A 230,686-nucleotide genomic window follows, 5' to 3' on the forward strand; every position below is an offset into this window, starting at 1 on the left:
GCATCTCGGTGTTTTACTGTTTGAACGGCGTAATCGAGCTATCTTTTTGACAGAAGAAGGTAAATTGTTATTTCAAACAACAACTCACTTATTCCAGCAACTTTCTGATACCGTCGAAAAAATTACGCAGCGCTCTCATAACCAAGTTGTTAGCTTGTCATGTGAACCGACCATCGCAATGAAATGGCTGATCCCTCGTTTAACCAATTTTTATCAGGAACACCCTGAAATGACGGTGCATTTGATTGCCGCAGGTGGTCCTATTGATTTTAATAAGGCGGGAGTCGATCTTGCTCTTCGTCGTAATGATTTCACTTGGGATGATAATATTTATGCGAAGAAAATATGTGCAGAATGGATGGGCATTATCAAGAAAAATGATAGCCAACCCTATCATGAGATGAACTTGCTTGTGCCAGCCTCTCGGCCAAATGTTTGGCGTACATGGCAAGCCCGTAGTGGCGCCAATTTACAACATAATAAACAAGTTAATTTCGAACATTTCTACTTGTGTTTGCAGGCTGCATTAGCAGGACAGGGCGTTGCTATTGCATCGTTCCTAATGGTTGCTGATGAAATTAATACACAACAATTAATGGCCCCAGAAGGTTTCATTGAAGATGGTTCGGCATATTATTTACTTTCACCCAAAGAAATAAAAGCAGGTACCCCAGCGGCCATTTTTATGGAATGGTTGGAAACAAACGTGAATCAAAGCCTGTTGTTAACTCAGCAATCGGCATAAAATTTGTATACTTTTAAGGGTTTGGTCATTTAATCACCGAACCTACTTGCGTAGTGAAGTTTTTATGCCCTAACTATTTCGCTGCGTGCTATATTTCCCAGAATCGTTTTTGATGTCTTTATGTTGGAGTAAATAATGAGCAAAATTCGGGTTGGTGTCATTTTTGGTGGTAAATCCACTGAGCATGAAGTTTCGTTGCAATCAGCTAAAAATATTATTAATGGATTAGATCGTAGTAAGTTTGATGTTTGCCTTATCGGTATTAATAAAGAAGGGCAATGGCATGAGTATGATGAAGCGAACTTCCTGTTACATGGCGATGATCCTGCTCATATCGCGTTAAATACTCCAAAGCGTAGCATTGCAATCGTTCCAGGCAAACAAAGTGAACAATTCATTTCTCTAGAAGATGCTAAACCTCTCCCACAAATTGATGTGATTTTCCCAATTGTCCACGGTAACTTAGGTGAAGATGGTTCTTTGCAAGGTTTACTGCGTATGGCGAATCTGCCATTTGTTGGACCGGGTGTTCTAGGCTCATCAGCTTGCATGGATAAAGATGTCACCAAACGCCTTTTAAGGGATGCAGGGTTGCACATTGCACCGTTTATTACGCTATTGAAAAGCGGTCGTGGTGAAATTAGCTATGCTGCAACGGTTGAGAAACTGGGCTTACCATTATTTATTAAACCAGCTAACCAAGGTTCATCGGTTGGGATCAGTAAAGTTAATAATGAAAGCGAGTTTAACACGGCATTAGATTTTGCATTCTTATTCGATGTAAAAGTGCTGATTGAAAGCGCTGTAAAAGGGCGTGAAATCGAGTGTGCGGTGCTTGGAAATGAACATCCACTAGCTAGCCCATGTGGCGAAATTGTGCTGCATGACAGCTTCTATGCTTATCATACTAAATATATTGATGAAAATGGTGCGTCTGTTGTTGCTCCGGCGGATTTAGAGCAAGATGTGAGTGAAAAGATCCGTGCAATTGCACTTGAAGCTTATCAAGCCTTAAACTGTAGCGGTATGTCCCGCGTTGATGTATTTTTAACTGAAACGAATGATGTTGTGATTAATGAAATCAATACATTACCGGGTTTCACTAATATCAGTATGTATCCGAAACTGTGGCAACAAGGCGGTATGACTTATCAAGAATTGATCAGTCGTTTAATTGAACTTGGGATTGAAAAATTCCAGCAAACAGCCGCATTAAAAACAGCCTGCGATGAAATTTAATCTCTGATATTTTCCGCAATTTTTGCCGATAGCAGCCTGCTATCGGCAATATCACTATAAAGTTATCTCATTAATTCACTGTGTTTTTGTTGCACCAAACATAATTGATGTAACGGAATAACGGCTCAAATCCAAATTTTTTATATAAATCAAATCCTGCTTCTGAAGCATCTAAGAAGCAATGTTCGACTCGTTGTTGACGACAAAATGCGAGAGCATAATCAATAAGCTGAGAAGCATAGCCTTTACCCTGAAACTTAGGTTCAGTACCGATATCGTCGAAACGTGCTAATTCGCCTTCAATGGTGACCGTCATGGATGTTGCGGGCTCTCCATTGACCAATAAGACGAAATGGAATTGTGGTGCACCTTGTTGCAGGGCATCTTCGTGGTAGCGAACATACTCTTGGATCACCGTATCGTGCTCTTCTGAAAGATAGAACGCAGAAACCAATGGTTTAGCCCAAAGGGATAAATCATGGTTTGCGAGCACGATATCTACCTGATTATCAGGCAAATCAACTTCTTTTTGCTGTGACAATGTTAGCGCCATTGCTGTTGTGACGCTGTCACGTTTATAGTTAAGTGCTTCAATATCTTTGACGACTTTTGGCAACATCTCTTCAGGGATCACTAAAGTGTGATTCTTTTTCTGCGATACGAACAGGTTGTATGCTTGCATAAAAGCATGATGAGTAGAGTCGGGTTGCAGATAAATAAAATTGAACGCTGGGGAGTTTAATGGCGTTAAATAACAAATTGTATGTTGTGCAATCTGGATACTGTGCTCACAAATCGAAGTCCAAAACGTCTTTTCGATCGATTGGTAATGTCGTAAATAGTAGAGCGGTATGTTCATTAGTCAGTTACCTGATACAAAATGTGTTAGTCAAAATGGAGCAAATAACAAATCTGACTCCATGTAAAATTTTGTTAACTTATTGGCAGTAAAGCCTTTGTGATCTATCTATTGATAATAACTAAACCTTTAAAATCAGCAACCGTTGCGGCAGTTGTCATCTTATCTTTAGCTTTAGATCTCACTCTTGTGCAACGTTTTCAGTGTCATTAATCAATATCTATAAAGTAAATTTGAAGATAAATTAAGGCGTTTCGTGCGATATGCAGATAGATTGTTATTTAATGCTATCTTACATTGCTCACTTACTCTATAAAATGTCATGTAAATTTATAAAAAGCTTTGTAACTCAATGAGATTATCTTACTAATTCTTCCATTATGATAGTAGAAATAAAGAGATCGTACCTGCATAAATATGCTAAATAGAGTGACGTAAATAAGATAAATAGAGTTGTAAATGTTATATGCTTCAATGTATTGTTTTTGAAAAATAAAAGATGACTGAGGTTACGTTAAGGTAATGCAAAAATTTATATTGGTTGCCCTGTATTTAGTGGGTTATTCAGTGTTTGTAGAATCAGCTGAAAATCCTTTTGATAGGCAAATACTGAAACACGATGATAAAGAAATCCATTATTACCTACTTAAAAGTGACTCTAATCCCTCTAAAGAATTATTGGTATTAATCCAAGGTTCCGACTGTAAAAGTGTCCTTAATAACCAAAACATGATTAAGAATTTTAGGGGAGTATTACCTAATAGTGATGTGCTTTTAGTGGAAAAAACAGGCTTAACACCGGATGTAGGGTTACATGACCCAAATAACTTAGAAGAGAACTGTCCTGTAGAATATATGAGAAATGACTCTTATTTTGAGAGAGTGGATAACTATATTGCTGTGCTTAACCAGTTGAAAAATCAGTATCAGCATATTGTTGTATTAGGTGGTAGTGAAGGAGCGATAGTCACGAATATTATTGCGTCTAGAGTTAATTTTATTGATGCGGCTATTTCACTAAATGGTGGCGGACAGTTTTTTATTAATGATGTGATTTACAGCATTAATAAAAGTTTACCCGCTGAAGAAGCGCAAGGTGCAATAGACGGATTTAACCAGTTTGCAGATGCGGTTTTGCATGATCATTTAGACGATGACCAATTTCCCAGTAATCACGGACAAAATTGGTGGTATGAAGCCTTAACGATAGATAATAAAAAACTGCTTCAAGGTGTTCGTAAACCCCATTTAGTGATCCAAACGCTCACCGATATTAATGTGGATGTGGAAGGTTCACAAAAAATGATGAATGAGATTAATAACCCGAATATTACCTATAAAACTTATTCCACATTAGACCACTATTTTAAAGACCGTCAGGACAATAATCAGACTGCGGTCGTTATCGCTGATATTCAGGATTGGTATACAAAATTAAATATCAAAAAATAGGTTGGGTAGATACCCAGCTAAAGAATTCTTAGTTGGGTATTTAGGGATTCTATTCTGAAATGTAGCTGTGATATTTAAAAATCGGTTTAAAACCTAGTTTTTGATAAACAGACAAACCATCGCTAGACGCTTCCAAATAACACTGCTTGATTTTATGTTGAAGACAAACCTGTAAGGCATGTTTAATCAATGCCGTGGCAAATCCTTGTCTTTGGAATTCAATATCTGTACCAATATCATCTAAGCGCGCAATGTCATTGTGTAGCGTGAGTGTTAGTGATGATACTGGGATCTGCTGATTAAATAAGACAAAATGCATGATATTAGTTTGCTTGTCCAACGCACGCTGATGATAGCGAATATATTCATCAATGATGGATTCATCATTATCGTAATCTAGTTCATTGACTACAGGAAACGCAGTAATAAGCGGTTTTGACCAGTCTGAGAGATTATGATTACTAAGCTTTATATGATAGCCGTCTGGTAACTGATTTTCCGTTTTGAATTCATATTCCGTAAGTTCAAATACCATAGCTGTTGATTCACCATCATCAATAAGATCATGTTGTTGTATGCAATTTGAGAACTTGGATAATTCATCGGTATGAACAACTAAAATATAGGGTTTTGACTGTTGTTGAAACAATGTATTTGCCGCTTCAAAGCCAGCAATAGTTGCTCCTGAATGCAAGTAAATATAATTAAAAGCGGGAGTTTTTAGCTCAGTAAAATAGGCAAACGTATTTGGCTCTACATGATGCGTCTTTAGGCAAATAGCAGACCAAAAAATATTTTCTAATGAGTAAAAACACGCTTCGTTGTGAGTCATTTCATTGTGTCCTAATAAATTAACTGAGCGTTCCTAGTCTATTGAGCAAATTGAGATTGCTGCCACTATGGTACATGGGATAGCATTTGTTGAATTAAGAGAAGATTAAGGAATATCTATGAATAGTATCCCCGATACCATTACGTTCTTTGAGCGTTTATTACCACTGGTTGTTTCCGGTGAAAAAGTGATCACCATTCGTGATGAAAGTGAGAGTCATTATGTACCAGGCTCCGTTGTCAAAGTCCACGCTTTAGAAACTGGCGAGTACTATACCGACATTGAAATACTGTCTGTTGAGCCACTAAACTACGATGATATTTCAGAGTACCACGCGACTCAAGAAGCGATGACATTAGAAACCTTGAAAGCTTTAATTCGTGAAATATATCCAACAGAAAATTGCCTGTATGTTATTCATTACCGATTAACAACGAAAAACGCTTAATCATGATAACGGCTGTTTACTAGTTTAATAAACGCTTTTGTGGCTGGAGACGCATCACTGTAATTATTAACAGCAAAGGCAATATCCCGAGTCACGCGGGGAATTAATGGCTTTACGACGATGTTGTTAATATTTTCAGGGATGGCGAGTTGAGCCACAATCGATACAGCTTCATTTCGTGCAACTAATGAAAAGGTGCTAAGAAGCTGGCGAGTTCTAAATTGAATTTTAGGTGTCAGCTTTTGTGCAGAAAATAGTCCCATCACTATTTTGCCTGAACCGGCTTGAGTTAAGTTGAAGGGGTACTCACACAATTGCTTCAGTGTCACTCCGTCGTACTGAGTCAAAGGGTGGTTTAGCGGTAAAATTGCCACATATTGGTCGTGTTTTATGGGAAAAGTATCAAAGCGTTCATCTGGCAAGACGACCACACCAATATCTATACGTTTTTCTTGCAACCATTGAGCCACGCTCTCGTCGTCTCCCTCATCAACAATAATTTCAATACTTGGGTATTGCTGACGAAAGGCCTTTAATAATGGGGGCAAAATACCCGTTGAAGAGCCGGGGCCGAAAGATCCTATCCGTAAAACACCTTTCTTTAATCCATTAGACGCTAGTGCTTCTTGCCTCATTGCTTCTTGAAGGCTCAGTATATGCTGGGCGCGATTTAACAGCGTATTGCCAATTTCGGTCAGAGTGACTTGATTTTGTTCCCGCGTAAATAGACTGACATTGAAATCTTTTTCAAGGGATTTAATGGCATGTGAAACCGCTGATTGGGAAATATTCAAAGACATTGCCGCCAAGGTAAAACTTTTTAGTTCAGCAACACGGGTAAATATTTCCAGTTGGCTTAGTGTCATGAGTAAATACTTATTTGATTATGATCTTGGATAACAAATACCTTATCTGTATCGAATGATTGAGTCAATAAAGTACACAATATCTGATCAGGATGGGGAAACATCGCGATGGAATTAAAAATAACAAAAAGACAGGTTCAACAAAAGTCAGTCAATATTGTTGTTCTAAAAATGATCTGTGTCTCGATATTATGGGGAGGAACATTCATTGCTGGTAGGGTGTTACAAACCGATATATCACCGTTATTTTCAGCGACGCTTCGCTTTATTTTTGCGAGTGTTGCATTGGTTATTTTGCTGAGTTGCACTCGTATTGGTTGGATAAAAGTGAATTTGCGTCAGTTTTTTCAAATTCTCTTGTTGGGATGTAGCGGTGTATTTATCTACCAACTCTTTTTTTTCTACGGGCTACAGCTTATTCCTGCATCTCGAGCGGCACTGTTAGTAGCAATTAATCCTGCGATGATTGCCTTAATTTCCTATTTATTATGGCGAGAAAAAATCACGAAAATTAAAGGCGTGGGTATTGGTTGTTGTGTATTAGGGGCAACAATATTGTTATCAGCAAAAATGTCAAATGTGAGTGGATTTTTAACAAACCAAGGTGATCTTGCCATATTAGGTTGTGTCGTGAGTTGGGGGATTTATACCGTTGCAGGTAAAAAAGTCATCCGTGAAATTGGCGCTATACATACAGTCGCTTATGCCGTGCTATTAGGAACTGCATTATTGGTTATCGCATCAAGTATCATGGGGCAATTAACGCTTAGCGCGATTACACACTTAACAAATATCGATGTTATGAGCCTGTTATACCTTGGCGTATTAGGCTCAGCACTGGCTTATATTTGGTATTACCAAGGTGTTGATCAGTTAGGTGCCGCGGGAGCCGGGTCATTCATTGCACTTAATCCGTTGACGGCGGTAATAATCGGAACGCTGTTTTTAAATGAGGAAATTACATTTTCTGCATTATTGGGTGGAATAGTGATTATCTTCGGGTTATGGGTAACGAATAAATCGCGAGTATAAAATAGGCGCTCTATGGAAATAACTGACTCCATAGAGCGATATTTATTATTTAATGGTTTTGTTGATTTCTGAATAGGCGAAAAGGGCTTGAGCGCCGCCAGTATGGACAAATAATACAGGTGTTTTTTCAGATGAATTGTCTAAATAATCAATCAAACCCGCCATGGCTTTTCCTGTATAAACTGGGTCAAGAAGGATCCCTTCTTTTTGAGCTAATAGCGCTATTGCATCTAAACCACCGCGGTTTGGCATGCCATACATTGGTGCGAAAAAATCATCCCAAAGTGTAATGTCAGGTGTTTTTTTAATTTGCAGTAATTCTGCTAATTCATTTTGCAGTTTTTCAACTTTTGGTGCCTGATCTTGCTGTTTACGAGAAACGGTGACACCAATGAGTTGTGAAGTAGGGAGTAATTCTTGCAAGCCAATTGCTAAGCCTGCGTGAGTTCCGGCACTACCAGAAGCCACAATCACTTTATCAAATTCAATATTGGTCGGTTTTTGTTGAGCAATTTCAATCGCACATTGAACATAACCTAATGCGCCCAGACCGTTAGAACCGCCGACAGGGACGATATAAGCATCTTGCAAGTCTAACGATTTAATTAACTCCACCATTTGTGCTTGTGGATCGGTTAATTCGTCACACATGACGCATTGAGTACCAAATAAATCGGTGAGGAGCTTATTGCCATTATGCAGGAAATTGCTGTCTTCACTTTGAATAGGATTTTCTAATAGAGCGACACATTTTAGTCCATACATTGCCGCTACCGCAGCAGTTTGACGAACATGGTTAGATTGAATCGCACCCGCTGTCACGATAATCTTTGCATTTTGAGCTAAGGCATCCGCCATTAAAAACTCAAGTTTACGCAGCTTATTTCCGCCCATTGCTAACGGCGTCATATCATCGCGTTTAATGTAGATTTCTCGACCATATAAACGCGATAAATTATCGAGTCGATTCAATGGGGTCGATGCTTTAAGCAAGTCAACTTTTGCGAACTGAGTTAATTTTTGTTGAAGAGACATCTAAATTCCCCTGTATTAATTGGTAAATCCTAAATAGAGATAAATGGCAAGTACGAAGCTTGCTGTTACTAATGCATAAGGCATTTGAGTACGAATATGTTCAATATGATCACAATCAGTAGCCATAGAGGCAACAATGGCATCCGCAGAAATAGGTGAGGTCATGTCGCCGAAAATAGACCCTGATATGGCTGCGCCAATCATATATTCAATTGGCATACCGACGGATAACCCTAATTGAACACCAATTGGGATCATAATGGCAAAGGTTCCCCATGAGGTACCCGTAGCCAGCGACATAATAGCGCTAATGATAAAGATAAAGCCGATAGAGAATCCAGGTGCCATAATGCCTTGAGTAACTTCAGCAATATAAGCACCCGTATTCAGTTCAGAAGATACATTTCCCATCAAGAAAGCTAAAATCATGATGGAGCTGATTTTTAACATGCTGGCATAGCCAATAAATAGCTCTTTAAAGAAGCTATCAATATTTAATAGCCTTCTTCCGATAAACCAACAAAAAGAAACTGCGGTACCGAACATTACGCCCCAATAAACGGACGTTGAGCCGCTCCCTTTACTGAAATCCCCATCACCTGTGATATATAAGGCCACTGGAACCATTAATACAGTCGAAAGAATAGGGATGAAAAAGTTCAAGGCTGAATGGGCATTCGGATGTTCAATAATCTCTTCCTCTTCATTTTTAAGTGAAGATTCGGCTAATTTTCCTGCCATGAAATTTTCTTGATACTTCATTTCGGCTTTTTTCATTGGTCCCCACGAAACATTGGTGAACACATAGAATAAAATGGTGGCCAATGATAGCCATGCCATTAAGTTGTAGCCGATAGATTTAATTAAAATATCGAAGGGTTCACCTGAAATAAGACCTTGGGAAATTTGTACACCAATGAGTCCCATAATCACTGCACCCCAACCATTTATAATAGCTGATGAACAGACAGAAACGCAGGCGGTTTGAATAAGATAGGACATCTTTTCTGGGGCAACGCCATATTGTCTGGCTAAATTCTTAGTGGATGCCCCCGCGACTAACTGGTTGATGGAACTCTCAATAAAAATTAAGGCAGTAATGACTATGGCGAGTAATTGTGTTGCCGTTCTATTCTTAATTAATTTTGTTTTATTTGTCAGTAGCTGAACTAATGCACGAACACCGCCTGTGACGACTACTAGGCGCATAATCCCACCAATCATGACCATAAAGACGATGGTACGAGTGTTGCCGGCGGAAGAAAATGTATCGATGATGCCATCCACAGTTCCGCGAATGCCGAGTAATACATTGTGGTCATTAATGACGGTAAAACCGACTAAAATACCGAGCATTAATGAAAGCATCACCTGTCGAGTGAGAATAGCTAAAAGGATAGTGACAATTGGCGTGATAATTGTCCAAATACCATAGTCGTGCATGTGTTTACCTTGGATATTTTTATTGTATGACGTGTAGTTTATAAATATCAGGAAATCATAGCATTGATGGAAGTAGGCTGTCGGATATTTTCATTATATTGCCGTAGATTGTTACAAAATCCATGCTGAAAGTCAGATAAACTGCAAGATTATGGTATTGAAGGGTACGCTATCTTTTTGAGATAGCGTAGTAAGGGGATTAAGCTTGTGATTGCCACTGTTGATAAGTGATACGACTAATTTCTTCTGTCTTTGTCTCGCCAATAAGCTCAATAAATTGTGGGGCTAATGTTGTGTAATATTGGAAACCACATTTTTCTTGAGCAATTTTAGATTGTTGATTGCCTTGGAAATAACCGCACCATAGATTATCCAGTTTGAGATTTTTAAATCCATGTCGCATGATTTCTCGGATAGCTTCAGGAATGAGCCCTTTTCCCCAAAATGGTACGCCTATCCAATAACTTACTTCCGCATCGTTATCCCCAATTGGAAAATTACTCTCTTTTCCGATAGATAAACCAATCAAGCCAATGGCTTTGTTATCTTCTTTTAGTGCAACGGCAAATACACCATCGCGCATAAAAATGGATTGAATAATTTTCTCACTTTCTTCGACGCTCTGGTGAGGTGGCCAGCCTGCAATAGGGCCGATACGTTCGTCTTTTGCATAATGATAAAGGTCTGCCGCATCAGTAATATGCCAAGGGCGTAAAATCAGCCTTTGTGTATATAAAATCATGTTATTTTCTCTTCATTGCATTGATAGTACGCCACCTATTTTAGGTATTTATTTGTTTTTTTTAATAGTTTAACCTCGGTATTTTAGGTACTTATGAAAACTGACATTTTGAAGAAACTGGGTAAAATAGGTCAATAAAGCTAATGGCATGAATGAAATGTGAGTGTGTTAAGCATGAAGGAGCGACAGCTGCATCAATCTGTGTGGGAAGGGGTAGTCAGCATGGGTTCGACGACACTGGAAGGATTACAAAATACAGTGCTGTCTCCAGACTATGTGACGCTATGTATTTGTAGGCAAGGGGTTGGGATTTTCAATATTAATTTTAAGCGCTATGCCTTACGCAAAAATGAGATTTTTGTTTTGTATGACGACACTTTTGTTATGTTACAGAAGCGTTCTCGGAATTTTATTGTAGATTACATCCATATTGATAAGACGTTTGCCACAGATATTGCATTTGTTTTACCTAATTCATTGTTTGCCTATTTTAATTTTCAACCACGTTTATCAATGTCATCGGCACAATCCACACTATTTTCACATTGGTATCAGCTATTTTTATATTACCACCAAGAACGCGCAGAGTATGGGAAATTACAATTACGCCAACATTTACAAAATCTATTTTTAGAAATTGCCAATCAGGTCAATCATGCTCAATCCCATTTTTCAGATGAACGTAGCCGTAAATCACAATTGTGTTGGCAATTTTGGGCATTAATAACCCAGCATTGTAAACAGCAAAGAGAGGTTAAGTTCTATGCGAATCAACTTTCGATTACACCGTTTTATTTATCGCAAATTGTGAAAGACTTTTTCAACGATCCGCCCAAGGCACTGATTGATAGACAAGTGATTTTAGAAATTAAAGCTCTGTTAGAGAGAGGAACGTTCTCCATTCAGGGTATTGCTGATGAGTTAAATTTTGAAGACACCTCGTATTTATGCCGCTATTTTAAGCGGCATACTGGTGCAACATTAAGTGAGTTTAGAAAAAGAGTGAATAAGCATTAACTCGGGTCGATTTTTGTCGAATGTTTTTTAATAAAATCAATAAAGCAGCGTAGCCTTGGAGAAACAGCTTGGTTGCGATAATAGACAGCATTAATCGGCTGTTTCATTGTTATCGTTTTTTGTTCGAGCACTTTCACTAGTCCGCCATTGGCAAAGGCATCTAAGCTTACAAAGTCGGAAGAAGAGAGAATGCCTGTTCCTTGCAGCGCTAAATGATGGAGTACTTCACCACTGGCGCAGGCGATATGGGGGGTAATTTTGAGTAAGCTGCCATCGGCGTTTTCGAGTGGCCAATAATTTAATGACTCTGGCGTTGTGAAACCGAGCAAACAATGCTTATGGAGATCTTCTATCGTTTCCGGTATTCCATATTTTTCTAAGTACGCGGGGCTAGCAACTAGCCTTTTTTGGGAATAACCCAATAGGGTTGCACTGAGTGAAGAATCCTTTAACGTGCCAATTCTAAACGCGACATCTGTTTTTTTCTCTAATAGGTTTGTCACACCTTCATAGTTATTTATTTCTAACTCAACTTGGGGATATCGCTCATAAAATAGAGGGATCAGCGGAGCGATTACATGGGTTAAAAATGGAGTTGAAGCATCAATGCGTAGCTTACCTGATGGAATCGATTGGCGAGCGGATAGCAAATCTTCGGCTTCTTGAGCTAGTCGGACTATTTCTCGCGCTTTTTGCAAAAATGCAGCACCTTCATCACTGAGTTTGATGGCGCGAGTGGTTCGGTAAAGTAGCGTGGTTTTGACTTTCTCTTCTAAACGCAATAATGCACGACTCACGGTGGATATCGTCATGCATTGCTGGTCGGCTGCCGCTGTAATAGAGCCGTAATCGACTACGCTGATAAATGTTTGGAGCTCTTCTAATGTGATTTTCATTATTGCATTTCCCGCAAAAGTTATTCTCACCATAATGGGTTTTTCAACCGCTTTCAATATGGAAGAATTGCCGCCGGTCAATTGAGATTGGTTTATAAGGCATAAAAATGAGAATAAACACAGCATTGCTCGCGTTATCCGTTGGAGCATTCGCCATTGGTATTACCGAGTTTTCTCCGATGGGAATGCTTCCCTATATCGCTGAAAATCTTAATGAAAGCATTCCTTCTGTCGGTGCGATTGTGGTGATTTATGCGCTGGGAGTGATGATTGGAGCGCCGATCATGACGCTATTATTAGTGAGTAAGCGCCCAAAAGTTGCGTTGGTTTTTTTAATGGCTATTTTCACGGTGGGGAATTTATTATCGGGTTTAGCGCCTAACTTGGTGACACTGTCACTTTCAAGGTTAATTACTAGCCTAAATCATGGGGCATTTTTTGGTTTAGGTGCCATTGTTGCGGCCAGTGTGGTTCCTGCTGGTAAACAAGCAAGTGCGATTGCGGCAATGTTTATGGGGCTGACCATCGCGGGTATTGGTGGTGTTCCATTGGTTACTAAAATAACGCAATTAATCGGCTGGCGTGAGGCATTCTATTTAATTTCGGGTATTGGATTACTCACGATCGCCAGTTTAATTTTTGCGATTCCTGCGCGTTTACAAGGTAGCCAGGTTAACGTTAAAAATGAATTGCGTATTTTAAAGCGCCCATTAGTGATGTTAGGTATGTTATCGACGGTACTCGGAGCAAGTGCAATGTTTACCTTGTATACGTTTATAACACCAATGTTGATGAGTTTTATTCAGGCTTCAGATCAGACAATTACAATGATGTTAATGGTCATTGGCGTTGGTTTTAGTATCGGTAATTATCTTGGTGGTTATTTTGCGGATAAAAACTTATATCCAACTTTATTAACCTTGTTTGTATTATCTGCAATAAGCATGGTGATGTTCCCAATAATTGCGACAAATATCGCTGGTGCTACCGTTGGTTTATTATTCTGGAGTATTGTTAGCTTTGCACTCGTCCCACCCATTCAAATTTTAGTGATGAATGCGGCTGTTGGCGCGCAAGCGCTAGCATCCTCCGTGAATATTGGTGCATTTAATTTGGGAAATGCCATTGGAGCGGCTGTTGGTGCAGCGATTTTATCCCATGGCTACAGCTACACGACGATGAGTTTTATGGGCGCATTATTGGCGATAGTCGGGTTTATAGTGATTTTGCTGATTGTACGCCGGAAAAATAGCGAAACACAAACGCAGGACGTAATGTGTAGCGCGAATTAAAAAGCAAGGTTTGGAGTGTTCGACATATAATAACCAGAGATACTGATCACGGTGAAATCAGTAAAGGGTTAAATATATGTCGACGAAAAATCAATGGGCCACAGATGAGCAGCGCTGGAATGCACTGAAACTACGCGATAAAGCTGCAGATGGTTATTTTGTGTATGGTGTGAAAACATCGAAACTTTATAACCATCCATCCGCAGCGGGACGACTACCGAAGAGAGATAACGTGCTGTTTTTTGATAATGAGCAGCAAGCGATAGCGCATGGATTTCATTCTGGAAAACGTCGTCGTCATGAAATGTCACAGCAAGCTCAGTTTTATCAAGAAAAAATTGAACTTGCTTGTCGGTATATTGAGCAAAATACCCAGAAATATACATTAGCTGAGTTAGCTGATTATATCGGAATAAGTCCGTTTCATTTTCATCGATTATTTAAATTACAAACTGGGTTAACGCCTAAAGCCTATCGCGATGCTTATCTTCATCAAAAAGTACAAGCACAATTACAGGAAAATGAGCGGATCACTGACGCTATTTATGATGCGGGTTTCCATTCGAATAGCCGTTTCTATGAAACAGCTAATTCGCGATTGGGGATGACGCCGACAGCGTGGAAATCTGGTGGTGAAGGGAGCCAAATCTATTTTGCTCTGGCCGTTTGTTCGCTAGGAAATGTACTTATTGCACAAAGTCCGATAGGCATTTGTGCGATTTTATTCGGAGATGACCCTGAGCAATTGCTAAATCACTTACAAGATAAATTTCCCCATGCTCAGTTGATTGGTGGAAATAAAGCATTCGATCAAGTAGTTTCTAAAGTTATTGGGTTTATTGAAGCCCCAGAAATAGGTTTTGATCTTCCTTTGGATATTCGAGGAACTGCATTTCAGCAACGAGTGTGGCAAATATTAAGAAACATTCCTGTTGGAAAAACGGTGAGCTATCGTGAAATTGCAGAAAAGATGGGAGCACCTAAATCGTTTAGAGCAGTGGCGAATGCATGTGGTGCGAACATGCTAGCGGTGGCGATTCCATGCCACCGAGTGGTGAGAACGGATGGTGAATTATCGGGATATCGCTGGGGGATCGACCGAAAGCGGGCATTATTACTAAAAGAATCTGCAAAAAAATAATAAGGTTTATTTTGAAAAAGAATAAAGCTGCGCCAATATCGCTATTGTCGCAGCAATTCTTAATATGAAAGCCATATATATTCTCTAATTAGATAGTTAGTTTCAAAATTAAAATTATTTAATGTTATTTATTATAGTGTGCGGTTTCTGTTTTATATCCTTCGAAAATTAATTTAATTAAGGTCGATTTAATTTTTTTAAATAAACGTTTAGATTTTTTGGTTTTTGTATTTTTCATGTTTTTTCCTTATAAATAATGATATTAACCACCGAAATATAAATGTGATTGGTTGTGTTAATATAAATTTTGGGTATGATTTGCCCTTTATGTTTTTTTCATATTCCATAAATAAAATCCTATTGCCGTATTTTGTTTATTTAGCTTCGCATGAGAAATTAACTTAAAAAAGTGACAGATTGGCTTTTTTGTAAAATACAGATCATCTCAGCGAAATTTGTATTACATTACAGATACGGGGATTCGATTTTAAGGAAATGAGTGAGATGCTCTACAAACAAATAGCCCAAATGCTACAGAGCAAAATCCATCGAGGGGAGTTTCTGGGGGGTGAGAAAATGCCGTCGGTACGTGATATTAGCCGTTGCCATGATGTGAGCATTACCACGGCTCAACTAGCTTATCGTGAATTGGAACGGTGTCAGCTCATTTATGCAGTACCAAAATCGGGTTATTTCGTGATCCCTGAAAAGGTCACAGCACAATTGCCAAAAGTGGCTAATTATATTCAAAAGCCTGTTCATATTGATAAGTGGAACCCGACGATGGACTTTTTGCGTGTTGAAGAGCGTGCAGGGGTTACATCGTTATCGTGTGCGGTACCTAATATTGCAGATAAAACCTTAGAGCCATTATGGCAAGAAATGAATATGGTGGCGCGGCGCCGTAATCTGTTAACACTTGAGTATGATAGCTTGCAAGGGTTAGCTGCGCTCAGAGAGCAAATCTATTATGTATCTGATTATCGTCAGTCATTTACCCCTGATGATATTGTGACGACCACCAGCGCCCATCAGTCGATTTCTATTGCAATTCAAGCATGTACCCAAGCCAATGATGTAGTTGCTGTTGAATCGCCGACGTTTCCTGGATTATTGCAGACGCTTTATGGGCTGGGTCGTAAAATCATCGAAATTCCTGTTGATCCGCAAACAGGAATTAACTTGGATAGGTTGGAAGAAGCTTTTCAATGTTGGCAAGTTAAAGCGGTGGTGGTGACGCCGACATGCAATAACCCGATGGGCAGTATTATGCCGGAAAAGAATAAGCAAAGGTTGCTTGAGATGACTAATCGATATCAAGGTACGGTTATCGAGAATGATTGTTTAGCGCCTCTTGCATATGCTTATCCGCGTCCGTCAACGATCCAATCTCTGGATACCGAAGGTCATGTGATTCTGTGCAGTTCATTTTCTAAAACCGTTGCACCGGGAACACGGACGGGGTGGATAATCCCCGGTAAATACAAAGAGAAAGTTATGCATTTAAAATACTTATCACATTGTTCTGGCGAAGTTTTTATGCAGCAAGTGATGAGTAATTTCTTAAAAGAAGGACACTATTTTTTGCATTTACGCCGAATGCGTCAGCAATATCGTGAATTACAGTGTCAATATCGGGAATTAGTTGAAACGCATTTCCCTGCTAATACTCGAATTTCAAGGCCTCAAGGTGGATTTTCATTATGGGTCGAGCATCCGGCAGCAGATACTGTGAAATTGATGGAGATTTTACATCGCAATAAAGTGACGGTATTGACGGGAGCCCACTTTGCTACAGGCGATTGCTACCCAAACCACCTACGTATTAATTATGCTTTAGAGTTGATCCCAAGACGGCGTAACGCGATAAAAATTCTCGGAGAAACCTTAAAAATGAGTCTGTTGAAATAGGGCGATGAAATAGAAAAAGAAACCCGCTAATGATGGCCATTAGCGGGCAATATACATAAGGATTATTATCTATACAGCAGACTACATTTACCACAATTACTATTTATAATGCGAGGGTTTGTTTATTTTTAATTCGCATGCCATTAAGCATACTTAACCATGCCAGCACTGTCACTACCATTAAGATAATAAAGATAAAATACGGAGGAAGTTCAGTCAGAACGAAACCCGTCATCATAGGGTTAAATGCCCCACCAAGTAACCCCAGCGCCTGAGCAGAAAAGTAACTGGATTTCATACCTTCTGGGGCAATGCTATCAATTAGCATATATTCCCCCGGTGCGTAAATAAGTTCGCCCAATGTGAAGATAAATGAGCCTAACGCCCATAAATAGAGATTATCTCCAGATCCCATAAATACCGCTAATCCCCCTAAAAAGAATACGCTACCAATGGTCATTAAGCGTCTTAAGTTATCCGGCGTAATGCGTTTACCTACCGTGTATTGCAAAGTGACAACGACGACGGCGTTGACAGGTAAAATCACACCAATTACCGCTTGTGCAAAATCACTGTTAGCAACGGTGATGACATATTGGGAGATCCACGTGGTAAAAGAGCCGAAAACGAGTGAGCCGAGAAAAGTGGAGAGAATAAACCAAGCCAATGCACGGTCGTGGAGCATTGCTTTAGGGTTCCACACTCGCGGTTGACCATCAACATGGCTAGCAGGTTTGGTGCTTTGAACAAATCGCTGAATAAAAAAGATAGGGGCGGCTGCGGAGACTGCCGCTAGCCAAAATGGCAAATTAATGCTGTACATTAATAACCATGTGCCCATTGGGGGTCCGACCGTCCAACCGATATTGATAAAGGTGTAGTTGAGCGAAAATACTTTAGTCTTTAAGGATAATGACAAAGTATCTGCGAAATAGCCTTTTAAAACAGTCGAAAAAACAGAATAAGAGCAGTTAATCAGTGAGAAAAATATAATCACCAATAGCGCATTGTTCATCAGCGGAATTGCAATAAATCCACAAATAAACGCTATCACAGCAATAAGCATGCAGCGTTTTTTATCGACTTTATCCGCCAGCATGCCAAATCCCATACTGAATAGCACGCCGACCGTTAAGGCAATAGTCATAGCAACACCGACGATATCGATCGCCATATGGTATTGGCGTGTCAGATAAATCGCCATAAATGGTAATGTGGCGCCGCGCCCGATGGTTAATAGCAGCGAAGACGCGAGCAGGGCAGTATTCGAGATATTGGATTTAGAAAACATGGCTCACGACCTAGGAGTACATTGTTGTTATAAAAACGATAGCTATAAAAACGATTGTTACAAAAATGTTTTATGTAGTTTTGTTATATAAAATACATAAAATTACGGCACCAAGAAACGGGTTATTAGGGCGGGAAATCAAAACAATATTTTGATCATGCTATTGTGCCATTGCCAACCAATTATCTGGCTAAAGATAGCGGCGACGCAGATAGTAGAGTTATCTGCTATCAGCTTAACTGCATAAAAAATCAATTAATTATTGATTCATCATCCTATTTAATCGGCATATAAACTAAGAGCCGGTTGCCTTTCTCAATATCAAAAGTCATCGTTTTTGGTGCGCGGCGTTATTGTTGAAATGGTTGGTCGCGGAAGTGAACTTCAAACCCTGTTCGAGTCATTAAAAAAGAGCGCAAGGGAATGCGCTCTTTTGATAATACACGGGCGTTATAATGAGGCAAGATAAATTCGGCGGCTCACTTCAGGGGTAATATCACGGTGTTCCCCGAGTGTCACCATGCTATGCGCCACGAGGCTCTCAACTAAAGGCTCCACAATATCTTGGTTGAGCTGGTAATCTTTAAAGCGTGTTTTCACTTGCATTGCTTCGAAAAAGTCTCTTGTTAATTCAATGGCTTTGAGTGCTTTCTCTTTTTCGCTACCTTCACGAATATCCCAGACGCGTTCTGCATACTGCGCCATTTTCGCTTGTTTCTGAGGCAGTTTTTCTTCCATTAAGGAAGGCAGGATAATGGCTAAGGTTTGAGCATGATCTAAACCGTAGAGAACGGTGATTTCATGACCTAACATGTGGGTTGCCCAGTCTTGAGGTACGCCAACACCAATTAAACCATTTAACGCTAACGTTGCGGTCCACATTAAATTGGCGCGCACATCGTAATTGGTCGGATTTGCTAAGGCTTTCGGACCAATATCGATCAAAGTTCTCAGTAGACCTTCAGCAAATGCGTCTTGAACATTAGCATTTACAGGGTAGGTGAGGTACTGCTCGATAACGTGTACGAACGCATCCACAACCCCATTACTGATTTGGCGAGGTGGCAATGAGTAGGTTTTAACCGGGTCTAAAATAGAAAATTGAGGGAAAACTTTGTCACTCATAAAGGCTAATTTGGCGTGTAATTCTTCACGCGTGATCACAGAGCCTTTATTCATTTCAGAGCCAGTAGCAGGGAGGGTTAACACTGTGCCAAAAGGTAATGCGTGCTCAATAGTGGCACCGCCGCTGGTCACCACTTCCCATTTATCTCCTGCGTAATTGACTGCCGCCGCGATAAATTTAGTACCATCAATGACGGAGCCGCCGCCAACAGCCAGTAAAAAATCATAACCTTCGCGTTCAATTTGCGCGACAGCTTTGATTAAGGTTTCATAGCGAGGGTTGGCTTCAATCCCACCAAAATAGCCAATTTGGCGATTTTTCAATGCACTCGTAACTTCATCGAGGGTGCCATTCTTGCGAGCACTTTCACCACCAAATAGCACAAGGACTTTTGCATTCGCGGGAACCAATCGGTCCAATTCACTTATTTTACCTTCACCAAAAACAATGCGCGTTGGGTTGTAAAACTCAAAATTATTCATATACAAACCTTTGGTTGGGAATGGTAGGGGATGTCATTTGGCATCGGTTAGGGTTAAAAATGTTGAGATTACTCTAGTATACACTCGAAACTATTCAAAGGATGATCAAAATGTTTGGTTGGAACTTTGTTTATTTATCGCTGAATTTTCAATTCACTATCCGTTTTTGGGCAAGTAATTTCCTAGCGATAGCACTTAATGCTTATGATTAATTTGACTTCGATATCACTACGATCAATATTTAATTCATTCAAATGAATTAAATATAATGCAAATGAGGAAATTATGATGAATTCAATGATACCTGTTCCATTTACCCTTAAAGAGCGTGATAGACGATGGGATTTGGCTCGTAAAATCATGAAGGAGCATGGTCTGGAAGTTTTGATGGTGTATGGCGATAGAGAGTCCGCCGCACCGGCACCATTTTGTATCGATCATTATTTTACCAATGACAGACTGGGCTCGGTGGTGCTGTTCCATCAAGATAAAGCACCAATAGTGGTGACATTTGCGCCGATGATGGTGGCTGACCATATGCAGGCATCTTTACGCAATGATATGCAATGGATTTCACCTGAGCAGATTATGGTGGGAAAAACAGGGCGCAATATCGGCAATATTTTGATTCAGTTAGGGGTATCGCCGAATGCTCAGATAGGCGTCATTGGGCTTGAACCATATCCGCCGTTCTATTTTGATGGTGCGATGCCGTTTAATACGTTGTCAGGTATTAAAGAGCAATTACCGAATGTAAATTTTGTGCCTGTTTATAAAGCCTTTTTCCAATTAGCCTCGGTCAAAAGTGATGAGGAAATCGCGCACATCAAACATGCAGCCATGATTGGTGAAGCCATGAGTGAGGCGATGCGTAAAACAGCTATTCCCGGAAATACCGAAGCGGATATTGCTGCGGCAGTGACTTCAACGTGTTTATCGATGGGTGGGTTTACCGCAGAAATTTTGATGGGGTCAGGTCCTGAATATATTGGTTGGGGACAACCAGCATGGCAGTACCGTTCGCAAAAACCGAGGGAAATACAATATGGAGATATTGTATTAACTGAAATTTTTGCACTGTATGGGATGTATGAAACTCAGCATCAAGCTGCGGTAGCGGTGGGGAAAATACATCCGAATATTGAGCGAGCTGCGCAAGTTTCGCGAGAATGTTATGAGATAGGTGTAGAGAATCTCAAAGAAGGCATTACCTTTGGGGAGTTGGTGGACAAAATGGAACAACCATTATTAACGGCAAAAGGTTGGCATGTTCATCCGCTTATTCATAGCATTAATCCTTATGGTCCAATTGGCTTTGGTACGGCTCCCGGAATCGAAATATTACCGTTAGCTCAAAAATATGGACATATAAGCCGACTGCCTAATCCTGGGCGTGAATTAGTCTTAAAAGCAGGAATGACATTTGCGTTTGAACCCAATTGTGCCTTTGATTATCATTTATGTAATTTAGGCGGTACCGTTATTGTGGGAAAAGATAAGGGGATAGAATTAAATAATAATTCGACGCATTTAATGCGTGCCGACGTATAATGTTACTTATTTAATGTAATTAGGGTTTCAGCTGCATATGACAGAAATAAACAAAAACACACTCTCTTCGGAGCTGACGAAAGAAAAATTAATCAATGAAGGCATCAAACAGTTTGCTCTTTATGGTATTAATGGCGTGAGAACTCGTCAACTGGCTGAAAGTGCTGGAGTTAACCAATCTGCCATCCCTTATCATATGGGAGGAAAGATGGGGGTCTATGCAGCTGTTATCCATAAAATTGCGGCAGATCTTGCCCAAATGAGCAATGTAAGCGTATTTGATGTGCAGTTTGAGCAATTAAAATCACGGGCAAGCCATGAGGTAGTAGAGGTTGAATCATTACTACGGTTATTAATAAAAGGGCTGGGATTAGCGTTGTTGTCGCCGGGGCATGAGTATTATTCCATATTAATCCTAAGAGAGCAGTTAGAACCTACAGAAAATGCAGATATTATCTTTAAAGAGTTTATCGAGCCTTTTCATTCTCGCTTAACTTCACTTGTCCAATTTATTACGGATGAAGATCAAGCGACGGCGATTATTTCAGCACATGCTTTAATTGGGCAAGTTTTGGGATTTGTGATTGCGAAAAAATCACTATTAAAACGCTTGAATCAAAAAAATCTTGATAAAGATTTATTGGACAAAATCCTAGAGCAAGTGAGTGTCTTTGCGTGTAATGCCATCATATCTCGTTAATTTTTAATTTATGTCATGTTAATTTTAAGCCGTTGCATTAAGATGATAGAAAGTTATTAAGCTTAATCATCAAAGGTAAACGAATAGATTATGCGGCGGTTCATTCAGTTAGATCTTCCTCCAGAACCTGTTATTAATGAAAAGTGTGTCCATAAGCGCTTGAAAAATAGTGTTTGTGACAACTGTGCGAGCAGCTGTCCTGTGGGTGCGATTTCTTTTGGTTTTATGGATGCAAAAATTGATAATGAACTGTGTTATCAATGCGGTAACTGTCTGTTTACTTGTCCAGTCGATGCCATTGAAAACATTCAACCTCATGAACGAACCTACCAAAATGGCTTTTTGGTTATCAGCCATGATGAGCCACTTGCTAGCCCTGAAGAACTGATTGTTTGGCATCGTCAATATGCCATTCGAGGTATGCAAATTCCTGAACCGTTGGTGGACAAATGGTTGCCAGCTTTAGCCGCATTAAATTTAAAACTGGAAGCATTACAAGAGCCTATTTGGAGTTTGACCATCACCAAACCTGCGGAAGTGGATAGTGGGCGGCGTAGAATGCTTTTTCGTCAAAAATTAGATAGTCAGCCATTAGATAGTGGCAAGGTTAAAACGGGATTAAATGCCAGAAAACAGTTTTATCCTGAAGATAGCTGGTTCCATATTGCATTAGATACGGCGAGTTGCATTTTATGTGGCGCATGCGCGAAAGTGTGTGATGAGCAGGCGATAGAGCTTGAAGATCATCAATTTAGTTTGGACGATAAGCGTTGTACCGGTTGTATGAGTTGCCAAGTGGTTTGTTTCCCAAAATCAATTCAAGTTCATCCCCATGTTGCGAAAAATAGCGAATCACAGCATTTCCATTATTTCGATGGGACATGCCAAAAATGCCAATTACCTTTTTCGGCATGGACTGCGGAAGAAACTCTGTGCCCAATTTGCGCACAACATAAACAGCAAGGCTGGCTATAAATAAACGCCTCGTTTCAGGCGCTTATTTACAAACTTAACTTTATTAATTAACTTCGCTCTCTCGCATATTCTCAATAATCATTTCAGCAATTTGAGGGTTTAATGCGGCTGGCGTATCGTGCCCCATACCTTCAATCACTTCTAATTTTGCCGTTTCAATATTATCAAAAATATCCTGACCTGAAGTGACGGGGAATAATGGGTCAACAGAGCCGTGTATCACCAGCGTTGGGGCGGTGATGGCACTGAGGAGTGGCCTTAAATCACCCGTTACTGCAACGGCGGCTAACTGACGTTTAGTGCCTTCAGGAGAGTAGTTACGCTGGAATGCTTGTGCAATATAGTCACGGCAATTTTCTTCATCGAACGGCACGCACGTTGAACTAATGCGGCGGTAAAATGCGAGTTGCCCAGCAATGTAGCCTTCAAAATCCTGTTTAGGATCTACGCCAGGAGACATTAGCATTTTCATGACATCCGGCTCGCTTTGCGGCAATTGCGGATTGCCCGTTGATGACATAATTGGACAAAGTGAAAGAGTGCGGTTCGGAACTTTTGATGCTACTACTTGCGCTATCATTCCCCCCATTGAACGTCCTACAATATGGGCTTTTTCGATGGATAAGCCATCTAACAAGGCGATAATATCATTGGCCATTTCAAATAAGGTGTAGGGAACATCGACATGCTCGCCGTTTTGTAATCGCTCAGCCATTTCTCCGATATTCAGTGGCGGGTAATTATCTAAATGTGGCGATAAGCCCGCATCACGGTTATCGGGACGGATAATATAAAAGCCTGCATCTGCAATTTGTTGGCAAAATTCTGATGTCCAACTAATGTTATGTCCACCTAACCCTGCAATAAGTACGACAGCAGGGTGTTCTGGCTGACCAAAGGTATCGTAATACAGTGTTAATGGTGCTGTTTTTGTCATTTTATTTCCCTATTTTTGGTGATAGCTATTTATGCAATAACTCAGCAAGAAAGGCTAGCGCTAAAAAAAACAATCGTTACCAATTTAAACGCCATTTACTTTAGTTATTAATAATAAATCGACTTTGTTAGAGAATTTAGCGAGCTTTTTTCTGGTAATAATTGATCCCTAACAGCGCAAGCGCAGCCACAAATGACAATACCGCGACATGTAAATTGCCAACTAATCCATACAGTGAGACGAAAATACCACCAAGCGCAGAGCCTAAGGCGATTCCGCTATTAAAAAAGGCAATATACAGGGAGCTTGTGGCTTCAATATTATGGGCGCTGTAACGCATCATCCAGGTCATTAAAGTGACTGATACGCCACCATAAGCAATTCCCCAAAGTACCATAATGGATAATGCCATCCATACACTCAGCGGAAAGAATATATACGCTCCTAAACTTAAGATAAGACCGCTGGCTATCATCACGACCGCAAAATTTAGGTGTTTGTTGGCGGTGAGCCCAAATAGGAAGTTACCTACGATACCTGCCAACCCGTAAATCAGTAATAAGCCTCCTAAAAGGTCGACTGAAATCAAATCATTATTGGATAGCAGCGCACGAATATAGGTAAACGCCATAAAATGCCCGGATACAATAAGCAGCGTTATCAGCAGCCCATTCATAATGATGGGACGCTTGATTTCAGTGATAAACGTTTTGAAGGTGGGAGATACCATCGCGGGAAGTGCGGGTAATTGCATGAGTAAAGAGAGGAAAAGTAACAATGAAATAAAGGACATTGAGGCAAATGCTGCACGCCAGCCTAACCATTCGCCCATTAAAACGCCGAAAGGTACGCCCAATACAGACGCTGCTGCCACGCCACCAAAAACTAGCGAAGTTGCTAGCGCGACAGCGGGGGCAGCCACTAAGCGAGGCACTAACCCGCCTGCTAATGCCCAAATAATGCCAATACAAACGCCAACAAAAAGACGACTGATCAAGAGTAGCCAATAATACGGTGTTAAAGCCGCCACTAAGTTACAAAGGGTCAGTAAAAGTGCCCCAATCAATAACAGTGTTTTGCGGTCAACAGAACGCGTAAATAACACAATCAGCGGTGAGCTGATGGCGGCAGTGATAGCAGGAAGTGTCATTAAGAAACCGGTGGTTGCTAAGGAAACAGAAAAATCCTCCACAATTGGTGTTAGTAGCCCAATGGGGATCATCTCGGTTGTCACCACACTGAAGGTCGCCAGCATGAGTGTCAGGATGGCTCCCCATCGCTGTTGAAAAGTTGCATTGGCTTCAATCGTTATTGTGTTCGTCATATAAAGTTCCAAATAATTGCGGTCAGTAAATAGTTTCAAGCGTGAATTGATCTTATCTGGGACATTATTGATAATAAATATCACTATCGTGGCTTCATTGGGGACTAATCGTGTCTAATCCGGCATCATTACTGATGGATAACTTGTTCGACCTGAAAGTTTTTGTGGATGTGGTTGAAACAGGAAGCTTTACGCATTCAGCACAAAGGCTTGGTATTTCGCGTTCAGCCGTGGGGAAATGTGTCGCGCGGTTAGAAAACCGATTACAAATTCGCTTATTGCATCGCACAACGCGAAGCCTTCGCTTAAGTGATGAAGGGCAAACGGTATATGAAGGTGCGCTCAAAATTTTACACGAAGTCGCCAATATCGAAAACGAACTGAGTCAGGGACAACAGCAACCAAAAGGATTATTGCGTATTACGGTTCCGGTTATATTTGGACGTTTGTACATCATGCCTATTGTCAAAGAATATGCACGGCGATGGCCTAATGTGGAGGTGGATGTTCATTTCTCGGATGACTATAGCGATATTGTCGGGGAAGGGTTTGACCTTGCCATTCGTATTGGAGGAAATGATGATAACCGGCTGATCCGCAAAGTCTTAGCACCACATAGAATGGTCACTTGTGCATCTCCTACCTATTTACAACGATATGGCACTCCGCAGAGTATTTCAGAGTTAGTAAAGCACCAAAAACTGGCGTTTAAACATCGGGGTAGTGTGGTTCCGTGGCAATTTCATACCCTTCAAGGAAAGCAACTGTTACCCGTATCAGGGCGCCTGACGTTGAATGACACTCAGGCAATTCTAGATGCCAGCATTGAAGGCGAAGGAATTTGCCAGTTAGGGGCTTTCTTAGTGGGAACTGCTATTCAGCAAGGGCAACTACTACCGATATTGAGTGAATTTTCTCGCCAAGAATCATCGATTTGCGCTTTATATCCGACAAAACGTTATTTGCCGCTCAAAGTGAGCTACTTCCTAACGTTGATCGATGAATGCTGGCAAGGAAAAGCAATTTGGGATTTTTAACTGTCTTTTTTGGCATATAAATAGACCGAAGCTCGGGAAACCCCAAGGTGTTGCGCGATGGTATCCATGGATTTTTTAATATCAAGAAGACCTTCTTTGCGTAAAATCTCGATTAAGGCAACTCGGTCATCAGCCTTCAAGGTTCGGGGAGTGGCGGCGATAGAAGCGGCGTATTGATCGATGCGAGTACGAATAGCTTCGCTGCCATTAGGTTCTAGATGCTCTTTGACGGGGCTGCATCCTACCTCTGTAAATTGTGACAGCATACTTTGCATACTGCGAAACTGGGTCATATCTAAATTGAGGCACAATGCGGCAACGTATTGCCCAGTTTCATCTTTGATACCGATTGATGTGCTCTTGGCTGGGCGTCCATCTGGAAATTGATTGGCATAATTGGCGATGATATTGGGGAAATCGGCGGATTCAATACGGGCGAGACCCAATTCAGTTGTTGGTTGACCTTCTTTGCGCCCAGAGAGGTTGTTATGAATCGAAATAATCGAATGTTCGGGGTTTTTCAGATCATGAACCACTACTTCACAGAAAGGGGCGAAGGTCTCACTTAACCCTTGTGCTATGGCTTCAATTTGTGCCAATAAACTGTTTTCTTGTGGCTTCGCCATAACTCTACCCCTTCATCTATTTTGGATATCTCTTTAAATATTAAACTATTTTTTTCAATTCTAATAGAGAAGGGGCATAAATTGCTTAAGCTAACATTAATTCTGCGAAGCGCTTAATGTCCACATTTCCGCCGCTGATAATAATCCCAATTCGTTTACCGCGCAGCTGTTCTTTCATTTTTAAGGCGGCAGCGAAAGAGAGGCAACCTGTCGGCTCCACAATTATTTTCATACGCTCAGCATAGAACTTCATGCGATCAACTAATTGCGCATCGGTCACAGTTAAAATGTCATCCACATTTTGTTTGATTAGCTCAAAAGTGTAGTTCCCCACATGTTGAGTTTGTGCACCATCCGCAATAGTTTTTGGCGTATCAATGTGCACAATTTTTCCACTACGGAAAGATTGCTGCGCATCATTACCGGCTTCAGGTTCAACGCCATACACTTTGCAATTTGGCGATAATGCCCGTGCGGCGAGTGCGCATCCAGAGAGTAGCCCACCACCGCCTAAGCAAACAAATAGGGCATCCAGCTCGCCAACTTCCTCAAACAGCTCTTTGGCCGCAGTACCTTGACCCGCAATAATATCCACATGGTCGTAAGGTGGGATGATGGTCAATCCCTCTTTTTCAGCCAACTCGCGACAAAGTTGCTCTCTATCTTGGGTATAGCGGTCAAATCTAATCACTTTAGCGCCGTAGCCTTGGGTGGCGGCAACTTTGACTTCTGGAGAGTCAATTGGCATCAAAATGGTGGTGGGGATCTTCAAAATTTGTGCCGCCAGCGCGATACCTTGCGCATGGTTTCCTGACGAAAATGCGATCACACCCGCTTTCTTTTGTGCAGGAGTGAGTTGTGAAAGGGCGTTTAACGCGCCGCGAAATTTAAATGCCCCCATACGTTGGAAATTTTCACATTTAAAGAATAACTCAGCTCCAAACTCATTGTTGACTGTCGTGGACGTCATCACTGGGGTTTTGTGAGCAATACCTGCAATGCGCTGTGCTGCGGCTTCGACATCTTGATAGGTCGGTAATGTTAATTCAGACATGATATACCCCATTATTAAATGGCTAATTGGTAATAACTTGATTTTTATAACAACGCGTTCGCTGCGACAGCGGTTGCTTCAATTTCGATCCCTGCACCAAAATGCAGTTCACTAACACCCGCAACGGCGCGAGCAGGACGAAACTCGCCAATCCAATTGGCATAAATTTGATTAAAAACCGGCCAATTGTCCATATCCGCGATATAAACCCGAACCTGAACCAATTGTTGCCGACCGATACCATTGGCAGATAAGCAAGCCTCTAAATTTGCTAATACCTGTTCTGCTTGCTGAGTAAAGGGTGTGTCCGCATGGACATTTCCTTGGCTATCTGTGGGTAATTGCCCCGATACAAACACGAAACCATTCGCCGTGACGGTGTGTGAATAGTGCCCTCTTGGTGGAACCAGCTGGGAAGCATTAGTGTATACAATATCTGTGTAAGCGGTATTTTGGCTCATTGATTTTCCTCATTCGGAAATTTAATTTATACAATAAGTCTAATATTGGACTATATGTTTAGTCAATGGCTTTTTGCTGTTTAAATGAACTAAAAATTTTCGTCAACTTGCCGATGATATCTGGGCAGATCAAGCTAAAAATGAGAAAGATTGTTATAGATGGCATTTTGCTCACAACGTCATACATTACTGATCAATCTTCCATAAACAGGCGGTATTTGAAGCAAGTGTTGGGAAAATAGCGGGGGAATAATTAAATTATTGGTATTTAATTCCAGATGAATAATTAAGCAATAAAGTTAAATAATCAGGAATAAGAATAATCAAATTGAGATGAATAACTAAAAATGATAAGAAGTTGTTATATAACTACATTTAGGAAATTAACATGGCTAAAATTACCTTTGACCTTCTGGCTATTTATGGCGAAAAAGGGGAAACCGCAGGATTACAATATTTACAAGAATCCCTGCTTCCTTTTGCCGCATTTGAAGAAAGCTTACCCAAATCGCTCTTTGATTATGTCATTGAGGGTAAATCCCCTGAAATTCTCATGAAGCTGGGGCAGTTGGACAAAGAAAAAGCCACAATCTTATTAGACAAACCGGGAACGGTGGATTGGTGGTGGGGAAGCCACAGTTTTGATGCCGGCTCGTATAGCAAAGTGATCCGCCAAGGTAAGAATGCCCGCCATAAACTGTATTCCAAAGTGGGTGATGATATTACACCAGCGCAAATAGCGCGTTTTGCTAAAGTGGTCGCAGCGGCTTGCCAAGAGGTGAATATCAAAATTTTGACGCCAGAATTGCCTTCTTGGATGCTGTATTTACTGTGTGATGCATTTGTAACCACCTTTGAAAATTCACGCCATGCTAAATATGAACATCGTAAACATTGGAATTACGAGCTGCTAAGCCAGTTAGTGGAAAATGAAGCGGAACAACCGGGTAACACCGTGCTATACGGTATTTTTGATAGACAAAATCTGTCGGATTATCACTACGAAAATATGGTGTTATTGTTTGCTATTCCAGGTTTAAAAGAATACTTAATTGCTGAGCAAGATTTTATTCGCCAAAGCCTACTGAGCAATTTATCCGCCAGTGGTCAGATCCAATTGATCGATACGCTGAGAAAAGACGAAGCGCTGTATAGCGTGTTTGCCGATATTTTAGTGCTATTGGCAACCAGTTCACTGAAAACCGTGCGTTCAGCGGCTGAGCCAGTGATGTCTATTCTGCCGGAAGAGGCGGTTAAAACCCACTTAACCAAAGTACTGCTTGAAGGAACGCCAAAGCAGCGTACGCAAGCGGCAGATCTATTCGCCCGTATTGGTAAAGATCGAGATATTCTTGAAGCAGCGTTGAAAGTGGAGACCAACAAAACCGTCCTCAAGAGCATTGAAAGTGCGATTTCTCGCTTTGATGTGATGGATTGTGCGAGTGAAGTGGAAGAGGTCGAAATTCCAGAGATTATCTCGATGGAAGATACGCCACTACCAGCAAGCGCAGTCGATATTTTGGTCTCTAACTTCCGTGAAATGCTGCAAAAAGCGAAAGAAAATGCTGAGCGCGAACTGGAAGAGAATAAACAAGAAAAGCATAAATACACGTGGTCACAACGCTATTACAAAGAGTTCAGTCAACACAGTGAAGACGAATGTGCTGGCTTATTAGCTAAATTAAACTCGGGTGTCGGGGTGATCACCGATCATGAATACAATGTTATCAAGCACAAAGAGCGCATTAATAATTTACCGGAATTCACGCTATTCCACGCGTTGCGTTTGCTGAGTCATAACCGCTCTGATGTTGAGCATTTTTCTCACTATCAACTCACTCGCGAAGTCCCCGTTCGTATCCTATCGCAGCTCGATTTACGCCAATTAGAAAAAGGGCTTGAGCAGTGCCATTTTAAAAATGCGAGTCGCTTAATTGCTGACTTATGCCTGCGTTCATACAGTGATGGATTAGGGCTATTTAGAGCGCCGGAACAAATTTGGCCGTTCTTTATGCAGTACCCTGATTTCTTAAGTGAAGCGCTGGGGCTTATCCCGCAGCACCAAGGGCATCGTTATTACCAGGAGTATGATGCATCTAATGCGGTAACCATTTTAGGTAAATACCCGACCATCCCAGCGCGATTTATTCCTCGCATTATGGAACTGGCATTAGGTGAAAATAAAACCCACCGTTTAAGCGCTCAAAAACTCCTAGAAACTTTACCAAGCATTCACGTTAATGCGGCAGAAGGCCTTGATTCTGGTAAACAAGAGATCCGCGTTACTGCCATTGAATGGTTAGCTCGCTTAAAACACCCTGATTCACTAAAACCGCTGTATGCGTTGCTGAAAAAAGAGAAACGTGAAGTGGTAAGAGCCGCATTATTAACGGCATTAGAGCAATTTGGCGAAGATATTTCCGGTTACTTAGCACCGAAAGTCCTATTGGCTGAAGCGCAAAAAGGCTTAAAAGCCAAAGCACCCGCGAGCATGGCATGGTTTGATCTGGACGCCATTCCAGCCATGACCTGGCAAGATAATAAAAAGGTGGATGCGGACATCATCCGCTGGTGGATCATTCTGGCGGTGAAATTAAAAATGCCTGCGGGTAATGGGCTATTACAGCGCTATATCAGCTTATTATCATTAGACAGCCAGCGTAAGTTAGGCAGTTTTATTCTTAATAGTTTTATTAGCCAAGATGTGGCGGGACCGTCACTGGAAGCAGCGATGGCTGAAGCACAAAGAGACGCTCCATCACGCTTGAAAAACTACCAAGATTGGCTAAAACGCTGGCCTGAATACTATGCCAAGTATGAAAACTTCACCCTTGAGCAGACCATCAACGAGATCAAAAACGAAGTATTAGGCCGTTATTTAGGCTCGGCTATCAGTGAAAAAGGGATGCTTGCGCTGATTTGTGGTGTGGAGGGACATGTTGCCGTAACCATGCTGCGTAACTATATGCGTGACCATTACCAGCGCCGTGCCCAAATTGAAGCGATGATTGACGCGATTGCCGTCAGTAACGATCCGCTGATCATTCAGCTTTTATTATCATTATCGCGCCGTTATCGCACCGCATCAGTCCAAGAAAAAGCCCGCGGATTGGTGGCTGATATCGCACAACGTAACGGTTGGAGCGCGGATGAATTGGCAGACAGAACCATTCCAACTGCGGGTATGGATGAAACGGGGACTTTAGTACTGGAATATGGGGATCGCACGTTTACTGCCAAGCTCGATGCTCAGCAAAAACTGGTGCTATTTAACCCTGAAGGTAAAGAGATCAAAGCGCTGCCGGCGGCACGTAAAACCGACAACGAAGAGCTGATTAAAGAGTCGAAAAAACTCCTGACATCCAGCAAAAAAGAGCTTAAGCAAGTTATTGAATTACAAACTGCGCGTCTGTATGAAGCGATGTGTGCAGAGCGTCTGTGGAGCACGGCGGATTGGCAGGAATATATTCAAAATCACCCAGTGATGCGCGGATTGATTGAACGACTGGTTTGGTTAGAAGTGAAAGATGACCAAGTGATCAACCAATTCCGTCCATCCGATGATGGTTGCTTGTTGAACCTTGATGACGATGAAGTCGAATTGAGCGCAGATTCCAGCATCAAGCTCGCTCATGCGGCGTTATTATCAGACGCTGATCGTAAAGCGTGGATTACTCATTTTAAAGATTACAAAGTCAAATTCCTATTCTCGCAGATGGATCACACCATTCCAGATCTGGCGTTAACGCTCACGGAAATCGAAGATAGAAAAGGCTGGCTAACGGATACCTTCACCCTACGTGGCGTGTTAACCAAAATGGGTTATCAGCGCGGCCAAGCGGAAGACGGCGGAAGTTTCTGTCATTACTTCAAATATTTCTCCAGCCTAGATTGCTATGTGTATATGGAATTCAGTGGTAGCTATGTCCCAGAAGAAAATATCCCTGCGGTGTTGTACTCCTTGAGTTTTGACCAAGCACAAAAAAGCTCGTGGGATAGAGGCTATGTGGAACTGAAAAACGTCCCGCCGATCCTGTTAGCCGAAAGCTATGCTGACTACCTGAAAGTCGCGGATGCCTGTAGCGGTTTTGACCCTGAATGGGAAAAGAAAACCCCGTGGTAATCATTGATTAATCGACGCATAAATTTAGGAAACCAACATGGCTAAGGCGAAAAAAATGACGGAAGGCGTTCTGCGTGAAAGCGCAGAAGTGCGCTTTGCGGATGAATTAGAACGATTAACCCAAGCGGATAAATGCAACCCTAAACCACAAGGTTGGCTACGTTCCCCGCGAGCGGTACGTCAATTTATTCTTGGGGATGAAGCACTGCAAATTACCCCTAAATTTTTTGGTGACGATGCGCTGGTTGATCGCGCCATTGTGACCTTACTGGGTAAACAAGGGTTAATGCTGGTGGGGGAGCCTGGTACGGCGAAATCCATGCTGTCCGAGTTATTAGCGGCGGCGATTAGTGGTGACTCGGGTTTAACCATTCAAGGCACGGCGGGTACCACGGAAGATCATATTAAATATTCGTGGAACTACGCGCTGCTACTGGCGGAAGGTCCAACAGAAAAAGCTTTAGTGAGCTCACCGCTCTACCAAGGAATGCAGCAAGGCAAAATTGTGCGTTTTGAAGAGATCACTCGCTGCCCACCTGAAATTCAGGACGTGCTGGTCAGCATGATGTCAGAAAAGCAAATGATGATCCCTGAGATGAAAGATAATGCGCGGATCAGCGCCAAATCAGGCTTTAACTTGATTGGTACTGCCAACTTACGTGACCGCGGTGTGCATGAAATGTCATCGGCACTTAAGCGTCGATTTAATTTCGAAACAGTCAAACCCATCCAAGATCCGACATTTGAAATTGAACTGCTCAACAAGCAATTGACCGTTGAACTGGGTGAGCTGGATGGCAAAGTGACCGTCCCAACGGATGTGATCGAATTATTAGTCACGACGTTCCAAGAACTACGTTCAGGTAATACCAAAGATGGCGGGAGTATCAAAACTCCAGATGCGGTGATGTCTACGGCGGAAGCGGTTAACATCGCCTATGCCTGTGCATTGGAAGCCCACTATTTGGGGAATGGCACACTGAACGCAGGTGCTGTGGCGCGCCAGTTGATTGGTGTGGTACTCAAAGATAATGCGGATGATATCAAACGGATGCGTTATTACATTGATAATGTTGCCCGCGAACGTGCGAAACAGAGCGAAGCATGGAAAGCCTTTTTCGATGCATCTCGTGAATTCTGGCAATAATATCCGTCGTCGCAGTGTGGTGGTAAATACATCACCACACTGTCCCTATGAGAGACATCATCGGTGAGTTTATCAAACATCACATTGCCAGAACGGCTACAGCAGGCGCTTGAACAGTGGAAAATACTGGATGAGCAACAGCTCTATTTTGCGCCCGTTCGTCACCATAGTCCCGCCTGTGCTTATAGCGTATTGAGCTTAATTGAACAGGTTAAGCCTGACTATGTGCTGATAGAAGGTCCTGACAGTTTTAACCCATTAATCGCGGGTTTATTGGATGGCGATACACGTCCGCCCGTGGCAATTATGGGGCAGACTACCCTGAAAAGTGCGCCTACTGAATCAGATGAAAGTGACGCTGTCACGAGATCGGCGTATTTCCCATTTTGTGAATATTCCCCTGAGTGGCAAGCGTTACGCGTAGGGCAGCAGCATCAAGCTCAACTGCGTTTTATTGATTTGCCGTGGACAGCACAGGTGGAACTTGATCTGGAAGGCGAAAGCCAGCATCAAAGTCTGCAACGGGAACGCTACCTTGCCCATAGCTTATTTATTGCTCAGTTAGCGAAAAAGTGTGGGTGCCGTGATCATGATGAACTGTGGGAACATTTGTTTGAGTTGCGCCCATTAACGTCGGTTGCCAATTGGGCTGATTTCTTCCGCGATACCTTTATTTGGTGTGCCTTGGCGCGTTTAGATTACGAGCCGGAAGTACTGGCTTCGGAGGGCTCAACCCAGCGTGAATCCCATATGCAGGCGCACATTCAAACCATTAAAGCGGCAGAGCCAAACGCGAAGATTGTGGTCGTGACGGGCGGGTTTCATACCTTGGCACTGCTTGAAGGGCTTGGGGATACTGTGGCACAGCAATTTAAACTCTCTTCCGAGCAACAAAAGCAATTTGCATCTCAGCAAAAGTTGGCAGACCGCGACAGCGCTTGGCTTATCCGCTATAGCTTTGACCGGCTCGATGCATTAAATGGTTACGCCTCCGGCATGCCATCTCCCGCATTTTATCAAAAAGTATGGGAAGGATTGTTGGCGCAGCGAGCGGATCAGGCAGCGCAAAAAGTGGCTGCGACGGCCGCGTATCGCAATCAGCTCGGTATTCAGTTTTTGGCTTACGTGGCTGAAGTCTTACGAGAAAAGCAATTTGATGCGGCGCCGGGGTTTTTATCTGTTAAGCTCGCCGCAGAGCAAAGTCTGAGACTTGCCGCATTTCGTGGGCACACGGGCGTGGGTCGCTATGATTTATTGGATGGGCTGCAAAGTGCGTTCATCAAAGGTAGCTTAGATGAAAGCCAAGATGAGCTGTGGCAGCAAATCAAAACCTGTTTTTCTGGTTTTACCTTGGGGCAGATTCCTAAAGGAACCATCACACCGCCATTGGTTTCTGAAACCTATTCATTGGCGAAAGGCTTTCGCTTCAAATTGGACGATACTTTAGCTAAAGTCAGCCGCTTAGATGTATACCGTAATAAGCAGCATCGTTTACGCAGCCGTTTTCTGCATCTTTTGAGTTTTTTAGAAATCCACTTCGCTAAACCGCTTTCTGGTCCCAATTTTCTTTCGGGCAACCAGCTGGATTTACTGTTTGAAGAGTGGCAATACGCGTGGACGCCAAATGTGGAAGGGGAGCTGATCGCGCTTTCTGAAAAAGGCACGCAATTAAAAGCCATTGCACTGAATAAAATTTTGGCGATGGAAACGCAACTTGAAGAGCAAGGCGTCAGCCGTTCAAGCCAAAGCGCGGTGACATTACTGATGCAGGCGGCGTTGATTGGGCTTCATCAGCGCATTCCAACGTTATTTACGTTATTAGATAGCTATATTCAGCAAGATAGCCAGTTTGAATCATTGGTGGCCTGTGGTCATAAACTGGTACACCTATGGCGCGGACGTAGCTTCTTTGATCTTGAAGAAGAAACGGGGATCAAACAGAGGATTGATAAAGTACTCTCCCAGGCTTTTTTCTGCTTAGATCAGGTGGCTCAAGGAGATGAACAGCAGCAAGAACACTATTTTAATGCGCTACTGTCTTGCCGTGAATTAATCACTTTTATGCCTGAAATTAGCCGCGATACGGATCATTCCGCAGAATTTTATGCGCAATTGAGCCGGTTGGATGGGCGCCTTAATCACGTGCCGCTAATTAAAGGGGCGGTGGATGCTATTCGTTATCTTGGTGGTCAAATTGATGAATCAGTACTGACCCAGGAAATTCAGCGAACGTTTAGTCTAGGTAGCGATCCGGAACTGGCTATCGGTTATTTCATTGGCATTATGCGTACCGCACCGGAATTGGTTGTGCGTTTACCCCTATTAATTGAGTTACTCAATGAACTGTTGAGTGAGTGGGATGATGGACGTTTCTTGCAAGTATTGCCGGATCTACGCTTTGCTTTTAGCCAATTAACCCCGAAACAAAATGCGCAAATGGCGCGGGTGGTCGCGCAAAAATTATCGATGGATACCCAAGATTTAACTCTCCATCAGACACAATTCAATCAGCAACAATTACTCCAAGCCATGGAACTCGAACAAAAAATTCAGCTTCAGCTTGAAAACCAAGGGTTAACTGAATGGTTTTCGCTGCAAAATGAGGGGCTATCTCATGGATAAGCAGCCAGAAGATGCGCAATTAACCGAAGAGCAACTTCAATTAGCAAAACGCTGGCGCCTTATTTTAGGTCAATATGCGGATGGCGCTCTGGGACAAGCGGCACTAAATGGTGATGAGCTCAAAATCGAGCGGTCATTGGATTTTTTATATCGCCGTGAATATCAACGTCGCGGTTTACGCCAAGAAGGCGGACGTCATGGCTCGCTAGATGCGTCCCAATTGACGGCGGTTAACTGGCTGAACCAAGCCCGTAAATTGTTCCCGAACAGCACCTTTGAGCGAATGCAGTCGCAGGCATTAGAGCGTTATGAAATTAGTAGTTTATTAAAAAGCCCGCAAGCCTTGAATGCAATGGAGCCCACCAAAGCCTTAGCTAAATCGTTATTAAGTTTACGCGGTAAAATGAGCGAAGAGACGCGGGATGCGGTGAAGAATATTATTCGCAAAGTGGTGGATGATATTTTAAGCCAGATGCGAAACCAATTTCGCCAAGCGTTAACAGGGCGTCGTAACCGCTTTAAGCGATCGCTACTCCCCAATAGCCGTAATTTCGATTGGCGAGCTACTATTGCTGCGAATTTAAAGAATTATGATCAACAAAATCAGCGCTTAGTGATTAAAACTCCGTATTTTAACTCCCGCCAGCAACAGCATTTGCCGTGGGATGTGATTTTGTGCGTCGACCAAAGTGGCTCGATGGCGAGTTCGATTATGTATGCGGCGGTGTGCGCCAGCATTTTAGCCGCATTACCGACTGTACGTGTCTCTTTGGTGGTGTTTGATACCCAAGTGGTGGATCTCAGCCATTTAGCCCACGATCCTGTGGAAGTGTTAATGACCGTGCAGCTCGGTGGGGGAACCGATATCGCGAAAGCGATGCATTATTGCGAGAGCTTGATCCGCAATCCGAAACGCACGGTGATTTCGTTGATCAGCGACTTTGAAGAAGGCGGGGCATTGAATAACCTGCTCAATTGCACGGAGCGTTTGAATAGCCAGCAAGTGAAATTGTTGGGATTAGCCGCTTTAGATGATGATGCATTGCCGGTTTATGATACGGAGATTGCCCAAAAGCTGGCGGATCGCGGTATGAGTGTGGCGGCGTTAACCCCAGAGCATTTTGCTCACTGGCTGGCTGAGGTGATGCAATGAGTTGGAAAACCGTTTATTTACATTATGATGACGACGCATTAGCCGTATTTGCCAATGTTGGATTGCTGCGACGCGCCCGTAAGGATCTGGAAAGTGGTAAAGTTTCTCCGGTTTGTTTAGCAGATGGAACTTTTGCCAGCGACGGTCAGCAAGTCACGTTAGATCCTCAAGGGGTGCAAAAAGCCAGCTGCGATTGCTCGGCCTCGGGTTGCTGCAAACATATTCTGGCCGCGGTGCTTTGGGTACAAACAAACAGCGATGAACAATTGATTGATTCTACAGAAGATAATTCAGAATCTGTTGATATTGAACCGCTACTAATTGAGCTGTTGGCATTCGATGTTCCCGCATTAATCAAGCAAAACAGTAAACCAGATTGCCGCTTGGCAGTGAAGATCTTACAGGATTGGCAAGATCATGCAGTGATCTTGGACGACCAATCGAATCAGCTGAAAATAACTATCCCTCATTATGATGAGCCAATTATCTATATTCGGGGGAATGGTTTTCAAGGGATGCTGTCGTCATTACCGGAGAAGCAGCAAAAAGCCCTCCATTTGGCGGCGATTGCTAAGGTATTTCTTCTGCATAACCAGCCATGGAATTGGCCTGACGATCTCATGCCTAACCGCGAGGTTACGTTAGCATTAAGTGACGATGAGCAAGCGGTGATTGCGACTATCCAGCGTTTTATTCACGATATGCTGCGTCAGGGGCTTTCTCATATAAGTCAAAGCAGCGCTGCGCAATTACATTTATTGAATATGTCAGCGCGTGCGGAAGGTTTACCTCGCTTGGCGAACTATTTAAAGCGTTTAAGCTATCAAGTGAAATTATTAGCCCAGCGCCATTTCACGATGGATGAAGGGCAAGTTTTGCGGTTTATCGCGCAAATTAGTGGCTATCTTTACCAATTAACTCACGCCAGCGACGATAAAATTGCGCAATTGCGCGCTTTTGGTCGTCGCCAATATGATAGTAAAATGGACATTCTCTCTTTGATCCCGATTAGTGCCGAGTGGTGGCAAACCCAAAGTGGCGCCATTGGAGGAACATTTAGTTTTTGGGATAACCAAGAGAAAAAAGTGGTGCAGTGTAGCCAAGCACGCGCGAATACCCTCGACCCGAATTTCACCCGTCACACTGTCTGGCAAACGTTAGCCATTTGGAAACAAACGGCAGATAACCTGATGCGCAGTGGCTTTGAATTACATAATCCACGCTTATCCGATGAGGGCAAATTTGCGGCTAGCGGCGATAGTTATGCCGTCAGTAGCAGTGCGGTTAGCCACGTTCCATGTATTTCATTCGATGACTATCAAACATTGAGAAGTGAGCTGGGATTTGAGGATTGGAAAGCGGCAACGACCTATTTCAATACGCTTACCGATGATACCCAGTTTGAACCTGTTGTGCTGCATATCGACAGCTATGAACCGCTACATTGGAATGAAATCGAGCAGTGCGTCAGTTGGGCTGTGCTGGACAGTCATCAGAATCGGGCATTTTTGCGATTAAATTGGCAAGGTACGGAAAATCACAAAATTGAAGAACTGCGTTTTATCACTCAGAAAGGTTGGGAAATTAGTGCGGTATCTGTTCAAGTAAGCGTCTCTCAGCAACAATTACAACTAACTCCGAAAACCCTCTGGTTGAAAAAAGAGCAGGGTATTGAGCTGTTTTACCTCGATTTTGAATCGGTACCTCGTAAAAAACAGTCTTCCAAGTTTATGACGTCGATTGCTGAATATATGGCGAAAAAGCAGCAAGACCGTACGGCATTTGCGCCAGTGCCAACACTGGCACAGCAGATCACGCGTCCAATCTTGTCGGTGTTGGAAACACAAAGTTGCACAGGGCGCGCACAGTTATCAGCGAGTCAAATTGACGAGTTAAACTTTGTGGTCAGGACATTGCAGGATTTGGGGATGTTGTGGTTTGCCAAGCAACTGGTGCATTACCTAAAAAAGGAAAATCAAACCGCCGAAAATTTACTGCGTTTGGTGTATCTTTGCGACCAATTTGAGCGTTCGCAAAAATTGATGCCTTTTGAGTTGAATAGCTAATTTAGCTCGTAAAAATAGAGAGGGGAAAGGATTCCCCTCGCTACATTTTATGATTCTAAATGGTTTAGAAACGTCCGTAGTAGCTGACTCAGCGCTTGTTGCTCTTCATTTGACAGTGATGCCACTAAACGAGATTGGTTTTCGGTATGGGCTGTCACTACGCGATTGATCAAATCCAACCCTTCCGTTGTTAAACTCACCAAAAAACCGCGCCCATCATCAGGATTGACATGACGCGCCACATAACCGGCTTTTTCTAGCTGATCGATGCGGTTGGTCATGGTACCGGATGTCACCATCAAGGTAGCAAGCATATCGCTGGGTGACAGTGTATAAGGGGAACCTGCACGGCGCAAAGTGGCGAGTACGTCAAAACTTGATCGGTTTAGACCAAATTTGGCAAATACCTTTTCCATTTCACGGGTCAGGTGATGGGCAACGTTACCTAAGCGACCAATCAGCCCCATGGCGCTGATATCAAGATCGGGGCGTTCACGTTCCCATTGTTGAGTGATTTTATCTATTCTATCCATAGGCAAATCATACAATAATCTATCTTGACGTCAAGGTAGTTTGAATTTATCTTGACCTCAAGATAAATCAACGTGAGCGTATTCATGAATAGATATTGGGTTCTGTTTTTAACGGCATTAGCACCGATAGTCTGGGGAAGCACCTATTTGGTGACCACGGAAATGTTGCCTGCGGGCATGCCACTGACGTTAGCCATGATCCGCGCCTTACCCGCAGGATTGCTACTTTTACTCTTTTTACGCAAATTGCCTCAGGGGATTTGGTGGGGACGAGTACTTATTCTCGGCATTTTGAATTTTTCGCTATTTTGGTGGCTGTTGTTTATCTCCGCATACCGTTTACCGGGAGGCGTGGCGGCAACGGTGGGGGCGATTCAACCGCTGATTGTGTTATTCCTTAGCCGTTGGCTATTAAGCAGCCCGCTATCGAGTATTTCGATATTTGCCGCACTGAGCGGTATTTTCGGGGTAGCTATTTTATTATTGACGCCAAGTGCCGCGTTAGATTTAACCGGGATTATTGCAGGTTTAGCCGGGGCATTCTCTATGGCGGCAGGAACGGTATTAAGCCGTCGCTGGCAGCCACCTGTTTCAGCATTGACCTTTACCTCGTGGCAATTAACCGCAGGCGGGTTAGTCTTACTACCTTTCGCGCTGTTACTTGAACCTGCGTTACCGTCACTGAGTTTGTTAAATATCGCAGGACTGAGTTATTTAACTTTGATCGGTGGCGCACTGACTTATGCATTATGGTTTCGTGGCCTCGCTATCTTAGGACCCAGTTCAGTAGCATCGCTAGGCTTCTTAAGCCCGATGAGCGCCGTTATCCTTGGGTGGCTGTGGCTCGACCAGCAACTCAGCCCATTACAGTTACTCGGCATGTTGGTGATTTTACTCAGCGTCTGGGGAAGCCAAAAAGCAGAGCGTAAATTAGCATTGAAAAGGCAGCAACAAGCCGCTTAAATGGTCAGGGTGTCTTATATAGGTAGACACCCATTTTACTGAGTGGTGACAATATGTGTTGTGGTGACTATGTTATTTCCTGATGAAGAGAATACGATTGAGATTGCGCCAGATGCTTATCTCCTTAAAGGTTTTTTGCTTGGGCAAGGGGAACCGTTATTAGCTGCATTGCATGAAGTGATTGCGCAAGCGCCTTTGCGTCATATGGAAACCCCTAGCGGGTACGCCATGTCTGTGGCAATGACCAATTGCGGTGATTGGGGCTGGGTTACGGATAATAAAGGCTACCGATATTCTTCTGTCGACCCGCTGACTCAGCAGCCATGGCCCATGATGCCCGCATTATTTAAACAGTTGGCGATTCATGCCGCCGAAAAAGCTGGCTTTTCTCATTTTGATCCTGATGCCTGCCTAATTAACCGCTATGGTGTGGGGGCTAAAATGTCGTTGCATCAAGATAAAGATGAAGCGGATTTCGGCCAGCCGATAGTCTCCTTTTCATTAGGGCTGCCCACTATCTTTGATTTCGGTGGCGAAAGGCGAGGGTCACCTCGTCAAGCTATCCCATTAGAGCATGGGGACGTTTTGGTATGGGGTGGGCGTTCGCGGCTCAATTATCACGGTGTACGACAAATCAAATCAGGCATTCATCCTCAACTTGGGGCTTATCGTTTTAATCTGACATTTCGTCGCTCACAGCTTATGAAGTGACTCGTTTCTGCAAGCCAAAAAATATCATTGAATATTGAATAATATCCGCATATAACTGTTGGCTTGTTTTTAACTTAACGGTAGGTTGCCAATGTACAGCTTTATTAATGATTATAATGAAATAGCGCACCCAGCAGTGATGGAAGAACTCAATAGCTTAGCGGGTAAGCGTTTTGAAGGGTATGGTACCGACACGTTATGTGCCAATGTAGCTGAGCAAGTGAAACAGCGCATTGGACGCCCAGATGCAGATATCCATTTCTTCAATGGTGGTACGATCACCAATTTAACGACCATCTCTCATGTATTAAGACCTCATCAGGCGGCTATCGCGGTAGATTCAGGGCATATCGCGGTGCATGAAACAGGGGCGATTGAAGCCACAGGGCATAAAGTTTTCACTGTTCCTTCAGCATCGGGTAAATTAACGCCAGCGCTGATTGAGCAAGTTTTGGCACATCATACCGATGAACACTGTGTGCAGCCAAAATTGGTGTATATCAGTAACTCGACAGAGATTGGTACGGTATACCGTAAAGATGAGCTGGTTGCACTGCGTAAAGTGTGTGATGAGCATGGTTTATGGTTGTTTATGGATGGCGCGCGCTTAGCCTCCGGCTTAATGTCCCATGCGAGTGACGTAACGATTGAAGATATCGCTCAGTTGACGGATATTTTTTATATCGGTGGCACTAAGATTGGTGCATTGACCGGTGAAATCCTGGTGATTTTAAACCCAAGCTTAAAATCTGATTTCCGCTTTAGCATCAAGCAAAAAGGGGGATTGCAGGCGAAAGGTTGGTTATTAGCGGCACAATTTAACGCACTGTTTAAAGATGACCTTTATTTCACACTGGGTAAGCATCTCAATGATATGGCGATGCATTTAGCGGCATTCTTTACGCAACAAGGTTTTGAGTTCTTAGCGCCAGTTGAATCAAACCAAGTGTTTGTGGTGCTACCGGATTATTTAGCGAAAAAATTGTTGGAACATTACGTTTTAAGCAGTATGCCAGCGCCTGAAGCGGGTAAAACCTGTGTGCGTCTGTGTACTTCATGGTCCACAAGCGAACAAGATGTCGAAAAATTTATAAGCGTATTTAAGTCACTGCGTTAATTGCGTCATGAGTAAGCCCACTATATGGGCTTACTGTTATTAGCGATTATTTAGCAGGGGTTTTTAGTCCATTCAATAGCACATCAATACTAGCAATACTCTGTTTTAGCCGTGTTTTACTCTTATCTTGCGCTATCCAGTAGGCCGCTTCGGATAAGCCTCCATTCAGTAACGCGGCGAGGGCGCGAGGCTCTACGTTGGCAATAACATTATCTTCTACCAGCTTGGCGATGATCTTTTCAATGGCATCCGCACACTGTAAGTTAGATTTTGCGATGGCTTCTCCTAATACCGCTTTAGCATCTCGCAAAATAATTTGCTGATATTCAGGCTCTAGCGCCATTTCTAAATAGGCATGACAGCGTTGTTGAAAGCTTGACCACAGGTCATCGCTGTTGTCCGTAATTGTCTGTAAACGTTGGTTCATTTCAGCATCTATTTGTTCGACAACCGCCAAGAATAATCCCTGTTTGTCTCCAAAATGGTGATATAGCGCGCCGCGAGTCAATTCAACACTGGCAGTTAAATCATCCATTGATGTGTCTGCATAGCCTAAACGGCAGAAGAAATCCCGTGCCGTCGCCAGTAATAGGGCGCGAGTTTGTTCCATTTGGGCTTGTGTTCGTCTTGCCATAAAACCTCTTACATACATTGCGTATGATTGTTTACATTCATATCGTATCAATATATCATTTTTATACATACACACCGTATATATATTGAATTTTTATTATGGAGATACTGCATGCTGAGTCGATACCAACAACTTTTTCACGCTTCAGGAAGCATCCAATTCGCCTTAGCAGGGCTTTTGGCTCGCTTAGCGTTACCCATGATGGGGATTGGGATTATTACCATGCTGTCAATGTTGCAAGGAAGTTATGCGCTGGCAGGTGGCGTTTCAGCCACTTTTGTGCTGACTTATGCCTTATTATCGCCGCAAATTTCTCGCCAAGTGGATAGCCATGGTCAGTTTCGCGTATTGCCGTTAGTGACTTTTATTAGTGTTCTGGGTATGGGGCTAATCGTGGCGTCTACGTGGTTAGGGCTCTCTTATATTTGGTTATTTTTAGGAGCATTTCTGTCGGGCTTTATGCCGAGTATGTCGGCGATGATCCGTGCGAGATGGTCGCAGATCTACAAAGGGGATCCACTGTTGCAAACGGCGTACTCGTTGGAAACTGTATTCGATGATTTGACATTTATTGCGGGACCTCCCTTATCCGTCGGGCTGACAGTGGTTTTGTTCCCACAAGCGGGAATTATGATTGCGGGTATTTTATTGCTGGTGGGAGTCTTGCTCTTAGTTTCTCAACGTAAAACAGAACCTGCCTTAGTCGATAAGCACCAGATAATGAGCACGAAGGCGTCTATTTTGCGCCTGCCAAGTTTACAACTGTTGATTATTCTCATGATTTCGCTGGGCGTGATTGTGGGGACGGTCGATATTTTGAGTGTGACGCTGGCACAGATACAAGGGCAGCCGGCGATGGCGAGTTTAGTGTTATCGCTGTATGCCATAGGTTCTTGTGTGATGGGGGTGGTATTTGGAGGGATGCGTTTATCAATGCCTTTGCCGCGTATGTTGCTAATCAGCGGGGTTCTGACATTGCTGTCGATTATTCCGTTGCTGTGGGTTGGGGGAATTTGGTCACTGTCGATGGTGATGTTTATATCTGGGCTATTTTTTGCACCAACGATGATTATCGGTATGTCGCTGGTGGAGAATATTGTTCCCGATCACCGTTTAACGGAAGGGATGACATGGCTACTTGCGGGACTCAATATTGGCGTGGCATTTGGGGCGATGCTCTCAGGTAAAATGGTGGATGAGCTTGGAATTTATGCAGGATATTGGGTTGCTATTGCTGGCGGTATTTTGGTGGTGGTGTGCTCACTCATGAGTTACGGGCTATTGATGCGACAAGAAACGGCAGTTTGTTCCTCTTAAAAGACCGCGTCATGCTATTATGCTCACCATTAATTTTTTAAAGATGAAATAGATAGGTTATATGTCAATGATGGTGATTTGGGTGGATGCGGATGCATGCCCTAAAGTGATTAAAGAAGTGTTATATCGCGCGGCTGATAGAGAAAAAGTGCAAATTACATTTGTAGCGAACCAGCGTTTATCGGTTCCGCCTTCGATGTTTTTAAAAACGCTGCAAGTTCCCGCAGGGTTTGATGTTGCAGATAATGAGATTGTTTTACGCGCTCAAGCAGGCGATTTAGTCATTACTGCCGATATTCCGTTGGCGGCGGAAGTAATGGAAAAGGGCGCTGTGGCATTGAACCCTCGAGGTGAACGTTACAGTGAAGCCACCATTCGTGAAAGACTGACAATTAGAGACTTTATGGACACGATGCGAGCTAGCGGCGTGCAAACTGGGGGGCCTGCTAGCTTAAACCAACGTGATCGCCAACAATTTGCAAATGAGTTAGATAAGTGGCTGCTGCAACGTCGAAAATCGTTGGGATAGTGTTTTTAGTTCATTCGCATACGGTGGATTTTCAATAACCTGACGTAAGTTGCACCACGAAGGGTTATCCCTGTCTATAATAAAAAATCCTCCGCTAATGTGAGACACCATGATGGATCCACTACACAGCATTCTGATTACGTTGTTTTTGTTTGTTCTGACATTTTTTAACCCCGGAGCCAACTTATTTACGGTGGTTCAGACAACGTTAAGTTCAGGTAAAAAAGCCGGATTAACTTGCGGTTATGGGGTTGTTCTGGGGGATGCGATTTATTCAGGATTAGGGCTATTTGGGCTGGTGGCATTAATGACACAGTTTGAGTCGTTATTTTCCCTGATTAAGATTTTGGGTGGATTATATTTATTTTATTACGCGATCAGTGTCTTTCGAAATAAAACGCAACTGTCTCTTGCCACCGAAAAAAATACAGAAAATTTTCCAACAGGCGTTTATTTTCGTCGAGGGTTAATTGCTGACTTATCTAACCCTCAAACTGTTCTATTTTTCATGAGTATTTTCTCTACTACGATTTCACCCTCAACACCGCTGTGGACTAAGCTTGTGATTTGGCTAGGAATTGTGGTGGCTTCTCTAATTTGGCGTATTATCTTATGCCAGACATTTTCACTCTCTTCTGTAAGACGAACATATTCCCGTATCCATAAAGTGATAGGCAAAGTGGTAGGATTGATTTTAGGCGGGTTAGCTTCTAAATTAATTTACCAAGGTATTACTGAGATTGCCTTTAAAAAATAAGCCTCGCTGAAAGGACCATAAATGGGAATAACTGCATTGTATTTAGCGGCTGTGCTGACATGGATTGTTGCACTATTGCATTTTGCGTGTCTGGTTTGGGGGGCAGCTGGATTTAAGTGGCTCGGAGCAGGGGAACGGATCGTTAAACAGGCTCAAGAAGGGCATTGGTATCCACCATTTACGGCGATTCTTGTCGGCACGGTATTAACCATTTGGGGATTGTACGCATTCAGTGCAGCTCAAGGTTCTTTTTCTTTACCCTTTACTCAATCCATTCTAATTGCCATTGCTGCTGTATTTTTAATTAGAGCGGCGATATTTCCACTGATCAAAAGCCGCTTTAAAGGCAATAGCGACCTATTTTGGTATGTCAGTTCCGGGTGCTGCTTGATATTGGGGGCACTATTTTTAGTGGGTGCACTGTTACGCTAAACAGGAAGTACGTTAAACAGGCTTGGAAATGGTCAATAAGGTGACAGCGTCACCTTATTTTAATATTGAAGGATACGTGTAACATTATTGAGCGGTGGATTTTACCCACTCAGTGACTTCCTCAAATGTTCCTTTGAAAACAATTCGATCCTGTTTCTTGCTTAACTGATAGCGGTACATCGGATCATAATATTCATGAAGAAGTGGTGTAAGCCATGAGAAATGAACGTCTGTTTTTTCCGTTTTACGTTGAGCAATCAGCGCATCATCAAGGAGTTTAGTTAGTTCAATCGCTCTCTGGGAACCTAAACGTTTACGAATAGCATGTAGACCATGATGTAGGTATTCGCTGTAGGCATTCCAACCTTGTTCTTCACCAAATGCGGCAAGAAAATCGTGGGTCATTCGGTCAAAATACTCCTCTTTTAACCTTTCCATACGGCGCTCAATGGGGTCTTCAACCACCGCAATTGTTGCTGTTTCCATTGCTTGGCGTAGTGAATCGGGAAGGCTGTTCACGCCAATGGCTCGACCTTCATCTTCAAGCACCCACCGGTTGTGATTAGGCGCTTTTTTTAACATAGAAACCGCTAAATGGTTTTCAAACGTCGCCTGTGAAAATTGGGCTTCTAAAGTACGCCCAAAGGAAGAGCCTCGATGATGGGCAATACCTTCTAGATCAATACTATCTTCAAGGCTTTGAACTAATAGTGTTTTGCCATTTCCAGTGCAACCGCCAATCAATATTACTGGGCGTTGAGCGAGTTCGTTAATTGCATCGATGGCAGTTTGGCGTAAATTTTTATAACCCCCATTAATAAGCGGATATTCAATGCCCGCTTCTTTTAACCATTGTTGAGCAATATGGGAGCGCATTCCGCCGCGAGCGCAGCAAAGATAGCCTTCTGGGTTTTGTTGACAGGCAGTTTTCCACGCATTAATTCGATTTTCACGTAATTCACCCGAGACTAATTGATGCCCTAACTCGACGGCTTTGTCGGAGCCTTTTTGTTTATAACAGATCCCGACGGCGGTACGTTCATCGTCATTCATTAAGGGTAAATTGAGTGCTGATGGCATAGCGCCTTGTTGAAATTCAACGGGGGCACGAACATCAATGATTGGGGTGTCAGAAGCGAGGATCTGGCGAATTTCAGGTGTGGAGAGCGCTAATTCCATAATAAATAAAATGATTCATATCAATTCGGATTTCGATAAGGGCTACTATACTCCTAAATAGGGATGATGGCACCTTATCTGGGACGAAAAGAGAACGGAGTGCTATATTGGAAGTCGTCTTTCAACTTTCGAAGGAGTAATGACATGAAAACCCTAACACTGCAAGAGATGACTGAAACGCAAAGAATGCGGGTGAGGCAACGGCTGGCTCAAGAACGTAAAAGTTTAGGGCGCGAGTTGACCAATTCAGAAGAAAGCAAAGTCAAAAAACTGATCATTACCGAAATCTCGGCTGAAGTTGAAAAAGAAGCCAAAGCCTTAAGAACCCAAAAGAAAAAAGAGCGCGTAACAGGAAGCAATGCGACCTACAACTGGTCATCTAACAACCATACTCGCGGTTATCGCTAACAAAATTTTCTCATTAAATTCAATATCAACACCAAAAAGCACCTATTAATAGGTGCTTTTTTTATGCCATGAAAAAACGCAGTGTTTTGACTATTACAAGCGTATACTGATTATTAGCATTCATATAATTGCAATTTAAATAATATCAGTGAGCTGTAATAGGAGTCTGATCATGACAGAAGAACATGAACCGTTTGGCACTTTACTTGGCTACGCCCCCGGTGGTGTTGCAATTTACTCTTCCAATTACAGTTCCATTCCCGATTTAGGTGAACGGGATGATATCTCTTTTCGCAGTTATATCAATAATGAATACATGGGATATAAATGGCAATGCGTTGAATTTGCTCGGCGCTTTCTTTATCTCAATTATGGCGTGGTGTTTACCGATGTCAGCATGGCGTATGAAATTTTCGCATTACGTTTTTTGCGCCATGTAGTGGATGACGGCATTTTGCCATTGCGCGCGTATCAAAATGGCAGCCAAATGAAACCCACCGCAGGAAGCTTACTGATTTGGGCGGAGGGGGGGGAATTTGAGCATACTGGGCATGTTGCGATTATTACCCAAGTTTTTGATAACAAAGTTCGAATTGTTGAGCAAAATGTTCTACACCATAAACTCCCTGCGGGTCAGCAGTGGACTCGAGAGCTACCGCTAAACACTGATAATGGAAGTTATACGTTGTCTGATACATTCACCGATACCACGATCCTCGGTTGGATGATACAAACGGATAATAACCAGTATGCCTATAAAGAACCTGAAATTAATCCGCAATTGATGGAACTGCACGCGGCTCAGTTAGATAGCCAAGTCAACTTCAAGCAATGCTGGTTAGATGAATCTAACCCGATTGAATTAGCCTATGTGAAGGCTAACCATGGGTATAAATTGAATGCCAACCCTCACGAATATTTCACGATTTCCAGCACTGCCGAAAATCAGCTAATGCAGGCAACAAATGAAGTTCATTTGATGTATTTGCATGCGACTGAAAAAGTCCTCAAAGATGACAACTTACTGAAACTTTTCAATATTCCCGAAATTCTCTGGCCGCGTTTGCGTTTATCATGGCAAAACCGCCGTCATGATATGGTGACGGGTCGCCTTGATTTCTGTATGGATCATCGAGGATTGAAAGTTTATGAATACAATGCGGATTCAGCTTCTTGTCATACTGAAACAGGGTTAATTATTGATAAATGGTCAAAAGTAGGCGGCATCAACGCGGGCTGGAATCCTGGTGAACGACTGCAAGAGTTACTTACGGATACATGGAAACACACCACTGCAAAACCGTTTATTCACATCATGCAAGATAAGGATAGTGAAGAGGATTATCACGCTCTGTTTATGGCTCAATCCATTAAAGCGGCGGGATTTGAATGTAAAATTATCCATGGTTTGGATGAGTTAGTCTGGAATGAAACGGGTCAAGTGGTGGATGGTGAAGGGCAGGTGCTTCAATGTGTATGGAAAACATGGGCATGGGAAACTGCTCTGGAGCAGTTACGCCAAGAGAGTGAAAGTGACCTTTCTGGTTTACCTATCCGAACCGGTCATCCACATCATAATGATGTCCGGCTGATTGATGTGCTGTTGCGTCCAGAAATTCGTGTTTTTGAACCGTTATGGACAGTGATCCCTGGGAATAAATCAATCCTGCCGATTCTATGGTCACTGTTCCCGCATCATCCATATTTATTGGATACAGATTTTGAGATTAACGATGAGCTACGCCAAACGGGGTATGCCGTGAAGCCTATCGCAGGGCGTTGTGGTAATAATATTGGGCTGGTTGATCATCAAGACGATATTCTGGATGAAACTTGTGGGCAATTTGCCCATCAAGAGAATGTTTATCAGCAATTATGGTGTTTACCGAAAGTGGCAGAACGTTATATTCAAGTCTGTACATTTACGGTGGGTGGACATTATGGTGGTGCATGTTTACGTTCTGATCCTTCTTTAGTCATTAAGAAAGATAGCGATATAGAACCACTTTGGGTGCTTGACGACGATGACCACCTGAAGCAACGTCAGTAAAAATAAGAATAAAAGCAAAAGAAATGGCGCTATCTTTAATACTGAAGATAGCGCCACTTTCGAGATCTAGATTAGAACTGGTACACTAAGCCCAGACCTAAGACATTATCCGTATTGATGTTGTGCTCACGAGTAAACTCATTTTTATTCAATAAGTTAATTTTGTAATCAACGACAGCGGACATGTTGTTGTTGAACTCATAAGCTGCGCCAACAGCCACATATTTCACTAAATCTTTGCTGCCATATTCACCAAGATCTTTCCCTTTAGATTGGTTATAACCAATTGAAGGGGTTAAGCCGAAATCTAAGGTATAAGTAGCAACAACTTCTAAGTTTTCTGTTTTATTGGCAACAGCTTCAGCATCATCTTCGCCATAGCGAGTTGCATTCAGTGCTTGGCCATACATCGCTGCGATGTAAAGGTCTTCCCACTCAAATTTACCCCCGACGTTCCACACTTGCGCGCGTTCACCTTTTGCTCCAATAGCGCCGTCACGCTGGCTTGGTGTACGACTTGAGTTTGCATAGCTGCCCCCTAAGGTGACGCCGTAACCTAATTCATAAGCGGTGGATAAACCATAACCATCACCGTTATTTTTTAGTGCATCTTCACCAGAGGATTTATTTTGATCGCCATTCTTGCCTTGGTATTGCAGGGCGAAGCTTAAGCCATCAACATAGCCGAACATATTATTATTGCGATAAGTTAATAAGTTACGGTTACGTCCCATCATGAAATTATCTTCTTGATCCATGGTGTCGGCGCCCCAAAGTGGGAGAACATCAGTCCATGCATTGATATCGTAGTTCACACCATAATTACGACCGTAATCCAAAGAACCAAAATCAGCGAATTTTAAACCGGCATAAGCTAAACGGTTTTGGTTTTCATGATCACTTTCAGATTTATTGGTTGGAGTTTCCCATTCAAAACGACCATAGCCTGTGAGTTGATCGTTGATTTGCGTATCACCACGGAATCCTAAACGAACGCGTGAATCATCACCATCTTCACCACTTTTTGAATCGGCAATATAGTGGCGAACATCAATTTGTCCATAGACATCAAATTTGTTGCCATCTTTGTTATAAACTTCTGCCGCGTTAGCTGCGCCTGCGAATGCCAGAGTTGTGATAAGTATTGCTAATTTATTGTATTTCATATAAAAATCCTTTAAATCACGTATAAAACAGTTGATTTTGTGCATGGATGGGAAATAAACCGCGTATATTATCAACGTAAGGTATCAATTCAGGCAATATATAATTAAATGAGAATCATTCAATGAGTGGATTGCACTGAACTAAATATAATTACTCGCAAATTATTTCGTAAAATCGCTATTTGGGAAGTGCGAATGGAAGGCGGGGGTTTCAGGATAATCGTATAGTGAACTGGAACGGCAACATTTAGAATGTGATGCATACCAAATGATCATAGAAGGATAATAATTGATGCCATGGACGTTTTCTCATCCTGCGGTTGTGTTTCCTATTAAGCATTCTTTCTTGGGAAAATGGCTAAGTTTGCCTGCGATGATCCTTGGGAGTTTGAGCCCAGACTTATTATATTCGTTTGGATTGTATCGATTAGCATCAGAAGCCCATCATATTGTGGGATGGCTATCTATTGGATTACCTCTTTGCTTTATTATTTATGTCATTATTCTGAAGCTGGCTTCGCCATTATCAACCGTTATACCTTTTGCGATTAAAAAAACGCAGGGTTGGTCTATCCGAACTATTTGTATTCTCGCTATATCTTTCTTTATTGGCGCATTAACGCACATTGTTTGGGATTCTTTTACGCATGATACAGGCACGATGGTGCGGTCATGGTCATTTTTACAGTTCAACCTCACCATGACGGATAAACAAGAAATTGCTATTTATAAAATTTTGCAGCATTCCGGATCATTATTAGGTTTGCTCTATTTAAGTTATCAATATTGGCGATATCATCGAAAACAACCAAAAATACAGCAGCACATTGATAACCAAAAACTCAAAAAAATAATGGGGATAGGTGTTGTTTCCGCGCTATTCGCGCTACCTATTGCCTATTATCTCACACCGAAATTACCCAATTTTCACTTTAACCGCTTCGTTTATTTAGAACTTACCATGACGGTGCCATTTTTCTTTGGTGGTTTAGTTACTTATGGGATTTGGACATTTTACCGTCAATGCCGCTTACGTTAAAATATTCAAGATTTTTGCGATTTCAGCATTTCAGCACATTGCAGCCTCTTGTAACTTTTGTGCAATTGGACAGCTTAAGTGGAGATGTTGGGGTTTAAAACCACGCTGAAATAACCAGACCCATTCGCCATGACTGTCGAGAATTAAACCGGCATCTCGATAACCGACTTGGTAAAAAAAGGGCAGATATTTGGCTAGCATGACATTGATAGGGGTCTGAATATAAATACGCCGCCCATAGGGTAGATGCGCGAGTTCATTGACGACCCCACCTGTTATTTGATGCAGTGTCACGTTGATGCGCTCACCGCTATCAAACACCTCAATGGGAAAAATGTGAAGATTTGGCATAGCAAATGGCGGTTTATTACCGAATGGCGCGCTCAGTAATGCCAGTGTATTTGGCTGTGTTTTCATCGAACTGAGTGTTGGTACGGGTTTTGGCTGCAAAGTTTGTACGCCCACAACAACACTTTCAAATGAGCCCGATTCAAAGGGGGAGCCGACATAATCCCGTAATAATGCGGTGGTATGAAACCCTAAATTTTTTGCCAATAGCTGTGAACCTAAATGGCTGCATACCATTTTAATGGTCAGTGTTGTTAATTGCTGCCGGCGAGCCTCTTTATAAAGGTGCATACCGAGCTGGAATGCCACGCCACGATGCCGGGCAGCAGGATGGGTGACAATCATCGCCAATTCTGCATTAGTGGTAACGCTAGCGTCTCGTTTTAAGGCTGCGTGACCGATGATTTTGTTATTTTTTATCGCCACTGCACTGCACCAAATGCGTTGTTTATTGCGCTGAGTGATCATCGCGGGGATATAAAGCTCGGGATAAACGTAGCGGTCTGCGTATACATCACGAAAAAGCGCGCTGATATCATTAGCATCTGTTGCGTAAAAATTTCGGATATTCATTATTTATTTTTCTTCTAAACGTATGCTCGGTTATCGATAATTCGCTGTAATTTACCTGTTCGAATATTGCAAATAAGCTCATCCTGTTGACACCATTCAATAACCCAATGTAGTTGGTCACTTTCGAGTTGCTTTACGGCATGGCTATATTTTTTTTGGATTGTATGACCAAGAGTTTTGGCGTGATTATCATCGCCCAAAAAAGCAATACGTAGTGTTAATTGGTCATAATAACCATGATGTTCTACTAGCATTTGCCACTGTTGCTCGCCAAGTAGTTCGCTAATTAAAGCGTCAATCTCATCAGGGTAAATCGTGGAGTGGCCAACACGAATACGATGCCCAAAGCTACTTCGCCCATGTAAAAAGAACCGACGAGCTGGCTGTCCCTTTGGTTCAGACCAAGCAGCAGTATCGCCGGTTGGATAGCGGATCAACGGCATAAGCTGACGGGTTAAGTTTGTGATAACCAGCATGCCAGTGCGACCTTCATCCTCAATTTGTTCGCCAGTGACCTCATCAATAATTTCAACGATAGTTTCAGGTTCAAAAACTCGATGCTCTCCAATTTGACATTGAGCGTCACTCTGACCTATTAGTCCCGAATCAACCCCCGCACAGCCGATAGAGGCAATACGGGCACAAGGAAATGCGCGTTGAAGTAACAATGATTGTTCGGCAAATAGGCTTTCTCCTCCAAATAGAAGCAGGGAAATCTCCAATAAGGGTTGGTGTTGTTGGGTAGCTTTTGCTGCTAGTTGTAATAACGTTGCAGGAACTCCCGCGAGAACATTGATTTTATGTTGGCGAATTTGAGTAAATAAGCCTTGAGGATCGATTGTGCCGCTAAATGGATATTCACATAGGGGAATATCTGCATGGAATAGGGCTTGATGGATAAATAAGAAACTCGAATAAAGATCCCCAGCGAAAAATAGATTTCCAACCCGATCGCCAGATTGTAATTGGTTTGACAGGCTACGGCTAAAGCGGGTCACAAAGGCATACCATTCGTTATGGGTATAAAGCGATAATTTACAGGCTCCAGTGGTGCCGCCTGTTTTAAATACCAAACCATGAGTAAATGGAGCCGTTAAGACAGGCCAACTGGCCAGGTCATGGTTCCCAGCCCAATATCCAGCAGAATTGACGAGGGGTAAATCACAAAGTTGCCAGCCATGTTTGGGGATCTTCCGGTAATGCTTCGCATAGTAAGGTGAGTGCTGACGAGCAAATTCAATTAGCTGTTCAAGCGATAAGATAGTGGCGTCATTGATGTATGTTTTCATTTGTCGACCCCAACCCTGTATTTATGAGAACTATATTCATGAGTGCTATGTTTCTGAACGCTTAACATTTATCGTTTATCAATGACTAACAGCGTTTTACCACTTTGAGGATTGCACTCAAATGTGGTTGATGGGCAACGGATGACTTCAAATTCAAGTAACGCTGCATCAAGTATCATGAGTAACACTGGGTCACTCTTAAGGCGATTTTGTACTTCTATTGTGTCACCATCAGCGAAAACACGCATCCGGTCTAATTGGCTAAGGGGGTTATGATCTAAGATGAACTGTATTGGAACGTCTACCCGTCGAGCTAGCTGCTGCATTGGGATAAATGCACTGCCTATGCGGGTCAGGTTGTCATGACGGTCTAGAAGTTCAAAGCGAGGCGTGAGTGCGCCACAAGGGCAGGCTCCTTTCACCCAACGCCCAAGATCACCAATGTCGTAGCGAGTGACCCGATGTCCATCTCGGTTGCGAGAAGTAAAAAGTAAACGACCGACTTCTCCGGATTTAACGGGAATATCACTGGTTATTTCGACTATCTCTAACCACTGAATATCAGCCATTAAATGAAATACACCGTCTTTGCTTGCTTTACAGGTGTGGCCTAATGTACCAGCATCGGTGGAACCATAGAGCGCAGAGCGAATAGTTTGGATACCGAAGCTATGCCAAAAATCACGTTGGGCAGGACTTATTGGCTCACCACCGGTCAATATTTTTCGAATGCCGCCATAGCGGCGTAATGGTACTGCTTGTTGCGTAAATAGCTGAGAAAGCGTGCTTGGCATGCCGATAAGTGTATTAACTTGCTGGCTCACGATCATTTCGGCAATTTCGCCATAATCATCATTTTGGGGTCCGCCCATAGGAAGATGGGTCACGTCAGCTTTATCGAGGATGGTGAAAAAACTGAGTAAACTACCGTATAAATTTCCTGAGTAGAATAAATTCAGTACGTTATCGTTGTCGGGGTCAAGACCTGCGGCGAAGATACCATCTGCGGCGGCTTGCATTTGAAGATGATAGTCACGATAAGTAAAGCCGGATAACTTAGGAGTGCCAGTGCTGCCACCACTGCGGAAAAATAATTTAGCGCTAGGCTGTATCGTGTTTTCAGTGAATGATAATTTGCCCATAATGGGTTGTTCTGTAAGTAAATTAGGTTCCTCGAGTGGGAGGTCAAGGGTGGCTAAACCGGATAAACTATTATCATCGAGGGTTACACTAACTCGCCGAGTGAGTCGATTTAATGCAAACACGCCATCATGGGGCTCCCCGTTATAACCTGAATGAATGCACCCAGGTGTGGTGATGCGATTAACCCCAGCAGCCAGCAATTGCTGACTCAGGTTCGCTGTATCATTTGTCGTTGAAATCAGAGCACAGGTTTGCAAGTAAGTACGCCATGGGCGTAAGGTTTCAATCAGTTTATGGCGAGGCAAGGGGCGTAATAAGAGCGTTCTATATAGTGGTGATGGCTCAAATTCAATGGTATTTTTTAACCAAATACGCCAATTATCCCCACTCCAGCAGAGGTTTTGTGCATCTGCAAATACGTTGTCTAATTCGTTAAAGGCGTTTGCAGTGGTAATATCCGCCGCGGATGTGGTGTCTGGTTGTTGAAATGGCCAGTAATGACAACGTCGATGCATTGCCTGTGCTAGATGATTTCCCACTTCGATGAGTGTTGGTAAGGATTCAGTATCGATGAAGATACTCTGTGGACTCGAACATGATAGCTGATTAAATCGACAAACTTCATCCGCAAGTTGATCCAAATTTTTGTCAGTAATGCCATTTGGGATTAACCAAGAAAAACTGATTTTATGACCCCAAGGGAGCCAACGGCAATTCGGCGAAAGTTGTTCTCTTATACTTGTTAGTGTTTTATCCGCCCCCCATGCAGAAACGCCATCAACCTGCTTTATTAATTGGGGAAGGTTTTCTATTGCCACAGGTAAGATGGCGACATAGTTCTTCAATACATGGGTTTCGTCACACGCCAGAAATGCGTGTAATAATTCGAAAGTTATCCCTTGTTGACGGGAGCTTGTTCGCAACCAGTTAATATTACCCACTAACAAACTTTCGATTATGGCTAAAAAAGGAAGAGATGTGGCATTTGCGGGTGTGATATGCAATACGACCCCCAACGGTCGCCAACTTTCAAAATGAGGTTGAGATAAATGGGGACGGCGTAAAGAGAATGGTGAACGCCCTAATTCATGTTCGAGTTTAAAACGTAATGCGGTGGGATGACAAAATTGTTTGATTTCGTTTCTTAGTACCTCATCAATTTTAGGTAAAAAATTAGGGTCTTTTAATCGGGTAATAAAACGTTCCGCACAGGTCAATAGGGCTTCGAGAGGTATAGGTTTCCCCAACGTGCTTGGCAGCATTTCAGTGAGTAAACTCAAGGACTGATTAGGATTGAAATCGGGGTAATGTTTTCCATAGATGAGGAACATATTATTTTCCTTGATGTAGTTCTGAGGCGGCTAATGCGCAACTCCGTGTTTTATGTTGAGTTGCTCGACCAAGCAGTTGAAACCAGTCAGTTCCTAGACCACATCCACATTCAGCCCCTCGATGTAGGATCGCTAAATCGCTCATCAAAATGCTATGGGCTGGGCAGGAGGTTATATAGGGGGAAACCAATTGTAAGAAACCGCTTTCGCCATACCCTTTTATTTCAAAAGAGTAGGTATCTCGCACCCACGCTTTAGCATAGACAGGAAGGTGAAAATGGTGATGAATACATTCGATATAGGGAACACCATGCTCAATGGCACCATAACCATCTCGGCAACGTTCGTTGATGATCCCTAATTGTTTGGTCAGTCTTTGGTAGAGCGTAGTTTTAGGAATTTCTTGTTCTGCATATGTTTTCCAACCGCCGCCAAAAAGTGTTAATGAATCGGGAGGTAATGTTAGCGGAGGCAATTGCATATCTTGCATCATTTCAAGTACAAACCAGATAAAAGCAGGGAAACCAAGTATACGTACAGGGGCTTCATCAAGGGAAAAACGCTGTAATGCTTGGATCACGCCTAGCGGGTCAAATTGATGACCTTTTCCCGTATGTCGTAAGGCATAAACAACCTGTTTAATTGGCGCATATTTACATAAATATTGGTCAGTATACGTTGTGCCTAGGGTAATTGAATCGACGGGCTCATAACTGAGTAATAGGTAGTTACACGGTGTTTTCGGTGTAACCCAGTCATAATATTGGAATATATGATCAACCATGTTCAGCAAGGCGTTAATACTACGTTCATCAAAACGCATCCGGCTTTTTTGCCCCATAGTACCCGACGATGTTAGCTCTAACGCATCATTGCCAGTGTGGCTAACCAACAGATTATGTTTGAAATAGTTGGCAAAGATTGGCGGTAAGTCACCCCATGAATTGATTTGCGGGTTTTCCGGGGAAATATGATGTTTAATCAGCCATTGGGCATATTTGGGGGTGTTTTTTATATGGAAAAAAACGAGTTCCTGCATAGCGTGATGGAATAATAATTCGCTTGCCTCCGTACAATGATAAGGTTGATTTAGTTTGCATAATTCATCGACAGTAGGGACAGATATCATGAGATATTCCTTTAGCCCAAGGAGTAATTAAATAAGAAAAAGGTGCTAAAAAAGTCTAGATTGCAACGGCAATCTAATATTACGAGTGATAATAAACGGATGGAAAAAAAACAAAATTATTAAGATTGTTACACCGTAATAGTAAAATATAAGTCTTGTGTGGGAGGTTAGAGTACAGCTTCAAGGTTAACGTTTTTGATGGGTGCTAAAGGAGATGGCAGTAATAAAACGCGTATTACTGCCAGTAATTCATGTGGTTAGTTGGCAGTTTGGTTATTGAGGCTATTTCGCAGTAATATCATCGCGATAATAATGCCAATTCCTACCGCTAATCCCATAATATTAACTGAATCCCAACCCATAAAGTAAAAAGCGAAGCCTGCAATTAAGCTTCCTAAGGCACCAAAACTGAAAATGAGAAAATCTGTAGCGCCTTGAATTTTGGCTCTTTCATGTTCATGGTAAGTTCTTGGAAGTAGCTGTGTGGTGCTAATTAAAATAAAGTTCCACGCTAATCCGACTAATGTCATGGTGACTAAAAAGTGTGTGTAGCTCGAGCCAGTGAAACCAATAATGTTGGCTATAGCTAAACATATTGCCCCCATCCAAACGAATATTTTCACCCCAAAACGGCTAATCAGATGCCCAGTAAAGAATGAAGGGGCGAACATGCCTAATATGTGACATTGAAAGACAAAAGTGATGGCTGCAAAATCAAATCCTTGAGTTTTCATCGCTAATGGGAATGTACCCACCATATAAACGACAAGGGCATAACCGATAGCACTGACAATGGCAATCAGCATTAATAATGGCTGAGAATAGAGCCGTAAATAAGAGCGACTTACCAATGAATTAGCGGTTTTGGCTTGAATTTGATGCGGTTTTAATGGCAAAAAGAGTAACAGAATAAATGCAAGAATATAGATAATCGTCAGAGCACCAAAGGTTCCAATAAATGGATAGTTTTCAATTAAGGTTCGAGTTGAAACAGCAAGTGTTGGACCAATCAATACGGCAATAATACCGCCACTCATGGTTAATCCAATGGCTTTTGAACGTAATGCAACCGGCGTTTCTTCTAATGCAGCAAATCGGTACTGTTGTGCCGTACCAATAGCAATACCCGTAAAGAAAGTGCCAATAGAGAAAAGTAATAAATTCTGGCTATAAATACCGATTATGGCAAATAGTGCGCCAGCTAATCCGCCAACGTTTCCAAGAATGAACCCAGCACGACGGCCAAACCGCATCATAAAATGCGCCATCGGAACAGAGGTCAGAATTAATCCAATATATTGAGCAAGAAGAGGGATTGTCGAATAGGCAGGATCGGCAGAAAGCTGAGATCCGACTAAAACGGCAACCGACAATACAAGTGCATTACCGGTTGTAAATAGGGCTAATGCGGCGGCAAGCCAAAAAACTGAACGAGGCATAATCATTCCTTATTGTTCATAAAAATCAACAATAGTAGAGGGAGAAAACGAATATGCCGGATGATACAACTTAAAGTTAACTTTAAGTCAAGCGAGTTTTTTACTCAGTTTAGCAATGTTTTGTTTTAAGCTTACAGATAAAATTTTCTGAAATTTAGGACACTGCAAGTGGTTTTCTGACGGACATTGTTCAATATGTTGTAACCCTTGCTTAAGTTTCTGCAACTCTTGGATTTTTTGGTCAATTTCATCTATTTTTTCTCGCAAAATAGGGCGTTCAATTCCTTTTTCTGGCATACGATTTAGCATGTTTGCTATTTCATCCAGTGAAAACTGAGCTTGTTTAGCAAGAATAATGAGTGAAAGATGAGTGAGAACTTCAGGGGCATATAATCGAGTTAAACCTTTTCGGCCAATAGGTTGGATTAACCCTTTGCTTTCATAGAAACGAATAGTTGCAGAGGTAAGACCCGTAAGTTCGGATACTTGGCTGATAGAGAGTGTTTTCATAATAATTTTGCGCTCTATATAAATAACGTTTATCCGCTAACTTATCACCTAACTATTCTGAATTGAATTATGGTTGATGACTTATTTACATTAAGAATGGTTAACTCAGTTCATTTGAAGAAAAATGGTGTTTTTTAGTCATAAGAAATAGTAAAAATGAAGGAAATATATGATTAATGATGGGCTAAAGATTATTATCACTGGCGGTCCCGGCGCAGGTAAAAGTGCAATTATTGAAAATTTAATGGCTAAAAAATACACCTGTTTACCGGAATCGGGTAGGGCCATTATTCAAGATCAAGTCTGTATTGGTGGTAACGCATTGCCATGGCTTGATAGACAAGCATTTGCTGAGATGATGCTTTGCTGGGAATTACGATCATGGCATTTGGCTGATCATCATAATGAAATCTGTTTTTTTGACCGGGGGCTGCCTGATATTGAGGGCTATTTGAATTTATGTTCAATTCCAGTTCCTAAGCATATAGAACGAGCAATCAATACGTTTCAGTATAAAAAAAGCGTATTTATCACACCACCATGGCAAGAAATATATGTGCAAGATGCGGAAAGAAAACAAACATTTGATGAAGCAGTGATGACCTACCATGCGATGGTGACGACATATAAAAAATATAATTATGAATTAATCGAGATCCCTTGTTTACCTGTTGATGACCGAGTTAATTTCATTCTTTCTTATGTGAACCAATAATATGAATAAAAAATTCTTGTTAGCGCTTGTTTAATGGGACATAACGTTCGTTACAATGGAACAGAAAAGGTACATTTAGTGGAAAAACTATTCAAGAAATGGGGGTTGCAACTACATTATTATCTAAATCAGGGGTTTCTGTATTTTCTCACTCCAAGTAGTGCAGTGGTTAGATAGCTCAGAAAGATGACAATACTAGAAATAGCTGCTAAATTATCTATTCATACATCTATTCATTTATCTATTCATTAAGTGGTTAATACCATGACTAATCGATCTGAGATGATACATCAATTGCTCCGTGATGGGCCAAGAACAGCAAGGCAACTAGCTGATATTATTAATGTTAGTCAGCCAACTTTGTCTCGAGCGCTAAAAGTATTAGGTGACGATATTATCCGGATTGGCGCTGCATCCTCTATTCAATATGCATTGCGTGATACGTTTCGAGGGTTTAATTCTGCTCCTATTTATCGCATCACAGAAGAGGGTACGTTACGATCTCTAGGTCAGTTAATTCCGGTTTATCCAGATGGATTTGTTATGGAGCAAGTTGACGGAGTATGCCTTCATAGTGATGGTTTACCATGGTGGCTATTTGATATGCGCCCACAAGGATACCTTGGTCGAGCTTATGCATCCGCCTATTCAGCGCAACTTGGAATATCACCAAATCCAGATCGCTGGTCAGACTCCGATATTATAAGAGCCTTGCTCGCTCACGGGCATGATGCAGTAGGAAACTTATTAATTGGGGAGCAGGCAAGAAACCAATTTCTGAACATGCAGGCACCGACTCCCGTTGATCGAGCCACTGTGTATCCGACATTAGCGCGAGCAGTTAGCTCGGGAGAGGCTCCAGGATCATCCGCAGGCGGTGAGCAACCTAAGTTTTGTACCTACACTGAACGGGGTCATGTCATCGTAAAATTTACGGCGCAAGATGATAACCCAATCAGTGAACGTTGGCGTGATTTGTTACAAGCGGAGCACCTTGCTTTAAAGGTACTAGGAGTAGAAACAGAGGTATTTGATTTTGAAGGACAACGCTTCCTTGAAATTCCTCGATTCGATCGTGTTGGTTTACTCGGTCGTCGAGGGCTTTTTTCTTTACAAGCTCTGGATGCAGAATTTGTAGGGCGGGCAAGAGAGCCTTGGCCTGTATTGGTCAATGAATTAGTGAAGCAAAAACATGTACATCCCGATGCGATCACCAGTACAGCACGGCTTTGGGCATTTGGTATGCTCATCGGCAATACCGATATGCATCATGGTAATTTATCGTTTATTAGTAGTCATGGCCGCCCATACCATCTTGCACCAGCTTACGATATCTTACCGATGGGGTTTGCGCCTAAGTCGGGTGGTGAAATCGTTAATACTCTTAGGCCAGTTACATTACTTGAAGGGATCCGTGGAGAAACTTGGCGGGAAGCGTTGGAATTAGCTGAGACGTTTTTTACTTTAGCCAATGATTGCCAATGTTTTTCTGAAAACTTTGCTTTATGCTTACAAACGTTACGCGGTCACATCGATGAGGCCAGTTCCCGGATATCGCGCCTTGCTGATGAGTTTTGATGCTAAAACGTAGTCTAAGCATGGGGCATAAACATTTTCGGAGCGATTATGCGTTTTGATATGGTTGATTTACGTTTATTTGTAAATACCCACAAGGCCGGGAGTATTACAGCAGGGGCCAATTTATCTAATTTAAGTTTGCAATCAGCCAGTGAACGTATTCGGGGCATGGAAAGTGAACTTGGTGTTTTATTATTGACGCGCTCTTCGTCGGGAATAAAGCTGACAAATGCAGGATTGGCATTATTGAATCACGCGAATCAGGTGCTATTGCAGATCGACCATATGCGCAGTGAATTACGTCAATACAGCCAAGGTTTACGGGGGTATATTGACCTGTTATGCAACTCTTCGGCACAAGCCGGTTTTCTTCCCAAAAAATTAGCTGACTATCTACAGAAACACCCAAATATTAGCGTTGGGATCCGTGAAATGTCGAGTGAGAAAATCATCAATAGCCTTAATAATCAAATGGCAAACTTAGGAATCGTTGCAAATCCATCGTCATTATATGACTTAGAATTTAAATTTTTATGTGATGACCATTTAGTTATTTTCACGCCACCATCCAATGATTTGAATGACCACGGCATTTCTTCATTAAAACAAATTGGAAACCATGATTTTATTGGACTCTCTCAAGGTAATGCATTACAGGATTATATTGACCATCATGCACTAAGCGAAGGAGTTTCATTTAATTACCGAATGCGTTTAGCAACGATGGATGCGGTGATGCAATTGGTGAGTGAAGGGCTTGGCTATGCCATTTTACCGAGACAAGTCATATCACGCTTTATCGGAATATATCCAGGAAATATCATTCTTTTATCTGATGAATGGGCAAAGCGCAAATTGTACATTTGCGCTCGAAGGTTTGATGAGTTACCAAGTTATATGGATGAGTTTGTTAAATTTTTATTTGAACAACATGTACACACCTAAAGCGATCAACCCTAAGAAGAAACAACGCCTGAATATTTTTTCACTGATCAAATTTCTACAATATTGCCCCACATACATGCCAATAATCGCCGGAATAAGTGCAATTGACGATGTGTAATAATCTATAGTTTCACTATTATTCTCTCTGATTAATAATATGGCCAACGCAATTGTTGACGCGGTAAACGCGAGTCCTAGTGTTTGTATTAATTCATTTTTATTAAGATTCAGCGATTGTAAATAAGGAACTGCAGGGATCACAAAAACTCCAGTGGCTGCGGTAATAACTCCAGTAATATAACCAATTAGTGGGGATAACCATCGTTCATTTTTACCTGATGTTGACGATTTAGGGAGGAACATTGCCACTAATCCATAAATGATTAATATCAGACCTAATGCAGGAAATACCCACTCTGATGCTGAGCTCAATTTTGGTAATGGGCTATAAACAGTGCCAATAAAAATAGTGATAATAAATAAGTAAAATCGTCGAATTAAATTTAAAAACTTACCACCGATCATAAGTTGCCATATATTGGTGACGAAAGATGGAATAATTAGAATGCTTGCTGCAACAGCAGGCTCCATGACCGTTGTTAACAAACCCATAGATAATGTTGGCAAGCCTAGCCCAATGACTCCTTTAACAAATCCAGCTAAAAAGAAGATCAATAAAATTAACGCCATATTGGATTTACCTTTAAATTGATAAGCATTGCTTAAAGGGTAATCAATTAAATAAAAACAACCTATATGGATTATTTTTAGGGGGGCTTAGGAAAATACAGAGTAGGGGTTTTCAGCAAGTTATAGCTATTATAGCCATCAATACACCATTTAAATCAAGCTATAAGTTTTTCTATAGGCTACTAAAAATTATCATCATTTGTGAACCATACAAAAGAAAATATAATCATGAGTAAAAATAAAGCCCTACATAAATTAAATTTCAACTTATGCTGAAATAAACTCATTATATAAATATTGACCATCAAAGGTTTACTATGACTTTACGATTTAAAACATTTGCCGCATTAATTTTAAGCATGCCTCTTGTATCCTCTGCATTTGCTTTGACTTTACAGGATCAAGTTAAGCAATACGAAAAAGAGGGTTGGAAGGTTGGTTTGTCAATTATATTCCCAGATGATAAAACGATTTCTATAAATGGAAATCAACGTTTTCCTTTAGATAGTACGGTTAAATCAATTGCTTGCGCCAATGTTCTGGCAAAGGTTGATGCAAAGAAAATTTCATTAAATCATTCGATGATAGTGACTGAAAAAAATATTGTGACATATTCACCAGTTGCTAAAGATTATATGAATAAGCCATTTACGCTTGAACAAGCTTGCAAAGCGGCCAATGAATACAGTGATAATACTGCCGCTAATTTTGCTATTTTTTCGGGTGGGGGACCAGAAGCTCTGACGGCATTTATGCGGGCTATCGGAGATACGGTTACTCGTTCTGACAGATATGAGCCAGAATTGACAGTCAATCCTGAGGGTGATTTGCGAGACACAACAACTCCTGATGCAATGAGCAAGAGTATCAAGAAAATTTTGACTGGCGAAGTTCTCAGTAATTCATCAAAAGAACAATTGAAAGAATGGATGGTCAATAATAAAGTCGCTGATAATATGCTTAGAGCTTCGCTTCCTAAAGGATGGAAAATCGCAGATAGATCAGGTGCAAGTGACTATGGTGTCAGAGGGATAACGTCGATGGTCTGGTCAAATAATCATGATCCTGTTTTCATCAGCATCTATGTAAGAAAAGCGGATACTTCTTTGGATGAACGCTCAGAAGTGATTCGTGTTTTAGGTTCTCATATATTTGACGAATACCTTAGTCACTAAAAAGTAGTAAAAGGTTGGGGTTCTATGGAAGAACCCCGATAAGTAGTAGAGAGATAGGTATAAGGCTATTATCTGTCCATATATTCTATTTAACATAATATGCATTATGCGAACTTAAGTATGAAATAAAGAAATCCAGCATTTTGACTGGTTAATCGTGTTGGTTTATTTATCGCTGAAACTGCCTTTTCTATGACCAATTAAGCTTTTAGTCGTTGCTTCATGTCCGCCCGTTAAGTGAGATTTAATGTGAGCTCAGGGATCATTCAGACGTTGTTAACTTTGACGATTGTTTGGTTCTTGAATTCTGATTCCCCCAAAAGTTATCGACCTACGTTTGACGCCAAACAAAAATATAGAGGCACATTACTTCTATAATGACTGGTTTATTTACTTATATAGATGTGGTCACATGGTTAACAAACTGAATCTTAACTGGCCTGAATTTTTAGAAAAATACTGGCAGAAAAAACCCGTTGTATTGAAAAATGCATTTCCTGATTTTGTCGACCCTATCACTCCGGATGAACTGGCCGGATTGGCGATGGAACCGGAAGTTGACAGTCGCCTAGTCAGCTTCATTGATAATAAATGGGAAGCGAGCCACGGTCCGTTTGAAGACTACAGCGAATTAGGCGAAAAAGGATGGTCGCTGCTAGTACAAGCCGTCAACCATTGGCATATGCCTGCCGCTGAATTGGTGAAACCGTTCCGCGTGCTGCCGGAATGGCGTCTTGATGACTTGATGATCTCCTATTCAGTGCCTGGCGGTGGCGTTGGACCACATATTGATAATTATGATGTTTTTATCATCCAAGGAATGGGACGCCGCCGCTGGCGAGTAGGTGACGCCCTTCCCATGCGTCAGTTTTGCGCACATCCGGCATTATTACATGTTGACCCATTTGAGCCGATTATTGATGTAGAAATGGTACCGGGCGATATTCTGTATATTCCGCCGGGATTCCCTCACGATGGTTTCACCTTCGAAGATACCATGAACTATTCTGTCGGCTTCCGTGGTCCGACCGGACGTGACCTGCTGAGTAGTTTTGCAGACTATGCACTGGAACAGGATTTGGGCGGAATAAATTATGACGATCCTGACCTGAAAGTCAGTAAAAATGCGGGAACCATGGAACCTCATGAGGTTGAACGTCTACGCGCTATGATGATTGAAATGATCAGTAAGCCTGGTGATTTTGAACAATGGTTAGGTCGTTTTGCAACCACCCCTCGCCATGAGCTGGATATTGCACCTGCAGAACCGCCGTATCAGCCGGAAGAAATACTGAGCGCTTTGAATGCCGGTGAAAAATTGATACGACTAAGCGGGCTGAGAGTCATGCGCATCGGCGATTATTTCTTCGTGAATTCAGATGGTTGGAATGCCACAGAAATAAAGGGTGCAGACGCATTGTGCCAGCTTACGGAAATCGGAATAAATGAACTTGGTGAAGCACTGGGGAACCCAGTTTTTGTCTCTGAGTTGACCGAGTTTATCAATCAGGGATATTGGTATTTCGAAGAGTAAGCCATTTCAGCCAACAAGATAAAACACCTGCTGACGGGTGTTTTATCTCATCTTTCATTACGATTCATTACTCGTCAAAAAAAGGGCTAATCAGACCATTGATTGACAGTACGTTGCCGTTATCTCGGGCAGCTTATGCTCATGAGCGAATTGCAAACAACCAGGCACGTGGCGCAATTATACTTATCCCTTGATATTATTCACTCTCAGCCACCGACCGCTATAAAAAAGTCGGTGGTTTAATTCTTATCTATCCTCAGAAATCAAAACCTCTTTTTTTAAAAGATAATAAAAACATCAGCCAACCACTCTGATTGCTCTTTATAAATAGAATCTTACTTTAAGCTTATTCTGTTATCTCAACGGATTAAATTCCAATATGATTAAAAACTATCAACAAAACTAATTTATCCAGCTAATGGAGTATCAATATGTTTGTCACTCGCAAATTCACCAAAGGAATTTTATTTGTATCGGCGTTAGCGTCATGGCAAGCATTTGCTGAATCAGCGCCGCTTTTGCACCCTCTTAAACTCAATCAAGCCACGATTTTTTTACGCGGTGCCGAGTTAACGAATAGCGCCACTGTTAATTTATCGCAAGGCGAAAGTAAACTGGTTTTTACCAATGTTGCTGACCACCTTGATCAAAAAAGCCTTTCTATTAGCTTAGATAATGAAGATGTTTTGATTCGCTCAATTGACGTGCAAACCATCGCAGTGGAACCTGTCTACACAGGTGTAGTGGCAAATTTAAAAACGCAAATAGACGCGATAACTAAGCAAATTTCAGAACTTAATATCAAAATAAAAGTGGGTGATGACCAACTTGCTTTACTGAAAGACCAGCGCTTTTTTGGTGAAACGACGACATTATCCCTTGAGCAGTCCGCATCCAAATTGGAATTTATTCGCAAGCAAATGTCTGCGATATTGAGTGAAAACTTAGCGTATCAGCAGCAGATTGATGAATTGACAGAGAAACAAGCATTATTGCAGGCAAAATTTGAAGGCATTCTTCCCGATAATATTGGTGAACAGACGCAAATTGTGTTGACGGTTGATGCTCCCAAAAATTTGAGTACTAACATGCAAATATCGTATGTCACTCCCGATGCCGGTTGGTCTCCAAGTTATGATATTCGCGCTAAAGATATTGATAAACCAGTCAGTATTACCTATAAAGCTGATGTTATTCAAAATACTGGCATGGACTGGGACAAAGTTAAACTCACCCTTTCCTCTGCCAATCCAACACGCAATATCACCCCGCCATTTTTAACGCCATGGCTATTGTCAGTTTACGATCAATATAATCAAAGCTATATGAGTGGAAAAATGTCTGCGACGATGGATATGGAGGTGGCTGCACCTGCGCCAGTAGCGGAATTCTCAGCCGTAAAAAAACGCAGCCCTGGTATGGCAAACTATGTGTCGACCAACACCAATGGCGTGAATCTCAGTTACAACATCGACTTGCCTTTTAGCTTAGCCTCTACCCCTAAAGCAAAATCCATTACCATTAAGCAAGCGGATGTTGATGCTAAATATCGTTATACATCAACACCAAAAATGGCTGAAGAAGTCTATTTACAAGCACAAATTGATGATTGGGATACACTGAACTTACTGAATGGCCCGGCAAATATTTACTTTATGAACAGCTATGTGGGTGATTTTTATGTGAATTCAGGGCAATTGACTGATACTCTCGATATTCCATTCGGGGTGGATGATAACATTCAAATTTCTCGTGTGAATAATGCAGGTATGCGTAAAAAACCGACCTTTATGGGCTCCTCGGTTGAGCAAAAAGAAAGCTTCTTAATTAAAGTACGTAATACGCGGAAAAATGACATTAAACTGTCTGTTTATGACCAACTCCCGACGAGCCGAGATGCCGATATTAAAGTGCTCAACCCTGAATTTAAAGGCGGAAAATTGGATGAAACAGAGAATAAAATTGAATGGGATTTAACGCTTAAACCTCAAGAGACCATCGAGTTACCGCTAAGTTATACGCTGAAATACCCTAAAAATAAGCAGATTAATGGATTATAACTCACTAAATAAGTTAATTATTTTACTGGTGTAAAAGAACTAAATAAGAGGCTTGGAAGCCCCTTAATAATAAGGTTAGAATGATTCAAAACAAACAACGATAACAACCTGAGGTACCTAATGATTATTCTAGTAACCGGCGCAACATCAGGATTTGGTGAAGCTATTGCTCGCAAATTTATTCAGCATAACTTTACTGTGATTGGGACTGGACGCAGAACTGAAAGATTAAATGCATTACATCAAGAATTGGGTGATAAATTTTATCCATTAACTCTGGATGTACAAGACCGAAAAGCCATTCAACACGCTGTAGCTAATTTGCCCTCCCACTTAAAAAATATCGACCTTTTAGTGAATAATGCGGGGCTTGCTTTAGGTTTAGAGCCTGCATTTAATGCTAATCCAGATGACTGGGAAACCATGATCAACACAAACACCAAAGGCTTAGTCAATATGACTTATGAAGTGCTACAAGGTATGGTGGAAAAAAATCACGGACACATTATCAATATTGGCTCTACCGCGGCATCTTGGCCATATAAAGGTGGCAACGTTTACGGTGCAACCAAGGCATTTGTAAAACAATTTTCCTTAGGATTACGTGCAGATTTAGTGGGCAAAAAAATCCGTGTGACCGATATTGAGCCAGGGTTAGTCGGTGGAACTGAGTTTTCAAATGTGCGTTTTAAAGGTGATGATGAAAAAGTCACGAACACCTATAAAGGCGCGGATGCCCTTACTGCTGAAGATATTGCGGAAACCGTTTTCTGGGTCGCAACACTTCCGGCTCATATGAACGTTAATACACTGGAATTAATGCCGGTATGCCAAACATTTGCTGGTTTAACCGTACATAAACAATAATAAATTTTCGTACTATTCTATAAAGACGGCATTATTGTTTATTAGCTATACTCTGGTTATAGAGCGAGTATTGAAACGAAAGGAAATTACATGAGCACGTCACAAAAATTTATCAAAAATGGTCTGGCTGCAATCTGCTTCTGCCTCCCTTTGATGTGGGTTAATGCGGCGCAAGCAGCTAATACATCATGCGCTGCAGGTAGCACTTGTGTTTCTGTCGGTAATGGTAGCAATGACCCGTTGAATAAAGAACAAGCGCGACAAGATAAAGAACAGTGGGATGAGACTAAAATGCTACGTTCTAAAGTTAACCGTCGCACCGAAAAAGAGTTTGATAAGATTGATGCCGCATTTGATGCTAAAGATAAATGTGAGAAAAGTTTGAATCTTAATGCTTATTGGGAGCCAAATACTCAACGTTGTCTTGATGTTAACTCAGGTCGTCCAATTATCAATCCATAGCTGAAAATAGATTATATCGATAAAACAAAGGGCGCTATTTGCGCCCTTTTGCTTAGATAATAAATTAAAATCTCTATAAAGATTAAAATGCAGGAACCGAAACAAACTCTTGCAGTTTTTCACCATCTAAATAATGTCCTAACTCTTTTTCTTCAGGACGTAATAAATAAGGAATTTCACCCAATAATGGCGCATTAATATGTTGCTGCATACGCTGGATAATTTGAGCGTAATGCGCCAAGCCTGGGTTGATTCTATTGGCTAACCAACCGACTAACGGTAAACCATCCGCTCGAATAGCTTCAGCTGTTAATAATGCATGATTGACACACCCATGCTGAATGCCGACGACTAAGATCACGCCAACAGATTGTTTTTTCAACCAATCAGCATAAAAAGTATTATCATCAAGAAGATAACGCCACCCGCCATTACCTTCGATAACAACTATGTCACTTTGCTCGTGAAGATGATCTAAACCTTTATTGATTTTATTAAAATCAATGCTGTTTTCATGGCTGTAATTATCACCAAGTCGGACAGGGTTAACTTCATCATACGAGACTAGATCTTGCGAAACACGATGAATAAGAAGTGCATCCTTATTGCGCTTCCCTTCAGGTGTATCGATACATTGATCTGCAATAGGTTTGTACCCTACTGCTTTAATACCTTGATTATTAAGTGCTTGTAATATTGCTAGTGTCGATACCGTCTTCCCGACATCTGTATCTGTCCCGGTAATAAATAGATTGTTCATGGTTGTTCTATCCTGAAGTGACAGACTAAAGTCAGCAAAATGCTATAAAAATGATATGAATTCAGTTTATGGGAATGGGGAAATGATAAGTTTGCGTTAGCTCAATTTTGTGTAAGATAATGAGAAGTTTATCAAATTGTATTAGCCTTGCAGTAATTGCAACAACAGTGAGCCATCATAAAGTGCATTTTGAATTAATGCCGTTTCACTTTCGTTAATTGAAATTGTTGATTTCTCAAACATTAATTTATTACTGTAAAGTGGATTCCCATATAATGAGATAAAATATTGTAGGCGAGCAAACCAATAATTTTGCTCATCAGTTAAAGGCGAATTAATTAAAATTAATTCGGTTCCAAATAAATTAATCATCATAGCTAATGGATAAGCGAGTCGTTTGGCTGTTATATCGAGTAATAAAATACATAATGGATCATTTTCTATTGCACCTCGACTAATTGTATCAATATCGACGCTCTCTTTATGCAAAATAGATTCAGGATAATCTGCAAGTAAATCCCTTGCTTGGTGAACAATGGCAGGAATGGATACCTTAGTTTCTAAGCAGCTCTTTCCTCCACAATAGCAAGATTGTGGTCTTTCTGAATCAGTTGGAGTATGTGCAAATAATATAGGCTGACGTGTTATTGAATCCAGCGAATAACCATGGTTCAGTACCGCGATATTAACCACTTCTTGAATCTGTAGATAAATAATATTTTTTTGTGCTCGAGATTCTGAATGCTTGAGGTGGTCACCGATAGCCAGAGCATTAACTGGCGGATGAAGATAGACGGGCAGCCCTGTTTTTTCGGTCAGCATTTCGCCGATAGCCAGTTGGTGAACATGGTAGTCAGGCAACCCATAAATAACCCCAGAATAAGAGTCTAATAGACCATCTAGTAAGATGCTGATCGCCGTGACTCTTTCTAAGTGAGATGCGTTTTCTTCGAAAAACAGACTAATCAGTTCCGATAACCGATCACTAAATTGTTGATTACCTTTTACATCAAAAGGATAGCATTGCTCCGTGAGGGTTTTAGCATTAATTTCTTTTAACGAAATAATAGCGTGTTGCTGTTCAATTCGAATGGCTAAAAATTGCCAACCTTCACTTTCAATGACTAACCCAACGGCTGGGCGCCCTCTTAACCCTAATACTGGAAATTCACGTTCTTGTATCAAGTGAGCATCCATCAATTCACGGGTAATTTTGGTGATACTCGCCGGAGCCAATTGAGACTGTTTTGATAACGCAATACGGGAAATAGGACCATGCTGTGCAATAATTCGGTACACAAGCCCTGTATTTAATTGCTTTATTTGGTCGGTATTCCCCGTTTGGTTTATCATCTTAACACTCAGAAATCGTTATAAATTATGATAGATTATGCCTGATATAAATGAAAACTCGGCTACATTTACATATAAAACGTGATGCAAATCTCGTTAATCATTTCAAATCTTACGCTTTATATGCTCACAATACTTATATACCCACAATATTGTGCAGCAGTAATTCAGTCAGTTTTTTAGCCGCAGCAAGTGGCGTTCGTCGAGTATTGTAGACCAACCAGACTTCTGAAGTGGCTTGAATATTCGCGAGTTTTAGATACCTAACGCCGTCAATTTTCATTCGTGTAAAGGATTCAGTGATGATGGAAATTCCCATTCCAGCAGATACCAAACCTAGAATGGTCATGGCTTCCCCCGCTTCTTGGGAAATCGTAGGAACCACTCCTTCGGAAGCTAATAATTGGTTAATCTCATCATACAGTGCCGTCCCTACTTCCCGCTCAAAGAAAACTAACGGATAAGCGGCTAGTTGCTTAATGTCGACACCACTTTCTTCAAAAGCCAGTAAAGGATGCCCTTCATAAACCGCAACCATAAAAGGCTCTCTAAACAATAATTGATAGTCCAATTGTTCAGGCAATATTGTATTGCGCATGATGCCAATGTCTATGCGCCCGGTCACTAAAGGCGGGATTTGCTGCTTCGTATTCATTTGATGCATATGAATAGAAACATCAGGATATGCTTCTCGGTATTGGCGTAGGCTCATGGTGACTTTGTGCATGAATGGCGTTGTTGAGGTAAAACCAATAGATAGTTCGCCAAGTTCCCCTTTTTCCATCCGAGCCGCTTTGGTTGCAGCGGCATCGACCTGCCCTAAAATTTGGTGTGCTTCTTTGAGAAACATGGCGCCAGCTGGGGTTAAGGCGACATTACGGTTATTGCGCTCTAATAATTTGGCATTCACCATTTCTTCAAGCGCCTGTATTTGTTGGCTTAGTGGCGGTTGAGACATGTGCAAGCGCTCAGCTGCACGTCCAAAATGTAGCTCTTCGGCAACAGCAATAAAATAACGTAGGTGGCGTAATTCTATGTTCATTAGATTGATATTTTAAATGTATCATTGTGTATTATTAATATATTAGACAAAAAAATAGAAAGTTTCTATTCTTTGATCGAAATCAAGTCCGTTTAGTCGTCAAGGAATTTACATGGAACAGCAGTCAAATAGCCTCTCAACGAGCCAATCTCTCCAAGGAAAACAAACCAAAACCTTGACCAATACAGAGCCGAAAAAACATTATATTCAACGGGACGATGCTCTGTACCTGCGTGTCACTCTGTCATTTTTTACTGTAGGTTTTGCAACATTTGCGTTGCTGTACTTTGTACAACCTATTTTGCCAATGCTGTCAGCGGATTTTAATATTTCCCCAGCGACGGCCAGTTTATCACTCTCTTTAAGTACAGGATTAATGGCATTGGGATTGCTGATCACTGGTCCTATTTCCGATGCAATTGGTCGTAAAAATGTGATGGTCATTTCCCTGACTTGTGCGGCACTTTTTACATTAATGAGCTCGATAATGGAGAGTTGGCAAGGGATTTTGATCGCTCGTGCATTAGTGGGATTATCACTTAGCGGTGTCGCAGCCGTCGCCATGACCTATTTGAGCGAAGAAATTCACCCGAGCTATGTTGCACTTTCGATGGGCTTATATATCAGTGGTAACTCAATTGGGGGAATGAGTGGGCGTTTAATGACTGGGGTTATAGCCGACTATTATTCATGGCGCGTTGCGGTGGTTATTTTAGGCTCATTGGCGTTGTTGGCCGCGATTGGATTCTGGCGCTTATTACCACCATCCCAACACTTTCGCGCGAGTTCTCTGAAACCTAGAAACCTTTGGGTTAACTTACACTTACATCTACGCGATACGGGATTACCTTGGTTATTTATTGAGGGCTTTATCTTGATGGGTGGTTTCGTCACCATGTATAACTACATTGGATACCGCTTACTTGAATCGCCTTATAATTTTAGTCAGTCTGTCGTAGGATTCTTATCTATTATTTATTTAACAGGAACTTATAGCGCGACTAAAACAGGAAGTTTGACCCAGAAGCATGGTTTTGGGCGAATTTTAATTGCTGCCATTGCGATGATGTTAATTGGCGTAATTTTGACGTTACACAGTAATATCTGGGTCATTTTATTAGGCATGACAGTATTGACCACCGGTTTTTTTGCTGGGCATTCCGTTGCAAGTAGCTGGGTGGGACGCCGCGCTAAACGGGCAAGAGGACAAGCATCTTCACTCTATTTATTTAGCTACTATGCGGGCTCCAGTATTGCCGGCACATTGGGCGGCTTTTTCTGGTCGGCATATGGTTGGAATGGTGTCGCATTATTTATTGCGGTTCTTCTACTGGTCGGTGTAGGTATCGCTTATAAGTTAAAAACAAAATGTTAGTGACTTATAAATTACCGAATAATCCAATAAGTTAACTGCTGCTAAAGGTTAGAATTCACATCCTCATCATAGTTAATAGAAAATATATAAATTAATCAATGATGAGGAGCTTCAATGAAAAAATTATTATTATTTCCTTTATTACTCTGCTATAGCTACTTTGCCCTGCCTCATGGCTATATCGAGTATCCCGCAAGTCGAGCCTACCTGTGTAAATTACAAACCAATAAAAACTGTGGCGCTATTCAGTACGAACCTCAATCTGTTGAAGGATTGAAAGGATTCCCTCAAAAAGGACCGGTTGATGGTAAAATTGCCAGTGCGGGTGTTGCGGCTTTTTCATCTATCGATGTTCAGAATCCTTTTCGCTGGGCGCGCATGTTAATAGAAACACCTGATTTTGATTTTTTCTGGCGATTAACGGCGATCCACAAAACGACGAAATGGGAATATTTTATTACACGAAAAGATTGGAACCCAAGTGAACCATTAACCCGATCCCAGTTTGAATTAACGCCATTCTGTAAATACGAAAAAGTAGAGACGCCGCCGAGTTTAGTGCAACACAATTGCAGGCTCCCCCAAAATTACCAAGGCTACCATATTGTTTTGGGGGTTTGGACCATTCATGATACGGGCAATGCATTTTATCAAGTGATTGATATAGAGATAGATTATAAGCAATAACAGCAAGAAAAATCCATGACGGGATAGTATAATACATTACTGCGCTATCCCTTAATTTCCTAATTAAGCTTGTTGATATACACAGTTGTTAATGTTAGTTTTGTTTATTAAACAAAAGAATGTTGTAACTAAATATAAGGTTGAATACATCAAATGTCCAAACAACAGTTAATTAGCTCATTCAATCTATTAGAGTCAAATATTAATCTGCTATGCCAATTGCTTCAGGCGCAAAAAGACGTCAATGCGGCCGTATTTAGTTTACCGGAAACCCTTAAAGGGGACGAAAACAATGAAGTCAATTCTATCTTTGTAGATAAACATACGGGAAACGATGCAATAGCCCAAACAATAGAGTTATTTAAGCTTTTGTTTATTCATAAAAAATCAGAATTGGTTAGCAATAAAACGGCAATGCGTTTACCAGGAGCCATTTGTTTAGCACCCTCTTACTCTGAATATAAACAATTTCAGCAGTTAATTTCCGATATCAACCAGTTAAAAATAGACATTAAGCAAATAGTGACCAATGTCGATGAGGCTCATCGGTTTGAATTTATAAGAGAAAGCTTGCATGGGCTACTTACGCTGAATACCTATCGAACATTCACCGCTGTTGTCGATCCTGATACTATTCGTTTTGGGTGGGCAAATAAGAAAGTGATCAACAAAGTGACTCAAGAAGAGATGCTCAACCGTTTACAAGCCAGTCTAGAAAGCGGAAGAACACCGGCTCATTTACAGCGCGAACATTGGCAGTTGCAGTTAGAAACTGAGATCCAGTTAATTCGCTCCCTTCCCCATGATTGCATTCTAAAAACACAGCGTCCGGTAAAAGTTCAACCGATCGCCCGAGTTTGGGACAAAGAAACTCAGAAACAGACGCAATATCCTTGTGCGACGCCGATATTGGTTTTTGCTGTCGATAAAACATTGAGTGACATAAAGTTGGGTGAGCTGGCGGATTATCATCAAGACAGTATCGCATTGCGTAATCGCCCAAAAGCAAAGCCTGTTGAATTACTGATACCACGCTTAAATCTGTATATAGAGCGATAAAAAAGCCCCTGCTCTATTTCTAGTTCAGGGGCTGAAAACCTTATCTTAGATAAAGATAATTACGACTTCATGCTACCAACCATATCTTCTGGACGAACCCACTCATCAAATTGCGCTTCAGTTAAGTAGTTCAATTTCAGAGCTGATTCTTTCAAAGTCAGGCCTTCTTTGTGCGCTTTTTTCGCAATTTCAGCTGCTTTGTCGTAGCCGATATGGGTATTTAGCGCAGTCACTAGCATCAGAGATTCGTGCAGTAATTTCTCGATACGCTCACGGTTTGGTTCGATACCTTCCGCGCAGTGTTCGTTGAAGCTACGCATACCATCAGCTAATAAGCGGATAGATTGTAAGAAATTATCGATAACCATTGGACGGAATACGTTCAATTCAAAGTTACCAGAAGCCCCACCAATGTTCACTGCAACATCGTTACCCATCACTTGAGCGCATAGCATAGTTAATGCTTCGCACTGAGTTGGGTTCACTTTACCTGGCATGATTGAGCTGCCTGGTTCGTTTTCAGGAATCGAGATTTCGCCGATACCACAACGAGGGCCTGATGCTAACCATCTAACATCGTTAGCAATCTTCATTAAAGAAGCCGCTAAGCCTTTTAATGCGCCATGTGCGTGAACTAATGCATCACATGTTGCTAATGCTTCAAATTTGTTCGGTGAAGTCACAAACGGTTGACCCGTTAATTCTGCAATTTTCTTCGCTACACGAACCGCATATTCAGGGTGAGTATTTAAACCTGTACCGACCGCAGTACCACCTAATGCAAGCTCGCAAACATGTGGCACTGCGTTTTCAATATGTTTTTCATTATGGGCTAACATAGCGGCCCAACCTGAAATTTCCTGACCCAATGTTAATGGTGTTGCATCTTGTAAATGCGTACGACCGATTTTAACAATGTCTTTGAATTCTTTTGCTTTCGCATCGAGGGTTTTATGCAGAACTTTCAGTTCTGGCAGCAAATGTTCACGCATCGCGACAACGGCCGCCACGTGCATTGCTGTTGGGAAGACGTCGTTAGAGCTTTGGCTCTTGTTAACATCGTCATTTGGGTGGATCAGACGGTCGTTACCGCGCTGTCCGCCGAGGATTTCGCTACCGCGGTTAGCAAGTACCTCATTCATGTTCATGTTACTTTGAGTACCAGAACCGGTTTGCCAGATAGCGAGAGGGAATTCTGTTGGATGCTTGCCAGCAAGGACTTCGTCTGCCGCAGCGATAATCGCATCACCGCGATCTTTTGGCAGTAAACCTAAATCCATGTTCACGCTTGCGGCCGCTTTTTTAGTGACAGCTAATGCGTGGATCAGAGCAACAGGCATTTTCTCTACAGAGATACGGAAATGTTCTAAAGAACGCTGCGTTTGCGCGCCCCACAAGTGGTCAGCAGGTACTTCAATTGGTCCCATTGAGTCTTTTTCAATGCGAGTGGCTGCCATTACTAGCTCCTTAGGTACATATTCAGAATAATTAATTTTAGAATCATCTGCTTGCAGGTAAGCAAATAACCGAGCAGTATAATGCCACAAATTGAATTTCAATTATGAGACTTGGTCGAGCTTATTGTGCTGTAGTAAAAAGGAAATTAGTTGATTTTTGCAAAAAGAGAGTTTTGATATGCTAAAAATGATAAACCAAATCCAACACTATGATTGGGGAAGTAAAACTGCCCTCAATGAGCTGTATGGCTATCCTAATCCGGATAATTTACCTATGGCTGAACTTTGGATGGGCGCTCACCCCAAAGCCAGTTCTGAGGTCATATCCCCCTTAACACATCAGAAAATCTCGTTAAATACCTTCATTAAAGAAAATCCAGAGAAAATACTGAGCAAACATATCGTCGAGCGCTTTGGTCGATTGCCTTATTTATTTAAAGTATTGTGTGCTGCTCAGCCTCTCTCTGTTCAAGTTCATCCAAATAAGCATGATGCAGAGATAGGATTTGCTAAAGAAAATGTGCAAGGAATCCCTTTAGATTCTCCTATACGTAATTATAAAGATGATAATCATAAACCAGAGCTGATTTATGCATTAACGCCTTTTAAAGCAATGAATGCATTTCGTCCTATAGATGAAATTGTCGAATTATTTAGCTTTATTGCAGCCGCTCACCCTGAAATTCAACTTTTCGTTCAAACACCAAGTGAAGAACGACTTAAAAAATTATTTGCACAGATTCTTAATCTGACAGGCGAACAAAAAGATCTTGCTATAGGGGTATTAAAAGCTGCATTAAATAGCAAACAAGGTGAGCCTTGGAATTCAATTAAACAAATGGTGAACTTATATCCAGAAGATAATGGTTTATTTACACCTTTAATGCTAAATATCGTTGAATTACAACCAGGTGACGCCATGTTCTTAGCCGCTAGAACCCCTCACGCCTATTTAGAAGGTGTCGGGTTAGAAGTGATGGCTAATTCAGATAACGTTTTGCGGGCTGGATTGACCAGTAAACATATCGATGTTAAAGAACTGGTTGATAATATTGATTTTAAATCAATTAAAGCTGAAGATTTGTTCAACATTCCCGAAAAATCTGGAAATGTCTGGAAATATAAGATCCCAGTAGAAGATTTTTCATTTAATATATATTCTATTGACTGCTCTGGGTTATCCATAACTAACCATGTTGCTTCAATTTTGTTTTGTATTGAAGGTAAGTTAGTATTGCGATCAGGTAATCAAGAAATAAACATGAATTCTGGTGAATCTGTTTTCTTACCTGCTTATGAGGATAACATTTCTATTAAAGGAAATGGTCAATTAGCCCGAGTATTTAATTTTTAGGTCGTATTCTGTATTTAGCCGTTGGTACACACAGCCAAACGGGTAATAAAACTTATATTATTTTTACATAAGTACGTTTTGTACGTACTGAAAGGATGGATGTTGATAATGAAAAAGTCATTAGTTGCGGTAGGTGTTATCGTTGCTCTGGGCGCAGTATGGACTGGCGCATCATGGTACACAGGTTCAAAAGTTGAAGCTGAACTGAATAAAGTGATTACGAATTCCAATGCGTTTATCACCGCTAACAATCCAAGTGCTGATGTTGTCTTCAAATTAGAGAACTACAAACGTGGTGTTTTCTCTTCTCAAGCTGACATCGTCATTACTTCAACCACTTCTGCTGACGAAAACATCGTCTTTAAAGCGGATATCTCGCACGGTCCACTGCCATTATCTCAAGTGGCTAAATTCAACCTGATGCCAAAATTGGGCGCAGTGAATGTTGAATTAGCGAACACTAAAGCGACTAAAGAGCTGTTTGAAGCGACTAAAGGCAAGCCATTCATGCATGGTTCTGCGGTTATCGGCTACAGCAAAAATGTGGATTCTAGCATTGAGCTGATCCCACTTGAGTACACTAAAGATGATGGTAAGTTCTCTTTCAGTGGCGCTAAATTTGATATCGCAACCGGTTCTGACTTAAGCACCGTTGATGCATCTTTAGTGACTGATAGCTTAGTCATTAGCAGCACCAAGGAAGAAGGCTCTATCACCATGAAAGGCCTGAAGCTGGTTTCTAACGTCACGAAATCTCAGCACGGCTTCTATACTGGTACTCAATCTTTCGTGATCGCAGATACCGATGTTAGCATCCCTGAAACTAAGTTCTCGTTCAAAAACTTAGACGTTTCAAGTGATACGTCTATCAACGGTGATGATGTTAAAGGTAACATTTCTTACAAAATCAGCGATGTAAAAGCGTTAGAGCAAAACTTAGGCTCTGGTGAACTGACTGTTGCTATCGAAAAATTAGATGCGAAAGCATTAGGCAAGTTTGTTGAGCAATACAACCAAGCACTGGCTGATGGCTTAGCAACAGGCAACCCTGGTGAAGTTAGCGAAAAAATCGCAATGCAGATGATGACCACGACTCTGCCAGAGCTGATGAAAAGCAAGCCTGTATTCACAATGAGCCCGTTCTACTGGAAAAACGACGCTGGCCAAAGTTCTATCGACCTGAGCATCACATTCAACAAGTGGAATCAAGACGAAATCACTGCGTTAGCAATGCAAAACAAAGTGGATGAAGCGTTCAAACAACTGATCACTTCTTTCGACTTCAGCATGAAACTGAACAAGCCAATGATCATTGAGTCAATGACTCAAGCGATGATCTTAGATGGTGGCGTAGCAGTATCAGCAGAAGACAAGAAAGCGGTTCAAGAACAAGTTTCTGAAGAGTTCGCAGGCGTTCAACAAATGCTGACTGCGGATATGTTCTCTAACCCGTTCGAAGAAATGTTCATGACAGATGAACAACGTGCAGAAAAAGCGAAAGAGAAAAAACACCCTTGGATGATCGACAGCGAAAACGATTTAACCATGACTGTTAAATTCTCTGGTAACGATCTGACCTTCAACGACGACAAATATACCTTAGCTGAATTCTTAACTAAGATGAAAATGATGCCGGGCGCAGAAGATGAAATGGGTTACGAAGAAGAAGCTCAACCAGCTGATGGAGCAGAAGTTGCAGAACCTGCAATTGAAGCAGAACAACCAGCAGAAGCGCCAGCTGCACAGTAATTGATTCTTAAGATAATTTTTCCTTAAGATAAATCAAGTAAACGCCAGTCACACAGACTGGCGTTTTTCTTTTTACCCCCCTCTTTTTCATTGATTTTTACTCAATTACAGACAAAATGGAGGCAATATATCTATAAGGATCATTTATTGTGATAAACAAACAACTCCCACTCACGGATTTACATCGTCACCTTGACGGTAATATTCGCCCAGAAACCATTCTTTCTCTTGCACAACAACATCATATTCAGCTTCCCGCCGATGAAATTGAAGCATTACGCCCTCACGTTCAAATTATGGGACAAGAAGCCGATTTAGTGGGCTTTTTGACTAAACTGGATTGGGGGGTTGCTGTCCTCGCAGATTTAGATGCTTGTAAGCGCGTCGCATTTGAAAACGTGGAAGATGCATTCAACGCAGGCATCGACTATGCAGAGTTGCGTTTCTCCCCTTACTATATGGCCATGAAGCACCAGCTTCCTGTTGAAGGTGTTGTGGGCGCAGTTATTGATGGTATTGCCGCTGGTTGTCGCCAATATGATATTCAAGTGAACCTGATTGGTATTTTAAGCCGTACATTTGGGCAACAAGCTTGTACCATAGAATTAGACGGTCTTCTTACTCATCGAGATAAACTATGTGCTCTCGATTTAGCTGGCGATGAGCTAGGATTCCCTGGCTCCCTATTTGAAGAACATTTTACCAAGGCGCGTAATACTGGGCTCAATATCACTGTTCATGCGGGTGAGGCCGCAGGCGCAGCTAGTATTTGGCATGCGATCAAGCATTTAGGTGCTCAGCGTATTGGCCATGGCGTAAAAGCCATTGAAGATCCTGAACTGATTGAATTTTTAGCAAAAAATAACATTGGTATTGAAAGCTGTTTAACTTCAAACATTCAAACCAGCACCGTCCCTTCACTGGCTCATCACCCATTGAAAACGTTTTTATCCCACGGTGTATTAGCATCCATTAATACCGATGACCCTGCTGTTCAAGGTATCGAGCTACCTTATGAATATAATATTGCTGCACCGCAAGCGGGCCTAACACAGACTGAAATTGAGCAAGCACAACGTAATGGTTTAACCATGGCATTTCTTTCTGACAGCGAAAAAGCCGCGTTAACACGTAAAGCAGCCAGCCGATAATCCCCGTTATAACTACCAACAGGGCAGATCCCCTTTCTGCCCTATTTGACCCTTCGATATTTCAAGTAATCTCTGCTGCTAATCTATTTTATAGTATCAAACCCTCTAGTATGTTGTAACTAAATTAACTCATTGATAAAGGCAGCCATCGCTGCCTTATCGTGTTAATTAATGTTTTTCTAATCGTTTGGCATATTTCTGAGCTATCACTGCACACACCATTAATTGAATTTGATGGAAAATCATTAATGGCAGCAAAATAATCCCCACTGTTGCCGCTGGGAATAAAACGTTCGCCATCGGCACGCCGTTCGCTAAACTCTTTTTCGAGCCACAGAACAAAATGGTAATTTCATCTTCCTTGCTAAATCCAAGAAGGCGCGCTGACATCACGTTAATCACCATCACCACCACTAACACGACGCAAGAAACTAATGTAATGATAAACAATGAATAAGCATCGATAGTTTGCCAGATGCCCTCCACTACCGCTTCACTGAACGCCACGTAAACTACCAGGAGAATCGATGAGCGGTCAGTGGTATTAACCAATCTTTTATGGCGATTAATCCAGTTAGCAATTAACGGGCGGCACAAATGCCCAACAATAAACGGCACCATTAATTGCAACATAATTGAGCCAATCGCGTTCAGAGTGTCCATGGCTTGGCTGCCGTCGGTATCCATTAGTACCCCCACCAAAACAGGTGAGAGGAAAACCCCTAAAATACTGGATGCTGAAGCGCTACAAATCGCAGCAGCAACGTTGCCCCCCGCTACCGAGGTAAATGCAATCGCTGACTGCACGGTTGCCGGCAATGCACATAAATAGAGAAAACCCATATATACCGTCGGTGACATCCAATGAGGCACCATGAAACGTAATGCAATACCAATAATGGGAAAGAGAATAAAAGTGCTAGCAAATACCAGTAAATGAAGCCGCCAGTGCCCCATCCCTGCAACGATAGATTCTCTGGATAACTTAGCACCATGCATAAAGAACAGTAGCGCGATTGCCGCTGTAGTTAAGTGCTGAAAAACGGTTTTGACTTCCCCTTCACAAGGAAAAATACTGGCGATAACAACTACGCCAATCATGATCAACAGAAAAGAGTCTATTTTAAGTTTTGCTAATAAATTCATTCGATTTTCCACAAATAAAAAGCCAGGTTTCACTCTGGCTTTATCTTCAACGTTGAACCTTAGAAAATATTTCGATGGTACGTTTTTCTTTCGCTGATTGGATACCGGCTTCAATCAGTTTCATAATCTCGATGGCTTCACTTGGCGTTACTGGATTTGGCTTACCGAGGCGGATAGCATCATAAATGGCTTCATAATAGCCGCCATAGTTGCCTTTTTCATTGTTCCACGGCTTCGTCACCATTTCATCACCTTGTGACAGGGTCACAACACCATGATTCGGATCTTCCCCCCAATGCTCTCCTTGCGGAATCGCGCCGCTTTTTAACGCATCTTCTTGAGTATCCAGACCATATTTCACGTAACTGCCCTTCATTCCGTGAATGGTATAGATTGGCATTGGCGCAGCGGCAAGCGTCGTTGAATGAAGAACCACTTTTTTATCTGCGTAATCCAGCATTGCATGGAAATAATCCACCGCTTCCGCGCCTGGTCGAATAATACCAAGATCCACCGTAATCGCTTTTGGTTTGCCAAAATATTGCAGGACTTGGTCAATAACATGCGGTCCTAAATCGTACCAAATACCTGCTCCCGGAATATTGGCTTCACGCCAGCGTTGTCTAACCACAGGACGAAAACGGTCAAAATGAGATTCATAATATTTAATCTCACCTAAACAACCATCTTGTAGGATTTTTTTCACGGTGCGATAACCAGAATCCCAGCGACGATTATGATATACCGACAACAATTTACCTGCTTTTTCAGCCCGTTGTTGTAAATCTTCGGCTTCTTTAACGTCGAGCGTAAATGGTTTATCAACCACCACATGCTTACCCGCCGCTAGCGCTTTACAGGCTAATGGGTAATGAGTGTCATTCGGGGTTGGGATCACCACCAGTTCAATTTCATCATCCGCGAACAGCTCTTCGGGTGTCCCCACCACCTTAACATTAGGATGGTCGGCATGAACTTTGCTCGCATCGCTACTGGAGATTGTGGTTAGTTCAAACTCCTCTAACATGGCTAAAAATGGGGCATGGAAAGTTTTGCTGGCATAACCGTACCCGACAATCCCAACTTTAATTGGTTTGGACATGTTGACCTCACATTAGTGGCATATTTTGCTATTTTAAAAAAGTACCATCAGAATGAATCAATTAGCAAATAAATCTATGATAGGATTATTGTTTATCTGTACTATTTAGTGATAACGGATCCCTTATTTATGACTTCTGTTTATAACGCAGACCGCATTACTGGCTGGCTATTAGTCCCTGCAAGCTATTTACTGCTGACATTATTTGCTGCTTGCAGCATGACCGTGATGTACTGCATTAAGTTTTATGAGATTGTGACCACCGTTGAAAGCTGGAGTAGTTTCATTACTCCTCAGTGGTATTTATCATTTGCTATTAGCCTCGCTATGTCACTGTTTAGCGTGCATATGGCACAATTGATGTTTAAACGTTCTCGCCACTTTCCCCGTCGTTTTACTATCTGGTTATTAGCATTAATGTTAATCGGGCTAAAAACCTTCGCTTTTTCCCCGATTGATGACCAGGCAGCCTTACAAATCCTCGCGTGGCCACTCTTAGGGGCTGCTTTTTTCGTCCCGTATATGAAAGTTTCTAAACGCGTGAAAATGACTTTCACACAAGATCGATAAGCATCACAAAAATAGCTTTGATATCATAGCCTCCGTTAAACTGACTGCGGTCAGTTTTTGGGCTTTTTTCTCTCTTCAGGCTATGACATGACCGACTATCTTCTACTTTTTATTGGGACAGTGTTAGTCAACAACTTTGTCCTCGTTAAATTCTTGGGATTATGCCCATTTATGGGTGTATCAAAAAAACTAGAAACTGCCATTGGGATGGGGTTTGCGACAACGTTCGTTATGACTCTCGCCTCTATTTCTTCGTGGCTAATCGATACGTTAATCTTAATCCCACTGGATCTAGTCTATCTGCGCACACTGAGCTTTATCCTTGTGATTGCTGTCGTGGTGCAATTTACCGAAATGGTTGTGAGAAAAACCAGCCCAACATTATACCGCTTGTTGGGGATCTTTTTACCGCTGATCACCACTAACTGTGCGGTTCTTGGGGTGGCTTTATTAAACATCAACCAATCCCATAATTTCTTGCAATCTGCGGTCTATGGCTTTAGCGCCGCCGTCGGATTCTCTTTTGTGATGGTACTTTTCGCGGCTATTCGCGAGCGTTTAGCTGTCGCAAATGTCCCAGCACCTTTTAAAGGTTCGTCAATTGGCCTGATCACGGCAGGGTTAATGTCCCTCGCATTTATGGGCTTTAGTGGTTTGGTGAAATTCTAATGATGTCTTTGTGGATTGCGATTGGCATATTAGCCGTTTTCGGGCTGATCTTTGGTCTGATCTTAGGTTATGCCTCATTACGTTTTAAAGTTGAAGAAGACCCTATTGTTGAAAAACTGGATGCGATTTTACCGCAAAGCCAGTGTGGTCAATGCAGTTATCCGGGGTGCCGCCCCTATGCAGAAGCCGTCGCCAATAACGGTGAGATGATTAACAAATGCGCCCCTGGTGGCGAGCAAGTGATGCTCAAAATAGCCGAGTTAATGAACGTAGATCCTCAGCCGATTGATGGCGATGAAGAGGCACAAAATCCCGTTCGTAAAGTGGCGGTCATCGATGAAGAAAACTGTATTGGTTGCACCAAATGTATTCAAGCTTGCCCTGTGGATGCCATTGTGGGCGCCACTCGCGCTATGCATACCGTGATTGAAGATTTGTGTACAGGCTGTGACCTGTGTGTAGCCCCTTGCCCTACGGATTGTATTGAAATGGTACCGGTTAAAACCACAACCGCTAACTGGAAATGGGATTTAAACACCATTCCTGTTAAAAACATTACGGATGTACCTCTTTCTTCAGTTAAAGAGGGTTCCCATGCTTAATTTATTTAAGTGGTTGAAAAAAGATAATGTTTGGGACTTCGATGGTGGCATTCACCCGCCAGAGATGAAACTGCAATCCAGCCAAACGCCTATGCGAGTGGCTTCTGTCCCTGACGAATTGATTATTCCGCTGCAACAGCATTTAGGTCCTGAGGGTGAACTGATTGTTAAGGTTGGTGACACAGTCCTTAAAGGGCAGCCGCTTACCAAAGGCTCCGGTCGTACCGTACCTGTCCACGCATCAACATCAGGAACCATTGTTGCCATTGAGCCAATGGTGACTGCGCACCCTTCAGGGTTAAAAGAGCTGTGTGTCAAAATTAAATCGGATGGTTTAGATACTTGGGCACCTTTGCAGCCCGAGCCTAATTTCCAACAACTTTCACGTGCCGATTTACTCAATAAGATTGAACAAGCGGGTATCGCCGGTCTTGGTGGTGCAGGCTTCCCGACAGCATCCAAGCTAGCGGGCGGTAAAGATGCCATTAAAACATTGATTATCAATGCTGCTGAGTGCGAGCCATACATCACCGCAGATGACCGCTTAATGCAAGAACATGCCCAAGAAGTCATTGAAGGTTGCCGCGTTTTACAACATTTACTCAATCCAGACCAAGTACTTATTGGTATTGAAGATAATAAACCCGAAGCTATCAAGGCATTAAAACGTGCGCTGACGCCTATAGATTCACAGATTTTTGTACGCGTGATCCCAACCAAATACCCATCAGGTGGCGCGAAACAGCTCACAAAAATCTTAACCGGAAAGGAAGTCCCTTCTGGCGCACGTTCTTCCCAAATTGGCGTGTTGATGCAGAACGTCGGTACCGCTGTTGCCATTAAACGTGCGGTAATTGATGGTCAACCACTGATTGAACGTGTTGTGACAGTGACAGGAGAAGCGATTAAACAGCCTGGTAACTTCTGGGCGCGTTTAGGCACCCCAGTTAAGCACCTGCTTCAACAATCTGGTTTTGAACCGGAAAGTGAGCAAATGGTGATTATGGGCGGCCCATTAATGGGCTTTACACTGCCGGATCTGAATGTGCCGGTGGTGAAAATCTGTAACTGTTTATTGGTTCCTACCCAAGAAGAAATGGGTGAGAAGCCAGTCGAAGAAGCCTGCATTCGTTGCGGTTTATGTGTTGATGCCTGCCCTGCGGGATTACTGCCCCAGCAATTATATTGGTTCAGTAAAGGCAACGAACACGAAAAAGCGCAAAAACATAATCTGTTTGACTGCATTGAGTGCGGCGCTTGTGCTTATGTTTGCCCAAGTAATATTCCGTTGGTGCAATATTATCGCCAAGAAAAAGCCGAAATTCGCGAGATAGACCAAGAGGAACGCCGTTCCGCGGAAGCAAAACTGCGCTTTGAAGCCAAACAGCAGCGAATGGAACGCGAAAAACTTGCCCGTGAAGAGCGCCATAAAAAAGCAGCTGTTCAAGTGGATACCGCGGATAAAGATGCGGTTAATGCGGCGCTGGCTCGTGTTAAAGCGAAGAAAGCCTCAACCTCTGAACCAATAAAAATTATTTCGGGCGAATTGCCGGATAATAGTGCCGTTATTGCAGCAAGAGAAGCGCGTAAAGCCCAAGCTCGAGCTAAGCAAGCGCAAAAAGTCGCGGAACAAACTCAATCTGATGACTTAGTTATTGCAGACGGCGCAGAGGGAGATGATCCACGCAAAGCTGCCGTTGCCGCAGCCATCGCTCGTGCAAAAGCCAAAAAAGCCGCCGCGCAACAAACTTCAGAGCCTGTTGTTGAAGCCGCTGAAGAAGTTGATCCGCGTAAAGCTGCCGTTGCCGCAGCCATTGCTCGAGCGAAAGCGAAGAAAGCAGCTGCGCAACAGACTCCAGAGCCCGTTGTTGAAGCTCCGGTTGAAACCGCTGAAGAAGTCGATCCGCGTAAAGCTGCCGTTGCCGCAGCCATTGCTCGTGCGAAAGCGAAGAAAGCGGCTACGCAACAGACTTCAGAGCCTGTTGTTGAAGCTCCGGTTGAAGCCGCTGAAGAAGTTGATCCGCGTAAAGCTGCCGTTGCCGCAGCCATTGCTCGTGCGAAAGCGAAGAAAGCGGCTACGCAACAGACTTCAGAGCCTGTTGTTGAAGCTCCGGTTGAAGCCGCTGAAGAAGTTGATCCGCGTAAAGCTGCCGTTGCCGCAGCCATTGCTCGTGCGAAAGCCAAAAAAGCCGCTGCACAACAAACTTCAGAGCCTGTTGTTGAAGCTTCAGCTGAAGCCGCTGAGGAAGTCGAACCGCGTAAAGCTGCCGTTGCCGCAGCCATTGCTCGAGCGAAAGCCAAAAAAGCCGTTGCACAACAAGCTTCAGAGCCTGTTGTTGAAGCGCCTGTTGAAGCCGCTGAGGAAGTCGACCCACGCAAAGCTGCCGTTGCTGCTGCGATTGCCCGAGTTAAGGCAAAGAAAGCCGCTGCTCAGCGAGCTACAGAACCTCAATCAAACGAACAAACCACCACAGAGTAAGTGATAAACAGATGAAATTTAGACCGCTTGATAGCAAAGCACGCCGTTTAAAAATTGCTAGCGCCCCATTTACTCATGATAACCAAAGCACCAGCCAGGTCATGTTTTGGGTTCTGCTTGCCGCTATCCCTGGCATTGCAGTGCAAACCTATTTTTTTGGTGTTGGAACCTTATACCAAATCGCCATTGCGATGGTCACTGCCTCAGTAACGGAAGCCATCTCCATCCGCTTACGCCAGCAGCCTGTGCTGCCTGTTTTGAAAGATAATTCCGCGATTGTTACCGCGTTATTACTGGGTGTGAGCTTACCGCCATTATCACCTTGGTGGCTGATTGTATTGGGCACTGTATTTGCCATTATTATTGCTAAGCAATGCTACGGCGGCTTGGGGCAAAATCCATTTAACCCTGCGATGGTCGGTTATGTGGTGCTGCTGATTTCATTCCCAGTGCAAATGACCAACTGGTTGCCTCCTCAAGAATTGCAACAGCTACATATTTCAGGTTTTGATAGCTTGATGGTGATCTTTAGCGGGCATACCTCGACGGGAATAACACTGGATCAATTACGTACCGGTATTGATGGTATGAGCCAAGCGACTCCGTTAGATAGCTTTAAAACGGGCTTACTCACCCATTCTATTTCCGATGTACTACAGCAACCAATCCTGCAAGGCTCTTTAGCCGGTATCGGTTGGCAGTGGGTGAACCTTGCCTATCTGGCAGGCGGATTAATTATGCTAAGCCGTCGCATTATTAGCTGGCATATTCCCGTGGCATTTATTGGAACACTCGCCCTGCTTGCTGTGGTTAGCTGGTTAATTGACGATAGCCGCTATTCCCCGCCATTAATCCAATTATTGTCAGGGGCGACTATGTTAGGTGCATTCTTTATTGCCACCGACCCAGTTACAGCCTCAACCACACCAAAAGGACGGATTATTTTTGGTGTATTAATTGGCTTTTTAGTGTGGGTGATCCGCGTTTACGGTGGGTATCCTGATGCCATCGCCTTTGCTGTCTTACTTGCCAATATCACCGTACCATTAATCGACCACTATACGCAGCCTCGCGCGTATGGGCATAAGTAAGGAGCCAGCATGTTAAATACAATGCGCCGTCATGGCACAATCTTGGCTCTGTTCGCGGCGGGTACAACTGCACTGAGCGCCGCTGTATATACGCTAACGAAAGACATCATCGCGGAACAAGCTGCCATTGTGCAGAAAAAATTGCTCGACCAAGTGGTGCCTGAATCCTTATATGACAATGAGCTCGCCAAAGAGTGCTATCTAGTCACCAATGAAGCTATACTGGGAAATAAACTCCCTCGACATCTGTATATTGCCCGTAAGGATGGTCAGCCTGTTGCTGCGGCTTTAGAAAGCACGGCTCCCGATGGATATTCCGGTGCGATCCACTTGTTAGTTGGTGCAGATTTTAAAGGCAATGTTTTGGGTGTACGCGTCACAGAACACCATGAAACACCAGGGCTTGGAGATAAAATTGAAACCCGCATTTCTGATTGGATCACCCATTTTACGGGCAAAAAGTTAGAGTCTGCGCAAGACCCTCATTGGGCAGTGAAAAAAGATGGTGGTGATTTTGATCAATTTACAGGCGCCACAATCACGCCTCGTGCGGTTGTCAATGCCTCAAAACGTACCGCGGCATTTATCCAAACGGTACCTGAAGAATTAGCGAATTACCCAATTTGTGGGGATGAATAATGAGTAGCGAAACTAAAGAATTATTTGCACAAGGGTTATGGAAGAATAACTCTGCATTAGTACAACTACTGGGGTTATGCCCATTATTAGCGGTATCATCAACGGCGACTAACGCATTAGGTTTGGGGCTAGCAACAACCCTCGTTCTCGTCTGCACTAACGTAGCAGTATCCGCATTTCGTCGCTGGGTTCCTGCTGAAATCCGTATTCCTATTTATGTGATGATTATCGCCTCCGTGGTGAGCGCCGTACAAATGCTGATCAACGCCTATGCGTTTGGTTTGTATGAATCGCTGGGGATCTTTATTCCGCTGATTGTCACAAACTGTATCGTCATTGGACGCGCTGAGGCTTATGCTTCTCGCAACACGGTGCCTTTATCTGCCGTCGATGGTTTGGCGATGGGATTGGGAGCAACAGCCGCGCTGTTTGTACTGGGTGCTATGCGTGAAATTCTTGGTAACGGCACCTTGTTCGATGGCGCTGACCTACTGCTAGGTTCATGGGCAAAATCGTTACGTGTGGAAGTCTTACACCTTGACTCACCCTTTTTACTCGCTATGCTGCCACCGGGCGCGTTTATTGGCTTAGCCTTGATGCTAGCCGGTAAATACCTTATTGATGAAAAAATGAAAAAGCGCACGGCGCTAAAATCAGGTCAACAACCTGCTCGTGAATACCAAAAAGAACAAGGTTGTGGCACTCATATTTCTTAAAATTGAAGCTTTGTGAGCAATGAATAAAACTAAACGAATCGAAATTCTCACTCGCCTGCGCGATAACAATCCTCATCCAACAACGGAGCTAGAATTTAGCTCCCCTTTTGAATTACTGATTTCGGTGCTGCTGTCTGCGCAAGCCACTGATGTCAGCGTCAACAAAGCGACGGCAAAACTTTATCCAGTCGCCAATACGCCAGAGCAAATGGTCGCTCTCGGCGTTGATGGCATCAAAGAGTATATTAAAACCATTGGGTTATTTAATACCAAAGCCGAAAGCGTCTATAAAACCTGCCAGATCCTGATTGAAAAACATCATAGCCAAGTCCCTGAAAACCGCGAGGCATTAGAAGCTTTGCCAGGTGTTGGACGTAAAACGGCAAACGTTGTCCTCAATACCGCCTTTGGCTGGCCAACCATTGCCGTTGATACCCATATCTTCCGCGTGTGTAATCGCACCAAGTTTGCTCCCGGCAAAGATGTTGTGGAAGTCGAGGAAAAACTATTAAAAGTGGTTCCTGCTGAATTTAAAGTTGACTGCCACCACTGGTTTATTCTCCATGGTCGTTATACATGTATCGCCCGTAAACCTCGCTGCGGATCTTGCATCATTGAAGATCTTTGCGAGTTTAAAGATAAAATTTACCCTGAAAATTAATCAACTTAGCCCAAGATGCGAGTTTTTACACAGTTATAAAGTCATTCGCATTTTTTTCTTGCTCTAAGACTTTGTCTTACGCAACAATAGAGCCAAACTCAACATCAAATAAACGGTAAGTATGTTTCAAGACAACCCATTATTAGCGCAACTCAAACAAACGTTGCATGCCAAAACACCTCGCGTCGAAGGTCTGGTAAAAAGCACTGAAAAAGGTTTTGGCTTTTTAGAAGTCGATGGACAAAAAAGCTATTTCATTCCACCGCCGCAAATGAAAAAAGTGATGCACGGGGATAGAATTTCTGCCGCTGTTCATACGGATAAAGACCGTGAATTTGCCGAGCCTGAAGAGCTTATCGAGCCATTCCTTAACCGTTTTGTTGGTAAAATTCAGAAGAAAGATAACGACAATCGCCTGTTCGTTATTCCTGATCACCCACTGCTAAAAGATGCTATCTCCTGTCGCCCAATCAATGGTATCACTCATGAATTTAAGCAAGGTGACTGGGTTGTCGCAGAAATGCGTCGCCATCCATTAAAAGGCGACAAAGGTTTCTACGCAGAAATTACAGAATATATTACCTTCGGTGATGACCATTTCGCACCGTGGTGGGTAACGTTACGCCGTCACCAATTAGACCGCGCTGAGCCTGCAATGGTGGAGAGTGAGCGTGATGATGAAGGCTTAGAACGTCTTGATTTAACTGACCTTCACTTTGTCACCATCGACAGTGCAAGCACTGAAGATATGGATGATGCGCTGTATATCGAAAAAACAGCTGAAGGCAACCTGAAACTGTATATCGCGATTGCCGACCCAACCAGTTATATCAAAGAAGGCAGTGAGTTGGATAAACTGGCATTAGCCCGTTCATTCACTAACTACCTGCCAGGCTTCAACATTCCAATGTTACCTCGCCAACTGTCTGATGATTTATGTTCACTGCGTCCTAATGCTCGTCGCCCTGCTCTGGTTTGCGTTACGCAGATCCTGCAAGACGGTGCCATTGATAGCAATATTGAGTTCTTCAGTGCGTGGGTTGAATCGAAAACTAAGTTAGTTTATGACGAAGTTTCGGATTGGTTAGAAGAAACGGGTTCTTGGAAACCACAATCTGACGCTGATACTCAGCAAATCCTGCTATTAAAAGAGATGGCTGATAAGCGCTTACAGTGGCGCCATGATAACGCCTTAGTCTTCAAAGATAGACCGGATTACCGTTTTGTTTTAGACGAAAATGGCAACGTGGTGGATATCGTCTCAGAAAGCCGTCGTACTGCAAACCGCATTGTTGAAGAAGCGATGATCACCGCTAACTTATGTGCGGCTAACGTGCTGAAAAACAAATTAGGTTTCGGTGTGTTTAACGTCCATATGGGCTTTGAGCCTCTGCAAATCGAGCAAGTGGTTCAGACCTTGAAAGATAATGGCATCGAAGCAAAAGGTGAAGAACTATTAACCCTTGAAGGCTTCCGTCAATTACGCCGCCTCTTGGATTCACAGCCGACTCAATTCTTAGACAGCCGTATTCGTCGCTTCCAAACCTTTGCGGAGGTGAAAGCGGATCCGGGTCCTCACTTTGGTTTAGGTTTTGATGCGTATGCCACATGGACATCGCCAATTCGTAAATACACCGATATCGTCAACCACCGTTTGCTGAAATCGATTATTGCAGGCGCACCAACACCAGAAAAACCAACTGAAGAGTTATCCCTTAAGCTGGCAGAACGCCGCCGTGCTAACCGTATGGCTGAGCGTGATGTGGGTGATTGGTTATATTCCCGCTATCTGAAACCGTTTGAAGGCACTGATACTAAGTTCCCTGCGGAAATTATCGATATTACTCGCGGTGGTGTGCGTGTGCGTTTAGTGGATAACGGCGCCGTAGCCTTTATTCCTGCGCCATTCCTGCACAGTGTTCGTGATGAAATTCAGTGCAGCCAAGAGACCGGCAGTGTGTTGATCAAAGGCGAAAAAGCCTATCAATTAAACGATATTATTGATGTCAATATCGCCGAAGTGCGTATGGAAACCCGTAATATCGTGGCTCGCCCAGCTGCGTAGTCATTCTCCATTTCGTATCAAAAAGACCATCACCTTAAGTGATGGTCTTTTTTTGTATGGTCAAAATACATTCAATATGAATGGGTTAGCATTTAATGTTAAACATCTAACGTTTCTTGACATTTTTTTCTGATTATTCCGATCCGCCTATTCTTTTTTCATGATATTTTATTTTGGCTATATGCTGATACGTAATTATCATTATAAAAATAAGTTGGAGTAAACATCATGAAACGCATCCTCTCTTTTGTCATTATCGCAACGGTGGCACTGGGTCTCAGTGCTTGTTCAAATATGTCAAAACAGAATAAAAACACAGCGATTGGAGCGACTGTCGGTGCTGTTGGAGGCGCAATATTAACGGATGGAAGCGCACTGGGCACAGTAGGCGGCGCGGCTATCGGCGGGATTATTGGACATCAAGTGAAGAAGTAAATTTAACACACACTTTAATGATAAGTGGGGGAATAATTTCCCCCACTTTTATTAGAATGGTTATTTTTTAAATATTGCTAATCAACCACCAGCCAATTTAACTTGGTAGCCTTTAGCTTCAAGTAATTGTTTCAGCAAGTCACGCTTATCACCTTGGATTTCGATATCACCATCTTTTACTGCACCGCCGCAACCGCATTTTTTCTTCAATTCAGCGGCCAGCTTTGTCAATTCCGCATCATCCAGATCTAAGCCCGTCACAACGCAAACCCCCTTGCCTTTACGACCGGATGTTTCACGGCGAATACGCACGATACCATCGCCTTTTGGACGCTCGGCTTTCGGTTTTTCTTCCTCAATGCGTCCTATATCTGTGCTATAGACGAGACGGCTGTTAGCGTCACTCATGCGATATCCTTAATGGATTGGTTAATTTGTTGTAGGGTCAGCGCTGGGTCTTCACTACGGGTGATCGGGCGCCCAATTACCATATAATCGACACCTGCTTCAATCGCTTGTTGTGGGGTCATAATACGACGCTGGTCACCCACTTCGCTGCCTACAGGACGAATACCTGGCGTGACTAACTTGAATTCTTGCCCGCATACTGCTTTTAGCGCTTTTGCTTCGTGTGCTGAGCACACAACACCATCAAGACCACACTGCTTAGTTAACAGCGCTAAACGCTCAGCATGCTCTGCCGGCGTTAAATTAATACCAACTCCCGCTAAATCTGATGCATCCATACTGGTTAATACGGTGACAGCCGTTAATAAAGGGGCGTCTTTACCGTAGCTTTCAAGAGCTTGGCGTGCCGCTTCCATCATTCGTGCGCCGCCGCTAGCGTGAACATTCACCATCCAAACGCCCATTTCTGCCGCTGCGGAAACCGCACGAGCAACCGTATTCGGAATATCATGGAATTTAAGATCCAAAAAAACATCAAAACCACGGTCATGGAGTGACTTAACAAATTGAGGACCATTAAATGTGAACATTTCTTTGCCCACTTTCAAGCGACAGTCGCGCGGGTCAATCCTATCCACAAATGCGAGTGCGGCATCTGCAGTTTCATAGTCTAGAGCCACAATGATAGGCGAGTCTGTGTTTACGCGAACGAGGTTCTCAGTTGAGGAGATCATTTCATAGCCTTTATTGAGTATTGTCAGAAATTAAAAGTGACGCTGTCACTGACCATCCAGCCCGCGAATTGGCTTGATGGTGTCCCAAGAGCGACAAGATGGACAGTGCCAATAGAGCGAACGGGAGGTAAAACCACATTTGTGGCAACGGTAATCCGGTTTAGTACGAATTTGCTCACCCACCATTTTACGCAGCAAAATCAAGCTCTCTTTCGCTCGACCTTCTTCCGCTTCCGCCAGATGGTAATCCATCAAACGGTAGAATAAGCGCATGGTTGGATGACGTTGAATTTGGTCATTGATATAGCTAGCAGCCGCTTCATGATTCTGCTTTTCAACAATAATATCGGCGAGATAAAGCTCGGCAATTGCCCCTGTATTTCCATCAACACATTGACGCAAATAGGCTTCCCAGCCTTCCGCCAGCCCAGTGTGTCGATAGCATTCGTACAGCATTGGTAGCGTTTCAGACACCAGTTCTCTATCTTGATGATAAACCTGCACTAAGGCAGAAATCGCTTTATCATAATTGCCTTGCTCGATAAAAATACGCCCTTTCATAATCGAAACGCGTGCGCAGTTTTTATCCGCTTGCTCGCCTTTATTTAATAGGCTTAAGGCTTCGTCGATATCATCACTCGCCAATTCTTGAGTCGCTAACTCACAGTAAAAATGGGCGATTTGTTCCCGTAACTCTTCAGAGCCTAATTTCACCAGCTTGGTTGCCGTTTCAATCGCTTTACCCCAGTCACTGGTTAACTGATAAATCGATAACAAAGATTGCAGCGCACTCTGTTTAAAATCCACTTCATCGGTTAATTGCTGGAACATGTTTTCGGCACGGTCATACACACCCGCGGCCATATAATCACGGCCAAGCTGTTGAGTGGCTAATAAACGTTGTTCAAAAGAAAGCGCGGCACTTTCCACCAGCGACTGGTGAATACGAATCGCGCGTTCAACTTCGCCACGAGAACGGAATAAGTTACCTAGAGTGAGGTGAGCTTCAAAGGCGGAGCTATCTTCCGTTTTGAGCATTTCGAGGAATAAATCAACGGCTTTATCTTGTTGATTAGATAATAGGAAGTTCACGCCTGTCACGTAGTCACGGGACAAGCGATTTGCATGCTGCTGCTTATCTTGCTGAGCACTTCTGCGCCCCATATACCAGCCGTATGCAGCGGCAACAGGTAGCAACAGAAAAAGCAACTCGAACATTGAGGATTATTCCTTGTTCTGAGCTGTCACTAATTCGGTTGAGTCAGAAATAGTTTTCTCTCCAGCACCTAATTGTGATTCTAAACGTCTAATTTTACGACGTGCATTCTTAAGGCTAACAATGGTACGCAAATAGAACACCGCACACACCAGCCACCCCAGCACAAAACCGACACCAAACAAGGTTGCAAGTAAGGAAGATAAAGAAAAATCCCCTTTTGCAATCAGGTAGTTAAATGTAATAACCTGATCATTGCTTGAACCTAGCGTAATCGACACAATAAAAACGGCGACCGCTAGTAATAAAATCAGAAAATATTTCACATTTTTTCCCGTTATCAGTTCTTATCGTTCCAAAACATATCTCTGATAAGGTAGCATTTTCAGCGCATTCAGACAAAGTAAATTATTCGCCTGCCAAGTGTATTCGCTATAAAAACCGCCCTTTTTCATCATGATAATCCGATTAGCGATAAATTCATTTCTCTAAGAATCGAGATTGATATATCCAGTAACCTAACAGTGCGAAAAGCGCACTCATCAACGTGGAGGCAATAATATCAATGGGCCAATGCATTCCCAGCAGCATACGGCTTAATCCGATGCCCTGCGCCCAGCATAATATGATGATTCCCAATGCATATTGACGTTGTTGCCAAAACAGCGCAATTAACAGCAATGCCCATCCCGCTGCAAAGAACATATGACCTGAAGGAAATGAGTAGCCCGTTTCTGCCTGCCAATGTTTACGCTGCCATTTAGGAATAAGCGTATTCGACTTCACGGTATTTTTAATTAAATCCGCTCGCGCCCCACGTTTTAAATCATAAAATTCCTGATGGGGAATTTGATAGGTTTTCTCCAGCCACACCACATAGGGACGCGGTTCTTGGAAGGCACTTTTCATTAAGGATTTCACCCCTTGAGCACCGAGAATACATAACGCGATAACCACCAGCAGCTTTAGCCATTGATTCCGCTTATGACGAAAGACGATTAACGTTAAAAGAGTTAAAAATACAAACGTCACATAGCTATAAGGCAATCCCGCGCTATCCGTCAACCAAAGTAGCCATTTTATCGATGGCTGATGCTCAGGAGTCCACTGCCAGCCTGTGACTATCATAACTATCGGCGGTAACAGCAAAAAAATGACACTTATTGCGATAAGGTAGGCACTCTTTCTCATCTAGAATATTCCTTACGTTTTAATTATTTCCTAATTAACAAATTTTACATAGCCTGCAAATATCTCTGTTATAGTAGTATAGCGTCGGCTGTGTGCAAAGAATGCCGGACTCTATATGCAAACGTCATATAGCATCGATATATTTAACTTTAGTGACCATATTGCTTTAGTACCATATCGATTTACGTGTTTAATTCAGCAAGAGTTACTTTAACTAATGAAAGAAAATATGCAGCTAAAACGTATTGCCGAAGCCAAACTACCTACCCCTTTCGGTGAATTCCTAATGGTAGGGTTTGAAGAAATCGCAACAGGTCGTGACCACGTAGCGCTGATTTTTGGTGATATTACAGGCGCAACGCCAGTACTCAGTCGAATTCATTCTGAATGCTTAACTGGCGATGCATTATTTAGTTTACGTTGTGACTGTGGTTTTCAATTAGAAGCTGCGCTCAAGCAAATTAGTGAAGAAGGTCGAGGGGTACTGCTGTATCACCGCCAAGAAGGTCGTAATATTGGGTTACTGAACAAAATCCGTGCTTATGCATTACAAGACCAAGGATTAGATACCGTTGAAGCTAACCTAAAATTAGGATTTAAAGCCGACGAACGTGATTTTACCCTGTGTTCTGATATGTATAAATTATTAGGCATTAATGAAGTTCGCTTACTGACTAATAACCCGAAAAAAATTGATATTATGCGTGAAGCGGGTATCAACGTCGTTGAACGTGTGCCATTAATTGTTGGACGAAATCCTAGCAATGAACATTATTTAGATGTGAAAGCACAAAAAATGGGTCATATGTTATTTAAGCACCAATAATTATCCTTCTCAATCAGGAAGAGTGTCCCTTGCTCTTCCTATTATTCTTGCCTTAATTCCCATTTTCATCATAACAGTCGAATCCATAACATTTGACGAGTGCTATATTCACATTCTTTTTATAAGGTTTATACTGTTCGCAACTTAATACCATTCATAATTAAATACATCGAAAAATAAGAGTGGAACATTCCCACATAATAATCCGAATGGGAAATGTCTATTTTTCGTCTACCAAGGAGATAATGTGAATAACCTGCATTCCATCCAGCGCATGAGAAGACTGCGTAAAAGTGAACAATTCCGCGACCTATTCCAAGAAACCCACCTCTCCATCAATGACTTATGCTTGCCTATTTTCGTTGAAGAAGGCTTAGACGATTACGCACCGATTGCGAGTATGCCTGGCGTTGTGCGTATTCCAGAAAAACGCTTAGCCTATGAAATTGAGCGTATTGCAAAAGCCGGCATTAAATCTGTTATGACCTTCGGTGTGTCTCATCACTTAGATGAAAATGGTAGCGATGCATGGCAAGACAATGGGCTGGTGGCTCGTATGTCTCGTATCTGTAAAGAGACCGTCCCAGAAATGATTGTGATGTCGGATACTTGTTTTTGCGAATACACGTCTCACGGCCACTGCGGTGTGATGCACGGTGATGTGGTTGATAACGACCAAACTATCCATAATTTAGGTCTGCAAGCCGTTGCTGCTGCGCGTGCCGGTGCTGACTTTATAGCTCCTTCTGCTGCAATGGATGGGCAAGTTGCCGCAATCCGCCATGCACTTGATGAAGCAGGATTTACCGATACAGCGATTATGTCTTACTCCACGAAATTCGCATCAGCTCTATATGGCCCATTCCGTGATGCAGCAGGTTCATGTTTAAAAGGTGACCGTAAAACTTACCAAATGAACCCAATGAACCGCCGTGAAGCATTGCACGAATCGCTGATTGATATGCAAGAAGGTGCCGATGCGCTGATGGTAAAACCCGCGGGAGCTTATTTAGATATTATCCGTGACCTGCGTGAGTGCACCCAATTGCCTATTGGTGCGTATCAAGTCAGTGGTGAATACGCCATGATCAAATTTGCCGCGCAAGCAGGTGCCATTGATGAAACTCGCGTCACGTTAGAAAGCTTAGGGGCCATTAAACGTGCTGGAGCTGATTTAATCTTTACTTATTTCGCACTGCAATTAGCTGAAAATAAGATCCTGTAGTCTCCCTTTAAGATAACAAAACGCCGATACTGGATATAAATACAGTACCGGCGTTTTTGTTCATTTCCGCTCATTTATTCAACGATATGAAGATTAACTCGCCTTTTTCTGTTGGAATTCTAGCTGCTCGGATAGACGGTCTGCATACATTTGTGCTGTTTCTGGGGTCAGTAGCCCTGCAATCAGAAGATCTTTTTTACCATTTGCAAGGTCAGCAACGACGCCCCATGTTTCGATATCCATGGCTTCACAATCAAGTTCGTGATCGGTGACAGGCAAAATATCAAAGAAGTCTTTTAGTGGTGCAATAGAAATTGCGGTGTACTCGGCATTCAAGCCTAATGGGAACTCTTTATCTGCATATAATCTTAAATCATGGACTTCGGTTTCTGGGGTTCTCATGACAACTGAATAGAGATTCGGAATATGTTCTAAAATGTCACGAACTTCGTCATTCGCACCCGCACAATGTGAAGTGCTTAATAGAATGTCTGCCGCCCATAATGCACCCTTGAAAAAATCAGTTTCATTGATATTTGCCATATTGATTTCCTTTACGCTATTTTCGATAAATGCGGTCACTTCATTCCATCAAACTACTGAGCTTTTTCTGAATACTGACTATCACAATAACTGAGAAACTGGCTGAAAAACTTGAGAAATAACAAGATTAAGCGTTAATAAAGAAAAAACGCCCACAAGAAATCTTGTAGGCGCCATAAACGGATATTAATTGAGCATTTGACGGATCACATAATGCAAGATCCCACCGTGTCGGTAATATTCCATTTCCGTCGCAGTATCGATGCGGCAACGAGTATTCACCTCTTTCACTTTGCCATCACCATACGTAATTTTTACGATGATATTCTGGCTTGGAGTCAGAGACTGTAAACCGGTAACATCAATACGCTCATCACCTTTTAAACCAAGGGTTTTACGGGTTTCACCACCTGTAAATTCCAATGGAATAACCCCCATCCCAATTAAGTTAGAGCGGTGAATACGTTCATAAGATTCGGCGATCACCACACGAACACCCAGTAAATTGGTGCCTTTTGCCGCCCAGTCACGGCTAGAGCCTGAACCATATTCTTTACCCGCAATAATGGCTAACGGACGTTTTTGTTGCTGATACAACATCGCCGCATCAAAGATAGCCATCTGTTTGCCTGTTGGAATATGTAAGGTATAGCCGCCTTCCACGCCCGGTACCATTTCATTACGAATACGAATATTGGCAAACGTACCGCGCATCATGACTTCATGGTTACCACGACGAGAACCGTAAGAGTTAAAATCCGCAACCGCCACACCATGTTCTTGAAGGTAACGCCCCGCTGGACTTTCCTTCTTAATATTTCCCGCCGGAGAAATATGGTCAGTCGTCACCGAATCCCCGAGAATAGCGAGAATGTTTGCCTCGTGAATATCGGCGACAGGCTTAGGTTGCTCAGGCATGTTTTCAAAGAATGGTGGATGGCGAATATAGGTTGAATCCCCTTGCCAATGGTAGGTTGAGGAGCTTTCAACATCCAGCGCACGCCAAGCTTCATCCCCTTCAAAGACCGCGTTATATTCTTTATGGAACATATCAGTTTTGACTTTCTCCACCGCACTGGCAATTTCCGCACTGGATGGCCAGATATCTTTCAAGTAGACAGGCTGACCCTGTTGATCCACACCTAATGGGTCGGTTTTTAAATTAACGTGCATATTGCCCGCCAGTGCATAGGCAACGACGAGTGGTGGTGATGCCAACCAGTTGGTTTTTACCAAAGGATGAATGCGTCCTTCAAAGTTACGGTTACCTGAAAGCACCGCCCCAACCGTCAGATCATGTTGTTTAATTGCCTCTTCAATCGGTGCAGGTAACGGACCCGAGTTACCAATACAGGTAGTACAACCATACCCCACAAGGTTAAAGCCCAGTTTGTCCAGATAAGGGGTTAATCCTGCTAACGCGAGGTAATCAGTCACGACCTTCGAACCCGGTGCGAGAGAAGATTTAACCCATGGTTGACGAGAAAGCCCTTTTTCTATCGCTTTTTTCGCCAGTAACCCTGCTGCCATTAATACGCTAGGGTTAGAGGTGTTGGTACAGGATGTGATAGCGGCGATCACTACCGCGCCATTGGTAAGGTCGAATTCCTGCCCTTGAAAGTTCACGCGAGGATGCGCATGTTTATCTTGCTTATTCAGCTCTAAATCCACTGCGCCTTGGAATGCTTTCGGAACTTGGCTCAGTTCAACGCGGTCTTGTGGGCGTTTAGGTCCCGCAAGGCTCGATTCTACCGTGCCCATATCCAGCGCTAAGGTACTGGTGAAAATCGGTTCATCCCCTGGATGGCGCCATAAACCTTGTTGTTTGCTATAGGCTTCCACCAGCGCAATTTCATCATCTTCACGCCCTGTCAGTTTCATATACGCAAGGGTAATTTCGTCTATCGGGAAGAAGCCGCAGGTTGCCCCATATTCTGGTGACATATTGGCAATGGTCGCGCGGTCGGCTAATGGCAGGTCAGCTAACCCATCCCCATAGAATTCAACAAATTTACCCACCACACCATGCTTACGTAGCATTTGAGTAACGGTTAACACCAAGTCTGTCGCGGTGATCCCTTCTGCTAATTTACCGGTTAGCTTGAAGCCCACCACATCGGGGATCAGCATGGAAACAGGTTGCCCCAGCATCGCGGCTTCCGCTTCAATTCCGCCAACACCCCAGCCTAATACCCCAAGACCGTTGATCATCGTGGTGTGGGAATCAGTTCCAACCAAAGTATCGGGGTAAGCAACTAATTTTCCGTCGACCTCTTCATGCCAAATCGCTTTGCCGAGGTATTCAAGGTTAACTTGGTGGCAAATTCCCGTTCCCGGCGGTACTACCCTAAAACGGTTAAATGCTTTTTGTCCCCAACGTAAAAATAGGTAGCGTTCGTGGTTACGCTTCATTTCGATTTCGACGTTATCATCAAACGCTTGGGAATTACCAAACTCATCGACCATCACTGAGTGGTCAATGACTAAGTCAACGGGAGATAACGGGTTAACTTGGTTGACGTTACCACCAAGGGATTTAACCGCTTCACGCATAGCGGCGAGGTCGACAACCGCAGGAACACCAGTAAAGTCTTGCATCAGCACCCGCGCGGGGCGATAAGCAATTTCTTTGTCCGCATGAGCGTTTTTTTGCCAATCTATGATGGCTTGGAGATCGGCGTCTACGACGGATTTACCGTCGATATGACGCAGTAGGTTTTCGAGTAGAACTTTGAGGGATTTAGGAAGTCTCGTCCCGCTGCCTAATTGTTTCTCTGCAAGGGCAAGACTGAAGTAATTATACTGTTTGTTACCGACATTCAGTGTTGCTGCACTGTTTGTTTTTAAACTCAACGACATAACTCCTCCTTGGCGTTTTTATCACCTTATTTTTTTACGCAGTATTATTAATCATAGTCCTCATAATCATTTCCTCTATAGATTTTGTGCCAATTAAAGAATAGGAAGCTCAATTTCTTTGAAAAATTCTTCGATATCTTCGTTGTTACGCAAGGCAATGGCTTTATCCACCACATCACGTGTGAGATGCGGGGCAAAACGCCAAATAAAATCATACATATAGCTGCGCAGGAAACTGGTACGTTTAAAACCGATTTTCGTGGTGCTGTAGCTAAATTTATCGCGCATATCGATAACCACGAGGTCTTTATCCACCTCAGGATCCACCGCCATGCTGGCTATAATGCCAATCCCTAAACCGAGCTTCACATAGGTCTTGATCACATCCGCATCCGTGGCAGTGAAAATAATTTTGGGCTCTAAGCCTACTTTTTGGAATGCTACATCCAACTCTGAACGCCCAGTAAACCCGTGGGTGTAAGTCACAATTTGGTATTCTGCAATATCTTCAATCGTAACGTTCTTTTTCTCGGTCAGTGGGTGCCCTTTCGGTACCACCACACAACGGTTCCAGTGATAGCACGGCAACATGATAAGGTCGCTGTACAGATGGAGCGCTTCTGTCGCGATAGCAAAATCACTATTCCCTTTGCAAACTTCTTCAGCGATTTGGGTTGGCGAGCCTTGCTGCATATGCAAGGAAACATGAGGATAACGCTCAATAAAAGTTTTAATTACAGGCGGTAAGGCATAGCGAGCTTGGGTATGCGTCGTGGCAATTTTTAAGCTACCGCGATCAGGAATGGTATGCTCACCGGCAACAGAACGGATAGCCTCAATTTTGGAGAGCACTTCACGGGAAATGCGCACAACTTCCTCACCAGCTGGGGTCACGTGAGTCAAATGCTTACCACTACGCGCAAAAATTTGAATGCCGAGTTCATCTTCCAGCATTCTGACTTGCTTACTGATCCCCGGTTGGGAAGTAAATAACCCTTCTGCTGTCGATGAAACATTCAGGTCGTGATTAACCACTTCAACAATATATCGCAGTTGCTGTAACTTCATACTCGCTCCACCTCTTACAGGAAATCATTTCTGCTATAGCTAAAAAACATTACATATAACAAAAAGTAATATTGTTTAATTTATATATAACCAATATAACATCAAACTAATGAGAATAAACAGTATGATGATATTATTTCATCTTGTTGTGAAAAAAAGGCGGCACCCAAGTAAGGTATTGCAAAGTCAGATTATTTTTTTCTTCGACTATGCTTGAATAATTAGCATGCGAATTTTATTTCCATTTTTGCGGTGAGCATCCTATTTAGACTACAGAGAGGTTATCTAGATGCGTATAAAAGTTTTAGCCATGATGGTCGGTTTATCAACCCTATCCTTTGCGCCTCACTTATTAGCGAAAGAGCTATCTTACGGTCAGCAAAAAATCGTGTTGTCTGACACCATCGTACCCGGCAATGATTTTTACCAGTACGTTAACCATGATTGGATTAATAAAGCGAAAATCCCAACGGGTATGCCACGAATTAACTCTTTTGTGGATTTGTATTTAAGTACCGAGAAGCAGACTCAAGCTATTATCGATGAATTAAAGCAAGCCCCTGAGAGCAGCTTGGATCATAATCAGAAAAATATTCGTAACTTATATTTGAGTTATTTAGATGAAGCCAGCATTGAAAAAGCGGGTTTAACGCCAATCAAATCCGACTTAGCGGCTATTGCAAAAGCCAAAGATCATAATGATATTAGCCGTCTGATGACCCTGCCGGGCTATACTTCCGTGCTCTCTTATTGGGTGGATTTAGACGCCAAGGCGCCAGATACATATATTCTGTATCTTGGCCAAGGTGGGCTTGGATTACCTAATCGTAATTACTACCTTGACGATACCCCGCAAATGAAAGAGATCCGCAAAAACTATATCGCGTATATTGCGACAATCTTGAAATTAGCAGGCGAAAAAGACGTTAAGAAAAAGGCACAACAGATCTTCGACCTTGAAAAATCCATTGCTGAAGTGCATTGGAGCCCAGAAGCTCGCCGTGACACCATCAAAAACTATCATCCTATGACCCTCGCTGAAATGAAGAAATTTACCGATGGCTTTGCGTGGGATAGTTTTATTCAGCACTGGAAGTTAACCGATCAGCAACTGGCGAAAGTGGTGGTTGAGAACGATACGGCGGTAGAAAAAACGGCACAGATTTTTGCCAAGACCCCGGTTTCAGTCCTGAAAGATTACCTAACGTTCCAGTACGTGAACGATCATGCAAGTTATTTAAACAAAACCTTATCTGATGCACGCTTTGATTTTTACTCGAAAAAACTCAATGGCGTTGAAAAACAGCGGACTCGTCAAGAGCGTGCTCTTCAAACGGTCAATTCATTGCAAGGTGAGCCTCTCGGACAGATTTATGTGGAGAAATATTTCAATCCACAATCTAAAGAGAAAATTCAAGATTTGGTCAGTTATGTGCGCGGTACCTTTAATGCGCGTCTGAAAGATAATGATTGGATGGATGAGCAAACTCGCCAAGAAGCACTGAAAAAGCTAGAGCAGTTTACGGTCAAAGTTGGCTACCCTGATAAATGGAATGATTTTAGTACCATTAATTTGAAACCGAACACATTGATGGATAACTTTAAGCAAGTGGAAGCCTGGTCATATAATGATGCCATGAGCAAAATTGGCCAACCTGTTCGCAAATGGGAATGGGGCATGACACCACAAACCATCAATGCGTATTTCAATCCCGTACAAAATGAAATTGTGTTCCCTGCGGCTATTTTGCAAGCCCCATTCTTCGACCCAAATGTGGATCCTGCTTATAACTACGGTGCGATTGGTGCAGTAATTGGTCATGAAATGGGCCACGGTTTTGATGACCAAGGCAGCTTATATGATGGTACAGGCCAGCTACGCAATTGGTGGAGCGACAGTGCCAAAGCCCATTTTAAAGAGAAAACAGCCAAGTTAGTGGATCAATATAATGGCTTTGATGTCGATGGCCAGAAAGTGAATGGCGAATTAACCCTCGGTGAGAATATTGGTGATTTAGGCGGCTTAAATATCGCACTCAGCGCTTATAAGCAATTTGCTAAAGAAAACTACCCAAATGGCGAGCCACCGATTATTGATGGCATGACTGGCTTGCAGCGTTTCTTTATTTCATGGGCCAGAACCTGGCAAGAGTTGTCGAATAAGGAATCCGAGCGCAATAAGATACTCACCGATCCACACAGTCCAAATCAGTTCCGCGCCAATGGTGTTGTCCGTAATATCGATGATTGGTACACCACCTTCGGTGTTGATAAGGATAATGTGCTTTACCTCGCACCGGAGAAACGGATTAAGATTTGGTGATTAGGTTAAGTCGGTAAGATAATGTTGAAAAGCCTCTTGTGTAAGAGGCTTTTTTATCGATGAAGAAGGTTAGATAGGTTTTAGCAGTAAATATTTGATGAAGGCACCAAATGCGCCTTTTTATGTCCTATTACATTGCCATTTCTTCTAAATAATTCGTGCTGTAGCAAGGCGGCAAATGAGCTAATCCCTAGGAACATACACAAGTATGTGACTAGGGTTAGCGAGTGTAGCCAACACAGCTACGGTGCGAATTATGACGAAGGAATGATGCCGCAAGCCATCCTTGCCCCACCACCGCCTAACGCCTCTGGATGATCGGAATAATTATCCCCACCCGCATGTACCATCAGTGCGAGGCTTTGGACATCTTTCAGGGATTTTAATTTTGGCGCTAGCACGCTGTAGGTGGCATTACCTTGGCTATCAACCACTAAGCCTGGTAAATCTCCGAGGTGGCCTGTTTTGTCATAAGGGCCTTTGTGAACCCCTGTTTTAGCTGGATCTAGATGTCCACCCGCTTTTAATGCTGGTACAGTTTTGCCGTCTTTTTCACCCGCTTCGCAACTTGGGTTTTCATGCACATGGAAACCATGCACGCCACCCGCTTGCAAACCAGATAGTTTTGGCGTGAAGAGTAATCCGTATTCAGTTTCAGAAATCACTACTTCTCCAATGGCCTTACCCTCACCGTTGGCTGTCGCTTCTTTCAGCTCTACAGTGGTTTGTGCCGCATACGCTGCGCCAGTTGTGAATAGTGCCGCTAACAAACATAATTTGAACTTCATACTGCCTCCTGTCATTCACTGTGATTATTATCCTTTAGCTAAACGTTAGCATAATAAATGAATGAAAATGGGCGATTACTGCTTTTGTTATGTGAGAGCTATCTAATTATGAACAAAAAAAGAGCCCTAAGGGCTCTTTTATAATGATTGCGGCTTTAGCGTTGAAGATCTAAACAGAATTCCAAACTATTATTCTAAATAGTTTGCGTTAGAACAAGGCGGCTAGCACCAGAGCTATCCTGAATATAATCAATAGATTTATTCTAAATAGTTCGCGTTAGAACAAAGTGGCTAGCGCCAGAGCTATCCTGAATATAATCAATTATTTATTCAAAATAATTTGTGCTGTAGTAAGGCGGCAATCGAGCTAATCCCTAGGAGCATACACAAGTATGTGACTAGGGTTAGCGAGTGCAGCCAACGCCGCTACAGTGCAAAGTATGAAGAATAAAAAGATTATTCTTTGGCTTTCCAGACACCATCAACATAAAAAGCACTCCACCCCGTCGCCTTGCCATCTTTCTCAGACGAAACATATTGCTGTTTTGTCTTGCGGCTAAAACGAACCACTGTTGGGTTGCCCTCTTCGTCTTGTGCTGGTGCTTCCGCTAAGTACGCCAGTTTTGCCGGTAATCTGTCTTTAAATCGTTGCAGTTCTGCCACTAATGGCGCACGTGTTTCCCTTGATTTCGGGAAGGTGTTTGCGGCAAGGAATACGCCAGCTGCACCATCACGTAACACAAAATAAGCATCCGATTTTTCACACGGTAATTCTGGTAGTGGTACAGGGTCTTCTTTCGGTGGTGCAATTTCACCGCTTTTTAATATCTTGCGGGTATTTTTACACTCTTCATTGGTGCAACCCATGTATTTCCCAAAACGTCCCATCTTCAGGTGCATTTCAGAACCACATTTATCACACTCAATCACCGGACCATCGTAACCTTTGATGCGGAACTCGCCTTCTTCGATTTCATAGCCTTCACATGCTGGGTTGTTACCACACACATGTAATTTACGACCATTATCAATCAGGTAGCTGTCCATCGCCGTGCCACATGTTGGACAACGACGTTTTGCTCTTAAGGCGTTAGTTTCTGCATCGTCACCTTCGAGGATGTTTAATACTTCATCTTCAGGGATCAGATTGATGGTTTTCTTGCATCGCTCTTTTGGTGGCAGTGCATAGCCGGAGCAGCCTAAGAATACCCCAGTGGATGCGGTACGAATTCCCATATGACGTTCACAGTCAGGACAGATAATCGAGGTGATCACCATTGGGTTGGTACGCATGCCGCCTTCTTCCGGATCTTTTTCTGCGACATCAAGCTGTTTGCTGAAGTCAGAGAAAAATTCATCCAATACCGCTTTCCACTCTGCTTCATGATTCGCAACGTGATCCAGCTGGTTTTCCATGCGAGCGGTGAAGTCGTAGTTCATCAGGTCATTGAAGTTTTCTTCTAAACGGTCTGTAACGATTTCACCCATTTTTTCTGCATAGAAACGGCGGTTTTCCACTTTAACGTAGCCACGATCTTGGATCGTTGAAATGATTGCCGCATACGTTGATGGGCGACCAATGCCACGTTTTTCTAATTCTTTAACTAAAGAAGCTTCACTAAAGCGCGCTGGTGGCTTAGTAAAGTGCTGACTTGGCAGTAATTCCAGCAGCGATAATTCAGCACCCACTTGAATCGCAGGTAATGTTTTATCTTCGTCATTTTTACGCAATGCTGGCATGACTCTTGTCCAACCATCAAAACGTAACGTACGACCTTTGGCTTTTAATTCGAAATCTCCCGCTTTCACCGTTAATGTGGTGGAGTCGTATTTCGCTGGGGTCATTTGACACGCAACAAATTGATTCCAAATTAACTGGTAGAGGCGCTTAGCGTCGTTTTCCATGTCTTTCAGTGAATCAGGTAATACATCAACACTGGATGGGCGAATAGCTTCGTGCGCTTCTTGGGAGTTATCTTTACTGGTGTAAACGTTGGCATCTTTTGGTAAATACTGTGCGCCAAAGTTATCTGAAATATAACCACGTACCATGTTCACTGCATCTTGGCTCAAGTTCGTTGAGTCCGTACGCATATAAGTGATGTAACCCGCTTCATATAAACGCTGAGCCATCATCATGGTTTTCTTCACACCAAAACTTAAGCGAGTGCTCGCCGCTTGTTGGAGTGTCGACGTGATAAACGGCGCGCTTGGTTTACTGGATGTTGGCTTATCTTCACGATCAATCACTTGATAGCGTGCATTTTCCAGTAATTTAACCGCAGCTTCCGTTTGGACTTTATTGACAGGTTTAAAAGCTTTTCCCGCTTGGGAAGTCACTTCTAAACGCAAATTAACGGCGTTTTTATCCGCTAAATCCGCATGGAGTTCCCAATATTCTTCAGGAACAAACGCCTTAATTTCACGTTCACGCTCAACGATAAGTCTTACTGCGACGGACTGTACGCGTCCAGCAGATAATCCGCGCGCCACTTTTTTCCATAATAATGGGGAGACCATATAACCAACGACACGGTCCATAAAGCGACGAGCTTGTTGGGCATTAACACGGTCGATATTCAATTCGCCAGGGCTTTCAAATGCTTGAGTAATTGCATTTTTAGTGATTTCGTTAAACACCACTCGGCTAAAACGAGAATCATCACCACCGATCACTTCGCGTAAATGCCACGCAATAGCTTCCCCTTCACGGTCAAGGTCCGTCGCGAGGTAGACGTGGTCAGCATCTTCGGCTAACGCTTTTAATTCAGAAACCACTTTTTCCTTACCCGGCAGAATTTGATAATTCGCTTTCCAACCATGATAAGGGTCGATCCCCATGCGCTTAACTAACGCTTCTTGCGGATCTTTTTTAACTTTCTTTGTTTTGTCGGTCTTTGCTTTATCGGTAGATGAGCCTGTACTCTTTGGTGAGCCGGATTGTGAACCAGAGCCGCTTTTCGGCAGATCACGAATGTGGCCAACGCTGCTTTTTACAACGTAGCCACTGCCAAGATATTTATTGATCGTTTTGGCTTTTGCCGGGGACTCCACTATAACAAGAGCTTTACCCATATTTACCTTTACCTACTATCAACGAAGGCGCATTTTTCTATTCAAATGCGCAAAATGAGAATCTCTTTTTTATATTGCGACAGAATCACAATATATCAATATTTTTTCGCACAATAATTTGTAACGAAACGAATTTTATCCATCAGCCACATTATTTTGTAAAGCATACAAATTGCTCTAGTTGACTGATTTTAACCACATAATGCAGTTTAGCCGCATTGAAAAACACACACTGTACCTGATAAAATGCTAGAAGCAACCAATTATTTTTTCAAGAGAGGCATTCTATGAACAATGAGATTCAAACTATTTCAAAGCAAGAACTGCTTGAAAAAGCCAACGAAATCATCAAAAACCACGATGAGTACCTTGATGGCATGTTCGTGGATAATGTCGAGCAACATCGTGGTGTTTTAGTTTTTAAAGGCGAGTTCTTCCTTGATGAAAACGGAATACCATCCTTAAAAAGTCCAGCTGCTTTTAATATGTATAAGCATTTGGCGCACCTCTTTTCTGATAAGTACCGACTGCAAGAATCAGAATAGCCATAAAAAAATACCGGCTTTTATCGCCGGTATTTTTAAGGGTAGTCCAACATAAATATTGTGTCATGAATATTCAATGAACATTATGTTTTTTTTTATAAAAGCGGCTTTTGTCCACGCTGCCACCAGCGTAATAATAGCTTATCCGCACTCTCTGCCGCGCTACTGGTAAAACGCTCGACCATTTTCTTGCTCATCACAAAACGGATGCTGATAATTTCTTTGGTTTCGATTGCGTTAATGATCAAATCATCGCTAACACCAATTTGGTCAACGAGCCCTTTCTCTAGCGCTTGTGTTCCATACCAATACTCGCCTGTTGCCACCGCTGCAATATCAAGGGATGGGCGATTTTGATGAACAAAATCTTTAAACAGTTCGTGAGTTGAATTCAGATCTTCAACAAATTTCTTACGTCCCTGCTCTGTATTTTCACCGAGCATCGTCAGTGTACGTTTATATTCCCCTGCGGTGTGCAGCTCCACATCCACATCGTGCTTTTTCAATAATCGGTGAATATTTGGAACCTGAGCGACAACACCAATAGAGCCTATAATAGAAAACGGTGCCGCAACGATTTTATTCGCAATACACGCCATCATATAGCCGCCGCTTGCCGCTACCTTATCAACTGCAATTGTCAGCGGAATATTTTTCTCTTTCAATCGCATCAACTGAGAAGCAGCTAAGCCATAGCCATGGACTAAACCACCAGGGCTTTCTAAACGTAATAAAACTTCATCTTGCTGATCTGCAACTGCAAGAATTGCACTGATTTCCTCACGTAAAGAGCTGACTTCACGCGCATCCATACTGCCTTTAAAGTCTAAGACATATAAGCAAGGCTTTTTGACGGCAGTTTGCCCCATTTTCGCCCCGGCTTTTTCATTTTTAGACTTGGCTTTTTCCTGCTTTTTAAATGCCTTTGACCACGCTTTTTGCTCAGAATCATTCATTTTGATCTGCTGCATTTGACGTTGGCGTTCACGGTAACTTTCGCCTAGGTCAGTAATTTTTAATGCACCTTTACTTCCTTGACGTCTCATACCTACGCCAAATACAAATACTGCAATCACAGCAATCGCGACCACAATGGTAACCACTTTTGCTAAAAACAGTCCGTACAAAGAGAAATACTCCACAAGTTGATCCTTCTAATATTTAACGCTAATAAAAAAATGATCGCATGATTGTTCACAAACAACCAGTAAAAAAACTGTTATCAATAACCACAGACATGAAACAAATGTGGTAAATTGCCCTCCCGTGCAATCTACGCGATGATAACCTTCAACGCGACTCAAGACGATAGGAAAAATTATGCTTCATTATCAGCCTAGACAAGATCTTTTAAATGGTAAAACTATCTTAATTACCGGTGCTACCGACGGGATTGGTCAAGAAGCAGCATTAACGTATGCACGCTTTGGCGCCTCCGTCATTTTATTAGGCCGTAACCCACAAAAATTAGGGGCGGTTAAACAGCAAATTATTAATTCTACCGGTGCATCCGTAGAAACCTATGTGATTGATTTACTGACTGCAACAGAGGCAACTTGCCAAGCTATCGCTGACGATATTGCCAAACAACACCCTTACTTAGATGGCGTATTACATAGCGCAGGTTTGCTAGGAAATATCGCACCAATCAGTGAACAACCCACTCAGCTCTGGCATGACGTCATGCAAGTTAACGTCAATGCGGGCTTCATGCTCACACAAGCATTACTTCCTTTATTAGAAAAAGCCCCTCACGCATCGCTGATTTTCACCAGTTCAAGTGTCGGTAAACAAGGACGCGCGAATTGGGGTGTTTATGCCGTTTCAAAATTTGCGACTGAAGGTTTAATGCAAGTCTTAGCCGATGAGTATCAAGGCACTGGATTACGTATTAACTGTATTAACCCTGGGCGCACTCGTACCGCTATGCGTGCAGGCGCAGCACCCGGTGAAGATCCAATGACCCTAAAAACACCTGCCGATATCATGCCGACTTATCTATACTTAATGGGTGATGATAGCGCCGAGCAAACAGGAACCAGCGTAGACGCTCAGCCTAATTTAAAACCGATTAAAGCTTAAACTCGACCGAAACGGAGCAAGCTATGAGCCAAGACCGACACGAAGAACGCCAACAACGTTTAAAGCAAAAAGTGGATGAGCGAATTGAAGCAGCCCAGCTGGAGCGCGGGATCCTGATTGTCTTCACTGGCAATGGAAAAGGAAAAACGACGGCAGCATTTGGTACCGCTTGTCGTGCTGTCGGTCATGGCAAAAAAGTAGCCGTTGTCCAGTTTATTAAAGGTGGCTGGGATAATGGCGAACGCAATCTTTTAGAGCCTCACGGCGTCCCCTTTTATGTGATGTCCACCGGGTTTACTTGGGAAACGCAAAACAAGCAGACTGACACACAAGCTTGCCTTGAAACTTGGCAACATGCAGTGGAATTATTGCAAGACCCTCAATATGACTTGGTGATCCTCGACGAGCTGACCTACATGATCAGTTACCATTATCTTCCTCTTGCTGAAGTAATGAATGCATTAAGTTGCCGTCCTGAAAATCAATCCGTCATTATTACAGGCCGTGGGTGCCACCGTGATCTATTAGAGTTTGCCGATACGGTGACAGAAATGCGCCCTGTTAAACATGCTTTTGATGCAGGGATCAAAGCGCAAAAAGGAATTGACTGGTAGCCTTTGGTAACATGCTAGTTAGCTGCCACCAGCTACTTCGGTGTTACATCCAGTTTTAAAACCCCAGCACTAAAAATGGCGGCAGTTTGTGATAAGAATTGCAAATATTTTTGTCGCTCCTCAAGGCAATTATCCCCTGTCTCCCATTGGCTATAGCGCTCCGCCATATTCGATACGGCTACATGGTATTGATTATAAAAGTTCTGTTTTTTTTCTGGGTCAGCGGATCCTCGATACGCTTGAATCAGCGTATTCACCTTCACCGCATACTGCTGAATTTGCTGATCTTCAAAAGCAGGGAGTGTGACTGGATAGTCAAATGTTAAACTTACCGTATTGTTTTGCACTGGCTCATTTTGACGCACAACCAGTTGCGTCATTTGTTTATCATCCGACGAAATCGCCGTAATGAGTTCTGAATAAGAAAAACATTTTGTTTTTATTTTGCTGACTGTTGTTAGCGAATTTAATTCATCAGGGATCCGCGTTCCGACCGGGTAATCACAGTTGAATACGTTATTATCAATAATGATATCATCACTACTCTCAACTCTTCCTTTCACTTGGTATTCACCAACAGTTAATTCCTGTATAGTTTGATTATGAACAGAAGGAATTCCATTATTGCCGTATACAAAGCTGTAAGAATAATAAAGATGCTTTTGGGGATTTAATATCCCTCCTTTATTACCTGGGTAAATCATAAAATAAATGTGCTGACCTTCTTCGGTTGTCATGGAATGTAATCCCTGCTTTAAATACAGACTACCCACTGATGCTTTCGGGATCACCATCAGTTTATTATCAATAAAGAAAGAATAATTTTCCGATGAGTCATTACTAAAAAAGAACCGCCCACTTTCAGATGTATGTGGTTGATAAACATCACAACTTGTTATGCCGAAACTCAATAGTGCTATATATTTCATCGACTTTGCACATAACATAAACATTAAAACCTTTTATTTTTTCATTATGATAAAAATAGTTTAGATAGAAGAGTTGTACAATATAAAAGCCTCATAATGTGACAGATGCCTTATAAACTCCATATTGGCGTATTTTAAGTTTTAAATATCTAAATAACAAAGAAATAAAAGTAATAAGTGGAATAACACAACCTTTTTTAACTTTATCATTTTCTAGTCAAAAAAAGACGCCTAGTAAATAATAATTTAAGATTGGGATGGCTTATTTATATTATTCGAAAATAAAATTCCGAATGAATCGATTTTTAGGAAAATCAAAGTTGAATGAATTATTGAAATGACCAAACAGAATGACAGAACATTTCGCTATTCTATTAAATTGAAATAAAAAAAGGCTATGGTAAATACCATAACCTTCATTTTAAAGCATTCGAATAACGTTAAAATAATTAGATTCGAGTGCGGCGCTTAGCAGTTGGGCGTGAAGTTTGGCGTTTCGCTGCTGGGCGAGATGCCACTTGAGTGTGACGTTTCACCGCACGGCGAATTTGGTTAGCTTTGATGCGGCGCTGATCGCGCTCAACAGACACTTTACTTTCTGTTTCAACATCCAGTTCAACTAACTCTCTTAAATAGTTAGTTTGCTCTAAACCTAATTCAGTCCAACCACCACGTGGTAAACCTTTTGGTAAATCAATATCTCCGTAGCGAACACGGATCAGGCGGCTCACTTGCACACCAACAGATTCCCATAAACGACGAACTTCACGGTTACGACCTTCGGTTAAAGTGACGTTATACCATTGGTTCATCCCTTCACCACCGCGATACGACACAGTTTTAAAGGATGCCGGACCATCTTCTAATTGCACGCCAGTGGTTAACTGACGAATTTTTGCATCCGTGATTTCACCAAATACACGTACTGCGTATTCGCGTTCCACTTCACGGCTTGGGTGCATTAAGCGGTTAGCTAATTCACCATCGGTTGTAAATAACAATAAACCACTGGTGTTCACATCTAGACGCCCTACAGCAATCCAACGAGCCCCGGTCAGTTTTGGTAAACGGTTAAATACCGTTGGACGACCTTCAGGATCATGGCGTGTGCACAATTCCCCTTCCGGTTTGTAGTATGCCATCACGCGGCAAATTTCTTTTTCTGGCTCTTTTATCGCTAAGACACGACCATCAAGACGAATTTTTGTGGAGGCTTTGACTTCAACACGATCACCCAATGTTGCCATTTTGCCATCAACACTAATGCGGCCTTCTTTCAATAGGCCTTCGATTTCTCGGCGGGAACCATGCCCTGAACGGGCAAGAATTTTTTGTAGCTTTTCAGTTTGTTGCGGTTTAGAACTCATGAGATCCTCAGCTGTCGCCTTCACAGGCGTCAAATAGCTTCTTGCGCTATTAAAACAAGCCTCGCTCAATTAACAAGTCTTGTGTCATCGGCAAAAAGTGATGAATTTGAAAACCTGCGCATTATACACAGGTTTATTGTGATCCCCTATGACTAATCGTCTTCCCTGAAAGAATGAATTTTCAAGGAAGATTGGCTTATTCAAATGGGGTTGGGTCGCCAGTTCCGACACGAGCGACAACCGGAGTGTCATCAGTAAAATCAATTACCGTGGTTGGTTTTTGCCCGATGTAACCACCGTGGATCACTAAATCCACTTGTTTATCCAGTAAATCGCGGATTTCTTCTGGATCAGATTGAGTAAAATCATCGCCCGGTAAAATCAAACTGGTGGACATAAGTGGCTCCCCCACTGCTTCCAATAAATCACGGGCAATTGGGTTTGATGGTACACGTAACCCAATAGTTTTACGCTTTTCGTTCATCAAACGGCGAGGCACTTCTTTGGTGGCTTTTAAAATAAAGGTGTAATTACCCGGCGTATTGTTTTTGATTAAACGAAATACGGTGTTATCCACATGGGCATAATTTGAGATTTCGGATAGATCACGGCACATCAAGGTAAAGTTATGGTTCGCATCCAATTTCCGGATACGACAAATACGCTCTAGGGCATTTTTATCTTCTAAACGACAACCAATGGCATAACCTGAATCTGTCGGGTAGACGACAACACCGCCTTTATTCAGGATCTCAACACTTTGGCTAATTAGCCTTGCCTGAGGGTTGTCCGGATGGATATAAAAAAACTGGCTCATAGTGACCTCTATAGTTGAGTATCGACAGCATCATCCGGTGAACGACCTAAAAATGGCACTATCTATCTATTCTTACAAAACAAAACGGCGCTTAGAAAACACAACGGTCACAATAATATTTTCATCAAATAATATTGTGACTCAACAAAATAATTCATATACAGACTATTTTACACCCAAACCGTGATCCATCAACGAATTAGGTAATATTCTTACAAACTAAGAGGTTTTAGCTTTCCATTAATTCACTTTATCCCAGAGGGTCCAAACCGCTTGCTCATCATCAGGAAGCCATAAATTCCGCCCTAACTCAATCCACGAACAAGGGCGATGGAAATCTGACCCAACAGAAGTTTTCAAGTTAGCCTCTTGTGCCAACTCTCCTAAAAATCGCTTCTCATTCGCCGGCTGCTGGCAATGAGATATTTCCATCGCATCCCCTTGGCAGGCTTTAAAGTGTTCGATCAGGCGTCTAAGCCATTTATTCGATAATTGATATTTTGATGGATGCGCCAGTACCGCGACACCGCCAGATAGATGAATAGCATTCACAGCTTCCTGAATGCTGCACCACTGCGCAGGCACATAGCCAGTTTTCCCTTTCGCAAGATAGCGCTTAAACACATTATTGATGGTTTTCTCTTTGCCAATTTTGACAATGTACTGTGCAAAATGCGCGCGAGTGACCTGGCCGCCACCTGAAATCGCTTGGGCATTTTCCCACGCATCCTCAATCCCTGCCTTTTGCAAGCGACGACCTATCTCAATCCCGCGGTCTAGGCGGCGTTGTGATTGCTGCGAGAGTAACGTTTCCATCGCAGGATGGCTCGGTGAAAAATTCAGCCCAACAATATGAATTTCAATATTTTCCCACAGGGTGGATATTTCAACCCCGTTAACTAATGTTAATGGACGTGGATTGTCAGCAAGATACGCTTTGGCAGCAATTAAGCCATCACAAGTATCATGATCCGTAATTGATAAAATATTCACACCCATTGCTATCGCACGTTCGACTAACTCAGCGGGAGGCAATTCTCCATCTGATGCATTCGTATGGCTATGTAAGTCATAGCGAGTCACTATTGGCGTCGAATCTTGCGACATATTGTTACCTTCTCCCTTTTCGACTTAACGAAAATTAAAAATAAATACAAACAGCTATTGACATCAATCGCGCGATCCAGTTTACTAGTACGCAAGATTTGTTGTATTCAAAAGAATTAGTATGCAAAAGCATTTAAAACTTAATTTGTTTATCCAGTGAGGCATGTATGACTGTTTTCAATTTATCAAATCGTTGGTGGCGCGACTTCCCAAATTGGGCGGAAGCCGCACGCGCATAAATTGTTAATGCCTCAGTGCCGAACCCGCCCTCAACCAGCGGGTTTTTTTACGTCTAAAATTAGCTTAAGGCAGCAAAATGAACAAACAAAACACCACATTAGCACATTTTAATCATCTGGATAGCCCAATTAACTATCAACCGGATCCTACGTTGTTATTTAATCACCTGTGCCAGAATAAAGCCGCTACCATGCTGTTAGAGTCGGCTGAAGTCAACAACAAAGCCAATTTACAAAGCTTATTAATCATCGACAGCGCATTACGCATCCGTGCATTTGGTCAACGAGTTGAAATTGAAGCGTTAACTGAAAATGGTCAAGCCCTATTACCTTTAATTAATCTACAATTAGCCGAGAAAGCGATTTCTCGCGATTTAACCACAAATCATCTGACCGTCATCTTTGCTCAACCAGAAAGCCAATTAGATGAAGATAGCCGTTTAAAAAGTGCTTCATGCTTGGATGTATTACGCGCATTGCCAGCAATTGCACAAGCCCATTTCCCAAGACCAGAAATCCTGTTTATGGGCGGATTATTCGCCTATGACTTAGTGGCAAATTTTGAAGCATTACCGGAAGTGACTGCCACAAACCAATGCCCAGATTTCTGCTTTTTCGTTGCAGAACACTATTTAGTGATAGACCATCAAAACCAAGCAGCGCGTTTAAAAAGCCTGTTATTTACCGCAGACACCCATATTGTTGCGCAAGTACAGCAGCGTCACAGCGAAATTATCGTTGCGTGCCGCCCTTACTTACCAGCATTACCTTTGGGTGAACAAAACAACTTCAGCGTTACTATCAATAAAAATGATGAAGAATATGGACGTGTCGTCAATACCTTAAAAGAAGCTATCTACCGCGGTGATATTTTCCAAGTCGTCCCATCACGCAAATTCAGTATGCCATGTGCTCAACCGCTGATTGCCTATCAAAAACTTAAGGCGCAAAACCCAAGCCCGTACATGTTCTATATGCAAGACAACGATTTTACCCTGTTTGGCGCTTCACCAGAGAGCGCCTTGAAATACAGCAAACAAACTCGCGTGGTGGAAATCTACCCAATTGCAGGTACCCGCCCTCGTGGACGCAATGCGCAAGGAAATATCGACTTAGATTTAGATAGCCGCATTGAATTGGCCATGCGTACCGATGAAAAAGAGCTGGCAGAACACATTATGTTAGTAGACTTAGCACGTAATGATTTAGCGCGAATTTGTGAAGCAGGCAGCCGCTATGTTGCCAACCTGACAAAAGTTGACCGCTACTCTTTTGTCATGCACTTAGTTTCCCATGTTGTGGGGACTTTACGAAGCGATTTAGATGTTTTCCATGCGTATCAAGCGTGTATGAATATGGGGACATTAACAGGCGCGCCGAAAGTCAAAGCGATGCAACTGATCGCGGAATGTGAAAAAGAGCGCAGAGGCTCCTACGGCGGCGCAGTGGGTTACTTTAATGGGAAAGGTGACTTTGACACCTGCATCGTTATTCGTTCCGCATATGTCGAAAACGGCATTGCTACCGTTCAAGCTGGCGGCGGCGTTGTCCTCGACTCATCTCCACAAGGTGAAGCCGACGAAACTCGTAATAAAGCCCGCGCAGTGATCCGCGCTATTGCCCAAGCCCACCAAGTTGAGGAGTTATTTTAATGGCTAATATCTTACTACTCGATAACGTCGACTCCTTCACCTACAACTTGGTCGACCAATTACGCGCCAGCGGTCATCACGTAGTGATCTACCGCAACACCGTTAATGCAGCGCATGTTTTATCTGTACTGAATCAGCTCGATGATGCGATTTTAGTCCTTTCACCGGGTCCAGGAAAGCCAAGTGACGCGGGCTGTATGCCGGAAGTACTTAAATCAGTAATAGGCACCATTCCAGTGATTGGCATCTGCTTAGGGCATCAAGCTATCGTTGAAGCTTATGGTGGAACGGTTTCCCCTGCGGGTGAAATTTTACATGGCAAAGCATCAATGGCAACCCACGATGAACAAGCTATGTTTGCAGGCTTAGAAAACCCTATTTCAGTGGCACGTTATCACTCTTTAGTGGGTAGCCAAATTCCTGAATCATTAACGATTTGTGCACAATCCAATGGCATGGTCATGGCGGTACGCAATGATGAACAGCGAGTGTGTGGATTCCAGTTTCACCCCGAATCCATCTTAACCACCCAAGGAAAATTGTTGTTAGAAAACACGGTGGCATGGGCGCTTTCTTCCCCCAACAAAACAACATCACATTCGCACTAATGGGACACAGAGAGCCAATCATGCAAAACATTTACGATAAATTATTTAAGGCGCAAGCGTTAACTCAACAAGAGAGCCAATATTTATTTAACGCGATTATTCAAGGTGAACTCACTGAGCCCCAACTTGCTGCCGTCTTGATCAGCATGAAAATGCGTGGCGAACAGCCACAAGAAATTGCCGGTGCTGCATTGGCATGCTTAGAAAATGCCCAACCTTTCCCACGCCCTGACTATCAATTTAGTGATATTGTCGGCACAGGAGGGGACGGCGCAAACAGTATTAATATCTCCACTGCCAGCGCGTTTGTAGCGGCAGAATGCGGGATCAAAGTCGCGAAACACGGCAACCGCAGCGTTTCCAGTCGCTCAGGTTCATCGGATCTACTCGCTGCCTTTGGCATTGCCTTAGATCTAAGCGCTCAAAGCGCCCGTGATGCGTTAGACGAGTTAGGCTTATGTTTCTTATTTGCGCCGCAATATCACAGTGGATTCCGCCATGCCGCACCGGTACGTAGCCAATTAAAAACCCGTACTTTATTTAATGTACTGGGCCCATTAATTAACCCAGCTCGCCCACCGTTAGCCTTAGTGGGCGTCTATCAGGATTCATTGGTTGAGCCAGTAGCAAAAACCATGCAAATGCTTGGGTTTACCCGTGCAGCTGTGGTACATAGTGGAGGGATGGATGAAGTTTCACTTCATGCACCAACCCATGTTTCCGAATTAAAAAATGGTGAAATTCAGCAATATACTCTGACAGCTGAAGATTTTGGCCTAGCGCCTTATCAACTGAAAGATTTGGAAGGCGGCACCCCAGATGAAAACCGTTTTCTGCTAACGCAATTATTACAAGGTCATGGTCAAGCAGCTCATGAGGCGGCTGTCGCCGCAAACGTCGCCATGTTGTTACGTATTAATGGTTACGAAGATTTAAAAGAAAACAGCGAGCATGCACTCAATATTATTCGTAGCGGTAAAGCATTTGACCGCGTTCTGGCACTAGCTGCAAGGGAGCACTAAGATGAAAGGCACTGTATTACAAAAGATTGTGGATGATAAATTTGCCTATTTAGCTGAGCGCAAACAACGCCAACCGCTGGCAAGTTTTCAATCTGAAGTGCAACCTGCGCAACGAAATTTTTACTCAGCTCTGCAAGCGAAGCGCCCAGTGTTTATTTTAGAGTGTAAAAAAGCCTCTCCATCGAAGGGGCTTATCCGTGAAGATTTCGACCCCGCGGTGATTGCGGGCATGTATGCCCCTTATGCTTCTGCAATTTCAGTCTTGACTGACGAAAAATATTTCCAAGGTAAAATGGATTACCTGACGATTGTTAGCAACACAGTGAAACAACCTGTTCTGTGCAAAGATTTTATCGTTGACCCTTATCAGATTTACCTTGCTCGCTATTACCAAGCGGATGCTATTTTACTCATGCTGTCCGTATTGAATGATGAACAATATCTTGCCCTTGCCGATGTAGCACACCAACTGAACATGGGCGTTCTCACTGAGGTAAGCAACGATGAAGAACTGGAACGTGCGATAACATTGAAAGCTAAAGTGGTTGGGATCAACAACCGAGACCTACGCGATATGTCTATCGATTTAAATCGTACGCGTCAACTCGCGCCGCGTTTACCGGCAGGAACTGTGGTGATCAGCGAGTCAGGTATTCTTCAACATCAACATATTCAAAGCCTTGCGGATGTCGCTAACGGCTTTTTAATTGGTAGCGCCCTGATGGAGCAAGCGGACTTACCTCAAGCACTGCGTAACCTTCTCATTGGTGAGCATAAAGTGTGTGGCTTAACCCGTGAACAAGATGCTAAAGCCGCATTTGCCGCTGGCGCCAACTTTGGTGGACTGATTTTTGCTGAAAAATCCCCTCGTAAAGTGACGCTGTCACAAGCAAAGCAGATTATTCATGCTGCACCACTTAAATTTGTGGGGGTTTTCCGTAATCAATCCGCGGATTTTGTGGCGCATATTGCCCAACAATTGGCGTTACATGCGGTTCAGCTCCATGGTGATGAAGATAATACCTACATGGCACAATTACGTGAAATGCTGCCAGCACATTGCCATATTTGGAAAGCGCTGAATATGGCTGATAGCCAAATCGCCGATTATGACCCTGCATTAATTGATTTGCTGCTATTAGATAACGGCGGTGGCGGTACAGGAAAAACCTTTGATTGGTCATCAATACCAACAAATAGCGGTCACAAGCTAATGGTGGCTGGCGGGCTTACCCCTGAAAACTGCCAACAAGCCGCGCAACTCATCTGCAATGGGCTTGATTTTAACTCTGGCATTGAAATCGAACCGGGTATTAAATCCGAACAAAAATTAAACCAAGTCTTTGATGCATTGAAATCAGCCCACATGGCGATTTAGCGCAAAGCCATATTAATCATACTGAACATATAAACTTAAAATGGATAATAAATAATGAGCAAATTAGATCCCTATTTCGGTGAGTTTGGTGGGCAATATGTCCCAGAGATTTTAATCCCAGCATTGAACCAGCTAGAAGATGCCTTTATTGACGCACAAAATGATCCTGCGTTCTTAACGGAATTCCATGATCTACTTAAAAATTATGCAGGTCGTCCAACCGCATTAACCCTGTGCCGCAACCTGACGGCGGGTACCAAAACGAAGCTTTATTTAAAGCGCGAAGATTTACTCCACGGTGGCGCACACAAAACCAACCAGGTGTTGGGTCAAGCATTGCTCGCCAAACGTATGGGTAAAAATGAAATTATCGCTGAAACTGGCGCGGGTCAGCATGGTGTTGCTACCGCCCTTGCTTGCGCCTTATTAAATATGAAGTGCCGCATCTACATGGGTGCAAAAGACGTTGAGCGTCAATCTCCAAACGTGTTTCGTATGAAGCTAATGGGCGCCGAAGTGATCCCTGTACATAGCGGCTCTGCAACCTTAAAAGATGCTTGTAATGAAGCGCTAAGAGACTGGTCTGGCAGTTATGAAACCGCACACTATTTATTAGGCACTGCGGCAGGTCCTCACCCATATCCGACTATTGTGCGTGAATTTCAACGCATGATCGGTGATGAAGCAAAACAGCAAATTTTAGATAAGGAAGGTCGCCTACCGGATGCGGTGATCGCCTGTATCGGTGGTGGTTCCAACGCTATCGGTATGTTCGCTTCGTTTATTCCTGAAGAAAACGTCGGGTTAATTGGTGTTGAGCCTGCCGGTCACGGTATTGAATCGGGGCAACATGGTGCACCGTTAAAACATGGTCGTGTTGGAATTTATTTCGGTATGAAATCCCCAATGATGCAGACCTCTGAGGGGCAGATTGAAGAATCTTACTCCATTTCAGCAGGGTTAGACTTCCCTTCTGTGGGGCCTCAACATGCACACTTAAACAGTATTGGTCGTGCTGAATATGTTTCGATTACCGATGATGAAGCGCTAAACGCCTTTAAATTGCTGTCACGCAAAGAAGGGATTATTCCTGCATTAGAGTCATCTCATGCATTAGCGTATGCCCTCAAAATGGCAGAGCAAAATCCAAATAAAGAGCAGTTGTTAATTGTCAATTTATCCGGTCGTGGTGATAAAGACATTTTTACGGTACATGATATTTTGACCAGCAAAGGGGAAATCTAATGACGCGTTATACTCAACTTTTTCAGCGTTTAAACCAACAAAACCAAGGCGCTTTTGTTCCCTTTGTCACGTTAGGTGACCCTGATGCCGAGCTTTCTTTAAAAATTGTCGATGCATTAATTGCAGGAGGTGCCGATGCCTTAGAGATTGGCATCCCCTTCTCTGACCCTTTAGCGGATGGTCCCACAATTCAAAATGCCAATTTACGTGCCTTTAAAAGCGAGATCACACCGACGTTATGCTTCGAGTTATTAGCGCGTATTCGAGCCAAACACCCCGATATGCCGATAGGATTATTGGTTTATGCTAATTTAGTTTTCACCAATGGGATCGACTATTTTTATCAACGTTGCCAACAAGCTGGCGTAGATTCCGTTTTAGTTGCCGATGTACCAATGCGTGAATCAAAGCCATTTCGTGAATCAGCCATCGCCCACGGCATCGCCCCAATCTTTATTTGTCCACCAAATGGGGATGACGCACTGCTAAAAGAGATTGGAGAACATAGCCAAGGTTATACGTATTTGCTCTCTCGCGCAGGCGTCACTGGTACAGAGCAGCGAGCGCAAATGCCATTAACCCATTTAGTGAGCAAATTAACCCAATATGGTGCAGCGCCTGCACTTCAAGGATTTGGTATTTCAGAGCCTGCTCAAGTGACTGAAGCGATTCGTAATGGCGCTGCGGGAGCAATATCGGGTTCTGCTGTGGTAAAAATCATTGAAAATAACCTACAGCACCCACTAGAAATGCTCAGTAAATTAACGGCATTTGTGGCAAATATGAAAGCTGCCACACAAAAATAGTTACCTTAATTTATTTTCTTCATTGTGTCAGAAAGCCATCCATATTTTGATGGCTTTTTTATTTCAAATAGCCGTTAATGCATTCAATGGTTTCTGTCAAATTTCCACTTTGCGGATAATATTTAAAATATATTAGGTAAAGTTACTCAGGCTAATTTAGTTTAAATATCCATCTTGATATTTAATTATAAAATTAATTTTGCACTCTGATTATTGGTCTTTTTTGATATTGTAAACTTAATGTTAAATAAAATTTAATTAATTTAACATTGAGTTTTCTGCTTATTATATTCTCTATTCTCTAAAAACGAAAAATCCGGGAATAAATTCCCGGATTTCTTTACTGCTTTCTAATCCATTAGCGAGCAAGAATAAACTTGCCGAAGTCCTTAAGAAATTAGAAGCGGTAACCCACACCAAACATAAATACAAATGGGTCTAAACGAGTATCAACTTTAACGCGGTCTTCACCTGCTTTGAATTTAACGTCAGTGTCAATATTCATCCACCAAACAGAGGCGTTTAACATCCAGTTTTCATCAAGCATGTAGTCCATACCTGCTTGCGCTGCAAAGCCCCAAGAGCTTGACAGGTCTAGGTCAGACAGACCGGCTTCTTTACCAGTACTATTAAATTTCTCATCAAAGAAGAACGTATAGTTCAGACCTGCACCTAAATAAGGACGCAGTTTATCTTCTTTGCCACCGAAGTAATATTGAGCCATCAGAGTTGGTGGTAAGTGTTTAACTGTTGCTATATTTCCTGTTGGGCCAGTACCAACTTTATGCTCAAAAGGAGTCGCTGCCAATAATTCCACACCAATATTATCGGTGATCATATAACCGAAAGTTAAACCTAATTGGGTATTATTATTTGCATCAAAATGACCTAAATTCGCATTGCCCAGTTTAACATCGTCCCCGCCAACATTTGGTCTTACAGTAGCTGTACCTGCACGGAATAAAAAGTCGCCAGCTTCATGAGCAAATGAAGCCGCTGGAGCTAAAGTTGCAGCAGCCAATACAAGCGCAGTGAGTTTTTTCATTGTCAATCCCATTCCTATGTTTATTATTTAGCAAAAATATAGCCTATTCTTAAATTTAATATTCAAATCAAGATCACATCTTTTGCTAATTTATATATTTCTTAATAAAGCTGAGTTTATTATTCCATTACTGGTTTTTTCTATTTTGATTTGAATCAATTTTCATGAAATAACTATTAAAATAAAAAATGATTTTATATTAATGGCTAATTAAATCACGATTTAAATATATATTTAAAATACACCTTTAAGATTATTCTTTATTAATAGTGATACACTCATTTATGGTGTAGCACACTTATTTAGGCTAACTCCCAGACTTTTCTTATCTTTCTCTACCTATACGTCCGATACTCAGTTACAATCACCGTCAAATTTTTATTCCGTTTGTAGATAGGAGCAGTTACATGTCCATTTCGGCCAACTCACTCTTTCGTGACAGCATCAACTTTTTTAAAAACCAGTTGAATGGCCTCTTCACCATTGTGTTAATCGCCACCGCAATCAGCGTGATTGTCTACGCAATGTTAATTCCTAATGAACGGATGATTGGCGTGTTACTTGAAGCGCAGAACCAGCTACTTGATGCGGGCAATGCTGGGTTACAGAATTGGGTACTGAACTTACCTGAAGATGAGAAAAACAGCATTCTACGTGTGTCTATGGGCTTGATTTTATCCGTAGCATTGGGAAGCTTGGTCCTGATGTGCGGCGTGCTCTCTTATATCGCCAATTTATCTCGCGGTGAAGCCGTGAACGGGACTCAAGCATTAGTTTCATCATTACCTAAAGCCCCTGCGATGTTCCTGCTGCTGATTATCTGTTCCTTATTAATTCAGCTGGGTATCACCTTGATGGTACTTCCTGGTCTGATTTTGGCGATTGGCTTTTCTCTTGCCCCTGCCATTTTAATGAATGAAAAAGTGAATCCGTTTAATGCCATGGGCAGAAGCTGGAAGTTGGCATTTGCCAATTGGCGTATCGCCGCCCCAATGATTTTAATTTGGATGGCAACGCAAATGTTAGTCAGCATGCTGTTAAGCAGCCTGCAACTAAATCACATTGTGGTCAATGGTATTTCATTCCTGATCAACAACATGATTGCCGCTTTTGCCTTAATTTACTTTTTCCGTTTATATATGCTGAGCAGCAAAAACTCATAAATAGAAACAGATTTAATGATCAAAAAGGGCGTCTCTTCAAAGTGACGCCCTTTTGTTTTTCATCCTATCGATACCATTACTCTGACAACTTACTATTGACGGTTCCTTCCTCGCTCTCCTTGCGTTCTTCAACACTTTTTTGCTGAATATGCTGCTTACTCTGGATCAAGCGGATAGCGAAATAGATATCTGGCACCACCAGTAAATCATCATCAGAACGACTAATTTTATTTTGTGATAACCAACGGTTTAGGGATGTCCGTCGCCCTGCTAGCACCAGCGTGACCCCTTTCGCTTTTAATGACGTCACGAGCTCGTTAAGTGCCGAAAATACACTCACATCGTTATGGGTAAAGCTGACCGCTGCATCGACAATGACCCACGCCGGACGTTTACGTTCGCTATCTATATGCTTATTTAAACGATCTTTAAAATAGTTCACATTGAAATAGGTCAGCGGTGAGTTAAAACGATAAATCAGCACGCCTTCAACCGCCTGAATATCATTATCCGGGTTCATTGAGTGCAACATACCCTGCTCGTCAACACCCAATAACTGATCTGTCGGGCGGAATATCACCCGCAAAAATTGCAGCAAACCTAACAACACGGCAAAGCCCACTCCGCTGATCAAGCCGACCACTAACACCGCGCATAAAGTAAAAACGCATAAGAAAAAGGCTTGTCGGTTACGTTTACGCATTGCATAAATGCTGCGAAAGCTGATCAGTGAAAATGTCGAGACCACCAGCACCATACCTAATGCGGGCATCGGAATATAACCCAGCAGATCCATTGAAAACAGCAATACCACCAAAATAGTGAGCGCAGCAATGACCGATACCATCTGCGTTTTACCGCCCATCATATCGTTCACAGCAGTTCGGCTACTGGCCGCACTCACAGCAAAACCTTGAGATAATGCCGAAGCGATATTCGCCATGCCTAAGGCGCGGAGCTCTTGGTCAGCATCCACGGTATAACCATTTTTACTGGCAAAGCTTCGCGCCGTCATCATAAAGCTCACAAAGCTGATAACTGCCAAGTTTAAGGATGGCGTTACCAAATCCCGCAATAAGCCAGGGTTAAAATCCGGTGCCGCTATCGAGGGTAATCCATTACCAAGATTACCGACGGTGCTAATGCCATATTGCTCAAGATTGAAAACAATGCTGGCGCTCGTTGCCAAGACCATCGCAATTAACAGTGATGGCCACTTGCTGCGTATCCGTTTGATAACCATCGTCACAGTAAGTGTTAACACCGCCACCGTTAATGTCGGAATATGAGTTTCAGGTAACGCAAGCGGCAATGCCACTAAACGCTCAATAAACCCGGAAGGAAGGGAATCAATACCGAAAATTTTACCTAGTTGACTGACAATAATAGTTAGCGCGACCCCATTTAATAATCCTTGTAAAATCGGCCCCGATAAAAAATCCGCAAACATTCCCAGACGAAAACGTGCCGCAATCAAGCACCATATTCCCGTCATTAAACTCATTACAATAATTAATTGCCAACGGGTATTCTCATCCCCCATCGCCAAGGGCGCAACGGCAGCGGCGATCACCGCACAAGTTGCCGCATCTGGTCCAATGATTAATTGTTTCGAGGTTCCAAACAATGCATACATCAGCATCGGTAAAATACAAGCATATAGTCCGACAATGGCATTGATCCCCATGAGTTCAGCATAAGCAATTGCCACAGGCAGCGCCACGGCGGCGACCGACAACCCCGCTTTCACATCCGGTCCCAAGTTCGCCAACTGATATTGGCTAAAGGTTTGTAAACCGGGCATCAGATTAAATAATCGCGCCTTTATCATGGGAAAAAATCTCTAAAAATTAATCAGTTAATTTCTTGTGTAGACTATTTATATCCGAACTATTAAAGTTTATCTAGGACTAAGTCAAATAAGGGTAAAATAGTGCAAATTTGATTGGTTTGCAGGCTTAATTCTTGGTAAAAGAGAGCAAACTTTTAACAATCTGCGCAAAATCAGTTAAACTACGCCACTATGTTTAAGTTGACTCTGTTTGAATTAACTATATTTAAGCTGACTATGTTCACATTAAGGATCTGAATCCACTGTTATGAAACAACTTATTGATTTTATTCCTTTGGTTATCTTTTTTCTCTTCTATAAGCAATACGACATTTATGTTGCTAGTCAGTCATTACTGATAACCACCCCAATTTCCTTATTAGTCACTTACTTCATTTATAAAAAAGTGGAAAGAGTGGCAAAAATCACCTGTGCGATTGTGATGGTATTTGCAGGGTTAACGGTGTTATTTCACAGCGCCGACTTTATCAAATGGAAAGTCACCATCATTTATGCTCTTTTTGGTATTGCTCTATTTGCGAGCCAATGGTTTACAGAAAAACCGCTCATCCAAAGAATGCTGGGCAGCAATCAAGAAATTAAATTAGCGGATAGTTATTGGTTAAAATTAAATACCGCTTGGGGTATTTTCTTTATTGCTTGCGCTGTTATTAATATTTACGTGGCATATTGGATGGCTGAGAATGTTTGGGTCAACTTTAAAGTGTTTGGATTGACGGCTGGTACCTTAATTTTCACGATCCTTAGCGTGGTATATATTTTCAAACACATGACTAAAGAACCTCAGGCGGAAAAGCCAGAAGAGTAATTTATTTCTTCGGATTATTATGATGATAATTAAGCTGCGCACTTTCGCAGCTTTTTTATGCCTATCACAGTGATTTGTTACAATTATCTGTGACTGGATGTACTCTAGCGGTTTACTATACTTATGTTTGTTTGCTATAAATGAGCAACAAAATCATAGTGTTTAATTCCTTTTAATAAAGAGTTTGATATGCAATTACCTAACGGTGAACTCGTTTTACGTACTTTGGCAATGCCTTCAGATACCAATGCGAATGGCGATATTTTTGGTGGCTGGCTAATGTCTCAAATGGATATTGGCGGCGCGATTTTAGCAAAAGAAATTGCTCTGGGTCGCGTAGTAACAGTGGCAGTCAATGGCATAAAATTTCAAAAACCAGTTGCTGTTGGTGATGTTGTTTGTTGTTATGCTCGCTGCTTAAAAACAGGAAAAAGCTCCGTCACTATCAATATTGAAGTGTGGGTGAAAAAAGTGGCAACCCATCCTGTAGGTCAGCGTTATCAAGCTACTGACGCGGTATTTACTTATGTGGCGGTCAATGATGACAATACGCCTCGTGCATTACCTGAAGATAAGCAACACTTCGAATTAGAAAGTTCGCAGCCTCAAGCTTAATCGTTCATATACAGTAAGGGCGCTTCATAAGCGCCCTTTTTTGATCCCGATATTTCCTAGCATTTAAGCTTGGCTCACTGTGCCATCCACTTTGAAATAAATTTCAGTGGTATAACCTTTCGCTGGCAGCTTTTCATATTTCCAACGGTTCATTGCACGCTTCACATCACGCTCAAACATCCCTTTAGGTGAAGCTTCAACAAACTCAATATTTTGCACTCGCCCATCTTCATCGATGTCATAGCGTACTTTCACATAACCATTTTTTCCTAAGCGACGAGCGCGATCAGGGTATTCAGGTGCTTGTTTACTTAATGCTTTTGGACCACGCTGACCTGTGGATTGGTTAGATGCTGTTGCATTATTTTTGACGTTAGTATCAGTTCCGCGCGTGTTGGTGACTTCTTTTGGCGTAGTATCTGTATTTGTGGATGGCGTTTTGTTCATCGCCAGTTGTTTTTCAACAGGTTTAACTGGCTCCTGAACTTTTTTCGGCTCTTTTTTAGGTTCTTTTTTCGGTTCAGGTTTCTTTTTTACTTCTGGTTTTTTCTGCGGTAAGACTATCGCTGGTTCAACAATAGGCTCGGGTTCAATGATAGGTTCAGGTTCAACCACAGGCTCTGGCTCTGCCTGTGTTTCAGCTGGTGGAGTGGCGGCTGGTTCAGCAAAAGAAAGCATTGCTATCGAGATTGGCTCCTCAGGTTGAGGAAATTTCGGTTGATTAAAAATCCATGCCATTGCCAAGCCCGCATGAATTGATAATGAAACAGCAATGATCACTAACAGTCTGATACCACGCATATGCAATTTTTACCCTACACCGTTTTACTTATTGAATATGGCTAATAGTTTAAATGCAAATAGCAATCATATTCAATAAGGTTTAGCGAACAAAGTTAAAAATGTGAGTATAAACGTGAATACCCTTACTCAATCCACTGTGTAAATAACAGGGAATGACGGCGTTTATAGATGTCCATTTTGCGGAGCGAATAAATGTGCATATTGCGGCGAGAGTGTCTTTCTAACCAACGGCGACGGCGGCGAACGACTTGTCTTAGCATTCTCCAGCGACCCACTTCTTGCCTACTGCGTCTCATCTTTTTAATCCTTATCAGGTGTATGTTCGTAACAGCGAAATATTATATGCCTTTGCTCACGAGAACCAAGTGGAAGTTATCAAAGTGTTGATGAAATTTACCCCGTAAAAGAGAGGTAGATTCATTGAATTTGTCATTAATTGCACTTTTATCTATTTAACTCAGTTTTTATTCAGAACTTTTACTAAATTCTGGTATGTTTATTCTTAGTCTATATTTAATAAGACATATTTTCTTTTTTCGACTCTTTTTCTCTCTGTCAGTGAGGCTTGTTATCCATTATGGCAACCGTCTACACCTTAATGAGTTGGTTACTGTTTTTCCTGTATTGGTTAATTGTTGCTGGGGTTACTGTTCGTATCCTCGTCACACGTCGCCCCGTCACTTCGGCGATGACATGGTTACTGATCATTTATATCCTGCCTCTGGTGGGGATCATCGCGTATGCGGCATTTGGTGAGCTCCATTTAGGTCGACGTCGTATCGATAAAGCCCATCAAATGTGGCCATCGGTTGCCACTTGGCTGGAAAATCTACGTCTCTCCAAACACATTTTTGCTAATGATAACAGCCCCGTTGCGGAGCCATTATTCCAACTGTGTGAGAAACGCCAAGGTATTGCAGGCGTCAAAGGCAATCGCATTCAATTACTGACCACCAGCGAAGACTCACTAAAAGCCATTGCCAATGATATTAATAATGCCAAGAACTCTATCGAAATGGTGTTCTATATTTGGCAGCCAGGTGGGCTTGTCGATGAAGTCACCGAAGCCCTTCTCAATGCGGCAAAACGTGGTGTTAAATGTCGCATTATGGTGGACTCCGCAGGAAGTTGGCATTTTTTCCGCAGTGATTATCCCGATAAAATGCGTGCCGCAGGGATTGAGTTTGTCGAATCTCTAAAAGTAAACCTTATGCGTTTTTTCCTGCGCCGCATGGATTTACGTCAGCATCGCAAAATCGTTGTGATTGATAACTATATTTCTTACACCGGCAGTATGAACATGGTGGATCCTCGCTACTTTAAACAAGATGCGGGGGTCGGTGAGTGGGTAGATATTTTAGTCCGTATGGAAGGTCCGGTAAGCACCACATTAGGGATTGTCTACGCCTTTGACTGGGAGATGGAAACCGGACAACGCATTTTACCGCCACCACCAGATAGTAATATCATGCCGTTCGAGCAAGATAACGGACATACCACCCAAATGATTGCATCAGGCCCTGGGTTCCCTGAAGAACTTATTCAGCAATCATTAATGACGGCGATGTTCTCAGCTCGTAAGCAGCTGATCATGACGACCCCATACTTTGTCCCAAGTGATGATTTACTGCATGCCATTTGTACCGCAGCTATGCGCGGCGTTGATGTCAGTATCATCATGCCACGCCATAATGACTCTTTCTTGGTTCGCTGGGCAAGCCGCTCTTTTTACACGGAATTACTGGAAGCTGGCGTAAAAATCTATCAGTTTGAAGATGGATTACTGCACACCAAGAGTGTCTGTGTTGATGGGGAATTAAGCTTAGTCGGTTCAGTGAACTTAGATATGCGCAGTTTATGGCTGAACTTTGAAATCACGGTCGTGATAGACGATAAAAGTTTTGGTAGCGATCTGACGCTGGTTCAGTATGATTATATGGCTCGCTCTACACGTTTAGATATTGAAGAATGGGAACAACGCCCGTTCTGGAATCGTGTAATTGAGCGTCTGTGCTATTTCTTTAGCCCATTATTATGATAGCTATTATCACCATTGCTTAACCGTTAGGAAAACGTCATGAGCCAGAACCCAAGTATTAACTTAATCGATGAAGATGAAATCATTGAAATTGCCTATGACCTTTTCCTTGAAGGTGCGATGGATAACTTAGAGCCTGCCGACCAAGTGATTTTCGCGTTACAGTTTGAAGAGTGTGGCGCAGCTGAAATTGTGCCATTTAGTCAAGATTGGCATATTCTCGCCACCCAAGGATTACCTTTAGCGCAAATGAGTGAAGTGGTGATCGGGCTTGCTAAAAGCTCAGAGGATGAGATTGACGATATCTTTGCACGAATTCTTATCAGCCGAAACCCTAAGCACCCTTTCCAACATATCGAATGGAAACAGTAAGCAGAAATAAAAATGGGGGAAATATTCCCCCACCTTTTATTTCCCCATCTTTTATTAAGCTTTATTCTGCTAAATCCAACTGCAAGTGATGCTTCTTAATATAGAGACGCAGATTATTGCGAATATAGTCACTCTTATCTAATGGGTATTTTTCCCACGCCGCCACAATATACGGTTCCACCCCGTCGACAAACTCAGGGGAACGCGCGACAGCTTGGATCGCGGTTAATGCAACTTCACTCTTATCCGCAATCATATATTCAAAGTAATTAGCAACCTTTTGGCTAAAATTGACATCATGGGAAGCCGCATACAACGCACTGACGGCAATCTGACCATCCGCATGATTAAATAAGTGTTGGAAATCTTCCACTTTGACCGCTTGCAACTCCTTGAGGATATACCCCGCAAAGCTCACCGTATCTGCATGTTCGCACTGTGCTAATTTGGCTAAAATAGCCGATTGAAACTTCGCTAAATCCGCTTTTTGATACCAATAAATCAGCTGTAATCCACGAGTGACTTGCGCAGGATCTTGGCTCTCAAGCGCTTGGGCTAAATAATCCGATGATGCAGCAACGGAATATTTTGCTAAGACTTCCAGTGCCTTCACATGGTAAACGTTGAGTGTTTCGTTATCTAATATACGAGTGAGTTGCTCAATACCCTTTTCCGATAATGACGGTAACTTTTTCAGTCCTTCTAGTGCTACCAGCTTCGTCTTTTCATTATCCTCATGATGAAATAGGTTGAATAACGTGGCTTCATTGCCGCCCATTCGATGCCCAAACCAGCCTGTATCATATTGCTGAATAATTTCATCCAGCCAGCGCTCATACCAATCCAAAAAGTGGCTTTCATAAGCAAACTGATACGGTGTTGGTGAGTCACACCATTCATGGGTATAAACCAGTCGCCCAGCATATTTGCCCGTCACCACCAGCAGGATGTCATATGTACAGCCGCAAGTGCCAAGGTAAAACAGCCCTTGGTGAAGCAAATTTTCCCGTGAATCGTACTCTTCATCACTGCAATCTTCCGCTAAGTAGCTGAGTGTTTGCCACTCTTCATCGCTCATGGTTGGGCTAAGTACGCAAGGTAATGCCACCGAATCATAGCGATTTTCACTGTCTTCAAAGCGTTCTATACCGTAATAAGGGCCTGCACCGCCATTACCCAATTGCGTCATAAACTGCACATATCCTTGGGGTAATTGCACGCCAGTACGTCGTTGCCATTGTTCTACCTGTGCCATATCCAAAGGTGGATTGAACTGATAATGGTGGCTGTCCGCTCCGAACAGCTCTTCATCGCTGTCCATTTGCTTAGCAAGGGGGAGTTTTTGCTGAATACGTTGAATTTGGTCATCCGCATAACGCTGGTTGATGGCTTGCCATGTTTGATGTATTTGGTGGATCTGCTGCAAGTGGTCACTCATTAATGGTTACTGTCCTATCAAGTTTTAATTATTTATTTTTAATATCATCGCTTTTAATTTCGCTGCCTTTAATATCATAGCTAACTGATTATTTTAAGTAGCAATTAGGTTTGAATTCTCTGAAAATTGTTTCGTATAAAAAAGGCTCCGCTTTATAAATGATAAAGGGAGCCTAATACAACAATAAAACACAAATCTTACCGATTACAGTGGATCAATTTTCAAACAAGACACTGCGTGCTTGAAACTTCCTTCGAGTAATGGGCGGGTTTTGGCGCATTCTGCATCAGCGCTTGGGCAGCGTGTTCTGAATACACAGCCTGAAGGCGGATTAATGGGCGATGGCAACTCCCCTTCAAGCAGCTCAATTTGCTTATTTTTTTCCTTATCTGGATCCGGTACTGGCACCGCAGACATCAATGCGCGGGTATAAGGGTGCAGCGGGTTGTTATACACTTCATCATAAGTCCCCAGCTCTACGGCGTGCCCTAAATACATCACTAATACGCGGTCAGAAATGTGTTTTACCACCGCAAGATCGTGAGCAATAAAGATCAAGGAAAGCTTCATTTCCCGCTGAAGTTCTTGCAGTAAGTTCACCACTTGCGCTTGAATGGAAACATCCAGCGCAGACACAGGCTCATCACAAATCACCAATTTCGGCTCTAAAATCAGCGCCCGTGCAATCCCAATACGCTGACATTGGCCACCAGAGAATTCATGAGGATAGCGGTTGATCAGGTTCGGCAATAAGCCAACTCGCATCATCATTTTCTTTACTTTTTCAGTAACTTCTTTTTGTGGCATCTTCGGATGATAGGTTTTTAGTGGCTCCGCAATAATATCTCCAATCGTCATCCGTGGGTTTAAGGATGCCAGTGGATCTTGGAAAATCATTTGGATATCACTACGCACAGTACGCCACTGTTTGTCGTTCATGGTGAGCAAGTTTTGCCCTAACCATGTCACCGTGCCGCTAGTGGATTTAACCAAACCAATTAATGCACGCGCAAATGTGGATTTACCGCAGCCAGATTCCCCTACCACGCCCAAGGTTTCCCCTTCGTATAAACGCAGTGTCACCCCATCGACGGCTTTTAAACTTTTATCCGGCTGCCAGAACCATTGTTGTTTATCTCTAATGGAAAAATGCACTTTTAAGTCATTGACTTCCAGCAGCACCTGCCTATTTTCTTGGCTCATACTAATTCCTCCACAGGCTTAAAGCAGGCACGTAAACGTGATTGTGCAAAACTGGATAATTGAGGCTCTTGCTCTACACAGTGCTGGTTTGCATATTGGCAACGCGGCGAGAACGGACACCCTTTTGGTAAGCGTAATAAGTTTGGCGGATTGCCTGGAATCGTGGCTAAGTTATCATCATCACCATCTAAGCGTGGCACTGCTGCTAATAAACCCAGCGAATATGGATGAGATGGCTGATAGAAAATATCTCGCGCGCTACCATACTCCATCGTGCGCCCCGCATACATCACGAGTACCTTGTCACACACACCGGCGACAACCCCTAAGTCGTGGGTAATTAAGATGATCGCGGTATCAAATTCCTGCTTCAGTTCATTCAGCAAGGTCATGATCTGCGCTTGTACCGTAACGTCCAATGCGGTTGTCGGTTCATCAGCGATCAGCAATTTTGGTTGGCACAATAGCGCCATCGCAATCATCACACGCTGGCGCATCCCCCCTGAAAACTCATGGGGATACATATTCATGCGTTTACGAGCTTCCGGCATTTTTACCGCATCCAGCATGCGCACAGATTCTTCAAAAGCCTCTTTCTTGCTCATCCCTTTGTGCAGCATCAACACTTCAGATAACTGCGTACCGATTTTCAGGTATGGATTGAGGGAGGTCATAGGGTCTTGGAAAATCATGGAGATCTCTTCCGCACGCATGCGGTTAAGCTCTTTCTCCTTGAGGTTTAAAATCTCACGTCCATTAAACATAGCGGAGCCACCTACACGACCATTTTTTGCCAGTAACCCCATCAAAGCAAAAGCAGTTTGGGATTTACCCGAACCGGATTCCCCCACAATTCCCAGTGTTTCCCCTGCACTCAATTCAAAATTGAGTTTATTTACCGCGGTCACATCCCCATCTTGGGTAGCAAATGTGACGTTTAAATCCTGCACTGATAATAAAGGGCTTTTGCGTGTTGAATGTTCCATAAATTAGCCCCTTAGCGATCTTTCGGGTCGAGGGCATCACGTAAGCCATCGCCGATAAAGTTGAAACAGAACAACGTGATAACCAAGAACCCGGCAGGGATCAGCAGTAACCACGGTGTGACTTCCATAGAGTTAGCGCCATCACTGAGTAAAGCCCCCCAGCTACTGAGCGGCTCTTGAGTTCCTAAGCCAAGGAAGCTTAAAAATGACTCAAACAGAATCATACTTGGAACTAATAATGATGCGTAAACTACAACCACACCCAGTACGTTAGGGACGATATGACGCAAGATAATGTGGCGCGTGCTGACACCGCAAACTAATGCTGCCTCAATAAACTCTTTGCGTTTTAGCCCCAGCGTTTGCCCACGGACAATACGCGCCATATCTAGCCATGACACCATCCCAATGGCGACGAAAATCAGCAGGATGTTGGTACCGAATAACGTCACTAACAAAATAACGAAGAACATGAATGGGAAGGAGTTTAAAATTTCCAGTAAGCGCATCATGATAGAGTCGACTTTACCGCCCACATAACCTGCCAGTGAGCCATATAAGGTTCCGACCACCACCGCGACTAATGCTGCCGCAACGCCAACCATCAACGAAATTCGCCCCCCAATCGCTACGCGCACAAGCAAATCACGCCCTGAGGCATCAGTCCCGAAATAGTGCCCGGTTGCCCAATCAGGTGGCGTAGACATCATTTCCCAGTCGGTATCGTCATATAAAAACGGCGATAACATCGGGGCAAAAATCACAAACATCGTAATACAAAACAGCACACACAGGCTGACAATCGCCGCACGGTTATGCATAAAGCGTCGTCTTGCATCTTGCCAAAGGCTGCGCCCTTCAATATCTAATTGCTCAGAAAAATTTTCCAGAGCTTCACTATTTTTGTTGTTTAATAACATAGTGTTTCTCCGGTCTTAGTAACGAATTTTCGGGTCGATGACGGCATACAGCACATCGACGATAGCATTAAAGGCAATGGTCAATACCCCAACTAAAATCGTTAAGCTAAGCACTAACGAGTAGTCACGGTTTAATGCGCCATTGACGAACAACTGTCCAATTCCCGGTAAGCCGAAAATGGTTTCAATCACCATGGAACCCGTGATGATCCCCACGAATGCAGGTCCCATATATGAGAGCACTGGCAGTAATGCAGGTTTTAACGCATGGCGGAAAATAATGGTACGCAGCGGTAATCCTTTTGCGCGCGCAGTACGAATAAAGTTTGAGTGCATGATCTCAATCATCGAACCACGGGTAATACGCGAAATACTGGCGATATACGCCAAAGAGAGTGCCACCATCGGTAAAATCATGTGCGTGACGTTACCACCATCCCAACCTCCACCGGGGAGCCATTTCAAGTGAATGGCAAAAATCAGCACCAAAAGTGGTGCCACAACAAAGCTTGGGATGACAACCCCCGTCATGGCAAATCCCATGACTGTAAAGTCCCATTTGGTATTTTGATTTAATGCGGCAATCACCCCCGCAGTAACACCAAATAACACGGCAACCACAAAGGCTGTGGCGCCTAATTTTGCAGACACGGGAAAGGCTTTCGCAACTAAATCGTTGACGCTATAGTCTTTATATTTGAAAGAAGGACCGAAATCCCCTTGAGAAAGTTGGAATAAGTAGCTGAAATACTGCTTATACATTGGGTCATTAAGGTGATATTTCGCCTCAATGTTAGCCATGACTTCGGATGGAAGCTTACGTTCACCAGTAAACGGGCTGCCCGGCGCGAGTCTCATCATGAAAAATGAGATGGTAATAAGAATAAATAAAGTCGGAATTGCTTCAAGCAAACGACGCAAAATAAATTTAAACATTGCCCTTTCCTACTTCTATTGCCATTAAGGCTAATGGCTGGCCCTCAAGGAGCCAGCCTGTTGTGATTAGTGCTTGATGATATACAGATCTTTAGTATGTAAGTTATCTAATGGATCTTTACCCGTATATCCACCCACGTATGGCTTCACTAAGCGGGTGTTCACATAGTAGTAGAGAGGCACGATACCAGAGTCTTTATCTAAGAGCTTTTCAGCTTGTTGGTACAACTCAGCACGCTCTTCGTCCGTTTTCACCTGAAGTGTTTTCTTCATGATGGCATCGAAATCTTTGTTTTTATAATGCACGGTATTGTTACTGCTATAAGAAAGCAGCATGTTTAAGAAGGATGACGGTTCGTTATAATCCGCACACCAGCCCGCACGCGCCACATCATAGTTACCTTGGTGACGACTATCTAAGAAGGTTTTCCACTCTTGGTTTTCCAGTTTCACGTCAGCGCCAATGTTTTTCTTCCACATAGATGATGCAGCGATCGCGATACGTTTATGTAAATCTGACGTGTTATACAGTAAATTGAATTTCAGTGGATTTGATTTGTTGTAACCCGCTTCTTCCAGCAACTGTTTGGCTTTTTCATTACGCTGCTCTTGGGTCATATTGGCATACCAATCTGGTTTTTCTGTCTTCATGCCGCTGGTAAACGGTGGTGTGAAGCCATAAGCCGGAATATCACCTTGCGCTTTCACTTTGTAAGTGATGACATCTCTGTCCATTGAAAGTTTTAATGCTTCACGAACACGCGGGTCATTAAACGGCGGTTTTTCGTTATTAATTTCGTAATAATAGATACAGAGATACGGGTTTACACGCAGCTCTTTTGGCATATTTTCTTGTAGTGACTTAAATTGTTCGATGGGTAAATTGCTATAGGTCATATCAATTTCACCACTGCGGTAACGGTTAACATCCGTGACTTCAGAGGAGATAGGCAGGAAAGTCACTTGGTCAATCACGGTGTTTGCGTTATCCCAATAAGTTGGGCTACGCTCTAAAACAATACGTTCGTTAACTGTCCAGTCTTTTAATTTATAGGCGCCATTACCCACAAAATTAGCTGGTTGAGTCCACTTAGCACCATATTTTTCGATTGTTTTTTTATTCACTGGCGACATCGAGGAGTGTGCCAATAATTTTGGAATATAAGGGACGGCTTCACTCAAGCTAATAACTAAAGTTTTATCATCCAGCGCTTTAATGCCCAGCTCTTCTGGCTTTTTCTTACCGGCAATGACGTCATCAATATTTTTGATATGTGCATACTGCAAATAACTCGCGTATGGGGATGCGGTATCAGGATCAGCGAGTCTGCGCCAGCTATAAACAAAGTCTTCGGCCGTGACAGGGTCACCATTTGACCATTTCGCGCCATCGCGAATTTTAAACGTCCACTCGGTGAAATCTTTATTTTCCCAGCTCGTAGCAGAGCCAGGTAAGATTTCACCATCAGGGCCAACAATCGTAATCCCTTCAAAAAGATCTCTTGCTAAAGCCGACTCTGGAACACCTTCAATTTTATGCGGATCAAGGGATTGAGGTTCAGAACCATTGTTGCGAACCATATTTTGTTTTTCAGCCAGTTCGACACCCGCTGGTACCACTGCACCATAACTTGTCGCCATCGTCCCTGCCATTAACCCAGCAGCAACGCTTAAAGCAACAAATGTCTTATTCAGTAATTTGCTCATTATTTTGGTTACTCCCATACTATTGTTTTGGTTGTGTTGTTGATGCATCTGCTTACTGAGTCAGTAAGCAATTATTTTGTTTATTACAAAATTATTAATTAGTAGAATTAATATATAACCGCTTAATATCCATGTGATCAAGAGGGTCTTCACCTTTAAATCCTCCGATTGTGGGCTTGATCATCCTTGCACTCACACGGTAATACACGGGAACTAGCGCAGATTCCTTATCCAACAGGGTTTCTGCCTGTTGGTAAATCTGTTGACGAGCTTGGTCATTCGGAGCCGTTAAAGCCTCTAATAGCAGTTGGTCATAGGCTTTATTTTTATAGGCCGCCGTATTGTTGCTGTTTTCTGATAGTAATGAATTCAAGAATGCAGAGGGTTCATTGTAATCGGCACACCATGTTGCTCTTGCAACCTGATAATTTCCTTCATGGCGATTTTGCAGTGTGGTTTTCCACTCTTGGTTTTGCAGTGTTACCTCTGCGCCAATATTTTTCTGCCACATGGATGCCGCTACAATCGCCTGCTGTTTATTTTGATCTGAGGTGTTATATAGCAAGGTAAACTTGAGAGGATTTTTGGCGCTATATCCAGCCTCCGCGAGCAACTCTTTCGCACGCTGATAACGCTGTTCTGGCGTGAGCTTTGCCCATTCTGGTACTGCAAAATTACCATTATGGATAAACGTTGGCGTAAAACCGTAAGCCACCGTCTGTCCTTGATCGATAATTTTATTAGTGATGGTTTCTCTGTCTAAACCTAACTTAATGGCTTCTCGTACTCGAGGATCCGTGAATGGGGCTTTTTGATTATTAATTTCATAATAAAACGTACACAGAAACGGACGAACATACAGTTCGTTCGGCTTCTCTGCTTTCATCTTTTTGAACAGTGTTGGGGGAATAGCCGAATTACTAATATCAATTTCCCCACTGCGATAGCGATTGTTATCACTGACTTCAGAGGTAATCGCTAAGAATGTCGCTTGATCGATCTGCGTTTTTTCGTCATTCCAATATAACGGATTACGTTTGATGATAATCCGCTCGTTGACCGTCCACTCATCCAAAACATAGGCGCCATTACCCACAAAGGAACCCGGTTGAGTCCATTTATCGCCGTACTTTTCAATAGCTTTACGGTTAACGGGTTTCATTGAGGTGTGGGAGAGCATATCGATAAAATACGGAACGGGATGACTTAGGGTGACTTGCAAATGTTTGTCATCAAGGGCTTTGACGCCCAACGACTCTTTAGGTTTTTGACCTTTTAAAATAGCGTCTGCATTTTCGATATAAGCATTTTGTAAATAACTGGAATAAGGCGAGCCGGTTTTAGGATCCGCTAAACGCTGCCAACTATATACAAAATCCTCTGCAACAACGGGAGTGCCATCACTCCACTTGGCATCATCGCGTAGGGTAAATGTCCATACGGTGTAATTTTCATTTTGCCAATGGGTTGCCATACCAGGAACCGCCACACCATTAATATCGTCGTAAACCAGCCCTTCCAATAAATTTAAAATAATATTGCCTTCAGGTACCCCTTCGACTTTATGAGGATCGAGTGAAGTCACTTCTGAACCGTTATTGACCACTATTTTATTTATGGATGTTTTATTTAATGGGGATTTATCGGGGATTGATGAGGCTTGAGCAGAAATCGCTAATGAAAAAATGAGACAGGAAAGTAAACTGTGCTTGGTAGTAAGTTTCATCGTTGCGCCTTCTCCATTTCATAGTTACGGTTTTACAGTTAATGTTTCAACGTATGTTGAACGACATTTGGTTCGCCTACACATTGTTGATTTACTACTGCTCTAATCACTGTTTCCTAAGCTTTTTTCTAATTTAATCACCAAAAGCTTTCCTTAACGGTGCAATTTTGTTCAGAAAGCTTATAAAAAAAAGTTATAAAAATCACATTTATTTAACATTTAAAGTTAGAGAGCCTATTTAAAAGGGGTAACACACTTTCTCAATCTTTAAATACTCAAATAAAAACAATTAGATAATAAAAAACCTTAAGTTACTCTTAAAATTTTCATCAACATTAATCCAAACATATCATTAACAATCTCTAATGAGAATAGTGAATAAATTTACGCAGCTCACATTTCCTTACTTTTTATGCCTGATTTTGCAAAAAGTGCGACACATAATCACATTTCAAATTTATCGCGTAGAGGAATTATTTTGATTGTAAAGGACGGTTTGATTGCACATAACAAGCCAAAATATTTGGGTGAATATTTTGAATTCGAAAGGAATAATGGAATGACGGGAAAGGCAGATGAGAATAGCCGTCTCGTAAGACGGCTAAATAACACTCACTATAAAAGTCCTGGAAATATGGCTTTAACACCCGTTACAGCGATTTCGATACCTAATGACATAAGTAGTAGCCCCATGATACGGGTGACAACGTTGATGCCCGTTTGCCCTAAGTAACGAACCAGTAAAGACGCAGAGCGGAACAACAGCCAACAGCAAAAAGCGAACAAAATACTGGTTAACGCTAAACCAATAAAGTTCTGCCAGCCAGTCCATCGCGATGACCAGACAATGCACGAACTGATTGCACCGGGCCCCGCCATTAACGGAAGCGCTAACGGTACCACCCCAATGCTATCGCGCACTGCGGTTTCTGTTTTTTCTTGTTTGTTCTGTTTGTCCTCACCAATTTTACCGCTGATCATCGATAGCGCGATGGTGACAATCAGAATTCCCCCCGCGATGCGGAATGAGTCAATTGAAATACCAAACAGCTGTAATATCGAGTCCCCCACCAGCAACGATGTACAAAGAATAATTGCGACTGATGAGTTGGCTATCGTATTAGTTCTATTGCGGCTCGCAACGGTTTGATAGTTTGTCATACTAATAAACACAGGCAGGATACCAACCGGGTTTACCAACGCAAATAGACCAATAAAAAATTTAATATAGCCTGATAAATCAAGTAATGTTGCGCTCACCCATTAATACCCTCATAAAATTCTTAAACAAGAAACGCTTACCTGAACTAATTTTATCACTGAAATCGCTAAAATCCTTAGTTAAAGAACAATTTTGTGCATCTTAGTAGAATTATTTATTGCAACTTATCTTAATGACCAAAAAAGAATGATTTATTCACCTCTTTTTAGCGATAAATTAATCATTTTTTTGCAAATCAATGAATCCCATAAAAACGGCATGCTGAATGGAGTCAGCTTGCATATTTTGTGATTTAGATCACTTTATTAAATTCCCTTTTTGTTAATCTAGTCTCAACTGATAAACGCGGTAATCAATCAGTTAATTTTTACTTTTTGAGCTATTTATCTGAGATTTATAAGCCAATTAGCATGGGCAGAAAGCATTATTATTAAGTTTATCTATACTGTTGTTTTGGGTGGTCGTTTTAGATGTTCTAGTCACAACAGCTTTTTTTAGATGCTTTGCTCATTGGCTTAAAAATTTTAACTTTATCAGGAGTAATCTATATGTCCGTAACAAACGTTACTGAACTCAATGAACTTGTTGCTCGTGTCAAAAAAGCTCAACGTGAATTCGCCAGCTTCTCTCAAGAGAAAGTGGATCGTATTTTCCGCGCCGCTGCTCTTGCTGCTGCTGATGCACGAATTCCATTAGCAAAACTCGCAGTTGAAGAGTCAGGCATGGGGATTGTTGAAGATAAAGTGATTAAAAACCACTTCGCTTCTGAGTATATCTACAACGCATATAAAGACGAGAAAACCTGTGGTGTTCTATCTGAAGACCCAACTTTTGGTACCATCACCATTGCTGAGCCGATTGGTATTATCTGCGGTATCGTTCCAACCACTAACCCAACCTCTACTGCAATTTTTAAATCATTAATTAGTTTAAAAACCCGTAACGCAATTATTTTCTCTCCGCATCCACGTGCTAAAATTGCGACTAACCGTGCTGCTGAGATTGTATTGAACGCGGCCATTGAAGCTGGCGCACCAAAAGATATTATTGGCTGGATTGACTCCCCTTCTGTTGAGCTATCCAATGCGCTGATGCACCACCCTGACATTAACCTGATCTTAGCGACAGGTGGTCCAGGCATGGTGAAAGCGGCTTACAGTTCCGGTAAACCTGCGATTGGTGTGGGTGCGGGTAACACGCCAGTTGTTATCGATGAAACCGCAGACATCAAACGTGCCGTTGCCTCTATCTTAATGTCAAAAACATTTGATAACGGCGTAATTTGCGCATCTGAACAATCTGTAGTGGTGGTTGATGCAGTTTATGATCAAGTCCGTGAGCGTTTCGCTACCCACGGCGGCTACCTGTTACAAGGTAAAGAGCTCAAAGCGGTACAAAATATCATTTTAAAAGATGGCAACTTAAACGCGGCTATCGTGGGTCAACCTGCATTTAAAATTGCAGAAATGGCGGGCGTTATCGTTCCTGAAACCACTAAGATCTTAATTGGTGAAGTCAAACTTGTTGATGAGTCAGAGCCATTCGCTCATGAAAAATTGTCCCCACTCTTAGCAATGTATCGCGCTAAAAACTTTGAAGATGCGGTAGAGAAAGCTGAACAGTTAGTGGAAATGGGCGGTATCGGTCACACCTCTTGTCTCTATACTGACCAAGATAACCAACATGACCGTGTCAGCTATTTTGGCGAAAAAATGAAAACGGCGCGTATTTTGATTAATACCCCTGCGTCTCAAGGCGGTATCGGTGACCTGTATAACTTTAAACTGGCACCATCTTTAACCTTGGGTTGTGGTTCTTGGGGGGGTAACTCCATCTCTGAAAACGTGGGACCAAAACATTTAATCAATAAGAAAACCGTGGCAAAAAGAGCTGAAAATATGTTGTGGCATAAACTTCCTAGTTCAATCTATTTCCGCCGTGGATGTCTTCCAATCGCTTTAGAAGAGATAGCCACTGATGGTGCGAAACGCGTCTTTATAGTGACTGATAGCTACTTATTTAATAATGGCTATGTTGATGAAATTGTCGATGTTCTGAAAAAACACCATATTGAAACCGATGTTTTCTTTGAAGTCGAAGCTGATCCAACATTATCCGTTGTGCGTAAAGGTGCTGCGCAAATGCAAGCCTTCCAACCGGATGTAATCATTGCCTTAGGTGGTGGTTCCCCAATGGATGCTGCGAAAATCATGTGGGTGATGTACGAACATCCAGAAACACACTTTGAAGAATTAGCGTTGCGTTTTATGGATATCCGTAAACGTATTCACAAATTCCCGAAAATGGGTGTGAAAGCAAAACTGGTCGCTATCACTACCACTTCAGGTACAGGTTCAGAAGTGACGCCATTTGCTGTTGTGACGGATGATAAAACTGGCCAAAAATACCCATTAGCGGACTACGCATTAACACCAAACATGGCGATTGTAGATGCTAACCTCGTGATGAATATGCCTAAATCCTTAACCGCGTTTGGTGGTTTGGATGCTGTGACTCACGCATTAGAATCTTATGTGTCTGTTCTGGCGAATGAGTTCTCTGATGGTCAAGCACTCAAAGCACTGACCTTGTTAAAAGATTATCTGCCAGCCAGCTACCATGAAGGGGCGAAAAACCCAGTAGCAAGAGAGCGTGTTCATAATGCAGCAACCTTGGCGGGTATCGCTTTTGCTAACGCCTTCTTAGGGGTTTGTCACTCAATGGCGCACAAACTGGGATCTGAATTCCATATTCCGCACGGTTTAGCGAACGCCCTATTGATTTGTAACGTTATCCGTTTCAACGCAAATGACAACCCAACTAAGCAGACCGCATTCAGCCAATATGACCGCCCTCAAGCACGTCGCCAATATGCTGAGATTGCAGACCACTTAGGATTAACCAAAGCAGGCGACCGTACTGGTGCGAAGATTGAACGCTTACTGGCTTGGTTAGAAGAGATGAAAGCGGATTTAGGCATTCCTAAGTCTATCCGTGAAGCGGGTGTTGCCGAAGCGGACTTCTTAGCTCACTTAGATAAACTGTCTGAAGATGCATTTGATGACCAATGTACTGGTGCTAACCCACGTTATCCGCTGATTTCTGAAATTAAACAGCTGTTACTGGATTCTTACTACGGCCGTGAATTTACTGAAAAAAGTGCAGAGCCAGCGGCACCAAAAGCTGAAAAGAAAAGCAGTAAAAAATAGTTAATCCATTGATGGCTTAGCCATTAATACATAAAAAAGGCTTCAAAAGATTTAGGATTTTCCTAACGCTTTTGGAGCCTTTCTCGTTATTTCGTCATCATACTTTATACTTATCTTAGGTGTCCATCTGGAAAAATATGCGATCCGCAAATTGATGCTTTCCAATCGACAATGACTTTTTCCTTTATTGTGGATTAATAAGCTGATATGAAAAAACTGGCTGGCGTTACCTACATACTTTTATTCATAGTAAGCTTTTTCGCTTACAGTGCTGGCTTGCGTTTGGAACAAACTCGATTAATCCTAAATAGCACTAAATCCAATGCAACATTTACCATTGTGAATGATGATTTGAACCCCTATCTAATTCAGACCTCTGTAACTGAACAACTTGAAGGTGCCAAATCCCTTTATTTTGCTGTGACACCACCACTGTTCAAATTAGATGCAAATAGTAAGTTTAGTGCCCATGTATTATTAAAAAATGAAAGGGAATTACCCGTAGATAGAGAATCTCTGTTCTTTTTAAATACACGAGCTATTCCCGCCCAAAAGCATCCTAATGAACAGAAAAATGACGCCAAACGCTCGTTTGTGACGAATATCGTGATTAAAGTCTTTTACCGCCCTAATCAACTGGCAGTGCCTAATAATGCGGTATTTCAGCAAGTAACTCTAGAAAAACAGGGAAAAAAATGGGTGTTTAATAACCCTACCCCCTATTATCTCACGGTGGTAAACCTCAAATATAACCAGCAAAACTATAGGAAAAGCCTGATCCTCAAGCCATTTAGTGATACTGAAATCACTGGTCTACAAGGTCATATTTCCCAAGCTAGTTGGCAGATGATTAATGATTTTGGTGGTCTCTCTGACATTATTATTTACCCACCAGTTAAGAATAAATAAGTCAGTAAACCCCCATTTGACTGGTGCGCTTTTCTCTATTTTTATTTTTATTGACGATGTTGGGGTTTCCTGCAATCACACTCGCCATTGATGATAGTTTGAAGTTTTCATTACAACGGCCGTTTTTAAATGCTGAAATGCTAAATTTCATTACACCCTACAGTTTCGAGTAAATTTGCATTTTTTGATTATATGATATGTGCCAAAGTGTGAAATTAAACTGGCATAAAAAGAAAGCCCCATGTTAAAAACATGAGGCTTATCAAATCTCACTCAATCCGGTTTTATTCAATGAACGCTGAAATTTTATCTGCCATACATCCCTTTTAAGAACTAGCGAGCTGAGTGTTCTATTAATTCATTTACTTTATTTGACAAAAATATCTTAATAATCTGATATTCCTATTTGTAAACTATATAACTCATTAATCTTAATTAATGATTATTTGAAGTTAAACGGTATTTTTTCAATTGCACCACTATTCATTAATTGAGCTTGCTTGATAGCGTCTGAGTAATGCTTTCGACAAACTGAAATATACTTTTCATTCCCGCCGATATCCACTTGATCCCCCTCATATACTGGGATGCCATCACCACCAATCCGTAAAACTTTATTTGCCTTACGTCCACAGTAGCAGACGGTTTTTAACTCAACGAGTTTATCTGCCCATGCTAATAAATATTGGCTTCCTGCAAACAGCTCTCCGGAAAAATCCGTTCGTAAACCATAACAGAGTACCGGAATGTCTAAATTATCGACGACATCACATAATTGCTCTACTTGCTGTTTTGTCAAAAATTGGCATTCATCAATAAGTACGCAATGTACTTTTTGAGCATTATTCTCGTTTTTGATAATTTTTGCCATATTCGTTATAGGCGAAAATAATAACGCATCCGCAGATAAACCGATCCGCGAAGATACCTTACCTTGACTGAAGCGGTTATCGATTTCAGCGGTAAAAATCAGCGTACGCATTCCACGTTCGTGATAGTTATAGGAAGATTGTAATAATGAAGTCGATTTACCCGCATTCATCGCAGAATAATAGAAATATAGCTGTGCCATTGGGCGGTTCCCTAAAAAATAATATTCGCGAATACTTTAGCATAAAGGTTTTTTAAGATTAACTTAAACCTATGTAGATAAGTAAGTGTATGAATTTCCATCCATCACTATGTTAAATTAGTTCCTTTAGATCACACATCATCTGTGTTGCAGACAATTAATCTCAAACTGATATTAACTTTATCTGGTATAGACATTGGCACATATTGCTAAGTTTATTCTGTCAAAAAAAGAAAATTTCCGTTAAAGACATCATTGATACATCGACAAACAAAAGGTAATGGTCATCACTAGGCTATTAATATAAATTTTAGTGGCATTTTCTAATTACCTTTTTTCATTAGTACCGTTATTGATAATAGAGCAATTTATAGCAACGAAAATTTTTATAATTCTTTTGTAAAAAAATTGCATTCGTTAAAGATAACTTTTAAACTACCAAAGTAATTTAGCTATTGCAGAATTTAAAATAGCACTCTATTATTACTGTACACATGCCAACATATAAAATTGAGACCAGGAAAATGAGCGAATCATTAAAAGCATTAAATAACATCCGTACGCTTCGTGCTCAAGCACGAGAAGTCACTTTAGAATCTTTAGAAGAAATGCTGGAAAAATTAACTGTCGTTGTTGACGAACGTCGTGAAGAAGAAAGCCAAGCTCGCGCTGAAGTTGAAGAACGTAATCGCAAACTGGAAAAAGTTCGCGAAATGATTTTAGAACAAGGCGTAGATTTAAATGACCTTCTGCAAACTATGGATTCTGGTAAAAGCACCAGCACTCGCGCTAAACGTGCTGCTCGCCCAGCAAAATATAAATATGTTGATGAGAACGGCGAAACTAAAACTTGGACAGGCCAAGGTCGTACTCCAGCAGTAATTAAAGTTGCAATCGAAGAACAAGGCAAATCTTTAGACGATTTCTTAATCTAATATTGATAACCTTCCAAATTCTAAACACCCTTTTTATAAGGGTGTTTTTATTTATAGTAGCCTTATTATTATCCATTTATCATCTCCTCTGTTTCAATCCCCCTCATCTATTTCTAATCAAAAATAGTGATACAAAATATACGTTAAAGTAAAGTTACGTAATCTAATCAAGTGATATTCTTTAATCTCCTCCTAGTCCACTACACTAATTAATTTACACGCCACACGGGTTATATCGATTTATATTATATAACTGACATTTAATGACACTTAAAATCTGAGTACTCCTTTTTACATATTTCTATAAAATGCCCATAAAAAAAGCTAACCATAAAGGCTAGCTTTTATCTGTACAACAAAGATTCGTATTTTAATTAGATTTCGATGATGAATCTAAATTAGCGGCTAACTCTTTAATCCACGCGGAAAAATCATTTCCTAGTGTATCGTGTTGCATACCATATTCTACAAAGGCTTTCATGTAACCTAATTTATTTCCGCAGTCATGACTTTTACCACATAAGTGGTATGCTTCAACAGGTTCCTTATTTTCCATCATTAATGCGATAGCATCCGTTAATTGGATTTCATCGCCAGCACCCGGTGCTGTTTTCGCTAATGCATCCCAAATCTTTTCGGATAATACATAGCGCCCTACAATAGATAAATTGGATGGAGCTTCATCACGCTTCGGTTTCTCAACCATACGGGAAATCGGTTTACTATCGCCTGGGTGCAAAGTCACACCGTTGCAATCCACAATTCCGTAGTTAGAAACATCGTCTTCTAGTACTGGCTCAACTAAAATTTGGCTAGCCCCAGTAGTTTCGTAGTGTTCTAACATCTCTTTGAGGTTAAATTTCGTTAAATCGGTGCTGTAGCGATCTAAAATAACATCCGGAAGGATTACGGCAAAAGGCTCATCACCCACCAATGGTTTTGCACATAAAATAGCATGACCTAAACCTTTAGCAATGCCTTGGCGTGTTTGCATGATAGTCACATGACTTGGGCAAATGGATTTCACTTCATCCAATAATTGGCGCTTAACTCGCGCCTCTAAGATGGCTTCAAGTTCAAAGCTGGTATCAAAGTGGTTTTCAATAGAATTTTTAGATGAATGTGTCACTAGCACAATTTCATTAATTCCTGCAGCAATACACTCATTAACCACATATTGGATTAAAGGCTTATCAACAACCGGTAGCATCTCTTTAGGAATGGCTTTCGTCGCTGGAAGCATACGTGTTCCTAAACCTGCTACAGGGATTACCGCTTTACGCACCTTGCGTTTGATCATCTCGAGAACTCCAAAAATTTAATAAGCACCGTTTATATTTTCAATAAACTATACTGGCGCGTTTTTAGTGCGCGCCAGTATATCAGGATTCATTATTGAATAAATAGAGATGGGCTCGTTTAGGATAAATAGAACCTAGATCCATTAAATAAGTGCATTATTTCTGAGCATAGGGATTAAACATTAGCTTGATTTTTTGATTCGAATTATGAATAAGACACTTCCAACTCTCACCTTGAAAGTCTAATCGATTTGAATGGTATGTTTTTAGCGTACCTAGCGGGACATTTCGCGCGAGATGGTAATGATGCTGCTCCGTCGTAATATTGGCTTCCAGTCCTGCACTCGCCAAAATCACATTTTTAGATTTGGTATTAAAGTAACCAAGTAACAATGGAAACTGACCTGAAAAGCCAGAATCTTCCAGTAAGTGATTTATTTGATTAATAATGTTATCAATTTGAGGTAATTTTTTATCTCGGTTGTTCACCGCACTCTTTAACAGGTCATTAAACACAACACGAATTAAAAACGCCGCCATCACCCCTTCTTGTGGAGAGCGTTCTATATCAATGCAATAAAATCCGATTTGCTCCTCAGATATTGCCGCGATATCCAACAGCAACCCAAAACGATTCGCTTCATTTAATTGTCTATAGTTTATCTTATAGCCATTTATAACCTGCGCGACTGGAGGCTGTAATTGTTTCAAGATGGCTAACATATCCAACTTGTCATTATTTAAAATGTTCGAAATATTCTGGATTTCATTTTCAATGAGTGTTTCAGAGTCATATTGCTCTGGATACAGTGCCGCATGAATCGTCACTTTCACTTCATCAAGGTTTTTTATTGGCTTTAATAAAGCATCTTTCGCACCAAGACGAAACATTCTATCTAATTGCGTGAAATCCGTGGTTGCTGAAATAACAATCACAGGTACATTAATATTACGATCCACCAGCTCCGCCATAAATGATTCACCATTCATGATGGGCATGTTGAGATCACAAAGAATGACATCGGGAATCACCTTTTGTTGCGTGATCAGCTCAAGTGCAAGCGCGCCGTTGTCAGCGATGTAGACTTCTGTTTCTAAACTTTCGAGGTATTCACGAAGAATAGTACAAAAAATTTTTTCATCTTCAACTATGAGTATTTTTCTATTTTTCATATCATACCTACCACGACAACCCTGGTTTCATAAGTAATATATTCTGACGCCAATAGTCATATTGTAAAATCATTAACGACTATATTTTTTAAGTATAGTTATTTTATCGAGAAAAGAATGAGCCAATCTTTAAAAAATAATTGTAGTTGCGGTCATCCTTTGCCGTTTGACCAATGCTGCTCTCCGCTATTGCTTGGGCTGGTTATTGCTGAAACGCCAGAGCAACTAATGCGCTCACGATACAGCGCTTATGTCCATCACAATGTAGATTACCTCATCAAAACATGGCATCCAGATTGCCAAGCACAAGAGTGGCGAGAAGCTATCTTAGATAGTTTTGAACAAACTGAATGGCTGGGACTGCGAGTCATTAGTTCTTCTCATGCTAAAAATCCTGACGAGGCTTATGTCGAATTTTCGGCTTGCTTTATTGATGAAAAAGCTGATCATAAACAGCTTATTCACGAACGTTCCCGTTTTCTTCGCATTGATGCACAGTGGTATTACATTGACGGAATAACACCAAAAGTTGGGCGCAACGATGATTGCCCATGCGGCTCAGGAAAAAAATTTAAGAAGTGCTGCGATAGTTATTAATTCTCTGTTTATCAATTCGTATATTCATTGCATAAATTACGATTAGCCTAAATTATTAGGCTTTAGTCAGTTAAGGATTAGACAGTTCCATGCAACACAAAAATGTACAGAAAAAAATTCTCAGAACCATTTGTCCTGATGCAAAAGGATTGATCGCTAAAATCACCAATATTTGCTACAAACACCAGCTGAACATTATCCAAAATAATGAGTTTGTTGATCACCGTACTGGCCGTTTCTTCATGAGAACGGAACTGGAAGGGATTTTTAACGATGAAACCTTACTGGCAGATTTAGATGATGCATTACCAGAAGGCTCTAAGCGTGAATTAAACTCTGCAGGACGTCGCCGCATTGTTATTATGGTCACAAAAGAGGCGCACTGCCTTGGTGATCTTCTGATGAAGAGCGCTTACGATGGATTAGATGTCGATATTGCTGCCGTTATCGGTAACCACGACACCTTGAAAAACCTTGTCGAGCAGTTTGGTATTCCATTCCATCATATTAGCCATGAAGGCTTAACGCGCGAACAGCACGATGAGAAACTCACGGCTCAGATTGATCAATATCAGCCTGACTATGTTGTCCTTGCTAAATATATGCGAGTGTTGACCCCCGCTTTTGTTCAGCACTACCCTAATCAAATTATTAATATTCACCACTCATTCTTACCGGCATTCATAGGCGCACGTCCTTATCACCAAGCTTATGAGCGTGGCGTTAAGATCATTGGAGCAACCGCTCACTTTGTGAATGATAATTTGGATGAAGGTCCAATCATCACGCAAAACGTTATCAATGTGGACCATACATTTACTGCAGATGATATGATGCGCGCAGGCCGCGACGTTGAAAAGAACGTACTGAGCCACGCTTTATATTGGGTATTGGCACAGCGCGTCTTTGTTTATGGCAATCGAACCATTATTTTATAATAGAGCGTATCGGTTATTCATTGTAGTAATTTGTTGATTTATCACGCATTGAGATTAAAAAATCAGCATTCAGACATTTTTTTTCAATTAATACTTTACAGGGGCGCGTCATTTGATATGATGCCGCCCGCTGTGAACGATTACAGCAATTCAAAATCTGGTGGGATACCCAAGCGGCCAAAGGGAGCAGACTGTAAATCTGCCGTCACAGACTTCGAAGGTTCGAATCCTTCTCCCACCACCATCTAAGCAACCTCTTTTCCAAGTTTATCAACTACCCCAATAAATCGATTTAACACACTTGAATGTGATTTTGATTTATAAATGTAACAGTCACTTTTATCCAAAATTCCATTTAATGATATATAAATCAGCGACTTATCAATCAACTCATCCTCAGGAAAGTGGTCAATAATCCCGATAAAATCACCGTCTTGAATGAAACTCTGACAACACCCAATATTATCCATCTGTCGTATGCTGGATTTATTCTCTACGGTTTCAACTTTAGCCAGCAAGTCACTCATCAGTGAGCTTTTATAAAATGAGGGATCGCATAGCCAAGTACTTTGTTGTAGTAAGACGACAACATCATGATTAAATTTCTCGTATAATTCTTTTCTGCAATAAATACCTAAAGGCGCATTCTCTATTTTTTTTTGTAATGAAAACCTTTCACTGATGACTAATTCAGAACTTAAAATTAAAGTATTTCCATCATAATCGACAATTTCATCTACCTCATCATAGTTAAATCTTAATATATTAACCTGTACATTATTCTTATGTGCTGCTTGATATAAATTAATTAGATGATTTTCCTTCCCCCAGTCATAATAAATATTAGCCTCATTGACAATATAACCAGAAAAATGTTTTTTCGTTATTTCTTTCTCCTGCAAGTAGAGATCTCTAAGATCGTTATAAAGTTCTTGGCCATCCTTAGTTAATGTCATTCCAAATTTTTCTCGTTTAAAAAGCCGTTTACCCAAACTCGTTTCAAAGTCTTTTATGGATTTTGCGATGGGGGGTGTCGTGCGATTCATCACCCTTGCAGCCTTGCTTAGCGAGCCATTCTCAACAACTGCCATAAACGCCTCTAATTTTCTTGAAAAGAACATATCTATGACCCCATTCTATTTATTGAAATGTAAACCAACATGATTATTTTAAATAACAGCATGTTGATTAACCCATAATCTTCCACATCAAATAAAAATTTAAATAAATTTTTTGATTTGATGATTAACAATATTTCATAAAAGTATTTTTATAATTTCCAACATAGCAAAGCAATATATTATATTGTTTCATTTGATTATTTTTTATTGCCCCACCATTAAATCACATTAAAATATAAATAACCAACTGACTTTAAATGAACTTTTCAGTAGTTGATTATAAAACTAACAAACATTTTTTAATTAACAGTCATAGATATATTATTATTAAAAATTAAAGTTCCCTAATAAATTATCCGCAATTATATAAACAAAAAATATTTAATAGTTACACTATTGTTAGCATCTGATAGAATCCCCTCAGTCATATTCAAAGCAATGGGTGATAAGTAACCATGAAATTTATTTCGTTCAACATTAATGGCCTAAGAGCACGTCCTCATCAACTGGAAGCGATTATTGATAAGCACCAACCTGAAGTCATTGGGCTACAAGAAACAAAAGTCCACGATGATATGTTCCCTTACGAGGAAGTCAGTAAATTAGGCTACCATGTTTATTTTCACGGTCAAAAAGCCCACTATGGCGTAGCATTACTCCTGAAAAATGAACCACTAGCCGTTAGAAAAGGCTTTCCAACTGATGATGATGAAGCTCAGCGCCGCATCATCATGGCTGATATTCAAACCAGCGAAGGGATTCTGACAGTCGTCAATGGTTACTTCCCTCAAGGGGAAAGCCGTGACCACCCAACCAAATTCCCAGCAAAAGAAAAATTCTATCGTGATCTGCAAGATTACGTAACATCAACGCAAACCGCGGATTCCCAATTGCTGATTATGGGTGATATGAACATCAGCCATACCGATTTAGACATCGGTATTGGTGAAGTTAACCGTAAGCGTTGGTTGAAAACCGGAAAATGCTCATTCTTACCTGAAGAACGTGAATGGCTGGATAAGCTACTGAGCTGGGGGCTTGTTGATACTTACCGTGAGCAGCATCCAGATACCACCGATTGCTATTCATGGTTCGATTACCGCTCCAAAGGCTTTGACGATAATCGCGGTCTGCGCATTGACCTTCTGCTGGCCTCTAAGAAACTCGCCAGCCGTTGTAGCGCAACGGGTATTGATTATGACATCCGTGGTATGGAAAAACCGTCTGACCACGCACCTGTTTGGGCTGAGTTCGACCTAACTAAGTAATCCTGAGTCTCTCTTTATAGGGCATAATCATATGCCCTATGCTTTCCCCTAGATATCCTTCCTACCCAAATTACTGCTTAGCGCGCTCAAGTTTAGAAATCCACTGCACCTAATTTGACGGTGATGATTTTTTCCCTTTACTCGCACTCGCTTTTTTCGTGCCCTTCTTTGCCCCTTTATTATTGGCAACAGGTGGCAATTCACGAAATGCGCGCAAGTTTGTGTATTGACGAGCTTGCTGAATTAAGTTGATTAACGTCTGGCTCAACGGCTCCATAAAATCATCGTAACGTGTCTGTTTTTCGCTGATCTGCGTCAGCCTTGATTCCCAGTGAGCCGTCATATCGGGCAAAGTCGCCATATCGGGTAAAACGTGGATCAGCGCGCGCCCTGCGGGGGAAGCGTGAATATAGCGCCCTTTTTTAAACAGAAATTGACGCTTAAACAGTAAATCAATAATCCCCGCTCGCGTCGCTTCAGTCCCTAAACCATCCGTTTCACGCAATACTTTTTTTAATGCTTTATCCTGCACAAAACGGGCGATCCCCGTCATCGCAGACAGCAGCGTTGCATCGGTGAATGGGCGAGGTGGCTGAGTTTGCCGTTCGACCACTTCCCCTCTTTCACATAAAAGCTCATCGCCTTTTTTCACGATAGGCAATGGCATGCCGTCGTTTTCCGCGTCACGTTCTTTCCCTCCTAACACGACTCGCCATCCTGCTTCCGCAAGAAAACGCGCTTTGGCATTAAACTTGCCGTTTTCAATGTCTAAATCGATAGTGCATTTGCGGTAAACCGCATCCGCCATAAATTGGATAATGTACTGACGAGCAATCAACTGGTAAACATTGCTTTCATTTTCAGTTAAACGCACGGAGGCTGTTTTAGCGGTCGGAATGATGGCATGGTGAGCATCCACTTTTTTATCATCCCAACACCGATTTTTCTTATCCAGTTCGGGTAATTCAAATTCAGTTAATGCGGGTTGGTGTACCGCAATCGCATTTAATACCGCATGACGCCCGGCAAAATGCTCGTCCGGCAAATACCGGCTATCCGAACGCGGATAAGTGATAAGCTTATGGGTTTCATACAGTTTCTGGCAAATATCCAGCACCTCTTGGGCACTTAAACCGTATTTTTTGGCGGCTTCAATCTGCAAAGCGGATAATGAAAATGGCAGTGGTGCAATCTCAGTTTCCTGCTTATCTTGGTATTGCGTGACAATCGCCGGTTTGCCTTCGATGCGAGAAACCACATGTTCCGCCAATGGACGATGAATTAAACGCCCTTCTTCATCTTGAAAATCAATGCAAGATTCACTTGGCTGCCAAATTGCCACAAAGCGCTCATCCTTTGGTGTGACAATATGCGCTTTAACTTCAAAAAAGTCTTTTGGTACAAAGTGTTCTATCTCTTCGTCGCGCCTAACCACCAACCCCAATACGGGAGTTTGTACGCGCCCAACAGAGAGAACCCCTTGGTAACCGCCCCGCTGCCCTAATAAGGTATAGGCGCGGGTCATGTTGATTCCATATAGCCAATCTGCACGAGCGCGGGCTAATGCAGAAACACATAACGGAATAAATTCACGGTTTTCACGTAAACGATCAATCGCTCGCTCAACAGCTTGAGGGTTCAAGTCGTTAATTAAGCAGCGCTTCACGCTTTTACGTTTTTCGGGATCAAGCTTGAAGTAATCCAGCACCTCATCCACCAGAAGTTGCCCCTCTCTATCGGGGTCTCCTGCGTGGACAACGACGCTGGCTTGTTTAAGGAGCGTGTCGATAGTGTTTAATTGTTTGGTTACTGCGGAACGGGGCTTCAATTGCCATTTCTCAGGAATGATTGGTAAATCTTGCAAGTTCCAACGGGCATAACGCGGATCATAAGCATCCGGTTCAGCCTGTTCTAAAAGATGCCCAATGCACCACGTGACCATCTGGTCATCGCCACATTGAATAAAACCATCCCCTTTACGGTGAGGTTTTGGCAGTACATCCGCAATGGCCCGTGCAAGACTAGGCTTTTCCGCAATAAACAAACGCATAGATTAATCGATCACTTCAATTAAAGGCACACCGCTTTGTGCTGGTAATAAGGTACCGACAGACTGTAACAAAACACCTTGCTGCTGTGCAATCTCTTTAATTTTAGCCACTTCCGATGGTTTAATCGCGATTAGAAGCCCGCCTGACGTTTGTGGATCACACAATAATTTGCGTTGTAGGTCGCTCATTGGTCCAATTAAGTGACCGTAGCTATCAAAGTTGCGTTGAGTTCCACCCGGTACGCAGCCTGCTTCAATGTATTTTTCCACATCAGCAAGTTTTGGTACTTTGCTAAAGGAGATCTGAGCACGAACACCAGAGCCTTCGCAGATCTCACTTAAATGCCCTAACAGACCAAAGCCCGTTACGTCCGTCATTGCCGTTACGCCTTCTAAAGGAGCAACAACCGCACCGAACTTGTTCATTTGACACATGGTTTCAGCAGCAAGGTGCGCATGTTCTGCTGCTAACACGCCTTTTTTCTCAGCCGTGGTCAGCACACCAATACCCAGCGGTTTGGTTAAGTATAGTTCGCAATCTGCGCTCGCTGCGCTATTTTTCTTCACGTAATCTGTGTTTACGACCCCTGTCACCGCTAAACCAAAGATAGGCTCTGGTGAATCAATGGAGTGGCCGCCTGCCAGTGAAATTCCTGCATCCGCACAAGCAGCACGCCCACCTTCAATCACTTCGCGAGCCACTTCTGGTGGTAATTTTGCAATCGGCCAGCCTAGGATCGCAATTGCCATAATCGGCTTACCGCCCATCGCAAAAATATCGCTGATGGCGTTCGTTGCAGCAATACGCCCGAATTCAAATGGGTTATCCACGATAGGCATAAAGAAGTCAGTGGTACTGATAATGCCGATGCCATTGCCTAAATCATAAACTGCGGCATCATCCTTGGTTTCATTTCCCACTAATAAATGAGGATCATGAAATTTAGCCTGCTCAGTATGTAAAATTTGCTCTAACACTTTTGGTGCGATTTTGCATCCGCAGCCAGCACCATGGCTATATTGGGTCAATCTAATTTTTTCTGTCATTATCTGTCTCTTTAGAAATGCTCTTTCTATTTAGAAATAGGACACAAAACCTGTCATATCAGGTTGTTGAGCTTTTGCAGGCGCTTTTAATTCTGGTGTGCCTAAATAAAGGAAACCGACGATATGGTCATTTTCTTCACAACCTAAACCTTCACGTACAATAGCGTCTTCCGTCCATGAACCTGAACGCCAAATACCGCCAAAACCTTGTGCTAAAGCGGCCATTTGCATCGCTTGCACGGTACAGCTTGCGGCAACAATTTGTTCCCACTGAGGCACTTTGGGATGATCTTTCACTTTCGCAATCACAGTAATGATGAGCGGCGCACGAAATGGTGCATTACGCGCTTTTTCTTCAACTTCTGCGCCTAACTTACCTTCTATAGCTGCTTTTTCAAGCAGTTGGCTGAAGCGAGCGATACCATCTCCTTGCATGATAACAAAGTGCCATGGCTTTAATGCTCCGTGGTCTGGCGCTCTCATTCCTGCGGTAAGAATATTATCGAGTTGTTCGCCTTGTGGCGCTGGAGTGGTTAAGCGTGAAGCTGAACGACGGTTCAACAAAAGGGTTAATGCATCCATATTGATCTCCGATTAAGAGTAAGCTGATGTAGTGCTCAGCAAAATAGAAATACTATCGGGCTATTGTACAACGCCCACAATGGTTTTGTTATGAATAATCCTGTATTACATTATTTGGTATCTGTCATCGTTTGATACTGTATAGGATTAAATCTATTGATTAATCTATCTATTAATCATCTGTCAAATAGATGATATTCTAAATCATTCGCGCGTCATCTTATGCCGCCATCTTGATTGATATCCTCACACTGGAGAAAAAATGCGACAACTCTGGGATATTTTCGCCACTGTTTTTAAGTTTAGCTGGCGAGTCATTAATTTCATTCGACAATTTGTTTTCAACGCAATTTTCTTCGTGTTGTTATTTTTAGTGATCGGCGGTTATTTTCTCTTGCAATCCGACAACGAGCCAGAAAAGAACTATTTTGGTGCACTGGTTGTTGATCTACAAGGGATTGTTGTTGACCAAGTCTCTTCCCCAGATCCTTTCGGACGTATGAGCCGCGAATTACTGGGTACCTCCAATAACTTAATGCAGGAAAACTCGCTATTCGATATCGTCGATACCATTCGTACCGCCGCTGACGATGACCGCATTACAGGTCTAATACTACGTTTAGATAATCTGGTTGGCGCGGATCAACCCTCCATGGCATACATCGGTAAAGCGATTGAAGAGTTTAAAGCCTCTGGGAAATCAGTCTATGCCATGGGCGATAGCTATACACAAGCTCAATATTATTTAGCGAGCTTCGCAGATGAAATTTATCTTGCACCCCATGGCGCCGTGGGTATTTACGGTTTCTCAACGGATACCCTGTATTACAAATCGTTATTAGAAAAACTCAAGGTAAGCACCCATATTTTCCGCGTTGGTACCTACAAATCTGCGGTTGAACCGATGATGCGTGATAATATGTCACCTGAAGCCCGTGAAGCTAACCTGCTTTGGTTAAATACCTTGTGGGATAACTATTTAGGCTCTATCGCAGAGAATCGCCAATCTAAAGCAGAGCAAATCTTCCCGGGCGCAGATAAGCTCATTGCACAACTTCGCGCCGCCAAAGGTGATACTGCGCAATATGCTTTACAGCAAAAATTAGTGGATAAGATCTACACCCGCGAACAAGCCGAAAATGTGTTCTCTAATCAGTTTGGTTGGAATAAAGAAGATAAAACATTCAATGGCATTAGCATCTATGATTACTCCACTAAAATTGCCGATACCAGCAACAGCGACGGCAATATTGCAGTCATCGTAGTACAAGGTGCCATCATGGATGGTCCGCAAACTCCTGGTATTGCTGGTGGAGAAACTCTCGCAGCTCAAATCCGTGATGCCCGTTTAAATGAAAACATTAAAGCCATCGTATTACGTGTTAATAGCCCTGGTGGAAGTGTCAGTGCTTCTGACCTGATCCGCAGTGAATTAGCCGCAGCCCGCACAGCGAAGAAACCTGTCGTCGTATCAATGGGTGGCATGGCCGCATCAGGCGGTTACTGGATCTCAACACCAGCTGACTACATCATTGCAAGCCCAAGCACCTTAACAGGTTCTATCGGTATCTTCGGTGTGATCAATACCTTTGAAAACTCATTAGAATCCATTGGCGTTTATACTGACGGTGTTTCGACTTCACCATTAGCGGGCGTTTCTGTCACTAAGGGGATCAGTCCTCAATTTTCCGATATGATGCAAATCACCATCGAAAATGGCTACCAAACCTTTATTGGCTTAGTCGCTCAATCTCGCCATAAAACACCAGAAGAAATCGATAAAATTGCCCAAGGTCGCGTTTGGATTGGTAAGGATGCGCTGAAGATTGGTCTAGTTGATGAACTCGGTGATTTCGATGATGCCGTTGCAAAAGCCGCTGAATTAGCGAAAGTAAAATCTGTCGAGCTGGATTGGATGCAACCTGAACTTTCCTTTATGGATCAGTTGATCCTTGAACTGACAAGCAACGTTCAAGTCATGATGCCTGATGCATTGCAAACATTCCTACCACCAGCGGTCGCTACTGATATTCGCCGCCAAGCTCAGTTTTTCTTAAAAATGAACGACCCACAAAACCGTTACGCATTTTGCTTAAACTGCGCTGAAATTAACTAATTATTCATTTCCACCCATGGCTCCCCTCTCAAGTTAATCTTAGAGGGGCTGCCATTCGCGGTGAATGACGCTGGCGTAAACTGAAGTTTCCATCACAACAATCTGCAATATCTTGTTTTATCCATAGATTATCTCCAGCAAATAAGCCAAAATCCTTATAATCCAAATTATTCACACACAGAATTTCTTATTCATACAGAACTTCGTCTGTCATCGTTAGGTAACAAAATGCAGAAGAAATCGATTTATGTCGTTTATACGGGTGGCACCATCGGCATGCGCCATTCTCCTCAAGGCTATATTCCTGTTTCTGGTCACCTACAGGCACAATTAGCCCAAATGCCTGAGTTTCATCGCCCTGAAATGCCAACATTTACGATTCGTGAACACCAGCCATTAATCGACTCTTCGGACATTACACCGGAAGATTGGCAAAATATCGCCGATGACATCAGTGAAAATTACGATAAATATGATGGTTTTGTGATCCTACATGGCACTGATACCATGGCATTTACCGCTTCTGCGCTCTCCTTTATGTTTGAAAACTTGAAGAAGCCTATTATTGTGACAGGGTCACAAATCCCACTGGAAGCCCTACGCTCCGATGGGCAAACCAACCTGCTTAATGCGCTTTATTTAGCGGCAAACTACCCGATCAACGAAGTGGGTTTATTCTTCAATAACAAACTGTATCGCGGTAACCGCACAGTAAAAGCGCATGCTGATGGTTTCGAAGCGTTCACTTCGCCAAACTGCTCTCCACTGATGGAAGCCGGTATTCATATCCGTACATTCAATGCCTGCCCTGCACCGATTGGCATTGGGGAATTAAAAACCCATCGCATTACCCCTCAGCCCATTGGGGTTGTCACGCTCTACCCTGGATTATCCATTGAAATCGTAAGAAATATTCTTCAACAACCGGTTAAAGCGCTAATCTTGCGCTCTTACGGTGTCGGTAATGCCCCTCAGCAACCCGAGCTTTTACGCATCCTTCGTGAAGCAACTTCTCGCGGCATTATTGTCGTCAACCTCACCCAATGTATTTCTGGGCGTGTAAACATGGAAGGTTACGCCACAGGACATGCATTAGCAGAATCTGGAGTGATCAGTGGTTTTGATATGACTTTTGAAGCCGCATTGAGTAAATTACATTACTTACTAAGCCAAGATTATACCTCTGAGCTTATTCGAGAATTAATGCAAAATAACCTGCGTGGTGAATTAAGCTACGCCGATGAATAAGCTATAACCTACTGAGAAGAAAGATGAAATCAGCATTACTGTTAGTAGACTTACAAAATGATTTTTGTACTGGTGGTGCTCTCGCTGTAAAACAAAGCGAACAGGTTATTAAAACCGCTAACCAAGTTATTGAGCAATGCCAAAAACAGGGTATCACGGTGATCGCCAGCCAAGATTGGCATCCAGAAAACCATCTCAGTTTTGCCGTGAACTCTGGCCAGCCTGTTGGTGCCCTTGGTGAACTTAATGGATTGCCACAGGTTTGGTGGCCAGTTCACTGCGTGCAAGGCTCCCATGGAGCTGATTTCCATTCAGAGCTTAATCACCAAGCTATTCAAAAGGTATTTACTAAAGGTGAAAATCCGCAAGTCGATAGCTACAGTGCCTTTTTTGATAATGACAGAGTCAGTCAAACAGAGCTGCATACATGGCTTCAGCAACAACAAATCAGCCATTTAATGATTATGGGCATTGCGACTGACTATTGTGTGAAGTTTACTGTACTGGATGCACTGAGGCTGGGCTACCGTGTTGATGTGCTAACGGATGGGTGCCGTGGCGTTAATTTAGCCCCTGAAGATAGCCAGAAGGCTTTAGCGGAAATGCAGAGTGCAGGGGCTAGTTTAATCACATTATCCCGCTAGAATGCTGTAGTGACTAGCCATGATATAGGTTTGAAATTCGCCCCGTTAGCTGTCGGGGCGAGATACTGACTTAGTCGTTATCCTGCGGTTTCAATGTCGCAAGCCTATCCCCTTGGAAAAGCGCTTTTAACTCTTGCTTGCTCTTCATGGTAATTTGACCGTCAGTACCGACCGTCATGTGTTCCGCATCATGGTTATGGCGTGACTGCCATAGCATCACCATCTGCAACGTATTTTCTTTCTGCTCTGGCGTTAATGCCACACCATCTGGCCATTTACCTAACTCCACTGCAGTCACTAAACGCTGGTAAATTTCAGGGGTCATGACAGACAGTAATTGATCTATTTGTTGTGCATCCATTTCTACGCTCACGTTACGCCTCATCACATCAATCTGGTGGCAATCTAGGTAATTATTCTTGCGGTGTTATGTCTATCGTGTATTTTGCATAACTAGCTGAATCGTTATTGCCAAATATATTTTGACACTTCAGCAAGCTTCAGCACGTTATCCTAGGGTCTTTTCACCCGTTTGGTCATCCGTAAAACTTAGCGATGCTGAATTTATGCAGTAACGCTGTCCTGTTGGTTGTGGGCCATCAGGAAATACATGCCCAAGATGCGCATTGCAATTACCACAACGCACTTCAATTCGATGCATACCGTGAGAAAAATCTTCGATAAATTTTATCAAACTTTCATCAATTGGCTGAAAGAAACTCGGCCATCCGCAGCCTGCATCAAATTTGGCCTCAGAAAGGAATAAAGGAGTTCCACAACAGAGGCATTCATACACGCCATCTTTACGGTTATGCAATAATTGACCGCTAAACGGGGGCTCTGTGCCAGCGTGTTGTGTAACATGCAGCTGGACTTGATTAAGCCTTGATAAATCAATAGCTTGCTTATCTTTATTCGACATTGATTACCTACTTTTTTTCAAAAAGATGCGCATTAAAACGATTTTGCATCCATTTCAAGCAACAAAAACTTAACAACGCTCAGTGGAAAACTATTCTAGACTATTAAGGTTAGAACTTTACGGTTTGATTTGTGATGAGCCTCACATATATCACTGATGGATGGTTTCATTATGCTGAACAATCCCGATAATACGTGCGGCTGTATTTGCTGCTGAAGTGACTGACAAATATGCAGATAGTGGTATCAGAATTGATTTTTTTCAATAATTGACACGATTCCGCTTGACGGCTGGCAAGGTTTTGGTAACTTTAAGTACATCTTAATTCACGAAATAAAATAGCTGGTGGAAATACTATGACTATCAAAGTAGGTATTAATGGTTTTGGTCGTATCGGCCGTATCGTTTTCCGTGCTGCACAAGAGCGTTCTGACATCGAAATCGTTGCTATCAACGACCTGCTCGATGCAGAGTACATGGCATACATGTTGAAATACGACTCAACTCACGGTCGTTTCAACGGTACTGTTGAAGTTAAAGATGGTCACTTAGTTGTTAACGGTAAAAAAATCCGTGTTACAGCAGAGAAAGATCCTGCAAACCTGAAATGGAACGAAGTCGGTGTTGATGTTGTTGCTGAAGCAACAGGTATCTTCCTGACTGACGAGACTGCTCGTAAACACATCCAAGCAGGCGCGAAGAAAGTTGTGTTAACTGGTCCTTCTAAAGATGACACTCCAATGTTCGTTATGGGCGTTAACCACAAAGCTTACGCAGGTCAAGAAATCGTTTCTAACGCATCTTGCACAACTAACTGCTTAGCTCCACTGGCTAAAGTTATCAACGACAAATTTGGTATCGTTGAAGGTCTGATGACCACTGTTCACGCAACCACAGCAACTCAAAAAACTGTTGATGGTCCATCTCACAAAGACTGGCGTGGTGGTCGTGGTGCTTCTCAGAACATCATCCCATCTTCAACTGGTGCTGCTAAAGCTGTAGGTAAAGTTATTCCTGAGCTGAACGGTAAACTGACTGGTATGTCTTTCCGTGTTCCAACTCCTAACGTTTCTGTTGTTGACCTGACTGCACGTCTGGCAAAACCAGCAACTTACGCACAAATCTGTGACGCTATCAAAGAAGCAGCAGAAGGCGAACTGAAAGGCGTTCTGGGTTACACTGAAGACGACGTTGTATCTACCGATTTCAACGGCGAAAAACTGACTTCAGTATTCGATGCTAAAGCAGGTATCGCTCTGAACGACAACTTTGTGAAACTGGTTTCTTGGTATGACAACGAAACTGGCTACTCTAACAAAGTTCTAGACCTGATCGCTCACATCTCTAAATAAGAGTTGTTAAGTAATCAGTGTGACTGAGCCGCCTTTTGGCGGCTCTTTTGTATCTTTCATACATTCAAAATTAAAGCCCAGCTCAATATACTCCAAGCTGCGTCCCCCGCTTCATTCAATGCCACTTGCAGTATCGTGAGTTTGTTATATTGTTATTTCTAGTTACTGCCCTATTTATAGGCGCTGTTCTATTTATAGTCGCTGTTCTATTTATAGTCGCTGATTTAGGTCGTGATGATGGACCAACAACCACAGGCGCAAGACAATGCATGATAAAATTTTTGCTTTACCTGTTATCAAACAAATTTCCCCTTACATTACCCAACGTCAACTTGGGGATTTACCACTGATCGTCATTTCGCACCCAAAAGTGCGTGGTGCTGTGAGCTTACAAGGTGCCCACTTAATTGACTGGCAACCCGCAGGTCAAAAACCCTGTCTTTGGTTAAGCCCTGAAAGTGCATTTAAAGAAGGGGTTGCCATTCGTGGTGGTATTCCTATTTGCTGGCCATGGTTTGGTCCTGTAAACAGCCCTAGTCACGGATTCGCCCGTATTTTACCTTGGCAATTTACGGCTCATAATGAGCATGACTGTGGTGTGATCCTCACCTTTACCCTGACGGACAACGAATACACACGCAAATTATGGCCGCATGAGTTCACGCTGATTTTACGTATGAAGCTCGGGGAAACCTGCGAGCTTGAATTAGAAAGTTACGGTGACTTCGAGGCTACTGCCGCATTACACAGCTATTTCAATATCAGTGATATCCAGAAAGCCACCGTTTATGGTCTTGGTGGACATTACATTGATAAAGTGGCTGACAGAGAAGCCTATATTTCAGAGCCGCTGAAATTTAATAAGCACACTGACCGCATATACACCGAGCCGGAAGAATACAGCTTATTGCGTGATGATGGCTGGAATCGTACCATTGAGTTACATCATTATCATCACAGCGATGTGGTGTGCTGGAACCCTTGGGCAGAATTATCGTGCAGCATGCAAGATATGCCTAATAATGGTTACAAACAGATGGTTTGTGTAGAAACAGCTCGCATTCATATGCCAATGAAATCCGAAGCGCAAAACCCTTCTCGCCTTTCTCTCGTGATGGTATGCCGCGAAAATAAACCGCAGCCACAGCAAGAACAATAAACATAAAACCAAACGTAAAATAAGTGTAAGAATAAATGCAAAAATAAAACCCCAAAACAGCCTAGCCATTTTGGGGTTTTTTATTCTATTCCAGTGTATGAATTAGAAGGTGTAAGTCACACCGCTCCACATAATCGCCGAATAAGATTTATTGACCATTGGGCTGTCTTTTACTTCGCTAGACAGTTTATCAACACGACCCAGCGCAAACAGAGACCAGCTGTCTGTCATTTTATAATTAGCTGACAGCTCCACATAAGGTGTCCAGCTTGAATTTGGCTCATAACGCTTTAATCCGCTGTTGGCAGATTCTTTGGATGTCACACCGAACTCATAACGGTTCAGTTTCGCGCTATCCCACTTGATACCTACACCTGGCGTTAAAGACCAGCTATCGCCTTTAAATGCATACAGGTAAGCCGCTTCCGCACGCATCCCTTCGCTTTCCCATAACATGTCGAGAGAGCCATTGAAACGCAATGTACCCCAGTCAGCATTATGACGGTAAGTAAAGCCACCCATCACAGTATCGCGACGACGATCCAGCTTACGCATGTCAGCATCATCATTATCTTTTGGTTTAAAGAAATGTGGGTAGTAGTATGCATCTAAAGACAACTGGTCAACTTTATCATTCCAGAGGTAATAACCTACAGCTAAAGTACGGAAGTAAAAATTTTCACTTTCATAATTTACAACGGGAACAGGCGAAATATAGTCGCTCGTTTTGATGCCTTTATACGGTGTTGCTTGCGCTAATACAGAGCCTCCAACAGACCAAGTTCCAGCAAACGCAGCACTTGAAGCCACACTTAACGCAATGGCAAGTGTGGTCATTTTGATTGTTTTAGACATTTTAAATTAAACCCAAATTATTCAGATGAAGTTAACAATAGACAATGAATAACGTGGGAAATTTCACCCACGTTAATGAGATGGTTCACATTTAAAGCTAAATTCCCTTAATTGTCTATCTTTCTCAATAAAGAAAATATGCCAAGTGAATGAATCGAGATGCTTTTTTATTAAAAATCAATAGGTACTCGACGTGCTAGTGCACATAATAATTCGTAACCGATTGTGCCCGCCGACTGTGCCACATCATCAACAGGTAAGTTCTCGCCCCACAACTCTACTTGAGAGCCAATAGCCGCTTCAGAACAGTCACTAATATCGATCGTTAGCATATCCATAGAAACAGTACCTAACAACGCACAACGCTGTCCATGACACCAAACTGGCGTTCCAGTTGGCGCATGACGAGGATAGCCATCAGCATAACCACAAGCGACCGTCGCGATACGCATCGGTTTTCCTGACGTAAACTTGCTACCGTAACCAATGGATTGACCTGCTTCAATATCATGGACTGCAATAATTTCAGATTGTAACGTCATCACCGCTTTTAAACCATATTCAGCAATATCGCCCCATTTGCCACTCGGAGACGCACCATACAGCACAATCCCAGCACGAACCCAATCATAATGAGTATTTTTATGCCATAAAACTGCCCCCGAATTTGCAATGCAAGTCGGCAGTGATAACTGTGAAAATTGCTGGATTTTCGCTAACGGCACTTGTGTTCCTTCTACCAAATCTGAATTTGCAAAATGGCTCATTAGTGTCACATCAGCGACATTTTCCATTTGGTTCAGTTGAGACACAATATCCGCATACTCATCTACCGAAAAACCTAGGCGATTCATTCCACTATTGAGCTTAATATACACAGAAATAGGTTTGCTTAGTGGAGCTTGCTCAATGGCAGCTAACTGCCAGCTACTGTGTACGCTGGTTGTTAACTGATACTGGTCAATAACGGCCAAATCATCGGATTGGAAGAACCCTTCCAATAATAAAATTGGCCCCTTCCACCCTTCATTTCGCAATAAAATGGCTTCATGGAGATCTAAAACGGCAAAACCATCAGAATCTTTTAGTCCACGCCAAATTCGTTTAATACCATGACCATAACCATCTGCTTTCATGACTGACCAGATCTTCGCTTGACCAATTTTCTGGCGGATCACTGCTAAATTATGTTCTAAATTATGTTGATGAATGACAGCACGAATTGGGCGTGGCATTGCGATTCCTTATTATTATTGATATTTTGCGTCGCTCAATTAACGCGCAGGCGATAAATGACCAGTACTGACTAATTTCGTATTAAAACCATCGGTATACCTAAATACCGATAAATCATCCGCCGCGATATCTGGCGTATTCCCTGAAATTAAGTCAGCCAACAATTTGCCAGAGCCACAAGCCATTGTCCAACCTAAGGTTCCATGTCCCGTATTCAAATATAAATTGCTAAATTCTGTCGGTCCGACAATCGGAGTTCCGTCTGGTGTCATTGGACGTAATCCTGTCCAAAACTGCGCTTGGCTAATATCGCCACCACCTTGGTAAAGGTCTTGCACCACCATTTTCAGGGTTTCACAGCGTTTTTTCAGTACATCAAGATTAAAACCAACCACTTCCGCCATTCCCCCGACGCGAATACGCTGATCAAAGCGTGTCACTGCAATTTTGTAAGTTTCATCCAACACTGTAGAAACGGGGGCGCGTGATTCATCGATGATTGGCATCGTCAATGAGTAACCTTTCAGAGGGTAAACCGGAATTTTCACCAATTGCTGCAATATCTGTGTGGAATATGACCCCATGGCAACGACATATTGATCCGCCAGCAAAATCTCGTCGTCGACCTTAATGCCGCTAATGCGCTTACCATCCGTTAAAATTTGCTCCACATGACAACCAAAACGGAATGTTACCCCGGCTTGCTCCGCCATTTTTGCCAGTTTTTTAGTAAATTGCTGACAATCACCTGTTTCATCGTTTGGTAAGCGTAGTCCCCCTGTCAGCTTATGTTTTACAAAAGCCAATGCAGGCTCAGCCGTAATGAGCTGTTCTGAGGTCAGTAATTCGTATGGCACACCTTCTTGCTGTAAAACCGCAATATCATTGGCAGCATTATCAAACTGTTTTGCGGTTCTAAACAACTGTAACGTACCGCCTTGGCGACCTTCATAGCCAATGCCAGTATCTGCTCTAAGTTGGCGTATACAATCACGACTATATTCTGCGATTCGTACCATACGGCTTTTGTTCATGGTGTAGTGCTGCATGTCGCAGTTTTTCAGCATTTGCCACATCCAACGCAATTGGAACAGGCTACCGTCGGGTTTGATCGCTAAAGGAGCATGTTTTTCAAACATCCATTTTACGGCTTTAAGAGGGATCCCCGGCGCACCCCAAGGGGTTGCATATCCTGGAGAAATTTGTCCAGCATTTCCTGCACTGGTTTCTTCAGCCACATCAAGCTGTCTATCAATGACGCAAACTTCATGCCCTTCTTGTGCTAGATACCACGCAGTGGTAACACCAATAACGCCAGCACCTAAAACGAGAACTTTCATAGAACCCCTCAAGAGAACAAAATGGAATTACTGCTAGCATAATATTCTAGTTTTTATTTTCCAATACAGTTGATTAACATTTTTAACAAAAAAGACAATAAAGCTGATTAAGCGCCTTTTAAATTTGCAATGCAGCGTATTATTTCAGGTTAAAAACCCTCGAAAAAATATACATAATTGAATTTTATACAATTAATTTAAAAGCCATTTCCCAATAAAAATAAAATTCAATATTTTGTGCTTTAATTTGAGTGCAATATATTATGTGCCAATTTAATTAACTTCATGGTCACTTCACTTAACACTGAAAAGTTATAATTCTCTAGATTATTCGACTGAAATATCTGTAGTGATTGATATTCCTATCCAACATAAATTCAAAAAGTTAATTAAAAGGGGTAGCAACATGATGAGAAAGATCTTTTCTGTAGGACGATTAATGGGGATAGGTGCTATTTTGTTTTTATTCGCTCATATGAGTTTTGCTGCAGTGCTTTGTGACCCTGTAGGAAAAATACGCATTGAGATAGATGGAGACAATGTCTGTTTTAGCACAACCCCCATACCTGAATGTCCAATTTATGCATTACCAGCAACCACAAGTAAATTAAAAGTAGGTTTCCACTGTCTAATAAATGATGACTCTATAAATTTGTCAGATGATAATTTTATAGATAAGGTGGTTAAAGAATTATCAAACAAAGAAATCGATTACTACAACATCGTTACGATGGATGACTCCTGCTCTTGCTTACTAAATTAATATTTGGAATATGACTAATAGCAATAAAAAAGCCAGCGCTAAGCACTGGCTCTTATCGGAAAAGAAGTAATGAATTAAATATTATTTGCGAGATCAGATGGCATATTGCTTTGCATATTATGCCAGATTACCCCGCTATCTTTACCATAGTTTCTGACGCAATCCATAATACGGTCATAAGCTTGCTCACGACATAAATTGCTTAGCTGTTGATAAAAGCTTAACGCTAAACGACGCGCTTCAGGGTTAGAGAAATAATAACGCCCAACACGGGTGTATAACCCTCGTAATCCATTAATAATTAAGCCGTAGATTGGGTTGCCTGATGCAAATGCCAGACCACGGAAAATATTGTAATCCAAATCGCTAAATGCATCCGAATTGTCTTCAACCTTATCTTTACCCGATAACACTTCTAATGAGGCTTCCGGATCATTACGAAATGCTGTACGAATAAAAATAGCAGCGATATTAGTACGTACTGCCAATAAGTTATCAATTAGCTGAGGCACGCGGTCGTGATCAAGCTTTGCCAGCGTTTCCAGAATATTTAATCCTGACGTTTCCCAGTAGTTATTGACCTTGGTTGGCTTACCATGTTGAATAGTTAACCACCCGTCACGGGCTAAACGCTGTAAAACTTCACGTAATGTCGTACGGGTTACGCCGATTAATTCAGATAGCTCACGCTCCGCGGGTAAGATAGATCCTGGAGGAAAACGATTGTTCCAAATACTCTCAATAATATACTCTTCCGCAAAACCTGCCGGACTTTGAGCTTTAATAACCATATTTTTATTATTCCAAACATTTTTAGACGGACTACGCAAAAGCATACCAGATTGTCACAATCTGAGATAGTTAGCTTTCCAATAAACCGCAGGTGAATCGTAAAAACCCCATATAATTAATGGATTATCTATTAGCAAATAAGCTTAAATTCTATAAAAGATAAGAGTAGTATGTAACGCGCTGTCACACAACACCAGTTAAAGAGGATTAAAAATCATAATGGATTTTAGTTTAAGAAGAGCATTCTTGAAGAATTTTTTGGGAAATTCTCCAGATTGGTACAAACTTGCTATCATTTTGTTCTTAATAATAAACCCAATTGTTTTCTACTTTGTTAACCCGTTTATCGCCGGTTGGTTACTCGTCATTGAATTTATTTTCACCTTGGCGATGGCACTAAAATGCTACCCATTACAACCTGGCGGTCTATTAGCCATTGAAGCTGTGCTAATTGGTATGACTTCTCCTGCACAGATTTCTCATGAAATCAGTAATAACCTTGAAGTAGTTCTGTTACTGATCTTTATGGTAGCTGGCATCTACTTTATGAAGCAACTTCTGTTATTTGTGTTTACGAAGCTGTTAATAAACGTCCGTTCTAAACGAATTTTAGCGTTGTCATTTTGCTTAGCAAGTGCGTTTTTATCTGCTTTTTTAGATGCTTTAACCGTCATTGCTGTGGTTATTAGCGTTTCTATTGGTTTCTACTCGATTTACCATCAATATGCCTCTAGCCAACCGAGCAATACGGATCTACAAAATGATTCCTTCATTGATACGGTTGAAAAAAAGCAAACGTTGGAACAGTTCCGTGCGTTCTTACGTAGCTTAATGATGCATGCGGGGATCGGTACTGCTCTTGGCGGTGTAATGACCATGGTGGGTGAACCACAAAACCTGATCATCGCAAAACATGTTGAGTGGGATTTTATTACCTTCTATCTGCGGATGGCGCCTGTCACTATCCCCGTTTTCTTATGTGGGCTGGTGGTCTGTTTCCTCGTTGAGAAGTTCAAAGTATTTGGGTACGGGGCTGAATTGCCCGATACCGTGCGCCAAGTATTAACCGAACACGATAAAAAAATGAGTGCTAAACGCAGTAAAAAAGAGCAAGCACAGCTTATCGTTCAAGGTCTCATCGGTATTTGGCTAATTCTCGCACTGGCATTTCACCTTGCCGAAGTGGGTCTGATTGGCCTGTCCGTGATCATTCTTGCCACGACATTCTGTGGGATCACTGAGGAACACGCACTCGGGAAAGCCTTTGAAGAAGCCTTGCCGTTTACTGCCCTACTGACGGTCTTTTTCAGCGTTGTCGCCGTGATCATTGATCAGCAACTATTTACGCCATTTATTCAGTATGTACTGCAATCCTCTGAATCATCGCAGCTGTCCCTATTCTATCTGTTTAACGGGTTGCTCTCTGCGGTATCAGATAACGTGTTTGTCGGCACCGTGTATATTACTGAAGCATTGAAAGCCGCTAATGCGGGCTTAATTTCAGCCGAGCAATATCAGCACTTAGCGGTCGCCATTAACACCGGAACAAACTTACCGTCGGTTGCAACGCCAAATGGACAAGCTGCCTTCTTGTTCCTGTTAACCTCAGCACTGTCTCCGCTGATTCGTCTGTCTTATGGTCGAATGGTGTGGATGGCATTACCATTTACGGTTGTGATGACAATCGTCGGTCTGTTAGGTGTTGAGCTATGGCTTATCCCATTAACTGATTGGATGGAAAGCTTAGGGTTAATTTCTATTCCACGTTGATCAATATTGATTAATCACATTTTTGATTTAACGTTACGTACTAAAGCCGCATATTTATGCGGCTTTTTTGTAATAAAACGTAAAAACTAAGCTAATCTTATTCTAATCTGATTTTGCTGCTTTTTTTATCACCCAGATAGAGGCAAAATAAGCCGATTATTGATGAAGGGAATTTATTATGTTCAGATTTTTTAATTACTGTTCTCAAGGACGGTCAGCCTGGCTACTTATGGCATTCACTGCTTTTATGCTTGAATGTGCCGCTCTGTATTTCCAACATATTATGAAACTGCAACCTTGTGTAATGTGTATCTATGAACGCGTTGCATTGATGGGAATTATTGCAGCCGGTTTAATCGGAGCGATTGCACCGAAAAGCACCGTCGTTAAAGTGATTGCGATTGTGGTTTGGCTGTATGCGGGTTGGCGTGGATTAGACCTTTCATGGGAACATACCATGCTGCAACTATACCCATCTCCGTTTGCATCGTGTGATTTCTTTGTTAATTTCCCAGACTGGTTACCACTTCAAGAATGGGTACCTTCTGTGTTTGAAGCGACAGGTGATTGTGCGGTTAGACAGTGGGCATTTTTAGGGTTAGATATGCCGCAGTGGTTAGTCGGTATTTTTGCAGCTTACATCTTAGTTGGCATCATCGTTGCGATCAGCCTCTTCTTCCCAAGCAAAAAATAGCCTTTCTTTTTCGCCCATCAACTGTGCTTGATGGGCGATTCAAATCATTAGCTCACAAAAATACTTAGATACACGCCCCGCTACGGATTGCCGAAACGGCACAACGGCGCCCATTTGCAAATTGGCAAACTGGGGTCTTTTCACCATTGAGTTCTAAATTCAGTGAAGGCAGCCCACCAGCAGAAGTACATGCCTCTTGAGCACCAGGACCTAAATTCACCACTTGCTGAGCATATTGAGAACCGGACGTTTCTGCTCTTGTCATTTTACTGTTATCAGGGCTACTGCACGCTGAAAGTAAAATGGATAATACGGTAGCTGAACCCATTGCCACGACTGTTTTTAACAGCGCCTGACCTTTCCTTTTCATTCTCTTTCTCCGATAGTATCAGCGCTGTTTTGAGTCCCACTATGTTTTGAATCTCATTAATGGGTACCACTTTTAGAAAACAGGTTGATGACTAATACACCAATGATAATTAATAGCATACCAATAATTGCGGGTAAATCGAGTTTTTGGTTATAAATATAGATAGCCGCCACAGAAACCAACACAATTCCCAATCCTGACCAAATAGCATACGCAATCCCCAGTGGCATCACCTTCACGACTTGGGAAAGCCCCCAGAAAGAGACTGCATAGCCAATGATAACCACTAAAGAGGGCCAAAAACGGCTAAAACCATCCGATGCTTTTAATGTTGTAGTCGCAATCACTTCCGCAATAATGGACATTAATAAGAAGCTCAATCCTTTCATCGTTCACCTTTCTCTATTTTTTAGCCTAAAATTTGGCTGAAATTTAACACACAAAAAAGCACCGCACTAACCTTTAATTAGTACAGTGCCAAATGAATAAATCTACCTTAATAATTAGCAGCAGTTGACTGTTTTTCTACAAAAGCTGAGCGATAGCGGGTATAGATAAACACACACCAAGCAAGTGCTAAAAGGCTGATAATCGCCCCCACATACCCAATATTGGTCATTCCCATATGGGTAATCACTTGGTTCCCTAATAATGCCCCAGCACCAATCCCAATATTAAATAACCCAGAGAAAATCGACATCGCGACATCGGTCGCATCTGGCGCCAAATCCAATACTTTTACTTGGATCCCAAGGCTAATACACATGATCGCTATACCCCAGAATATACAGGTACCAATCAACGTCCAAACATCACCACTTAGTGGCATAAATAACACTAAACAAAGCGTCAGTAAGGTCATCGATACAGGTAAGAATGAGAGCGTAAAGCGGCTACTGTAGCGGCTAAACAAGACGCTACCAAAAATACCAGCCCCACCAAAAATTAATAATAAGAGTGTGGCAAAGTTTTGGCTCTGTAAGGCAATATCACGCACAAACGGTTCAATATAGCTATAAGCAGTAAAATGAGCCGTAATGACGACGGTGATTAACACAAAGACACCCATCAATGCGGGACGTTTAAACAGAACTGGTAGGCTTTTTAATGAACCGGAATGTTCGCTCGGTAAACGTGGTAAAAAGCGTAATAACGCAATCAGGGTTAATAACGCAAGCACGCCGATACACAAAAATGTCACTCGCCAGCCCATCCATTGCCCAATCACTCGCCCTAACGGTAATCCCAACACAGTTGCCAGTGCCGTCCCCGTTGCGAGCAAGCCCAAGGCTTGCGCTTTTTTACCCGCAGGCGCGACGCGGATAGCCAATGATGCGGTAATCGACCAAAAAACTGCGTGAGATAACGCGATACCGATACGCGCGATAATCAGCACTTCAAAATTCCACGCAATCCCACATAGAATATGGCTGAGAATAAAGACAACAAACAAAATTCCCAGTAATTTTCGCCGCTCAAATTTCCCCGTCATCAGCATTAATGGCAGAGACATCACCGCGACAACCCACGCATAAATGGTGATCATCAGCCCCGTATGGGCAACGGTCATATCAAAACTTTCAGCAATATCACTCAGTAATGCGACGGGAACAAATTCGGTGGTATTAAAGACAAAAGCCGCAACGGAAAGCGCCAATACACGGATCCATGCAGTGCTTCGAGAAACCTGGGACATGGTTTACGACATCCTGTTGATGATAATTAAGGTAAAGAACAACCTTTAGTACATTTTTGTGAATAATATCACATTCTCCATTCATCTTTAAAGGATTGAAAATTATCATGTTCACGCTATTTTTTCATAGAGAAACAATCACTCCCCTTTAATTTTCATGTCAGTTTGAAAAGCGACAGAATCATTTCTTCTATGCTACAATCTGCAAATTACTTTTTATTCTTACAGGAATTCCTAAATGAAAACCCATTTTCCAACTGAGCCAGACGTAAACGCATTAGCAGACGAAGTAACTTGTTTAAAAAATCTTGTTACTCATATGCTTAAAGCTATCGGTCAGGCTGATGCGGGTAAAATTTTGATCAAAATGCAACGCGAAGTCGCTTCGATGGAAGATGAGAAGCAAGCTGAGACTTACAAAAACATTTTAGAACAAATCAAGACTGGTTATCGCCAATAAGAGCTTTAGCGATAAATGCGATTCTAAGCGCTAACTCAAAACAGCGAACTAAAGTGCACAAAAACCTAAGTTTCGTTCACTAGGATCCTTTATCTTTGATCTCGAATTAAACCATTCTTTATTCATTTAGCTCCCCCTTCAGATCCCTATGAAGGGGGCTTTTTTTTGTCTAAAATCCTGCCTACTCATTACCCCAAAAACAAAAAACGCCACTCTTTCGAGTAGCGCTTTGACAAATACCCTGTCTGTCTACATAACGTGATAGGCGAACTTAAATTGGACCTAAATTCGTCATGACTGCGTAAACAATCGAGATAATCGAAATAATGACCCAGGTTAATACCAACGGCCAGATAAACTTCAGCCACTTGGTGTATGGGATTTTCGATGTCGCTAACACAGCCATCAAAATACCTGATGTTGGGTTAATACAGTTCACGACACCCTCGCCCATTAATACCGTTTGAACGGTAGTTTGACGGGTGATTTCTAACAGATCGCCCATCGGGGTGAAAATAGGCACTAAAACTGCCGCTTCACCGGAACCTGACGAAATAAAGAAGTGCATGATAGCAGCGGTACCGAACATAGAAAGCGCAGATAATGTTTTTGGTAATCCATCCATCAGAGAAATAATCGAATTCACGATGGTGTCTAAGATCATGCCATCCGCTAATACAATTGCGATGGCACGCGCCATGCCAACAATAAATGCCCCGCCGACCATACCTGCACAGCCTTTCAGGAAGCCAGTTGCAATATCATTCGGTGACATCCTATTCAGTACGCCCACCCCCACGCCTAAGATGATAAACATAGCCATCATCTCTTTCTCGCCCCAGCTCCACTCAATGGCACCGAAAATAAAGCCAATTAAACAGAATGCGGCATAGGATAATGTAATGACGTGACGTAAAGAGATTTTTGAGGTCTCAAATTGGCTGTCATCAATCTGTACTTCTGGACGCACCATCCCTTGGCGACGGCTTTTCTTCGCGTACAAAGTTAAAAAGATAATCCCTGCGATCACAAAGCTAATATAAACCACCGTGCGGAAGCCAAATGCTGATAGCAGCGGAACATCGGCTAAACCTTGAGATAACCCGACGGTCATCGGTGCCATTACCGAGGCGTTAAAACCGGAATAAGCCGCAACATAGACAATTGCTGCGCCAAACTTGTCATCCATTCCAACGGACTTCGCCACCAATAAACCTATTGGCACGAATGCAATTATCGAGTTCACCACAATCCCAGTGGTACCCAAAATGGAGAACACCACAAAGAAGATAGTGATCAACAAAAAGTCATTAAGCTTTTTACTGCGTGAAATATTACTCAGGACTTTATTGATTGCGCCAGTCGTTTCAAGCAGATGTAACGCGCCGCCAGTAAAGATAATCAAGAAAATGATCGGAGCCGCTTTAACTAGCCCGTCAGCAATCGATGTGAAAACCTGCCCTGGTAAAACGCCATGCTGTTCAGGTAAACGCTCATAACTCCCCGGAATGGTATAGGAGCTCTTAACTTGGGTTTCCACACCATCTTTGATAGTTGTGATAACTTTCGTTTCAGAGGCATACTGCCCCGCAGGAACGATCCAAGTCGCAACCGCTGCCGCGACAAGGATGAAAAAAAGCAATACATACGGGTTTATCCCATCAGAACGCTTTTTTTGTGGTGGTGGTGTTGTTGATGTTATTGCCATAGATTTATCCTGTTGGATTATTATTTGTTTTGTTAGTCATAATTACTGCGTAATGCGTTTTAACACATTGAAAAATTGCTGAGCGCGCTCAGTTAAAGAGGGAATTTCGAGGTACTCTTTGTCACTATGTTGATAGCCGCCAATTGGACCTAAACCGTCTACCGTTGGTGTCCCCACACCTGCGGTAAATGAGGCATCAGAACCACCGCCTGTAGAGACGTCTTCCAGAGTGATTGCCAGTTTGTCGGCTTCTTGTTTGATGATGTCGATAAGTTCAGCGCTTTGCGCCGTTTTTGCCATTGGTGGACGGTTGATCCCGCCGGTCAATGAAAGCTGAATACCGTCTAAAACAGGCTGGCTACACACTTCACGCACTTTCTTGTCGATTTCAATACCTTGCTGCTCAGAAGAGATCCGCACATCAATTTCTGCGCGAGCATTTGGCGCAACAGTATTGACGGATGTTCCACCAGTAATCAGACCCACGTTCACTGACAGCCCTTGATCGTGCTGAGAAAGTGCATGCAAGCTTTGGATTTTGAAAGCAAGTTCTTGGATAGCACTGATCCCTGCCTCGGGAGCAATACCGGAGTGAGACGCTTTCCCTTGAATGGTCAGAACATAGGTTCCCACACCGCGACGGGCGCTGACAATGGCGCCATTCGCACGCGCAGGCTCCATCACTAAGGCATAGCGTTTACCTTTTGCACATTCTTCGATGACCGGACGTGACGAAATAGAACCAATCTCTTCGTCGCAGTTCAGCAGCACTTCAATTTTTTTGTAGCGCTCATCGTTGGTGGCATAAAGCTGTTTGATCACCTGATACACCATGACATGGCTGCCTTTCATATCGATAACACCAGGACCATAGGCTCTGTCACCCTCAATACTAAATGGTCTTTCCGCTACCGTGCCTTTTGGAAATACAGTATCAAGATGCAGCAAAATCAAAATTTCAGGTGTGATAGATGGGTGATAAATACGATAGTTATTTCCCAATTTTTCATTTGGGATTATCTCAACTTCAAAGCCCATTGATTGGTAGCGTTCACACCAGAATGCAGCGTGATTATCAACACCCTCTTTATCATATGAACCGGATTCGGTATTAACCACTTGTTTTAATAAATCCAGCATCTCTGCTTCGTGTACTAAAAATTCATTGTGCATGTTGAGTTCCTATTATTTATTATTTTATGGCGAGATATTTCAATGAGGAAATTGGCTCCCGCACGATAAGATTTTTATTCCAAACAAAATGAAATGTTTATACTCATAGGCAATAATATTATCGATATATTCCATTTGATGCGTAAAACATAGCGCTATCTATGCACATTTTATGCATATACAACAACGGCGAGTAAAGCCAGATTTAACCCAAGGAGAAGAAACCCTATGATAATTCGACACTTACTTTGATTGAAAAGGATACTTTCGCACCATAACATAACAGATTAATAAATTACAAATAATTATTAATGCATAAATATGCTCTATTTTTTGATTTTTTCAAAAAGTAATAGTTACAGAAAGCAATTATAAAAATATATAAAATAAATATATTAATTATGGTAAATAATCTTCAGAAATTAATGGCAGGCTATTAATTTTAGCTAACCGTAAATATGCAATATTACACGTGGTATTTATTTTTTTATTCACATGATTTAACGCCAATAACGTGTATATATCTTTCTAACTTTATTTAGATTTAAATAACCCCAAAGGAGTATTTAGCCTATTTACTCAACATTTCCTCAATGAATAAGGATCAATACCTATAAAATAGTCGTAATTTTTAAACTGAGGGTTTAATGCCATTCAATCTGAGTGCCATTTTCTTTCAATATATTTATTTAACTCTCTCTAGCATAAAATACTAGGCACCTTTCATTTACTAGCACACTACTTTACTGGCACTATTTGCTGAAATAGTTAGATAAAATGATAAATCGAATACCGCGGGGATATAGGTAGGATGAGCAAATAAAAAAGGGAAACATGATGTTTCCCTTTCATTTTATCACATTAACATCATAGGCTATTTCAGATACTGGCCTGAACGTAATGCTTCAATACGTTTATCTAATGGTGGGTGAGATAAAAACAGTTCGCTAAATGCTTTACCACGACCATTGATACAAAATGCCATCAAACGCCCTTCTTCTTGCGGCTCATAGCTTGTTTTCAGGCGTTGCAGTGCAGCGATCATTTTCTCTCTACCGACTAATTTGGCAGAGCCTGCATCCGCGTGGAACTCACGGTAACGAGAGAACCACATCGTAATGATGCTCGCTAAAATACCAAACACGATTTCTAATACCATCGAAACGGCAAAATAAACCATTGGGTTACCATTGCTGCTTTCACTTTCATTGTCATTGTTGTTTGACATAAAGCCAGCCGCAACTTGCGCCAAAATACGTGAAATAAAGATAACGAAGGTATTCACAACACCTTGCAATAAGGTCATGGTAACCATATCACCGTTAGCAACATGGCTGATTTCATGGGCAATAACTGCTTCAGCTTCATCACGGCTCATGTTTTCCAATAAACCCGTACTTACCGCAACCAAAGAAGCATCACGGCGTGCCCCCGTTGCAAATGCGTTGATATCCGGTGCATGGTAAATTGCCACTTGTGGCATTTTGATACCGACTTGCTGGGACTGACGGCTAACAGTGTTAACTAACCACTGTTCCATCTCATTACGTGGATGTTCGATAACTTCACCACCAACAGACTTCAGCGCCATCCATTTGGACATGAGCAGCGACACAAATGCGCCACCGAAACCAAATAATGCCGCCATGATCAGCAGACCTTGAGCACTACTTCCACGTATCCCGGTTAAACTTAAAATAATCCCGAACACAAACATAACGGCTAAGTTTGTGAGCAAGAATAAAGCAATTCTCATCATTTTTTATAGGTTCCTTGGTCAAAACAAACATCACGACAAATTTACTTCATAAATAAGGTTTTTTCACACCATTTCAAGCCCATTAACAGGAAAAAGTCATAAAATAACATATCTTTACACATAGCAATAAAAAATGCCGTTTTAATAAACGGCATTTAAATGATAACGATAAGGCACTACGAGAAAATGATCAGCTCACTTTACCTTTAGTTGGTTTGCCTTTAGAAACTTTTGCGGTTGTTTTTGCTGCAGCTTTAGCTTTGTCGGCTTTTGCTTTATCCGCTTTTGCTTTGTCTGCTTTCTCTTTTGCTGCTTTGGTTTTGTCTTTCTCTGCCGCTTTAGCTTTGTCGGTTTTTTCCTTCACCGCTTTAGAGGTTTCCTTCTCTTTAGCCTTGGCTTTATCTGCTTTTTCTTTCACTGCTTTTGCAGATTCTTTGTCGGCAGCTTTCGCTTTGTCTGCTTTCTCTTTTACGGCTTTAGAGGTTTCTTTGTCAGCAGCTTTGGCTTTATCCGCTTTCTCTTTTACAGCTTTAGAGGTCTCTTTCTCTGTTGCTTTTGCCTTATCTTTCACCGCTTTCGATGTTTCTTTCTCAGCAGCTTTTGCCTTATCAGTTGCTTTTGATGCTTTATCTTTTGCAGTTTTACTCATGTTGTCACCTGTCTCTTTGATAGAATCTACCGCAGATGGTTTGCTGGACTGCTTTGCCACACCCGCCCCAATACCTGCACCAATACCTGCACTTTTATTGATTGAGTTTTTTAGCTCATTTGTACAGACTTGCTCTGAACGACTGGTTGTTCCGTCATTACAGATAAATTGCCCACCATCACAACGAGCAATTCCGCCTTTAGCGCCTGAACAAGGGTAGTTACTTGCATTCGCAGAACCCATTGACGACATCATGACCGCCATGACAGTTAATAAACCTACAGATAATTTACGCATTGCTTTGCCTCATTAATAAGGGATATTACTAACTGAAGTGTAGGATATTTTTGAAAAAGCGAAAGAAAACCTACTATTTTTTTAAACAAAAATTTAGGTTTAGTTGAGACTGAGGCTATAAATAAAATACTAAATACATTAAATCATTTCCAAATCAATAAATTACAAAATCAATAGATATAAAAAAGCCAGCTTACGCTGGCTCTAGAAAATACTTTTTATTTTTACTGCTTGGTACCAGAAAGCATCTTAGTGTTTTGATTCGAAAGGTCTATTGCCATTTTCACAGTTTCATCTAAATACGGATCTGGCGCTTCGTAATCTTTCGGTAAATCATCAATCGACTTCAATAGCGGTTTGCCCAGTTTTGCATTGCGTTCATTAATGCGTTTCAGTTTGGTCGCATCAATTTCATCATCTTCTTTCTGACGCTGAGCATAGTTCAGAGAAATCAGATTCTTAGTCGCTTTCAATGACTTGTAACGCGCAATATCTTCATCGATATATTTGAACTCAGGGTCAACACTGATACGGGCTAAATGCTTGGTTTTAATCGGAGATAAATCAGCGTTAATGTCCCCAGATTTAGTGTAATTCGCAGCCGGGATGCTATCCCAAGGCAATGCGTTATCTTCAAAGCTTTCACCTGTTTCTGCTGGGTCTTGCCCTGTTGGCATAACCACATCTGGAGTCACACCTTCACGCTGAGTACTTCCACCATTTACACGATAGAACTTCTGAATAGTATATTGCACTGAACCTAATGCTGGCCATTCTGGTTTAAGCATTTGGTCATAAACGCGGCTTAAACTTCTGTGCTGCTGTACCGTTCCTTTACCAAAAGTCGGTTCACCCACAATTAAAGCGCGACCATAATCTTGCATTGCTGCGGCAAAAATTTCTGATGCAGAAGCACTAAAACGATCAACCAGAACAACTAATGGGCCTTTATAATAGATAACATCATCGTCATCCGCATCTTGGCGAACTTGGCCATTGTTATCACGAACTTGAACAACTGGTCCTTTGTTAATAAACAGCCCAGATAATGCGACCGCTTCTGTTAATGCCCCACCGCCATTACCGCGTAGGTCAATAATCAGAGCCGAAACATTCTCTTTCGCCATTTTTTGCAGTTCAGTTTTGACATCATTAGTCAAACCGACATAGAAACCTGGAATATCTAATACGCCAACTTTCTCTTTACCTTGCTGTTTGATAGACAGTTTTACTGCTCTATCTTCCAATCGGATCTGTTCGCGAACAATTGTCACGATACGTGGCTTAGCACCCTTCGTATCTGAAACAACTTCTAAACGAACTTGGCTACCTTTTGGCCCTTTGATTAACGCGACGACGTCATCTAAACGCCAACCCACGACATCAACAATAGGTTTACCAACTTGACCAACACCAATGATTTTGTCGCCGACTTTTAATTCTTTGCTTTTAGCCGCAGGACCACCCGCAACTAAAGAATTAATTGTCGTATTATCATCATCTTGTTGTAATACAGCACCAATCCCTTCAAGGGATAAACTCATTTCTGAGTTAAATTGCTCTGTGCTACGAGGTGATAAATAACTGGTATGAGGGTCAATTTCACGAGCAAACGCATTCATGATTAATTGGAATACGTCTTCGCTTTGTGCCTGAGATAAGCGTTTCAATGCAAAATTGTAACGCTTAGTCAGTTTGTCTTTGATCTCTTTGTCATCTTTGCCCGTTAATTTCAAACTTAACCAATCATAGCGGACTTTTTGGTCCCATAAACGGTCTAGTTCTTCTTTATCCTTCGGCCAAGGTGCTTTAGTTCGATCAACCTCAATAGAATCCGTCGCGTTTAAATCAATCGGTTGATCTAAACGCGCGAGTGCATATTTGAAACGTTCAAAACGACGTTGCTGAGAAAGGTTATACAGGTCATAGAACTTATCTAACTTGCCATCTTCAAGCCATTCACCCGTTTTTGCTTTATCTTTTGCATACTGGTCAACATCGGATTGAAGTAAAACATTATGTCCGTAATCAATCATATTGAGATAACGGTCAAATATTTTCCCAGAAAACTCTTTGTCTAAATCGAATTGACGATAGTGAGAGCGCGTAAAACGCGATGTCACACGCTCACTCACGGTTCCGTGCTGTGTATTCTGCTTTAAAAGAGGTAACTGAGCAGCAGTGACCGGAGTCACTGCCTGAGTATTAGCTATTGCAGTGCCGAAAGTCGCGAGACTCACAACAAATGCAACTTTGAGTAATTTGTTCATGACCTGAGTGACCTCCGTATCAGAACTTTAAATGTTCCGCGCGCACAATCATTGCCAGACCAGATGGCAATTGAACCCTAACACCATCTTTGGCAATTTCCAGCACAGAGGCGTCCATCATACTGCTACCCACTTTCACTTTCAGAGTCTGACCGACTTTCAGTGTGTTGATATCAGTAACTGATTTCAAATTCTCTTCAGCTGGATTGCTACGAGGTTTTTTCGGAGCTGTATTTTGTGGGCGTTCTTTTTTGTCTGATGGACGGCGACGAGATGAGTTCTCTTTGTTCGCATCATTTTGACGAGGTGCTTTGTCACTAGGCTTTTTCGCAGCAGGACGCTTTTGCGTTTTTTGTTGCTCTGCGCGTTGGGCTTGGACTCTCGCTTTCGCTTCAGCTAATTGTTGACGCGCATGGGCAATGTGCTCTGCATCTAATTCACCGCAGTCATCTCCATTTAAGTCAACACGTTTTGCGCCTTCTTTAACACCGTAAAGGTAACGCCAGCTAGAGGTATACATGCGTAACGCAGAACGTAATTGCGTTTTGCTGATACCATCTTCTTCGGTCAAGTTCCCTACGATATCTTGAAAAATTCCGACTTTAAGCGGACGTGCTTCGCCTTCAGCGATAAAACAGCGTGGAAAACGCTCTGCCAAAAATGCGATAACTTCTTTACTACTATTCAACTTAGGTTGATTTTCCATGAAATTTCCTGATAACAACGATTTTGCCAACCTCACGGGCATGAACAAGCGGACATTATAATCGTGTTGCTGACAATTGCCACGTTCCTATTGATTTTACATACCAATAATTAATAATATTTTGGTATAGAACACATCGCCAAGTGCTGGCATAACTGGTCTGTAAGGTATTGAAGCCCTTTTTCATCTTCTTCATCGAATTGGCCGATATTTGGGCTATCGATGTCTAAAACCCCAATTATCTTGCCATTTACACACAGAGGGAAGACGATTTCCGAGTTACTTGCCGCATCACACGCGATGTGACCTGGAAAAGCATGCACATCTTCCACACGCTGAACTTGCACTTCGGAAAATGCAGCACCACAGACGCCTTTATCGAACGGGATCCGTACACAAGCGACTTTACCTTGGAATGGACCAAGAACCAGTTCATTTCCATCACTCAAGTAAAAACCAACCCAGTTAATACCGGATAAATGTTCAAATAATAACGCACTGCTATTTGCCAAACTGGCAATTAAATCATACTCTCCAGCGATAAGTGCAGATAAACTATCTGAAAGTTCGTGATAATACTTCTTTTTATCCATATTTATTTTCAGTTATACGTAAACAAGTAAAAAAATATTAGTAAGCGTAGACCGTAGGTTAGCAAGTTGTCACTTTTACGTAAATTTTTTTACACTAGATTACAAGCAAATTAATTCATACAATCAATATATATGACCCACATTAATCATACTGCCATGAATTTGCAACGTTGTTGCCATTGTAACCAAAAAATAGTGACTCCGCCCTTTCAACCGCGGCAAGTCATTGTTTGCCCAAGATGTTCTAGTCAATTAAATGATGGGCGTTCATGGTCACTTCGTCGTCTTGCACTATTATCTATCACTTTATTGCTTCTTGCGCCCATCGCTTTTTGGCAGCCATTGATTTCTATTCATCTGTTTGGCACCCAAATCAATGCTAACGTGCTTGATGGCGTCCGCTTAATTAGCGAGCAAGGTGACCCTTTTACCGCCAGTATTGTGGCTTTTTGTGCGATAGCTGCGCCGCTACTTTTGCCTATTTCTATTTTATCTTTGGTATTAGCACGTTATCTGGCCATTAACATGCGCCCCATTTTACTGATGATGAAGCATCTCAAAGAGTGGGTTATGCTGGATGTCTATCTTGTCGGTTTGGGTATCGCCGCGATTAAAATGCAAGATTACGCGACGGTTTATGTCGGGCATGGGTTGATTGCGTTTAGTACTATGTCTGTGATTAGTATTATTATTTTAATCCACATTAATCTCGATGAACTGTGGCGACGGCTTTATCCTTTAGAAGAAAATACAGATACTCCTCATGCAGAAACCTGCCTAGCTTGCCATTTTACTGGCGAACCCAATAAGAAAGGCAAATGTCAGCGCTGCCACCGCCCACTTCACCATCGTGAACCCTTGAGCTTACAAAAAACATGGGCCGCACTGATTGCCGCCATGGTGCTGCTAATCCCTGCTAACCTACTGCCCATTTCGACGTTTTATTTAAATGGTCGACGTCTAGAAGACACAATTTATTCTGGGGTCGTTTCCTTAATTGACTCAGGAAACTGGCCGATTGCCATTATTGTTTTTATTGCCAGTATTTTGGTGCCCTTCGTGAAGATTGTCATCATGATACTGTTACTATTTTCAATTCAATTTAAAAGCCATACAGACCCCGTGTTACGGATGAAATTACTGAAATTCGTTTCATGGATTGGGCGCTGGTCGATGTTAGATTTATTCGTCATCTCCTTGATGATGACCTTAGTTAATCGCGATATGCTAATGTCATTTACTATGGGGCCTGCGGCTTTATATTTTGGTACCGCTGTTATTTTAACTATCCTTGCTGTTGAGTGGTTAGACAGTCGATTAATATGGGATTCTTATGGAAAATCAAAACCATCAAAGTGAAGCTTCGGATGAAGTTTCGGAGGCTATCAGCCGTAAAAGGACGACAATTTCGCCCTTTTGGCTGCTTCCCATCATCGCGATCATGATCGCAGGCTGGCTGCTATTCCAACAATGGGTGGAACGTGGCACTCAAATTACCATTCAATTTTCATCTGCCTCTGGCGTTGTTGCTGGTCGAACGCCAATTCGCTACCAAGGTGTGGATGTTGGTATGGTGCAAACCGTTTCTATTAGTAGCGATATGAAAAGCGTAATTGTCACTGCCAATGTGAATAAAGACATGCGCTCTGCTCTCACTTCAGGAACGCGTTTTTGGCTGGTAACACCTAAGGCCTCTTTAGCCGGTGTATCAGGCTTAGATGCTCTGGTAGGTGGGAACTATATTGGTATGCAGCCAAGCACTGGCTCGCCAAAATCACAATTTGTGGCGCTTGATACACCACCTCAAAGAAACTTAAACGAAGGTGAATTACTCATTTACCTTACCGCGAAAGATTTAGGCGCATTAAACGAAAACTCTCCTGTTTATTACCGTAAAGTTCCGGTCGGTTATATTTCTGATTATTCCTTATTACCTGAAAATAAAGGTGTATCCATCGCGGTTATTATTAAAAAACGCTACGTAAATCTCGTACGCTCGGATAGCCAATTTTGGAATATCTCTGGTATTGAGGGTGGATTTGACCTAAATACTGGCGCCAGTATCAAAATGGAAAGCCTTTCGGCGGTGATCAATGGCGCAGTCGCATTTGATTCCCCAGAAAACAGCCTGCCAGCGCAAACAGGGCAACAATATGAATTGCAGCCGAGTAAAGAAGATGTCAAACCACTTGATCAGCAAGGTAATATAGACTTGCAACTTACCCTCACCGCATTGGATACCTTTGGAGTGAATGTAGGACAACCTGTTATCTACCGCGGAATAAAAATCGGTGAAGTGTTACAACGTCACTTAACGGATGACAATGTTCAGTTCCAAATTGCTGTGTTTAATGAATTTAAACATTTGGTTAAACAGGACAGTAAATTTGTCGCCAATAGTCGTGTCGATGTACAGTTAGGTATGAGTGGATTGCAATTCCAAGGCGCAACACCTCAAGAATGGCTGGAAGGTGGCTTACATATCATTCCAGGAAAAGGGAAAGATACATTACCAGAGTCATTCCCGTTATATCGTACCGATGAAAATGCCAAAGCGGGTATTTTAGGCTCCGCGCTACCGACCACCATTACGCTAAACACCAATACCCTTCCCGACATCCAACAAGGCTCAGTGGTGTTATATCGTCAATTTGAAGTCGGTAAAATTGTGTCAATTAAACCAAACAATGACGGCTTTGCAGTGAATGTGTATATCTCAGGTCAATACCGTAACTTATTGACCCCACAAAGCGTATTCTGGGCTGAAGGTGGCGCTAAAGTTCAGTTAAATGCTGGAGGTTTAACGGTTCAAGCTTCCCCGCTCAGCCGTGCTTTTAGTGGTGCAATTAGCTTTGACAATATTCAAACTGGCTCATTAGATACTTCACGTCAACATACACTTTATCCATCAGAAACGGCGGCAAAAGCGATTGGTAGTGCGGTGACGCTGACAACCTTTGATGCGTCTAAGCTATCGGAAGGCATGCCTATTCGTTATTTAGGTATTAACATCGGACAAATCGAATCTCTGAAGCTGTCTGCGGATAACCGCGAAGTGAAAGCGAAAGCGATTCTGTATCCTGAATATGTGGAAAACTTCACCAAAATTGGCAGCCGTTTCGCCATTGTGACCCCTGAACTTTCGCCATCGGGGGTTAACAACCTCGATACGCTGATCCAACCTTATATCAGTGCAGAGCCAGGGCGCAGTAATAAGAGCCGTTTCCAATTTGAATTGCAAACTGCCAACATTACAGACTCCCGTTATCTCGATGGTTTAACCGTTATTCTTGATGCCAGTGAAGCGGGTTCTATCCAGGTGGGAACGCCAATTCTGTTTAGAGGATTAGAAATCGGAACCGTAACGGGGCTTTATTTGGGAGAGCTTTCCGATCGCGTTTATGTTGCAACACGCATAGGTAAAGAATACCAATATCTGATCCGCGATAATACCCAGTTCTGGTTATCTTCCGGTTACAATCTCGCCTTTGGTTTAACAGGCGGCGTAGTGAAAAGCGGTACATTCAAGCAGTTTGTTCGTGGTGGAATCTCACTGGCAACCCCGCCAACAGTGCCTCTGGCACCTAAAGCCAAGCCTGATCAGCATTTCATTCTGAAATTAGAGCCACCTGCGGACTGGTTAGACTGGGGAACCCCTATCCCCAAAAAATAATCCCTCACAAGGCGTCATGTTTCACAGCATGACGCCTTTTTTATTTCCCACCGCTAAAAATATATTTTGGAAATGAATTCCATTTATACTATGCTTAACTTCGTTGGACTGATTTTTTATTGTAAAAATAAATAGTAAAGAGGAAACGTTATGAGCATAGTTAAATTGAAAATCTCTTCCTATGAAATCAATGATGCAGTCATGGCTGATAAGCGTAGTGATACTGTGAGTATTCCTTGCGATTCCGATTCTGAGTTTTGTATGCAATTGGATGGTTGGGATGAACACACGAGTATCCCTGCGACACTGGATGAAAAACCGGTTCTGCTCTATCGCCAGCGTTATGATAAAGAAAATCATCATTGGCTAATGAGAATTGCTTGATGAAGATGGTGGTATTCAATAGAACAGTTAGATGGGAAATAACACAAAAAAAGAGGCCTGGTAGATTCCGATTACCGGGCCTTGGGAAATGGCTCTGGCAGAGCCGTGCGCTAAAATTGCCATTGAGACGTAACAAAGTACTCCCTAATACTAGCGTTCAGCTTACGTTCTTACCACTTAAATTAGCAATTAATTTACATATTTTTAACACAATTTATTGCTTAATTTTCTAAGATTGAGCTATTTGCATGATAAGTTAAACCTATCTAAGCAATCAGCAAAATCTTTCAATTGCCATCTCCTTGATATTTCTAGCTAAAGGCTAACTAAATCCTATTTACTCTCACACAGTTTCTCGGCGGCTTGCTTCAGCGGTAATACTCGCTCTTCAACTGATTTAGTGGTTTCGATAGGCGCTAATAGCACATCAATCGGTTGTGCTTGGATCTCTTTCTTTTCCATTTGCGCCGTTGCAATATCATTCAATGGATGCTGCATTAACGTAGATGGGTTGATGACCACCAATGCGCCATTAGCTCGACACTCTAACATCACTTCTTCACGCTTTAGCGGCCAATCGTCGCCAAACTGTTTTTTACTGACACTCGCCAATGGCGCAGCTATCGCCGTACTGAATGTTCCTCCCAGTACTAACGCACAAATTATGAATTTGAATTTCATTTAAAATGACCTTGTCAAAGGGGGTTATGCAAAGATATGCGCCATTATACAGGTTGATAGGTAGCAAAAATAGCCACTGCAAGGATGGCAATAGTACCAAGCAGCAATTCAGCCCAACTATTTATAATCAAATAATTAATCTGCCCTTGCTGTTGAAGACGTGGTACCACCCAATAACGATTCGTTAATGCCAATAGCACCATCAACCCAACTAACGCAATTTTTAGCCATAGCCAAGATTGGTATTCGGAAAGTGTTGAGGTAAATGGCCAGCTCGGCAATAAAATCAGGCTATTAATAATTCCCGTTATTAGCACACAAATCACGGCAATATGCCCTAATTGCGAGTAACGCTTCATTGATACAACAATTTGCGTTTCTAGCCCTGCTTTTAACTGTTCTTTACTACGTAAAAATTGAATACAAATAAGGAAAGGCCACAAGCCCCCAAACCAATACGCACAACTAATTAAATGAATGAATTGATTAGTTTGATGAGCAATTCCCAGCCACCCTTCATGCATCGCCGCATGACCAATAAAGGCATGCAGACCCAGAATAATGACGGAGAAACCAAGAATGAGATAAAGTTTTAAGGTGATCGGGCGTATAAATAAAACGGCAAACAAGCCGACAGCACTGAGGATTTCCCAACGCCAGATTTGACCAAAGGTAGTGCCAAGTACGCCTTGCCAAATATCCATATTCAACGCATCTTCCCAGCCATCGCCCATCAAACCAGATTGTGCAATCATCCAGCAAAATGTGGTGATGATAGTAATAACTGCGCTAAATATAATGCTTTTTTTCAGTGCATCTTGGAGTAGTACGCGAAATTGCCCATGGGACACTATCACCGCAAACATTGACATTCCACACATCAACATTGCGGCGATAAAATGAGCAAATCGCGTTAAGGTATAAAATGCTTCCAGTGACATATTATTTCACAGTGAAGCTATAGTTCCCTTTGGTTTTGTGCCCATCAACAGAGACAACGCTCCATTGAACATCGTACTTACCTGCTGCTAATTTGCTTTCAACAGGAATAATAACTTTGGTGTTATTGCTAGGATCTAACGCGGCTTTACCCGTTTTGACTACTTGTTTGTTCTCATCCGTTACATTGACCTTAGTAAAGTTAACTTCAATGCCTTCAGAAAAGTTTAATGTGATAGCTTCTGGAGCCTGTTCTAATGCCGCGCCCTCAGCAGGTAATTGATCTTTAAGATGCGCATGAGCAAATGCTTGCTGGAATGACATACCTAAGAACAGTACAGCGACCGCACTTAATTTACGCCAAGAAGATTTTATTTGGTTGATTGGCATAGTAACCTCTTAATTTGCAGGTGAATTTAGATATATTGCCAATCATTATACGGAAAATAATACGATACGCAGCGATAAAATCAGATTTTATCATTCAGCTTGTGAGGCTTGGCACAAAAATGCGAATAAAACTCACTCGCCAAAATAGAACAAGCGCCATTCATCTCTGAATTGGCGCTTGATAAATAACCCGAAAATCGAGTTATTGAAAAGAATGATTAAACGTGTGCCGCTGCCGCTAAACCTTTCAGATCTTTATCCAACAGGAATAATGATTTACCAGACTCACCCACCATGCCCAGTTTATCCAGTACAGATTTGAACAGTTTCTCTTCTTCATGCTGCTCTGCAACATACCATTGCAGGAAGTTGAATGTTGAGTAATCTTGGGTGGTCATGGCTAAATGCGCAAGTTTATTGATTTCTGAAGTAATTAATTGCTCATGCTCATACGTTTTATTGAACACATCAGCGATAGAATCAAAATTTTCTGGTGGTGCAGCAATCGCGCCTAAACGTGGTAATGCACCTGTATCGCTAAGGTAATTAAATAAACGCTGCATATGCTCCATTTCTTCTTGTGAGTGAGCTTTCAAAAATGCAGCTGCACCTTCAAAACCTTTATCACTACACCAAGCACTCATTTGCAAATACAGATTAGCGGAGAAAAACTCAAGATTCAGTTGTTTATTTAACGCTTCAATCATGTCAGCTTTTAACATATCTTTACCTTAATGATGATGATTTTATGAAGTTATATCCCACAGTAACATAATAAATGCATTCAGAAAACATTCTTCCCATAAATATTAATTTATTGATTAACAATAACTTTTTGTAAAAATAACACGAATCAGTCGCATTAGCTTTTATTCATCATAATAATCCTAATTGCTTACTATTATCATGTTTGAATTTAATTTTATTCGCTAACCATCTCACTATTTCATCAAGATTTTTTGAACTTCAATTGCTACAATTCATGCTGATGTTGTTAACCGTTAGGATTTGAAATGAGCCACAATCTTGCCACCCTCCCAAAAGAAGAGATGGACAAAATTAACGTTGACCTGCTGGCTTCCGGTGTTGCTTTTAAGGAACGTTATAATATTCCCATTATTCCTGATGCCATCGAACGTGAGCAACCAGAACATTTGCGAGATTATTTTCGTGAAAGACTGGTCCACTATCGCCAGTTATCGATGAATTTCGCTCGCATGCCCTACGAGCCAAGAAATCGCTAAGAATGGAATTTTAGACACAAAAAAAGGAGAATGTAATTCTCCTTTGACCATTTTCAAACCTATAGTTTTGGAAATGGCTCTTTTGGGTTGTAAAATTAACAAAGAGGGAACAACCACGTTTTATCCCTCTTTGTCATCAACCTCAGGAGAGTTATACTCTCCTTTTTCATTCTATAAACCCACAGATTATTTACTGGTGTTATAGGTGATGGTATTGTTTTTACAATCCACAGCGACACGGTAATGCAGATCGGATTTCGACCCTCTGACCACTAAAGGCAGCGAGTAGCCATCTTCAGTTTTCGTCACTTCACTGTCGTTGATCCATGCAACCGCTTTTTTACCCACGGCCGCTTTTTCATCCGCCCAACGTGGTAACCGGTTATTCATAAAATCATTTTTAACCTGCGCCGCAATTTGTGGCTCAGTAAGATTGCCACAGCTCACAAATGCCGCTGCTTTACCTTCTTCCTTGTTAGCACTGAATGCAAACGAACTTAATGCAAGCGCACAACTGCCTAAAACCATTGCTATTTTTTTATTAACATTCATACCGTCCTCCGGCATCTACGAAATGTAGATGAAATTGAGATCCATTGTACTCACCAAAACTGCAGCATCATTAACAACGCGCGTATAGGCAGACGTTGTCTATTTAGTGTAGTTGTAAAAATAAAACCTATGAGCAAAATGACTTAACTGATATGAATTTATCAGAAATATTTTTAAATGTTAATAGGATGTTTATTAATTATTAATTTTCGTCATCGAATCGAGCAACAATCTGCTCTTTACCTTGATGGTTTTCCCTGATTTCTTGAGCGACAAGCGCAATCGCCTCTCCGCTGCTCATGCCTTCTGCCATCAATTGGTGAATGCGTTCAACCGCTTCTTGTTGCTCTGCGTGGGAAAGTGCTGGCATACCTGAAAACATAATCAACCTCTTTAAATTGCAGACTTATTTAATACGTTAAGATTTTCAGCAAATTTTAACAGCTCTTGCCTTAATAAGGTAAGATTATATGGTAATCTGGCATTATTCACTTGTGGAACCTGATTTTAATTGATTGATATGGCTATTAATAAAATACAACTCCCTTACAGCCCCAATGTGGCATTAGATTATTTTGCACCGTTATCGCACCAACCATGGGCCATGCTGCTTCATTCTGGTCAAGCTGAACACTCTCATAACCGTTACGATATGATTGTCGCTGACCCAGCTGTCACCCTATTAACTCGCGGTTTGCAAACGGAGATTCAAGCGCAAAATCAGCCTGCTCAGTTTTCAGAAAAAGATCCCTTTGCCCTTTTACAGCAATATATGGATCAATATCAAGCCGCCAAATTTACTGATGAAACTCTGCCGTTCCAAGGTGGTGCAATGGGAATTTGGAGCTATGACTTAGGTCGCCGTATCGAAAAACTTCCTGAACTTGCCACGACAGAACTGCAATTTCCCGATATGGCGGTGGGTATCTATTTATGGGCTCTTATTGTTGACCATCATGAACAGCGTGTGACCTTATTCAGCCATCAAGATGTCGAGCAACGACTCACTTGGTTACAGGCTCAAAAAGCCTCTCGTAAAAGTGCCTTCGCACTAACATCCCCATGGCATGCCAACATGACCGAAGCGCAATACCATGAAAATATTGCCCGTATCCATCAATATTTACGTGAGGGGGATTGCTACCAAATCAACCTGGCTCAGCGCTTTAAAGCCAAATATAAGGGCAATGAGTGGGATGCATTTTTAACGCTGAATGAAAGCAACCGTGCCCCATTCTCCTCGTTTATTCGCTTACCCGATAATGCGGTTATCAGTGTTTCTCCTGAACGCTTTATTTTATTAGAGAAAGGTGAAATTCAAACTCGCCCGATTAAAGGAACCTTGCCTCGCTTAGACTCACCAGAGGAAGACCAACTCCAAGCAGAAAAATTAGCCAATTCGCCAAAAGATCGCGCTGAAAACTTGATGATTGTAGATTTGCTGCGTAATGACATTGGACGTGTTGCCAAGCCGGGTACCGTACGCGTTCCTGAGCTTTTCAAAGTGGAGCCTTTTCCCGCTGTTCATCACCTCGTTAGCACCATCACCGCCACATTAGACAGCCAATACCAAGCCACCGATTTACTGCGCGCCTGCTTCCCCGGCGGTTCCATTACGGGCGCACCTAAAATTCGCGCAATGCAGATTATTGAAGAATTAGAGCCCAATCGTCGACATGGATATTGTGGCGCAATCGGCTATATTAGTTTCTGTGGCAATATGGATACGAATATCACAATCCGTACGCTGATAACTGATAAAAAACAGATTTATTGCTGGGCAGGTGGCGGTATTGTTGCTGATAGCCAAGCAGATAAAGAGTACCAAGAAACCTTTGACAAATTACGCCTGATTTTGCCAAAACTAGGAAAACTCGATAGCGATGACTGAGCTAAATAGCTTTATTAACCGTTTTCAATTTACACTCCCGCTTTCTCGCCAACCCGCCACATCGGCGGGTAAAGCGGCCGCAGTGCTATTGCCAATTATTAATAAATCCAATCCGACATTATTGCTCACGCAACGGTCACCACTATTACGTTCTCATGCCGGTCAAGTGGCATTTCCAGGCGGTTCACGCGATCCTGAAGATTCAAACTTAATTGCGACCGCATTACGAGAAGCCTACGAAGAAGTCGCCATTCCACCAGAGAAAGTGCAGGTCTTAGGGCGGCTTGCACCTATCTCCAGTATTGGGGGTTATCAAGTCACCCCAATTGTGGGTCTTGTACCCGATAATATTCGCTATCAGGCGAATCCTAGCGAAGTTTCCTCTATTTTTGAAATTCCCCTGTTTGATGCGTTATCCCTGCAAAAACATAAATATGTGGATATCAATCGCTCTGGCCGCGAAAAACGGGTCTTTTTCTATTGGTATAACAATCACTTAGTCTGGGGACTCACTGCATCCATCCTGCACCAGCTTGCTCTACAACTGGATTAGCCTTCATAGTCAACAATCCTTTTATTCAATCATTTTTTCACTATCCAAAATACAATTAGTGCTATTTATAACCAATCCACCTTATGTAACTACCTTATTTCAAAAAATACTTTAAACTTACTGGTTAACACTACGAAATAACAGTAAAGTAGCGCCCTTTAAAATAAATCACTATATCTTCATCTTTTGTTTAAGGAGTCCTGCGTGATAAGCGTTTTCGACATGTTTAAAGTGGGCATTGGCCCTTCAAGCTCTCATACCGTTGGTCCGATGAAAGCTGGGAAAGAATTTGTCGATGATTTGGTCAATAAGCAATTATTGCCATCCGTCACCCGTGTCGCAGTAGACGTTTATGGCTCTTTATCCCTAACAGGTAAAGGTCACCATACCGATATCGCCATTATTATGGGTTTAGCAGGTAACCTCCCTGCTACCGTTGACATTGAATCAATCCCATCCTTTATCAAGAATGTGGAAGAAACAGAAAAGCTGCTATTAGCCAATGGCACTCATACTGTTGATTTCCCACGTGAGGGTGGCATGAATTTCCGTCAAGATAACTTACCGTTACATGAAAACGGTATGACTATCCACGCCTTCGCTGGCGATAAGGAAATTTACACTAAAACTTATTATTCCATCGGCGGTGGTTTCATTGTCGATGAAGAACATTTTGGTCAAACCTCTTCAGACAGTAAACCTGTCTCTTATCCGTTTAATTCCGCGAGTGAATTACTCCTAAAATGTAAAGAATCCGGCTTATCGATTTCTAGCCTGATGATGAAAAATGAGCTGGATTTGCACCCTCGTGAAGAAATTGACGCTTACTTTGCGGATGTATGGAAAACCATGCAAGCCTGTATTGAACGCGGTCTGAACACTGAAGGGGTCCTTCCAGGTCCATTGCGCGTTCCTCGTCGTGCACCGGCACTGAACCGCTTAGTGACCTCTGCGAGTAAACTGTCTAATGACCCGATGAACGTGGTTGATTTAATCAACATGTATGCATTGGCCGTTAACGAAGAAAACGCAGCAGGTGGTCGTGTTGTTACAGCACCAACTAACGGTGCTTGTGGTATCGTTCCGGCTGTTTTGGCCTACTACAACCATTGCGTTGAACCCGTTACACCAGAACTTTACTTGCGCTATTTCTTAGCGTCTGGCGCCGTTGGTATTCTGTATAAAATGAATGCGTCTATCTCTGGCGCAGAAGTGGGTTGCCAAGGCGAAGTTGGTGTTGCCTGCTCAATGGCGGCGGCAGGTTTAGCAGAATTATTTGGCGCAAGCCCAGAGCAAGTCTGCATTGCAGCTGAAATTGGTATGGAACACAACTTAGGTTTAACCTGTGACCCTGTTGCCGGACAAGTTCAAGTACCTTGTATTGAACGTAACGCAATCGCCTCTGTTAAAGCTATCAATGCCGCACGCATGGCTTTACGTAGAACCAGCGAGCCTCGCGTTTCTCTCGATAAAGTTATCGAAACCATGTACGAAACGGGTAAAGATATGAATGCCAAATACCGCGAAACATCTCGTGGTGGCTTAGCTATCAAAGTCCAGTGTGATTAATCAGTAAGATTAAGCCTCCCTCTTCATTACTCATTTAAATGGTGAAGAGGGTGTTTTATCCTCACTCTTTCTGCGCTTATTTAATTTTTTTAATTAAGTCTATTGAACTCCAACACCTTCATCAAAATAACATCTCCCCTCTTTTTACTTTTCTCGTTTCAGCTTTCGATTTTTATCGTCTATGATCGTTTTATTTCTTCAGTTCTCTCACGCGGGTTTCTATTTTTTGAATCGCTATTTCCATTCTGTTATTCCTTTAAATTCTATTGATCAGTCCTGTTTTTGCTCACTTTTTACTCTCCATGACGAATTTCTTATCAAATAAACCGATTTTTTGTTACCGATAACAGAGTGTAATTCTTTCCTATTTAAATAAACTAAAATTATACTCTGTAAATATTTATATATTTAGAGTTATAGGTTTATTTATCAGTAATATTTGGATCTGTTTTTATTTTTCTGACGCGAAACAAGTTTTTTAGATTAATCCTAGTGATATGATCAGGCTGACCATTCAGCTAATAATTGCACTTAACTAATTATTAGCTAGCCACTTAGTTTGAATTTATTCAGCTACTATTTAAGGTGCAGGGGAAACACATAGAGAAGGAGTCCAGTTTCTAACTTCTATTCTATCGTCAATGATGTTTCGATTTATCTGTTAAGAGGGAAAAATAGTGAGTATAGCTATTATGATTGGTACCCACGGAGTTGCTGCTGAACAGCTACTCCGAACCACCGAGATGTTAATAGGCGAGCAAGAAAACGTCTCGTTTATTGACTTTGTCCCTGGGGAAAATGCTGACACCCTATTTGAAAAATACACACAAAAGCTGACTACTCTTGATACCTCAGCGGGTGTGCTATTTCTTGTTGATACATGGGGAGGTAGTCCATTTAATGCTGCTACACGCATTGCCAATGAGCATGACAATTACGAAATCATTACAGGCGTAAATGTCCCAATGCTCGTCGAGACCTTTATGTGCCGCGATGACAACCCATCCATGGATGAGCTGATCACCGTCGCGCTAGAAACAGGTCGCGGTGGCATCCGTCCATTCAAGTTTAAAGAAGCTGTTTCAGAAACTCCTGCGCCCGCAGCGGTCAGTGCATCTGCTCCACAACCTGTTATTGCAGGTCCGGGCGAACACATGATTATTGCTTTGGCGCGTGTTGATGACCGATTAATTCACGGTCAGGTGGCGACTCGCTGGACAAAAGAGATGCGTGTTAAACGCATTATCGTTGTCAGTGATGAAGTAGCCAAAGATACCGTTCGCTCTACCTTACTGAAACAAGTTGCTCCTCCAGGTGTTACCGCCCACGTTGTTGACGTAGACAAATGTGTCCGTGTTTACAACAACCCGAAATATTCCGGCGAGCGCGTGATGCTGTTATTCACTAACCCAACAGATGTACAGCGTATTGTTGAGCAAGGCGTTGAGATTGACTCGGTCAATATTGGTGGGATGGCCTATACCGAAGGTAAAACCATGGTCACCAATGCCGTATCAATTAACCAAAAAGATATCGATGCATTCAATTATCTGAATGACAAAAATATTGAGTTAGAAGTTCGTAAAGTCGCTTCAGACAGTAAAGTCCACATGATGGATTTAATTAATAAACTCAAAAAATAATGTTTTAGAAATTAGTTCTTATTGAACCGTTACTCAAAAACAGACTTAGAAACTTGTTGGTTACAGGAGATTAAACAATGGAACTTACCGTTGTTCAAATAGTAATGGTCTTCGTCGTGGCTTGTATCGCCGGTATGGGATCGATCCTCGATGAATTCCAGTTCCACCGCCCTCTCATTGCCTGTACGCTTATTGGTATTGTTCTGGGTGATATGAAAACCGGTATTATTATCGGTGGTACACTGGAAATGATCGCGTTAGGTTGGATGAACATCGGTGCGGCCGTTGCACCAGATGCTGCATTAGCCTCCATCATTTCAACCATTCTGGTTATTGCAGGTGGTCAAAGTATCGGTGCCGGTATTGCAATCGCGATTCCATTAGCTGCTGCGGGCCAAGTCCTCACCATTATTGTACGTACGGTTACCGTTGCATTCCAACATGCAGCAGACCGCGCCGCACTCAATGGCAACTTATCCGCTATTGGCTTTATCCATATTTCTGCGTTATTACTTCAAGCAATGCGTATCGCTATTCCAGCACTCATTGTGGCAGTCTCTGTCGGTACATCAGAAGTACAACAAATGCTGGATTCCATCCCTCAAGTTGTTACTGATGGCCTGAATATCGCTGGCGGAATGATTGTTGTAGTTGGTTATGCAATGGTTATTAATATGATGCGTGCTGGCTACCTGATGCCTTTCTTCTATTTAGGTTTCGTCACTGCGGCCTTCACCAACTTTAACCTTGTTGCTCTTGGTGTGATTGGTACTGTGATGGCTATCCTCTATATCCAACTCAGCCCTAAATACAACAAATCACAAGTTGTTGTTACACAAAACAGTAATAATAACCTCGATAACGAGCTGGACTAGGAGGAATGCAATAATGGTCGATATTACAAAACCAACCGAGAAGCGATTAACTCAAAGCGATATTCGCGGCGTATTTCTTCGCTCTAACTTATTACAAGGTTCATGGAACTTTGAACGTATGCAAGCCTTAGGCTTTTGCTATTCAATGGTTCCTGTTATTCGTCGTCTGTACCCAGATAACAATGATGACCGCAAACAGGCCATCAAGCGTCACCTTGAATTCTTTAACACACACCCTTACGTTGCAGCGCCTATTTTGGGTGTAACGATGGCAATGGAAGAAGAACGTGCTAATGGCGCGGACATCGACGATGGTGCAATCAACGGTATCAAAGTTGGTCTGATGGGACCATTGGCTGGCGTTGGTGACCCTATCTTCTGGGGTACCGTACGTCCTGTCTTTGCTGCACTAGGTGCGGGTATTGCAATGACAGGTAGCTTACTAGGTCCGCTGCTATTTTTCGTTCTTTTTAACTTAGTTCGTTTGCTAACACTTTACTATGGCGTTTCTTATGGCTATAAAAAAGGGATTGATATTGTTCAAGATATTGGCGGTGGATTCCTGCAAAAACTGACAGAAGGGGCTTCAATTCTGGGTCTGTTTGTTATGGGGGCGCTGGTCAATAAATGGACTCACGTCAACATTCCACTCGAAGTTTCGCGGATCAAAAACCAAACCACAGGTGTGGAAGATATCACAACTGTTCAGATGATCCTCGACCAATTAATGCCTGGATTAGTTCCTCTATTGCTGACCTTCGCCTGTATGTGGCTGTTACGCCGTAAAGTGAATGCTTTATGGATCATTATCGGCTTCTTCGGTTTAGGTATTCTGGGTGCTTGGTTAAACTTCTTAGCACCATAATTCCTGTTAAATAATAAAAAGGGAGGTTGCAGCCTCCCTTTTTTACTTTTAAGCTTGGTAACTCGTCCACTTAGTCATGGGTACTCAAATGACCTTAAATGATGTCGTTTTAGCCATTATCATTTTGATCATGCTTGTCTATGCAATCTATGATGAATTTATTCAAGGAACACTGAAAGGCAAAACTCTATTAAAAGTTAACTTAAAACGTAAACATCGAGTGGATGCCATCATTTTTATTGTTCTCATTTGTATCGTCATTTATACAAATATTGTTCGACATGGTAATTTATTAACCACTTATTTATTAATGATTACTATTTTTATGGCTATTTATTTAGCGTTTATTCGTCGACCAAAAGTATTTTTTAAACAAACCGGCTTTTATTTCGCCAATGCGTTTATTTTATATGAGCGAATTAAAACAATGAATTTATCTGAAGATGGTATTTTAATGATTGGATTAGAGCAAAAGAAAGTCCATATTCAAGTCAACCATCTTGATGATTTACAAAAGATTTATGATTTTTTTATTAATCATAAATAACTACTTTATATATTGGTATAAATATTAAGGTTAATTAAATGTTTAATTAACCTTAACTTTGTTAATATCGAAAATGAAAATTATTCTCATTTAAAAAATATATTTATTAATAATTAATATTTTGCCTTTATTAAAATCTATGATATCTTTCGTCCCACGTCATTGGGGAGTAGCCTGTTCTGGAATGTATTCTTTCCAGAAAATCCGTGTCAACATACTCGTTTGTTTTTAAACGTGGTGCGGATGCCATTTATTGGTTGGCAAGACCATAGACACATAAATACGCCTTTTGGTTGGGGGTAATTTATGTGTATATGGAAACACCCAACCGAGATTATTGTTATGAGCTTTTACGCAACTCTCATCCTCGCCTTCGCGCTCTCTATGGATGCTTTCGCTGTCGCTATTTGTAAGGGCGCAGTGCTCCATAAACCTCGTTTTCGTGAAATTCTCCGTACTGGTTTTATCTTTGGTTTTATTGAAGCTATCACACCGATCATTGGCTGGGGCATTGGTATTTTAGCCAGCCAGTATGTTATCCGTTGGGATCACTGGATTGCGTTCGCCCTGCTGTTCATTCTTGGCGGGCGTATGATCTGGCAAAGTCTAACCACCAAAGATGAAGATTGCTGCGCTAAACCATCAAGTCACAGTGCAGGAAATTTAGTGTTATCTGCCATCGCCACCAGCCTTGATGCTATGGCAATTGGTCTAGGTCTGGCTTTCCTGCAAGTAGATATCGTCCATACTGCGATGACTATCGGCTTAACCACGATGATAATGGCCACAATTGGCATGATGATTGGCCGTTACGTAGGTCCATTATTAGGAAAAAAAGCAGAGATTTTAGGTGGGCTGGTGCTTATTGCGATTGGATTTAATATCCTCTTTGAGCATCTCGAATTATTTATGTACGCGTCATGATCTTCCTGTTCCCCCTGAGCCATTCAGGGGGAACAGTTTGAGATTTAATACGGGTTTTAGACTTTATATTGATAAACTCGGATCAGAAAATCAGCGGTATAACCTTTCACGCTTTCCTGCTTTAATTGCTGTTTCACCTCTTCAGAAGCTCGCCACGCAAACGGCGTCATCTCTAACAATGCAAATGCCTCTTCCCCTTCAAGATCCATCATATAATTTAAGCGAGTCTCATCAATCAATTTAAAGTCTGGAAGGTCTTCGTCTTTTGCAGGGTGTAATTTCACTTCATCATAAATCAAGGCTTTTAATTCTTGCAGATGTTCTGCTGCCGGCGTTACCGTAATTAAAACTCCCATTGGTGTTAATACTCGGCTTAATTCTTGCGCCTTACAGGGTGCATAAATACGAATAATGGCACTCAAACTCGAATCAGCAAACGGTAAACGATGACTTGAAGCAACACAGAAATTAACTGATTTATAGCGCTTAGCAGCAAAACGGATTGCCACTTTTGATACATCCAGCCCATACACACTAACAGATTTAGATGCCGCCTTTAATGACTGAGCAAAATGATCAGTGTAATACCCTTCCCCACACCCGATATCGAGTATATTTTCACTGCTCTCAGGTAGATATTGAGCGAGCTTGTCAGCAACCTTATCGCGCATTGGCTGATAATGACCCGCATCTAAAAACTGACGACGAGAAACCATCATTTCTAGGCTATCACCTGGATCTTTAGAACGCTTATGTTGTACAGGGAGCAAATTAACATAACCCTCTTTGGCGCAATCAAACTGGTGATTTGCTTCACAACGATAGCTACTGTTAATTAAATTGAGGGGTTTAAAACACAAGGGGCATTGATAATTCATATGGTTACACTGATTTAAAAATAATGCGCAGTATACCATATAAGCTGTCAAGCAGCGCCATGGAATTATACCCCATGGCACCGTGACGTAATCGAGAGGAGTATAGCGAACTTATTTACCTGCTTTAGCCGCTTCAGGTGCTTTGACTTCACCTGACTGTTTCACTTCACTCTTTTTAACTTCTTTTTTACCATGCTCTGCTTTGGCAACTTCGTGCGTTTTCACACCATGGTTTACATGTTCAGTTTTCGCAGTGGTATTTGCTAATGCAGCACCAGAAACAGCTAATTACAGAACAGTCGCGATTGCTAATAATTTTTTCATTTTGAACGCCTTATTTAAATTCAAACTAACGAGTAATTGATATAAAACTTATATTTTGGTGTAGCTAAAAATTTAAATGGCTTTTTCGGCACTTTTATCTTTAGTTGCACTCACTTTTTTCTCAGTTTTCACTTTTGCGTGATGAGCTTTCGCTGAGTGATGAGCGGCAGCAATTGGCGCTACTGGCTCAGTTTTGGTTGTTGTATTTGCTAATGCAGCACCAGAAACAGCTAATGACAATACAGTTGCGATTGCTAATAACTTTTTCATACTAAGTACCTTAAGATTAATTTATTAAGCAAGGATGTTCTTGCCACATTAATAAATCATATCTACAGATCATTTCGCAATAGGAGAATATTAAAGATTCTTAAGTTTTTTATAGGTTATTTTAATGAATAAATATTTTAATTTTGTTGATACTCCATTTACTTTTAAAGATTAATTTTTAATCGTTTTTTAACTTGCCAATAATTTTATTTTTCAATACATATCAAACAGATAAATCAAAATAAATCTTGATGTTAATTTTTTGATTTTGAAAATCATCTTCATTCCAATTTATTTGATATCTATTTTTTCTTCATTTTTTTAAAAAATTCACTTTTCATCTTGCCAATTTAATAAAGTTTCTTTTTTTGAAGATAGGCTAACTTTTATTTTTATCTAAAAATAACTATTTCTGTTTACTTCAAACAAAAAAGCCATTCAACTTTGAATGGCTTTAAATTCACTATATTCAATTTAAAAATTAAAAATGAGCAAACTCAGGAATCGGTTTACGTCCATGAGCCTCTAAAAAGTCTAAAACACGGCGTGGTGTGGTATTCAAAATCCGGGACTCTGGAAAATCAATGGATTTCAACATCTCAACCACTTCATCAAAACGCCCTAAATAACTGACATGATGTGAATCTGAGCCTAAAGCAACCCAACCGCCTGCTTCTTTCACCGCTTTCGCTATTTCTATACAGTTCTTCTTACTACCCGCTCTAGAATGCAAGAAAGAGGAGTTATTCATCTCTAGTGCTACGTTGCTCTCTTTAGCAGCTTGGGCAACAGCTTTAATATCAATTGGGTATTTAGGGTTGCCGAAAGTATTATTCCCACATCAACACGATAGGGAACAAAAATGAATATCGAGGCAATTAAAGCACGACTTAAATCATTAGATATTAAAGGTTTTCGTAAGCTGAAATTAAAGCGCGAATTATATGTAATTGGTAAGCAATGCGCTTTCATCAATAAAGATACCGCCATCGAATTAATCAAAGAAATCTACTCACTCGGCTTTGAGATAGAAGATTTAAACATGTCCCTAGAGTTGGCTGATAAGGGTCTATTAGACACCGTAACAATTAAACCACGTAATATCTAAGGAGGATCAATCCATGTTTAATAAAATGACTATTTCCGCGCTGGTTCTGGTTATTACTGGTTGCGCTACTAAACAATATCCACAAGCAGCAGTATTAACAGGAGAAGAGTCGAGAGTATTTGATTGTAATACCGTGAATCAAGAAATCGCAAAAGCACGAGCTATTCAGAATGAAATTAACTCGATTAATCAGTTTGACGGGCGTTCTGTTCTGGCTTTTTTAGGTGATTTTGGTATCGGAAATGCAATGGCTAGTAGTGACGCACAAACCAAGGTTACTAACCGCTTAAATCAGCTTGAATCTCTCAAAGTTGATAAATGTAAAAGTAATTGATTTCATGGTTTGGGAGTAATTATGAAACGATATCATGATGGGATTTCATCTAAGACTTTTGGCAACTCCACCAGCATTAAATTGAGGGTAAAGGATGTGTTATTAGCTATCGGGATCGTATTGCTTCTGAGCATCAACGTTTAATAAAATTATTTGGTTTTTATTTGTAATAATTTTTATATGTAATAGTAGATTGGAGTGATTATGAAACTTTCCGTTATTGTTATCGCTATGACTTTCTCTGGTTCTGTATTAGCTCACTCAGCTGGCGATATCCTAGTCAAAGGTGGATACTCTCGCTTTGATGGTAATACAGAATTCACAGCGGAAAATCGCCAAGATTACTTTAACGAAAATATGAGTAATGAAAGTAATGGGTTTTCATTGTCTGTCACTAATATGGTTTCAGATAATGTAGGGTTAGATTTGACGTATAACCACGGGCTTAAGATTGATTCTCACTATAATGTCACAGTAAAAGATTATAATACTCGACATTTATCAGGGGATTTTAGTGTTGAGGGAGCACCGATTACATTAACTGCTAATTATTATTTCGGTAATAGTCAAAGCAAGTTTAGACCATTTATCGGTGCGGGCGTGGCTTATACTCACTTTAATTCAGCGAATAGTAGTTCATCCTCTTCTTATTATGATGAGTGGAAACAAGATACTCTTCTTAAGCATGAGGTGACACCATCTCTTGGATTATCTGCTAAGGCTGGATTTGATTATTATCTAACCGATAATTTGATGGTGGGCGCATCAGCGACTTATATCACTTCCTATGCGGATTATAACTATACCTATGTATATAAAGATTCATATAGAAGTGAAGAACGCCCAGAATCAAAAAGACTCAAAATTAATCCTCTAATCGCAACTATCAGTATAGGTTATCGCTTCTAATCTACGTCACCCTAGCCCCGCCGTGTGTGGGGCTTTTCATTGAGGTTAATATGACTAAGTTATATTCCTATATTCGATTCTCTAGTATCAAACAAGCCGATGGTAGTTCATTTGAGCGACAAAAGAGAACAGCAAAAGAAATTGCTGAAAAGTATGGGCTTGAATTAGTAACGAGTTATGAAGACTTTGGAGTGTCTGCTTTCAAAGGTGCTAACTCTAAAACTGGGGCATTATCTCGCTTCTTAGATGAAATCGGGAAATCTGTTCCTGTCGGGTCTTGGTTATGCGTGGAAAACCTAGATAGGATCTCTAGGCAATCCATCATTGAAGCACAAGAATTATTCCTTTCTATTATAAGGAGAGGAATTACTATCGTTACTGGCATGGACGGAAAAGTCTATTCTAAAGAGTCCGTCAACGCCAACCCTATAGACTTACTATTAAGTGTGATGCTATTCGCTAGGGCTAACGAGGAAAGCCAGACAAAAAGGAATCGGACTAACTCAAGTGCATTAATCAAAATCAAAGCACATCAGGAACATCCCCAAAACCCAGCAGTCGCAATAGAAGAAATTGGTAAGAATATGTGGTGGGTTGATACTACCTCGGGATTCGTTTTACCTCATCCGGTGTATTTCCCTATCCTACAAAAAATAATCCAAATGCGCAGAGATGGCTATTCCTCAAAGAGCATACTGGATTATCTAGATGAGAATTACACTCCCCCACAAGCAACCAGCAATAAGACTCATAAAAAATGGTCTCATGTCATGGTCTCGCGTCTATTCCACAATAAATCTCTTATTGGCATCAAGACCGTAAAAGTTGATGGTGTTGAGTATGAGTTAAAGGATTATTACCCTAGGGTATTATCAGACAGTGAATATTATTTCTTGAAAAAGAACATTGTTAGAAGTGCTAAGGGATATGGAATAGAAAGCGAAAAGATATACCCTTTGTTAACTGGTATCGGGTTGCTTAGATGTGGTCATTGCGGATCATCGATGGTTAAACGTAAAGCGACTAATGGGAAAATTGAACAATATCGCTATGGTTGTGATGGAGTTTCGAAGTTTAGAAATGAGTGTCTCTATTCTAATTGGAGTTTTAGAGCGACTCCCCTTGAACATGCCGTTTTACAATTATTGGCTGATAAGATATGGGTCGCTGAGGATAAAACTAATCCTATCCCCGAAATAACCGCCCAAATCGATGAGATATCAAGAAAGATTGATAATCTAATTGCTCTTAGTGCAATGACGGGAGCAACTAAGGAACTGGCTAATCAAATCACAGAGCTAAATTCTCAACGAGAACGCCTACACGAAGAGATTAGAGTCTTTGAAAGGGAAATGTATTCTGTAGACTCTCAAGGATGGGATAAGCTCGCAGAATTTGATTTAAGTGATGTTAAAAATATTGAACGCCAAAAGATAAAATTGAAGATTAAAGGAGCACTGAGGACTATCGAATGCTACAGAATCGATAAAAGTAAAAACCTATTTGTTTTGGTCTATCTAGACGGATTAAGGCAAAGGATAGTGATAGAAAATGCTAGGGGTGTCCGTAAGGGTCAAACTTATGTCGATTTGAAGACTATTAACGATAAACAGATATTACAAAGTGCGGGATTGGTATTACATCCATGTATAGAAATGCTGACTGATAAGGATTGGAAACCAGAGCAAGAAGTATCCGGTCTATTGTCTGAGGAATTTGGTATATAGAGTTAAGCCGTAGGAACTCCCTACGGCTTAACTCTATATATATTTTTAGATTGTTATAGTATTCAACCAAAATTAAATCTCATCAAAGATCTCGATTCAGCCTTACAGTTTTTTATAAAAAGCAATTTACAATCATAAAGTGGAAAATAAAATCCATTATTTCAATAAATCAATACCTATTGTATGTGATTTCCTAGGTGAAATCGCTTAGAGTATAGCAATAATCACTAAGCAATCTATTAACATTAAATAAGAGTTATAAAAAGGAACATTAAAATGTCTGGATTTCGACTTGATTTATCCAAAATGTCTAAAGGTATTGATAGTAACACAGCTATTCCTCCGCGAGATATATTCACCACCCTTCCAAATAAAAATGCAAAATTTCAATATCCGCGAGATGTGCAATCAGAAGTTTGGGAAAGATGGTTTAATGTTAGAAACAACCCCACTTCAATTATAAAAATGAACACTGGAAGTGGAAAAACTTCTGTTGGATTAATTATATTAAAAAGCTGTATTAACGAAGGTGTTGGTCCAGCAGTGTACCTTGTACCTGATAATTACTTGGTCAAGCAAGTTATGGAAGAAGCCATGCAACTCGGTATTCCTGTAACTTTAGATGAAAAATCTCCAAAATTTATTGCTGGTCATGAAATTCTCGTTACGAATATATATAAAATCGTTAATGGCAAATCTGTTTTTGGTGTTGGGGATGATGGCGAAAAAATACAAATTGGTTCTATCATCATTGATGATGCCCATGCATGTCTATCTACCATTGAAGAGCAATTTACGTTAGATATTAGTAAAAGTAATCCAGCATATGCCAAACTATTCAAAATGTTTGAAAGCTCCTTAATGAATCAATGTTCAGCTAAAACATTAGAGATAAAATCAGGTGATAAAAACCCATACATTAGAGTTCCATTTTGGAAATGGCAAGAAAGCATCAACGAAATAACAAAAATAATTTTAGAAAATAAAAATAGCACAGATATATCTTTTAAATGGGCACTAATAAAAGAAAATCTCTTGCTATCAAAATGTATAGTTAATGCAACAAAAATTGAAATATCTCCCCATTGCATTCCCATTCATATGATTCCAAGTTTGTCAAATGCTAGGCGAAAAATATTCATGACCGCAACCCTTGTTGATGAATCCATATTAGCTAGCCATTTTGGAATAACAGATGAATCATTAGCTAACCCAATAACACCTAAAACAATAGGAGATATTGGAGATAGAATGATTTTAATGCCTCAAGTAATAAATCCCGATTTAACTGATCTAGAAATAAAAGAAATGTGCAAAGATATTTCTAAAGCACACAATGTCGTCGTTCTCGTTCCCTCAGATCATAGAGCAAAATTTTGGGCTGATGTTGCAAACAAAATACTAGATAAAGACACTATACATGATGGTGTCAAAGAACTTAGAAATCGTCACGTAGGGCTTGTTGTACTGACAAATAGATATGATGGTATTGATTTACCAAATACGGCTTGTCGCCTTTTAGTTATTGATGGTCTTCCTGACGTTCGCCGCTTAGTAGACAAAACTACTCAAAGTGTTTTACTTGGAAGCGAGAAAACCAAAGATGATATCATCCAAAAAATAGAACAAGGAATGGGACGAGGTGTCCGCTCAAGTGATGATTTTTGCGGTGTCATACTATTAGGCAAAGCTTTAAATGGTGCAGTGTTCCTTGGATCATCTCTAGAAAAATTTTCTCCTGCCACTAAAGCTCAAATAAAATTATCACAAGAATTAGTTAAAATTTTGCCCGATACTACGATCTCTGCAATTAGGAGTGCTCTTGATTATTGTTTATTATGCGAGCCAGAGTGGAAATCAATGAGTAAAGGAGCATTAGCTGGTTTATCCTTAGAGCAAAAAAAAGTTGATATCCACACTATTAATAAAAGAAAAGCTTATGATCTTGCTTCAAGAAATATGGCACAGAAAGCTGCGGGAATTTTAATAAATGGGAGTAATATTACGGATAAAATTCATAGAGGCTTTTTGAAAGAACATGCTGCTGAATATATTAATTTATATGACAACAAAGAGTCCCAGATTTTATTACAATCAGCATCTAACGATAATTATCGAGTTTTAAAACCTCTATCCGGAGTTAGATATAACAGGTTAAATAATATATCATTAGAACAAGCGAAAGAATGCAGCTCTTATTTTAAATCGAATTTCAACGATGCAAATGAAATAATTATCCATACAAATTTAATTATTGAAAATCTTATTTTTATGGAAGAAACATCTAATTCATTTGAAAATGCAATTGATCAAGTAGCTAAATTAATTGGATTTAAAAGTCATCGACCTGAAAATGATACAGGAAAAGGTCCAGATAACTTATGGTCGTTAGGTAATAATTGCTATCTAGTCATTGAATGTAAAAATGGAACTACAACAAGTAAAATAAGCAAACATGACTGCAATCAGTTAAATGGGTCTGCTGAATGGTTTAAAAGTACATATGACCAAACTGCCAAATTTTATCCCATAATGATACACTGCTCAAACCACCCAGAATATGCAGCAACTTTGGGTAGTAGTTCTAGAATCATGACATCTAATGACCTTGATAATTTTAAAAGTGCAGTTCTTAATTTTATTAAGGCTGTTTGTTCTGAAGATAAAAGACATGATCATGATTTCATTCATGAGAGATTGATATCATATAAATTAAGAGCATCTGATATCGTCAATAATTATTCAAGAAAATTTAAGACTTCTTGACATATTAAAATTTATTTTAAATTCAGAATCAGAAAAAGCGCCCATTAAAAGCGCTTTTTTAGTTCGATTTGCTACCACCGGGCTTTATAATCACGAACATCAATATGAGTGAAAGTGTTATATTTGCCGATACCGTATGAATGAGGATATTTCTCTGTGAGGTACTTGTGAACCTCTACAGGGGAAACACCGGACACCCTGATATCTGCCGCAATACCCTTGAGATGCATGCTATTTTTAGCCCCGCCAACATTTTTATTATGAGTAGGACAGCGATTAGCACTATTGATAATTACTGGCTTGCCGAAATGCTCACGAACATCAACTAGGACAGTCAATAATTCATCAGCAACATCGGATTGACCACACCCACACCTACATGCAAATTCTTGTTTTTTAAAATATTTATGCATGTAACACCTCCTAACTAATGTACTCTAAAATATACCCGTTAAAGGACATTCCCCTTAGATAAAATCTTTGTTCACCGACGACAATCGCCCTAACCTTTTCACCCGCTGGGTCAAAGTTATATGGGTTAATCACGTCGACTTCTTGACCTACTCGGTAACGGAATTTAGGTCGCTTAGTTTGAGTTGAAACGCAAAATACGTCTGACGATTCTGGGTTGCGCAGAAATGATTTGAATTTTTTGTGTTTGACCATGCTAGCCGGAAAATCATGAGTCATTGATTCAGGGCTGATGCCATTCACAAAAATTCCGGACAATTGTTGCACTGTATATGTGGGAAATCGTTCGAATAAATCCATAGAAAAATCCTCGCTTAAATTAACTTCATGCGATTATTTATCATTCGTAGGATTTCTTTTTTGTTCTGCTTCCATGAACCAAGTACAGCTTGACGGCTGGTAGTCTCTTTGATTGCGACTAAGCGACGCCCTACCGTTTTCCCCTTACCGTTCTTTTTCAATCTAGGGTTTTTCTTGGTAGGATCGATAAGGATAGTTCTACCTTTCTTAGTCTTAACCTTGAGATATTTCTTGGAATTTAGTTGTCGAATGTTACCGTAAGCGTTAGTCCTATTCTTAGCGACTGGCTGGAACTTAGTAACATCCTCGCCTTTAAAGTAAGGACTGAGATAAACGGCTTGATTGTCGTAAATGTAAATCGTGCTAACTATCGCTCGACGTGTCCTATTGAATTTGAAACCAACTGAGCGTTTGGTGAAAGCGGTTGGATTATCAATCTTGCGATTGATTTTCTCTTGCAAATTGACGCTTGCAGACTTACACACCTTAACGAACTTTCGACCGTAGTCGTCCGTTTCCTTAATTTTCCATTTATCCAAGTCCGCCTTAACTTTTTTCTTATTAGTTTTTATCTTAGCCATTTTATAACCCCACTAACGAAAAAACCCCCGCCATAGTCTTCAATAGCTGATCGTCTACATTTAATTTGGGTAGATTCAATCCGAAAGAAGAATTGAGCAGGGGTTGAATTACAACGTTATAAGTGAGGGAGAAAATGAATAGATAACCAACATATTTTTTGAGTTTATCCATAATAACCCCTTATTATTTTTATTTTTGAGTTTTTAATAAATCAAGCACCTGATCGAATTTAGCATCCAAAGAACCTAGTTTCACATTAACTGAATGTAATACTTCCTCTACATGCTTAACTCTATCTACAGTCTGAGTATGGTTTTCATGAATACTATTAAGCTTTTGTTTTAAAAGCTCATCTGTAGCCTCAAGCTTAACCATTCTCGACTCGGTAGCTAATTGATTTCGGTGTAACCGCCATAAACCACCAGCGAAAATACAAAGAATTGTTATTCCGCCGTAAATTGTGTCTATTACCATATTAGACCCCTTTCTATTATTTAAAATGTGGCAAAGTTATTTATAAAAAACCCGCCTATCTCCGAAGAAATAGACGGGTTTAATTAATTTAAATTTTAAGAAAGTTAATTAAAAATAAAATAATAATTAACTAATAGTTATTCCGGTTGTAGCTTTCTTAAAGACCATAACAATACAGTCGGAAATATAACCGCGCGGGGTGTAGCTACCTAGTGAATCAGCAGAAACGCGAAATTCAAGAGTCATAGCACCTTGTCCCGCTGGCATATCATAGACACCAGAATAGATTTGAGTTGCTGATGCAGTAGTTTTTCCGTAGACGTGAGAACCATTCTTATATACATTTAAAGTAACTGTCTCCGCCCACTCTCGCCCATCTTCCATTTTTACGTTATTCCCACGGAAGATAATCGCAGGAACTACAATCTGGCGGTCGAATGGGTGATCGTCTTCTATTCGAACAACTACCGAACCCTCTGGGTATCTATCATTCTCCCCTTTAGTCGGGAATTTCTTACCGACGGTCTTAACGAAATCACCTTTCACCTGATTAGCGGACAATTGACCCAAGATAGTGCAATCTTCATTAATTATCATGTTGTTCAATTCACCAGCGTTACCGTATAAAGTACCTCTTACGGTCGCATCCATGAAAGACGCATTACCAGCCTTATCAATATACCAACCATCTTTACCATTCCAGTTATTGGATTGAATGACGTTACCAATTTTGGCATTATCAATCGCACCGTCTGTGATGTGGGCTGTCTGGATTGCTGCATTACCAATATGAGCGCTATTAATTGCCGCATTACCAATTTTGGCGTTAGTAATTGAAGCATCACCGATTTGGGCTGTACCGATAGAACCGTTTTTAATAACTGCCCCATCCATATAGACTTTGTTCCCTTCAACGACAAAAGGAACGATGTCACTTCCATCCTGTGGTGCAACTGCAAATTTATCAGCCGTGAAAATTACCTTAGTAGGAATTGCCGGCTCGTTGCTTGCCGACATATGCATACCAGCCACACGACCATCTGCATTAACCGCTAAGTTATACTTGCTGTTAATAGTTCCTTTCAAAGAGTCGATTTTCACATCCATTTCTTGGTTAACGCCCGCAATTTTACCGTCCATTTCCACTCGAACCTGATCAATCTTGGTTGCGGTGACTTTCTCGGAATCGGCGACTACTTTCTCCATTTCAGTGACAGCAGCATCAACGGTCGCACCTGTCTCGGTAGTGATTTGCTTATGAAGTCTATCGAGTTTGATATCTGCATCTGCACCCGCTTGCTGTAATGCATCTTGGATTGTTTCGTCTAAGCGATCTTGCATTCCTAATAGTTCATCAAGTGCTTCTTTGTCTTGGTCTTCCCATGAAATGACTGATTTCATTTTCATGAATACTGGTTCAGACCAAACAACATCATCCACCCCGAAAATATCGTAATGACCAGCACGAAGATAATAATCACCGTCAGCGATATCGAAAGAGGTATGAGTCATTGAGTTAGTAGAAACACTTCTCGCGTCGGTAAATTCTGCATTCGTTGCATACTGGATAACTGTTCCGGCATAGTCTGCCTCATGTGCATCCGTCCAACTAACAAATGCGGTATTGAATCCACCTCTCGCACTAAAACTCTGAACTGGTTTGTGTTGTGGGTTTAATGCCACCAAACGAGCTACAGCACTCTCTGAACCGTTGAAACCTTTAGCTGACACCTCGACTATAATCTCACGAGAAAGCCCGTTAAATTGGTTCTGGTCGAGTGTATAAGTCCATGTTTCAGGGTCTCTAGTCCGATATTGGATTGAATGCCCGTCTTTATGAGTTAACTTGATGATATAGGCATCGAAAAGGTCGCTGAATTTGGTTGTTTCGCCATTAATTTCAACGTCTAAGCCTTGCTGATTATCCCACTCGATAACTAGGTCATTACCATCAAAATGATGTGGCTGCGAACCCTGATTACGAATTCTGATAACCGGAGTCGGTAACTCATAAGTCACTGTAGGATTTTGATTGATTAACTCAACCCATTCAGAACGCGCGATGATACCGAAAGCACATACCCGATAATCATAATTTTGGTCTGGATTTAAGGCTGTGACAGAAAAGATTTTCTGCGAGGTTTGACCTAACTTGATCCAGTTTTCAGAACCACTCACACGATAATCAACTTGGAAGCCATAGCGGTTAAAATCTTCTGGGGCATCCCATGTCAAAGTGATGTTTTTACCGTAGATTGTTTGACCAGTAGCCTTGATTTTTAAATCAGTCGGGGTCTGAACTGTCATAGAATCCGGTAAACCACTCGGGCGATTATCTGGCTTAGTCGCATAATCCAAATCAGTATAGACTTTAGAATTATACTCAGTGGCAGTGATAGTCATTAATCCAGCAATACCACTATCGATTGTTCTTTCTATGGCAGTGATACGCCAAAGGGAATTTTTCAATTTTAATTCATCGTGAGTTACGCTAATAACATCCCAGACTTCGGCTGTAAATGCGTCTGTAGTTGCAAAGCTGATCACTTGAGTGATACGAGATTTGTTTCTTTCGACACTCGCCAGCTTATCAATCTGGTCTTTATCCTTAACAAAGCGATACTCGATATCCTTAGAGATAATACGCCCATCTTGAATGATAGTTTCGTCGGTATCGGCAACTGATGGATAGCGTAACATTTGCTCGGAATAGTCAATTTCAGGATCTTGATACACTGCGTTGATGGTGTTGAAATAGCCATTAGTACCACCAGTTTTCAGTGTCACTTTACCCATCATTATATTGTCTTCGTCAAAGGTATGTTTCACGATGTCCGGAGCATCAAGTTTTAGTGTGATGCGTCCAAAGGATTCAAACATAACCCCGCCAAACGTCTGCATTAATCCGGTTAAATTCTCTTTGAAACTAGCGTTAGGATCACACGCCCCGTTAGACACAAAGCCTAGATCCTTGACTTGTTTACGAACTTTCAAGAATGAATCAATGTTGATATTCTCAATCGGTACTGAAAGCCCATATTTTGTGTTAGTCAGATAATGAAAAATCTGGTCTACGCCATTGGTGCTAGGTTCGATTTCATTCGTTTCAAGGTTGCGAATTTTTAAGCCACATACATCAACCGCGATTTGGCTATTTGGTTGTAAGATATCAACACCAGCCGCAAGGGATTTATCATCTTTGCGCAAGACTACGCACATTGTCGCGATGCCGTTTCCGGTGTAGCGGTCATCCCAATCTGAACCTAAGTGATGCTTAGCAAGATTCAAAACAGTATTAGGGTTTTTACCAGTACGAAATTCAACCTCTAAGACTTTACGATATTCACCTTTGATTGTTGCATTTGGCACTTGTCCATCACGTAAAATCAATTCTTTACTAGTAAAAACATTTTTATTGTCAATGTGTAAGGCTTTGAAATGGTCGATTTCACCCTCAGAGATAGCGAAAATCTGAACTAATTTATTATTTGCTTGTTTTGAAATAGCCTTGTAAACACATATCGCCCCCACTCGTGTAGTACCAAAAATAACTGGTAATACGGTCTTAGGGTCATTTGATGTCCCTAACGTTGTAGAATTATCAGGGCTTTGCACTTTCGGGGTTTTTGGTGTTGCTGCAACACTAGCGATTAAAGTCATTGCACCAGCAGCCAAACCAATTGCGACGGCTGTCATTACTGAGAAAGTAGCTGCGGCTGCCATACCAGCCGACGCACCAGCAATTACCGCCCCGAGGATAGCCGTTACTGCCATTTTTCACCTCCAAAACGATAAACATTCTCGTATTCAATTTCATAAACTGGACAAGTCACCCAAACGTCATTTTCGTTAGTGGTTAAGCAGTAGCCAGAAAAGTAGATACTGACTGAATAATATTTTCGTCTGCCTAATTTGTGTTCTGTGACTAAGAGATCCCCGTCTTCCAGCTCATCGTTTACGAGATTAAAATTTTCTTTAATTGGTTGAAGAACGTGCGAATAACCGCATAGGTCTTTTGATTTTTTAAGCCCGTCTTCAAGCGAGTTATAGTGTTGATAGAGTTTTGAAAAGAGGTCTGACCCCGTGAGAATATCTATGATTTTGCAAGCCACGATATTGCAATCATTTTCACCGTAAACACGGGGTTGACCGATTAGAGAATTAATAAAATCAGTGATAAGCCTAGTTTTAATCATAAGCACCTCCATGATTTTATTTACTAGGCTTAATTTGAAAGGATTATTTGTTAGAGCTAAACCATTTTGCCTCGGAATTCCATTTGCCCGCCCTACTAAAGAATAGGTCGTTTTCATTCCCTGCATATGCTCGATGAATACCATCTGAGGCATGACTACGAGCGTTTTTCTCTAAGACTTCCCAGATACTATTCAATTGAATTTCACTCTCGTTTGTACACTCAGCATCGTCATATTCGATATTCACACTAATGGAATCGACAACACCACGGAAAACAGGGAAAGTGGTTTCAACTCGTCCAGTGTTAGGGTTTAGGAAAACCATTTCAATTTTTACATCTGACTTATCAAACTGTTTGTTGCGAATCAGAGTGATATATTCATCGCGGACATTCGAGATAGTGACGTTAATCCCGTTATTGTTAATCTCTTTCTCCTCGGCATTACTAGAGATGTTCAAGAAATCACCAGTTGCTAAGTAAGTGAATCCGTTATAGTCCAAATCGAAATAACCGTCTGTTAATCTCAGTACGTCACCTGATGCCGTAACAACCTCGACGATATGGAACATAGACCCAGTTGAGAATAACTGTGGGAGAGTTAATCGTTTAACCTCTTGCCCCGTAAAATCGTTATATACCTCGATAAAATCTTGGTTTGTGCATAGTTTATTAAAGGATTCTTGGATAGTAGCCATTAGACATTCTCCACAAATTCAAATTTCATTTTGCCGATCTGGGCAATTGAGAAATTGATATCATCAGTTTTGAGAACAAATTCACCCTCTGGGTTTTGATACTTGACAACCTCACCCGCTAAAACATTTTGACGTAAGTTAGGGAAGAGTTTCATTTCTCCATTACCCTTTACGTCTTCTGTGATAGTGTATAGCTTTTTGTGATTCTCAAATTGAATGACAGTACCCGCCTTTAATGTCCCAGCAAAATTTGACAAAGTAACCTTACGTCCACCCTTAGATGAATTTACTGATACTGTAACCATGTCCTTAACATCGCCCGTATATTTTGTGTAATACGACAGCGAAATATTGAAAGGACGTCCAAAGATGTGCTTAGCGATAAATTCTTTAACTTCGTTGATATGTTCAGCCATATAGTTTGCGGTAAATTCACCCTCAAAGAATTGAATTCCGGTGAATCGACGCTGAAACTTGCCAGAAATTGATTGGGCTGAAAAGAAAGGTTGTTTTGACTTCAAAACAAAATCTGAAATCTTAATATTCTTGGATTTAAACATAAAAATACCCCCTAGTTTTAGATGTATTTATTCAACTAGGGGGTATTTGTTACCATTACATTTTACGACGTTGTGCGTCTTGAACTGCTTGAGCTACAAATTGAGGATGTCGTTTGATTGCATCCATGACCATCTTATCAGAGGAATTGACGTTACCAGTGATTTGTAGTGGTGCATGAACTTCAATCTTATTACCGGAAGAATTGTTTGATTTTTGAGCAGAAAGGAAATCTTTAAGGTCTCCGTTCGTGCGGTCATCAACAACTCGTTCCCCTTTTTGAAGCAACCATGTTCCCTCTCTAGGAACATTATCGATACCATCATGTGCCATACCAGTTAAATTCATTGATTTAATCTGAGCAACGTTCGCGAGACCTTTCGCTACAGCACCAGCCGCAAGCGCATAGCTTAATGGCGGTGGAGCAGAGTTTAATGCCTTGTTTGCTGCCGCGTATGTATCGATAGTCGCTTGTGCAATTGCTGCCCCTTTTTGAGCGGCAAATAAAGCAGTGCCAATACGAGTATTTTCGAGACCAAACATCTGTAAAGCTGAGGTCATACCGCCAAACATATCAGAAACAATTGACATTCTTGCGTTTGCTGCATCTCGCTCAATATCAATTAATGTGTTCTTGTGTTTACGTTCGGCTTGTTCTAACAGCTTCATTCGCTGTTCTTCTGGTAAACCTGCTTTATTGATGTTATCAATGTCTGTCTGATACTGTGCATCTGCTTGAGCTTTTTGGTTATCGAAATCTTCACCAAATGCAAAACCGCCTATAGCAGAACTCAATTCATTAAATTTTCTATCTGCCAGACCATTAGATGCCCCGTTTCGTGCATTGTAAGCATCTTCTAGTGCTTGTTTGCGCTGTAGATAATCACTTTCAGTAATAAGCTTGTTATTGAACATCGTTTCGAGGTCTGAGACAGATTTCTCATAGATTTCTCGTGATGCATCTAACATTTGAAGCGCATCTACTGGACTTGCCCCTAGAACAGATTTACGGAAGTTTTCGGCGTTGGCATCGATCAGTGATCTGCGCTTTTCTTCATACTGTTCTTGGGTGATAAGCCCTTGTTTGAGCGCATTATCTAGTTTGGCAAGGTTATCTACTATCTGTTTGTTAGAAGACGCTACAGCAGCCTCAGATTGACTATAAAGGGCAATATTAATTGCTTCTAAGTCTTTATAGGCTTGGTCGCGTAATTTCTTGGCATTATCTGCGGCTTTCTTCGCAGCATCCTGTGATTTTTTGGTTTCAGGGCAATCATCAACACTATGATTTCCTTTACCGCAAATCTTACAAGCCTTAGCTAAAGCAGCTTGAGATTGTTTCTCATGCTCTTGCTTCATTTTTTCTGTGTTGGCTTTATTTTCAGCAGCCAACGCAGCTCTTTCAGCGTCCAGTTTCTTGCGCTCAATCTCTATCATTGCGTCAAAACTACTTCCCGCTTGACCAGTAATAGCTTCTGAGATACTAGTCTCAATAGCATTACCTAGAGACTTAGCACTTGATTTAATGTAATCGGTCGTGATTGCTGGGATTTCAAAATCTAAGAATCCGGCATCAAAACCAAAGAATTCAATTGTCGATTTACCCGCTTTTCTGATTGCATTTTGGATAGCTGCAAGAATTTCAGCAAACTTGTTATAAGCGCTAACTAAGGTATCTTGCACCGAAGAGAACATATTAATGATAGGCGTGATAGCATTTGAAAATGATACTTTCGCCTTATCGAATAATGGCGGTAGTTGGTCGATGATAAAGCTACTGACGGCTTTAAAAGTCAGATAAAAATCAGTGTTAGTGAAATCTTTATCAAAATAGTCATAGATTGTATTGAATCCTTTTGGGATAAAATCAAAGAATTCAGCAAACCAACCCATTGTTTCTTTACCAGCATTAATCAATTTGTTGCTAGCATCACCCCATGATTGTGCTACTTCTTCCGATATATAGACCGATTGAGAAGCAATTCTGTTCTGATGTTCCCAGTAGTCGCTTGATTGTTCCAACACCCCAATCATTTTGGATGCATCGGAAGCGATCATCTCCATTCCAGCAATGATTTCAGAGCGAGCAAGCCCGGCAGCTTGGGCTTGGTAGTACCACATTTCGGCAGCTTTACGACCACCCTCTGGATCATTAGTGAATGCGGCATAGTCTTTAATGTCAGCTTTGATTAAGTTCAAAGCAGATATAAATTCACCTGTTCCCTCATTCCATGCTTCACCCAGCTTTTCGCTAGCATCTTTATTGATATCTAATAATTTTTCAGCTTCTAGGCTAGCAGATGAATAGGCTTTCTCCATCTTCTGGATCTGTTCGATATTGACGCCAAACTCTTTTGAAAGTTTGTTGTATTCGATAGCCAGTGAAGCACCACCAGCGACCAAAGCAGATAATGCGGCTAGAGCAGCACCAGCAGCGATCCCCATAGTTCCCATCTTGCCCATGAGTCCACTAATGGCATCTGATGCCGATGAAACACTCCCAGACGAAAATCCGTCTAAAATGCCAGCGGCAGTATTGGCAGCACTTTCTAACCCCTCAGCGCTACCAACTATTTTTACTTGAAATTCGGACATAGCCACCTCTTTATTTTTGTTATAAAAAAGCCCGCTCAATGGCGGGCTTATCTTCTTATTCGACGGTCGCCCTCAACTGTTGAAGCAACGCCGGATCAAACATGCTCATCATCGCGGCTTTCCGTTCTTCTTCTTTTTGACGCGCAATTTCCTCTAGCTCTTCTTGAGTTTTGAAGACTGTTTCATCTTTGATTAACTGGAATTGGCTAGGCTTGATTTCCTTTGCAGTATCGCGAGTCATACCTTGGCATGTCATATACATGGAGTATTGAAGCATTGCGTTTTGCATGTCTTTAAATTGCGGGGATTGAGGTTCCAAAAAAGTATCGAAAATGTGTAATGACCAGAACATCGGAACTGGCATATTATCCATTTCATCTTTTGATAATCCTCTCCGCAACATCTGGCGGTAATAGAACGTTAAGAGCGGATTTACTTTACTTCTTGCTCAACTTTGCTTGGTTCTGGCATCATTGAAGCCAAAGCAACCAAACCGATTAATTGGGCTTTAACTGTGGTGTATAGACCACGCACTTGCTCGATATTCTTGAACACTGGCTTGCCGCTTTCATCTTCGACACAACGCAAAATGGTTTTCTCGTCGCGGTCTTCTTTATTGTTGTTTTGAATATGCTCGTTAAATTCACGAACCGACATAGGACGAGCGTAAAATTTAAAACCTTGGATTTCCATTGCTTGGCGTTTTGGGGATAATGCAGCTAATAAATCGTTTAAATTCATGATTGAACTCCTCTTTTTGAAATGATTACGATGTATTTAGTGCAATAAAAAAGCCGCCCCGAAGGACGGCTTAAATCAAGTTAATTATTTGCGAGCGCTAGCAGCAAAAGGAGCAAAGACACCTTGCTCGACTGGTGCCCCATCCACTTCAAAAGTGAATGAACGTGCAACCACTGAATCTTCACCACCGCTCAGTTCTGTTTTAGAAACAAAACCATTGTAGGCGATTTGGATACCGGAAGTTTTAGCAGCATCAACGTAGTAAACGATTTTCAACTGAACACGAGTACCATCCTCAGCAGCTTTAACCAGTTTGTCATGAGAAGAACCAGCCATATAGTTAACAGACAGTTCGATTGATGGAACACTCATGCGACCAACCAGTTTACGGTTGTACTGAGAGCTGAAGTTAGGAACATCTATTACGTTACGCTCTACACCAGTGGTAGGAAATGCAGCAACTTCTGGCAGTTCGACATAAGATTCGCTGTCTAAGTCTGTATTTTTAACGTCTTCATGCATGAATACAGAAACGAGAGAACCCGCAAAAATATCAAATTTATTTGACATACAATTCACCCTTTAAAAAGAAAATTGAACAATTACCGGATCTTATGTCCGGTTACTTTTATTATTTATTGAAGATATTTTGAAAGCGGGGAGAACTCCCCACCTTTGATTATGAGATAGTGACGTAGTTGCTAGTGTCAGTTGAACGATAGCCGTAAACGGTCATATACATGCGTTTAGAGACGTTGTTCGTTGAATACTTAACACCACAATAAATCACGACATTCGCGGCAGTATTTGCAGGGATGTCTACGATGTAAGTAGTCCAACCAGCTTGAGTTACATAGCCGCTGGTTCCAGGAGTTGATCTATCATCACGAATCATTGTCAATGTGCATCCGGTAGGTGTTATATATTGACCGCGGTTTCCACCAGCAAAGCTATGTTGCCATCTCATATCCCAATAAATGCGCAGGATTGCTTTAGATGGGTGCGAGTTTGATACGAAATTGATAGTTTTCTTGGCGGTATAAACCCAATCCTTACCGTTCGATTCGTTTTCTAAACCCCATCTTGGGATGTAGATAGTCGCAAATGAACCACCAGCAGAACCCAATTTAGAATCGACTTCTGACTTAGAGTAGACTTGCAAGTTATTACGTGCGGCTGTGACGTCCTTAGCACCAGTCCCACCGTTACTTACGGGAATCAAGCCGTTAGTCATTGTTCCTGATGCGTTGAAAGCCCATACGCTAGTTCCAGAACTTTTATACATACCGGAAACACCATCGTTCCTAACATAAATGTAATAATTAGTATCAGGGCTTCTCATTTTAGATTCAGTGTTAACTTGCTGAAACAGATTCTTATCCGCAAACTTGCCAGTAGACCATGCGTGAGTTGCTAGGGTGCTATTCTCTTTAGGTAAACTAAGAACCGAGATGTTAGTACCGTTGGCTTCACGATAGATGAAATTTCCCCAAGTCGTTGCACTATGTGTATTAGTTTCTAATCTAAGAAATCTACCATCACCCTTAACAAGACTGAGTCCTGTATAGTCACCATCACCTATTACTTTTATGTCTCGACCGTTAGCTTCAACAGCAAAATGGGTTTTGTCAGTAGAGGAATTCCAAATATTAATCGTACCATCATTAGCCAATACGAATTGGTGAGTACCATTTGGACTCTTGAAACGAGACTCAGTAGCCGAGTCATTCGTAGTAACAATTTGTTTTAATGCATATTTCGCATCTGAATCCTGTTTAGAATAAACATTTAGTTCTGATGGGCTAGGTTTATCACCCTCGTGGTACATACGATAGCTGTATGCTTTCTGTCCGGATGCATTATAACCATAGGTCTTTACTGTAGAACCCGCACTACCATAAGTGAACGTAAATCCTCGGTTGTGTGCTAGGTTTTCTTTGGTTGCTAGGGAGTGTGGTACGTTCAGTGTCAAACTTTCGAAACCATCCATGTTATTAGTTCTAAATGCACCAAATTTACTCAAATCCCTTGCGCTGGCATCGCCATCATTATCATAGTAGTTTGCAGTTTTGCTTAAAACATATGAATCACTATTGATGCTTCCCTTAAATTTCGCGTCGGTTTCTTCTTTTGAGTAAACCTCTGTTTTAGAATATGCACCTATCTCGGCTGGTGTCGGTTTATCTCCCTCGTTATATACACGATATGAGAATGATTTGACTCCCTCGGCATCAAAGCCATATGTATAGACTTTAGAACCAGCAGATCCATATTGGAAAGAGAATCCGCGACCGTGTGCTTTACCGCTTGCATTAGGGACATTCAGAAGCAATCCGGAATTAGCTCCCCAGTTATCTTGACCATTGATGCGATAAGCCCCGAAATAGTCTAGATAGCTACCATCTTGCAATTCTTCGCTATGGGTATAATCAGCAGTCTTGCTTAACAGATATCCATCAGTCTTAACATTTTCATGAATCTTGATGAATTTACCGTCGCTATCACCGGAAAGAGTATCAACACGGGCTTCTAAGCGAGCTAATTCACTATCGCAATGCTCACGGTTAGCCGTGATAGTTCTATCGGTGACAGTTTTAATACTATCGACTTTCTCGTTAATTGCTGTGTCATTAGCTTTAATAGTCGCATCAGTACGTTCTTTGATTCCGTCGACCTTAGTATTAATGGCTTGGTCATTGGTTGCGATAGCATTTAATGCCTCAGCGCGATTAGCCGTGATAGTTGCATTTAACTCATCTTTAGCCGTAGCCAATTCAGAAGCAGCGGTATTTTTGTTTGCATTGATTTTCGCGTCAGTTTCACGCTTGATTGTGTCGACTTTCTCGTTAATTGCTAGGTCATTTTCGGCGATAGTCGCATCGGTTACAGTCTTGATTTCATCGACCTTAGTATTAATAGCTTGGTCGTTGAAAGCGATAATTTCATCCAACTCTTTTTTGTGTGCCGTGACTTTAGAATCCAATGCCGCATGAGCTTCTGGACTAACTGAAATTTGAACAACCTTATGTTCTTTGTCTTTAGTGAAGATAGTGTGATCCTGCAAGTTTAAAGCAATTTCACCAACTTCTAGTTTTTCTGGGGCAGGTTTAGCACCAGCCTTGTTAGTTCTTTTGAACTGAATCGATTTCATGCTTTCACCTCATATTGTTTATGTATGAGGTATTTATGGAAATAAAAAAGCCGCCCAAAGGACGGCTGAAAGACTAGAATTCACCAAAATCAATACGGTCATGAATAGAAACCGCTTCAATTTCCGCTGGCGTTGGCTTCTCTACTGTAGAGTAAACTTTAACCCATGAGCTAGAACCATCTTTTTGCACTGTCCTAACTCTTAAATGTGGATCACCTGATGTATTGCATGTCATTTGCCAACCACCATTTTCATTAGGTTGTAAATGAAGTAATGCGGTATCGGTGCTAAATGGGTTTGATGAAGCACTCCCTTTATAAGTAACAAAGCGGTTTCCTGACAGAATTTCACTATCGAAACTTCCATTAAAGCCATCTGCACCACAACCGATGCCCCAATCACCACGACGCAGAATTTCGCCCTCTTGAGCGACACCCTGTGCGAGAATACCGTCATCTGGGGAAATTTTATATTCGATATTCGCGACTTGATTGTCACCGGAACGGGTATTATGGGCAGTAACATAAGCATCAAAGATTTGGTAGTAACCAGTTGATGTTAATGCGTTTGCGCTATCAATCACATAGAACAAACGGAATCGCAGAAGAGTTTTATTCTCAACGGCTTTCATCAACATGTTTTGATGCGGATCATCGATAACTCGGTGTAAAACTAAGGTCGTGTCTTCTAGCTTTTTAATCCCAGACAATTTAGCGGAATATTCATCATCAAAGACTTCTAGAGTCTCGACATTATTAGATAACTTTAATGACGGGAACTTGGCTAGGTTCGCTACCTCAGTAAACGACGGGTCAAAGAATGAAGCCTCAGAATCAACTTGGTCGCTAATACTAACGACAACTCGACTACCGCTAAAAATATCAAATTGTTTTGTAATATCCATTAGAACCTCGCTAGATACGTTATTTTCAATGCCAAAGTGCCAACAACCATCCCATCACTAGAATCATCCTCATAGAGTGTTTCTGATGAAACTGGTGAGATATCGGCGATTTGAATTCCTGTTTCTTGTAAGCGCTGATTTGTCGGATCGATATTAATCAAATCACAAATAGCCTTATGGACACCCGTTTCATTTAATTGGCTGAAAACCTGAAAATTAATAATTAATTCTGCTTTAAAGGCATTGCCACCCCGAACTGGTTCGAATGACTCTTCCATACCAGTAAGCCAACAAACTACACTCTCAGAGACACCCGCTTTATGCTGTTCCTCGTTTAAAAGGAGTCCAAGATCTTCGATAATGATGTTTTGAAAAGCACGTTTTAGAGCTAAACGTGGCATATTAGACGTAACGACCATGTGTACCTCCTGTCTCTGAAATGTAAGCTGAAACCAGACCTGAGCGGTCATCCTTGATATACATAACTTTGTTTCTGATACCGTCTATCACCACGATATCGTTTTGTTTCAATACCCCTCTTTCACATAAAAGATATTCGGACTCAGTGACGTTCCCATCTGTTTCTACATGCTCAAATTCATGAAATGCTTTGAAAGTGGTTCCATCCGATTTTGTGAATAAATCTCCCATGCGTAGGGCTTGTTTAATTTGTGAATTAGATAATCTCATTTAAAATACCCTCCTATTTTGAAAGTATTTACAAACAAAAAAGCCACCCCATATGGAGTGGCTTAAAAACTATTTCGACTTGCGTCGTTTTGTGGATTTCTCCGTAGCTACCGGAAGCGGTTCTTCTTCCGGCAACTCTTCGTTAGTTCACGCCGGCAAGCTATTTTTTTGAATCACACGAATTGCATCTGGGTTGCTTACAGCCCAATCAAGATCAGCCCAAACACGAACCGCTACACCACCTTTGCTACGCAGAGAAGTAGTATCAACGTCGATTTCTAAGCCAGACCACTCACCGATTGTTAATGCAGAAGAGAAATCACCAAGGATAATTGAACCTTCAGCCAGAACACCAGAAGTATGAACTGGACGGTTAGCAATTTTACCGTTTTCCATGATGTAACCAGCTACAGCCTGATCACGCAGAGTGCTTGCTAAATCAGCAGCTAAAGCACCACGCATCGCCAGTTTGATAGCAGCTTCGTCAACACCAGCATCAGTTAACTTAGCGATTTCAGTCAAGAAGTCTTTATGAGTCAGACCACACTTAACAACTTTACCAGCATCAACCAGTTGTTTAACTAAGCCATTGCTTGCATTAGGATTTTCTTGATCACCCAGAATCAGTTTTTCTAACTTGATGCGGCTAGCTTTCAGTAAATGTTCAGCAACTAAAGCACCGATATCTGGCATAGACAACATTGATTGACGAGAAATCGCAACCGCACCAGTGAAAGTTTTCATGCTCATTGGAACGCCGTTGAAAGCAACATCAGCTAAAGCACCTTCGCCATTCTCATTAACAAAGCCGAACGCATCGGCAGCGTTTTTAGTCATTCTAGGTAAAGAAATTGGAGCAGTTAAACCAGTCAGAGTTTTAACGCCTAATTCACCTAAAACAGATTTTTCGAGCATCAGATCGATAAAGCTATCGTTGCGAATTTCAGTACCAACCAGAGGCTGGATAGTAGAAGTTTTAACTGGGTTAGAACGCATTGCACCAGTTGGAACGAAAACAGAGTTAGTGCGTTGTGCGCGACCACGCTGAGCTGCTTTACGTGCCATTTCTTGGCTATATTCAGCTTCCGCACCAACTAATGGTTTATCCTCAGCTAGTGAACGCAGAGCAGCAGACAGGTTGAATTTAGTTTCTAAGTTTTGCATAGTGTCGGTCATAGTATTCTTTCCTTTACGATGAGTTTTTGATTCGGTATTAGTATTTAGTGCGCGCTGTTTGAAGGATTCGACTGTCAAAGTCTTGTCTTCAATGGCTTCTTGAATTTCTTCTTTGGAAATATTTAGATGTTCACCAATAGCTCGCATCTCTTCGATGTCTTCTTGAGGGCGTTCGAAAGGTTTTTCCTCTTCCTCGATGTTTTCTTCTTCCATCGGTTCTGGGATCTGTCTTTCTTCACCCTCTTGTTCTTTATTTAGTTCCTCGTTAGAACCAGTTTCTTGTTCTTGCGGAACTTCCTCCGGAGTTTCTTGAGGATTTTCGATTTCCTCAGTTTGTTGCTCTTGCTCTTCCGGAATTTCTTGTTCTTTTTTGTCTTCTTCGTTCACTGTTTGCCCCTCGGTTAAATCGATTACACCTTTATTTAGTGAGCGACCTACACCGACAGAAGAGTCACATGGACAGCTACAGATTGAGACTTCGTAGGGTTGCCAGCGGGTGACGTACATAATTCCAGCGTCAAAATCAGCTTTATATTCAAGGACGTTATAACCAACACTGACTTTTTCCATTGTCCCTTCACGGACTTTGCCAGAGACTTCATTAGCCAAATGTCCAATTTTTGAGAACTGGATTAGGCAGCGACCGACACGATCCGCATCAATACGAGCAGAATCACGGATCACACACCCGATGTGATTGTCAAAATCGTGGTTGAAAAGGACGGCTGCTTTGTCATTGAGAAGTGACAGATCCACTGAATTTTCATCATGAACCAGAACTTCTTTTAGCGTCACCATTCCGTCTTCGGTGTAATACTCGCGTTCGTAAGGTTGTTCGCTTGAGAAAGCCAGTTCGAAAACTGTTTCTTGTTCCGATTCGATGAACTGTGGAGCGTTCACACTGATATCACGGCGTAATTGCTTCATAATCCACCTTAAAATCTTAGGGGGCGTTTAGCCCCCGTTTGGTTATTCCGGTTGAGGTTGAGAGTTTTCGCTCTCATCACTCGTTACAGGAATATTTATATTCGTTTTTTCAGCGGAAATTTCGCTGAAGACTTGTTCCGGATCATCACCACGTTCCAGAATTACCGCAGAACGAGATTTCAGACCGTTATTGATTAAGGTCACTTGAGCATTAATATCTTTCAATGGGTCTACGCTCTCGACTTTTGGACGAATTACCGTAGTATTCAGAACGATATTATCGATTTGAGTCATGCGGATATTGATTTTTGAATGAATCACGGCATGGCGTAAGAATGCTTCATAGAGAGGCATTATCACGACCTCAATTAATCGATTTTGTAGCCCTTTGAAGCGGTTTCCCTCCATCAATGAACCAAATCTCGCAGCGCTATAATTGATTTGACTAGTATCTCCACTGAGTCCCTGTTTGAAGCAGCCTAGACCCATAGAAATGCTAGTGAGCATCGCATCATTAAACTTGTCGAAATCGTCACCTGATTGATTGCTTTGAATGCTCTTGATAGTTGACCCAGCTTCTAACTCTTGGATCGTTCCGGGTTCAAAATCATGAACGATTGCTGGTGGCTGATAATTGAAATCATCGTCACCCATATCAAACCCGTCACCTGTTTCTTTTGGTTTTTCAATGAAAGCCATTGATGAGGCAGCAATTCTTTTATGAATTATCACAGTTTCACGAAACGCCTCTTGATGAGCTATATCTTTTATTACTGGTAAGAAATCAGTAATCCCACGCATTTGCTCTGCGGTAGTAGGATTGAAATAATGCAAGACCTTGCTAGCTTCAACGCGGTAATTTTTTCCAGTAAACGATTGTGTTAATAGGTCATATTTTCGGAAGTAGTACGCAACAGGACGTAATGTCTCGTTGTCATACTCGATACCATTAACGATAGTCGTCTCATCGGTTGCTTTTTGGTTAAGTGACCAATCGCATTTATCAGCAGAAAGGACAGAGACATTGATTTCATTTTTATCCTCATGGAGGACGACGAAACACTCACCGCCCATAATCCGTTCACGTTCACAAATCGCTAACAGTTCACGGAAATTAAAGCGACCGTTGCGAGAGAAGCGTTTTTGACTACCAGCCCAAGCCCAGAAAACACCCTCGATAGTTTTGTTTAATTTTTCATCGAGTTTACCGTTTTTGTCGGTAATCATTGGTTTTGGGTCTAGTCCAGTTCCGACAACACTATCAGTGACATGTTGGCAATAACGAGCACCGATTGAACTGTTTAAAGCTAGTGTTCGACCTTGATCATAAAGTCGGCTAGCACTTGATTTGATAGCGCGGTTGATTGAACCGTGGATGAGGTCTTTAGATAATGAATCGTCTAGGCGATCACCGATTAGCCCCATTCCTTTAGATTGTAACGATCTTGTATACTGCTCAACTTTATTATCAATGAAAACTTTTGGTTGGCGT

General features: G+C 41.8%; 208 protein-coding genes, 1 tRNA gene, 3 pseudogenes, 1 riboswitch and 1 other annotated feature (2 of these 214 only partly in view). Of the genes and pseudogenes, 103 read left to right on the forward strand and 109 right to left on the reverse strand.

Going from position 1 to position 230,686, the window contains the following annotated elements; translation table 11 throughout:
• Both HFU86_RS09235 and ddlA read left to right on the forward strand, forming a co-directional pair.
• Positions 1 to 745 carry the 3' portion of a LysR family transcriptional regulator gene (locus tag HFU86_RS09235; RefSeq protein ID WP_187129090.1) on the forward strand. The gene continues 131 nt to the left of window position 1, outside the view, so the window shows 745 of its 876 coding nt (coding positions 132-876); the start codon falls outside the window, past its left edge; its stop codon occupies positions 743 to 745.
• 135 nt (positions 746 to 880) lie between these two features.
• A complete protein-coding gene (gene ddlA, locus HFU86_RS09240) occupies positions 881 to 1,984 on the forward strand; it encodes a D-alanine--D-alanine ligase (RefSeq protein WP_036948064.1) in 1,104 nt (367 codons plus the stop codon).
• A 70-nt stretch (positions 1,985 to 2,054) separates the two neighbouring features.
• Here ddlA and HFU86_RS09245 read toward each other — a convergent pair whose 3' ends face one another.
• On the reverse strand, positions 2,055 to 2,843 hold the full coding sequence (locus tag HFU86_RS09245; protein ID WP_132495926.1) for a GNAT family N-acetyltransferase: 789 nt from the start codon (positions 2,841 to 2,843) through the stop codon (positions 2,055 to 2,057).
• A 522-nt stretch (positions 2,844 to 3,365) separates the two neighbouring features.
• Between HFU86_RS09245 and HFU86_RS20120 the strand changes: the two genes are divergently transcribed.
• On the forward strand, positions 3,366 to 4,295 hold the full coding sequence (locus HFU86_RS20120) for an acyl-CoA thioester hydrolase/BAAT C-terminal domain-containing protein (RefSeq protein WP_187129091.1): 930 nt from the start codon (positions 3,366 to 3,368) through the stop codon (positions 4,293 to 4,295).
• A gap of 49 nt (positions 4,296 to 4,344) precedes the next feature.
• Here HFU86_RS20120 and HFU86_RS09255 read toward each other — a convergent pair whose 3' ends face one another.
• Positions 4,345 to 5,127: a GNAT family N-acetyltransferase gene (locus HFU86_RS09255; RefSeq protein WP_187129092.1), complete on the reverse strand. Its 783-nt coding sequence runs from the start codon at positions 5,125 to 5,127 to the stop codon at positions 4,345 to 4,347.
• A 118-nt stretch (positions 5,128 to 5,245) separates the two neighbouring features.
• Here HFU86_RS09255 and yqfB point away from each other — a divergent pair, with 118 nt between their 5' ends.
• A complete protein-coding gene (gene yqfB / locus HFU86_RS09260; protein ID WP_132495929.1) occupies positions 5,246 to 5,575 on the forward strand; it encodes a N(4)-acetylcytidine aminohydrolase in 330 nt (109 codons plus the stop codon).
• Here yqfB and HFU86_RS09265 read toward each other — a convergent pair.
• Positions 5,572 to 6,441, reverse strand: coding sequence for a LysR family transcriptional regulator (locus tag HFU86_RS09265; RefSeq protein WP_187129093.1), 870 nt, complete (start codon positions 6,439 to 6,441; stop codon positions 5,572 to 5,574). The two genes, yqfB and HFU86_RS09265, sit on opposite strands and share 4 nt — an antisense overlap.
• Before the next feature lie 108 nt (positions 6,442 to 6,549).
• Between HFU86_RS09265 and HFU86_RS09270 the strand changes: the two genes are divergently transcribed.
• Entirely contained in the window at positions 6,550 to 7,473 is a 924-nt protein-coding gene (locus HFU86_RS09270; RefSeq protein ID WP_187129094.1) for a DMT family transporter, read from the forward strand.
• A gap of 45 nt (positions 7,474 to 7,518) precedes the next feature.
• On the opposite strand, the gene HFU86_RS09275 is transcribed toward HFU86_RS09270, so the two are convergent.
• From HFU86_RS09275 to HFU86_RS09285, 3 genes are all read right to left on the reverse strand, one after another.
• The gene (locus HFU86_RS09275; RefSeq protein ID WP_132495932.1) at positions 7,519 to 8,508 is read right to left on the reverse strand and encodes a D-cysteine desulfhydrase; all 990 of its coding nucleotides are present in this window, start codon (positions 8,506 to 8,508) and stop codon (positions 7,519 to 7,521) included.
• A 15-nt stretch (positions 8,509 to 8,523) separates the two neighbouring features.
• Complete coding sequence (locus tag HFU86_RS09280) at positions 8,524 to 9,951, reverse strand: Na+/H+ antiporter NhaC family protein (RefSeq protein ID WP_132495933.1); 1,428 nt, start codon at positions 9,949 to 9,951, stop codon at positions 8,524 to 8,526.
• A 199-nt stretch (positions 9,952 to 10,150) separates the two neighbouring features.
• The gene (locus tag HFU86_RS09285) at positions 10,151 to 10,693 is read right to left on the reverse strand and encodes a GNAT family N-acetyltransferase (protein ID WP_132495934.1); all 543 of its coding nucleotides are present in this window, start codon (positions 10,691 to 10,693) and stop codon (positions 10,151 to 10,153) included.
• Positions 10,694 to 10,867: 174 nt separating this feature from the next.
• On the opposite strand from HFU86_RS09285, the gene HFU86_RS09290 reads away from it, so the two are divergent.
• Positions 10,868 to 11,710, forward strand: coding sequence for an AraC family transcriptional regulator (locus HFU86_RS09290; RefSeq protein ID WP_187129095.1), 843 nt, complete (start codon positions 10,868 to 10,870; stop codon positions 11,708 to 11,710).
• On the opposite strand, the gene HFU86_RS09295 is transcribed toward HFU86_RS09290, so the two are convergent.
• Entirely contained in the window at positions 11,707 to 12,606 is a 900-nt protein-coding gene (locus HFU86_RS09295) for a LysR family transcriptional regulator (protein WP_187129096.1), read from the reverse strand. The two genes, HFU86_RS09290 and HFU86_RS09295, sit on opposite strands and share 4 nt — an antisense overlap.
• Before the next feature lie 107 nt (positions 12,607 to 12,713).
• Here HFU86_RS09295 and HFU86_RS09300 point away from each other — a divergent pair, with 107 nt between their 5' ends.
• The 3 genes from HFU86_RS09300 to HFU86_RS09310 all read left to right on the forward strand — a co-directional run bounded on the left by HFU86_RS09300 (position 12,714) and on the right by HFU86_RS09310 (position 16,950).
• On the forward strand, positions 12,714 to 13,898 hold the full coding sequence (locus HFU86_RS09300; protein WP_187129097.1) for an MFS transporter: 1,185 nt from the start codon (positions 12,714 to 12,716) through the stop codon (positions 13,896 to 13,898).
• Positions 13,899 to 13,974: 76 nt separating this feature from the next.
• Positions 13,975 to 15,039 carry a bifunctional DNA-binding transcriptional regulator/O6-methylguanine-DNA methyltransferase Ada gene (ada, locus tag HFU86_RS09305; RefSeq protein ID WP_187129098.1) on the forward strand — a complete coding sequence of 355 codons (1,065 nt, stop codon included), beginning with the start codon at positions 13,975 to 13,977 and terminating at the stop codon, positions 15,037 to 15,039.
• Between the two features lie 504 nt (positions 15,040 to 15,543).
• Complete coding sequence (locus tag HFU86_RS09310; protein WP_243698982.1) at positions 15,544 to 16,950, forward strand: aminotransferase-like domain-containing protein; 1,407 nt, start codon at positions 15,544 to 15,546, stop codon at positions 16,948 to 16,950.
• Positions 16,951 to 17,053: 103 nt separating this feature from the next.
• Here the strand turns inward: HFU86_RS09310 and ydeE are convergent, their stop codons facing one another.
• Positions 17,054 to 18,241: an efflux MFS transporter YdeE gene (ydeE, locus tag HFU86_RS09315; RefSeq protein ID WP_132495940.1), complete on the reverse strand. Its 1,188-nt coding sequence runs from the start codon at positions 18,239 to 18,241 to the stop codon at positions 17,054 to 17,056.
• Positions 18,242 to 18,691: 450 nt separating this feature from the next.
• Entirely contained in the window at positions 18,692 to 19,849 is a 1,158-nt protein-coding gene (locus HFU86_RS09320) for an iron-containing alcohol dehydrogenase (protein ID WP_132495941.1), read from the reverse strand.
• 285 nt (positions 19,850 to 20,134) lie between these two features.
• On the opposite strand from HFU86_RS09320, the gene HFU86_RS09325 reads away from it, so the two are divergent.
• The 3 genes from HFU86_RS09325 (at position 20,135) to HFU86_RS09335 (ending at position 23,075) form a co-directional block, all read left to right on the forward strand.
• Positions 20,135 to 21,400 carry a M24 family metallopeptidase gene (locus tag HFU86_RS09325; RefSeq protein WP_132495942.1) on the forward strand — a complete coding sequence of 422 codons (1,266 nt, stop codon included), beginning with the start codon at positions 20,135 to 20,137 and terminating at the stop codon, positions 21,398 to 21,400.
• 37 nt (positions 21,401 to 21,437) lie between these two features.
• Complete coding sequence (locus HFU86_RS09330) at positions 21,438 to 22,100, forward strand: CerR family C-terminal domain-containing protein (protein WP_132495943.1); 663 nt, start codon at positions 21,438 to 21,440, stop codon at positions 22,098 to 22,100.
• A gap of 90 nt (positions 22,101 to 22,190) precedes the next feature.
• Positions 22,191 to 23,075 (forward strand): 4Fe-4S binding protein, encoded by an 885-nt coding sequence (locus HFU86_RS09335; RefSeq protein WP_187129099.1) that lies wholly within the window; start codon positions 22,191 to 22,193, stop codon positions 23,073 to 23,075.
• A gap of 43 nt (positions 23,076 to 23,118) precedes the next feature.
• Here the strand turns inward: HFU86_RS09335 and HFU86_RS09340 are convergent, their stop codons facing one another.
• Positions 23,119 to 24,012, reverse strand: a complete 894-nt coding sequence (locus HFU86_RS09340; protein WP_132495945.1) for an alpha/beta fold hydrolase — start codon at positions 24,010 to 24,012, stop codon at positions 23,119 to 23,121.
• Between the two features lie 136 nt (positions 24,013 to 24,148).
• Positions 24,149 to 25,336, reverse strand: coding sequence for an MFS transporter (locus HFU86_RS09345; RefSeq protein WP_132495946.1), 1,188 nt, complete (start codon positions 25,334 to 25,336; stop codon positions 24,149 to 24,151).
• Positions 25,337 to 25,446: 110 nt separating this feature from the next.
• Between HFU86_RS09345 and HFU86_RS09350 the strand changes: the two genes are divergently transcribed.
• Entirely contained in the window at positions 25,447 to 26,373 is a 927-nt protein-coding gene (locus tag HFU86_RS09350; protein WP_336431763.1) for a LysR family transcriptional regulator, read from the forward strand.
• Here HFU86_RS09350 and HFU86_RS09355 read toward each other — a convergent pair.
• The 3 genes from HFU86_RS09355 to HFU86_RS09365 form a co-directional block, all read right to left on the reverse strand.
• On the reverse strand, positions 26,370 to 26,999 hold the full coding sequence (locus tag HFU86_RS09355; protein WP_036948015.1) for a helix-turn-helix transcriptional regulator: 630 nt from the start codon (positions 26,997 to 26,999) through the stop codon (positions 26,370 to 26,372). The two genes, HFU86_RS09350 and HFU86_RS09355, sit on opposite strands and share 4 nt — an antisense overlap.
• A gap of 85 nt (positions 27,000 to 27,084) precedes the next feature.
• A complete protein-coding gene (locus tag HFU86_RS09360; RefSeq protein WP_187129100.1) occupies positions 27,085 to 28,053 on the reverse strand; it encodes a threo-3-hydroxy-L-aspartate ammonia-lyase in 969 nt (322 codons plus the stop codon).
• A gap of 44 nt (positions 28,054 to 28,097) precedes the next feature.
• Positions 28,098 to 28,514 (reverse strand): RidA family protein, encoded by a 417-nt coding sequence (locus HFU86_RS09365; protein ID WP_108478135.1) that lies wholly within the window; start codon positions 28,512 to 28,514, stop codon positions 28,098 to 28,100.
• 388 nt (positions 28,515 to 28,902) lie between these two features.
• Between HFU86_RS09365 and HFU86_RS09370 the strand changes: the two genes are divergently transcribed.
• The 5 genes from HFU86_RS09370 (at position 28,903) to HFU86_RS09390 (ending at position 39,625) form a co-directional block, all read left to right on the forward strand.
• Entirely contained in the window at positions 28,903 to 32,637 is a 3,735-nt protein-coding gene (locus HFU86_RS09370) for a DUF4132 domain-containing protein (RefSeq protein WP_187129101.1), read from the forward strand.
• Between the two features lie 37 nt (positions 32,638 to 32,674).
• The gene (locus HFU86_RS09375) at positions 32,675 to 33,784 is read left to right on the forward strand and encodes an ATP-binding protein (RefSeq protein WP_187129102.1); all 1,110 of its coding nucleotides are present in this window, start codon (positions 32,675 to 32,677) and stop codon (positions 33,782 to 33,784) included.
• 63 nt (positions 33,785 to 33,847) lie between these two features.
• The gene (locus HFU86_RS09380; RefSeq protein WP_187129103.1) at positions 33,848 to 36,406 is read left to right on the forward strand and encodes a DUF5682 family protein; all 2,559 of its coding nucleotides are present in this window, start codon (positions 33,848 to 33,850) and stop codon (positions 36,404 to 36,406) included.
• A complete protein-coding gene (locus HFU86_RS09385; protein ID WP_187129104.1) occupies positions 36,399 to 37,559 on the forward strand; it encodes a VWA domain-containing protein in 1,161 nt (386 codons plus the stop codon). Before HFU86_RS09380 ends, HFU86_RS09385 begins: the two co-directional genes overlap by 8 nt.
• On the forward strand, positions 37,556 to 39,625 hold the full coding sequence (locus tag HFU86_RS09390; protein ID WP_187129105.1) for an SWIM zinc finger family protein: 2,070 nt from the start codon (positions 37,556 to 37,558) through the stop codon (positions 39,623 to 39,625). Before HFU86_RS09385 ends, HFU86_RS09390 begins: the two co-directional genes overlap by 4 nt.
• Before the next feature lie 47 nt (positions 39,626 to 39,672).
• Here the strand turns inward: HFU86_RS09390 and HFU86_RS09395 are convergent, their stop codons facing one another.
• On the reverse strand, positions 39,673 to 40,158 hold the full coding sequence (locus tag HFU86_RS09395; RefSeq protein ID WP_132495955.1) for a MarR family winged helix-turn-helix transcriptional regulator: 486 nt from the start codon (positions 40,156 to 40,158) through the stop codon (positions 39,673 to 39,675).
• A gap of 84 nt (positions 40,159 to 40,242) precedes the next feature.
• Between HFU86_RS09395 and HFU86_RS09400 the strand changes: the two genes are divergently transcribed.
• The 3 genes from HFU86_RS09400 to HFU86_RS09410 all read left to right on the forward strand — a co-directional run bounded on the left by HFU86_RS09400 (position 40,243) and on the right by HFU86_RS09410 (position 42,949).
• Positions 40,243 to 41,121, forward strand: coding sequence for an EamA family transporter (locus tag HFU86_RS09400; RefSeq protein ID WP_187129106.1), 879 nt, complete (start codon positions 40,243 to 40,245; stop codon positions 41,119 to 41,121).
• Between the two features lie 69 nt (positions 41,122 to 41,190).
• Positions 41,191 to 41,832, forward strand: coding sequence for a DNA oxidative demethylase AlkB (gene alkB / locus HFU86_RS09405; RefSeq protein WP_187129107.1), 642 nt, complete (start codon positions 41,191 to 41,193; stop codon positions 41,830 to 41,832).
• Positions 41,833 to 41,923: 91 nt separating this feature from the next.
• Positions 41,924 to 42,949 (forward strand): threonine aldolase family protein, encoded by a 1,026-nt coding sequence (locus HFU86_RS09410; RefSeq protein WP_187129108.1) that lies wholly within the window; start codon positions 41,924 to 41,926, stop codon positions 42,947 to 42,949.
• Between the two features lie 46 nt (positions 42,950 to 42,995).
• On the opposite strand, the gene HFU86_RS09415 is transcribed toward HFU86_RS09410, so the two are convergent.
• On the reverse strand, positions 42,996 to 43,583 hold the full coding sequence (locus HFU86_RS09415; protein WP_132495959.1) for a TetR/AcrR family transcriptional regulator: 588 nt from the start codon (positions 43,581 to 43,583) through the stop codon (positions 42,996 to 42,998).
• A gap of 111 nt (positions 43,584 to 43,694) precedes the next feature.
• Between HFU86_RS09415 and HFU86_RS09420 the strand changes: the two genes are divergently transcribed.
• The 4 genes from HFU86_RS09420 (at position 43,695) to HFU86_RS09435 (ending at position 46,618) form a co-directional block, all read left to right on the forward strand.
• Positions 43,695 to 44,900, forward strand: a complete 1,206-nt coding sequence (locus tag HFU86_RS09420; protein WP_187129109.1) for an MFS transporter — start codon at positions 43,695 to 43,697, stop codon at positions 44,898 to 44,900.
• Positions 44,901 to 44,970: 70 nt separating this feature from the next.
• Positions 44,971 to 45,429, forward strand: a complete 459-nt coding sequence (locus HFU86_RS09425; protein ID WP_036948314.1) for a YaiI/YqxD family protein — start codon at positions 44,971 to 44,973, stop codon at positions 45,427 to 45,429.
• A 109-nt stretch (positions 45,430 to 45,538) separates the two neighbouring features.
• The gene (locus HFU86_RS09430) at positions 45,539 to 46,186 is read left to right on the forward strand and encodes a homoserine/threonine efflux transporter (RefSeq protein ID WP_187129110.1); all 648 of its coding nucleotides are present in this window, start codon (positions 45,539 to 45,541) and stop codon (positions 46,184 to 46,186) included.
• A gap of 21 nt (positions 46,187 to 46,207) precedes the next feature.
• Positions 46,208 to 46,618, forward strand: coding sequence for a hypothetical protein (locus tag HFU86_RS09435; protein ID WP_132495962.1), 411 nt, complete (start codon positions 46,208 to 46,210; stop codon positions 46,616 to 46,618).
• 84 nt (positions 46,619 to 46,702) lie between these two features.
• Here HFU86_RS09435 and mnmH read toward each other — a convergent pair whose 3' ends face one another.
• Positions 46,703 to 47,797: a tRNA 2-selenouridine(34) synthase MnmH gene (gene mnmH / locus HFU86_RS09440; RefSeq protein WP_187129111.1), complete on the reverse strand. Its 1,095-nt coding sequence runs from the start codon at positions 47,795 to 47,797 to the stop codon at positions 46,703 to 46,705.
• 144 nt (positions 47,798 to 47,941) lie between these two features.
• Between mnmH and HFU86_RS09445 the strand changes: the two genes are divergently transcribed.
• Entirely contained in the window at positions 47,942 to 48,205 is a 264-nt protein-coding gene (locus HFU86_RS09445; RefSeq protein ID WP_132495964.1) for a DUF3811 domain-containing protein, read from the forward strand.
• A 172-nt stretch (positions 48,206 to 48,377) separates the two neighbouring features.
• Positions 48,378 to 50,255 (forward strand): bifunctional glutathionylspermidine amidase/synthase, encoded by a 1,878-nt coding sequence (gss, locus tag HFU86_RS09450; RefSeq protein WP_187129112.1) that lies wholly within the window; start codon positions 48,378 to 48,380, stop codon positions 50,253 to 50,255.
• A gap of 71 nt (positions 50,256 to 50,326) precedes the next feature.
• On the opposite strand, the gene HFU86_RS09455 is transcribed toward gss, so the two are convergent.
• Positions 50,327 to 51,421, reverse strand: a complete 1,095-nt coding sequence (locus tag HFU86_RS09455) for a porin (protein WP_108478122.1) — start codon at positions 51,419 to 51,421, stop codon at positions 50,327 to 50,329.
• Between the two features lie 292 nt (positions 51,422 to 51,713).
• Here HFU86_RS09455 and HFU86_RS09460 point away from each other — a divergent pair, with 292 nt between their 5' ends.
• Positions 51,714 to 52,460, forward strand: coding sequence for a DUF4184 family protein (locus HFU86_RS09460; RefSeq protein ID WP_187129113.1), 747 nt, complete (start codon positions 51,714 to 51,716; stop codon positions 52,458 to 52,460).
• A 30-nt stretch (positions 52,461 to 52,490) separates the two neighbouring features.
• Here HFU86_RS09460 and HFU86_RS09465 read toward each other — a convergent pair whose 3' ends face one another.
• From HFU86_RS09465 to HFU86_RS09490, 6 genes are all read right to left on the reverse strand, one after another.
• On the reverse strand, positions 52,491 to 53,381 hold the full coding sequence (locus HFU86_RS09465) for a GNAT family N-acetyltransferase (RefSeq protein ID WP_132495968.1): 891 nt from the start codon (positions 53,379 to 53,381) through the stop codon (positions 52,491 to 52,493).
• A 14-nt stretch (positions 53,382 to 53,395) separates the two neighbouring features.
• Positions 53,396 to 54,670, reverse strand: a complete 1,275-nt coding sequence (locus HFU86_RS09470) for a phenylacetate--CoA ligase family protein (protein ID WP_132495969.1) — start codon at positions 54,668 to 54,670, stop codon at positions 53,396 to 53,398.
• Between the two features lie 68 nt (positions 54,671 to 54,738).
• Positions 54,739 to 57,144: an acyl-CoA reductase gene (locus tag HFU86_RS09475; protein WP_187129114.1), complete on the reverse strand. Its 2,406-nt coding sequence runs from the start codon at positions 57,142 to 57,144 to the stop codon at positions 54,739 to 54,741.
• A 1-nt stretch (position 57,145) separates the two neighbouring features.
• Positions 57,146 to 58,273, reverse strand: coding sequence for a LuxE/PaaK family acyltransferase (locus HFU86_RS09480; protein ID WP_187129115.1), 1,128 nt, complete (start codon positions 58,271 to 58,273; stop codon positions 57,146 to 57,148).
• A 257-nt stretch (positions 58,274 to 58,530) separates the two neighbouring features.
• Positions 58,531 to 59,712, reverse strand: a complete 1,182-nt coding sequence (locus HFU86_RS09485; protein WP_187129116.1) for an MFS transporter — start codon at positions 59,710 to 59,712, stop codon at positions 58,531 to 58,533.
• An 87-nt stretch (positions 59,713 to 59,799) separates the two neighbouring features.
• Positions 59,800 to 60,222, reverse strand: a complete 423-nt coding sequence (locus tag HFU86_RS09490) for a MerR family transcriptional regulator (RefSeq protein WP_187129117.1) — start codon at positions 60,220 to 60,222, stop codon at positions 59,800 to 59,802.
• A 169-nt stretch (positions 60,223 to 60,391) separates the two neighbouring features.
• On the opposite strand from HFU86_RS09490, the gene HFU86_RS09495 reads away from it, so the two are divergent.
• The 4 genes and pseudogenes from HFU86_RS09495 (at position 60,392) to HFU86_RS09505 (ending at position 63,460) form a co-directional block, all read left to right on the forward strand.
• Complete coding sequence (locus tag HFU86_RS09495) at positions 60,392 to 60,937, forward strand: AAA family ATPase (protein ID WP_187129118.1); 546 nt, start codon at positions 60,392 to 60,394, stop codon at positions 60,935 to 60,937.
• A gap of 33 nt (positions 60,938 to 60,970) precedes the next feature.
• Positions 60,971 to 61,039 (forward strand): annotated as a pseudogene (locus HFU86_RS20305) (hypothetical protein); the annotation flags it as partial.
• Between the two features lie 162 nt (positions 61,040 to 61,201).
• A complete protein-coding gene (gene yjjJ, locus HFU86_RS09500) occupies positions 61,202 to 62,515 on the forward strand; it encodes a type II toxin-antitoxin system HipA family toxin YjjJ (protein ID WP_187129119.1) in 1,314 nt (437 codons plus the stop codon).
• Positions 62,516 to 62,563: 48 nt separating this feature from the next.
• Positions 62,564 to 63,460, forward strand: coding sequence for a LysR substrate-binding domain-containing protein (locus tag HFU86_RS09505; protein WP_187129120.1), 897 nt, complete (start codon positions 62,564 to 62,566; stop codon positions 63,458 to 63,460).
• On the opposite strand, the gene HFU86_RS09510 is transcribed toward HFU86_RS09505, so the two are convergent.
• On the reverse strand, positions 63,434 to 64,150 hold the full coding sequence (locus tag HFU86_RS09510; RefSeq protein ID WP_132495976.1) for a sulfite exporter TauE/SafE family protein: 717 nt from the start codon (positions 64,148 to 64,150) through the stop codon (positions 63,434 to 63,436). The genes HFU86_RS09505 and HFU86_RS09510 overlap by 27 nt on opposite strands.
• Positions 64,151 to 64,467: 317 nt before the next feature.
• Between HFU86_RS09510 and bla the strand changes: the two genes are divergently transcribed.
• The 6 genes from bla (at position 64,468) to HFU86_RS09540 (ending at position 70,248) form a co-directional block, all read left to right on the forward strand.
• The gene (gene bla, locus HFU86_RS09515; RefSeq protein ID WP_187129121.1) at positions 64,468 to 65,325 is read left to right on the forward strand and encodes a class A beta-lactamase; all 858 of its coding nucleotides are present in this window, start codon (positions 64,468 to 64,470) and stop codon (positions 65,323 to 65,325) included.
• Positions 65,326 to 65,737: 412 nt separating this feature from the next.
• Positions 65,738 to 66,859 (forward strand): ribosomal protein uL16 3-hydroxylase, encoded by a 1,122-nt coding sequence (locus HFU86_RS09520; protein WP_187129122.1) that lies wholly within the window; start codon positions 65,738 to 65,740, stop codon positions 66,857 to 66,859.
• On the forward strand, positions 66,841 to 67,053 hold the full coding sequence (locus HFU86_RS20310) for a zinc-binding dehydrogenase (protein ID WP_442959163.1): 213 nt from the start codon (positions 66,841 to 66,843) through the stop codon (positions 67,051 to 67,053). The genes HFU86_RS09520 and HFU86_RS20310 overlap by 19 nt, the downstream gene beginning before the upstream one ends.
• A 237-nt stretch (positions 67,054 to 67,290) precedes the next feature.
• A complete protein-coding gene (locus HFU86_RS09530; protein WP_187129124.1) occupies positions 67,291 to 68,919 on the forward strand; it encodes a DUF4139 domain-containing protein in 1,629 nt (542 codons plus the stop codon).
• 120 nt (positions 68,920 to 69,039) lie between these two features.
• Positions 69,040 to 69,786: a bifunctional NADP-dependent 3-hydroxy acid dehydrogenase/3-hydroxypropionate dehydrogenase YdfG gene (ydfG, locus tag HFU86_RS09535; protein ID WP_187129125.1), complete on the forward strand. Its 747-nt coding sequence runs from the start codon at positions 69,040 to 69,042 to the stop codon at positions 69,784 to 69,786.
• Between the two features lie 90 nt (positions 69,787 to 69,876).
• A complete protein-coding gene (locus HFU86_RS09540) occupies positions 69,877 to 70,248 on the forward strand; it encodes a DUF1283 family protein (RefSeq protein WP_006659792.1) in 372 nt (123 codons plus the stop codon).
• Positions 70,249 to 70,330: 82 nt separating this feature from the next.
• Here the strand turns inward: HFU86_RS09540 and bioD are convergent, their stop codons facing one another.
• The 3 genes from bioD to HFU86_RS09555 form a co-directional block, all read right to left on the reverse strand.
• The gene (gene bioD, locus HFU86_RS09545; protein WP_036947919.1) at positions 70,331 to 71,008 is read right to left on the reverse strand and encodes a dethiobiotin synthase; all 678 of its coding nucleotides are present in this window, start codon (positions 71,006 to 71,008) and stop codon (positions 70,331 to 70,333) included.
• Between the two features lie 141 nt (positions 71,009 to 71,149).
• The gene (locus tag HFU86_RS09550; protein ID WP_187129126.1) at positions 71,150 to 72,361 is read right to left on the reverse strand and encodes an ROK family protein; all 1,212 of its coding nucleotides are present in this window, start codon (positions 72,359 to 72,361) and stop codon (positions 71,150 to 71,152) included.
• Between the two features lie 136 nt (positions 72,362 to 72,497).
• Positions 72,498 to 73,403: a LysR family transcriptional regulator gene (locus HFU86_RS09555; RefSeq protein ID WP_187129127.1), complete on the reverse strand. Its 906-nt coding sequence runs from the start codon at positions 73,401 to 73,403 to the stop codon at positions 72,498 to 72,500.
• Positions 73,404 to 73,515: 112 nt separating this feature from the next.
• Between HFU86_RS09555 and HFU86_RS09560 the strand changes: the two genes are divergently transcribed.
• From HFU86_RS09560 to tus, 3 genes are all read left to right on the forward strand, one after another.
• Complete coding sequence (locus tag HFU86_RS09560) at positions 73,516 to 74,778, forward strand: MFS transporter (protein WP_187129128.1); 1,263 nt, start codon at positions 73,516 to 73,518, stop codon at positions 74,776 to 74,778.
• Positions 74,779 to 74,892: 114 nt separating this feature from the next.
• A complete protein-coding gene (locus HFU86_RS09565) occupies positions 74,893 to 75,465 on the forward strand; it encodes a lytic polysaccharide monooxygenase (RefSeq protein ID WP_132495982.1) in 573 nt (190 codons plus the stop codon).
• 153 nt (positions 75,466 to 75,618) lie between these two features.
• Positions 75,619 to 76,524: a DNA replication terminus site-binding protein gene (tus, locus tag HFU86_RS09570; protein WP_187129129.1), complete on the forward strand. Its 906-nt coding sequence runs from the start codon at positions 75,619 to 75,621 to the stop codon at positions 76,522 to 76,524.
• Between the two features lie 59 nt (positions 76,525 to 76,583).
• On the opposite strand, the gene fumC is transcribed toward tus, so the two are convergent.
• The gene (gene fumC, locus HFU86_RS09575; protein ID WP_036947899.1) at positions 76,584 to 77,981 is read right to left on the reverse strand and encodes a class II fumarate hydratase; all 1,398 of its coding nucleotides are present in this window, start codon (positions 77,979 to 77,981) and stop codon (positions 76,584 to 76,586) included.
• A gap of 178 nt (positions 77,982 to 78,159) precedes the next feature.
• On the opposite strand from fumC, the gene manA reads away from it, so the two are divergent.
• The 3 genes from manA to add all read left to right on the forward strand — a co-directional run bounded on the left by manA (position 78,160) and on the right by add (position 82,235).
• A complete protein-coding gene (gene manA / locus HFU86_RS09580; RefSeq protein WP_187129837.1) occupies positions 78,160 to 79,335 on the forward strand; it encodes a mannose-6-phosphate isomerase in 1,176 nt (391 codons plus the stop codon).
• Positions 79,336 to 79,443: 108 nt separating this feature from the next.
• Complete coding sequence (locus tag HFU86_RS09585; protein ID WP_036947894.1) at positions 79,444 to 81,084, forward strand: YdgA family protein; 1,641 nt, start codon at positions 79,444 to 79,446, stop codon at positions 81,082 to 81,084.
• Positions 81,085 to 81,233: 149 nt separating this feature from the next.
• Complete coding sequence (gene add / locus HFU86_RS09590) at positions 81,234 to 82,235, forward strand: adenosine deaminase (protein ID WP_187129130.1); 1,002 nt, start codon at positions 81,234 to 81,236, stop codon at positions 82,233 to 82,235.
• A 168-nt stretch (positions 82,236 to 82,403) separates the two neighbouring features.
• Here the strand turns inward: add and HFU86_RS09595 are convergent, their stop codons facing one another.
• A complete protein-coding gene (locus HFU86_RS09595) occupies positions 82,404 to 83,381 on the reverse strand; it encodes a bile acid:sodium symporter family protein (protein ID WP_132495985.1) in 978 nt (325 codons plus the stop codon).
• Positions 83,382 to 83,427: 46 nt separating this feature from the next.
• Positions 83,428 to 84,483 carry an oxidoreductase gene (locus HFU86_RS09600; protein ID WP_187129131.1) on the reverse strand — a complete coding sequence of 352 codons (1,056 nt, stop codon included), beginning with the start codon at positions 84,481 to 84,483 and terminating at the stop codon, positions 83,428 to 83,430.
• Between the two features lie 129 nt (positions 84,484 to 84,612).
• Here HFU86_RS09600 and HFU86_RS09605 point away from each other — a divergent pair, with 129 nt between their 5' ends.
• From HFU86_RS09605 to osmB, 10 genes are all read left to right on the forward strand, one after another.
• Complete coding sequence (locus HFU86_RS09605) at positions 84,613 to 85,053, forward strand: DUF2569 domain-containing protein (protein ID WP_036952319.1); 441 nt, start codon at positions 84,613 to 84,615, stop codon at positions 85,051 to 85,053.
• 87 nt (positions 85,054 to 85,140) lie between these two features.
• Positions 85,141 to 85,722 carry an electron transport complex subunit RsxA gene (rsxA, locus tag HFU86_RS09610; protein WP_036952315.1) on the forward strand — a complete coding sequence of 194 codons (582 nt, stop codon included), beginning with the start codon at positions 85,141 to 85,143 and terminating at the stop codon, positions 85,720 to 85,722.
• Entirely contained in the window at positions 85,722 to 86,324 is a 603-nt protein-coding gene (rsxB, locus tag HFU86_RS09615; RefSeq protein ID WP_036952312.1) for an electron transport complex subunit RsxB, read from the forward strand. Before rsxA ends, rsxB begins: the two co-directional genes overlap by 1 nt.
• Positions 86,317 to 88,803, forward strand: coding sequence for an electron transport complex subunit RsxC (rsxC, locus tag HFU86_RS09620; RefSeq protein WP_187129132.1), 2,487 nt, complete (start codon positions 86,317 to 86,319; stop codon positions 88,801 to 88,803). Before rsxB ends, rsxC begins: the two co-directional genes overlap by 8 nt.
• A gap of 11 nt (positions 88,804 to 88,814) precedes the next feature.
• Entirely contained in the window at positions 88,815 to 89,894 is a 1,080-nt protein-coding gene (rsxD, locus tag HFU86_RS09625) for an electron transport complex subunit RsxD (RefSeq protein WP_187129133.1), read from the forward strand.
• A 9-nt stretch (positions 89,895 to 89,903) separates the two neighbouring features.
• On the forward strand, positions 89,904 to 90,533 hold the full coding sequence (gene rsxG / locus HFU86_RS09630) for an electron transport complex subunit RsxG (protein WP_187129134.1): 630 nt from the start codon (positions 89,904 to 89,906) through the stop codon (positions 90,531 to 90,533).
• Complete coding sequence (locus HFU86_RS09635) at positions 90,533 to 91,249, forward strand: electron transport complex subunit E (RefSeq protein ID WP_187129135.1); 717 nt, start codon at positions 90,533 to 90,535, stop codon at positions 91,247 to 91,249. Before rsxG ends, HFU86_RS09635 begins: the two co-directional genes overlap by 1 nt.
• Before the next feature lie 19 nt (positions 91,250 to 91,268).
• Positions 91,269 to 91,910, forward strand: coding sequence for an endonuclease III (gene nth / locus HFU86_RS09640; protein WP_036956562.1), 642 nt, complete (start codon positions 91,269 to 91,271; stop codon positions 91,908 to 91,910).
• A 121-nt stretch (positions 91,911 to 92,031) separates the two neighbouring features.
• Positions 92,032 to 93,975, forward strand: coding sequence for an exoribonuclease II (locus tag HFU86_RS09645; protein ID WP_187129136.1), 1,944 nt, complete (start codon positions 92,032 to 92,034; stop codon positions 93,973 to 93,975).
• Positions 93,976 to 94,203: 228 nt separating this feature from the next.
• Positions 94,204 to 94,410 (forward strand): osmotically-inducible lipoprotein OsmB, encoded by a 207-nt coding sequence (gene osmB / locus HFU86_RS09650; protein ID WP_006659769.1) that lies wholly within the window; start codon positions 94,204 to 94,206, stop codon positions 94,408 to 94,410.
• An 81-nt stretch (positions 94,411 to 94,491) separates the two neighbouring features.
• Here osmB and yciH read toward each other — a convergent pair whose 3' ends face one another.
• The 5 genes from yciH to HFU86_RS09675 all read right to left on the reverse strand — a co-directional run bounded on the left by yciH (position 94,492) and on the right by HFU86_RS09675 (position 97,959).
• Positions 94,492 to 94,818, reverse strand: coding sequence for a stress response translation initiation inhibitor YciH (gene yciH / locus HFU86_RS09655; RefSeq protein WP_036956560.1), 327 nt, complete (start codon positions 94,816 to 94,818; stop codon positions 94,492 to 94,494).
• Positions 94,815 to 95,552: an orotidine-5'-phosphate decarboxylase gene (pyrF, locus tag HFU86_RS09660; protein WP_132495989.1), complete on the reverse strand. Its 738-nt coding sequence runs from the start codon at positions 95,550 to 95,552 to the stop codon at positions 94,815 to 94,817. Before pyrF ends, yciH begins: the two co-directional genes overlap by 4 nt.
• A gap of 45 nt (positions 95,553 to 95,597) precedes the next feature.
• Positions 95,598 to 96,770: a lipopolysaccharide assembly protein LapB gene (lapB, locus tag HFU86_RS09665; RefSeq protein ID WP_187129137.1), complete on the reverse strand. Its 1,173-nt coding sequence runs from the start codon at positions 96,768 to 96,770 to the stop codon at positions 95,598 to 95,600.
• 6 nt (positions 96,771 to 96,776) lie between these two features.
• Entirely contained in the window at positions 96,777 to 97,094 is a 318-nt protein-coding gene (locus HFU86_RS09670) for a LapA family protein (RefSeq protein WP_006659765.1), read from the reverse strand.
• A 154-nt stretch (positions 97,095 to 97,248) separates the two neighbouring features.
• Positions 97,249 to 97,959 carry a phosphatase PAP2 family protein gene (locus HFU86_RS09675; RefSeq protein WP_187129138.1) on the reverse strand — a complete coding sequence of 237 codons (711 nt, stop codon included), beginning with the start codon at positions 97,957 to 97,959 and terminating at the stop codon, positions 97,249 to 97,251.
• A gap of 229 nt (positions 97,960 to 98,188) precedes the next feature.
• Between HFU86_RS09675 and ribA the strand changes: the two genes are divergently transcribed.
• Positions 98,189 to 98,785, forward strand: coding sequence for a GTP cyclohydrolase II (ribA, locus tag HFU86_RS09680; protein WP_036956569.1), 597 nt, complete (start codon positions 98,189 to 98,191; stop codon positions 98,783 to 98,785).
• Positions 98,786 to 99,032: 247 nt separating this feature from the next.
• Positions 99,033 to 100,010: a porphobilinogen synthase gene (hemB, locus tag HFU86_RS09685; protein WP_132495992.1), complete on the forward strand. Its 978-nt coding sequence runs from the start codon at positions 99,033 to 99,035 to the stop codon at positions 100,008 to 100,010.
• A 93-nt stretch (positions 100,011 to 100,103) separates the two neighbouring features.
• On the opposite strand, the gene HFU86_RS09690 is transcribed toward hemB, so the two are convergent.
• From HFU86_RS09690 to cysB, 3 genes are all read right to left on the reverse strand, one after another.
• A complete protein-coding gene (locus tag HFU86_RS09690; protein ID WP_187129139.1) occupies positions 100,104 to 100,553 on the reverse strand; it encodes a hypothetical protein in 450 nt (149 codons plus the stop codon).
• A gap of 186 nt (positions 100,554 to 100,739) precedes the next feature.
• Positions 100,740 to 103,412: an aconitate hydratase AcnA gene (acnA, locus tag HFU86_RS09695; protein WP_187129140.1), complete on the reverse strand. Its 2,673-nt coding sequence runs from the start codon at positions 103,410 to 103,412 to the stop codon at positions 100,740 to 100,742.
• Between the two features lie 93 nt (positions 103,413 to 103,505).
• On the reverse strand, positions 103,506 to 104,480 hold the full coding sequence (gene cysB, locus HFU86_RS09700) for an HTH-type transcriptional regulator CysB (RefSeq protein ID WP_036956553.1): 975 nt from the start codon (positions 104,478 to 104,480) through the stop codon (positions 103,506 to 103,508).
• 289 nt (positions 104,481 to 104,769) lie between these two features.
• Between cysB and HFU86_RS09705 the strand changes: the two genes are divergently transcribed.
• Complete coding sequence (locus HFU86_RS09705; protein ID WP_187129141.1) at positions 104,770 to 106,803, forward strand: M13-type metalloendopeptidase; 2,034 nt, start codon at positions 104,770 to 104,772, stop codon at positions 106,801 to 106,803.
• 254 nt (positions 106,804 to 107,057) lie between these two features.
• Here HFU86_RS09705 and sodC read toward each other — a convergent pair whose 3' ends face one another.
• Together sodC and topA are read right to left on the reverse strand one after the other, a co-directional pair.
• Positions 107,058 to 107,591 carry a superoxide dismutase family protein gene (sodC, locus tag HFU86_RS09710; RefSeq protein WP_187129142.1) on the reverse strand — a complete coding sequence of 178 codons (534 nt, stop codon included), beginning with the start codon at positions 107,589 to 107,591 and terminating at the stop codon, positions 107,058 to 107,060.
• A gap of 456 nt (positions 107,592 to 108,047) precedes the next feature.
• Positions 108,048 to 110,666 carry a type I DNA topoisomerase gene (gene topA / locus HFU86_RS09715; RefSeq protein ID WP_132495997.1) on the reverse strand — a complete coding sequence of 873 codons (2,619 nt, stop codon included), beginning with the start codon at positions 110,664 to 110,666 and terminating at the stop codon, positions 108,048 to 108,050.
• 287 nt (positions 110,667 to 110,953) lie between these two features.
• Here topA and HFU86_RS09720 point away from each other — a divergent pair, with 287 nt between their 5' ends.
• Positions 110,954 to 111,211 (forward strand): DUF2498 family protein, encoded by a 258-nt coding sequence (locus HFU86_RS09720; RefSeq protein WP_036956549.1) that lies wholly within the window; start codon positions 110,954 to 110,956, stop codon positions 111,209 to 111,211.
• A 95-nt stretch (positions 111,212 to 111,306) separates the two neighbouring features.
• Here HFU86_RS09720 and sohB read toward each other — a convergent pair whose 3' ends face one another.
• Entirely contained in the window at positions 111,307 to 112,353 is a 1,047-nt protein-coding gene (sohB, locus tag HFU86_RS09725; protein WP_036956548.1) for a protease SohB, read from the reverse strand.
• A gap of 178 nt (positions 112,354 to 112,531) precedes the next feature.
• Here sohB and HFU86_RS09730 point away from each other — a divergent pair, with 178 nt between their 5' ends.
• Both HFU86_RS09730 and cobO read left to right on the forward strand, forming a co-directional pair.
• On the forward strand, positions 112,532 to 113,293 hold the full coding sequence (locus HFU86_RS09730) for a YciK family oxidoreductase (protein ID WP_132495999.1): 762 nt from the start codon (positions 112,532 to 112,534) through the stop codon (positions 113,291 to 113,293).
• A 23-nt stretch (positions 113,294 to 113,316) separates the two neighbouring features.
• Entirely contained in the window at positions 113,317 to 113,907 is a 591-nt protein-coding gene (gene cobO / locus HFU86_RS09735) for a cob(I)yrinic acid a,c-diamide adenosyltransferase (RefSeq protein ID WP_036956545.1), read from the forward strand.
• Positions 113,908 to 113,939: 32 nt separating this feature from the next.
• Here cobO and HFU86_RS09740 read toward each other — a convergent pair whose 3' ends face one another.
• The 4 genes from HFU86_RS09740 to rnm form a co-directional block, all read right to left on the reverse strand.
• On the reverse strand, positions 113,940 to 114,644 hold the full coding sequence (locus tag HFU86_RS09740; protein ID WP_243698985.1) for a hypothetical protein: 705 nt from the start codon (positions 114,642 to 114,644) through the stop codon (positions 113,940 to 113,942).
• Positions 114,645 to 115,285: 641 nt separating this feature from the next.
• Positions 115,286 to 116,203 (reverse strand): 23S rRNA pseudouridine(2605) synthase RluB, encoded by a 918-nt coding sequence (gene rluB / locus HFU86_RS09745; RefSeq protein WP_036956541.1) that lies wholly within the window; start codon positions 116,201 to 116,203, stop codon positions 115,286 to 115,288.
• A 196-nt stretch (positions 116,204 to 116,399) separates the two neighbouring features.
• Positions 116,400 to 117,020, reverse strand: a complete 621-nt coding sequence (locus HFU86_RS09750) for an L-threonylcarbamoyladenylate synthase (protein ID WP_036956539.1) — start codon at positions 117,018 to 117,020, stop codon at positions 116,400 to 116,402.
• 240 nt (positions 117,021 to 117,260) lie between these two features.
• Complete coding sequence (gene rnm / locus HFU86_RS09755) at positions 117,261 to 118,127, reverse strand: RNase RNM (RefSeq protein ID WP_132496000.1); 867 nt, start codon at positions 118,125 to 118,127, stop codon at positions 117,261 to 117,263.
• 188 nt (positions 118,128 to 118,315) lie between these two features.
• Positions 118,316 to 118,417: a sequence feature (Trp leader region), on the forward strand.
• Positions 118,418 to 118,443: 26 nt separating this feature from the next.
• Between rnm and HFU86_RS09760 the strand changes: the two genes are divergently transcribed.
• The 5 genes and pseudogenes from HFU86_RS09760 (at position 118,444) to trpA (ending at position 125,077) form a co-directional block, all read left to right on the forward strand.
• The gene (locus HFU86_RS09760; protein ID WP_187129143.1) at positions 118,444 to 120,018 is read left to right on the forward strand and encodes an anthranilate synthase component 1; all 1,575 of its coding nucleotides are present in this window, start codon (positions 118,444 to 118,446) and stop codon (positions 120,016 to 120,018) included.
• Positions 120,018 to 121,648: pseudogene (gene trpD, locus HFU86_RS19760) on the forward strand (bifunctional anthranilate synthase glutamate amidotransferase component TrpG/anthranilate phosphoribosyltransferase TrpD). The gene HFU86_RS09760 and the pseudogene trpD overlap by 1 nt, the downstream one beginning before the upstream one ends.
• 1 nt (position 121,649) lies before the next feature.
• Positions 121,650 to 123,026: a bifunctional indole-3-glycerol-phosphate synthase TrpC/phosphoribosylanthranilate isomerase TrpF gene (trpCF, locus tag HFU86_RS09775; protein WP_132496002.1), complete on the forward strand. Its 1,377-nt coding sequence runs from the start codon at positions 121,650 to 121,652 to the stop codon at positions 123,024 to 123,026.
• A gap of 54 nt (positions 123,027 to 123,080) precedes the next feature.
• On the forward strand, positions 123,081 to 124,271 hold the full coding sequence (gene trpB, locus HFU86_RS09780) for a tryptophan synthase subunit beta (RefSeq protein WP_036965791.1): 1,191 nt from the start codon (positions 123,081 to 123,083) through the stop codon (positions 124,269 to 124,271).
• Positions 124,271 to 125,077: a tryptophan synthase subunit alpha gene (trpA, locus tag HFU86_RS09785; RefSeq protein ID WP_132496003.1), complete on the forward strand. Its 807-nt coding sequence runs from the start codon at positions 124,271 to 124,273 to the stop codon at positions 125,075 to 125,077. Before trpB ends, trpA begins: the two co-directional genes overlap by 1 nt.
• A 397-nt stretch (positions 125,078 to 125,474) precedes the next feature.
• Here the strand turns inward: trpA and ompW are convergent, their stop codons facing one another.
• On the reverse strand, positions 125,475 to 126,122 hold the full coding sequence (gene ompW / locus HFU86_RS09790) for an outer membrane protein OmpW (RefSeq protein ID WP_036956531.1): 648 nt from the start codon (positions 126,120 to 126,122) through the stop codon (positions 125,475 to 125,477).
• Positions 126,123 to 126,529: 407 nt separating this feature from the next.
• On the opposite strand from ompW, the gene HFU86_RS09795 reads away from it, so the two are divergent.
• Positions 126,530 to 127,285 carry a YciC family protein gene (locus HFU86_RS09795; protein WP_132496004.1) on the forward strand — a complete coding sequence of 252 codons (756 nt, stop codon included), beginning with the start codon at positions 126,530 to 126,532 and terminating at the stop codon, positions 127,283 to 127,285.
• 76 nt (positions 127,286 to 127,361) lie between these two features.
• Here the strand turns inward: HFU86_RS09795 and HFU86_RS09800 are convergent, their stop codons facing one another.
• Complete coding sequence (locus tag HFU86_RS09800) at positions 127,362 to 129,116, reverse strand: SulP family inorganic anion transporter (protein ID WP_187129145.1); 1,755 nt, start codon at positions 129,114 to 129,116, stop codon at positions 127,362 to 127,364.
• A gap of 268 nt (positions 129,117 to 129,384) precedes the next feature.
• Between HFU86_RS09800 and HFU86_RS09805 the strand changes: the two genes are divergently transcribed.
• Both HFU86_RS09805 and yciA read left to right on the forward strand, forming a co-directional pair.
• Positions 129,385 to 129,945 (forward strand): septation protein A, encoded by a 561-nt coding sequence (locus HFU86_RS09805; RefSeq protein WP_132496006.1) that lies wholly within the window; start codon positions 129,385 to 129,387, stop codon positions 129,943 to 129,945.
• A 189-nt stretch (positions 129,946 to 130,134) separates the two neighbouring features.
• Entirely contained in the window at positions 130,135 to 130,560 is a 426-nt protein-coding gene (gene yciA, locus HFU86_RS09810; protein ID WP_006658727.1) for an acyl-CoA thioester hydrolase YciA, read from the forward strand.
• A 63-nt stretch (positions 130,561 to 130,623) separates the two neighbouring features.
• Here the strand turns inward: yciA and HFU86_RS09815 are convergent, their stop codons facing one another.
• Positions 130,624 to 131,361, reverse strand: coding sequence for a TonB family protein (locus tag HFU86_RS09815; RefSeq protein ID WP_036956526.1), 738 nt, complete (start codon positions 131,359 to 131,361; stop codon positions 130,624 to 130,626).
• A gap of 125 nt (positions 131,362 to 131,486) precedes the next feature.
• Positions 131,487 to 131,660 (reverse strand): YciY family protein, encoded by a 174-nt coding sequence (locus tag HFU86_RS09820; protein ID WP_132496008.1) that lies wholly within the window; start codon positions 131,658 to 131,660, stop codon positions 131,487 to 131,489.
• 281 nt (positions 131,661 to 131,941) lie between these two features.
• On the opposite strand from HFU86_RS09820, the gene cls reads away from it, so the two are divergent.
• Together cls and HFU86_RS09830 are read left to right on the forward strand one after the other, a co-directional pair.
• Entirely contained in the window at positions 131,942 to 133,402 is a 1,461-nt protein-coding gene (cls, locus tag HFU86_RS09825) for a cardiolipin synthase (protein ID WP_036956524.1), read from the forward strand.
• Between the two features lie 39 nt (positions 133,403 to 133,441).
• Positions 133,442 to 133,774, forward strand: coding sequence for an HI1450 family dsDNA-mimic protein (locus tag HFU86_RS09830; protein ID WP_132496009.1), 333 nt, complete (start codon positions 133,442 to 133,444; stop codon positions 133,772 to 133,774).
• Between the two features lie 61 nt (positions 133,775 to 133,835).
• Here the strand turns inward: HFU86_RS09830 and HFU86_RS09835 are convergent, their stop codons facing one another.
• The 8 genes from HFU86_RS09835 to HFU86_RS09870 form a co-directional block, all read right to left on the reverse strand.
• Positions 133,836 to 135,212, reverse strand: a complete 1,377-nt coding sequence (locus HFU86_RS09835) for an SMI1/KNR4 family protein (RefSeq protein ID WP_187129146.1) — start codon at positions 135,210 to 135,212, stop codon at positions 133,836 to 133,838.
• Between the two features lie 204 nt (positions 135,213 to 135,416).
• Positions 135,417 to 136,415, reverse strand: a complete 999-nt coding sequence (gene oppF / locus HFU86_RS09840; RefSeq protein WP_187129147.1) for a murein tripeptide/oligopeptide ABC transporter ATP binding protein OppF — start codon at positions 136,413 to 136,415, stop codon at positions 135,417 to 135,419.
• Positions 136,412 to 137,401 carry an ABC transporter ATP-binding protein gene (locus tag HFU86_RS09845; RefSeq protein ID WP_036956515.1) on the reverse strand — a complete coding sequence of 330 codons (990 nt, stop codon included), beginning with the start codon at positions 137,399 to 137,401 and terminating at the stop codon, positions 136,412 to 136,414. The genes oppF and HFU86_RS09845 overlap by 4 nt, the downstream gene beginning before the upstream one ends.
• Positions 137,402 to 137,412: 11 nt before the next feature.
• On the reverse strand, positions 137,413 to 138,321 hold the full coding sequence (gene oppC / locus HFU86_RS09850; RefSeq protein WP_108478075.1) for an oligopeptide ABC transporter permease OppC: 909 nt from the start codon (positions 138,319 to 138,321) through the stop codon (positions 137,413 to 137,415).
• Between the two features lie 15 nt (positions 138,322 to 138,336).
• The gene (gene oppB, locus HFU86_RS09855; protein ID WP_187129148.1) at positions 138,337 to 139,257 is read right to left on the reverse strand and encodes an oligopeptide ABC transporter permease OppB; all 921 of its coding nucleotides are present in this window, start codon (positions 139,255 to 139,257) and stop codon (positions 138,337 to 138,339) included.
• Between the two features lie 66 nt (positions 139,258 to 139,323).
• Positions 139,324 to 140,964, reverse strand: coding sequence for an oligopeptide ABC transporter substrate-binding protein OppA (gene oppA / locus HFU86_RS09860; protein WP_108478074.1), 1,641 nt, complete (start codon positions 140,962 to 140,964; stop codon positions 139,324 to 139,326).
• 94 nt (positions 140,965 to 141,058) lie between these two features.
• Complete coding sequence (locus tag HFU86_RS09865) at positions 141,059 to 142,690, reverse strand: ABC transporter substrate-binding protein (protein ID WP_187129149.1); 1,632 nt, start codon at positions 142,688 to 142,690, stop codon at positions 141,059 to 141,061.
• 615 nt (positions 142,691 to 143,305) lie between these two features.
• Entirely contained in the window at positions 143,306 to 143,950 is a 645-nt protein-coding gene (locus HFU86_RS09870; protein ID WP_036956506.1) for a YchE family NAAT transporter, read from the reverse strand.
• A 510-nt stretch (positions 143,951 to 144,460) separates the two neighbouring features.
• Here HFU86_RS09870 and adhE point away from each other — a divergent pair.
• Together adhE and HFU86_RS09880 are read left to right on the forward strand one after the other, a co-directional pair.
• On the forward strand, positions 144,461 to 147,121 hold the full coding sequence (gene adhE, locus HFU86_RS09875; RefSeq protein ID WP_108478072.1) for a bifunctional acetaldehyde-CoA/alcohol dehydrogenase: 2,661 nt from the start codon (positions 144,461 to 144,463) through the stop codon (positions 147,119 to 147,121).
• A gap of 207 nt (positions 147,122 to 147,328) precedes the next feature.
• On the forward strand, positions 147,329 to 148,030 hold the full coding sequence (locus tag HFU86_RS09880) for a fimbrial biogenesis chaperone (RefSeq protein ID WP_187129150.1): 702 nt from the start codon (positions 147,329 to 147,331) through the stop codon (positions 148,028 to 148,030).
• Positions 148,031 to 148,472: 442 nt separating this feature from the next.
• Here HFU86_RS09880 and HFU86_RS09885 read toward each other — a convergent pair whose 3' ends face one another.
• Positions 148,473 to 149,102, reverse strand: a complete 630-nt coding sequence (locus tag HFU86_RS09885; protein ID WP_036956500.1) for a thymidine kinase — start codon at positions 149,100 to 149,102, stop codon at positions 148,473 to 148,475.
• 524 nt (positions 149,103 to 149,626) lie between these two features.
• Here HFU86_RS09885 and hns point away from each other — a divergent pair.
• Complete coding sequence (hns, locus tag HFU86_RS09890; protein WP_006661675.1) at positions 149,627 to 150,037, forward strand: histone-like nucleoid-structuring protein H-NS; 411 nt, start codon at positions 149,627 to 149,629, stop codon at positions 150,035 to 150,037.
• Positions 150,038 to 150,407: 370 nt separating this feature from the next.
• Here the strand turns inward: hns and galU are convergent, their stop codons facing one another.
• Together galU and rssB are read right to left on the reverse strand one after the other, a co-directional pair.
• The gene (galU, locus tag HFU86_RS09895) at positions 150,408 to 151,337 is read right to left on the reverse strand and encodes a UTP--glucose-1-phosphate uridylyltransferase GalU (protein ID WP_187129151.1); all 930 of its coding nucleotides are present in this window, start codon (positions 151,335 to 151,337) and stop codon (positions 150,408 to 150,410) included.
• A 157-nt stretch (positions 151,338 to 151,494) separates the two neighbouring features.
• Entirely contained in the window at positions 151,495 to 152,511 is a 1,017-nt protein-coding gene (gene rssB / locus HFU86_RS09900) for a two-component system response regulator RssB (protein ID WP_187129152.1), read from the reverse strand.
• Positions 152,512 to 152,628: 117 nt separating this feature from the next.
• On the opposite strand from rssB, the gene HFU86_RS09905 reads away from it, so the two are divergent.
• The 3 genes from HFU86_RS09905 to HFU86_RS09915 all read left to right on the forward strand — a co-directional run bounded on the left by HFU86_RS09905 (position 152,629) and on the right by HFU86_RS09915 (position 154,290).
• Positions 152,629 to 153,108 (forward strand): YchJ family protein, encoded by a 480-nt coding sequence (locus HFU86_RS09905; protein ID WP_108478069.1) that lies wholly within the window; start codon positions 152,629 to 152,631, stop codon positions 153,106 to 153,108.
• An 89-nt stretch (positions 153,109 to 153,197) separates the two neighbouring features.
• Complete coding sequence (gene purU / locus HFU86_RS09910; protein ID WP_036956491.1) at positions 153,198 to 154,046, forward strand: formyltetrahydrofolate deformylase; 849 nt, start codon at positions 153,198 to 153,200, stop codon at positions 154,044 to 154,046.
• A gap of 159 nt (positions 154,047 to 154,205) precedes the next feature.
• A tRNA-Tyr gene (locus tag HFU86_RS09915) sits at positions 154,206 to 154,290 on the forward strand.
• Position 154,291: 1 nt separating this feature from the next.
• Here HFU86_RS09915 and HFU86_RS09920 read toward each other — a convergent pair.
• A complete protein-coding gene (locus HFU86_RS09920; RefSeq protein WP_132496015.1) occupies positions 154,292 to 155,167 on the reverse strand; it encodes a LysR family transcriptional regulator in 876 nt (291 codons plus the stop codon).
• 455 nt (positions 155,168 to 155,622) lie between these two features.
• On the opposite strand from HFU86_RS09920, the gene xthA reads away from it, so the two are divergent.
• A complete protein-coding gene (gene xthA / locus HFU86_RS09925) occupies positions 155,623 to 156,435 on the forward strand; it encodes an exodeoxyribonuclease III (RefSeq protein WP_187129153.1) in 813 nt (270 codons plus the stop codon).
• 109 nt (positions 156,436 to 156,544) lie between these two features.
• Here xthA and HFU86_RS09930 read toward each other — a convergent pair whose 3' ends face one another.
• Genes HFU86_RS09930 through HFU86_RS09940 form a run of 3 tightly spaced genes read right to left on the reverse strand, consistent with a single transcriptional unit; the run spans position 156,545 to position 160,114 of the window.
• Positions 156,545 to 158,485, reverse strand: coding sequence for a DNA topoisomerase III (locus HFU86_RS09930; RefSeq protein WP_187129154.1), 1,941 nt, complete (start codon positions 158,483 to 158,485; stop codon positions 156,545 to 156,547).
• 3 nt (positions 158,486 to 158,488) lie between these two features.
• Positions 158,489 to 159,532 carry a selenide, water dikinase SelD gene (gene selD / locus HFU86_RS09935; protein ID WP_187129155.1) on the reverse strand — a complete coding sequence of 348 codons (1,044 nt, stop codon included), beginning with the start codon at positions 159,530 to 159,532 and terminating at the stop codon, positions 158,489 to 158,491.
• Positions 159,533 to 159,562: 30 nt separating this feature from the next.
• On the reverse strand, positions 159,563 to 160,114 hold the full coding sequence (locus tag HFU86_RS09940) for an NAD(P)H nitroreductase (protein WP_187129156.1): 552 nt from the start codon (positions 160,112 to 160,114) through the stop codon (positions 159,563 to 159,565).
• Between the two features lie 262 nt (positions 160,115 to 160,376).
• Here HFU86_RS09940 and sppA point away from each other — a divergent pair, with 262 nt between their 5' ends.
• The 3 genes from sppA (at position 160,377) to pncA (ending at position 164,122) form a co-directional block, all read left to right on the forward strand.
• A complete protein-coding gene (sppA, locus tag HFU86_RS09945; RefSeq protein WP_187129157.1) occupies positions 160,377 to 162,230 on the forward strand; it encodes a signal peptide peptidase SppA in 1,854 nt (617 codons plus the stop codon).
• Between the two features lie 228 nt (positions 162,231 to 162,458).
• A complete protein-coding gene (ansA, locus tag HFU86_RS09950) occupies positions 162,459 to 163,478 on the forward strand; it encodes an asparaginase (RefSeq protein WP_036956478.1) in 1,020 nt (339 codons plus the stop codon).
• Between the two features lie 23 nt (positions 163,479 to 163,501).
• Positions 163,502 to 164,122 carry a bifunctional nicotinamidase/pyrazinamidase gene (gene pncA / locus HFU86_RS09955; protein ID WP_187129158.1) on the forward strand — a complete coding sequence of 207 codons (621 nt, stop codon included), beginning with the start codon at positions 163,502 to 163,504 and terminating at the stop codon, positions 164,120 to 164,122.
• Positions 164,123 to 164,192: 70 nt separating this feature from the next.
• Here pncA and HFU86_RS09960 read toward each other — a convergent pair whose 3' ends face one another.
• Both HFU86_RS09960 and msrB read right to left on the reverse strand, forming a co-directional pair.
• The gene (locus HFU86_RS09960; protein WP_187129838.1) at positions 164,193 to 164,483 is read right to left on the reverse strand and encodes a YeaC family protein; all 291 of its coding nucleotides are present in this window, start codon (positions 164,481 to 164,483) and stop codon (positions 164,193 to 164,195) included.
• A 147-nt stretch (positions 164,484 to 164,630) separates the two neighbouring features.
• Positions 164,631 to 165,044: a peptide-methionine (R)-S-oxide reductase MsrB gene (gene msrB / locus HFU86_RS09965; RefSeq protein ID WP_132496022.1), complete on the reverse strand. Its 414-nt coding sequence runs from the start codon at positions 165,042 to 165,044 to the stop codon at positions 164,631 to 164,633.
• Positions 165,045 to 165,400: 356 nt separating this feature from the next.
• On the opposite strand from msrB, the gene gapA reads away from it, so the two are divergent.
• Both gapA and HFU86_RS09975 read left to right on the forward strand, forming a co-directional pair.
• Positions 165,401 to 166,396, forward strand: a complete 996-nt coding sequence (gene gapA, locus HFU86_RS09970) for a glyceraldehyde-3-phosphate dehydrogenase (protein WP_006658762.1) — start codon at positions 165,401 to 165,403, stop codon at positions 166,394 to 166,396.
• A gap of 265 nt (positions 166,397 to 166,661) precedes the next feature.
• Positions 166,662 to 167,555, forward strand: coding sequence for a D-hexose-6-phosphate mutarotase (locus HFU86_RS09975; RefSeq protein WP_036956471.1), 894 nt, complete (start codon positions 166,662 to 166,664; stop codon positions 167,553 to 167,555).
• 102 nt (positions 167,556 to 167,657) lie between these two features.
• On the opposite strand, the gene HFU86_RS09980 is transcribed toward HFU86_RS09975, so the two are convergent.
• From HFU86_RS09980 to HFU86_RS09990, 3 genes are all read right to left on the reverse strand, one after another.
• A complete protein-coding gene (locus tag HFU86_RS09980; protein WP_187129159.1) occupies positions 167,658 to 168,410 on the reverse strand; it encodes a MipA/OmpV family protein in 753 nt (250 codons plus the stop codon).
• Between the two features lie 170 nt (positions 168,411 to 168,580).
• The gene (gene alr / locus HFU86_RS09985) at positions 168,581 to 169,645 is read right to left on the reverse strand and encodes an alanine racemase (RefSeq protein ID WP_187129160.1); all 1,065 of its coding nucleotides are present in this window, start codon (positions 169,643 to 169,645) and stop codon (positions 168,581 to 168,583) included.
• Positions 169,646 to 169,684: 39 nt separating this feature from the next.
• Entirely contained in the window at positions 169,685 to 170,986 is a 1,302-nt protein-coding gene (locus HFU86_RS09990; RefSeq protein WP_187129161.1) for a D-amino acid dehydrogenase, read from the reverse strand.
• A 406-nt stretch (positions 170,987 to 171,392) separates the two neighbouring features.
• Between HFU86_RS09990 and HFU86_RS09995 the strand changes: the two genes are divergently transcribed.
• The gene (locus tag HFU86_RS09995; protein WP_132496026.1) at positions 171,393 to 171,749 is read left to right on the forward strand and encodes a hypothetical protein; all 357 of its coding nucleotides are present in this window, start codon (positions 171,393 to 171,395) and stop codon (positions 171,747 to 171,749) included.
• Positions 171,750 to 171,823: 74 nt separating this feature from the next.
• On the opposite strand, the gene fadR is transcribed toward HFU86_RS09995, so the two are convergent.
• On the reverse strand, positions 171,824 to 172,540 hold the full coding sequence (fadR, locus tag HFU86_RS10000) for a fatty acid metabolism transcriptional regulator FadR (protein WP_036956460.1): 717 nt from the start codon (positions 172,538 to 172,540) through the stop codon (positions 171,824 to 171,826).
• A 220-nt stretch (positions 172,541 to 172,760) separates the two neighbouring features.
• Here fadR and nhaB point away from each other — a divergent pair, with 220 nt between their 5' ends.
• Positions 172,761 to 174,311: a sodium/proton antiporter NhaB gene (gene nhaB / locus HFU86_RS10005; protein WP_036956457.1), complete on the forward strand. Its 1,551-nt coding sequence runs from the start codon at positions 172,761 to 172,763 to the stop codon at positions 174,309 to 174,311.
• 178 nt (positions 174,312 to 174,489) lie between these two features.
• A complete protein-coding gene (gene dsbB, locus HFU86_RS10010; protein WP_036954894.1) occupies positions 174,490 to 175,005 on the forward strand; it encodes a disulfide bond formation protein DsbB in 516 nt (171 codons plus the stop codon).
• Positions 175,006 to 175,069: 64 nt separating this feature from the next.
• Here the strand turns inward: dsbB and HFU86_RS10015 are convergent, their stop codons facing one another.
• The 3 genes from HFU86_RS10015 to HFU86_RS10025 all read right to left on the reverse strand — a co-directional run bounded on the left by HFU86_RS10015 (position 175,070) and on the right by HFU86_RS10025 (position 177,071).
• Entirely contained in the window at positions 175,070 to 175,375 is a 306-nt protein-coding gene (locus tag HFU86_RS10015) for a DUF333 domain-containing protein (RefSeq protein ID WP_036954891.1), read from the reverse strand.
• A gap of 56 nt (positions 175,376 to 175,431) precedes the next feature.
• Entirely contained in the window at positions 175,432 to 175,764 is a 333-nt protein-coding gene (locus HFU86_RS10020) for a DMT family transporter (RefSeq protein ID WP_108478060.1), read from the reverse strand.
• Positions 175,765 to 175,871: 107 nt separating this feature from the next.
• A complete protein-coding gene (locus HFU86_RS10025) occupies positions 175,872 to 177,071 on the reverse strand; it encodes a sugar transporter (RefSeq protein ID WP_132496028.1) in 1,200 nt (399 codons plus the stop codon).
• 238 nt (positions 177,072 to 177,309) lie between these two features.
• Between HFU86_RS10025 and HFU86_RS10030 the strand changes: the two genes are divergently transcribed.
• Positions 177,310 to 177,531: a DUF2594 family protein gene (locus HFU86_RS10030; protein WP_036954881.1), complete on the forward strand. Its 222-nt coding sequence runs from the start codon at positions 177,310 to 177,312 to the stop codon at positions 177,529 to 177,531.
• A 271-nt stretch (positions 177,532 to 177,802) separates the two neighbouring features.
• Here the strand turns inward: HFU86_RS10030 and HFU86_RS10035 are convergent, their stop codons facing one another.
• The 7 genes from HFU86_RS10035 to HFU86_RS10065 form a co-directional block, all read right to left on the reverse strand.
• Entirely contained in the window at positions 177,803 to 179,239 is a 1,437-nt protein-coding gene (locus tag HFU86_RS10035; RefSeq protein WP_036954877.1) for a YfcC family protein, read from the reverse strand.
• A 42-nt stretch (positions 179,240 to 179,281) separates the two neighbouring features.
• A complete protein-coding gene (locus HFU86_RS10040; RefSeq protein ID WP_187129162.1) occupies positions 179,282 to 180,412 on the reverse strand; it encodes a M20 family metallopeptidase in 1,131 nt (376 codons plus the stop codon).
• Positions 180,413 to 181,286: 874 nt separating this feature from the next.
• Entirely contained in the window at positions 181,287 to 182,171 is an 885-nt protein-coding gene (gene htpX / locus HFU86_RS10045; protein ID WP_036954871.1) for a protease HtpX, read from the reverse strand.
• A 190-nt stretch (positions 182,172 to 182,361) separates the two neighbouring features.
• Positions 182,362 to 183,117, reverse strand: coding sequence for a cell envelope biogenesis protein TolA (locus tag HFU86_RS10050; RefSeq protein ID WP_187129163.1), 756 nt, complete (start codon positions 183,115 to 183,117; stop codon positions 182,362 to 182,364).
• A gap of 224 nt (positions 183,118 to 183,341) precedes the next feature.
• Positions 183,342 to 185,387, reverse strand: coding sequence for a carboxy terminal-processing peptidase (gene prc, locus HFU86_RS10055; RefSeq protein WP_132496031.1), 2,046 nt, complete (start codon positions 185,385 to 185,387; stop codon positions 183,342 to 183,344).
• A gap of 19 nt (positions 185,388 to 185,406) precedes the next feature.
• Positions 185,407 to 186,093 (reverse strand): RNA chaperone ProQ, encoded by a 687-nt coding sequence (proQ, locus tag HFU86_RS10060; RefSeq protein WP_036954864.1) that lies wholly within the window; start codon positions 186,091 to 186,093, stop codon positions 185,407 to 185,409.
• A 110-nt stretch (positions 186,094 to 186,203) separates the two neighbouring features.
• A complete protein-coding gene (locus tag HFU86_RS10065; RefSeq protein WP_187129164.1) occupies positions 186,204 to 186,686 on the reverse strand; it encodes a GAF domain-containing protein in 483 nt (160 codons plus the stop codon).
• Between the two features lie 132 nt (positions 186,687 to 186,818).
• Here HFU86_RS10065 and yebS point away from each other — a divergent pair, with 132 nt between their 5' ends.
• The 3 genes from yebS (at position 186,819) to HFU86_RS10080 (ending at position 190,743) form a co-directional block, all read left to right on the forward strand.
• Positions 186,819 to 188,045, forward strand: coding sequence for a membrane integrity lipid transport subunit YebS (yebS, locus tag HFU86_RS10070; RefSeq protein WP_187129165.1), 1,227 nt, complete (start codon positions 186,819 to 186,821; stop codon positions 188,043 to 188,045).
• The gene (locus tag HFU86_RS10075; RefSeq protein ID WP_132496035.1) at positions 188,020 to 190,359 is read left to right on the forward strand and encodes an MlaD family protein; all 2,340 of its coding nucleotides are present in this window, start codon (positions 188,020 to 188,022) and stop codon (positions 190,357 to 190,359) included. Before yebS ends, HFU86_RS10075 begins: the two co-directional genes overlap by 26 nt.
• A gap of 150 nt (positions 190,360 to 190,509) precedes the next feature.
• Positions 190,510 to 190,743, forward strand: coding sequence for a DUF1480 family protein (locus HFU86_RS10080; protein WP_036954855.1), 234 nt, complete (start codon positions 190,510 to 190,512; stop codon positions 190,741 to 190,743).
• A 333-nt stretch (positions 190,744 to 191,076) separates the two neighbouring features.
• Here the strand turns inward: HFU86_RS10080 and HFU86_RS10085 are convergent, their stop codons facing one another.
• The 4 genes from HFU86_RS10085 to ftnA all read right to left on the reverse strand — a co-directional run bounded on the left by HFU86_RS10085 (position 191,077) and on the right by ftnA (position 193,475).
• The gene (locus tag HFU86_RS10085; RefSeq protein ID WP_036954847.1) at positions 191,077 to 191,424 is read right to left on the reverse strand and encodes a DUF2511 domain-containing protein; all 348 of its coding nucleotides are present in this window, start codon (positions 191,422 to 191,424) and stop codon (positions 191,077 to 191,079) included.
• 44 nt (positions 191,425 to 191,468) lie between these two features.
• Complete coding sequence (gene copD / locus HFU86_RS10090) at positions 191,469 to 192,365, reverse strand: copper homeostasis membrane protein CopD (RefSeq protein WP_132496036.1); 897 nt, start codon at positions 192,363 to 192,365, stop codon at positions 191,469 to 191,471.
• Position 192,366: 1 nt separating this feature from the next.
• Positions 192,367 to 192,753 (reverse strand): copper homeostasis periplasmic binding protein CopC, encoded by a 387-nt coding sequence (gene copC, locus HFU86_RS10095; RefSeq protein ID WP_108478055.1) that lies wholly within the window; start codon positions 192,751 to 192,753, stop codon positions 192,367 to 192,369.
• A gap of 218 nt (positions 192,754 to 192,971) precedes the next feature.
• Entirely contained in the window at positions 192,972 to 193,475 is a 504-nt protein-coding gene (ftnA, locus tag HFU86_RS10100; protein WP_006658792.1) for a non-heme ferritin, read from the reverse strand.
• Positions 193,476 to 193,766: 291 nt separating this feature from the next.
• Here ftnA and HFU86_RS10105 point away from each other — a divergent pair, with 291 nt between their 5' ends.
• Entirely contained in the window at positions 193,767 to 193,997 is a 231-nt protein-coding gene (locus HFU86_RS10105) for a DNA polymerase III subunit theta (RefSeq protein ID WP_036954833.1), read from the forward strand.
• Between the two features lie 186 nt (positions 193,998 to 194,183).
• Here HFU86_RS10105 and yebF read toward each other — a convergent pair whose 3' ends face one another.
• Together yebF and HFU86_RS10115 are read right to left on the reverse strand one after the other, a co-directional pair.
• On the reverse strand, positions 194,184 to 194,549 hold the full coding sequence (gene yebF, locus HFU86_RS10110; protein WP_132496037.1) for a protein YebF: 366 nt from the start codon (positions 194,547 to 194,549) through the stop codon (positions 194,184 to 194,186).
• A 202-nt stretch (positions 194,550 to 194,751) separates the two neighbouring features.
• On the reverse strand, positions 194,752 to 194,931 hold the full coding sequence (locus HFU86_RS10115) for a YoaH family protein (RefSeq protein ID WP_036954826.1): 180 nt from the start codon (positions 194,929 to 194,931) through the stop codon (positions 194,752 to 194,754).
• A gap of 138 nt (positions 194,932 to 195,069) precedes the next feature.
• Here HFU86_RS10115 and pabB point away from each other — a divergent pair, with 138 nt between their 5' ends.
• The 8 genes from pabB to mntP all read left to right on the forward strand — a co-directional run bounded on the left by pabB (position 195,070) and on the right by mntP (position 203,416).
• The gene (gene pabB / locus HFU86_RS10120; protein WP_187129166.1) at positions 195,070 to 196,440 is read left to right on the forward strand and encodes an aminodeoxychorismate synthase component 1; all 1,371 of its coding nucleotides are present in this window, start codon (positions 195,070 to 195,072) and stop codon (positions 196,438 to 196,440) included.
• Entirely contained in the window at positions 196,433 to 196,993 is a 561-nt protein-coding gene (locus HFU86_RS10125; RefSeq protein WP_187129167.1) for a CoA pyrophosphatase, read from the forward strand. Before pabB ends, HFU86_RS10125 begins: the two co-directional genes overlap by 8 nt.
• Before the next feature lie 204 nt (positions 196,994 to 197,197).
• Complete coding sequence (locus HFU86_RS10130) at positions 197,198 to 198,562, forward strand: L-serine ammonia-lyase (protein WP_036953382.1); 1,365 nt, start codon at positions 197,198 to 197,200, stop codon at positions 198,560 to 198,562.
• Positions 198,563 to 199,239: 677 nt separating this feature from the next.
• Complete coding sequence (gene manX / locus HFU86_RS10135; RefSeq protein ID WP_336431767.1) at positions 199,240 to 200,205, forward strand: PTS mannose transporter subunit IIAB; 966 nt, start codon at positions 199,240 to 199,242, stop codon at positions 200,203 to 200,205.
• A gap of 77 nt (positions 200,206 to 200,282) precedes the next feature.
• Positions 200,283 to 201,080 (forward strand): PTS mannose/fructose/sorbose transporter subunit IIC, encoded by a 798-nt coding sequence (locus tag HFU86_RS10140; RefSeq protein ID WP_006658800.1) that lies wholly within the window; start codon positions 200,283 to 200,285, stop codon positions 201,078 to 201,080.
• 13 nt (positions 201,081 to 201,093) lie between these two features.
• A complete protein-coding gene (locus HFU86_RS10145; protein ID WP_132496040.1) occupies positions 201,094 to 201,945 on the forward strand; it encodes a PTS mannose transporter subunit IID in 852 nt (283 codons plus the stop codon).
• Positions 201,946 to 202,033: 88 nt separating this feature from the next.
• Positions 202,034 to 202,492 carry a DUF986 family protein gene (locus HFU86_RS10150; RefSeq protein ID WP_132496041.1) on the forward strand — a complete coding sequence of 153 codons (459 nt, stop codon included), beginning with the start codon at positions 202,034 to 202,036 and terminating at the stop codon, positions 202,490 to 202,492.
• Positions 202,493 to 202,644: 152 nt separating this feature from the next.
• A riboswitch (yybP-ykoY riboswitch) is annotated at positions 202,645 to 202,828 on the forward strand.
• Positions 202,829 to 202,834: 6 nt separating this feature from the next.
• Positions 202,835 to 203,416 carry a manganese efflux pump MntP gene (gene mntP, locus HFU86_RS10155; RefSeq protein WP_132496100.1) on the forward strand — a complete coding sequence of 194 codons (582 nt, stop codon included), beginning with the start codon at positions 202,835 to 202,837 and terminating at the stop codon, positions 203,414 to 203,416.
• Between the two features lie 56 nt (positions 203,417 to 203,472).
• Here mntP and rlmA read toward each other — a convergent pair whose 3' ends face one another.
• The 3 genes and pseudogenes from rlmA to HFU86_RS10175 all read right to left on the reverse strand — a co-directional run.
• Entirely contained in the window at positions 203,473 to 204,294 is an 822-nt protein-coding gene (gene rlmA, locus HFU86_RS10160; protein WP_132496042.1) for a 23S rRNA (guanine(745)-N(1))-methyltransferase, read from the reverse strand.
• A gap of 396 nt (positions 204,295 to 204,690) precedes the next feature.
• The gene (locus HFU86_RS10170) at positions 204,691 to 204,888 is read right to left on the reverse strand and encodes a hypothetical protein (RefSeq protein WP_006658806.1); all 198 of its coding nucleotides are present in this window, start codon (positions 204,886 to 204,888) and stop codon (positions 204,691 to 204,693) included.
• Between the two features lie 481 nt (positions 204,889 to 205,369).
• Positions 205,370 to 205,711: pseudogene (locus HFU86_RS10175) on the reverse strand (phosphatase); the annotation flags it as partial.
• A gap of 39 nt (positions 205,712 to 205,750) precedes the next feature.
• On the opposite strand from HFU86_RS10175, the gene HFU86_RS10180 reads away from it, so the two are divergent.
• The 5 genes from HFU86_RS10180 to HFU86_RS10200 all read left to right on the forward strand — a co-directional run bounded on the left by HFU86_RS10180 (position 205,751) and on the right by HFU86_RS10200 (position 211,732).
• Positions 205,751 to 205,996: a hypothetical protein gene (locus HFU86_RS10180; RefSeq protein ID WP_187129168.1), complete on the forward strand. Its 246-nt coding sequence runs from the start codon at positions 205,751 to 205,753 to the stop codon at positions 205,994 to 205,996.
• Between the two features lie 13 nt (positions 205,997 to 206,009).
• On the forward strand, positions 206,010 to 206,330 hold the full coding sequence (locus tag HFU86_RS10185) for a hypothetical protein (RefSeq protein WP_187129169.1): 321 nt from the start codon (positions 206,010 to 206,012) through the stop codon (positions 206,328 to 206,330).
• Between the two features lie 204 nt (positions 206,331 to 206,534).
• Positions 206,535 to 207,239, forward strand: coding sequence for an OmpW/AlkL family protein (locus tag HFU86_RS10190; RefSeq protein ID WP_187129170.1), 705 nt, complete (start codon positions 206,535 to 206,537; stop codon positions 207,237 to 207,239).
• A 50-nt stretch (positions 207,240 to 207,289) separates the two neighbouring features.
• Positions 207,290 to 208,966: a recombinase family protein gene (locus HFU86_RS10195; protein ID WP_187129171.1), complete on the forward strand. Its 1,677-nt coding sequence runs from the start codon at positions 207,290 to 207,292 to the stop codon at positions 208,964 to 208,966.
• 276 nt (positions 208,967 to 209,242) lie between these two features.
• Positions 209,243 to 211,732 carry a DEAD/DEAH box helicase family protein gene (locus HFU86_RS10200; RefSeq protein ID WP_187129172.1) on the forward strand — a complete coding sequence of 830 codons (2,490 nt, stop codon included), beginning with the start codon at positions 209,243 to 209,245 and terminating at the stop codon, positions 211,730 to 211,732.
• A gap of 71 nt (positions 211,733 to 211,803) precedes the next feature.
• Here the strand turns inward: HFU86_RS10200 and HFU86_RS10205 are convergent, their stop codons facing one another.
• From HFU86_RS10205 to HFU86_RS10295, 19 genes are all read right to left on the reverse strand, one after another.
• A complete protein-coding gene (locus HFU86_RS10205; protein ID WP_187129173.1) occupies positions 211,804 to 212,145 on the reverse strand; it encodes a D-Ala-D-Ala carboxypeptidase family metallohydrolase in 342 nt (113 codons plus the stop codon).
• A gap of 10 nt (positions 212,146 to 212,155) precedes the next feature.
• The gene (locus HFU86_RS10210; protein WP_187129174.1) at positions 212,156 to 212,503 is read right to left on the reverse strand and encodes a hypothetical protein; all 348 of its coding nucleotides are present in this window, start codon (positions 212,501 to 212,503) and stop codon (positions 212,156 to 212,158) included.
• A gap of 14 nt (positions 212,504 to 212,517) precedes the next feature.
• A complete protein-coding gene (locus tag HFU86_RS10215) occupies positions 212,518 to 213,084 on the reverse strand; it encodes a hypothetical protein (RefSeq protein WP_187129175.1) in 567 nt (188 codons plus the stop codon).
• Between the two features lies 1 nt (position 213,085).
• A complete protein-coding gene (locus HFU86_RS10220) occupies positions 213,086 to 213,256 on the reverse strand; it encodes a hypothetical protein (RefSeq protein ID WP_187129176.1) in 171 nt (56 codons plus the stop codon).
• A gap of 18 nt (positions 213,257 to 213,274) precedes the next feature.
• Entirely contained in the window at positions 213,275 to 213,559 is a 285-nt protein-coding gene (locus HFU86_RS10225) for a hypothetical protein (RefSeq protein WP_187129177.1), read from the reverse strand.
• Between the two features lie 126 nt (positions 213,560 to 213,685).
• A complete protein-coding gene (locus tag HFU86_RS10230; protein ID WP_187129178.1) occupies positions 213,686 to 217,333 on the reverse strand; it encodes a phage tail tip domain-containing protein in 3,648 nt (1,215 codons plus the stop codon).
• Positions 217,324 to 217,755 carry a DUF6950 family protein gene (locus HFU86_RS10235; protein ID WP_255425968.1) on the reverse strand — a complete coding sequence of 144 codons (432 nt, stop codon included), beginning with the start codon at positions 217,753 to 217,755 and terminating at the stop codon, positions 217,324 to 217,326. Before HFU86_RS10235 ends, HFU86_RS10230 begins: the two co-directional genes overlap by 10 nt.
• A gap of 43 nt (positions 217,756 to 217,798) precedes the next feature.
• Positions 217,799 to 218,452 carry a baseplate hub domain-containing protein gene (locus HFU86_RS10240; RefSeq protein WP_187129180.1) on the reverse strand — a complete coding sequence of 218 codons (654 nt, stop codon included), beginning with the start codon at positions 218,450 to 218,452 and terminating at the stop codon, positions 217,799 to 217,801.
• Positions 218,452 to 219,012, reverse strand: a complete 561-nt coding sequence (locus HFU86_RS10245) for a hypothetical protein (RefSeq protein WP_187129181.1) — start codon at positions 219,010 to 219,012, stop codon at positions 218,452 to 218,454. The genes HFU86_RS10240 and HFU86_RS10245 overlap by 1 nt, the downstream gene beginning before the upstream one ends.
• A gap of 55 nt (positions 219,013 to 219,067) precedes the next feature.
• Positions 219,068 to 221,605 carry an SHOCT domain-containing protein gene (locus tag HFU86_RS10250; RefSeq protein WP_187129182.1) on the reverse strand — a complete coding sequence of 846 codons (2,538 nt, stop codon included), beginning with the start codon at positions 221,603 to 221,605 and terminating at the stop codon, positions 219,068 to 219,070.
• Positions 221,606 to 221,660: 55 nt separating this feature from the next.
• Positions 221,661 to 221,978, reverse strand: a complete 318-nt coding sequence (locus tag HFU86_RS10255; RefSeq protein WP_255425969.1) for a hypothetical protein — start codon at positions 221,976 to 221,978, stop codon at positions 221,661 to 221,663.
• Between the two features lie 59 nt (positions 221,979 to 222,037).
• On the reverse strand, positions 222,038 to 222,346 hold the full coding sequence (locus tag HFU86_RS10260; protein ID WP_187129183.1) for a cytochrome: 309 nt from the start codon (positions 222,344 to 222,346) through the stop codon (positions 222,038 to 222,040).
• Positions 222,347 to 222,430: 84 nt separating this feature from the next.
• On the reverse strand, positions 222,431 to 222,916 hold the full coding sequence (locus HFU86_RS10265) for a hypothetical protein (protein WP_187129184.1): 486 nt from the start codon (positions 222,914 to 222,916) through the stop codon (positions 222,431 to 222,433).
• Between the two features lie 109 nt (positions 222,917 to 223,025).
• Positions 223,026 to 225,497, reverse strand: a complete 2,472-nt coding sequence (locus tag HFU86_RS10270) for a DUF1542 domain-containing protein (protein WP_187129185.1) — start codon at positions 225,495 to 225,497, stop codon at positions 223,026 to 223,028.
• 73 nt (positions 225,498 to 225,570) lie between these two features.
• Positions 225,571 to 226,401, reverse strand: a complete 831-nt coding sequence (locus HFU86_RS10275) for a hypothetical protein (RefSeq protein ID WP_187129186.1) — start codon at positions 226,399 to 226,401, stop codon at positions 225,571 to 225,573.
• On the reverse strand, positions 226,401 to 226,820 hold the full coding sequence (locus HFU86_RS10280; RefSeq protein WP_187129187.1) for a hypothetical protein: 420 nt from the start codon (positions 226,818 to 226,820) through the stop codon (positions 226,401 to 226,403). Before HFU86_RS10280 ends, HFU86_RS10275 begins: the two co-directional genes overlap by 1 nt.
• Positions 226,804 to 227,091 (reverse strand): hypothetical protein, encoded by a 288-nt coding sequence (locus HFU86_RS10285; RefSeq protein ID WP_187129188.1) that lies wholly within the window; start codon positions 227,089 to 227,091, stop codon positions 226,804 to 226,806. Before HFU86_RS10285 ends, HFU86_RS10280 begins: the two co-directional genes overlap by 17 nt.
• 147 nt (positions 227,092 to 227,238) lie before the next feature.
• Positions 227,239 to 229,194, reverse strand: coding sequence for a phage major capsid protein (locus HFU86_RS10290; protein WP_187129189.1), 1,956 nt, complete (start codon positions 229,192 to 229,194; stop codon positions 227,239 to 227,241).
• A gap of 42 nt (positions 229,195 to 229,236) precedes the next feature.
• On the reverse strand, positions 229,237 to 230,686 hold the 3' portion of the coding sequence (locus HFU86_RS10295; protein WP_187129190.1) for a phage portal protein. Its footprint extends 53 nt past the window's final position; only the last 1,450 of its 1,503 coding nucleotides appear in the window; its start codon lies beyond the right edge, outside the window; the stop codon is at positions 229,237 to 229,239.

This window comes from Providencia sp. JUb39, from assembly GCF_012272845.1.
Taxonomy (GTDB): Bacteria; Pseudomonadota; Gammaproteobacteria; order Enterobacterales; family Enterobacteriaceae; genus Providencia; species Providencia lanzhouensis.

Bases quoted from the DNA above. Each gene is read 5' to 3' on its own strand.
- ddlA (WP_036948064.1), top strand. From the start codon at position 881: ATGAGCAAAATTCGGGTTGGTGTCATTTTTGGTGGTAAATCCACTGAG.
- HFU86_RS09245 (WP_132495926.1), bottom strand. From the start codon at position 2,843: ATGAACATACCGCTCTACTATTTACGACATTACCAATCGATCGAAAAG.
- HFU86_RS20120 (WP_187129091.1), top strand. From the start codon at position 3,366: ATGCAAAAATTTATATTGGTTGCCCTGTATTTAGTGGGTTATTCAGTG.
- HFU86_RS09255 (WP_187129092.1), bottom strand. From the start codon at position 5,127: ATGACTCACAACGAAGCGTGTTTTTACTCATTAGAAAATATTTTTTGG.
- yqfB (WP_132495929.1), top strand. From the start codon at position 5,246: ATGAATAGTATCCCCGATACCATTACGTTCTTTGAGCGTTTATTACCA.
- HFU86_RS09265 (WP_187129093.1), bottom strand. From the start codon at position 6,441: ATGACACTAAGCCAACTGGAAATATTTACCCGTGTTGCTGAACTAAAA.
- HFU86_RS09270 (WP_187129094.1), top strand. From the start codon at position 6,550: ATGGAATTAAAAATAACAAAAAGACAGGTTCAACAAAAGTCAGTCAAT.
- HFU86_RS09275 (WP_132495932.1), bottom strand. From the start codon at position 8,508: ATGTCTCTTCAACAAAAATTAACTCAGTTCGCAAAAGTTGACTTGCTT.
- HFU86_RS09280 (WP_132495933.1), bottom strand. From the start codon at position 9,951: ATGCACGACTATGGTATTTGGACAATTATCACGCCAATTGTCACTATC.
- HFU86_RS09285 (WP_132495934.1), bottom strand. From the start codon at position 10,693: ATGATTTTATATACACAAAGGCTGATTTTACGCCCTTGGCATATTACT.
- HFU86_RS09290 (WP_187129095.1), top strand. From the start codon at position 10,868: ATGAAGGAGCGACAGCTGCATCAATCTGTGTGGGAAGGGGTAGTCAGC.
- HFU86_RS09295 (WP_187129096.1), bottom strand. From the start codon at position 12,606: ATGAAAATCACATTAGAAGAGCTCCAAACATTTATCAGCGTAGTCGAT.
- HFU86_RS09300 (WP_187129097.1), top strand. From the start codon at position 12,714: ATGAGAATAAACACAGCATTGCTCGCGTTATCCGTTGGAGCATTCGCC.
- ada (WP_187129098.1), top strand. From the start codon at position 13,975: ATGTCGACGAAAAATCAATGGGCCACAGATGAGCAGCGCTGGAATGCA.
- HFU86_RS09310 (WP_243698982.1), top strand. From the start codon at position 15,544: ATGCTCTACAAACAAATAGCCCAAATGCTACAGAGCAAAATCCATCGA.
- ydeE (WP_132495940.1), bottom strand. From the start codon at position 18,241: ATGTTTTCTAAATCCAATATCTCGAATACTGCCCTGCTCGCGTCTTCG.
- HFU86_RS09320 (WP_132495941.1), bottom strand. From the start codon at position 19,849: ATGAATAATTTTGAGTTTTACAACCCAACGCGCATTGTTTTTGGTGAA.
- HFU86_RS09325 (WP_132495942.1), top strand. From the start codon at position 20,135: ATGATGAATTCAATGATACCTGTTCCATTTACCCTTAAAGAGCGTGAT.
- HFU86_RS09330 (WP_132495943.1), top strand. From the start codon at position 21,438: ATGACAGAAATAAACAAAAACACACTCTCTTCGGAGCTGACGAAAGAA.
- HFU86_RS09335 (WP_187129099.1), top strand. From the start codon at position 22,191: ATGCGGCGGTTCATTCAGTTAGATCTTCCTCCAGAACCTGTTATTAAT.
- HFU86_RS09340 (WP_132495945.1), bottom strand. From the start codon at position 24,012: ATGACAAAAACAGCACCATTAACACTGTATTACGATACCTTTGGTCAG.
- HFU86_RS09345 (WP_132495946.1), bottom strand. From the start codon at position 25,336: ATGACGAACACAATAACGATTGAAGCCAATGCAACTTTTCAACAGCGA.
- HFU86_RS09355 (WP_036948015.1), bottom strand. From the start codon at position 26,999: ATGGCGAAGCCACAAGAAAACAGTTTATTGGCACAAATTGAAGCCATA.
- HFU86_RS09360 (WP_187129100.1), bottom strand. From the start codon at position 28,053: ATGTCTGAATTAACATTACCGACCTATCAAGATGTCGAAGCCGCAGCA.
- HFU86_RS09365 (WP_108478135.1), bottom strand. From the start codon at position 28,514: ATGAGCCAAAATACCGCTTACACAGATATTGTATACACTAATGCTTCC.
- HFU86_RS09370 (WP_187129101.1), top strand. From the start codon at position 28,903: ATGGCTAAAATTACCTTTGACCTTCTGGCTATTTATGGCGAAAAAGGG.
- HFU86_RS09375 (WP_187129102.1), top strand. From the start codon at position 32,675: ATGGCTAAGGCGAAAAAAATGACGGAAGGCGTTCTGCGTGAAAGCGCA.
- HFU86_RS09385 (WP_187129104.1), top strand. From the start codon at position 36,399: ATGGATAAGCAGCCAGAAGATGCGCAATTAACCGAAGAGCAACTTCAA.
- HFU86_RS09390 (WP_187129105.1), top strand. From the start codon at position 37,556: ATGAGTTGGAAAACCGTTTATTTACATTATGATGACGACGCATTAGCC.
- HFU86_RS09395 (WP_132495955.1), bottom strand. From the start codon at position 40,158: ATGGATAGAATAGATAAAATCACTCAACAATGGGAACGTGAACGCCCC.
- HFU86_RS09400 (WP_187129106.1), top strand. From the start codon at position 40,243: ATGAATAGATATTGGGTTCTGTTTTTAACGGCATTAGCACCGATAGTC.
- alkB (WP_187129107.1), top strand. From the start codon at position 41,191: ATGTTATTTCCTGATGAAGAGAATACGATTGAGATTGCGCCAGATGCT.
- HFU86_RS09410 (WP_187129108.1), top strand. From the start codon at position 41,924: ATGTACAGCTTTATTAATGATTATAATGAAATAGCGCACCCAGCAGTG.
- HFU86_RS09415 (WP_132495959.1), bottom strand. From the start codon at position 43,583: ATGGCAAGACGAACACAAGCCCAAATGGAACAAACTCGCGCCCTATTA.
- HFU86_RS09420 (WP_187129109.1), top strand. From the start codon at position 43,695: ATGCTGAGTCGATACCAACAACTTTTTCACGCTTCAGGAAGCATCCAA.
- HFU86_RS09425 (WP_036948314.1), top strand. From the start codon at position 44,971: ATGGTGATTTGGGTGGATGCGGATGCATGCCCTAAAGTGATTAAAGAA.
- HFU86_RS09430 (WP_187129110.1), top strand. From the start codon at position 45,539: ATGATGGATCCACTACACAGCATTCTGATTACGTTGTTTTTGTTTGTT.
- HFU86_RS09435 (WP_132495962.1), top strand. From the start codon at position 46,208: ATGGGAATAACTGCATTGTATTTAGCGGCTGTGCTGACATGGATTGTT.
- mnmH (WP_187129111.1), bottom strand. From the start codon at position 47,797: ATGGAATTAGCGCTCTCCACACCTGAAATTCGCCAGATCCTCGCTTCT.
- HFU86_RS09445 (WP_132495964.1), top strand. From the start codon at position 47,942: ATGAAAACCCTAACACTGCAAGAGATGACTGAAACGCAAAGAATGCGG.
- gss (WP_187129112.1), top strand. From the start codon at position 48,378: ATGACAGAAGAACATGAACCGTTTGGCACTTTACTTGGCTACGCCCCC.
- HFU86_RS09455 (WP_108478122.1), bottom strand. From the start codon at position 51,421: ATGAAATACAATAAATTAGCAATACTTATCACAACTCTGGCATTCGCA.
- HFU86_RS09460 (WP_187129113.1), top strand. From the start codon at position 51,714: ATGCCATGGACGTTTTCTCATCCTGCGGTTGTGTTTCCTATTAAGCAT.
- HFU86_RS09465 (WP_132495968.1), bottom strand. From the start codon at position 53,381: ATGAATATCCGAAATTTTTACGCAACAGATGCTAATGATATCAGCGCG.
- HFU86_RS09470 (WP_132495969.1), bottom strand. From the start codon at position 54,670: ATGAAAACATACATCAATGACGCCACTATCTTATCGCTTGAACAGCTA.
- HFU86_RS09475 (WP_187129114.1), bottom strand. From the start codon at position 57,144: ATGTTCCTCATCTATGGAAAACATTACCCCGATTTCAATCCTAATCAG.
- HFU86_RS09480 (WP_187129115.1), bottom strand. From the start codon at position 58,273: ATGATATCTGTCCCTACTGTCGATGAATTATGCAAACTAAATCAACCT.
- HFU86_RS09485 (WP_187129116.1), bottom strand. From the start codon at position 59,712: ATGCCTCGTTCAGTTTTTTGGCTTGCCGCCGCATTAGCCCTATTTACA.
- HFU86_RS09490 (WP_187129117.1), bottom strand. From the start codon at position 60,222: ATGAAAACACTCTCTATCAGCCAAGTATCCGAACTTACGGGTCTTACC.
- HFU86_RS09495 (WP_187129118.1), top strand. From the start codon at position 60,392: ATGATTAATGATGGGCTAAAGATTATTATCACTGGCGGTCCCGGCGCA.
- yjjJ (WP_187129119.1), top strand. From the start codon at position 61,202: ATGACTAATCGATCTGAGATGATACATCAATTGCTCCGTGATGGGCCA.
- HFU86_RS09505 (WP_187129120.1), top strand. From the start codon at position 62,564: ATGCGTTTTGATATGGTTGATTTACGTTTATTTGTAAATACCCACAAG.
- HFU86_RS09510 (WP_132495976.1), bottom strand. From the start codon at position 64,150: ATGGCGTTAATTTTATTGATCTTCTTTTTAGCTGGATTTGTTAAAGGA.
- bla (WP_187129121.1), top strand. From the start codon at position 64,468: ATGACTTTACGATTTAAAACATTTGCCGCATTAATTTTAAGCATGCCT.
- HFU86_RS09520 (WP_187129122.1), top strand. From the start codon at position 65,738: ATGGTTAACAAACTGAATCTTAACTGGCCTGAATTTTTAGAAAAATAC.
- HFU86_RS09530 (WP_187129124.1), top strand. From the start codon at position 67,291: ATGTTTGTCACTCGCAAATTCACCAAAGGAATTTTATTTGTATCGGCG.
- ydfG (WP_187129125.1), top strand. From the start codon at position 69,040: ATGATTATTCTAGTAACCGGCGCAACATCAGGATTTGGTGAAGCTATT.
- HFU86_RS09540 (WP_006659792.1), top strand. From the start codon at position 69,877: ATGAGCACGTCACAAAAATTTATCAAAAATGGTCTGGCTGCAATCTGC.
- bioD (WP_036947919.1), bottom strand. From the start codon at position 71,008: ATGAACAATCTATTTATTACCGGGACAGATACAGATGTCGGGAAGACG.
- HFU86_RS09550 (WP_187129126.1), bottom strand. From the start codon at position 72,361: ATGATAAACCAAACGGGGAATACCGACCAAATAAAGCAATTAAATACA.
- HFU86_RS09555 (WP_187129127.1), bottom strand. From the start codon at position 73,403: ATGAACATAGAATTACGCCACCTACGTTATTTTATTGCTGTTGCCGAA.
- HFU86_RS09560 (WP_187129128.1), top strand. From the start codon at position 73,516: ATGGAACAGCAGTCAAATAGCCTCTCAACGAGCCAATCTCTCCAAGGA.
- HFU86_RS09565 (WP_132495982.1), top strand. From the start codon at position 74,893: ATGAAAAAATTATTATTATTTCCTTTATTACTCTGCTATAGCTACTTT.
- tus (WP_187129129.1), top strand. From the start codon at position 75,619: ATGTCCAAACAACAGTTAATTAGCTCATTCAATCTATTAGAGTCAAAT.
- fumC (WP_036947899.1), bottom strand. From the start codon at position 77,981: ATGGCAGCCACTCGCATTGAAAAAGACTCAATGGGACCAATTGAAGTA.
- manA (WP_187129837.1), top strand. From the start codon at position 78,160: ATGCTAAAAATGATAAACCAAATCCAACACTATGATTGGGGAAGTAAA.
- HFU86_RS09585 (WP_036947894.1), top strand. From the start codon at position 79,444: ATGAAAAAGTCATTAGTTGCGGTAGGTGTTATCGTTGCTCTGGGCGCA.
- HFU86_RS09595 (WP_132495985.1), bottom strand. From the start codon at position 83,381: ATGAATTTATTAGCAAAACTTAAAATAGACTCTTTTCTGTTGATCATG.
- HFU86_RS09600 (WP_187129131.1), bottom strand. From the start codon at position 84,483: ATGTCCAAACCAATTAAAGTTGGGATTGTCGGGTACGGTTATGCCAGC.
- HFU86_RS09605 (WP_036952319.1), top strand. From the start codon at position 84,613: ATGACTTCTGTTTATAACGCAGACCGCATTACTGGCTGGCTATTAGTC.
- rsxA (WP_036952315.1), top strand. From the start codon at position 85,141: ATGACCGACTATCTTCTACTTTTTATTGGGACAGTGTTAGTCAACAAC.
- rsxB (WP_036952312.1), top strand. From the start codon at position 85,722: ATGATGTCTTTGTGGATTGCGATTGGCATATTAGCCGTTTTCGGGCTG.
- rsxC (WP_187129132.1), top strand. From the start codon at position 86,317: ATGCTTAATTTATTTAAGTGGTTGAAAAAAGATAATGTTTGGGACTTC.
- rsxD (WP_187129133.1), top strand. From the start codon at position 88,815: ATGAAATTTAGACCGCTTGATAGCAAAGCACGCCGTTTAAAAATTGCT.
- rsxG (WP_187129134.1), top strand. From the start codon at position 89,904: ATGTTAAATACAATGCGCCGTCATGGCACAATCTTGGCTCTGTTCGCG.
- HFU86_RS09635 (WP_187129135.1), top strand. From the start codon at position 90,533: ATGAGTAGCGAAACTAAAGAATTATTTGCACAAGGGTTATGGAAGAAT.
- nth (WP_036956562.1), top strand. From the start codon at position 91,269: ATGAATAAAACTAAACGAATCGAAATTCTCACTCGCCTGCGCGATAAC.
- HFU86_RS09645 (WP_187129136.1), top strand. From the start codon at position 92,032: ATGTTTCAAGACAACCCATTATTAGCGCAACTCAAACAAACGTTGCAT.
- osmB (WP_006659769.1), top strand. From the start codon at position 94,204: ATGAAACGCATCCTCTCTTTTGTCATTATCGCAACGGTGGCACTGGGT.
- yciH (WP_036956560.1), bottom strand. From the start codon at position 94,818: ATGAGTGACGCTAACAGCCGTCTCGTCTATAGCACAGATATAGGACGC.
- pyrF (WP_132495989.1), bottom strand. From the start codon at position 95,552: ATGATCTCCTCAACTGAGAACCTCGTTCGCGTAAACACAGACTCGCCT.
- lapB (WP_187129137.1), bottom strand. From the start codon at position 96,770: ATGTTCGAGTTGCTTTTTCTGTTGCTACCTGTTGCCGCTGCATACGGC.
- HFU86_RS09675 (WP_187129138.1), bottom strand. From the start codon at position 97,959: ATGAGAAAGAGTGCCTACCTTATCGCAATAAGTGTCATTTTTTTGCTG.
- ribA (WP_036956569.1), top strand. From the start codon at position 98,189: ATGCAGCTAAAACGTATTGCCGAAGCCAAACTACCTACCCCTTTCGGT.
- HFU86_RS09690 (WP_187129139.1), bottom strand. From the start codon at position 100,553: ATGGCAAATATCAATGAAACTGATTTTTTCAAGGGTGCATTATGGGCG.
- acnA (WP_187129140.1), bottom strand. From the start codon at position 103,412: ATGTCGTTGAGTTTAAAAACAAACAGTGCAGCAACACTGAATGTCGGT.
- cysB (WP_036956553.1), bottom strand. From the start codon at position 104,480: ATGAAGTTACAGCAACTGCGATATATTGTTGAAGTGGTTAATCACGAC.
- HFU86_RS09705 (WP_187129141.1), top strand. From the start codon at position 104,770: ATGCGTATAAAAGTTTTAGCCATGATGGTCGGTTTATCAACCCTATCC.
- sodC (WP_187129142.1), bottom strand. From the start codon at position 107,591: ATGAAGTTCAAATTATGTTTGTTAGCGGCACTATTCACAACTGGCGCA.
- topA (WP_132495997.1), bottom strand. From the start codon at position 110,666: ATGGGTAAAGCTCTTGTTATAGTGGAGTCCCCGGCAAAAGCCAAAACG.
- HFU86_RS09720 (WP_036956549.1), top strand. From the start codon at position 110,954: ATGAACAATGAGATTCAAACTATTTCAAAGCAAGAACTGCTTGAAAAA.
- HFU86_RS09730 (WP_132495999.1), top strand. From the start codon at position 112,532: ATGCTTCATTATCAGCCTAGACAAGATCTTTTAAATGGTAAAACTATC.
- cobO (WP_036956545.1), top strand. From the start codon at position 113,317: ATGAGCCAAGACCGACACGAAGAACGCCAACAACGTTTAAAGCAAAAA.
- HFU86_RS09740 (WP_243698985.1), bottom strand. From the start codon at position 114,644: ATGACAACCGAAGAAGGTCAGCACATTTATTTTATGATTTACCCAGGT.
- rluB (WP_036956541.1), bottom strand. From the start codon at position 116,203: ATGAGTTCTAAACCGCAACAAACTGAAAAGCTACAAAAAATTCTTGCC.
- HFU86_RS09750 (WP_036956539.1), bottom strand. From the start codon at position 117,020: ATGAGCCAGTTTTTTTATATCCATCCGGACAACCCTCAGGCAAGGCTA.
- rnm (WP_132496000.1), bottom strand. From the start codon at position 118,127: ATGTCGCAAGATTCGACGCCAATAGTGACTCGCTATGACTTACATAGC.
- HFU86_RS09760 (WP_187129143.1), top strand. From the start codon at position 118,444: ATGAACAAACAAAACACCACATTAGCACATTTTAATCATCTGGATAGC.
- trpCF (WP_132496002.1), top strand. From the start codon at position 121,650: ATGAAAGGCACTGTATTACAAAAGATTGTGGATGATAAATTTGCCTAT.
- trpB (WP_036965791.1), top strand. From the start codon at position 123,081: ATGAGCAAATTAGATCCCTATTTCGGTGAGTTTGGTGGGCAATATGTC.
- trpA (WP_132496003.1), top strand. From the start codon at position 124,271: ATGACGCGTTATACTCAACTTTTTCAGCGTTTAAACCAACAAAACCAA.
- ompW (WP_036956531.1), bottom strand. From the start codon at position 126,122: ATGAAAAAACTCACTGCGCTTGTATTGGCTGCTGCAACTTTAGCTCCA.
- HFU86_RS09795 (WP_132496004.1), top strand. From the start codon at position 126,530: ATGTCCATTTCGGCCAACTCACTCTTTCGTGACAGCATCAACTTTTTT.
- HFU86_RS09800 (WP_187129145.1), bottom strand. From the start codon at position 129,116: ATGATAAAGGCGCGATTATTTAATCTGATGCCCGGTTTACAAACCTTT.
- HFU86_RS09805 (WP_132496006.1), top strand. From the start codon at position 129,385: ATGAAACAACTTATTGATTTTATTCCTTTGGTTATCTTTTTTCTCTTC.
- yciA (WP_006658727.1), top strand. From the start codon at position 130,135: ATGCAATTACCTAACGGTGAACTCGTTTTACGTACTTTGGCAATGCCT.
- HFU86_RS09815 (WP_036956526.1), bottom strand. From the start codon at position 131,361: ATGCGTGGTATCAGACTGTTAGTGATCATTGCTGTTTCATTATCAATT.
- HFU86_RS09820 (WP_132496008.1), bottom strand. From the start codon at position 131,660: ATGAGACGCAGTAGGCAAGAAGTGGGTCGCTGGAGAATGCTAAGACAA.
- cls (WP_036956524.1), top strand. From the start codon at position 131,942: ATGGCAACCGTCTACACCTTAATGAGTTGGTTACTGTTTTTCCTGTAT.
- HFU86_RS09830 (WP_132496009.1), top strand. From the start codon at position 133,442: ATGAGCCAGAACCCAAGTATTAACTTAATCGATGAAGATGAAATCATT.
- HFU86_RS09835 (WP_187129146.1), bottom strand. From the start codon at position 135,212: ATGAGTGACCACTTGCAGCAGATCCACCAAATACATCAAACATGGCAA.
- oppF (WP_187129147.1), bottom strand. From the start codon at position 136,415: ATGAGCCAAGAAAATAGGCAGGTGCTGCTGGAAGTCAATGACTTAAAA.
- HFU86_RS09845 (WP_036956515.1), bottom strand. From the start codon at position 137,401: ATGGAACATTCAACACGCAAAAGCCCTTTATTATCAGTGCAGGATTTA.
- oppC (WP_108478075.1), bottom strand. From the start codon at position 138,321: ATGTTATTAAACAACAAAAATAGTGAAGCTCTGGAAAATTTTTCTGAG.
- oppB (WP_187129148.1), bottom strand. From the start codon at position 139,257: ATGTTTAAATTTATTTTGCGTCGTTTGCTTGAAGCAATTCCGACTTTA.
- oppA (WP_108478074.1), bottom strand. From the start codon at position 140,964: ATGAGCAAATTACTGAATAAGACATTTGTTGCTTTAAGCGTTGCTGCT.
- HFU86_RS09865 (WP_187129149.1), bottom strand. From the start codon at position 142,690: ATGAAACTTACTACCAAGCACAGTTTACTTTCCTGTCTCATTTTTTCA.
- adhE (WP_108478072.1), top strand. From the start codon at position 144,461: ATGTCCGTAACAAACGTTACTGAACTCAATGAACTTGTTGCTCGTGTC.
- HFU86_RS09880 (WP_187129150.1), top strand. From the start codon at position 147,329: ATGAAAAAACTGGCTGGCGTTACCTACATACTTTTATTCATAGTAAGC.
- HFU86_RS09885 (WP_036956500.1), bottom strand. From the start codon at position 149,102: ATGGCACAGCTATATTTCTATTATTCTGCGATGAATGCGGGTAAATCG.
- hns (WP_006661675.1), top strand. From the start codon at position 149,627: ATGAGCGAATCATTAAAAGCATTAAATAACATCCGTACGCTTCGTGCT.
- galU (WP_187129151.1), bottom strand. From the start codon at position 151,337: ATGATCAAACGCAAGGTGCGTAAAGCGGTAATCCCTGTAGCAGGTTTA.
- rssB (WP_187129152.1), bottom strand. From the start codon at position 152,511: ATGAAAAATAGAAAAATACTCATAGTTGAAGATGAAAAAATTTTTTGT.
- HFU86_RS09905 (WP_108478069.1), top strand. From the start codon at position 152,629: ATGAGCCAATCTTTAAAAAATAATTGTAGTTGCGGTCATCCTTTGCCG.
- purU (WP_036956491.1), top strand. From the start codon at position 153,198: ATGCAACACAAAAATGTACAGAAAAAAATTCTCAGAACCATTTGTCCT.
- HFU86_RS09920 (WP_132496015.1), bottom strand. From the start codon at position 155,167: ATGTTCTTTTCAAGAAAATTAGAGGCGTTTATGGCAGTTGTTGAGAAT.
- xthA (WP_187129153.1), top strand. From the start codon at position 155,623: ATGAAATTTATTTCGTTCAACATTAATGGCCTAAGAGCACGTCCTCAT.
- HFU86_RS09930 (WP_187129154.1), bottom strand. From the start codon at position 158,485: ATGCGTTTGTTTATTGCGGAAAAGCCTAGTCTTGCACGGGCCATTGCG.
- selD (WP_187129155.1), bottom strand. From the start codon at position 159,532: ATGACAGAAAAAATTAGATTGACCCAATATAGCCATGGTGCTGGCTGC.
- HFU86_RS09940 (WP_187129156.1), bottom strand. From the start codon at position 160,114: ATGGATGCATTAACCCTTTTGTTGAACCGTCGTTCAGCTTCACGCTTA.
- sppA (WP_187129157.1), top strand. From the start codon at position 160,377: ATGCGACAACTCTGGGATATTTTCGCCACTGTTTTTAAGTTTAGCTGG.
- ansA (WP_036956478.1), top strand. From the start codon at position 162,459: ATGCAGAAGAAATCGATTTATGTCGTTTATACGGGTGGCACCATCGGC.
- pncA (WP_187129158.1), top strand. From the start codon at position 163,502: ATGAAATCAGCATTACTGTTAGTAGACTTACAAAATGATTTTTGTACT.
- HFU86_RS09960 (WP_187129838.1), bottom strand. From the start codon at position 164,483: ATGGATGCACAACAAATAGATCAATTACTGTCTGTCATGACCCCTGAA.
- msrB (WP_132496022.1), bottom strand. From the start codon at position 165,044: ATGTCGAATAAAGATAAGCAAGCTATTGATTTATCAAGGCTTAATCAA.
- gapA (WP_006658762.1), top strand. From the start codon at position 165,401: ATGACTATCAAAGTAGGTATTAATGGTTTTGGTCGTATCGGCCGTATC.
- HFU86_RS09975 (WP_036956471.1), top strand. From the start codon at position 166,662: ATGCATGATAAAATTTTTGCTTTACCTGTTATCAAACAAATTTCCCCT.
- HFU86_RS09980 (WP_187129159.1), bottom strand. From the start codon at position 168,410: ATGTCTAAAACAATCAAAATGACCACACTTGCCATTGCGTTAAGTGTG.
- alr (WP_187129160.1), bottom strand. From the start codon at position 169,645: ATGCCACGCCCAATTCGTGCTGTCATTCATCAACATAATTTAGAACAT.
- HFU86_RS09990 (WP_187129161.1), bottom strand. From the start codon at position 170,986: ATGAAAGTTCTCGTTTTAGGTGCTGGCGTTATTGGTGTTACCACTGCG.
- HFU86_RS09995 (WP_132496026.1), top strand. From the start codon at position 171,393: ATGATGAGAAAGATCTTTTCTGTAGGACGATTAATGGGGATAGGTGCT.
- fadR (WP_036956460.1), bottom strand. From the start codon at position 172,540: ATGGTTATTAAAGCTCAAAGTCCGGCAGGTTTTGCGGAAGAGTATATT.
- nhaB (WP_036956457.1), top strand. From the start codon at position 172,761: ATGGATTTTAGTTTAAGAAGAGCATTCTTGAAGAATTTTTTGGGAAAT.
- dsbB (WP_036954894.1), top strand. From the start codon at position 174,490: ATGTTCAGATTTTTTAATTACTGTTCTCAAGGACGGTCAGCCTGGCTA.
- HFU86_RS10015 (WP_036954891.1), bottom strand. From the start codon at position 175,375: ATGAAAAGGAAAGGTCAGGCGCTGTTAAAAACAGTCGTGGCAATGGGT.
- HFU86_RS10020 (WP_108478060.1), bottom strand. From the start codon at position 175,764: ATGAAAGGATTGAGCTTCTTATTAATGTCCATTATTGCGGAAGTGATT.
- HFU86_RS10025 (WP_132496028.1), bottom strand. From the start codon at position 177,071: ATGTCCCAGGTTTCTCGAAGCACTGCATGGATCCGTGTATTGGCGCTT.
- HFU86_RS10030 (WP_036954881.1), top strand. From the start codon at position 177,310: ATGAAAACCCATTTTCCAACTGAGCCAGACGTAAACGCATTAGCAGAC.
- HFU86_RS10035 (WP_036954877.1), bottom strand. From the start codon at position 179,239: ATGGCAATAACATCAACAACACCACCACCACAAAAAAAGCGTTCTGAT.
- HFU86_RS10040 (WP_187129162.1), bottom strand. From the start codon at position 180,412: ATGCACAATGAATTTTTAGTACACGAAGCAGAGATGCTGGATTTATTA.
- htpX (WP_036954871.1), bottom strand. From the start codon at position 182,171: ATGATGAGAATTGCTTTATTCTTGCTCACAAACTTAGCCGTTATGTTT.
- HFU86_RS10050 (WP_187129163.1), bottom strand. From the start codon at position 183,117: ATGCGTAAATTATCTGTAGGTTTATTAACTGTCATGGCGGTCATGATG.
- prc (WP_132496031.1), bottom strand. From the start codon at position 185,387: ATGAACAAATTACTCAAAGTTGCATTTGTTGTGAGTCTCGCGACTTTC.
- proQ (WP_036954864.1), bottom strand. From the start codon at position 186,093: ATGGAAAATCAACCTAAGTTGAATAGTAGTAAAGAAGTTATCGCATTT.
- HFU86_RS10065 (WP_187129164.1), bottom strand. From the start codon at position 186,686: ATGGATAAAAAGAAGTATTATCACGAACTTTCAGATAGTTTATCTGCA.
- yebS (WP_187129165.1), top strand. From the start codon at position 186,819: ATGACCCACATTAATCATACTGCCATGAATTTGCAACGTTGTTGCCAT.
- HFU86_RS10075 (WP_132496035.1), top strand. From the start codon at position 188,020: ATGGAAAATCAAAACCATCAAAGTGAAGCTTCGGATGAAGTTTCGGAG.
- HFU86_RS10080 (WP_036954855.1), top strand. From the start codon at position 190,510: ATGAGCATAGTTAAATTGAAAATCTCTTCCTATGAAATCAATGATGCA.
- HFU86_RS10085 (WP_036954847.1), bottom strand. From the start codon at position 191,424: ATGAAATTCAAATTCATAATTTGTGCGTTAGTACTGGGAGGAACATTC.
- copD (WP_132496036.1), bottom strand. From the start codon at position 192,365: ATGTCACTGGAAGCATTTTATACCTTAACGCGATTTGCTCATTTTATC.
- copC (WP_108478055.1), bottom strand. From the start codon at position 192,753: ATGCCAATCAACCAAATAAAATCTTCTTGGCGTAAATTAAGTGCGGTC.
- ftnA (WP_006658792.1), bottom strand. From the start codon at position 193,475: ATGTTAAAAGCTGACATGATTGAAGCGTTAAATAAACAACTGAATCTT.
- HFU86_RS10105 (WP_036954833.1), top strand. From the start codon at position 193,767: ATGAGCCACAATCTTGCCACCCTCCCAAAAGAAGAGATGGACAAAATT.
- yebF (WP_132496037.1), bottom strand. From the start codon at position 194,549: ATGAATGTTAATAAAAAAATAGCAATGGTTTTAGGCAGTTGTGCGCTT.
- HFU86_RS10115 (WP_036954826.1), bottom strand. From the start codon at position 194,931: ATGTTTTCAGGTATGCCAGCACTTTCCCACGCAGAGCAACAAGAAGCG.
- pabB (WP_187129166.1), top strand. From the start codon at position 195,070: ATGGCTATTAATAAAATACAACTCCCTTACAGCCCCAATGTGGCATTA.
- HFU86_RS10125 (WP_187129167.1), top strand. From the start codon at position 196,433: ATGACTGAGCTAAATAGCTTTATTAACCGTTTTCAATTTACACTCCCG.
- HFU86_RS10140 (WP_006658800.1), top strand. From the start codon at position 200,283: ATGGAACTTACCGTTGTTCAAATAGTAATGGTCTTCGTCGTGGCTTGT.
- HFU86_RS10145 (WP_132496040.1), top strand. From the start codon at position 201,094: ATGGTCGATATTACAAAACCAACCGAGAAGCGATTAACTCAAAGCGAT.
- HFU86_RS10150 (WP_132496041.1), top strand. From the start codon at position 202,034: ATGACCTTAAATGATGTCGTTTTAGCCATTATCATTTTGATCATGCTT.
- mntP (WP_132496100.1), top strand. From the start codon at position 202,835: ATGAGCTTTTACGCAACTCTCATCCTCGCCTTCGCGCTCTCTATGGAT.
- rlmA (WP_132496042.1), bottom strand. From the start codon at position 204,294: ATGAATTATCAATGCCCCTTGTGTTTTAAACCCCTCAATTTAATTAAC.
- HFU86_RS10170 (WP_006658806.1), bottom strand. From the start codon at position 204,888: ATGAAAAAGTTATTAGCAATCGCAACTGTATTGTCATTAGCTGTTTCT.
- HFU86_RS10180 (WP_187129168.1), top strand. From the start codon at position 205,751: ATGAATATCGAGGCAATTAAAGCACGACTTAAATCATTAGATATTAAA.
- HFU86_RS10185 (WP_187129169.1), top strand. From the start codon at position 206,010: ATGTTTAATAAAATGACTATTTCCGCGCTGGTTCTGGTTATTACTGGT.
- HFU86_RS10190 (WP_187129170.1), top strand. From the start codon at position 206,535: ATGAAACTTTCCGTTATTGTTATCGCTATGACTTTCTCTGGTTCTGTA.
- HFU86_RS10195 (WP_187129171.1), top strand. From the start codon at position 207,290: ATGACTAAGTTATATTCCTATATTCGATTCTCTAGTATCAAACAAGCC.
- HFU86_RS10200 (WP_187129172.1), top strand. From the start codon at position 209,243: ATGTCTGGATTTCGACTTGATTTATCCAAAATGTCTAAAGGTATTGAT.
- HFU86_RS10205 (WP_187129173.1), bottom strand. From the start codon at position 212,145: ATGCATAAATATTTTAAAAAACAAGAATTTGCATGTAGGTGTGGGTGT.
- HFU86_RS10210 (WP_187129174.1), bottom strand. From the start codon at position 212,503: ATGGATTTATTCGAACGATTTCCCACATATACAGTGCAACAATTGTCC.
- HFU86_RS10215 (WP_187129175.1), bottom strand. From the start codon at position 213,084: ATGGCTAAGATAAAAACTAATAAGAAAAAAGTTAAGGCGGACTTGGAT.
- HFU86_RS10220 (WP_187129176.1), bottom strand. From the start codon at position 213,256: ATGGATAAACTCAAAAAATATGTTGGTTATCTATTCATTTTCTCCCTC.
- HFU86_RS10225 (WP_187129177.1), bottom strand. From the start codon at position 213,559: ATGGTAATAGACACAATTTACGGCGGAATAACAATTCTTTGTATTTTC.
- HFU86_RS10230 (WP_187129178.1), bottom strand. From the start codon at position 217,333: ATGGCAGTAACGGCTATCCTCGGGGCGGTAATTGCTGGTGCGTCGGCT.
- HFU86_RS10235 (WP_255425968.1), bottom strand. From the start codon at position 217,755: ATGATTAAAACTAGGCTTATCACTGATTTTATTAATTCTCTAATCGGT.
- HFU86_RS10240 (WP_187129180.1), bottom strand. From the start codon at position 218,452: ATGGCTACTATCCAAGAATCCTTTAATAAACTATGCACAAACCAAGAT.
- HFU86_RS10245 (WP_187129181.1), bottom strand. From the start codon at position 219,012: ATGTTTAAATCCAAGAATATTAAGATTTCAGATTTTGTTTTGAAGTCA.
- HFU86_RS10250 (WP_187129182.1), bottom strand. From the start codon at position 221,605: ATGTCCGAATTTCAAGTAAAAATAGTTGGTAGCGCTGAGGGGTTAGAA.
- HFU86_RS10255 (WP_255425969.1), bottom strand. From the start codon at position 221,978: ATGGATAATATGCCAGTTCCGATGTTCTGGTCATTACACATTTTCGAT.
- HFU86_RS10260 (WP_187129183.1), bottom strand. From the start codon at position 222,346: ATGAATTTAAACGATTTATTAGCTGCATTATCCCCAAAACGCCAAGCA.
- HFU86_RS10265 (WP_187129184.1), bottom strand. From the start codon at position 222,916: ATGTCAAATAAATTTGATATTTTTGCGGGTTCTCTCGTTTCTGTATTC.
- HFU86_RS10270 (WP_187129185.1), bottom strand. From the start codon at position 225,497: ATGAAATCGATTCAGTTCAAAAGAACTAACAAGGCTGGTGCTAAACCT.
- HFU86_RS10275 (WP_187129186.1), bottom strand. From the start codon at position 226,401: ATGGATATTACAAAACAATTTGATATTTTTAGCGGTAGTCGAGTTGTC.
- HFU86_RS10280 (WP_187129187.1), bottom strand. From the start codon at position 226,820: ATGGTCGTTACGTCTAATATGCCACGTTTAGCTCTAAAACGTGCTTTT.
- HFU86_RS10285 (WP_187129188.1), bottom strand. From the start codon at position 227,091: ATGAGATTATCTAATTCACAAATTAAACAAGCCCTACGCATGGGAGAT.
- HFU86_RS10290 (WP_187129189.1), bottom strand. From the start codon at position 229,194: ATGAAGCAATTACGCCGTGATATCAGTGTGAACGCTCCACAGTTCATC.